The organism is Dysgonomonas sp. HDW5A (assembly GCF_011299555.1).
Taxonomy (GTDB): domain Bacteria; phylum Bacteroidota; class Bacteroidia; order Bacteroidales; family Dysgonomonadaceae; genus Dysgonomonas_A.
In genome coordinates, this window is sequence record NZ_CP049857.1 from 2,710,562 (window position 1) to 2,941,247 (window position 230,686).

Annotated in this window: 209 protein-coding genes and 4 riboswitches (2 of these 213 cut by a window edge); of the genes, 115 read left to right on the forward strand and 94 right to left on the reverse strand. The window is 37.7% G+C overall.

What is annotated here, in order from left to right:
* A protein-coding gene (locus G7050_RS11270; protein ID WP_185154934.1) for a peptidase U32 family protein crosses the window boundary here: on the reverse strand, positions 1 to 963 show its 5' portion. Its footprint begins 309 nt before the window's first position; 963 of the gene's 1,272 nt are visible here — the first part of the coding sequence; the start codon lies at positions 961 to 963; its stop codon lies off the left edge, out of view.
* 124 nt (positions 964 to 1,087) lie between these two features.
* The gene (locus G7050_RS11275; protein ID WP_166115417.1) at positions 1,088 to 2,005 is read right to left on the reverse strand and encodes a DMT family transporter; all 918 of its coding nucleotides are present in this window, start codon (positions 2,003 to 2,005) and stop codon (positions 1,088 to 1,090) included.
* 387 nt (positions 2,006 to 2,392) lie between these two features.
* On the opposite strand from G7050_RS11275, the gene G7050_RS11280 reads away from it, so the two are divergent.
* A complete protein-coding gene (locus G7050_RS11280; RefSeq protein WP_166115420.1) occupies positions 2,393 to 3,169 on the forward strand; it encodes a class I SAM-dependent methyltransferase in 777 nt (258 codons plus the stop codon).
* Positions 3,170 to 3,249: 80 nt separating this feature from the next.
* On the opposite strand, the gene G7050_RS11285 is transcribed toward G7050_RS11280, so the two are convergent.
* A complete protein-coding gene (locus G7050_RS11285) occupies positions 3,250 to 3,582 on the reverse strand; it encodes a zinc ribbon domain-containing protein YjdM (protein ID WP_166115421.1) in 333 nt (110 codons plus the stop codon).
* 84 nt (positions 3,583 to 3,666) lie between these two features.
* Entirely contained in the window at positions 3,667 to 4,974 is a 1,308-nt protein-coding gene (locus G7050_RS11290; protein WP_166115423.1) for a cobyrinate a,c-diamide synthase, read from the reverse strand.
* Positions 4,975 to 5,177: 203 nt separating this feature from the next.
* Positions 5,178 to 5,380, forward strand: a riboswitch (cobalamin riboswitch).
* Between the two features lie 52 nt (positions 5,381 to 5,432).
* Between G7050_RS11290 and G7050_RS11295 the strand changes: the two genes are divergently transcribed.
* From G7050_RS11295 to cbiD, 11 genes are all read left to right on the forward strand, one after another.
* Complete coding sequence (locus G7050_RS11295; protein WP_166115425.1) at positions 5,433 to 7,607, forward strand: TonB-dependent receptor; 2,175 nt, start codon at positions 5,433 to 5,435, stop codon at positions 7,605 to 7,607.
* Complete coding sequence (locus G7050_RS11300; protein ID WP_166115427.1) at positions 7,607 to 8,530, forward strand: sirohydrochlorin cobaltochelatase; 924 nt, start codon at positions 7,607 to 7,609, stop codon at positions 8,528 to 8,530. Before G7050_RS11295 ends, G7050_RS11300 begins: the two co-directional genes overlap by 1 nt.
* Positions 8,531 to 8,589: 59 nt before the next feature.
* Positions 8,590 to 10,944: a TonB-dependent siderophore receptor gene (locus G7050_RS11305; RefSeq protein WP_166115430.1), complete on the forward strand. Its 2,355-nt coding sequence runs from the start codon at positions 8,590 to 8,592 to the stop codon at positions 10,942 to 10,944.
* A 1-nt stretch (position 10,945) separates the two neighbouring features.
* The gene (locus G7050_RS11310) at positions 10,946 to 12,421 is read left to right on the forward strand and encodes a PepSY domain-containing protein (RefSeq protein WP_166115432.1); all 1,476 of its coding nucleotides are present in this window, start codon (positions 10,946 to 10,948) and stop codon (positions 12,419 to 12,421) included.
* Complete coding sequence (locus G7050_RS11315; protein ID WP_166115434.1) at positions 12,421 to 13,890, forward strand: PepSY-associated TM helix domain-containing protein; 1,470 nt, start codon at positions 12,421 to 12,423, stop codon at positions 13,888 to 13,890. The genes G7050_RS11310 and G7050_RS11315 overlap by 1 nt, the downstream gene beginning before the upstream one ends.
* A 2-nt stretch (positions 13,891 to 13,892) precedes the next feature.
* Complete coding sequence (gene cobJ, locus G7050_RS11320) at positions 13,893 to 15,305, forward strand: precorrin-3B C(17)-methyltransferase (RefSeq protein WP_166115436.1); 1,413 nt, start codon at positions 13,893 to 13,895, stop codon at positions 15,303 to 15,305.
* 554 nt (positions 15,306 to 15,859) lie between these two features.
* On the forward strand, positions 15,860 to 17,056 hold the full coding sequence (cbiE, locus tag G7050_RS11325) for a precorrin-6y C5,15-methyltransferase (decarboxylating) subunit CbiE (RefSeq protein WP_166115438.1): 1,197 nt from the start codon (positions 15,860 to 15,862) through the stop codon (positions 17,054 to 17,056).
* A complete protein-coding gene (cobM, locus tag G7050_RS11330) occupies positions 17,053 to 18,873 on the forward strand; it encodes a precorrin-4 C(11)-methyltransferase (RefSeq protein WP_166115440.1) in 1,821 nt (606 codons plus the stop codon). The genes cbiE and cobM overlap by 4 nt, the downstream gene beginning before the upstream one ends.
* A gap of 67 nt (positions 18,874 to 18,940) precedes the next feature.
* Positions 18,941 to 19,978 (forward strand): iron ABC transporter permease, encoded by a 1,038-nt coding sequence (locus G7050_RS11335; RefSeq protein ID WP_166115442.1) that lies wholly within the window; start codon positions 18,941 to 18,943, stop codon positions 19,976 to 19,978.
* Positions 19,962 to 20,978: an ABC transporter ATP-binding protein gene (locus tag G7050_RS11340; protein WP_166115446.1), complete on the forward strand. Its 1,017-nt coding sequence runs from the start codon at positions 19,962 to 19,964 to the stop codon at positions 20,976 to 20,978. The genes G7050_RS11335 and G7050_RS11340 overlap by 17 nt, the downstream gene beginning before the upstream one ends.
* The gene (cbiD, locus tag G7050_RS11345) at positions 20,975 to 22,792 is read left to right on the forward strand and encodes a cobalt-precorrin-5B (C(1))-methyltransferase CbiD (RefSeq protein ID WP_166115449.1); all 1,818 of its coding nucleotides are present in this window, start codon (positions 20,975 to 20,977) and stop codon (positions 22,790 to 22,792) included. Before G7050_RS11340 ends, cbiD begins: the two co-directional genes overlap by 4 nt.
* A gap of 3 nt (positions 22,793 to 22,795) precedes the next feature.
* Here cbiD and G7050_RS11350 read toward each other — a convergent pair whose 3' ends face one another.
* The 4 genes from G7050_RS11350 to G7050_RS11365 form a co-directional block, all read right to left on the reverse strand.
* Positions 22,796 to 24,307: an ankyrin repeat domain-containing protein gene (locus G7050_RS11350; protein ID WP_166115451.1), complete on the reverse strand. Its 1,512-nt coding sequence runs from the start codon at positions 24,305 to 24,307 to the stop codon at positions 22,796 to 22,798.
* Positions 24,308 to 24,523: 216 nt separating this feature from the next.
* Positions 24,524 to 25,561 carry a nicotinate-nucleotide--dimethylbenzimidazole phosphoribosyltransferase gene (gene cobT / locus G7050_RS11355; RefSeq protein ID WP_166115453.1) on the reverse strand — a complete coding sequence of 346 codons (1,038 nt, stop codon included), beginning with the start codon at positions 25,559 to 25,561 and terminating at the stop codon, positions 24,524 to 24,526.
* A 35-nt stretch (positions 25,562 to 25,596) separates the two neighbouring features.
* Entirely contained in the window at positions 25,597 to 26,748 is a 1,152-nt protein-coding gene (locus G7050_RS11360) for an ABC transporter substrate-binding protein (protein ID WP_166115455.1), read from the reverse strand.
* A 1-nt stretch (position 26,749) separates the two neighbouring features.
* Positions 26,750 to 27,451, reverse strand: a complete 702-nt coding sequence (locus G7050_RS11365; RefSeq protein WP_166115457.1) for a precorrin-2 C(20)-methyltransferase — start codon at positions 27,449 to 27,451, stop codon at positions 26,750 to 26,752.
* A 121-nt stretch (positions 27,452 to 27,572) separates the two neighbouring features.
* Positions 27,573 to 27,782: riboswitch (cobalamin riboswitch) on the reverse strand.
* A gap of 150 nt (positions 27,783 to 27,932) precedes the next feature.
* Between G7050_RS11365 and G7050_RS11370 the strand changes: the two genes are divergently transcribed.
* The 10 genes from G7050_RS11370 (at position 27,933) to G7050_RS11415 (ending at position 38,108) form a co-directional block, all read left to right on the forward strand.
* Positions 27,933 to 29,102, forward strand: coding sequence for an esterase (locus tag G7050_RS11370; protein ID WP_166115459.1), 1,170 nt, complete (start codon positions 27,933 to 27,935; stop codon positions 29,100 to 29,102).
* A gap of 831 nt (positions 29,103 to 29,933) precedes the next feature.
* Positions 29,934 to 30,296 (forward strand): hypothetical protein, encoded by a 363-nt coding sequence (locus G7050_RS11375; RefSeq protein ID WP_166115461.1) that lies wholly within the window; start codon positions 29,934 to 29,936, stop codon positions 30,294 to 30,296.
* 214 nt (positions 30,297 to 30,510) lie between these two features.
* Positions 30,511 to 31,068 carry a hypothetical protein gene (locus G7050_RS11380; protein WP_166115463.1) on the forward strand — a complete coding sequence of 186 codons (558 nt, stop codon included), beginning with the start codon at positions 30,511 to 30,513 and terminating at the stop codon, positions 31,066 to 31,068.
* 10 nt (positions 31,069 to 31,078) lie between these two features.
* Positions 31,079 to 32,404 carry a TolC family protein gene (locus G7050_RS11385; RefSeq protein WP_166115465.1) on the forward strand — a complete coding sequence of 442 codons (1,326 nt, stop codon included), beginning with the start codon at positions 31,079 to 31,081 and terminating at the stop codon, positions 32,402 to 32,404.
* Between the two features lie 163 nt (positions 32,405 to 32,567).
* The gene (locus G7050_RS11390; protein ID WP_166115467.1) at positions 32,568 to 33,785 is read left to right on the forward strand and encodes an efflux RND transporter periplasmic adaptor subunit; all 1,218 of its coding nucleotides are present in this window, start codon (positions 32,568 to 32,570) and stop codon (positions 33,783 to 33,785) included.
* Positions 33,786 to 33,803: 18 nt separating this feature from the next.
* Complete coding sequence (locus tag G7050_RS11395; RefSeq protein WP_166115469.1) at positions 33,804 to 34,265, forward strand: cation transporter; 462 nt, start codon at positions 33,804 to 33,806, stop codon at positions 34,263 to 34,265.
* Positions 34,266 to 34,289: 24 nt separating this feature from the next.
* A complete protein-coding gene (locus tag G7050_RS11400) occupies positions 34,290 to 35,033 on the forward strand; it encodes an ABC transporter ATP-binding protein (RefSeq protein ID WP_166115471.1) in 744 nt (247 codons plus the stop codon).
* 48 nt (positions 35,034 to 35,081) lie between these two features.
* On the forward strand, positions 35,082 to 36,302 hold the full coding sequence (locus G7050_RS11405) for an ABC transporter permease (RefSeq protein WP_166115473.1): 1,221 nt from the start codon (positions 35,082 to 35,084) through the stop codon (positions 36,300 to 36,302).
* A gap of 30 nt (positions 36,303 to 36,332) precedes the next feature.
* Entirely contained in the window at positions 36,333 to 37,403 is a 1,071-nt protein-coding gene (locus G7050_RS11410) for a sensor histidine kinase (protein WP_255499114.1), read from the forward strand.
* 6 nt (positions 37,404 to 37,409) lie between these two features.
* Entirely contained in the window at positions 37,410 to 38,108 is a 699-nt protein-coding gene (locus G7050_RS11415; protein ID WP_166115475.1) for a LytTR family DNA-binding domain-containing protein, read from the forward strand.
* 171 nt (positions 38,109 to 38,279) lie between these two features.
* On the opposite strand, the gene G7050_RS11420 is transcribed toward G7050_RS11415, so the two are convergent.
* From G7050_RS11420 to G7050_RS11440, 5 genes are all read right to left on the reverse strand, one after another.
* Positions 38,280 to 39,740, reverse strand: a complete 1,461-nt coding sequence (locus tag G7050_RS11420) for a glycoside hydrolase family 30 beta sandwich domain-containing protein (protein ID WP_166115477.1) — start codon at positions 39,738 to 39,740, stop codon at positions 38,280 to 38,282.
* A 559-nt stretch (positions 39,741 to 40,299) separates the two neighbouring features.
* Entirely contained in the window at positions 40,300 to 41,739 is a 1,440-nt protein-coding gene (locus tag G7050_RS11425; protein ID WP_166115479.1) for a glycoside hydrolase family 30 beta sandwich domain-containing protein, read from the reverse strand.
* A gap of 109 nt (positions 41,740 to 41,848) precedes the next feature.
* Positions 41,849 to 43,210: a DUF5016 domain-containing protein gene (locus G7050_RS11430; protein WP_166115481.1), complete on the reverse strand. Its 1,362-nt coding sequence runs from the start codon at positions 43,208 to 43,210 to the stop codon at positions 41,849 to 41,851.
* A 104-nt stretch (positions 43,211 to 43,314) separates the two neighbouring features.
* The gene (locus G7050_RS11435) at positions 43,315 to 44,841 is read right to left on the reverse strand and encodes a RagB/SusD family nutrient uptake outer membrane protein (RefSeq protein WP_166115483.1); all 1,527 of its coding nucleotides are present in this window, start codon (positions 44,839 to 44,841) and stop codon (positions 43,315 to 43,317) included.
* Between the two features lie 11 nt (positions 44,842 to 44,852).
* Positions 44,853 to 47,855, reverse strand: a complete 3,003-nt coding sequence (locus tag G7050_RS11440) for a TonB-dependent receptor (protein ID WP_255499115.1) — start codon at positions 47,853 to 47,855, stop codon at positions 44,853 to 44,855.
* Between the two features lie 524 nt (positions 47,856 to 48,379).
* On the opposite strand from G7050_RS11440, the gene G7050_RS11445 reads away from it, so the two are divergent.
* From G7050_RS11445 to G7050_RS11455, 3 genes are read left to right on the forward strand one after another with little or no spacing between them, the layout of a single operon-like run.
* Positions 48,380 to 49,114, forward strand: coding sequence for an NUDIX domain-containing protein (locus tag G7050_RS11445; RefSeq protein ID WP_166115485.1), 735 nt, complete (start codon positions 48,380 to 48,382; stop codon positions 49,112 to 49,114).
* A 33-nt stretch (positions 49,115 to 49,147) separates the two neighbouring features.
* The gene (locus G7050_RS11450; RefSeq protein ID WP_166115487.1) at positions 49,148 to 49,924 is read left to right on the forward strand and encodes an AraC family transcriptional regulator; all 777 of its coding nucleotides are present in this window, start codon (positions 49,148 to 49,150) and stop codon (positions 49,922 to 49,924) included.
* 29 nt (positions 49,925 to 49,953) lie between these two features.
* Entirely contained in the window at positions 49,954 to 50,352 is a 399-nt protein-coding gene (locus G7050_RS11455; protein WP_166115489.1) for a VOC family protein, read from the forward strand.
* Between the two features lie 63 nt (positions 50,353 to 50,415).
* Here G7050_RS11455 and G7050_RS11460 read toward each other — a convergent pair whose 3' ends face one another.
* From G7050_RS11460 to G7050_RS11475, 4 genes are read right to left on the reverse strand one after another with little or no spacing between them, the layout of a single operon-like run.
* Positions 50,416 to 51,111, reverse strand: a complete 696-nt coding sequence (locus G7050_RS11460; protein WP_166115491.1) for a GNA1162 family protein — start codon at positions 51,109 to 51,111, stop codon at positions 50,416 to 50,418.
* Positions 51,108 to 51,464: a DUF4810 domain-containing protein gene (locus G7050_RS11465; protein WP_166115493.1), complete on the reverse strand. Its 357-nt coding sequence runs from the start codon at positions 51,462 to 51,464 to the stop codon at positions 51,108 to 51,110. The genes G7050_RS11460 and G7050_RS11465 overlap by 4 nt, the downstream gene beginning before the upstream one ends.
* Positions 51,465 to 51,497: 33 nt before the next feature.
* Positions 51,498 to 51,836 carry a hypothetical protein gene (locus G7050_RS11470; protein ID WP_166115494.1) on the reverse strand — a complete coding sequence of 113 codons (339 nt, stop codon included), beginning with the start codon at positions 51,834 to 51,836 and terminating at the stop codon, positions 51,498 to 51,500.
* On the reverse strand, positions 51,833 to 52,774 hold the full coding sequence (locus G7050_RS11475) for a CsgG/HfaB family protein (RefSeq protein ID WP_166115495.1): 942 nt from the start codon (positions 52,772 to 52,774) through the stop codon (positions 51,833 to 51,835). Before G7050_RS11475 ends, G7050_RS11470 begins: the two co-directional genes overlap by 4 nt.
* A 960-nt stretch (positions 52,775 to 53,734) precedes the next feature.
* On the opposite strand from G7050_RS11475, the gene G7050_RS11480 reads away from it, so the two are divergent.
* From G7050_RS11480 to G7050_RS11490, 3 genes are read left to right on the forward strand one after another with little or no spacing between them, the layout of a single operon-like run.
* Entirely contained in the window at positions 53,735 to 54,616 is an 882-nt protein-coding gene (locus tag G7050_RS11480; RefSeq protein WP_166115496.1) for a hypothetical protein, read from the forward strand.
* 44 nt (positions 54,617 to 54,660) lie between these two features.
* Positions 54,661 to 55,503 (forward strand): hypothetical protein, encoded by an 843-nt coding sequence (locus G7050_RS11485; RefSeq protein ID WP_166115497.1) that lies wholly within the window; start codon positions 54,661 to 54,663, stop codon positions 55,501 to 55,503.
* A 38-nt stretch (positions 55,504 to 55,541) separates the two neighbouring features.
* Entirely contained in the window at positions 55,542 to 56,423 is an 882-nt protein-coding gene (locus G7050_RS11490; protein WP_166115498.1) for a hypothetical protein, read from the forward strand.
* Between the two features lie 693 nt (positions 56,424 to 57,116).
* Positions 57,117 to 57,324: riboswitch (cobalamin riboswitch) on the reverse strand.
* A 137-nt stretch (positions 57,325 to 57,461) separates the two neighbouring features.
* Here the strand turns inward: G7050_RS11490 and G7050_RS11495 are convergent.
* The 4 genes from G7050_RS11495 to G7050_RS11510 form a co-directional block, all read right to left on the reverse strand.
* Entirely contained in the window at positions 57,462 to 57,974 is a 513-nt protein-coding gene (locus G7050_RS11495; RefSeq protein ID WP_166115499.1) for a threonine/serine exporter family protein, read from the reverse strand.
* A 12-nt stretch (positions 57,975 to 57,986) separates the two neighbouring features.
* The gene (locus tag G7050_RS11500; protein WP_255499116.1) at positions 57,987 to 58,769 is read right to left on the reverse strand and encodes a threonine/serine exporter ThrE family protein; all 783 of its coding nucleotides are present in this window, start codon (positions 58,767 to 58,769) and stop codon (positions 57,987 to 57,989) included.
* Positions 58,770 to 58,965: 196 nt separating this feature from the next.
* Positions 58,966 to 59,169, reverse strand: a riboswitch (cobalamin riboswitch).
* Between the two features lie 120 nt (positions 59,170 to 59,289).
* Complete coding sequence (locus G7050_RS11505) at positions 59,290 to 60,090, reverse strand: hypothetical protein (RefSeq protein WP_166115500.1); 801 nt, start codon at positions 60,088 to 60,090, stop codon at positions 59,290 to 59,292.
* A 161-nt stretch (positions 60,091 to 60,251) separates the two neighbouring features.
* Positions 60,252 to 62,837: a prolyl oligopeptidase family serine peptidase gene (locus G7050_RS11510; RefSeq protein ID WP_255499117.1), complete on the reverse strand. Its 2,586-nt coding sequence runs from the start codon at positions 62,835 to 62,837 to the stop codon at positions 60,252 to 60,254.
* Between the two features lie 374 nt (positions 62,838 to 63,211).
* Between G7050_RS11510 and G7050_RS11515 the strand changes: the two genes are divergently transcribed.
* The gene (locus G7050_RS11515; protein WP_166115501.1) at positions 63,212 to 64,129 is read left to right on the forward strand and encodes a PfkB family carbohydrate kinase; all 918 of its coding nucleotides are present in this window, start codon (positions 63,212 to 63,214) and stop codon (positions 64,127 to 64,129) included.
* Between the two features lie 89 nt (positions 64,130 to 64,218).
* Here the strand turns inward: G7050_RS11515 and G7050_RS11520 are convergent, their stop codons facing one another.
* The gene (locus tag G7050_RS11520) at positions 64,219 to 65,412 is read right to left on the reverse strand and encodes an MFS transporter (RefSeq protein ID WP_166115502.1); all 1,194 of its coding nucleotides are present in this window, start codon (positions 65,410 to 65,412) and stop codon (positions 64,219 to 64,221) included.
* A gap of 1,332 nt (positions 65,413 to 66,744) precedes the next feature.
* On the opposite strand from G7050_RS11520, the gene cobT (G7050_RS11525) reads away from it, so the two are divergent.
* The 5 genes from cobT (G7050_RS11525) to G7050_RS11545 all read left to right on the forward strand — a co-directional run bounded on the left by cobT (G7050_RS11525) (position 66,745) and on the right by G7050_RS11545 (position 70,994).
* Positions 66,745 to 67,788 carry a nicotinate-nucleotide--dimethylbenzimidazole phosphoribosyltransferase gene (gene cobT / locus G7050_RS11525; RefSeq protein WP_166115503.1) on the forward strand — a complete coding sequence of 348 codons (1,044 nt, stop codon included), beginning with the start codon at positions 66,745 to 66,747 and terminating at the stop codon, positions 67,786 to 67,788.
* A gap of 101 nt (positions 67,789 to 67,889) precedes the next feature.
* On the forward strand, positions 67,890 to 68,642 hold the full coding sequence (cobS, locus tag G7050_RS11530; protein ID WP_166115504.1) for an adenosylcobinamide-GDP ribazoletransferase: 753 nt from the start codon (positions 67,890 to 67,892) through the stop codon (positions 68,640 to 68,642).
* 116 nt (positions 68,643 to 68,758) lie between these two features.
* A complete protein-coding gene (cobC, locus tag G7050_RS11535; protein ID WP_166115505.1) occupies positions 68,759 to 69,289 on the forward strand; it encodes an alpha-ribazole phosphatase in 531 nt (176 codons plus the stop codon).
* Positions 69,290 to 69,457: 168 nt separating this feature from the next.
* Positions 69,458 to 70,027 (forward strand): rhomboid family intramembrane serine protease, encoded by a 570-nt coding sequence (locus G7050_RS11540; RefSeq protein WP_166115506.1) that lies wholly within the window; start codon positions 69,458 to 69,460, stop codon positions 70,025 to 70,027.
* A 166-nt stretch (positions 70,028 to 70,193) separates the two neighbouring features.
* A complete protein-coding gene (locus G7050_RS11545) occupies positions 70,194 to 70,994 on the forward strand; it encodes a hypothetical protein (protein ID WP_166115508.1) in 801 nt (266 codons plus the stop codon).
* Between the two features lie 68 nt (positions 70,995 to 71,062).
* On the opposite strand, the gene G7050_RS11550 is transcribed toward G7050_RS11545, so the two are convergent.
* Together G7050_RS11550 and G7050_RS11555 are read right to left on the reverse strand one after the other, a co-directional pair.
* A complete protein-coding gene (locus G7050_RS11550) occupies positions 71,063 to 72,337 on the reverse strand; it encodes a DEAD/DEAH box helicase (protein ID WP_166115510.1) in 1,275 nt (424 codons plus the stop codon).
* A gap of 243 nt (positions 72,338 to 72,580) precedes the next feature.
* Positions 72,581 to 74,383 carry an alpha-L-fucosidase gene (locus G7050_RS11555; protein WP_166115512.1) on the reverse strand — a complete coding sequence of 601 codons (1,803 nt, stop codon included), beginning with the start codon at positions 74,381 to 74,383 and terminating at the stop codon, positions 72,581 to 72,583.
* 172 nt (positions 74,384 to 74,555) lie between these two features.
* On the opposite strand from G7050_RS11555, the gene G7050_RS11560 reads away from it, so the two are divergent.
* From G7050_RS11560 to G7050_RS11570, 3 genes are all read left to right on the forward strand, one after another.
* Positions 74,556 to 74,981 (forward strand): hypothetical protein, encoded by a 426-nt coding sequence (locus tag G7050_RS11560; protein ID WP_166115514.1) that lies wholly within the window; start codon positions 74,556 to 74,558, stop codon positions 74,979 to 74,981.
* Positions 74,982 to 75,527: 546 nt separating this feature from the next.
* Positions 75,528 to 75,860 (forward strand): hypothetical protein, encoded by a 333-nt coding sequence (locus G7050_RS11565; protein ID WP_166115516.1) that lies wholly within the window; start codon positions 75,528 to 75,530, stop codon positions 75,858 to 75,860.
* A gap of 88 nt (positions 75,861 to 75,948) precedes the next feature.
* Positions 75,949 to 76,689, forward strand: a complete 741-nt coding sequence (locus tag G7050_RS11570) for a hypothetical protein (protein WP_166115518.1) — start codon at positions 75,949 to 75,951, stop codon at positions 76,687 to 76,689.
* A 70-nt stretch (positions 76,690 to 76,759) separates the two neighbouring features.
* On the opposite strand, the gene G7050_RS11575 is transcribed toward G7050_RS11570, so the two are convergent.
* The 3 genes from G7050_RS11575 to G7050_RS11585 form a co-directional block, all read right to left on the reverse strand.
* Positions 76,760 to 77,698, reverse strand: coding sequence for a hypothetical protein (locus G7050_RS11575; RefSeq protein ID WP_166115520.1), 939 nt, complete (start codon positions 77,696 to 77,698; stop codon positions 76,760 to 76,762).
* Positions 77,699 to 77,807: 109 nt separating this feature from the next.
* Positions 77,808 to 78,677, reverse strand: a complete 870-nt coding sequence (locus G7050_RS11580) for a cation diffusion facilitator family transporter (RefSeq protein ID WP_166115522.1) — start codon at positions 78,675 to 78,677, stop codon at positions 77,808 to 77,810.
* 262 nt (positions 78,678 to 78,939) lie between these two features.
* On the reverse strand, positions 78,940 to 81,270 hold the full coding sequence (locus tag G7050_RS11585) for a glycoside hydrolase family 20 protein (protein WP_166115524.1): 2,331 nt from the start codon (positions 81,268 to 81,270) through the stop codon (positions 78,940 to 78,942).
* 243 nt (positions 81,271 to 81,513) lie between these two features.
* On the opposite strand from G7050_RS11585, the gene G7050_RS11590 reads away from it, so the two are divergent.
* Both G7050_RS11590 and G7050_RS11595 read left to right on the forward strand, forming a co-directional pair.
* Complete coding sequence (locus tag G7050_RS11590; protein ID WP_166115526.1) at positions 81,514 to 82,161, forward strand: alpha/beta hydrolase; 648 nt, start codon at positions 81,514 to 81,516, stop codon at positions 82,159 to 82,161.
* Positions 82,162 to 82,292: 131 nt separating this feature from the next.
* Complete coding sequence (locus G7050_RS11595; RefSeq protein WP_166115528.1) at positions 82,293 to 82,916, forward strand: methyltransferase domain-containing protein; 624 nt, start codon at positions 82,293 to 82,295, stop codon at positions 82,914 to 82,916.
* 15 nt (positions 82,917 to 82,931) lie between these two features.
* Here G7050_RS11595 and G7050_RS11600 read toward each other — a convergent pair whose 3' ends face one another.
* The 8 genes from G7050_RS11600 to G7050_RS11635 form a co-directional block, all read right to left on the reverse strand.
* A complete protein-coding gene (locus G7050_RS11600) occupies positions 82,932 to 84,164 on the reverse strand; it encodes an MFS transporter (protein ID WP_166115530.1) in 1,233 nt (410 codons plus the stop codon).
* A gap of 333 nt (positions 84,165 to 84,497) precedes the next feature.
* Positions 84,498 to 85,013 carry a DUF6712 family protein gene (locus G7050_RS11605; RefSeq protein ID WP_166115531.1) on the reverse strand — a complete coding sequence of 172 codons (516 nt, stop codon included), beginning with the start codon at positions 85,011 to 85,013 and terminating at the stop codon, positions 84,498 to 84,500.
* 27 nt (positions 85,014 to 85,040) lie between these two features.
* Positions 85,041 to 86,189, reverse strand: coding sequence for a hypothetical protein (locus tag G7050_RS11610; RefSeq protein WP_255499118.1), 1,149 nt, complete (start codon positions 86,187 to 86,189; stop codon positions 85,041 to 85,043).
* A 603-nt stretch (positions 86,190 to 86,792) separates the two neighbouring features.
* Positions 86,793 to 89,048 (reverse strand): cation:proton antiporter, encoded by a 2,256-nt coding sequence (locus G7050_RS11615; protein ID WP_166115533.1) that lies wholly within the window; start codon positions 89,046 to 89,048, stop codon positions 86,793 to 86,795.
* Positions 89,049 to 89,276: 228 nt separating this feature from the next.
* The gene (gene kduI, locus G7050_RS11620; protein ID WP_166115535.1) at positions 89,277 to 90,119 is read right to left on the reverse strand and encodes a 5-dehydro-4-deoxy-D-glucuronate isomerase; all 843 of its coding nucleotides are present in this window, start codon (positions 90,117 to 90,119) and stop codon (positions 89,277 to 89,279) included.
* 212 nt (positions 90,120 to 90,331) lie between these two features.
* Positions 90,332 to 93,646, reverse strand: a complete 3,315-nt coding sequence (locus G7050_RS11625; protein ID WP_370521972.1) for a glycoside hydrolase family 2 TIM barrel-domain containing protein — start codon at positions 93,644 to 93,646, stop codon at positions 90,332 to 90,334.
* A gap of 171 nt (positions 93,647 to 93,817) precedes the next feature.
* Entirely contained in the window at positions 93,818 to 95,062 is a 1,245-nt protein-coding gene (locus G7050_RS11630) for a glycoside hydrolase family 88 protein (protein WP_166115539.1), read from the reverse strand.
* Between the two features lie 78 nt (positions 95,063 to 95,140).
* On the reverse strand, positions 95,141 to 96,367 hold the full coding sequence (locus tag G7050_RS11635) for a DUF2264 domain-containing protein (protein ID WP_166115541.1): 1,227 nt from the start codon (positions 96,365 to 96,367) through the stop codon (positions 95,141 to 95,143).
* Between the two features lie 356 nt (positions 96,368 to 96,723).
* On the opposite strand from G7050_RS11635, the gene G7050_RS11640 reads away from it, so the two are divergent.
* Both G7050_RS11640 and G7050_RS11645 read left to right on the forward strand, forming a co-directional pair.
* Positions 96,724 to 97,461 carry a YARHG domain-containing protein gene (locus tag G7050_RS11640; RefSeq protein WP_166115543.1) on the forward strand — a complete coding sequence of 246 codons (738 nt, stop codon included), beginning with the start codon at positions 96,724 to 96,726 and terminating at the stop codon, positions 97,459 to 97,461.
* A gap of 17 nt (positions 97,462 to 97,478) precedes the next feature.
* Positions 97,479 to 97,691: a hypothetical protein gene (locus G7050_RS11645; RefSeq protein ID WP_166115545.1), complete on the forward strand. Its 213-nt coding sequence runs from the start codon at positions 97,479 to 97,481 to the stop codon at positions 97,689 to 97,691.
* Positions 97,692 to 97,734: 43 nt separating this feature from the next.
* Here G7050_RS11645 and G7050_RS11650 read toward each other — a convergent pair whose 3' ends face one another.
* Positions 97,735 to 98,100 (reverse strand): helix-turn-helix domain-containing protein, encoded by a 366-nt coding sequence (locus G7050_RS11650; RefSeq protein ID WP_166115547.1) that lies wholly within the window; start codon positions 98,098 to 98,100, stop codon positions 97,735 to 97,737.
* A gap of 152 nt (positions 98,101 to 98,252) precedes the next feature.
* Between G7050_RS11650 and G7050_RS11655 the strand changes: the two genes are divergently transcribed.
* The 4 genes from G7050_RS11655 (at position 98,253) to G7050_RS11670 (ending at position 100,955) form a co-directional block, all read left to right on the forward strand.
* The gene (locus G7050_RS11655; RefSeq protein WP_166115549.1) at positions 98,253 to 98,780 is read left to right on the forward strand and encodes a DJ-1/PfpI family protein; all 528 of its coding nucleotides are present in this window, start codon (positions 98,253 to 98,255) and stop codon (positions 98,778 to 98,780) included.
* A gap of 186 nt (positions 98,781 to 98,966) precedes the next feature.
* The gene (locus G7050_RS11660; protein ID WP_166115551.1) at positions 98,967 to 99,623 is read left to right on the forward strand and encodes a suppressor of fused domain protein; all 657 of its coding nucleotides are present in this window, start codon (positions 98,967 to 98,969) and stop codon (positions 99,621 to 99,623) included.
* A 284-nt stretch (positions 99,624 to 99,907) separates the two neighbouring features.
* On the forward strand, positions 99,908 to 100,408 hold the full coding sequence (locus tag G7050_RS17790) for a hypothetical protein (protein WP_185154935.1): 501 nt from the start codon (positions 99,908 to 99,910) through the stop codon (positions 100,406 to 100,408).
* Positions 100,395 to 100,955, forward strand: coding sequence for an RNA polymerase sigma factor (locus tag G7050_RS11670; RefSeq protein WP_166115553.1), 561 nt, complete (start codon positions 100,395 to 100,397; stop codon positions 100,953 to 100,955). The genes G7050_RS17790 and G7050_RS11670 overlap by 14 nt, the downstream gene beginning before the upstream one ends.
* A 160-nt stretch (positions 100,956 to 101,115) precedes the next feature.
* Here G7050_RS11670 and G7050_RS11675 read toward each other — a convergent pair whose 3' ends face one another.
* The 5 genes from G7050_RS11675 to G7050_RS11695 all read right to left on the reverse strand — a co-directional run bounded on the left by G7050_RS11675 (position 101,116) and on the right by G7050_RS11695 (position 106,924).
* Positions 101,116 to 103,158, reverse strand: coding sequence for a WG repeat-containing protein (locus tag G7050_RS11675; protein WP_166115555.1), 2,043 nt, complete (start codon positions 103,156 to 103,158; stop codon positions 101,116 to 101,118).
* Positions 103,159 to 103,435: 277 nt separating this feature from the next.
* The gene (locus G7050_RS11680) at positions 103,436 to 103,732 is read right to left on the reverse strand and encodes a DUF2695 domain-containing protein (RefSeq protein ID WP_166115557.1); all 297 of its coding nucleotides are present in this window, start codon (positions 103,730 to 103,732) and stop codon (positions 103,436 to 103,438) included.
* A gap of 159 nt (positions 103,733 to 103,891) precedes the next feature.
* Positions 103,892 to 104,539, reverse strand: coding sequence for a YiiX/YebB-like N1pC/P60 family cysteine hydrolase (locus tag G7050_RS11685; RefSeq protein WP_166115559.1), 648 nt, complete (start codon positions 104,537 to 104,539; stop codon positions 103,892 to 103,894).
* 102 nt (positions 104,540 to 104,641) lie between these two features.
* Entirely contained in the window at positions 104,642 to 106,291 is a 1,650-nt protein-coding gene (gene pafA / locus G7050_RS11690; RefSeq protein WP_166115561.1) for an alkaline phosphatase PafA, read from the reverse strand.
* Between the two features lie 297 nt (positions 106,292 to 106,588).
* Positions 106,589 to 106,924: a T9SS type A sorting domain-containing protein gene (locus G7050_RS11695; RefSeq protein ID WP_166115563.1), complete on the reverse strand. Its 336-nt coding sequence runs from the start codon at positions 106,922 to 106,924 to the stop codon at positions 106,589 to 106,591.
* 146 nt (positions 106,925 to 107,070) lie between these two features.
* Between G7050_RS11695 and G7050_RS11700 the strand changes: the two genes are divergently transcribed.
* The gene (locus G7050_RS11700; RefSeq protein ID WP_166115565.1) at positions 107,071 to 108,060 is read left to right on the forward strand and encodes a hypothetical protein; all 990 of its coding nucleotides are present in this window, start codon (positions 107,071 to 107,073) and stop codon (positions 108,058 to 108,060) included.
* A 154-nt stretch (positions 108,061 to 108,214) separates the two neighbouring features.
* On the opposite strand, the gene G7050_RS11705 is transcribed toward G7050_RS11700, so the two are convergent.
* The 5 genes from G7050_RS11705 to G7050_RS11725 form a co-directional block, all read right to left on the reverse strand.
* Positions 108,215 to 108,769: a hypothetical protein gene (locus G7050_RS11705; RefSeq protein ID WP_166115567.1), complete on the reverse strand. Its 555-nt coding sequence runs from the start codon at positions 108,767 to 108,769 to the stop codon at positions 108,215 to 108,217.
* Positions 108,766 to 109,317: a glycoside hydrolase family 19 protein gene (locus tag G7050_RS11710; RefSeq protein WP_166115569.1), complete on the reverse strand. Its 552-nt coding sequence runs from the start codon at positions 109,315 to 109,317 to the stop codon at positions 108,766 to 108,768. The genes G7050_RS11705 and G7050_RS11710 overlap by 4 nt, the downstream gene beginning before the upstream one ends.
* Positions 109,301 to 109,780: a phage holin family protein gene (locus tag G7050_RS11715; RefSeq protein ID WP_166115571.1), complete on the reverse strand. Its 480-nt coding sequence runs from the start codon at positions 109,778 to 109,780 to the stop codon at positions 109,301 to 109,303. Before G7050_RS11715 ends, G7050_RS11710 begins: the two co-directional genes overlap by 17 nt.
* Positions 109,781 to 109,917: 137 nt before the next feature.
* The gene (locus G7050_RS11720; protein ID WP_166115573.1) at positions 109,918 to 112,185 is read right to left on the reverse strand and encodes a metallophosphoesterase; all 2,268 of its coding nucleotides are present in this window, start codon (positions 112,183 to 112,185) and stop codon (positions 109,918 to 109,920) included.
* Positions 112,182 to 112,754: a hypothetical protein gene (locus G7050_RS11725; protein WP_166115575.1), complete on the reverse strand. Its 573-nt coding sequence runs from the start codon at positions 112,752 to 112,754 to the stop codon at positions 112,182 to 112,184. Before G7050_RS11725 ends, G7050_RS11720 begins: the two co-directional genes overlap by 4 nt.
* A 218-nt stretch (positions 112,755 to 112,972) precedes the next feature.
* Here G7050_RS11725 and G7050_RS11730 point away from each other — a divergent pair, with 218 nt between their 5' ends.
* The 5 genes from G7050_RS11730 to G7050_RS11750 all read left to right on the forward strand — a co-directional run bounded on the left by G7050_RS11730 (position 112,973) and on the right by G7050_RS11750 (position 118,362).
* Positions 112,973 to 115,129, forward strand: coding sequence for a TonB-dependent receptor (locus tag G7050_RS11730; RefSeq protein WP_166115577.1), 2,157 nt, complete (start codon positions 112,973 to 112,975; stop codon positions 115,127 to 115,129).
* 565 nt (positions 115,130 to 115,694) lie between these two features.
* Positions 115,695 to 116,339, forward strand: coding sequence for a hypothetical protein (locus tag G7050_RS11735; protein ID WP_166115579.1), 645 nt, complete (start codon positions 115,695 to 115,697; stop codon positions 116,337 to 116,339).
* Positions 116,340 to 116,524: 185 nt separating this feature from the next.
* Positions 116,525 to 117,148, forward strand: coding sequence for a hypothetical protein (locus G7050_RS11740; protein ID WP_166115581.1), 624 nt, complete (start codon positions 116,525 to 116,527; stop codon positions 117,146 to 117,148).
* Positions 117,141 to 117,425 carry a transcriptional regulator gene (locus G7050_RS11745; RefSeq protein ID WP_166115583.1) on the forward strand — a complete coding sequence of 95 codons (285 nt, stop codon included), beginning with the start codon at positions 117,141 to 117,143 and terminating at the stop codon, positions 117,423 to 117,425. Before G7050_RS11740 ends, G7050_RS11745 begins: the two co-directional genes overlap by 8 nt.
* A 286-nt stretch (positions 117,426 to 117,711) precedes the next feature.
* A complete protein-coding gene (locus G7050_RS11750; RefSeq protein WP_166115585.1) occupies positions 117,712 to 118,362 on the forward strand; it encodes a carbonic anhydrase in 651 nt (216 codons plus the stop codon).
* A gap of 105 nt (positions 118,363 to 118,467) precedes the next feature.
* On the opposite strand, the gene G7050_RS11755 is transcribed toward G7050_RS11750, so the two are convergent.
* The 4 genes from G7050_RS11755 to G7050_RS11770 all read right to left on the reverse strand — a co-directional run bounded on the left by G7050_RS11755 (position 118,468) and on the right by G7050_RS11770 (position 121,709).
* Complete coding sequence (locus tag G7050_RS11755) at positions 118,468 to 118,692, reverse strand: hypothetical protein (RefSeq protein ID WP_166115587.1); 225 nt, start codon at positions 118,690 to 118,692, stop codon at positions 118,468 to 118,470.
* A 132-nt stretch (positions 118,693 to 118,824) separates the two neighbouring features.
* Positions 118,825 to 119,385 (reverse strand): hypothetical protein, encoded by a 561-nt coding sequence (locus G7050_RS11760; protein WP_166115589.1) that lies wholly within the window; start codon positions 119,383 to 119,385, stop codon positions 118,825 to 118,827.
* 48 nt (positions 119,386 to 119,433) lie between these two features.
* Positions 119,434 to 120,366: a hypothetical protein gene (locus tag G7050_RS11765; RefSeq protein WP_166115591.1), complete on the reverse strand. Its 933-nt coding sequence runs from the start codon at positions 120,364 to 120,366 to the stop codon at positions 119,434 to 119,436.
* 149 nt (positions 120,367 to 120,515) lie between these two features.
* On the reverse strand, positions 120,516 to 121,709 hold the full coding sequence (locus G7050_RS11770; RefSeq protein WP_166115593.1) for an XkdF-like putative serine protease domain-containing protein: 1,194 nt from the start codon (positions 121,707 to 121,709) through the stop codon (positions 120,516 to 120,518).
* 118 nt (positions 121,710 to 121,827) lie between these two features.
* Between G7050_RS11770 and G7050_RS11775 the strand changes: the two genes are divergently transcribed.
* The 5 genes from G7050_RS11775 to G7050_RS11795 all read left to right on the forward strand — a co-directional run bounded on the left by G7050_RS11775 (position 121,828) and on the right by G7050_RS11795 (position 124,775).
* Positions 121,828 to 122,346, forward strand: a complete 519-nt coding sequence (locus G7050_RS11775) for a GNAT family N-acetyltransferase (RefSeq protein ID WP_166115595.1) — start codon at positions 121,828 to 121,830, stop codon at positions 122,344 to 122,346.
* Between the two features lie 79 nt (positions 122,347 to 122,425).
* Positions 122,426 to 122,872, forward strand: coding sequence for an energy transducer TonB (locus G7050_RS11780; RefSeq protein WP_166115597.1), 447 nt, complete (start codon positions 122,426 to 122,428; stop codon positions 122,870 to 122,872).
* Positions 122,873 to 122,968: 96 nt separating this feature from the next.
* Complete coding sequence (locus G7050_RS11785) at positions 122,969 to 123,448, forward strand: energy transducer TonB (protein ID WP_166115599.1); 480 nt, start codon at positions 122,969 to 122,971, stop codon at positions 123,446 to 123,448.
* 125 nt (positions 123,449 to 123,573) lie between these two features.
* The gene (locus tag G7050_RS11790; RefSeq protein WP_166115601.1) at positions 123,574 to 123,942 is read left to right on the forward strand and encodes a DMT family protein; all 369 of its coding nucleotides are present in this window, start codon (positions 123,574 to 123,576) and stop codon (positions 123,940 to 123,942) included.
* 98 nt (positions 123,943 to 124,040) lie between these two features.
* On the forward strand, positions 124,041 to 124,775 hold the full coding sequence (locus G7050_RS11795; protein WP_166115603.1) for a hypothetical protein: 735 nt from the start codon (positions 124,041 to 124,043) through the stop codon (positions 124,773 to 124,775).
* A gap of 15 nt (positions 124,776 to 124,790) precedes the next feature.
* On the opposite strand, the gene G7050_RS11800 is transcribed toward G7050_RS11795, so the two are convergent.
* Both G7050_RS11800 and G7050_RS11805 read right to left on the reverse strand, forming a co-directional pair.
* Positions 124,791 to 125,591, reverse strand: coding sequence for a DNA alkylation repair protein (locus tag G7050_RS11800; RefSeq protein WP_166115605.1), 801 nt, complete (start codon positions 125,589 to 125,591; stop codon positions 124,791 to 124,793).
* 22 nt (positions 125,592 to 125,613) lie between these two features.
* Positions 125,614 to 126,255: a peroxiredoxin-like family protein gene (locus G7050_RS11805; protein WP_166115607.1), complete on the reverse strand. Its 642-nt coding sequence runs from the start codon at positions 126,253 to 126,255 to the stop codon at positions 125,614 to 125,616.
* Positions 126,256 to 126,461: 206 nt separating this feature from the next.
* Here G7050_RS11805 and G7050_RS11810 point away from each other — a divergent pair, with 206 nt between their 5' ends.
* From G7050_RS11810 to G7050_RS11820, 3 genes are all read left to right on the forward strand, one after another.
* Positions 126,462 to 126,815, forward strand: coding sequence for a helix-turn-helix domain-containing protein (locus G7050_RS11810; protein ID WP_166115609.1), 354 nt, complete (start codon positions 126,462 to 126,464; stop codon positions 126,813 to 126,815).
* A gap of 98 nt (positions 126,816 to 126,913) precedes the next feature.
* Positions 126,914 to 127,492, forward strand: coding sequence for an RNA polymerase sigma factor (locus G7050_RS11815; protein ID WP_255499119.1), 579 nt, complete (start codon positions 126,914 to 126,916; stop codon positions 127,490 to 127,492).
* Positions 127,489 to 127,887 carry a hypothetical protein gene (locus tag G7050_RS11820; RefSeq protein ID WP_166115611.1) on the forward strand — a complete coding sequence of 133 codons (399 nt, stop codon included), beginning with the start codon at positions 127,489 to 127,491 and terminating at the stop codon, positions 127,885 to 127,887. Before G7050_RS11815 ends, G7050_RS11820 begins: the two co-directional genes overlap by 4 nt.
* A 34-nt stretch (positions 127,888 to 127,921) precedes the next feature.
* Here the strand turns inward: G7050_RS11820 and G7050_RS11825 are convergent, their stop codons facing one another.
* The 7 genes from G7050_RS11825 to G7050_RS11855 form a co-directional block, all read right to left on the reverse strand.
* On the reverse strand, positions 127,922 to 128,962 hold the full coding sequence (locus tag G7050_RS11825) for a macro domain-containing protein (protein ID WP_166115613.1): 1,041 nt from the start codon (positions 128,960 to 128,962) through the stop codon (positions 127,922 to 127,924).
* Positions 128,963 to 128,965: 3 nt separating this feature from the next.
* Entirely contained in the window at positions 128,966 to 129,592 is a 627-nt protein-coding gene (locus tag G7050_RS11830; protein WP_166115615.1) for a DUF4433 domain-containing protein, read from the reverse strand.
* An 81-nt stretch (positions 129,593 to 129,673) separates the two neighbouring features.
* A complete protein-coding gene (locus G7050_RS11835; RefSeq protein ID WP_166115617.1) occupies positions 129,674 to 130,318 on the reverse strand; it encodes a carbohydrate-binding family 9-like protein in 645 nt (214 codons plus the stop codon).
* A 16-nt stretch (positions 130,319 to 130,334) separates the two neighbouring features.
* Positions 130,335 to 130,478 carry a hypothetical protein gene (locus G7050_RS11840; protein WP_166115619.1) on the reverse strand — a complete coding sequence of 48 codons (144 nt, stop codon included), beginning with the start codon at positions 130,476 to 130,478 and terminating at the stop codon, positions 130,335 to 130,337.
* Between the two features lie 20 nt (positions 130,479 to 130,498).
* The gene (locus tag G7050_RS11845) at positions 130,499 to 131,602 is read right to left on the reverse strand and encodes a phosphotransferase enzyme family protein (protein WP_166115621.1); all 1,104 of its coding nucleotides are present in this window, start codon (positions 131,600 to 131,602) and stop codon (positions 130,499 to 130,501) included.
* Positions 131,603 to 131,749: 147 nt separating this feature from the next.
* Complete coding sequence (locus G7050_RS11850) at positions 131,750 to 132,187, reverse strand: hypothetical protein (protein ID WP_166115623.1); 438 nt, start codon at positions 132,185 to 132,187, stop codon at positions 131,750 to 131,752.
* Positions 132,184 to 132,732, reverse strand: coding sequence for a hypothetical protein (locus tag G7050_RS11855; protein ID WP_166115625.1), 549 nt, complete (start codon positions 132,730 to 132,732; stop codon positions 132,184 to 132,186). Before G7050_RS11855 ends, G7050_RS11850 begins: the two co-directional genes overlap by 4 nt.
* A gap of 77 nt (positions 132,733 to 132,809) precedes the next feature.
* On the opposite strand from G7050_RS11855, the gene G7050_RS11860 reads away from it, so the two are divergent.
* On the forward strand, positions 132,810 to 133,385 hold the full coding sequence (locus G7050_RS11860) for an ACP phosphodiesterase (RefSeq protein WP_166115627.1): 576 nt from the start codon (positions 132,810 to 132,812) through the stop codon (positions 133,383 to 133,385).
* A gap of 597 nt (positions 133,386 to 133,982) precedes the next feature.
* Here the strand turns inward: G7050_RS11860 and G7050_RS11865 are convergent.
* Both G7050_RS11865 and G7050_RS11870 read right to left on the reverse strand, forming a co-directional pair.
* Complete coding sequence (locus G7050_RS11865) at positions 133,983 to 134,480, reverse strand: PEGA domain-containing protein (RefSeq protein WP_166115629.1); 498 nt, start codon at positions 134,478 to 134,480, stop codon at positions 133,983 to 133,985.
* 232 nt (positions 134,481 to 134,712) lie between these two features.
* Positions 134,713 to 134,922 carry a hypothetical protein gene (locus G7050_RS11870; protein ID WP_166115631.1) on the reverse strand — a complete coding sequence of 70 codons (210 nt, stop codon included), beginning with the start codon at positions 134,920 to 134,922 and terminating at the stop codon, positions 134,713 to 134,715.
* 207 nt (positions 134,923 to 135,129) lie between these two features.
* On the opposite strand from G7050_RS11870, the gene G7050_RS11875 reads away from it, so the two are divergent.
* The 6 genes from G7050_RS11875 to G7050_RS11900 all read left to right on the forward strand — a co-directional run bounded on the left by G7050_RS11875 (position 135,130) and on the right by G7050_RS11900 (position 138,996).
* Positions 135,130 to 135,384 carry a hypothetical protein gene (locus G7050_RS11875; RefSeq protein WP_166115633.1) on the forward strand — a complete coding sequence of 85 codons (255 nt, stop codon included), beginning with the start codon at positions 135,130 to 135,132 and terminating at the stop codon, positions 135,382 to 135,384.
* Positions 135,385 to 135,409: 25 nt separating this feature from the next.
* The gene (locus G7050_RS11880) at positions 135,410 to 135,694 is read left to right on the forward strand and encodes a hypothetical protein (RefSeq protein WP_166115635.1); all 285 of its coding nucleotides are present in this window, start codon (positions 135,410 to 135,412) and stop codon (positions 135,692 to 135,694) included.
* 209 nt (positions 135,695 to 135,903) lie between these two features.
* Positions 135,904 to 136,206 (forward strand): hypothetical protein, encoded by a 303-nt coding sequence (locus G7050_RS11885; RefSeq protein ID WP_166115637.1) that lies wholly within the window; start codon positions 135,904 to 135,906, stop codon positions 136,204 to 136,206.
* Between the two features lie 45 nt (positions 136,207 to 136,251).
* Positions 136,252 to 136,476: a hypothetical protein gene (locus G7050_RS11890; RefSeq protein WP_166115639.1), complete on the forward strand. Its 225-nt coding sequence runs from the start codon at positions 136,252 to 136,254 to the stop codon at positions 136,474 to 136,476.
* A 60-nt stretch (positions 136,477 to 136,536) separates the two neighbouring features.
* The gene (locus tag G7050_RS11895; protein ID WP_166115641.1) at positions 136,537 to 136,791 is read left to right on the forward strand and encodes a hypothetical protein; all 255 of its coding nucleotides are present in this window, start codon (positions 136,537 to 136,539) and stop codon (positions 136,789 to 136,791) included.
* Between the two features lie 48 nt (positions 136,792 to 136,839).
* On the forward strand, positions 136,840 to 138,996 hold the full coding sequence (locus tag G7050_RS11900; protein ID WP_166115643.1) for a hypothetical protein: 2,157 nt from the start codon (positions 136,840 to 136,842) through the stop codon (positions 138,994 to 138,996).
* 183 nt (positions 138,997 to 139,179) lie between these two features.
* On the opposite strand, the gene G7050_RS11905 is transcribed toward G7050_RS11900, so the two are convergent.
* Positions 139,180 to 139,992, reverse strand: coding sequence for a hypothetical protein (locus G7050_RS11905; protein WP_166115644.1), 813 nt, complete (start codon positions 139,990 to 139,992; stop codon positions 139,180 to 139,182).
* Between the two features lie 326 nt (positions 139,993 to 140,318).
* Entirely contained in the window at positions 140,319 to 140,963 is a 645-nt protein-coding gene (locus G7050_RS11910; RefSeq protein WP_166115646.1) for a hypothetical protein, read from the reverse strand.
* A gap of 698 nt (positions 140,964 to 141,661) precedes the next feature.
* Here G7050_RS11910 and G7050_RS11915 point away from each other — a divergent pair.
* The 5 genes from G7050_RS11915 (at position 141,662) to G7050_RS11930 (ending at position 148,526) form a co-directional block, all read left to right on the forward strand.
* Positions 141,662 to 142,105 (forward strand): DUF6249 domain-containing protein, encoded by a 444-nt coding sequence (locus G7050_RS11915; protein WP_166115648.1) that lies wholly within the window; start codon positions 141,662 to 141,664, stop codon positions 142,103 to 142,105.
* Between the two features lie 128 nt (positions 142,106 to 142,233).
* Positions 142,234 to 144,405: a hypothetical protein gene (locus G7050_RS11920; RefSeq protein ID WP_166115650.1), complete on the forward strand. Its 2,172-nt coding sequence runs from the start codon at positions 142,234 to 142,236 to the stop codon at positions 144,403 to 144,405.
* A gap of 213 nt (positions 144,406 to 144,618) precedes the next feature.
* Positions 144,619 to 144,747 carry a hypothetical protein gene (locus tag G7050_RS17935; RefSeq protein ID WP_255499120.1) on the forward strand — a complete coding sequence of 43 codons (129 nt, stop codon included), beginning with the start codon at positions 144,619 to 144,621 and terminating at the stop codon, positions 144,745 to 144,747.
* A 203-nt stretch (positions 144,748 to 144,950) separates the two neighbouring features.
* Complete coding sequence (locus G7050_RS11925; RefSeq protein ID WP_166115652.1) at positions 144,951 to 147,830, forward strand: hypothetical protein; 2,880 nt, start codon at positions 144,951 to 144,953, stop codon at positions 147,828 to 147,830.
* A 198-nt stretch (positions 147,831 to 148,028) separates the two neighbouring features.
* Positions 148,029 to 148,526 carry an outer membrane protein gene (locus G7050_RS11930; RefSeq protein WP_166115654.1) on the forward strand — a complete coding sequence of 166 codons (498 nt, stop codon included), beginning with the start codon at positions 148,029 to 148,031 and terminating at the stop codon, positions 148,524 to 148,526.
* A gap of 175 nt (positions 148,527 to 148,701) precedes the next feature.
* Here G7050_RS11930 and G7050_RS11935 read toward each other — a convergent pair whose 3' ends face one another.
* Entirely contained in the window at positions 148,702 to 149,091 is a 390-nt protein-coding gene (locus G7050_RS11935) for a hypothetical protein (protein WP_166109438.1), read from the reverse strand.
* 165 nt (positions 149,092 to 149,256) lie between these two features.
* Entirely contained in the window at positions 149,257 to 149,856 is a 600-nt protein-coding gene (locus G7050_RS11940) for a hypothetical protein (protein ID WP_166115656.1), read from the reverse strand.
* Positions 149,857 to 150,273: 417 nt separating this feature from the next.
* Between G7050_RS11940 and G7050_RS11945 the strand changes: the two genes are divergently transcribed.
* The 3 genes from G7050_RS11945 to G7050_RS11955 all read left to right on the forward strand — a co-directional run bounded on the left by G7050_RS11945 (position 150,274) and on the right by G7050_RS11955 (position 153,985).
* Positions 150,274 to 151,698, forward strand: a complete 1,425-nt coding sequence (locus G7050_RS11945; protein WP_166115658.1) for an alpha-L-fucosidase — start codon at positions 150,274 to 150,276, stop codon at positions 151,696 to 151,698.
* An 87-nt stretch (positions 151,699 to 151,785) separates the two neighbouring features.
* Complete coding sequence (locus tag G7050_RS11950) at positions 151,786 to 153,228, forward strand: alpha-L-fucosidase (protein WP_166115660.1); 1,443 nt, start codon at positions 151,786 to 151,788, stop codon at positions 153,226 to 153,228.
* Between the two features lie 229 nt (positions 153,229 to 153,457).
* Positions 153,458 to 153,985, forward strand: coding sequence for a hypothetical protein (locus tag G7050_RS11955; protein ID WP_166115662.1), 528 nt, complete (start codon positions 153,458 to 153,460; stop codon positions 153,983 to 153,985).
* A 123-nt stretch (positions 153,986 to 154,108) separates the two neighbouring features.
* Here G7050_RS11955 and G7050_RS11960 read toward each other — a convergent pair whose 3' ends face one another.
* From G7050_RS11960 to G7050_RS11980, 5 genes are all read right to left on the reverse strand, one after another.
* Positions 154,109 to 154,411: a hypothetical protein gene (locus tag G7050_RS11960; RefSeq protein WP_166115664.1), complete on the reverse strand. Its 303-nt coding sequence runs from the start codon at positions 154,409 to 154,411 to the stop codon at positions 154,109 to 154,111.
* Between the two features lie 186 nt (positions 154,412 to 154,597).
* The gene (locus G7050_RS11965; protein ID WP_166115666.1) at positions 154,598 to 154,936 is read right to left on the reverse strand and encodes a hypothetical protein; all 339 of its coding nucleotides are present in this window, start codon (positions 154,934 to 154,936) and stop codon (positions 154,598 to 154,600) included.
* A 186-nt stretch (positions 154,937 to 155,122) separates the two neighbouring features.
* Positions 155,123 to 156,517 carry a WG repeat-containing protein gene (locus tag G7050_RS11970; RefSeq protein WP_166115668.1) on the reverse strand — a complete coding sequence of 465 codons (1,395 nt, stop codon included), beginning with the start codon at positions 156,515 to 156,517 and terminating at the stop codon, positions 155,123 to 155,125.
* A 41-nt stretch (positions 156,518 to 156,558) separates the two neighbouring features.
* Positions 156,559 to 157,131 (reverse strand): phosphatase PAP2 family protein, encoded by a 573-nt coding sequence (locus G7050_RS11975; protein ID WP_166115670.1) that lies wholly within the window; start codon positions 157,129 to 157,131, stop codon positions 156,559 to 156,561.
* 64 nt (positions 157,132 to 157,195) lie between these two features.
* The gene (locus G7050_RS11980; protein WP_166115672.1) at positions 157,196 to 157,813 is read right to left on the reverse strand and encodes a DUF4230 domain-containing protein; all 618 of its coding nucleotides are present in this window, start codon (positions 157,811 to 157,813) and stop codon (positions 157,196 to 157,198) included.
* Between the two features lie 211 nt (positions 157,814 to 158,024).
* Between G7050_RS11980 and G7050_RS11985 the strand changes: the two genes are divergently transcribed.
* Both G7050_RS11985 and G7050_RS11990 read left to right on the forward strand, forming a co-directional pair.
* Positions 158,025 to 158,291 carry a DUF2089 family protein gene (locus tag G7050_RS11985; RefSeq protein WP_166115673.1) on the forward strand — a complete coding sequence of 89 codons (267 nt, stop codon included), beginning with the start codon at positions 158,025 to 158,027 and terminating at the stop codon, positions 158,289 to 158,291.
* Entirely contained in the window at positions 158,281 to 158,892 is a 612-nt protein-coding gene (locus G7050_RS11990) for a hypothetical protein (protein WP_166115675.1), read from the forward strand. Before G7050_RS11985 ends, G7050_RS11990 begins: the two co-directional genes overlap by 11 nt.
* An 869-nt stretch (positions 158,893 to 159,761) precedes the next feature.
* Here G7050_RS11990 and G7050_RS17940 read toward each other — a convergent pair.
* Complete coding sequence (locus tag G7050_RS17940; protein ID WP_255493214.1) at positions 159,762 to 159,887, reverse strand: hypothetical protein; 126 nt, start codon at positions 159,885 to 159,887, stop codon at positions 159,762 to 159,764.
* 320 nt (positions 159,888 to 160,207) lie between these two features.
* Here G7050_RS17940 and G7050_RS11995 point away from each other — a divergent pair, with 320 nt between their 5' ends.
* Positions 160,208 to 161,497: a DUF1080 domain-containing protein gene (locus G7050_RS11995; protein WP_166115677.1), complete on the forward strand. Its 1,290-nt coding sequence runs from the start codon at positions 160,208 to 160,210 to the stop codon at positions 161,495 to 161,497.
* Between the two features lie 132 nt (positions 161,498 to 161,629).
* On the forward strand, positions 161,630 to 162,490 hold the full coding sequence (locus tag G7050_RS12000) for a patatin family protein (RefSeq protein ID WP_166115679.1): 861 nt from the start codon (positions 161,630 to 161,632) through the stop codon (positions 162,488 to 162,490).
* A 13-nt stretch (positions 162,491 to 162,503) separates the two neighbouring features.
* Here the strand turns inward: G7050_RS12000 and G7050_RS12005 are convergent, their stop codons facing one another.
* The 3 genes from G7050_RS12005 to G7050_RS12015 all read right to left on the reverse strand — a co-directional run bounded on the left by G7050_RS12005 (position 162,504) and on the right by G7050_RS12015 (position 163,527).
* A complete protein-coding gene (locus G7050_RS12005; protein WP_166115681.1) occupies positions 162,504 to 162,743 on the reverse strand; it encodes a hypothetical protein in 240 nt (79 codons plus the stop codon).
* A gap of 91 nt (positions 162,744 to 162,834) precedes the next feature.
* The gene (locus G7050_RS12010) at positions 162,835 to 163,056 is read right to left on the reverse strand and encodes a hypothetical protein (protein ID WP_166115683.1); all 222 of its coding nucleotides are present in this window, start codon (positions 163,054 to 163,056) and stop codon (positions 162,835 to 162,837) included.
* A gap of 48 nt (positions 163,057 to 163,104) precedes the next feature.
* The gene (locus tag G7050_RS12015; protein WP_166115685.1) at positions 163,105 to 163,527 is read right to left on the reverse strand and encodes a GNAT family N-acetyltransferase; all 423 of its coding nucleotides are present in this window, start codon (positions 163,525 to 163,527) and stop codon (positions 163,105 to 163,107) included.
* A 372-nt stretch (positions 163,528 to 163,899) separates the two neighbouring features.
* Between G7050_RS12015 and G7050_RS12020 the strand changes: the two genes are divergently transcribed.
* The 4 genes from G7050_RS12020 to G7050_RS12035 all read left to right on the forward strand — a co-directional run bounded on the left by G7050_RS12020 (position 163,900) and on the right by G7050_RS12035 (position 168,863).
* On the forward strand, positions 163,900 to 164,313 hold the full coding sequence (locus G7050_RS12020) for a DUF5856 family protein (protein ID WP_166115687.1): 414 nt from the start codon (positions 163,900 to 163,902) through the stop codon (positions 164,311 to 164,313).
* Positions 164,314 to 164,511: 198 nt separating this feature from the next.
* A complete protein-coding gene (locus tag G7050_RS12025) occupies positions 164,512 to 165,162 on the forward strand; it encodes an NAD(P)-dependent oxidoreductase (protein ID WP_166115688.1) in 651 nt (216 codons plus the stop codon).
* Between the two features lie 724 nt (positions 165,163 to 165,886).
* Positions 165,887 to 168,490 (forward strand): hypothetical protein, encoded by a 2,604-nt coding sequence (locus G7050_RS12030; RefSeq protein WP_166115690.1) that lies wholly within the window; start codon positions 165,887 to 165,889, stop codon positions 168,488 to 168,490.
* Between the two features lie 115 nt (positions 168,491 to 168,605).
* Positions 168,606 to 168,863, forward strand: coding sequence for a GlsB/YeaQ/YmgE family stress response membrane protein (locus G7050_RS12035; protein ID WP_166115692.1), 258 nt, complete (start codon positions 168,606 to 168,608; stop codon positions 168,861 to 168,863).
* Between the two features lie 77 nt (positions 168,864 to 168,940).
* Here G7050_RS12035 and G7050_RS12040 read toward each other — a convergent pair whose 3' ends face one another.
* Positions 168,941 to 169,327 (reverse strand): VOC family protein, encoded by a 387-nt coding sequence (locus G7050_RS12040; RefSeq protein ID WP_166115694.1) that lies wholly within the window; start codon positions 169,325 to 169,327, stop codon positions 168,941 to 168,943.
* A 252-nt stretch (positions 169,328 to 169,579) separates the two neighbouring features.
* Between G7050_RS12040 and G7050_RS12045 the strand changes: the two genes are divergently transcribed.
* The 6 genes from G7050_RS12045 to G7050_RS12070 all read left to right on the forward strand — a co-directional run bounded on the left by G7050_RS12045 (position 169,580) and on the right by G7050_RS12070 (position 174,407).
* Complete coding sequence (locus G7050_RS12045) at positions 169,580 to 170,293, forward strand: histidine phosphatase family protein (protein WP_166115696.1); 714 nt, start codon at positions 169,580 to 169,582, stop codon at positions 170,291 to 170,293.
* A 40-nt stretch (positions 170,294 to 170,333) separates the two neighbouring features.
* Positions 170,334 to 171,059 (forward strand): head GIN domain-containing protein, encoded by a 726-nt coding sequence (locus G7050_RS12050; protein ID WP_166115698.1) that lies wholly within the window; start codon positions 170,334 to 170,336, stop codon positions 171,057 to 171,059.
* Between the two features lie 645 nt (positions 171,060 to 171,704).
* Positions 171,705 to 171,938, forward strand: a complete 234-nt coding sequence (locus tag G7050_RS12055) for a hypothetical protein (protein ID WP_166115700.1) — start codon at positions 171,705 to 171,707, stop codon at positions 171,936 to 171,938.
* A 16-nt stretch (positions 171,939 to 171,954) separates the two neighbouring features.
* Positions 171,955 to 172,647, forward strand: a complete 693-nt coding sequence (locus G7050_RS12060) for an HAD family hydrolase (RefSeq protein ID WP_166115702.1) — start codon at positions 171,955 to 171,957, stop codon at positions 172,645 to 172,647.
* Complete coding sequence (locus G7050_RS12065; RefSeq protein ID WP_166115704.1) at positions 172,644 to 173,264, forward strand: chloramphenicol acetyltransferase; 621 nt, start codon at positions 172,644 to 172,646, stop codon at positions 173,262 to 173,264. The genes G7050_RS12060 and G7050_RS12065 overlap by 4 nt, the downstream gene beginning before the upstream one ends.
* A 123-nt stretch (positions 173,265 to 173,387) precedes the next feature.
* Positions 173,388 to 174,407 (forward strand): AI-2E family transporter, encoded by a 1,020-nt coding sequence (locus tag G7050_RS12070; protein ID WP_166115706.1) that lies wholly within the window; start codon positions 173,388 to 173,390, stop codon positions 174,405 to 174,407.
* Between the two features lie 20 nt (positions 174,408 to 174,427).
* On the opposite strand, the gene G7050_RS12075 is transcribed toward G7050_RS12070, so the two are convergent.
* Positions 174,428 to 174,943, reverse strand: a complete 516-nt coding sequence (locus G7050_RS12075; RefSeq protein WP_166115707.1) for a DUF2867 domain-containing protein — start codon at positions 174,941 to 174,943, stop codon at positions 174,428 to 174,430.
* 185 nt (positions 174,944 to 175,128) lie between these two features.
* On the opposite strand from G7050_RS12075, the gene G7050_RS12080 reads away from it, so the two are divergent.
* Positions 175,129 to 175,467: a YegP family protein gene (locus G7050_RS12080; protein ID WP_166115709.1), complete on the forward strand. Its 339-nt coding sequence runs from the start codon at positions 175,129 to 175,131 to the stop codon at positions 175,465 to 175,467.
* A 165-nt stretch (positions 175,468 to 175,632) separates the two neighbouring features.
* Here G7050_RS12080 and G7050_RS12085 read toward each other — a convergent pair whose 3' ends face one another.
* A complete protein-coding gene (locus G7050_RS12085) occupies positions 175,633 to 176,241 on the reverse strand; it encodes a hypothetical protein (RefSeq protein ID WP_166115711.1) in 609 nt (202 codons plus the stop codon).
* 134 nt (positions 176,242 to 176,375) lie between these two features.
* Complete coding sequence (locus G7050_RS12090; RefSeq protein WP_166115713.1) at positions 176,376 to 177,350, reverse strand: DUF4421 domain-containing protein; 975 nt, start codon at positions 177,348 to 177,350, stop codon at positions 176,376 to 176,378.
* A gap of 250 nt (positions 177,351 to 177,600) precedes the next feature.
* Here G7050_RS12090 and G7050_RS12095 point away from each other — a divergent pair, with 250 nt between their 5' ends.
* From G7050_RS12095 to glmS, 3 genes are all read left to right on the forward strand, one after another.
* Positions 177,601 to 177,903, forward strand: a complete 303-nt coding sequence (locus G7050_RS12095; RefSeq protein ID WP_166115715.1) for a GNAT family N-acetyltransferase — start codon at positions 177,601 to 177,603, stop codon at positions 177,901 to 177,903.
* A gap of 109 nt (positions 177,904 to 178,012) precedes the next feature.
* Entirely contained in the window at positions 178,013 to 178,234 is a 222-nt protein-coding gene (locus G7050_RS12100; protein WP_166117719.1) for a (4Fe-4S)-binding protein, read from the forward strand.
* A gap of 192 nt (positions 178,235 to 178,426) precedes the next feature.
* The gene (gene glmS / locus G7050_RS12105) at positions 178,427 to 180,271 is read left to right on the forward strand and encodes a glutamine--fructose-6-phosphate transaminase (isomerizing) (RefSeq protein ID WP_166115717.1); all 1,845 of its coding nucleotides are present in this window, start codon (positions 178,427 to 178,429) and stop codon (positions 180,269 to 180,271) included.
* Positions 180,272 to 180,358: 87 nt separating this feature from the next.
* Here glmS and G7050_RS12110 read toward each other — a convergent pair whose 3' ends face one another.
* The 3 genes from G7050_RS12110 to folK all read right to left on the reverse strand — a co-directional run bounded on the left by G7050_RS12110 (position 180,359) and on the right by folK (position 184,681).
* Complete coding sequence (locus G7050_RS12110) at positions 180,359 to 181,564, reverse strand: hypothetical protein (protein WP_166115719.1); 1,206 nt, start codon at positions 181,562 to 181,564, stop codon at positions 180,359 to 180,361.
* A 62-nt stretch (positions 181,565 to 181,626) separates the two neighbouring features.
* Positions 181,627 to 184,176: a DUF2339 domain-containing protein gene (locus tag G7050_RS12115; protein WP_166115720.1), complete on the reverse strand. Its 2,550-nt coding sequence runs from the start codon at positions 184,174 to 184,176 to the stop codon at positions 181,627 to 181,629.
* A 19-nt stretch (positions 184,177 to 184,195) separates the two neighbouring features.
* Positions 184,196 to 184,681 carry a 2-amino-4-hydroxy-6-hydroxymethyldihydropteridine diphosphokinase gene (folK, locus tag G7050_RS12120; RefSeq protein ID WP_166115722.1) on the reverse strand — a complete coding sequence of 162 codons (486 nt, stop codon included), beginning with the start codon at positions 184,679 to 184,681 and terminating at the stop codon, positions 184,196 to 184,198.
* 228 nt (positions 184,682 to 184,909) lie between these two features.
* On the opposite strand from folK, the gene G7050_RS12125 reads away from it, so the two are divergent.
* Entirely contained in the window at positions 184,910 to 185,653 is a 744-nt protein-coding gene (locus G7050_RS12125) for a hypothetical protein (RefSeq protein ID WP_166115723.1), read from the forward strand.
* 202 nt (positions 185,654 to 185,855) lie between these two features.
* A complete protein-coding gene (locus G7050_RS12130) occupies positions 185,856 to 186,410 on the forward strand; it encodes a maltose acetyltransferase domain-containing protein (protein ID WP_166115725.1) in 555 nt (184 codons plus the stop codon).
* 24 nt (positions 186,411 to 186,434) lie between these two features.
* Here the strand turns inward: G7050_RS12130 and G7050_RS12135 are convergent, their stop codons facing one another.
* Positions 186,435 to 187,040 carry a thermonuclease family protein gene (locus tag G7050_RS12135; RefSeq protein WP_166115727.1) on the reverse strand — a complete coding sequence of 202 codons (606 nt, stop codon included), beginning with the start codon at positions 187,038 to 187,040 and terminating at the stop codon, positions 186,435 to 186,437.
* Positions 187,041 to 187,457: 417 nt separating this feature from the next.
* Here G7050_RS12135 and G7050_RS12140 point away from each other — a divergent pair, with 417 nt between their 5' ends.
* On the forward strand, positions 187,458 to 189,671 hold the full coding sequence (locus G7050_RS12140; RefSeq protein WP_166115729.1) for a glycoside hydrolase family 3 C-terminal domain-containing protein: 2,214 nt from the start codon (positions 187,458 to 187,460) through the stop codon (positions 189,669 to 189,671).
* Between the two features lie 202 nt (positions 189,672 to 189,873).
* Here the strand turns inward: G7050_RS12140 and G7050_RS12145 are convergent, their stop codons facing one another.
* From G7050_RS12145 to G7050_RS12170, 6 genes are all read right to left on the reverse strand, one after another.
* Positions 189,874 to 190,488 (reverse strand): hypothetical protein, encoded by a 615-nt coding sequence (locus tag G7050_RS12145; RefSeq protein WP_166115730.1) that lies wholly within the window; start codon positions 190,486 to 190,488, stop codon positions 189,874 to 189,876.
* A gap of 251 nt (positions 190,489 to 190,739) precedes the next feature.
* A complete protein-coding gene (locus G7050_RS12150) occupies positions 190,740 to 191,537 on the reverse strand; it encodes a type 1 glutamine amidotransferase domain-containing protein (RefSeq protein WP_166115731.1) in 798 nt (265 codons plus the stop codon).
* Positions 191,538 to 191,846: 309 nt separating this feature from the next.
* Positions 191,847 to 192,959 carry a hypothetical protein gene (locus G7050_RS12155; RefSeq protein ID WP_166115733.1) on the reverse strand — a complete coding sequence of 371 codons (1,113 nt, stop codon included), beginning with the start codon at positions 192,957 to 192,959 and terminating at the stop codon, positions 191,847 to 191,849.
* Between the two features lie 137 nt (positions 192,960 to 193,096).
* Positions 193,097 to 194,572, reverse strand: a complete 1,476-nt coding sequence (gltA, locus tag G7050_RS12160; protein WP_166117720.1) for an NADPH-dependent glutamate synthase — start codon at positions 194,570 to 194,572, stop codon at positions 193,097 to 193,099.
* A gap of 113 nt (positions 194,573 to 194,685) precedes the next feature.
* A complete protein-coding gene (locus tag G7050_RS12165; RefSeq protein WP_166115735.1) occupies positions 194,686 to 195,468 on the reverse strand; it encodes a sulfide/dihydroorotate dehydrogenase-like FAD/NAD-binding protein in 783 nt (260 codons plus the stop codon).
* A gap of 161 nt (positions 195,469 to 195,629) precedes the next feature.
* On the reverse strand, positions 195,630 to 196,568 hold the full coding sequence (locus G7050_RS12170; protein WP_166115736.1) for a DUF3667 domain-containing protein: 939 nt from the start codon (positions 196,566 to 196,568) through the stop codon (positions 195,630 to 195,632).
* 409 nt (positions 196,569 to 196,977) lie between these two features.
* On the opposite strand from G7050_RS12170, the gene G7050_RS12175 reads away from it, so the two are divergent.
* Together G7050_RS12175 and G7050_RS12180 are read left to right on the forward strand one after the other, a co-directional pair.
* A complete protein-coding gene (locus G7050_RS12175) occupies positions 196,978 to 198,438 on the forward strand; it encodes an amino acid permease (protein ID WP_166115738.1) in 1,461 nt (486 codons plus the stop codon).
* Positions 198,439 to 198,651: 213 nt separating this feature from the next.
* Positions 198,652 to 199,353 (forward strand): Bor family protein, encoded by a 702-nt coding sequence (locus G7050_RS12180; RefSeq protein ID WP_166115740.1) that lies wholly within the window; start codon positions 198,652 to 198,654, stop codon positions 199,351 to 199,353.
* 79 nt (positions 199,354 to 199,432) lie between these two features.
* Here the strand turns inward: G7050_RS12180 and G7050_RS12185 are convergent, their stop codons facing one another.
* The 4 genes from G7050_RS12185 to G7050_RS12200 form a co-directional block, all read right to left on the reverse strand.
* Positions 199,433 to 199,960, reverse strand: coding sequence for a hypothetical protein (locus G7050_RS12185; protein WP_166115742.1), 528 nt, complete (start codon positions 199,958 to 199,960; stop codon positions 199,433 to 199,435).
* A gap of 49 nt (positions 199,961 to 200,009) precedes the next feature.
* On the reverse strand, positions 200,010 to 201,377 hold the full coding sequence (gene hemN / locus G7050_RS12190; RefSeq protein ID WP_166115744.1) for an oxygen-independent coproporphyrinogen III oxidase: 1,368 nt from the start codon (positions 201,375 to 201,377) through the stop codon (positions 200,010 to 200,012).
* On the reverse strand, positions 201,355 to 202,596 hold the full coding sequence (locus G7050_RS12195; RefSeq protein ID WP_166115746.1) for an MFS transporter: 1,242 nt from the start codon (positions 202,594 to 202,596) through the stop codon (positions 201,355 to 201,357). The genes hemN and G7050_RS12195 overlap by 23 nt, the downstream gene beginning before the upstream one ends.
* Positions 202,597 to 203,395: 799 nt before the next feature.
* Positions 203,396 to 205,390 carry a TonB-dependent receptor gene (locus G7050_RS12200; protein WP_255499130.1) on the reverse strand — a complete coding sequence of 665 codons (1,995 nt, stop codon included), beginning with the start codon at positions 205,388 to 205,390 and terminating at the stop codon, positions 203,396 to 203,398.
* 348 nt (positions 205,391 to 205,738) lie between these two features.
* Here G7050_RS12200 and G7050_RS12205 point away from each other — a divergent pair, with 348 nt between their 5' ends.
* On the forward strand, positions 205,739 to 206,161 hold the full coding sequence (locus tag G7050_RS12205; protein WP_166115750.1) for a BACON domain-containing protein: 423 nt from the start codon (positions 205,739 to 205,741) through the stop codon (positions 206,159 to 206,161).
* On the opposite strand, the gene G7050_RS12210 is transcribed toward G7050_RS12205, so the two are convergent.
* On the reverse strand, positions 206,158 to 207,435 hold the full coding sequence (locus tag G7050_RS12210) for a hemolysin family protein (RefSeq protein WP_166115752.1): 1,278 nt from the start codon (positions 207,433 to 207,435) through the stop codon (positions 206,158 to 206,160). The two genes, G7050_RS12205 and G7050_RS12210, sit on opposite strands and share 4 nt — an antisense overlap.
* A gap of 783 nt (positions 207,436 to 208,218) precedes the next feature.
* On the opposite strand from G7050_RS12210, the gene G7050_RS12215 reads away from it, so the two are divergent.
* The 6 genes from G7050_RS12215 (at position 208,219) to G7050_RS12240 (ending at position 214,553) form a co-directional block, all read left to right on the forward strand.
* Positions 208,219 to 208,800: a hypothetical protein gene (locus G7050_RS12215; protein WP_166115754.1), complete on the forward strand. Its 582-nt coding sequence runs from the start codon at positions 208,219 to 208,221 to the stop codon at positions 208,798 to 208,800.
* An 18-nt stretch (positions 208,801 to 208,818) separates the two neighbouring features.
* Positions 208,819 to 210,288: a PKD domain-containing protein gene (locus G7050_RS12220; protein ID WP_166115756.1), complete on the forward strand. Its 1,470-nt coding sequence runs from the start codon at positions 208,819 to 208,821 to the stop codon at positions 210,286 to 210,288.
* 50 nt (positions 210,289 to 210,338) lie between these two features.
* Positions 210,339 to 210,944 carry a hypothetical protein gene (locus tag G7050_RS12225; protein ID WP_166115758.1) on the forward strand — a complete coding sequence of 202 codons (606 nt, stop codon included), beginning with the start codon at positions 210,339 to 210,341 and terminating at the stop codon, positions 210,942 to 210,944.
* Between the two features lie 552 nt (positions 210,945 to 211,496).
* Complete coding sequence (locus G7050_RS12230) at positions 211,497 to 212,630, forward strand: hypothetical protein (RefSeq protein ID WP_166115760.1); 1,134 nt, start codon at positions 211,497 to 211,499, stop codon at positions 212,628 to 212,630.
* A gap of 249 nt (positions 212,631 to 212,879) precedes the next feature.
* Positions 212,880 to 214,025, forward strand: coding sequence for a hypothetical protein (locus G7050_RS12235; protein ID WP_166115761.1), 1,146 nt, complete (start codon positions 212,880 to 212,882; stop codon positions 214,023 to 214,025).
* Between the two features lie 189 nt (positions 214,026 to 214,214).
* Positions 214,215 to 214,553: a hypothetical protein gene (locus G7050_RS12240; protein WP_166115762.1), complete on the forward strand. Its 339-nt coding sequence runs from the start codon at positions 214,215 to 214,217 to the stop codon at positions 214,551 to 214,553.
* A 60-nt stretch (positions 214,554 to 214,613) separates the two neighbouring features.
* On the opposite strand, the gene G7050_RS12245 is transcribed toward G7050_RS12240, so the two are convergent.
* Positions 214,614 to 215,171, reverse strand: coding sequence for an AraC family transcriptional regulator (locus G7050_RS12245; RefSeq protein WP_166115764.1), 558 nt, complete (start codon positions 215,169 to 215,171; stop codon positions 214,614 to 214,616).
* A gap of 263 nt (positions 215,172 to 215,434) precedes the next feature.
* Between G7050_RS12245 and G7050_RS12250 the strand changes: the two genes are divergently transcribed.
* The 11 genes from G7050_RS12250 to G7050_RS12300 form a co-directional block, all read left to right on the forward strand.
* A complete protein-coding gene (locus G7050_RS12250; protein ID WP_166115766.1) occupies positions 215,435 to 216,766 on the forward strand; it encodes a PhoH family protein in 1,332 nt (443 codons plus the stop codon).
* 349 nt (positions 216,767 to 217,115) lie between these two features.
* Complete coding sequence (locus tag G7050_RS12255) at positions 217,116 to 217,820, forward strand: tetratricopeptide repeat protein (protein ID WP_166115768.1); 705 nt, start codon at positions 217,116 to 217,118, stop codon at positions 217,818 to 217,820.
* A gap of 163 nt (positions 217,821 to 217,983) precedes the next feature.
* Complete coding sequence (gene ribH, locus G7050_RS12260; RefSeq protein WP_166115770.1) at positions 217,984 to 218,475, forward strand: 6,7-dimethyl-8-ribityllumazine synthase; 492 nt, start codon at positions 217,984 to 217,986, stop codon at positions 218,473 to 218,475.
* Positions 218,476 to 219,177: 702 nt separating this feature from the next.
* Complete coding sequence (locus G7050_RS12265) at positions 219,178 to 220,044, forward strand: hypothetical protein (protein ID WP_166115772.1); 867 nt, start codon at positions 219,178 to 219,180, stop codon at positions 220,042 to 220,044.
* Positions 220,045 to 220,184: 140 nt separating this feature from the next.
* The gene (locus G7050_RS12270; RefSeq protein ID WP_166115774.1) at positions 220,185 to 220,880 is read left to right on the forward strand and encodes a hypothetical protein; all 696 of its coding nucleotides are present in this window, start codon (positions 220,185 to 220,187) and stop codon (positions 220,878 to 220,880) included.
* Between the two features lie 598 nt (positions 220,881 to 221,478).
* Positions 221,479 to 224,484: a TonB-dependent receptor gene (locus G7050_RS12275; protein ID WP_166115776.1), complete on the forward strand. Its 3,006-nt coding sequence runs from the start codon at positions 221,479 to 221,481 to the stop codon at positions 224,482 to 224,484.
* A 12-nt stretch (positions 224,485 to 224,496) separates the two neighbouring features.
* Positions 224,497 to 226,092, forward strand: coding sequence for a RagB/SusD family nutrient uptake outer membrane protein (locus G7050_RS12280; RefSeq protein ID WP_166115778.1), 1,596 nt, complete (start codon positions 224,497 to 224,499; stop codon positions 226,090 to 226,092).
* Between the two features lie 250 nt (positions 226,093 to 226,342).
* Positions 226,343 to 227,530 carry a glycine C-acetyltransferase gene (gene kbl, locus G7050_RS12285; protein WP_166115780.1) on the forward strand — a complete coding sequence of 396 codons (1,188 nt, stop codon included), beginning with the start codon at positions 226,343 to 226,345 and terminating at the stop codon, positions 227,528 to 227,530.
* A gap of 30 nt (positions 227,531 to 227,560) precedes the next feature.
* Positions 227,561 to 228,505: an NAD-dependent epimerase/dehydratase family protein gene (locus tag G7050_RS12290; protein WP_166115782.1), complete on the forward strand. Its 945-nt coding sequence runs from the start codon at positions 227,561 to 227,563 to the stop codon at positions 228,503 to 228,505.
* Positions 228,506 to 228,695: 190 nt separating this feature from the next.
* Complete coding sequence (locus G7050_RS12295) at positions 228,696 to 229,787, forward strand: fibrobacter succinogenes major paralogous domain-containing protein (RefSeq protein WP_166115784.1); 1,092 nt, start codon at positions 228,696 to 228,698, stop codon at positions 229,785 to 229,787.
* 292 nt (positions 229,788 to 230,079) lie between these two features.
* Positions 230,080 to 230,686 carry the 5' portion of a hybrid sensor histidine kinase/response regulator transcription factor gene (locus G7050_RS12300; RefSeq protein ID WP_166115786.1) on the forward strand. 3,503 nt of this gene lie beyond the right edge of the window, so only the first 607 of its 4,110 coding nucleotides appear in the window; it begins with the start codon at positions 230,080 to 230,082; the stop codon falls past the right edge of the window.

Sequence of the window (230,686 nt, forward strand, 5' to 3'; positions counted from 1 at the left end):
GTAGTTCATCGACCATTCGCCTAAGCGTTGTCCCAGATAATAACCATCCCAGAAACCACGATTGAATACCGTTGCCAAGCGAGTATCCCAATCGGCTATTTTTTCTTCAGAGAATGTACCTTCACAATACGACTTTACAGCCTCTTTATAACATTCTACAACAGTACGAACATATTCTGCACCACGCGCACGACCTTCTATTTTGAATACCCGTACACCTGCATCCATCATTTTATTCATGAAGTGAATTGTTTTCAAGTCTTTGGGTGACATAATATATTCATTGTCGATTTCGAATTCCATATCGCTCTCTTTGTCCTTCACTATATATCCTCTACGGCACATTTGGTTGCAAGCCCCTCTGTTTGCCGACAAGTCTTTTTCGTGTAAACTTAAATAGCATTTTCCCGAAACAGCCATACATAATGCTCCGTGACTGAACATCTCGATACGGATAAGTTCGCCACTCGGACCTTTGATCTGTTGCTCGGTAATATCTTTATAGATATCGGCAACCTGATCGAGAGTCAGTTCACGAGCCAATACTACCACATCTGCAAATTGTCCGTAGAATTTAAGAGCTTCGGAATTGGTTATATTCAGTTGTGTTGACAAATGTACTTCAACACCTATGCTGCGTGCATACATCATTACCGATACATCGGATGCTATGATGGCTGATAGATTTGCAGCTTTAGCCGCATCTACAATCTGATGCATAAGGCTGATATCGTTATCGTAAATAATGGTATTGACAGTGAGATAACTTTTCATGTTATTCTCCTGACATATTTTTACGATATTTTTCAAGTCATCTAACGTAAAGTTATTAGACGATTTGGCTCGCATGTTTAGTCCCTCGATGCCGAAATAAATGGAGTCGGCTCCCCCTTGTATTGCCGCAGCCAGCGAATCGTACGATCCTACCGGTGCCATGATTTCATAATCAGCAATATTTTTCATTCAGAAATGCTATATTAGGTAAAATAAAAAGGTCTGTAACCTTAAATCGGTTGCAAAGATATAAATAAAAAAAGAGTCACCTGATTTCTGTTGTGACTCTTTGCTATCTATATAATTATAGTTTTTATCTATTGCCGAATTTGGTTTTGTGAGGTAATCTAAATTTAATCTTTTTAGAGATAAAATCGGACAGAACTATTAGTGATACTGCTATAACAATGAGCAAAATACCCATAGCCAGATTTTTAGTAAACAGCTCATTAAAAGCAAAGACACCTACACAAACAGCAGTTACGGGTTCCATGGCTCCCAGCACTGCGGTAGCGGTAGAACCTATATATTGTACCGAGTATACCATCGCAATGTTAGATATTACGGTAGATAGTAAGGCGAGCATTACTAAATCGACTACACTCATCGTATCAGGAAATGCTTGTATACCTCCTGATAGTAAAGATTTCACTAGAAAGAATATGGAACTGAAAACCATAGCATATAAAGTCAGCTTAGAACCTGCCATATTGCTTATGCTCGATTTGTTAACTATAACAATATAAAGAGCATACATAAATGCTGATAGTAGTAGAAGCCCAATACCAAAAGGATTTAGTGTCGTGCCGTTTTCGCCTTTGTATAATAAGGACACTCCCAAAAATGCGATAACAATAGCTAACTGTGATATCTTAGGGATTTTTTCTTTAAAAAGTACAGCCATCAACAGAGCTACAAATACCGGATAGAGAAAAAGTATAGTAGCGGCTGTACCTACTGCTAGATATTGATATCCCCAGAATAAGCACTGTGCTGATAATGCAAATAATACACCGAGTGAGATTAAGGGTAACAGGTCTTTTCGTGTTATTGCAAAAGATTCTTTTTTGAAAAGCATCATTATGGCAATCAGTAATGATGTACAGGTAAACCGATAAAACAGCAATGAATCATAAAGCATTCCCTTTCCCAATATCGGAATGGCAAATAAAGGGATTAACCCGTATGTGGATGATGACAAACAACCCCAAAAATAACCTTTAACTTTCATCTCTTTACCTTAACAGCTAAGTGCAATATTATATATCTCCAATTTGGAATGCAAATGTATGATTTCTTTGAGATTCCAATCATTGAATTAATAAAACTTTTTGAACATATAATATCAACTACAGATGGGGATAATTTATAATTGACAAGGATGTATTCTTTATTACAAAATAGTATGTATCTTTGCACTATGACACGTAATTTATTAAAATCGGATTTGGTGTAATAAACAATCTGTTCTTCTGATACAGATTGTCCCTTCGTTAGCTCTCGGATAACTTCTTTCGAGAGTATTTCTCTATAATTATAATTTTAGTTTTTTTTTTATCTGTGTACAATGATAATAGCATCGTTATGCTTTATATCGTATGCAAAATACATTACAACAATGAGTAACGAAAATATTACAACTATTCATGAATTCGATTTTAATTTAATCTGTGAATTCTTTTTAAATACCGAACGACAAGGACCCGGAAGTCCCGAAATAACCCTTAAAGCATTGAGCTTTATCGATAATCTTACTGATAGATCTCTTATAGCTGATATCGGTTGTGGAACAGGTGGTCAGACTATGGTATTGGCTCAACAGGCACCCGGACATATTACAGGTTTCGATCTTTTTCCGGCATTTATTGACCGGTTCAATACTAATGCCGGTGAGCTGAATCTACAGGATAGGGTAAAAGGTGTTATCTGTTCGATGGACAATCTTCCTTTTCAGAATGAAGAGTTGGATTTGATCTGGTCGGAAGGAGCAATTTATAATATCGGTTTTGAACGTGGACTGAACGAGTGGCGTAAGTTTCTCAAGACAGGAGGCTATATCGCTGTTACCGAAAGTTCGTGGTTGACCGACAAACGTCCTGCTGAAATTGAGAATTACTGCATGCCGCATTTTCCGGAAATGAATACCATCTCTAATAAAGTAGCTCAGATAGAGAAGGCAGGATATATGCCTGTTGCAACCTTTACTCTGCCTACAACCTGTTGGACAGATCATTATTTTTCTCCATTGATCAGGGCACAAGAGATGTTTCTTGATAAATATGCAGGAAATAAAACTGTTGAAGAATTTGTAGAACTTCAACGTTACGATGCGGAAATATATAGCAAGTACAACGAATTCTATGGCTATGTATTTTACATCGCTAAAAAGATTTAGTAACTTTTTAGTGTAATAAAAAAGAGTTGATTAGAAATATCTAATCAACTCTTTTGCTTTAAATATGAGGAGTTTAATTCTTATCCTTTTTTCAGGAAGCATGTTTTTAGAACGATGCTCGATCCGTCTATTTTACAATCTACTTCTTCAGGATTTTCGGTCAGTCTGATACTTTTTACTTTTGTACCCCTTTTTATGACCATCGACGAACCTTTTACTTTCAGATCTTTGATAACCGTTACTGCATCACCGTCGATAAGCTCCGTTCCGTTGCTGTCTCGTGGCGTGTCGTCTGCTTCTACATCATTGCCATCAGTAGTCCACTCGTAACTGCAATCGGGACAGATATATACTGTGCCGTCGAAATACGTATTTTCCATGTCACACTGTGGACAATTGGGTGCTTCTGCCATTCTCTTTAAGTTTTAGTTAATTAATAAGAACTCCAAAGATAAGGTAAATAAGGCTTCAAGACAAATGAGATATCAGCCGAGTGATTATTCGAATAATTTCATTAAATCCAATTCCGCCCAATAGATGTGTGTGTATCCTGCAATCGTGTTCTTATATCTGATCAGTTTTGTATCTACTGGCATTCCTTTGGCATTACGGATTTGAGTGAGAGATGACAGGTTATTTTCAGGATCTTCTGTTTTAGAATAATGAAATTCGTGACCTTTGATCGATTGTCCGTTGTAATTAAACGAACGATAGCCTAATTTCAATTTCATGTGCTGCATCGTAGCCTTTTGTTTCAGAATATTTACCATCGGATATTCCACCCCGTCTTTATCGGCAATAGAAGTACATAGATACATCATACCCCCACATTCGGCAATGAGTTTACCTTCGTTTTCTATATAGGAGTTAATGCTTTCCAGCATCGGCTTATTAGAGCTTAATTCCGATAGATATAACTCAGGATATCCTCCCGGAAGATATACCAGGTCTGAATGTGATGGTAATTTTTTATCAGTAATGGGACTGAAAAATGTAACGTTACCCAATTGTTTCAGGTATTCGATATTTTCGTGATAGATGAAATTGAATGCCTCGTCATAGGCGACCGAAATATTTAGGTTGCCTTTTTCTGTCTTTGCCTCTTTCGATATATATAGAGGTCTGATTATTGAAGTTATCTCGAGTAATCGGTCAACATTGATATGCTTTTCGATAAGGTCTGCAACCTTATTTGCAAATTCATCAAAAATAAATTCTTTTTCGATATTTAAACCCAGATGGCGGGAGGGAATTTCCACATTTGTATCTTTCGGTAAATAGCCGAGAGCTTCGAGTCCCACATCTTCACAAGCATCTTTCAGATAGCTGTAATGGCTTTCGGATGCAACAAAGTTGAAGATAACACCTACTACCTTTATTCCTTTATAAAAGTTCTTAAACCCATACAATAAAGCTGCCGAAGAATAAGCCATCGATTTGGCATTGATAACCAAAACAACAGGCAGATCGAGTAATTCGGCTATTTGTGCACTGCTGCCTTCCATTCGGTCGTAACCATCGTATAAACCCATAACCCCTTCGACAATGCAGGCATCGTTTTGAGCTGTATATTTGGTGTATACCGATTTTACATGATCGGACGACGCTAGAAATACATCGAGATTAATCGAATGATTCCCCGATGCCATATCGTGGTATTTGGTATCTATATAATCAGGGCCACACTTAAAAGGCTGGGTTCTTAGCCCTCTGTTTTTCAGAGCTCTGAGTAATCCCAATGTAACGGTTGTTTTGCCCGATCCCGAGGTTGTAGCGGATATTAATAGACGAGATAGCTTATCCATATAAAAGTATAATAAGTAACGTTAAATATTTGGTATTGTATTTTATAAGCATAAAAGCACCAGGTTATTATGCTTTTCGAAGTGACAAAAGGTCTTCGGATTAAGGTTTACAAAAATATAAAATCTATATCATAAACTGCATCTATCATACTATTTGTTTTATTTATTTTTCTGAATACAGTCTCTCTAAAATAGATTAAAAGTATCTTTGCATCCGTTAAGGTGATGCTTGGAGACATCCGTCTCGAGCATTTAAAAGGGAATTCGGTCAGAATCCGAAACAGTGCCCGCTACTGTGAACTCTTTAAAATTTTGAACAAATCTTTTGCCACTGTTCTTGTGAATGAATGGGAAGGCGTTCAAAATAGAGTGAGTCAGGAAACCTGCCTAACAAACCAGTTATTTACATATTCTCGGGGTCAAGAATATTTTTATAAACAATTTATTTTCATTCTTAAATGAGAAAGAAACTATTGCTGACGGCACTGGGGTGCTGTGTAGTAAGTGTTGCTTTGGCTCAGATGACTTTGCAAGGAAAAGTTGTTGATGAGGACGGGCAACCTGTATTGTGTGCAACGGTACGTTTGGAGAAAACGACAATCAGTGCAGTGACTAACGGCAAGGGCGAATTTGTATTCAAAGATGTGCCCAATGGTGAGTATGTAATGCGGACGAGTCGTATGGACTTCGAGACCCAAAAACACGATGTAAGCCGTACGGATAACAATCTGCTTATCCGGCTGAAAAAATCTTATTTAAACCTCAATGAGGTGGTTGTGACCGGAACAGGAACCTATCACCGCTTGAAAGACACTCCCGTTCCTGTTGAAGTAATAACTGCTAAAGAAATTGCTAATACGGGAGCTCTCAACTTCGAAGATGCCATATCGGCTTTATCTACTTCCATTAATACCAAAGGTGCTTACAATATAGTGATGAACGGACTCAGAAACAAGCAAGTACTGATTCTGGTCGATGGTAAGCGTCTAGCCGGTGATGTTGGAGGAGACAACGATCTGGAGCGTATCGACATGAGTAATATCAAACGCATAGAGGTGGTAAAAGGAGGTGCATCGTCGCTTTACGGATCCGAAGCAATGGGAGGCGTAATTAATATTATAACCAATACTCCTCAGAACTCGATGGATATTGTTTCCGCTACACGGATATCCAAATACGGTCAATTCAATCAGAATGCGAACGTTGGTTTTAAGGTTGGTAAATTTATATCGCAAACCACTTACCAACGCAGGCAGACCGAGGGATGGCAATTGAGTCCGTATGAAATAAAATCATTAAGCAAGCCTACTCGTGATACTTTGGTCGAAACAGGAAAGCAGGCTATGGCAGCTTATCACTCGAATACGGTTTCTCAGAAATTTGTATACAATCCGACAAAGAAATCGTCAGTTTATACCAAAGGGGTTTACTTCGATAAAAAAACAGACCGTCCCTATGCTGATTATGTTTACGATATGTTTTACAAAGATTATAATTTTGCTTTGGGCGGCGATTATCATTTCAGAAAACATATCAATTACATCACCTTCGACAGCTATTTTGATAACTACGAATACTATAAAGATTACCTCAAAAAGTCAGGAAAGTTTGAAGCCGGAGATCGTGATCTAACCAAGCGTCAACGTCTTTTTAATACCACCGTAAAAGGGGTATTTAGCCTGGGCGAAAATAACAAACTGAATACGGGTTTGGACTTTATGAATGAGTACATGAAGAACCCCGAAAGCTTGGCTGAATCAAAATCTGCATATACGATGGCATTTTATGCTCAGGATGAAATTAAAGTCATAGAGCGTCTCTCGGTAGTTGCTGGATTCCGTTTGCTTCATCACGAGACATTCAAGAATAAGTTTACTCCAAAAGCTTCGGCTATGTATGCTTTGGATCATTTCAATTTCAGAGCATCGTATGCAATGGGATTCAGGGCACCCAATTTGCAGGAGTTATATTATGATAAGATCTCGGGAAGTATGGTTAGTCAGGGAAATATTAACCTGAAACCCGAACGGTCTAATTACTTCTCTTTGAATACCGAATACATCAGCGATCATTTTACATTTTCGATAACAGGCTACATCAATAATATAAAAGATATTATCGACAGGCAGGTACAACCCTTGACTCCGGAGGATGAAGCAGGCGGAATCAAAACCCGTTATATGTATAATAATGTATCGAAAGCCCGTACACAAGGCGTAGATGTCGCCATAAATACTTTTCTGGGCGATGGATTTTCGATAGGAATCAATTACAGTTATTTGGATGCACGTAACAGGATAGATAACAAGCCATTGTTCGGGTCGAGCCGCCATACAGGAATTCTGAACGGAAACTGGATGAAAGAATGGAAAAGCTACCGATTGAATGTGAACCTGAATAGTCGTTTACAGAGCGAGACATATTACACAGATATGAATGCACGTCCTTTCCAGTTGTGGAATCTGGCAACCAGCCATTCTTTTACAGGGGCAAAGAATCTGATTTTTGAACCCGGATTCGGAATCGAGAATATATTTAATTTCAGAGATGAAAAACCTTTCGGGAGTAAATATGCAACTACTTCACCGGGAAGAACCGTATTTGCGAGCTTAACCTTAAAGTTTAAAAAGTAATGAAAAATCTGTTTCTTATATTATCAATCATTGCTTCGGTACTGAACGTATCTGCGCATGGTGGGAAAAACCACGAGCATTCTGATATTTTTGAGAATGTGCAAGCGGGCGATAAAGTTGCCATCTTGATGGTACACTTTGGAACGACACACGACGATACCCGTTCTTTAACCATAGATGCTATGAATAAAAAAGCTCAGGCAGAGTTTCCCGATGTAGAACTGCGTGAAGCATATACGGCACGTATAGTAATTAAGCGTCTGGGAGAAAGAGGAATCGTAAAACAAAAACCGTTGGATGTTCTGAACCAATTACAGAAGGAGGGGTATACCTATGTTTTGGTACAAACCTCTACTATAATTGATGGTGTGGAAATGGAATCTTTGCAGAAGGATATTGCCGAAGTGCAATCGCAATTCAAAGAAATCAGAATTGGCGATCCCTTGTTGTACAGTCCCGAAGATTACGAAAACCTGATAAATGTATTAACCAAAGATATTGATTCCCAAACTGCTTATGTTTGGGTAGGGCATGGAACCTATGATTCTAATACCGCACAATATGCAATGCTCGATTACATGCTGAAAGCTAAAGGACATAAAAATTGTTTTGTGGGAACTATCGAAGGATACCCGTCTTATGACGATATGTTGCAACAATTGAAAGCATCGGGATTGAAAAGAGTCGTACTTGTACCTCTTATGTTTGTTGCCGGAGAGCACGCCAAAAATGACATTGCCGAGGACTGGAAAACAGATCTGGAGAAAGAAGGCTATTCGGTGGATGTGAAAATGGAAGGATTGGGACAAAATCCCGAAATACAGGATCTATACATTTCCCATTTGAAGTTTATCTCAGGACATCGTAAAATCGGTATCATGGAAAAAAAAGCTATCTATGAAGTTACCGGTGAAAAGATGTAGTAGGGGCGTCAACCCTTTTTTCTCAAAACATATAGATATTCCCAATATATAAGGAAATCATGAAAAAAATAATTTTTTCTGCTATCGCATTGATGGCAGCGGTTGTTATGTCAGCTCAAAATAAGAGCATGGTAGATACAGTGTATTCTATCAGTGAAGTAGAAGTAGTAGATTTCAGTAGAAAAAAAGTAGAAATAGGCAAGTTGGATGTTCCCATCGAATATCTGCCGATGACCATAAATACAGTGTCTTTCAAAGACCTTGAAATACGAGGAATTACCAATATCGAAGACGCTGTAAAATTTCTTCCCGGTGTGCGTATGCAAACCTCTTACGGAGCATTTCAAACCCTTACGGTTCGAGGTTTTAATTATACCCCCATCATGGTGGATGGTATAAGGGATGAACGAACTATGATAAACTCTTATCCTGTGGCTGATCTTACGGATATCGAGTCGATGGAATTATTGAAAGGACCGGCATCGGTTCTTTACGGACAATCCGTTATCGGTGGAGTTCTCAATATTGTCAGAAAATCGCCTACTCCTTACAATGTGGTGAATGCTCGTATGGCGTATGGAAGTTGGGAGAACAAACAAGCTACCATGGATTTTGGCGGAAAGCTATACAAATCGGTCAATTATAGAGCATTACTCAATTATGCCGATCAGAACGGATGGAGGGATAACGGAAACAAACGTTTCTCGGGTTATTTTGCCTTAGCCTCTAAAATAGATGCCACAAGTAACATTGATGTTCGTGGAGGATTCAACCGTGACTGGTATGGTACAGAGATAGGTTTACCACCTAATATTACAAACGATGTGTACAGCAAAGATGGAACTCTGTTTCTTCAAAAAGGTCAGATGCAATCGGGGCTGAATAGAGAATCGCGTTACAACAGTCAGTCCGATTTTTTCCAAAACTACGGATGGAATGTTACCATGAAATACGATAAAAAGTTTGGCGACAATCTGAAACTTCAAAATTACGCTTCGTATTATGACGATGATATTAATTATTTCGGAACAGAAAGTCTAAAATATCTGGAGAGTAACGATGCTATTTATGATCATTTCTATCTCACCAAGAATAAAGCAGGAGACGAAATTCGCAAATATATCTGTCTCGATACCGTATATCTGGCATCTCCCCTGCGTTTTTCTCATATGGCGAAAACATTTAGCAATCAATTCGACTTGTCGGGAAGCTTTTATACAGGAAGTATTAAGCATAATTTCATCGGAGGATATACATTTTCGCAAATGAATCGTAACTCGTATACAGGGTATAATCTGGCACCCGTAAACGATCCGCTTAATAGCAAATACGATGTGTATGGTCCCGGTCTTTATTCACATTTGGCAGTAAATAATCCTCAAAGTATGGGTTATATGAATACCTCTTTCAGCAAGGCCAATATCACTAAAAGTTATATGCACAGTATCTACTTTCAGGATTTAGTGGAACTCGATGATAAATGGAAAGTGATGTTGGCAGGACGTTACGATTTCTTTAAGTATATGCGGGCAACAGCACCTACGTACGATGGCGAAAGACAATATCACCGATCGGAACAAACGGCATACAGCATTAATAATACATCGTCGTTTACCTATCGTGCAGGTGTTGTTTATATCCCGACAAAAGACCTTTCATTATATGGTTCAATGGCTTCGTTCTTTAATCCTTATCGTGATTTCTATGCTGAAAATGTAATCTATGTCGATGCAAATGGTAACAGGTTTTTTCCAACGGCAGGCAAAGAAATATTTAAACCTCAAACCGGTTACCAAGGTGAATTAGGAGTTCGTTATAATCTGGGAAAATATGCACAGGCAACAGGTAGTGTGTTTTATATCATAAAGAATAATGAAAAGAAAACCTTAAAAACGGGTGTTGTTGATGAAGACGGAATCACCAAATCGGTAGTGGGTCAGGTAGGTTCGTCTGAATCCAAAGGTTTCGATCTGGATATTACTGTTTTTCCTGCACAAGGACTTAATGTCATGCTAGGGTATGCATATACGGATGCTACTATTCGTGACTTAAAAACCAATGAGTATATGGAAACCGAAACCCAAAAAGGAAATATGTTGACCGGTGTTCCTAAAAATACATTCTTCGCAGCAGCCAATTATCTTATACAAAAAGGAGTATTTAAGAACTTGGGTTTTGTGGCTACCGCTTCGTCTATGGATAAAGTATATCGCAATACCGATAATACGTCTGAATACCCATCGTATTGGTTAGTTGATATGGGTGTTTCGTATAAGTTGAAAAATAACGTTCGCCTTTCGGCAAATGTAAATAATGTATTCGATAAAGAATATTTCAATCAGTCGTTAGGCTCTCAGATGGTTCCAAGTATGCCTCGTAATTTTTTGCTTACAATGGCTTATTCTCTAAGATAATATGCTAAAAAGAATCATATATTCTATTCACAGGGTGCTGGGGACTTGCCTCTGTATCCTATTCCTTATGTGGTTTTTGTCGGGTTTTGTGATGATTTATCACAACTTTCCGAGAGTAACACCGCAAGACCGTAACCGAGCAATAGGTATACTTTCTGCTGATATGCCCGAAATAGAGGAGGTGCTTAACCGCATTTATCCGGATACTTCGATTCAAAAAATCAACCTGAAAATAACAAGTTACGGACAATCGGCTTTTGAAATCTCAACCAAAGACAGCAGCTATAATCTTGTTGCCGATTCGAGCGAGTTTATTCGAAAAGTAAGCTATGCACAAATCGAAAATTATGCCCAGAAATGGTGTTCTGCTGATATTGTGAAAGTAGATACACTAAGTGAAGTAGATCAATGGATACCTTTTAACCGATTGGCAAAAGATATGCCTATCTATAAATTTCACTTTGGAGATTCCGAAAAGCATCAGCTTTATATATCGTCACGTAGGGGAGAGGCTCTACAGTTTACCGATAAAAACAGTCGCTTTTGGGCATGGTTGGGAGCTATTCCACATTGGGTTTATTTTACTTCGCTGCGTCAGGACGGAGAATTATGGAATACTACCGTTATTTGGTTGTCGGGTTTAGGATCTGTTATGTGCCTATTAGGATTTGGTCTGGGTATTTATATGCTCGTAAAGCAATATCGAAGGAAGAAGAAACTAGGCACACCTTACCGAAAGTTCTCTTATAAATGGCATCATGTATTAGGTTTCGTCTTTGGGATATTCGTCTTCACTTTTGTATTTAGTGGGATGATGTCATTGGCAAGTATTCCCGATTGGATTATCAAGGAAAGTAAACCATCGGGCAGACGAGGAATGTTCGGCTCTTCATCCATGTTAAAAACACAAGCCTATCAATTAGATTATCGGGCGATCTTATTATACTATGCCAATGATGTAAAGTCTCTTGAGTGGACAGGCTTTGACAATACTCCGATCTATAAAGTCGTAACTACCGATAGTACCTATGTGTTGGATGCTTCTGCAAATAATATAACTCCACTCATTCTTACGGAGCAAGTTGTAAAAGATAAATATACGAGTCAACATAAAGAACCGATTGCTGTGTCGGTAATGACCGAATACGATAACTATTATGTCGATCGTAAGAATAAATTACCATTGCCCGTTTACAAAATAGATATAGATGATGCAGACAGAACGACTTATTATGTGAATCCTCAAACGGGAGATGTACGTTCTTTCACTACAAAATCACGCATGCACAAATGGATGTATCAGGGATTGCATAGCTTCAACTTTAAGTTTTTGGCAGAACATCCCATTCTGTGGAATATGGTTATGTGGGTAATTATGATCGGCGGAACGTTGGTGTCGTTAAGCGGTGTCTTACTCAGTTATAAATACCTGCGACGAAAGTTTAAACGATTAACAAAAAAGAATTGTAAAGAATAATGATACGAAAGTTTATATATTTCATCCACAGGGTATTGGGAGCAGTAGTTAGCCTACTGTTCCTAATGTGGTTTATTACAGGATTGGTTTTGGTGTACCATCCTTTTCCGAATGTAACCCAAGAAGAAAAGAATCAGAGGCTCGAGATTTTGCCAGATTCTCTGCCCGATATTATGACTCTTGTAAACAAATTGCCGGAGGGCGTATCTGTCCGAAAAATGCAATTGAGTCAATTGCAGGGGCAGACACTGCTATCCATATCTACTAAAGAAAACGAATATGTATTCAATGCCGATACTACCGAGAAAGTAAAGCCTTTAAACTATCAGGCAATCGAAAATATAGCAAAAGCATGGAGCAATGCACCCATCGAAAGGGTTGATACTCTGAAAGAATTGGAGCAATGGATCATGTACAGCAAGTATGAAAAGGAGCTGCCGATCTATAAGTTTTATTTTGCCGATGATGAGAAACATCAATTGTACATATCATCCCAAAGTGGAGAGGTACAACAATTTACCGATAAAGATAGCCGATTTTGGTCGTGGGTAGGCTTTATTCCGCATACCTTTTATGTACCTGCATTACGTAAACATACACAAACGTGGATACTTACTATTACTGTATTGGCTTCGCTCGGACTCGTGATGTGTTTAGCTGGTGTATATGTTGGAGTAGATGCTTATTACAGAAGATATAAGCGAAAAGCGAAGTTCGAAAGTCCTTATCGAAAGCGTTGGTATTGGTGGCATCATGTAGTGGGTATGATCTTCGGGATATTTCTTCTCTCTTGGGCATTTAGCGGAGTCATGTCGTTGCGAAAAGTACCTCAATGGATGGTGAAAACGCATGAGGAATATAAAATCCCCATGAAAATAAAAGGCAAAAGAATATCCCTCGATAAGTATCAGTTTGACTATAAATTATTGAAACAGACTTATCCCGAACTGAAGCAAATAGAGTGGACTCATTTTCAGGGGATACCTATCTATGAAATTGTTGCAGGTAACCAGACTCTTTTTATAGATGCCTCCTCAAACGAAGCTAAGGAGTTATTTTTACCTTATGAGGCGGTCGAAAAATCAATACGTGCTATTCATGGTGATAGTGTTGCCTTTACCGTGAAACTGATAAGCGAGTATGAAGACTATTATTTGCCTTGGAAACGGGATTTGGGTTTACCAGCCTATAAAGTAGAGGTTTCCGATGCAGACAAGATCCTCTATTATATAAATGCAAAAACAGGCGATTATAAATACCTCAATCAGAACCGTAAAGCTCGTAAATGGATGTTTCAGGCATTACATTATTTCCATATCAAATGGCTGATGGACAGACCTGTTCTCTGGACTGTGGTTTTGTGGACATTATCCATCGGTTGTATCATTGTTTCCGGTACAGGAGTTTGGTTGAGTTGGAAGTTTTTTAGACGTAAATGGAAGCAGAATTGTAAAATAAAAAAAGTATAAATATGATAAAAGGAAAAATTATAGTAGCCGGTATAGGTCCCGGATCAAAAGAAGATATAACCCCGGCAGTACTCGAAGCCGTAAAAGTTTCGGATGTGATTGTGGGGTATAAATATTATTTTCAGTTTATCACCGATTTTGTAAAACCCGATGCACAATGTATAGATACGGGCATGAAGAAAGAACGTCAACGAGCCGAAGAAGCATTTCGCTATGCAGAAGAAGGTAATGCCGTTTGTGTAATCAGTTCGGGCGATTCGGGTATTTACGGCATGGCTCCTCTCATCTATGAGATGAAAAAGGAAAAGCAAAGCGATATCGAGGTTGAAGTATTGCCCGGTATCAGTGCCTTTCAGAAAGCGGCTGCTATTTTGGGAGCACCCATCGGTCACGATTTCTGCATTATATCAATGTCCGATTTAATGACGCCTTGGGACAGAATCGAAAAGCGTATAATAGCAGCCTCATCAGCCGATTTTGTGACAGCTATTTATAACCCTAAAAGCAATGGCAGATACTGGCAATTATACCGATTGGTAGAATTGTTTCTCAAAGACCGTTCGCCCGATACACCGATTGGATATGTGCGTCAGGCAGGTCGTGACGAGCAGGAAGTGAAAGTTACTACACTCGGCGAATTTGACCCCGAAGACGTAGATATGTTTACGATTGTCATTATCGGTAATTCGCAGTCGTACCGTTTTCAGGAAGATAAAATAATCACGCCTCGAGGATATTATCGAGAAGATGAGGTCGAAGGAGCTAAAAGTCTGGGACAGGATATAATGATCCGCAGTTTCAGAACCATCGAAAGCGAATTGAAGAACAAGGATATACCACTCGATAAGAAATGGGCATTGCTTCATGCAACACATACTACTGCCGATTTTGATATGGAAGATGTTCTCTATACAGATGAAAATGCAGTAGCCAATCTCTACAAAGAATTTACCGAAGGAACCGTTCGAACCATTATCACCGATGTTACTATGGTCGTTTCGGGCATCCGCAAAGGGGCTTTGGAACGTATGGGCATAGAGGCGAAATGTTATCTGCATGACCCTCGTGTTGCCGAGCTGGCACAATCTAAAGGTATTACCCGTACACAAGCAGGAATTCGTTTGGCAGTAGAGGAATATCCGGATGCTTTGTATGCTTTTGGTAATGCTCCGACAGCCTTAATAGAGTTGTGCGAATTGGTACGTAAAGGCAAAGCAAATCCCATCGGCATTATTGCTGCACCCGTGGGGTTTGTGAATGTGCGTGAATCGAAACACATGACTAAACCATTTAAAAATATCTCGAAAATAATTATCGAAGGACGAAAAGGTGGTAGTAATTTAGCGGCAACACTTGTCAATTCAATTCTTACTTTTGATGATGCAGAACAATTAAAACCGGGTAGAGATGTGTGAGTTATAGTTGATAATATGCGTTTTTTTAAATTATAGTTTTTACTACGCGCAATCAGAGATTGCTTGTATTTCTTTTGCCCAAAGCCGCAAAAGAAATCAAAAAGGCTTTGTGCCCCGTGGTTCGCCTGCCAGACTACACTTGTGAGCTAAACTAAACCTATTGCCTATCGGCACGTTCAGTTTTACGCTCACTTCGCTGGTCTGACAACGGCTGCACCACTCACGCACCGAGGCTGACGCACGCAAAACGGAATATCGTCCGTCAGGTTTACGACCTTGTCGATTGCACGGGGCACCCGCCAGGCTAAGAAAGCGTTAAGAAACAAAAGGATATGGTTCGCAAACGTTTTCTTTTGTTTTAGCTTTCGAGTCCGTGGTGGGTCGGGCAAGAGGCACAGTCTTGATCTTTTGTTTCGTTTTGCATCAAGGTAAAATGAAAAACAAACCCATAAGGGTGCGTTAGTAAAATTGAATACTTAATTTTAATAACTGATTTTGCATGAAGTATAAAATAGTGGAGGCGAATAATTATTCGCCCGATAAATCAATCTAATATGAGATTTTACGTAATAGGTATTGATGATAATCAGCAACAATATTTCTCACCCGAAATAAAGAAGGTGATAAGTGCTCATACTGTTTTTTCGGGAGGAGCACGTCATCATGAAATTGCAGAACCATTTCTACCCATAGAATATATATGGATTGATATAGTTGTGCCTTTGAAAAATGTATTTCAACAATACCAGTCGCATCATGAAATAGTTGTTTTTGCTTCAGGTGATCCTCTTTTCTTTGGATTTGCAAATACCATTCAGCGGGAAATGTCTGAGGCTGAAATTATGTTATACCCTTCGTTCAATTCATTGCAAATGTTGGCTCATCGTTTGGTGTTGCCTTATCAGGATATGCATATTGTTTCGCTGACGGGGCGTCCTTGGTTGAAATTCGATCAGGCTTTGATCGAAGGACAACCCAAAATAGGAGTGTTGACCGATAACAAAGAACATATTCCATCGGCTATTGCAGAACGAATGCTGGAATATGGGTATGATAACTACATCATGAATATTGGTGAATTACTCGGTAATAAGGAAAAAGAGAAAGTCTCGACTTTAGAACTGAAAGACGTTGTAGATAAGACCTTTCAATTTCCCAATAATCTGATCTTGATAAAGACCGAGACACGAAATCGTCCGTTTGGTATTCCCGAAACAGACTTTCATTTATTGAATGGAAGAGCAAAAATGATAACTAAAATGCCGATCCGGTTACTATCCCTTAGTTTATTAGATTTGAGAGATAAGTCGGTATTTTGGGATGTCGGTTTTTGTACAGGATCGGTTTCAGTAGAAGCTAAAATGCAGTTTCCTCATCTCGATATTTTTGCATTCGAGCAAAGGAGCGAAGGGACAGAATTAATGCAGACCAATACTCGCAGATTTGGTACACCCGGTATAACTGCACTTATAGGTGATTTTACTCAGACTGATGTATCCAGATTACCTGCCCCCGATGCGGTGTTTATTGGAGGACATGGTGGTAAAATGAATGAGATAGTGGCGAAACTTACCGAAGTTCTGAACCCCAATGGGGTAATTGTATTCAATTCGGTATCGGACGAAAGTCGCAATATGTTTTTAGATGCCATAAAAAATAATGGTTTGAAACTAGAACAAAGTATAACAATTAAAGTAGACGATTTCAATGCAATTGATGTAATGAAAGCAATAAAAATAGATAGACAATGACAAAAACAGCAATCATACTAACCTCAGAAAGTAGCCTAGCGTTAGCACAAACTATAAAGAAAGATTTAGCAAATGCACGGATCTATACCAAAGCCGAAATTGAAGGTACAGTTCAGATATCATCAATAAATGACTGCGTAGAAGAACTATTCAATAAAGTAGAATCTCTCATTTTTATTGGTGCGATGGGTATTTGTGTGCGAAGCATAGCCCCTTATATTGTAGATAAATACACCGACCCTGCTGTTGTAAATATCGACAGTACGGGGCGATATGTAGTCTCGGTTTTGTCGGGTCATGTTGGTGGTGCCAATGATCTATCGAAACAAATAGCTAATATTATTGGTGGCGAGGCGGTAATTACGACTCAAAGCGATAATACAAACCTCTGGGCATTAGATACTATAGGAAATAAATTCGGATGGGTGACTGATTCTAATGCGGCTAACTTTAATTATCCGTTGACCTCTTTTGTTAATAAAAAACAGACAGCTCTCTTACTCGATATTAATGATGAAGGGACAAAATATCTAGAGCGTACAACACCCGAGCATGTTGATGTATACTATAAATACGAGGATATTAACTTGCATAAATATGAATTGCTGATAGCCGTAACACCTTATCTTTATCCCGATGCAGGTATTCAGGTAATTTATTATCATCCCAAAGTGTTACACTTGGGTGTTGGATGTCGTAAAGACTGCGACCCTAAAGGCATTACGGATTATCTTTCTACAGAAATAAAGGGATTGAATATTGCTATGTCTTCTATAAAAGACATTTCTTCTATTGATCTGAAAAAAGATGAAGCTTTATTAGAAGATATTCAGGTCTTCTTTAAGAATATTACTGTTAATATTTACTCTGCTGATGAACTGAAAGACATAGAAGTACCCAACCCTTCTCAAAAAGTAAAAGAAGTAACTTCTGTCTCGAGTGTATCGGAAGCTACCGCAATTAAAAGTGCCAATGGAGGTCCGCTTATCTTAGAAAAGCAAAAAGCGGTTTTAAGTGCGGGTAACGATTTTACGTTTGCTATTGCTATTGACAAGGAAGCTATTCGCCAAGGACATATCGAAATAGTAGGAGCAGGTCCCGGTGACCCCGATTTGATTTCGGTAAAAGGTCGTTACTTTCTGGAAGCAGCCGATTTGATCCTCTATGCAGGAAGCCTTGTACCTGTCGAACTTACTTATTGTGCCAAGCAAGGGGCAGTGGTAAGAAGTTCGGCTTCGATGGATTTGGAGGAGCAATTTTCAATCATGAAAGAGTTTTATGACAAAGGAAAATTAGTAGTTCGTCTGCATACCGGAGACCCATGTATTTACGGAGCTATACAAGAGCAGATGGCATTTTTTGATGAATATAAAATGTCGTATCATATTACTCCCGGCATATCTTCCTTTTTGGCTGCGGCTGCCGCTTTGGAATCGCAATTCACCATTCCCGAGAAAGTGCAGACTATTATATTGACTCGAGGGGAGGGGAGAACGCCCATGCCCGAAAAGGAAAAATTGCACTTGCTGGCTCAATCGCAAAGTACCATGTGTATATTCCTCAGTGCAACTATTGTAGATCAAGTTCAGGAAGAATTATTAGTACATTATCCACCTACAACACCCGTAGCAGCATGCTATAAACTGACATGGAAAGATGAGCGTATCTATCGGGGCGAGTTAAAGGATTTAGCAAAGATTATCAAAGAAAACAATCTGACCTTAACTACTATGATTGTTGTGGGTGAAGCAATCGGTAACCGTGAAGGCTTATCGAAATTATACTCTAATCAGTTTAAACATTTATTTAGAAAGTAAGGTCTCAGACTTATTTAATTGTCTGTAATACAGTATTAAATATTTGTTGTTACCTATACCAAATAAAATGAACAAAAAGCATTTTACATCATTTACAATCATATTGGTTTCTATTGTGGTATTCTTTTTACTGAATCTCATACTGGGAACTATATCAATTCCCCTTCGCTCCATTTGGAATATTATCTGGCATACGGGGGACGAACCTGTTATCTGGCAAAATATAGTCTGGAAATCACGATTTCCACAAACCATAACCGCATTATTTGCAGGAGCAGGATTAGCCATTAGCGGATTGCAAATGCAAACCGCATTCAGAAATCCGTTGGCAGGGCCTTCCGAATTGGGTATAAGTTCGGGGGCAAGCTTAGGTGTTGCTCTTATGATATTACTATCTGGAAGTTTGGGAGGTGTTGCCCTCAGCAAAGTCGGATTCTTTGGAGAGGTAGCCATTTCGTTTGCAGCCATTGTGGGTGCATTTGCGGTTATGGCTATTATTATAGCCATTTCGCAACGGATAAGAGGGAATGTAATTCTTCTGATTATCGGTGTGATGATAGGTTATATTGCAAGTGCCATAATAGGTGTACTTAAGTTTTTTAGTAACGATGAAGATGTACGGGCGTATGTTATCTGGGGGTTAGGTAGCTTCTCTAAAGTGTCAGGTGATCAGGTGTATACATTTGCAGGCATTATGCTTGTGTTGATACCCCTGTCTTTTCTTCTCATAAAAACACTTAACCTCATGCTATTGGGCGAAAGTTATGCACGCAATTTGGGATTAAATATCAAGCGGTCACGATTATTAGTAATTACTTGTTCGTGTGTTCTTACAGCCATTATTACCGCCTATTGCGGGCCCATTGTATTTTTAGGGCTGGCTGTACCACATTTGTGCAGAACCATATTTCAGACATCCGATCACCGCATACTTATGCCTGCTGTTACATTGGCAGGAGCTTCTCTATCATTGTTTTGCAATCTGATTGCCCGTATGCCGGGTATGGAAGGTGCATTGCCTATCAACTCGGTAACGGCACTTATCGGTGCACCTATTGTGATTTCTGTATTATTCGGAAAAAGAAAAAATGAAATTAGTGAATAAACAACGAACCATACAACTAAGAAACTTATCCATTGGGTATCTCACCAAGAATAACCGAAAGATAGTTGCATCGGATATCAATGCAGATATATTCAGTGGCGAACTTACCTGTCTATTAGGAGCAAACGGTATCGGAAAGTCAACTCTACTTCGGACATTATCCGCATTTCAACCCAAACTCGGCGGACAAATATATATCGAAGGAAAAGAAATAGAAACGTATTCAGAGAAACAACTCTCTACTTTGATAGGAGTAGTACTTACCGAAAAGTGCGATATCAAAAACATGACGGCTCGCGAACTAATCGGTTTAGGTAGAAGCCCCTATACTGGCTTTTGGGGAACACTCAGCGATACAGACAAGGCAATTGTGGATAAAGCCATATCGATGGTGAAGATCGAAAACCTTGCCTCCCGAATGATGCATACCTTAAGCGATGGCGAACGCCAAAAAGTAATGATTACAAAAGCATTGGCACAAGAAACCCCAATTATCTTTTTGGACGAACCAACCGCATTTCTTGATTTTCCGAGTAAAGTCGAGATTATGCAATTGCTTCATCGATTATCACGTCAAACCAATAAAACGATATTCTTATCGACTCACGATTTAGAACTGGCACTTCAAATTGCTGATAAAATATGGTTGATCGACAAACAATCGGGCATCAATATAGGCACTCCCGAAGACCTGTCATTGAGCGGACACCTTACCTCTTTCTTTGCCCGAAAGGGAATTCTATTTGATGAGGAAACAGGCTTATTTCGAATCGAAAACACATATACCAAACAGATTAAATTGACAGGACATGGGCAAATGTACTCTATGGTTCGAAAAGCCCTGCTCCGCAACGGAATATTAGCTACCCGAAATATAGAGTCGGTAGATTATATAGAAGTTACTAACGGAGAAAATAAAGAAATAAAGATATTTCAATCAGATAAAGAACCCGTATCGGTTTACAGTATAGCAACACTACTCGATACATTAAAACTATGATACTTATATTAGGAGGAACAACCGAAGGACGCCATGCAGTAACCGTGTGCGATGAAGCATCAAAATCTTATTATTATTCGACTAAAGGCGAATCGCAGGAGATAATTTGTGCAAATGGCACTCGTCTGACAGGAGCATTAGATGAAAATGCGATGGAAGCTATTTGTATAGAAAAGAACATTCGCCTTTTGGTAGATGCTGCCCATCCGTTTGCAGTGGTTCTTCATCAGACAATTGCTAAAGTATCCGAGAAATTGAATATCCCCGTTGTTCGTTACGAAAGAAGCTATCCCGAACACGATGAAGATATTATTTGGTGCGATTCGTATGACGATGCTATTAATTACCTCGAAAGACATAACATAGATAATCTTCTGGCATTAACAGGAGTAAATACCCTTGTGAAGTTAAAACCCTATTGGCAATCACATAATTGCTGGTTCAGAATATTAGATAGGCAAGAATCAAGAGCATTGGTTGATGAAGTACAATTTCCATTCGAAAAGATTATTTATTATCAGCAGGGAGAAGACGATACGCCTCTATTCGAGAAGCTACAACCCGAAGCAATAATAACCAAAGAAAGTGGTGAATCGGGAGGCTTCAACGAGAAAGTAAAGGCTGCCCGAGAATTAAATATCCCTGTTTTAGCAGTAAAACGTCCGCCCTTATCTCTCCATTTTATTCCTGTACATGGCGAAAATGGATTGCGGAAAATGATAGAAAAGTTAGTTCCTGATTTTTTCGAGTTAAGAACGGGATATACTACGGGAACTTGTGCAACGGCAGCCACAAAAGCTGCTCTTACAGCATTATTAACAGGCAATCAGTTAAACGAAATAAGCATAACTCTACCTAGTGGCGAATGGATATACATACCTATCGAAGCAACTACTTTTGGAGATAACGAAGTTACTTGTATCGTGATTAAAGACGCAGGAGACGACCCCGATGTAACCAATAAGCAGGAAATAACATCAACTGTACGATTAAATACGGAAAAAAGAGGTGTACATTTTCTACAGGGAAAAGGAGTCGGTGTTGTAACTCTACCTGGTTTAGGATTGGAGATAGGAGGTCCTGCCATCAACGCAACACCTCGAAAGATGATAAAGCGGGAAGTATTCAAAGTACTTCGTCACAATCAATATAAACTGCCCGATCATAGTATTCGTATCGGTGTAGATGTAACTATTGCGGTTCCCAATGGTGAAGAGATAGCCAAGCGGACATTCAATCCTAAATTAGGAATCATTGGAGGAATATCTATTATAGGAACTTCGGGAGTCGTAAAACCTTTTTCTTCGGATGCTTTCATTCGATCCATACGCAGAGAGATGGGGGTAACCAAAGCTCTCTATTGCGAGCGTGTAGTAATCAATTCAGGAGCGAAGAGCGAAAAAATCGTGAAGCAGCTGTATCCAGAATTACCCGGTCAGGCTTTTATTCACTACGGAAATTTTATTGGTGAAACAATAAAAATAGCTGCCGATCTGGGCTTTAAATACGTAACTATGGGTATTATGCTCGGAAAAGCCGTAAAGCTTGCCGAAGGCTCATTGGATACGCACAGCAAAAAAGTGGTGATGAATAAAGAATTTCTTTCGGATATAGCCGTGCAGGCTGGTTGCTCAGACTCAACCATCGAAGCCATGCAGAATATTACTTTAGCACGTCAATTATGGGAAATTATCCCCGAGACTAAATTCTTCTCGTTGATTATACAAAAATGTCATGAAGTATGTACACCTCTTCTGCCCGATGGTGAGCTGACTGTTTTTCTGATTGACGAGGAGGGTAAAATAATACGATAAAGTTTATTTTTTAACTCTGATTTGATTGAGGAATGGTTCAACCTTCTTGTCCTGTTTCGAATAGTTCTCGACAAGAAGATACAAAGAGCGTTTATAAATGTCGCGTACATTGTTTGGATCAATACTTTTCCAAAGGGAATTTAATTTCTTGACAAGCTCTTTTTCACCTGTCATATTAGTAGCTTCCTCCTCCGAAATTTTTTCTAATCTCCGTATATACCATATCATTTCTCTGACAGCCCTTTCGTGCTCATTTCTCAGATTGATAGGGTTAATCATATCTTCGATAGTCAGATAAAGAACTTCTATTCCGGTTGTATCATCTACAGTCCATCCTTTTGCAGTAATTGGTATTTGCCCGGCTTTTGTCTTCTTTTCTTTTTCTTGTTTTTTAGGCACTCTATTGTCTGCAGGCTTATCTTGTGACGGTTGACGAGGCTTTATAATAACCGAGACCGGACGGTTATTAGGGGCAGGAGGTGTATTCAATATTGTAGAGACCGAAACCCAAAGAGCCTGTAAGCGATGGCGTTGTATTATTAAGGTAGCGATAACGCCTAATGATATAAATACAACTATCCATACTTTATAATACTTTTGTTCGGCTTCTTCTTTTTCTTTTAGGATTCTTTCTTCGTATTCTTTATGACGCTTCGCTGCCTCGAATATAGCTTGATCCAGCTCATCTTCATTTACTATCTTTGGTATTGGCTTTGCATAGGACTCTTTCTCTAACTTTTGTGATATTTTGGCTCCCGACTCAATCCATTCTCGGTATGCAGCCATATAATTCACGATATTCTTTCGATGTCTTTCAGTGCGGACTAATGGTGATGATAGTAATTTTTCATTGTCGAGAGATATTCCGTAATCATCCCAAATCTTGATTAAAGAGAAGTCCGTATTCTTATCTGTTTTAGTAATCCCATAAATAGGATCAGCCTTTAAAATAATATGCCAAACAATTAAATTCCTGCCGGTTTCGTCTGATACCTGAGCCCCTTTACTTAACAAGTACCTAACCATTTTAGTGTTTCCCCGTTGCGAGGCTGTGGCTACTGTACTACCTAGGTCTTTATTTTTAATATCGAGCTTTGCTCCTGCTTCAATCAAAAAATCGACCATCGAAATATCCTTTGATGCTATGCCGTAATCGAGAACCGTGAGATTTTGCAGCATCAGCATGGCTAAAGCATTTTTATCACTATTGTATTCTGACTTATGTTTGATGCGGTAATTGACTTTAGCTCCTTTCTCTATTAATAAGCTTGCCAGTTCTTTGTTGTTATTGCGAGCGGCAAACATGAGTAGGCTTTGTCCGTAATCATCGGTGAGATTGGCATTTCCTCCTTCATTTAATAAACGTTCTGCTAAGGTTTGAAAATTCTCGGATACAGCTTCTAATAATTCTTTTTCCTCGACCGTAGATGCTATTTTTTGCGCCGATAGACTAACCGACAAAAGACAGAATAAAAATAGGATGTAGAATTTTCGGTATAAATGCTTGTCGGACATAGTATTTAGAAAACAGGTCGGTAACTAAAATCTGTAATGTTACATTTTAAATCTTGTAACTTATTATTGTAATTTACCTCCTCCGGTAATAATCTGGTCTGAGACCCTAAATTAGTGTGTGAATTTATTTTTCTCAAAGATATACACCTTTTCTAAAAAACAAAGCGAGATGTAGGTTTAAATTTACATCTCGCTTTGGTGTCTGTTATATATACTTTAAAAATATTTCGTCACTTGAATTTTCTTGAAAGAATTCATCTCATTAATCATCCTTACTGACGAATCAACAATGGGATAAGCACACAAAGCACCCGTTCCTTCTCCTAATCGATAACCTAAATGCAGGATAGGTTTTGCATTTAAGTATTTAAGAACCAGTTTATGTCCGGCCTCATCACCCTGATGTCCGAAAATAGCATAATACAATACATTTTCATTCAATTTAGATGCAGCAAGCAGGCAGTTGGTCATAATAAAACCATCAACCAGAATGACCATTTTCAATTCGGCAGCCTTTAGCATAGCACCTACAGCCATCACCATTTCGTAACCGCCAAAGTAACGGATAATATCTTCGGGCGAATTATCCCCCTTATAATTTTCTTTAGCCTGTTTCAAAACATTATACTTATGTTCCATTATATTTCCTGTATGATCGCAACCTGCACCTACGCAATCTTTCAATGGAATATCTGTCAAACAAGCTGTCCATAAGGCTGATGCTGAAGTATTGGTAATACCCATTTCTCCAAAACCGATAACGTTACACCCTTTGTCGAAACAAGCCTGTACACAATCTGCACCACGTTGTATTGCCAAGTCCATTTCTTCGTGAGTCATAGCAGCCTCATTCAGATAGTTCCGGGTGCTTTTTCGGATCTTTTTATCGATAATCGGATCTTCGGGTTTAAAATCGAAATTAACCCCTGCATCTACAATCTGTAATTCGATTTTATGTTGACGAGCCAGAAAATTAATACCCGCACCTCCTGCCCAGAAATTGGCTACCATCTGAAAGGTTACTTCCTGTGGCGACGGGCTTACCCCTTCGGCTGCAATGCCATGATCTCCGGCAAATACAATATGATGAGGATTAATTAATTTAGGTTCTAATGTTTGCTGAATCCAACCAATTTGCATGGCTAAATCTTCCAATACTCCCAACGAGCCTTTTGGCTTGGTCAGATTATCTATTTTTTCTTGTAAATAAGAACGAACTTCGTCCTTTGGTTTTTCAATGTTGAATTGTAGCATCTTTATTTAGAGTTTAATTTATTTGATATCGTTATTTAGTGCAATATTTCGTAATATACAGGCTTATGATCGGGCAACAGTTCAGGATGAAAAGCCTTTATCAAATCAGCCAGAACAACTTCGGGTTCAACAGGAGCTTTTTCGTAGAATGGTTTCTGACGAAGATTGCAGTATACCACTTTCTTCTCTTTAAAAGCTTTAAAGTCTGCATACCGAGCATCGCTTTGCTTCATTGCTTCGTACGAATAGTCGCCGTCGTGACTTACGAGCATACGCCAAAAATCGGCATCTGCTCCCTTAGAATATACCGATTCGAAATCCATATTTATACCTCCAGTTTCGGTATTGTCTTTCAGAAAATATTCAGCTCCTGCATCACGGAATTGTTGAGCCAGAAAGCTTTTACCACCTACTACATACCAATTGCCCGAACGCATTTCGCCACTCAAAACAATAGGCTTTTTGTCCGCTTTAGAAGCAAGAGTCATCAGGTCTTGATATTTCTTTTCTATCTCTGCGAATTGACTGTTCGCCTGTTGTTCAAAGCCCAGCAGCATGGCTGTAAATTTAATCCATTCGGCTTGCCCAAGAGCAGAAGTCTCCTTATAACCCAGAAAAGTCACCAGAGGAATATTCAGATCCTTGATCGATTCATACCCTCCACGTTTAAATGGAGATACAAGTATAATGTCAGGATCGAGTGCCATAACCACCTCATTGTCAAAATTACCCTCTATGCCTATCTGGCTGGCCTGTCCGTTTTTGATACGGTCTTTCATCTGTTGGTTGAATAAATAATGCGTGCTGGTCATTCCTACGACTTTATCAATAGCATCCAGTTTTATAAAATTAGATAATTGAAGAGTAGTCATGCAAACAACCTTCTGAACGGGAACCTCTATAATAGTGTAATCTTTCGGTATTCCCTCGTGGCTTTGCCCCCGATTGACTAACGCATAGCGATACACAGTCTCGCTTTCGTGTTGAGGGTCTTGAACATCCACCAATCGGTAGTTATCGTTATATGAAACGCTGAAACCTTGTGCGTATTTGACTTCGATGTGAACCGAATCGGATGAGCTTGCCGTAGATAAGGTAGTTGCACTTTCACTCTGCTGATTATTCTTGCAACCGCTGAAAGCGAAGCCGATAAATAAAGTCAGACAAATAATTATTGAGCTTTTCATTTTATTGGTGGATTATCATTAGAGAAAAATAGGGGAATTTGCGGGAAATTATTTCTTGAGTATCGCAAGTGTAATACTCCTTTTCTTTGACACCTACATTTTCGAAGTAATGAAATGTTGCTGTAGGAATCGCAGATATACATTCCTTAACCGCATCCTGACATTGCGAAACCTTCATAATAACCACAACTTTGCCCGAATTTATTTTATCGATCAGGCTGCTTGCTGATATTATTCCCGGAATTACATTCAGTTCCTCTTCTTGTTTTACAATATGAATTCCTGCTAAAGCTCCGCTTGCAATAAATGCAGGAATACCTGCAATATGTTCTACCCGAATGTTTTGTTTAACCAGAGTATCGAATATATAATGAATGGACGAATAAAAACCAGCATCGCCCTCGGCTACAATGGCTACTTTCAGATTCTGGAGATATTGCTGTACAGCTTCCTCAGATACCCGATTATAAGCGTCTATTGCCGGAGAGCGGTCTTTACTCATGGGAACGTGAAAAGGAATGGTCTTTTTGGGGTCGATATCCAGCTCCATCATAATATCCAAAGCTCTCGAAGATACGGCACCTTCTTTGAGAATGGTTGCGGGATAAAAAATACAATCGGCAGTTTGCAGGGCTTTTAATCCTTTGAGGGTTATCAAATCGGCTTCACCCGGTCCTAACGATACAAATACAATTGGAGACATCGTTTCTCAATTCTTTTATACTATTAAACAATACTCAGAATTAAGAGGATACGAAACATGAAGTCGCCATATGCCAGGCATATTTTGAATATGAATGTTCTTAAGCCTTAACCACGAGCTTTAAACTATATATACCTTTGGCAGGTCTTCTGACTTACTCCATCTTCGGATGTCCTTCCCATCTCTCTATTAGAAACAGTGGATCAAATAATATCCAAAGATTGCTTGGCGGAGCTTACAGCAGCGGGTCTGTTCAGGATTTACACCTGATTTCCTTTTCAGCACTTTTTCGTAGATATGAAATTGTGCCACCAAAACGTCTGCAAAGATAATAAAGATCAAATAATAATCACGAATAACAGGCTGTGATAATCCTCGGAACAGATATTTTCTTCCTGCGTCTATTTTACCCTTGCAGTACATCCGTTGTCTGAAAAATAAAAACTACATTTGAAAATGATGAACTTAAATTTAAAATAGCATGAAACGGATATTTTTTATACTTACTATTTGCCTGATAAGTGCAGGGTTGCTGGCTCAACAGAATCTCGATTTCTCTCCAAAAGCAGAAATTGTTTCGCCTCAGATAAATAAAGACAATACAGTAACATTCAGACTGATGGCTCCCAATGCTAAATCGGTAAAATTGCAAGGTGATTGGATGCCCAGTGAGGGATGGACACCCAAATTGCAGGATCTGCAGAAAGACGAAAATGGCTTGTGGAGTTTCACTACTCAAGTACTGCCATCTGACCTGTACAGTTATACATTTATTGTGGATGGACTAAAAGTTATCGATCCCAATAATGTATATCAGGTTCGTGATGTAGCTACTGTAATGAATATATTTCTGATCGAAGGAGGTCTGGGAGACTTGTATAAAGTGCAGAATGTACCTCACGGAACTGTTGCCCGTCGTTGGTACGATTCTCCAAAGCTCGATAGCCCCCGTCGTATCACTATATACACTCCTCCGGGATATGAGAGCAGTACAGATAAATATCCCGTGTTTTATCTTCTGCATGGTATGGGAGGCGACGAAGAAGCCTGGATGGCACTCGGACGTGCTTCGCAGATATTGGATAACCTTATCGCCCAAGGAAAAGCTAAGCCTATGATTGTTGTGATGACTAATGGGCATACAAGCAATACTGCCGCACCGGGAGAGTCTGACAAAGGTTTTTACAAACCCGATATGCGAACTCCCGATATATTTAGTGGAGATATGGAAGCTAATTTTGGAGACGTTATCAAATTTGTTGAAAATAATTACAGAACGAAGTCTGATAAGCAAAACAGGGCTATTGCAGGCCTTTCTATGGGAGGATTCCACTCCTTGTACATTTCAGCAAATTATCCAAATACCTTTGATTACGTGGGATTGTTCTCCCCGGCTATTCTGCCACCGGCCAATGCAGCTTCACCTATGTACACAGATTTGGAGGCAAAGTTATTGGCTCAGCAAGCTAATGGATATCGTCTTTACTGGATAGCTATTGGTAAAACAGACTTTCTGTTTCAGAATGTAGTTGATTACAGATCGAAACTTGATGAAATGAAATTTATATACCAATACAGAGAAAGCGAAGGTGGGCACACTTGGGCAAACTGGAGGCTTTACTTATCTGAATTTGCACCCATGTTATTTTAAATATAGATGTATGTGTGTATGTTGTTGATTGTTAGTTTTTTTTATTCGATTTTTGGTGGTGTTTTTTTTAAAAGTAAGCTTTATAAAACTTAAAAGTTGAATATTCACTCAACAATTTGAACTCTTTTGCGTTTAATGATAAGTAGTGTTTAAATTAAAGTAATAAAGAGATCTTATATTTAATGTTTTATATATTTGTGTTAAAAAATACGAAACATCACCTATTTGTTGATCATTTTTATAACTTTGTTGCTATATGAATGTAGAATTCTAGCTTTGTGGTCAAATCCAGAAGTTGGTTGTTTCTAAAAGAGTTCTTTTATCAAGTGAATTATGTCTTAAGATTATACCAAATCGTCGATTGAAAAGAGATATTTGTCGAAGTTTTTGATATTAAACAATAATTTAAGATAACTTAGTACCAGATAAATCAAAATTTATATAACTTTGTGGTCATAAATCAGAATTATATAAAAAGAAAAAATATTTTCAACTAAGAAGTGATATAAATCCTTTTTAGGTTAGTGTTAGTTAGTGTGTTTGTAGGAAGCCCATGTCGTGATGACAAGGGCTTTTTCGTTTATACAATCCCAGAAAGAAACTTACCATTCTACTGCTGGATAATTTTCGACTGTGGTTCTGCTTGATCAACCATATTATCTTTATTTTTTGCTTAATCTGGTTATTTAAAGGTAACTGTGTCTATCTATTTGATGAAGTAAAAATAAAATATTTTCCTTTCTCTCTAATTACTAAATCAGACTATTGTATCTATAAATAATTATGGCTAAATTGCTTGTTAAATTATTTAAACACTTAAACAATACAAGTATGAGATCACTGAAAACAATGAGCTTTATTCTTTTCTTATTAATCCCTTTTCTGGCATTCACCGGTTGTTCGAATGATGATGACATTACTTTAGATGGAGAACTTTATCTGACTTTTGTCAATACCTCGGATGATTTACATGTGCTTATTTATTCGATGCAGAACACGCAAGTATCACTTTTTGACATTCCGTTGAACACTTATAAGAAACATACTAGTCAATCGCTAAATGTTGGAAATTATCTGATACAACTCAAATCTTCGTATTACAATTACGGAACTGCAGCAGTTCAGATTCAGCAAGGAAAAAGAACTTCAGTAACCTATGATGAACAGAATAATGCTCATACCTCAATAAACTAATAATACAATTTACTATCTGATTTTGAACCAATAAACCAACCTGCTTTTTATTAGTTACAAAATATTTTTAATTATATAGATCACACTGAAAATGCGGACATTTTCAGTGTGATTTTCTTTTTGTCGATAGAATTATCCTCTCTGTCGATTTTGATTGTCCAACTTTCCCTTCCCCTCTATATTTGAATCAGTAAATAATAAAAATATACTGATTATGAAAAAAATACTTTTAGCTATAGCAACTATTGCTGTTTGTTTGAATCTATCGGCACAACCCCCGATGGGCGGTGGAAGACCCGGAGGTGGCGGACGTCCTCCCAGAGGAGAATCTTCGCAACGAGGAGGTGATAGTAATCAGATTGGCATTACCAAATTTCCTGAGATTGAAGGTCTGACGGAGAAACAACGTGAAAAGTTAGTGAAAACACTAACCGATGAACGGAAAGCTGTAATGAAACTAGAAGGTCAGAAGCATGAACTAATGATGCCTACCGATGGCTCCGATAAGCCTAAAGACGATGAAAAGACTATGAAGAAGGTTCATAAAATTGATGAAAAGATCGATAAAGAAAGAACCAAATCTGATCAGAAAATTAGATCCACTTTATCCCCTGAGCAATATGCAATATTCAAAGAGAAGCGTGATCAAGTGGAATTCCGAAGACCCGAGAGGCGTAGAAGCCGACCTGCCGATGGAGAGCGACGCAGCCGTTCTGACAGACAAGGAACTCCTCCGGAGATGCCAATGGATAATGGGTTTGATAATGAATAAGATATAATCAATGAAAAGATATTATTGTATAATTATTTCTGCTGTAACCTTCAGTTTGTTGATCTCAGAATCGCTTTTGGCTCAACAAAGCTGGACATTAAGATCGTGTATAGAGTATGCCCGTGAAAATAATATTCAGGTGCAAAAATCGCAGATTACAGAAGATAGTTATGCCGTAGATGAATTACAGTCGAAAGCGGCACTTTTTCCAAGTCTTACAGGGAATGTTTCGCATGGTTTTTCGAATGCACAAGTGGTGAATACCGATGGTGAGTATAAATTCAAAAGCTCATTGGTCGGACAATATGCCTTGAATGCCAGTGTAACCCTTTTTAATGGAAAGCGTAATCTGAATACTATAAAAGAAGCTCAGTTAAAAAAGCAGTCTCAGGAGTACACCACTCGTGAAACTCAAAATAGTATAGAGATTTCCATTACACAGGCATACTTGCAGATGTTGTATGCACGTGAGGCCATTAAAAACAGCCAGAATATACTCGAATCAACCGAAGTGCAGTTGAAACAAACCAAAGATTTTCTGGATGCGGGTAGTATTACACGAAGCGAGTATGCACAAATAGAAGCTCAGTACAGTGCCAATAAATACGATGTGGTAGCTGCACAAAACTCATTCGATAATTATAAACTTCAGCTAAAACAATTGCTGGAATTGGATCTTGATGTTGATTTTCAAGTCGAATTTCCTCCAATAGCAGATGATAACGTATTGCAAATGGTACCTAGAAAAGAAGACATTTACCGTACAGCATTAAAGATAATGCCCGAAATAGAAAACAGCAAATTGGGTATAAAACTGGCTAATCTCAACAAGTCTTCAGCAAAAGCAGGGTATTTGCCTACGTTAACATTGACGGGAAGTATGGGTACAGGTGAGATTTATAGTCAGTCGCCATCGTTTTTTACTCAGCTTGGACGAAATTTCGATCAAAATATAGGTTTAACATTGAGTATTCCCATATTCGATAACCGACAAAACAAATCGAATGTAGAAAAGGCTAGTCTTGATATCAAAACTGCCGAACTGGCTTTGTTGGACGAACAGAAAGCTTTACTGCGAACAATTGAGAGCCTCTATCAGGATGTAGTATCGGCACAAAGCAAATACGTTGCAGCCAAGGATAAACTCGGATCAACCGAATTGAGCTACAATCTGATATCGGAGCAATATAACTTAGGAGTACGTAATATTGTGGAGCTGACTACCGAAAAAAACAACTACGCAAATGCCTTGCAGGAATTTATACAAGCTAAATACTCAGCCATATTGAGTTTGAAGTTACTTAATTTTTATCAGGGACAGGAAATTAGTCTTTAAAGAAAGTAACAGTTTAGAGTGGTTATACTTGTCGAATTTTTTTAATAGCTCTCCGAGCTTAAGGCCTCAGACCTATTTATTGCTTTGGCAAGTATAATAGCGAGAGATAGTTATGGTTATAAAATGTAGCAATAAATTTTTAGTGTTACTTAATAGAATAGCAATGAATAAAAAAATAAAGAAATACCTAATTATAGCAGTTGTAATAATTATAGCCTGTGGTCTTTATTTCTTCTTACCCCGAAGCGAAAAGTCTGCAATGATTTTAGATACAGCTAAAGTCCAAAAAGGAGATATTGCAACATCGGTTACCGCCACAGGTACTATCGAGCCTATCAAATTAGTAGAAGTTGGTACACAAGTGTCGGGTGTAATATCCAAGATATATGTAGACTACAATTCGGTCGTAAAGAAAGGCGAAATATTAGCTGAGTTGGATAAAAACCTTCTTAATTCGGAGTTGGAGAATGCACAGGCTGTTTTACTGTCGAAGCAAGCCGACTTTCTGAATCAGCAGCGAAATTTTAACCGCCAAAAAGAACTTTGGGCAAAACAAGCTATCAGTAAAGTTGACTGGGAAGCTGCACAAACTACTTACGAAACAGCTAAATATGCAGTGACATCATCCAAAGCTGCAGTCTTTAAAGCTCAGACTAATCTGGGATATGCAACCATTTCGTCTACCATTGACGGTGTTGTAATATCCAGAGCAGTAGAAGAAGGTCAAACAGTAGCGGCCTCTTTTAGTACTCCTACCTTATTTACGATAGCTAACGATTTGACCAAGATGCGTGTTATTGCTAATGTCGATGAAGCCGATATAGGTGATGTAAGTGAAGGTCAACGGGTTTCGTTTACGGTTGATGCCTATCCTGACGATGAATTTGAAGGAAAAGTGGTGCAGGTACGTTTAGAAGCAACTACCACTTCCAATGTTGTGACATACGAAGTGGTTATAGATGCACCGAATCCCGATTTGAAATTAAAACCCGGATTAACAGCCAATGTAAATATATACACAATGGAAGAAAAGGATGTGCTTAAAGTTCCGTCAAAAGCTTTGAGGTTTAATCCCGATCCTGCATTACTGAAAGATATTAAAGATTTGGTTGTAGAGCATCCTATAGCCTCTGATCCCAAAGACAAAACTAAAAAAACAGTTTGGATAAAGTCGGAGAATAAACTATCGCCCAGATTGATCACTGTGGGAGTTTCGGATGGAATAAATACGATGGTGAAAGATGGTTTGAAAGATGGGGATGTAATTGTTACAGGTATCTCGCAGAAAATGGAAGCAGGAACGCCTAAACCCGAAGCTTCTGCAAGTAGTGGAGAATCAAGCCCATTTATGCCAAAACGACCCGAAGGGAATAAAAAATAAATATTGAAAGAAAATCAGATGAAAAAAAACAAAAAGAAAGTGGATAACATATTCGAAATACTACTATTATCTCTCTGCTTGATCATGCCAATGATAGGCTATGCCCAGTCAAAACCGACTGACGGCGATCGTAAACCGAATCATCAGCAAGTGCAGGTTGATTATTTGACCGAAACCTATCAATTTACCGATAATCGATTCACTGAGTACGATTTGAGAAGACACATAGAAGAATTAGCAGGAGTAGTTGCCGTGCAGGTGAATATGGGTAAATCTAACGTTGTCGTGAAATTCGATAAGAGTAAAAATAGTAAGAGCAAGCTAAAAAAATCGCTAAAGAAACTGGGTGTACCCGGCAATTTTGTTGATTCTAATAAAAAAGAAAATAAGAATACTAAAAAAGGCGACAACAAAAACGATCAATCCAAAGAAAACGGTTCTAATCGTGAGAATCAAGGTCATGGAAATGACAGGAGATAATTGTCAATCCTAAAAAGTAAGATAATGGCTAAAGAAATAATAAAAGTAGACAATCTGAAACGCGACTTTGTGGTAGGTGAAGAAACAGTACATGCTTTGCGAGGTGTGAGCTTCTCCATCTTCGAAGGCGAATTTGTGACCATCATGGGAACCAGTGGTTCGGGTAAATCTACCTTGTTGAATATCTTGGGTTGTTTAGACACACCTTCGGTAGGTGACTATTATTTGGATGGAGTTTCGGTGCGTACAATGGATAAAAATAACAGGGCGACTCTTCGCAACCGAAAGATCGGTTTTATCTTTCAATCCTATAATCTTTTGGCTAAAACCACAGCCATCGAAAATGTAGAACTTCCATTGATGTATAATTCGTCCGTTTCTTCTAAAGAGCGTCGCGAACGTGCTATTAAATCTTTGCAGGATGTGGGTTTGGGTGACAGGCTCAATCACAAGTCGAATCAGATGTCGGGAGGTCAGCAACAGCGTGTGGCAATTGCCCGTGCTTTGGTAAACGAGCCTGTTATTATTCTCGCAGATGAGGCAACCGGAAATCTGGATACACGAACGTCATTCGAGATACTGACTCTTTTGCAACGGATGCATAAGGACGAAAACCGGACTATCATTTTTGTAACTCACAATCAGGAAATAGCAGAATTTAGCAGTCGCAATATTGTGATTCGAGACGGACGTATCAAAGAAGATGTCTATAATACAAATATACGTTCGGCAAAAGACGTTCTCGATAGTCTACCCAAAGAAAACTGATCTTAGGAACATCAAAAACAAAGGTCTGTGACTTTAAAAAAGTAAGGTATGAATTTTATCAATTTATTTAAAATAGCACTTCGAGCCCTCAGCGGTAATAAGTTCAGAGGTTTTTTAACCATGCTGGGTATTATTATCGGTGTGGCAGCAGTTATTACGATGCTTGCCATAGGGCAGGGGTCGAAGCGTAGTATACAGGATCAAATATCGACAATGGGATCGAATATGATAAATATTCGTCCCGGAACAGGGCAGTTTGGAGGAGTTCGTCAAAGTGCATCCAGTATGCAGACGCTCAAATTGGAGGATTATGAAGCAATTGCCGATCAGGCTGAATATATTTCGGCAGCTTCGCCCGAAGTTTCATCATCAGGGCAAGTTATTTTCGGAGCCAATAATGCACCGACCTCCATCTATGGAGTAAATCCGTCTTATCTCGATATTCGTAAATATACAGTAGCTCAGGGAGAGATGTTTACCGAGGCAGATGTAAAATCGTCAGCTAAAGTTTGCCTTATCGGGCAGACAGTTGTAGATAATCTATTTACTAATGGTGAAGATCCTGTGGGACAGACTATCCGCTTCAATAAAATACCCTTTAGGGTAATTGGTGTATTGACCTCAAAAGGCGATAATACGATGGGTATGGATCAGGACGATCTTATTCTGGCTCCTTATACAACGGTTCAGAAACGTATTCTGGCGATTACCTATATTCAGTCGATCTCAGTTTCGGCAGCTACCGAAGATGCTACCGAAGACGCCATTAAGAGTATTGAAGATATTCTGCGCCAACGTCATAAAATAGGAGCCAATGCTGAAGACGACTTCAATGTGCGTTCGCAAAAAGAACTGATTACGATGATGAGTTCCACTACCGATATGATGACCGTATTACTAGCCTGTATAGCAGGTATCTCATTATTGGTAGGAGGTATCGGTATCATGAATATAATGTATGTGTCTGTAACAGAGCGTACACGTGAAATAGGACTGCGTATGTCGATAGGAGCCAAAGGTATAGATATATTGATGCAATTTCTTATAGAAGCCATCCTGTTAAGTGTAACGGGTGGGGTGATAGGAGTCGCTATTGGAATAGGAAGTTCGTATCTGGTGAAAAATATTTTGTCCTGGCCTATCGATATTGAGATTTATACTATAGTTTTGTCTTTTCTGGTTTGTACTATTACAGGCATATTCTTCGGATGGTATCCGGCGAAGAAGGCATCGGATCTTGATCCGATAGAAGCATTACGCTATGAATAAAAGCAACGGTTTTAATTATCTCAAACAAATATGAATGTGAAGAATTCCATCAAACTATTTTCGCACATACTGATCTGGTGCATTGTATTACTTGTACCTGTCTATATTATGTCGAGAGAAGGTACTTTTGATAGCAAACCTTACATTTCTTATTTTACTCAGGTGGGTATCTTTGCCTTGTTGTTTTATATCAATTATTTATACCTGATAGAAAAGCTGTTGTTTCATAAAAAAATTGCGGCTTATATCTGTGTAAATATCGTGCTTATAGCTATGCTGGTCGGTATTCAGACAATGGTTATGGATTTTATTTTTTCTTCATTTTATACAATGAATCCACCACCGATGGGAGAAAGGGAAGGTGTTCCGCGAAGGCATAAGCCTCCTTTTGGGATGCGAATTTTTACCGATTATTTACTTATTATCTTTGTTATAGGATTAAGCGTTGCCATAAAAATGACAGCTCGCTGGTATCGCGATTCTATTAACTACGAAAAAGTAAAGAGTACTCAACTTGAAGCTGATTTGCGGAATCTGCGAAGTCAGCTCAATCCACATTTCCTGTTCAATACACTCAATAATATATATTCGCTGATAATTATCGATCAGCATAAAGCTCAGGATTCGGTGCATCGGCTAAGCAATCTTTTAAGGTATGTATTGTATGATAACGACCGTAAGTTTGTACCCATTGATAAGGAGCTTGAATTTACCCGTAATTACATTGATTTGATGAAGCTTCGGATAAGTTCGAATATTCGATTAAATGTATTGATAGAGAATAAAGAAAGCAAGGATATGATTGCTTCGTTGATGTTTATGACGCTTATCGAAAATGCCTTTAAACATGGCTTGAGTTCCGATGAAGATTGTTTTATAGACATTAAAATACTGGTAGAAAAAGAAAAAGGGGTGTTGTGTACAGTCGAAAATAGTATATCCGAATCGGAAAACCATATCGAGACAGGTAATTCGGGTATAGGACTTGCTAATCTGACCAAAAGACTTGAACTCATTTATCCGAACAATCACGAACTTATAGTAGAAAGACGAAGCGAAAGCTTTTTCGTATTATTACGGATTGACTTTCCTCAAAAATGAAACGATATGAAACTACGATGTGTTATAATAGATGATGAACCTTTGGCAATAGACTTGCTGAAGGCATATGTCGTGCAAACACCTTATCTGGAGTTGGTAGCTACTTTTGAGAATCCTTTGGCAGCTATGGAGACCCTTCGTTCGGGTAATATTCAGGTGTTGTATCTTGATATTAATATGCCTCAAATTAGCGGATTAGAGTTTTCGAAAACATTACCTGCATCTACCCGTGTTATTTTTACCACTGCTTACGAGCAGTATGCAATTGAAGGCTTTCGAATCAATGCTTTGGATTACTTATTGAAACCAATAAGTTATACCGAGTTTCTTCAGGCATCTAATAAAGCGATGGAGTGGTTTAAACTTGTTGATACAAACGAAGCTTCGAGCATCTTTATAAAATCGGGTTATCGGATGGAAAAGATAGAGCTTAATGATATCTTATATATTGAGAATCAAAAAGATTATGTAAAGTTTCATCTCGAAGGAGTTTCGGAACCTATCAGTTCGTTGATGAGTATGCAGTCTTTGGACGAAAAACTTCCTGCAAAACAATTTATGCGTGTACACCGCTCGTTTATAGTTAATCTGAATAAGATAAAGACGATTGAACGCAATTGTATTGTTTTCGGAAAAGAATATATCCCTGTATCCGACACCTATAAAGATCGTTTTATGGACTTCTTGAACAAACACTTTTTTTGAGTAATAATAGTGTTTACCTATTTCCGACAGACACATAGGTCTGCCCCTACCAAAAAAGATGTGTCATTAGATATTTTATACCAGTATGAGATATGAAATAAAAACCACCGGAGGCGGCGTAACGCTCCGGTGGTTTTCTTGCTTGAAAATATGTATAAAAAGAAAAAAAGGTTAGATTGGATTTTTCCAGATATAAGAAACTACAGCTTTGGCTGGAATTTCGTGTGTGAATATGTATTTCCCTTCAGCAATACTAATTTTTTGAGCTGTATCTTCTTCATTCAGTAATACAACAGAATACGATCCGTCAGGATTTTCGAATGCCGAATAATGAATTTTAGCAGAAGTATTGCCTTCAGCTTTGATTCTTCTGGCACCCGGTTTAATTACTTTCGACAGGTGAGCCATTGTATAATAATGACTGTTGTAAGTCATTGTAGCATAGTCTGAAGAATTGATGTCAATTGCTCCCAAACAAATATCGCATCCACCCGGACGGAATGGTGCATGTTTATCGTCCAACATAAAGTTCCACATGATAACCGCTTTGTTGAAGTTATTGATGGTTCCGATACAAACCTCTCTCATGTTCCACATCAAATCACCACCAAAATCGTAGCCATTACCCCATAGTCCGATAGACATTTCGGTAAAGTACAGGTTTTTGTCAGGACGACCTTCGTGTATTTTCAATAATTCTTCTTTATCGCCACCATAAGCGTGATAAGCCGCTCCGTCGATATATTTGGCAGCTTCTGCATCTTCATATATTCTTAATGGATACTGACCTTGGTCTGCATTTTCGGGTTTGTTTACATCATAGTCGTAGTTGTGATCATAAACCACGATTTTTGTTTTGATACCATTCTTTTCGAAAGCCGGTCCAAGTGCCGATTTAATAAAATCGCGTTGCTCTTGCCAAGTCATATACAACGATGCTGAATTGCCTCTGTTCAAAGGTTCGTTTTGAATGGTGATAGATTCAATGTTGAATCCTTCTTTCTCCATTGCTTGGATATACTTCACAAAGTAAGTTGCATAATCTTGATAGTAATCAGGATTTAACTGGCCGCTAGTCCAAGAATCGAATGGCTTACGGTCTTTTAAGTTGTCAACCTTCATCCACTTCGGAGGAGTCCAGGGCGAAGCCATGATTTTGATATTTGGATTGATTGCCAATATTTCTTTCAGAATAGGAAACAAATCGCGTTTATCCAATTCGTGCATCTCAAAGTTTTCGATACCGGGTTTATCACAGTATGTATAATCTTCAAGAGAAAAGTCAGAACATGCAATAGAAATACGGATATAACTGTATCCAACACCATCAACAGGATCGAAAGTTTCTTTCAATAACTTAGCTCTGTTTTCGGGAGTCATCTTCAATAGATTGTAACAGGTAGATCCTGTTATAGCTGCCCCAAATCCATCCATTTCCTGATATTTTACGCTTGGATCGAGCGTTATCAGATTGTGTTTAATAGTATCGTTATTGGTTTGCAACAAAATACTATCCTTTGCCATAGTCATCGATTTGTCTGCCGTGGTAACATACGCCTCCACATAAGTGGGCTGTTTGCTGCACGATAATAAAGCCAAAGCAAATGAAATTGCTAATAAGGTTTTCTTCATGTGTAAATATTTATATGATTAATGAATATATGATTTCTACTTTTAGTAATGCTGTATTTATGGGTTCTTTTAAATTAGTACTTTATCCTACGCGCAATCGAAGATTGCTTGTATTCCTTTTGCCCAAATCCGCAAAAGGAATCAAAAAGGCTTTGTGCTGCGTGGCTCGCCTGTCTGACTTAAGCTTACAGGCTAAACTAAACCTACTGCCTTACGGCACGTTTAGTTTTACGCCCGTTTCGCTTGTCAGCCAACGGCTCCGCCACTGATGCACTTCGGCTGACGCACGCAGATGGCTTTTATCCGTCAGGTTCGCCGACCTTGGCGTTTGCACGGGGTACCCGCAGGGCTAATGAAAGCGTTAAGAAACAAAAGGATATCGTTCGTTAAATGTTTTCTTTTGTTTTAGCTTTCGAGACCGTATCGGGTCGGGCAAAAGGCACAGTCTTGATCTTTTGTTTCGTTTTGCATCAAGGCAAAATGAAAAACAAACCCATAAGGGTGCGTTAGAAATAAAAGAGCGATTATACTTACTCAAGCAATACAAAGGTCTCAAACCTTATTTATATATAAAAGATGCAACCGACTGATTGAATAAGCTATATGTAAACCTTCTGTCACCTGTGCGTACTGTAAACTGTTGAGTGGCTCCCGTTTGATTAAGCACAACTACTACCTTCGAACCGTCGGGGTTCAGGAATGAGCATATTTGCATATTAGTGGGCTGTGTGCCTACAACCGTGTACTTTATTCTGTGTGCACCTTCTTTGATAAACTTCGAGAAATGCCCTAATAAATAATACTCTTCGTTTACTGTGTACGTGTTATTGTCTTTGATGGTAACAATACCTCTACAATCCTGACAGCCTCCACCCGTAGTGGTTACAGGACCATTGCCCGAATCGAGAGCTATATTCCACATCAGAAAGTTTCTCGAACCCTTGTTGATGGTTGGCATCAACATTTCTTTCATGTAATACAACATATTGCCGACAGCATCATCGGTATTCCATCCGCCACCCGATTGCTCGGTAAAATAGAGTGGAACATCAGGATGCGATTGCAATAAATTGTCAAGATCGGCAGGAGAACCTCCGTATCCATGAAATGCAGCACCTCCTACATATTCTTTGGTTTTAGAGTCATCCAGAATTTTACTTGGATAATCGTACCCGTCAAAATTATGATCCCAGATCAGAATTTTAGTAGCAATTCCCGCTTGCTTAAACTTAGGACCCAGATAATCGCGTATGATCTGATTCTGTTCATTCCATTCCATATACATGGTTGGATAAGAACCTATTTCGTGCCGTGGCTCGTTTTGCAAGCTGATAGCATCAATATTGATACCTTCGTTTTTATAGGCTTGAATGTATTTTACAAAATAGTCGGAAAAGTCGTTATATACCGATTCTCCTATTAATGAGCCTCCATAAAGATGCTTATTTTTTTTCATCCAAGCAGGAGCACTCCAAGGGGTACTCATTAGCTTGATGTTTTTATTGAGAGCGAGAATTTCTTTTAATACAGGTAACAAATCGCGTTTATCTGCTGCCGGTATTGCAAAGTTATTGATACCGCTTTCGTCGCAATACGTATAATTACCTATCGAAAAATCCGAAGAGCCGATAGTCAAGCGTAAATACTTAAGAGCTATACCGCTTTCTGTAAATAAGTCGTTAAGCAGTTTTGTTCTTGCAGCTTCCGACATGTTTTTGATAAGGTAGGCGGACGAACCTGTAAGCGATCCTCCGAAACCTTCTATTTCTTGTTTAACATCGGTGCTATCTAATCTGATTGTGAGATTTGTAACATCATTTGAGAAGCTGATATCCGGTTGTTTAGTTAGTCGTTGTGAGCTCGATCGTACAGTCAAGTAAACCTCTACTCCTTTGGTTTCAGGTTTGGGAGTTGGTGTACTTGGTTCGTTAGAGTCGTCAGAAGAACATGACGCCAAACCTAGTAAAAGAGAAGAGAAAAGGATGAGGTATTTTTTCATATTAATTATTGTTTTAAGTAACAAAAAAGTCTGCGACCTTAAGTGATATATGCCCTGTCCCTCATTAATAAAGGACAGAGCATACTATTTCAGTACATATCAATATCCGTTAAGGAAGAGTTACCGCCACTGCAGTGACAACCTTTGTGGATAAGTTGATGGTTATCTTATAGTTTCCTGATTTTGCATTCTCAGCAGCATACCAGTTGCCATCATTAGCACCTTTGGTTTTACTGTTTATCAGTATGGCAGGAAGTGTATAATCGTCAGATTTTTTCTCATTACCCCAACCTTTGTTTTCGAAGAACTTGAAGTTTGCTTTGGTTGCATCGAAATAAACGGTTGCCTGATACTCATTGTCTGCTGTTTTCTTGAACAGGATAAATTGTTTGATCTGATCAAATCCCCATCCACTGGTGGCTTCAATCTTCACTTTAGACGGATAGCCTAAGCCTTCGCCGCAAGCCAGAAGTACATTCGGATAGTTGGAATCTAAATCCTGTACAAGTACATATTTGCGGGCAGCACTGTAATCTAGTACCCAAGGACCTGTTTCTCCAAGGAATTTCACTTTGTTATCGGCGATACGCTCAAAATAATCAAGATTAAATACAGCGTTCTTCAGGTCTCCTGTAAGCGTAATTTCTTTATTCTTTTCGATATAGAAACTGCCTTCTTTGAAGGTTTCGCCTGCTATTGTTAGATCATCAAATGCTTCAAGATCGAGACTCGATATATTTACCAGATCAAGTCCTGATAGTGTTGTAGCAAATGCATATGTATCGAACAGTATACCAGTAGTCGATTTTTTCATCTTCTCGGTTGTTTTGATATAATCGCCCGTTTCGTCAACCAGTTGAATACTTCCGTCTTTGAAACCCCATACATCACCTGAGAAATCGATTTGTTTATCGGCAGTTATTTTCTCTGCTATTTTATAACGGATGCTGTTTTTCAAATCTACCTCAGGCGAATTATACTTGTCAGATTTGGCACCTTCGGGAGTCAATGTGATTACATTACCATTATCCAATACCAGATACAGTTCTTTGTAATATGTTCTGTGTCCTTTTATTCCTTTGACAGAAGTCGATGTAACATCTCCTTCAACATTTATAAGGTTGACAGAAACCTCAACGTCTGCATCATTGGGAAGCTCACTGATATAAGCAACCTTAAATTTAGCAGATACTTCGGTGCTGTTGCCTACTGTTCTTAGTTTTTGAGAGGCTACTACTTTGTCGTTTACTACCATTCTCATTTCTAGTGTCGAAAGAGGCGTTACGGGGTCAGATACCTTTGCTGTAATGGTTACTGAATCGCCGTATACAAAGCTGGTAGGATTGATCGCTACAGACTCGATAACGGGTGTTGAATGGGGATATACCGTGCGCTCATCCTTTTCTTCGCATGACACAAGCATGAATAAGGCAAGTACCCCTAGCAATATATTTATGTTTATTCTTTTCATTGTAATACGTTTTTATTAGCTGGCAAGCGAACTAGTAGACGGGTTGTCAAGCTTTGTCGACAGATATACACGTTTACTAGTCAACTTGTTTACTGCTTTATTGGTTAATAGCCCTTATTTTGAATCAGATTTACGTTTTGATCCATTTCACTTTGAGGAATAGGCCATAACAATCTGTTGTCATTTAATCTGGTTGCGTACTCTTTTTGATGATCGCCACAAGCCCTCATTACTTGAATAAAACGTCCACGGCGTTTCAGATCAAAGAAACGTTTTCCTTCGAAAGCAAACTCCAGACGGTTCTCTTTTTCAATAGCCAAGCGAATATCGTCTTTCGAATTAGCAGTTGTATTGGGCAATTGAGCACGAGTACGTACACGGTTCAGTAGTTCTTTTGCTTTAGAGGTATTGCCCAGTTCGTTTTCAGCATCAGCCAATAGAAGAATAGCTTCGGGCAGACGGAAAAGAATAATATTTCCTTTTTCCTGACTTCTCAATTTGTTACAGAACGGATAAGCATTCGATGGCCAGTATTTATCAGCCCAAAGTCCGGTAACATCGCCAAAACGGATAGAAGCATCACGTCGAACAACATCGCCTTCGTTGTTAAATGCTTTGTAAAGATCCTGACTCGGTGTGTTGAATTTCTTCCAGTCCACACCGTAAAACATTTGTGCACCCCAGTTACCTAAAGCACTCCATGATGTATAGTTTACTTCGAATAACGATTCTTTAGAGTTCTCATACTTCAAGTCTACACTTGGTAATACTTTGTCGGGAGCTGTTTCTCCGATTGTAAACAAATCATCAAAATTGTCCAGTAGTCCGTAACGGCTGTCGTTAACTACGGCTTCGGCATATTGTTTTACTTTAGCCCAATCGGTATTGTCAACTCCATCTTTAGTAGCATATACCTGCGCAAGTATAAGATTGGTTACCGCTTTTGTAATTTTAAATTTATTATCTCCTGAATAGTCAGGTACATTAGCAATAGCATAATCCAAATCTTTTAGAATTTGAGTATATACCGAGTCTTTAGATGTTTGAGCAGGGTATAACAACGGATATATCTGATCTATATTCTCTGTTGTAATTTCAGGAATATCTTCGGTGATAAGAGGCACATGGTCGTATATTCTTACCAGATTGAAATAACATAAGGCACGCATTACGGAAGCTTCACCAAGAATTTCTTTGCGGCGTTGATCGCTCAATGCCGAGTCGGTAATACGAGGTACCCATGTCAATATTGCATTTGTCTTTGCAATATGTTTGTATAGATATGCCCAATCTCGGCTTACGTTCTGATTGGTAGGAGTTATTCTAAACTCATCGATTTGCATGCGTTGATCATTTGGTTCACCGGCATAGGCGTTATCTGCTTGTGCATCATTCATGATGTACCAGTCCAACTGCCAGAATTCAGAACCGAAGTCGTTGTAAGCTCCTGCCACTAATTGCTCGGCCTGAGCAGCTGTCGTATATTTTAAAGAATCAGTATTGTTATTATCAATGCCTAAATTTCCATCGGTAAGCTCCGAAGACGGTTTCTCATCCAGAAAGTCGTTGCAAGATACAAGAGCTAAACTGGCAAGCGAAACACAGAACAGGTATTTTATATTGTATTTCATGATTGTTCGATTTAGAATGTTAGATTAAGTCCGAATATGAAAGAGCGAGTTTGCGGGAATGTTCCCATATCGATGCCCAGTTGAGCAGCACTGGAGCCATTCCAACTCAATTCAGGATCATAGCCTCTATATTTTGTAAGAGTAACAAGGTTGTCTGCCGTTCCATAGATGCTAAGAGCAGATATACCCATGGGTTGAAGCCATTTTTTCTCGAAACTGTAAGACAGAGTAAGAGCTTTCAAGCGGATATACGATCCGTCTTCAACAAATCGAGATGAATTCAATATATTCTCACTTCCCGATACAGCTCTGGGTACATCTGTAACCATACCCGGACGCATCCAGCGGTTCAGAACAGTAGTTGTTTGGTTCTTTTGGTCAAACATACCTTCAGAATCTATTCTTGTAGCATTGTAGATGTCATTTCCGTATGATCCCTGTATGAATGCAGACAAAGTGAAGTTTTTCCAGCTTACGTTGTTGGTAAAACCATATGTGAAATCGGGTTGAGCATTACCTATAACTGTTCTGTCGTTAGGGTCGGCACTACCGGTAATTCCATTGTTGTTTAAATCTCTGTATTTGATATCTCCGGTTTCGGGATCAACGCCATCAGAAATATATCCGTAGAAACTGCCCAAAGGAAGTCCTTCTCTCATAATGATAACATCCGAGTTGTTACTTTCTATTTTAGCAGTAGTATATTCGGGAGTTAAACCTAGTTTTGATAATCTGTTCTTGTTGAAAGACATATTCGCAGAAGCATCCCAAGTAACAGTTCCTGTCAGAATATGACCTGTAAGGTTGAACTCAAAACCTTTGTTAATCATCTCACCGTCATTTCTCATAGGTAGATCGCGTCCTACTGTAGATGGTAATGTGATGTAAAGTAATAAGTCGGTTGTTTTCTTGTGATACACATCAAATTCAGCGGTTAATCTGGAATCAAATAAACTAAGATCTAACCCAAGGTTAAACTGTGTAGTAGTTTCCCACTTCAAGTTGCGGTTTCCATATCTTCCTACATTGATATTCGGACCTGTTGGTGCAGCACCTGAAGTTTGCTCAGTTCTGCTGATATCGTATTTTTGAAAATAGTCGTAATTTCCAATACCATTCTGGTTACCGTTTTGTCCCCATGCCAATCTTAATTTAGCATCGTTTACAACATTGGTTAAGGGCATGAAAAACTCTTCACTAGAAAATCTCCATCCTCCCGATACAGAAGGGAAGTATCCCCAACGGTTACCCGGAGCTAGTTTTGAAGATCCATCGGCACGAATATTGGCTGTAAATAAATAGCGACTTTCGTAATCATACTGTACACGTCCAAGGAATGATGCTAATGTATTGGCATCTTTCGAAGTAGTAGCACTGTTGATCTTGTTTGCCATATTCAAAGTCATGGTCTCGAAGTTTGCACCTTTCACAAAATCTTCAACAGACATGTATGTATTGCTATGATTGTATTTTTGGAAAGTACCACCACCTAATAAAGATAGATTGTGCTTGCCATCAAATTTTTTATCGTAAGTAATAATATTTTCACTCAACCATGTAGAATATTCGTCATCAGCATGTTCGCCACGTCCATTGGAATTTCGCCCATAGTTGGTTTTTACAGGATCAATAAATTTATCCCATTTATGAGCTGTATAATCAAGAGCAAAGCTGGGCTTGAAGTGTAAGTCTTTAGTGATTGTAAAGTCTAACCCCACATTACCCATAAAGCGGTAGTCGGAGTTCTGATCGTAAGTATCAGCTTGAGCATATGGGTTTTCCCACGATCCTTGATATGGGTTTCTGTAATACCAGCCCGGTTCAGTCGGATCCCATTTTGTCATAAATGGAGGAGTATTCAATATTGACATGATAACCCCGCCACGTCCCGAGTTAGCATTATCAGCTACATCACGGCGTGAGGTTTTAGCAAAACTCACATTTGATGTTACTTTTAACCATTCTTTAGTCTGTGCACTGGTGTTACTTCTGAATGAATATCGGCTGTACGATGCAGGTTTAATAATACCGCTTTCGTCCTGATAACCTCCCGAAATAAAATAATTAACCTTATCTGTACCACCTGATAAAGATACTTGGTAGTTTTGTTTTACACCTGTACTATACATTTCGTCACTCCAATTGGTGTAAGTGTTTTTCGTTCTGTCAGAATAACCCACACCATATATCTCGTCCAACAAATCATAGTATTGGGTTGTATTTAAAGTTTTGATCGTTTTTGCCACATTCGAAAATCCGGCAAACATCGATACGCTTACTTCCGATCTTCCGGCAGAGCCTTGTTTAGTTGTGATCAAAACCACACCATTAGCTGCACGTGCACCATATATAGCTGCCGAAGAAGCATCTTTTAAGATCTGTAAACTTTCGATATCGGTTGGCGATATATTTGTAATATCATTGGTTGGTATACCGTCAACAACATAAAGAGGGTCATTACCTGCATTTAAAGATGTAGTACCACGTACACGTACGGTAAGGCCTGCACCCGGTTTTCCCGAAGGTTGAATTACCTGTACACCGGCTGCTTTACCTTGCAGAGCTTGTTGTGCCGAAATAACAGGGCGGTCGGCCCATTCTTTCGAAGATACGCTGGCTACAGCCGTTGTAAGGTCTTTTTTTCGCATAGTACCATAACCTACTACTACAACCTCATCCAGCGATTTGCTGTCGTCTTTTAATGTAACATCGATTGTTTTTTGTCCGTTAACAGCCACTTCAGCTGTTTCCATTCCTAAATAACTGAATACAAGAGTAGCATTACCCGGTACGGATATTGAGTAATTACCGTCAAAATCGGTAACAGTACCTGTAGCGGTATTGCCTTTTACAACAATTGTAGCACCAATAATTGCCTCTCCCGCCTGATCCTTCACATTACCCGTTACCTGAACGGATTGTGCAAAGGCAAGTGCCGGAAGCAAGAGCAACATTATTGCCAGGCAAGTTTTTTGCCAAGACTTCATTAGTCTCATTTTTTTCTTACTGTTCATAGATTCCAAGATTTAAATTGCCATTTAATACTTAATTTATAGCTGAGATTTGTTTTCAAACCGTAATCGAACAACAATCCATACGGTCTAAATATTGTTTTAGATTGTTCAATTAATCTGATTAATGATTTTTAGAAGCCGATAAACGGATGTAAAAGGAAGATAGTAGAGCTGAAACGGTATATGTATTACTTAAATATTTAGTAATCATTGCGCTATGGTATTTTGGTTAAACAATGTTTAGGTTTCTGTACAAAGGTGAATAATAATTTCTGAAAAAAACGAATTTTAGTTGTTAAATATACACTAAGCTAAGTGTATTTTATGTGTTTTGTTAGTGTTTCAGGAACACGATATGTTTTTTGACATAAAAAGATGGTGGGTACAAAAAAAAGTTTAATTTTGTCTAAATTAAGGTGTAAGACCTTTTATTGCTATGACAAGTATAATAACTGGAGACTATTATGATTATAAAGTCCGGCAATAAGTATCTATTATTCCTATAACTATATATACACTTCCTAATGAGTGCATCTAATATTCTTAAGAACATATCCGTTGATTGTGTTGTGTTTGGCTATGAGAGAAATGCTTTGAGAGTATTGCTCCGTCAGGAGTTTATTAATTATAGAGGACGCATTTATGAAGAATGGAAGCTTCCCGGAAACCATGTGCTGAGAGATGAAACGACCGAAGAAACGGCTGTTCGTATATTGCGTGAACAGAGTGGTATTACCGAAGATGTCTATTTGAAGCAACTAAGTGTATTTAGCGATGTTAACCGTTTGAAGTTGCGTGATCGTGATTACAAATGGAAAAAAGAACAAGGGGTAGGAGACAACAGGGTGGTAACCGTTGCTTACTATTCGTTGGTTAATATCTCCGATATAGATGCTTCGCACCTTTATAACGTAGCTCGTTGGCATAAGGTGTCGGAAGTAAAGGAGCTGATTTATGACCATAAGGACATACTGGATGCTGCATTGATGAGGTTACGCGAGGATTTATTAAATAATCCGATCTTATTTGAGTTATTGCCCGAACTCTTTACACTGACCGAATTGCAGACTCTCTATGAAATAATATTGGATACCAATTTTGATAAACGTAATTTCAGACGTAAGATTTCTAATATGAAATACCTGATTCCGTCAGGAAAACGTCAGGAGAATGTCAGCCACAAACCTGCCATGTTATATTTATTTGATCGTAAGATATACGAAAAAACAAAGCAAGACAGATTCGATTTTTCTGTTTGATACTGATTCTTTTGATGAATCTAAATTGACCATATGCAACAGCCCTTTGTTACATATCGCGAGTATTTGCCCCATCCGTTATTGCAGGATTACATAAAAACATATTGGTCTTTTGAGTTTGGTGAAGGTACAATCCAACCTTTTGACATAATACCGGATGGCTATTTCGATATGATTATCTCATTGCAGAATAATTGTATCTCAGATACTACTTTGGTTGGTATCTGGAGTAAACTCACAACTGTACAGCGCAATAAATGGAATGTTATCGGTATTCGGTTTAAACCACTGGCTTTATCGGTACTGTTAGATATGACTATCAGCGATTTGTTGGATGGGTCGGCTTCTGTGGATTTATCCGACTGGCATCTGAATAAAAACGCTTTGAATGATAGTCTGAATGTTTCAGAGAATACGGTTTTTGATTATCTCAATTCTCAATTTTTATTGAAATTACACTTTAATAAGCATAAACAAGATAAACGATTAACCGCACTCTTTCACTTAATTGATCGTTATCAGGGGATAATATCGGTACAAACCATTTCGGATTCGATTGGCTTGAGTACACGGCAAATGCAGCGAAAAGTAACAGACCTGCTCGGAATAGGAACAAAAGATTATGCAAACATAATCCGTTTCAGCAATAATCTCGATTTAATAAAAGGAGATCCAGCCAATTATCAAGGATATTTCGATCAGGCACATTTTATAAAAGAGTTTAAGAGGTATACAGGTATCACTCCTTCTAAAATTGACTTGAGTAATAGTGTCCGATTTTTACAATACTATGATTTAAAGAACCCATAACTTTGCTTCTTAACTAATAATAAGCAGAAATGGATATAAAAGATTTGTCTGTGTGTTTTCATACAACTAAGGCAACAGAGTGTAAAGAGTTTTATGTGAAGTATATGGGTGCTGTTGTTACATTCGATTATGAATGGTATTCAGTTGTAGCATTTGGTGATAAAAAGCAGTTTACCCTTTCTTTTATGGCTCCACAAAGCGGTGAGCCACTCTTCGAAGAGAAAGGAGTTACGCTAAACTTTAGTGTTAAGAATGTAGACGAAGAATATCAGCGATTGATTACAAGCGAGGGGCTGAAAGCAGTAAGACCTCTGGCTGATAATCCTTGGGGCGACAGGTCTTTTGCCATACTCGATCCTTTAGGTAATACACTGTACATCTATAGTGAAATTAAGCCTACAACCGAATTTGCATCGGCTTTCAAATGAATAAGTACCCCCTCCATTCAGTAATGAATAGAGGGGGTATCCTTTTATCGGTAAATTTATCTGTTATTTAATCGTTTGAGTAAATTCTTTTTCACCGGCTAAAGACAATTTATCTTGCCCGAAATTGGGGCTGTATGTTCCCGCAGGAGTATCGGATAAAATGAAATTATTACAAGCCCGCGCTACTTTGATATGGTTGGTTGCTGCTGTATTGATTGCAGATGCAGCCATACTAACTAAGGCTCCCATCAAACCGGCTCCCGAAGAGCTGATAGATGCATCGTATATGATGTTTCCCTTGCGGTAAAATAATTCTTCGTTGTTTTGAGTAGACCTTAAAGAATATTCAACTTCAACATTGACTGTATTGGCCAATCCCGCTTTCTTTTCCCATTTATGGATCGTTGTAAATAATACAGCATCTGCACCAAGCACATCTTTAAACTTGCCTAGCGGTCCGTTTATAAATTGTTCGGCATCGTAGGCGCTTTCTGTTTTAAACATTTCCATCGTTAAGAATGGAGGGAGTACATAATATCCTTGTTCGCTTAACGGTTGAGATAAAGTCAGATAAAAGAATTCTTTAGCTTCAACATTATTTGTTTTATTGATAGGAGGCATGATGGCAATACTGGCCGGATGATTGCTGTATAATGCACCATACATCTCTTCTTTGGAGTGAGTTGGTTTAGTTGTTCCGCACGAAAATAAAAAGATGGTCGCTAAAAGTGCGAAGAAAGTTGTTCTTATGTTTTTCATTTTTCAAGCTTATTAATGATTCGAGTAACAAATACAGATGATTCAGGATATAAGGCTATTTCTTTTTTCATCATTTCCAAGCCTTTTTCTTTCTGTCCTTTCATTACCAGAAAGTAACCATAATCGGCACATACACCGGGAGGTACAGTTTGTCTGGTACCCTTCTGGTTATTGATGATGTTTTCGTATGCCCTCAATAAATCATCTAAGCTCTTATCTGTTCCGTTTTTCATGTAATCATACGACTCGTTCTGGTAATCGCCCCAAGTGTATAATGTTTTCTGGGACGATGTGCAGCTGACTGCCATACATAAGCACGCAAGTGCAATTATGGGAATAATTAACTTTCTCATAGTTCGGTTGGTGTATTTATTTAGTTGTTTAGTTTAAGGTAATTGTACTTTGCGTGTTTCCTGAGTGGTTACTATAATGTCTTTTTCGTACAATACAGTGCCGTTGTGCTCCACTTTGAGGTGACGTTTGCCGCTTTTTATTACATAGGTATTTCCTTTTACCGTACGTGAGTCTACCTTGTCAACTTTAGCTCTGAATGGTTGTGCATCATCAATATACACATCTACTCCATCCGAATACTTATCGGTGTTACCTCTTACAAACTGAAGGTAAGCTTGATTTTCGAGACCTCTCGATTCGGTTGTTCTTCCTACCGAACATGCACCCAGTACCAATACCAGAAGTGCCAATAACCAGATGTGTGTTTTCATATTTTTATCTCCTCTATGTAATAATTTTCTAATTTGCTATGATCTATTTCTCCTTGAATAAATTCAACGATTGAGAATTCCGATTCGGGATTATCTCCACCGGTAAAGGTTATTTTTATTCTGCCGGCTTCTTTACCCGGTAGCTCCATATTTAATCCTGTCTGTGGATTTTTGACTACTTTGCCTTTTTCTTTTACAATAAACTCCTGTCCGATGGCTAACCCTTGACTTTTGCCTCCTGTTACAAACAGATTGCCATCGTCTACGGTTAAGAAATAAGCCCTCCAGGGTCTATCCATACAATTGTTAATCACATTTTCGACAAGTTTTGAGATAGCCGCCGATATAGCTTTATCGCTAAGTGATATGTCGAAGTCGGCAGAAGCACCTACACCCAATGTCGATTTGCTCTTAAGTTCGGCTTCCCCTTTTGCTTCTTCCGAATATATGATCTGTCCTGTCGAAACATCTATTAAACGAAGGCTGACAGCAGCTTCTGCAATCTGCGTTTTGGTTCGCGAGATAAGATTAGCGTCGCCAATGTTTTTTCTTCCAAATTCGGTGATAGACCCTACAATAATATAGTCGGCACCAGTTCCTTTAAACCTGCTGTTGCTATTATCATTTTCGTCGAGTATCTTATCCAAATCAGAACGTTCGAGAAGTATAAACTTACCGGTAGATGCCAGTTTGTTGGAGAGAATATCCAAGGCTTGTTTTGCCATAGGATCATGGTCACGATCATAGAAAATACCTTTTCCATACAATGTTTCATTCGAAAATCTAGCAATAGCTACTTTTCGTTTCAGAGATTTATCCAGACCTGTGGTCGGCTGTTGCACCTCGAGTTCAACTTGTGTGTTTTTCTTTTGGGCATGAAGCATAGGTAGCCCAAGTAAAAAAGTTGAAACAAGACATATCATCCTTAACTTTTTCATACGTTTAGTCGTTTTTTTAGTGCTGTTGAATATTTAGATTTACTTATTTAGGCAGAAGAATTTATTGAATTGTACTAGTATCAAAGATTAATAGATTTATGCTTTTACTTAATGAGATTATATAACGAATACTTATCGCAAATTTAACTAAATACTTATTCGCTCAAAGAAAATTGCCTGAAATCTTACAATAAAATGAATAAAAAATACTTTTAATCTCATCGCCTAAAAAGAGAATGCTGTTTTCTGATATTTTTTGATGTTCGATATTCAAAAATTAGATGAGTTTTTATTTAATTCAAATACATATCAAGAATATATATTGATTAAATCGTTATAGTCTGGTCGAGATTGTTTTAATCTTATTTTATATTGCATGATAGGAATAAATTTTTAACTTTGCCTCTGTAAAATAACTATTTACAGTGATAATGACAACAAAATTAACAAACATATCTACTTGTAATTATTTAAATTTTAACGGTTTAGATTTTGTGGTGTGCACTGAAATGTTAGAGAGAGAGAGAGAGAGAGAGAGAGAGAGAGAGAGAGAGAGAGAGAGAGATAACTAGCAACCGTGCTGGTAATAAAAATATTTTAGGCGGATTTTTCCGTCTTTTTTTATTATTGTGTATTTGTGACTCTAGAGTTTTTGTTTTAGAGTATTTCCCCGATAATTATATTAATAGTTGTTTTGGCAAACACTTTCGTGTAGCTAATTTGTTTTTTTGTTGTCGTTCAAAGTCGGCACGAATGATTCGTTTGCTTATGGAACAACTGTGTCCGGCAGTGGCATGTAGTGATTACATGTTACTGCCTTTTTTCGTAAAAAATCATCAACACATCAGAAGTAAACCAAGGGTGAGAAACAATCTTTACCGCAAATTGCCTCATAAGCCTTGTGTATGCAGGCTAAACTAAGAATTTATTAAACTAAACACTAATAATATAAACATAGAGATGAAAAAGAGAATCGGATTGAGAAACAAGTTATTATGGATATGGGGTTTATCTTCATTTTTGGTTCAGGCTCAAGTCGGCATAAATACGAAAAGTCCTCAAGGTATTTTTCATATAGATCCCCTTTCGAACACCGCAGGGAGTGTAGGGCTTTTGGATGATTTTATAGTAGCAAATGACGGAAAGGGAGGCGTAAGCGTAGCATTAGGAGCTACTCCCTCAGTAAATGCTTCTTTATCGATGAATGACCCGAATCAAGGTTTCTTACCCAACAGAGTCGAATTGACCTCGGTTACAGATAAAACAACAGTACCAAATCCTGTTCAAGGAATGATTGTATATAATACAGGACGACGGGGAGTGTTTCCAGACAATACAATTCCCGGTATTTATGTCTATAATGGTACTAAATGGCTCAGAATGCAGACAAACAGCTATACCGGGCTAAGGGAGAAAATACTATTGAAAACCGACTTGGTATTACAAGCCGCAAATGCTGCATCGGCTTTAGAGACATCAACTCTTGATTTTGGAAACATAACAATAAAAGAAGATGGGGGCTATGCTTTTTCTTTAAATCTGGATATGACGGCTACTTCGGGAACAGAGTTAGGAGGCAATGCCTCAAACTCGATACTGAGGCCTCAGATATATTTATTTATATATAAGAAAGCAGCCGGAGAAACAGCTTTCTCTAAAGTTGATGTGGCTGAACTCAATACACCTATATATAGAGGAACCAACCGCATAACGGCAAGTATCGTATTGGGGTGTACTGCTTATGCAGGCGATCAGATTCAAATACGTGTGGGGGCTACGCTCTCACATACAACCGGAAAACTGAATAAAACATATACTTATACCAGCTATTGGAAAGTATAATACTCTATTATTTACCAAACACTACTACTTAAAGACCATTTATAATGAAAATATTTCTTTTTACAATATTCTGTTTCAGCAGTTGGCTCATCCATGCACAAGTTATGATAAACAGAGATGCCACACGTACTCAATTTATTATTAATTCGGCCAACCAATTCGAAATAAGTACCAATAACTATAATCAAACAGTTTGGAATATTGGTAAAGCGGTTTCGGTTTCATCTTCTGCACAGATCGAATTAGCCTCTGCCAATAAGGCATTTCTTATCAATAGGGTAAAACTTACGTCGGTTCAAGACAAGACTACAATACCCAATCCAAAGGATGGAATGCTGGCTTATAATACAAATACAGCCGGAACATATCCGGACAACGTTATTCCCGGGTTATTTTATATGAGTGACGGTATATGGTGGCGTATTTCAGATATTGATCCACAATCATCACAAGGAATTTATCTGCTCGATTTGCAATCTCATACAAAATCGGCTTCTGTGGCTTCTGCTTCAGCCCAATCACAATGGGCAAGTGCCACTGTTCTGCCTGTGGGTAATATCACTATAGGCACTACGGGAACATATACTTTTTCGATCCGATTGTATGGAACTACTTCGTATGCAGGTAGTGTTTATCAGCGTGGAATAGGGTATTTGTATTTGGTGAAAAACGGCACAACCTTAATCGACTTTCAGGAAGTTATTATTCCCTTCAGTTATAATGGAGCGGTTGTTACATATACTCTGGTATTAATGTCGCCTGTTTTAGCTGTGGGCGATCAGATTACGTTAAGATTAGCAACACCATCGGGAGCTCCTGCTATCACTCTCATATCTCACCCCGGACTAAGAGCCGATAAAACCTCATTGGTTTATTGGAGAAACTGATTTTTAGACCGTACTATTAACGCATAACAAAGTAATTTATGAAAAATATATATATACTGGCATTGTTCAGTTTCTTGTCTTCTTTTTCGATGAACTATGCCCAGATAGGTGTTTTTACCGAAACTCCCCAAAACCTATTTCATATAGATGGTAAAGGAGATAATATAGTTATCAATGATTGGATTGCGACTCAATCGGGCGGACATTTAAAAATAGCCCTGGGTAAATTACCCGATGTAGCTACAGGCGCTCAGCTCGAATTAGGCAGTGCACAATCTGCATTTTTACCTAACAGGGTAGCCCTTACTTCTACCTCCGATAATATAACTGTTCCTTCACCTGTGGCGGGTATGATAGTATATAACACAGCTAGCACCACAGGCAGCAATATGGTTATACCCGGTTTGTATTTTCATGATGGAATAAAATGGTGTTACCTATACAATTCAGGCTTCTCAAATATGCTTTTGACATATCGTGATCTGCAAGCCTCGGTTACTACGGTTACTGCAAGTGCTATTCAACCTGAGAACACAATATTAATGAATTTTGGTGGTCCTATAGATATTACAGAAACCGGCGGATATAATTTCTCGTTCAGAATGTACGGGCGTACATCCAATACAACCAATAATGTCTTTGTGGGTATCTATTATTTATGGTGTATGACTTATAATCCGGTAACTAATGTATATACTCCCAAAGATGTGGTAGAATTAGATTTACCCGTTTATTCAACAGGTGTACCTATTACAGCCACTGCCACTTTGGGTGCTAATTTTACAGCCGGAGATAAAGTAGTTTTTAAAATCTCCCATTTGCCAACAGGCGATGAGGCGAATGTAAGGTGGACATTACAGGGGTATCCCGGGTTAAACGCAAATAAAACATCTGTTATTTATTGGAAAAATTACAATTAAGGTTTCAGTCCTCTTTTTACATTCTGTTTAACTGGAGAGATTGCACCTTTCAGATAATTAAGAATATAGAGAATGAAAAGTCTGTGTTTAATTGTAGATTTTTTCTGTTTATATCAATTTTAACCTATTCTTTTGCTCTTTTTTTGCGTGATTTAAAAACAATTGTATCACTTGTATGTTATATCTACACTAACGCCTTTTTATTACTAGGTTAAAAAGGACGAAGAATAAGATGAGTCCATAGTCTGTGAAGATTGTGGACTTTTTACGAGCATTCGATTACTTTAGAAAACACCTCTTGACTCATTTATAGGGTTAGAGGTGTTTTCTTGTAAATTTACAAACATTGGTTTTTAATATTATAACTAACTGCTCTGAGGAAGTATTGCTCAGATTATTTCTGTTTGGCAGTATCTTGTATATATGAAAAGCCCCAAGCATCACTGCTTAGGGCTTTCCAAATACTAAAACACCACAGCGGAATATCTTTCAGAATATTCCAATATTTTGTAACTAACAGAATCTTATCGGAATGTTATTATTCCGATTATTCAATTAGAGGATCTATGTAAACGCTTTTCTGACTTAGATATAGCATTACTTATAGCTTGATAGAAGCTATGGAGATTTGTTTAATCCTGAAAATGTATATCTGTCTTGTTGTGCGTCTTCAGCTTTATTCCTCGAAAGCTTCTAACGAATATTTATTTTGGCAGGTCTTCTGACTTACTCTGTCTGTCGAACATCCTTCCCATTTCTTGAATCGAAACAGTGGTGTGAGATTTGTTCAAAGACTGTTGTAGAGCTTACAGCAGCGGGTCTGTTCAGGAATTTCACCTGATTCTCTTTTCAGCATATATCCGTAAAATGGATTGATGCCACCAAAATCTGAAACAAAAATAATAAAAAAATCGAGAGTTTACCTTTCATTTCGGATATAAACTTTTCGGTTTTATTCTTATTTAAAGGAAAAGCCCCGAACAATCACTGCTCAGGGCTTTCTATACAAAATACTATAATTAGAAACTATCTATGTAATTATTCGGATTTAATCGATAGTGTTTTTCCGAGTTTAATTTCTTTAGCACTCTTTTTCCTGAAGAATAGTGCTCCCACGCAGATCCCTATTGCCAGCGAAAATAATAGGGAGGAAGTGAGTATAAAATTATATGCCGTTTCCTGCAAAATATGCGGTTCTTGAGTTGATAAACCATCTGTATAAATTCTGATCCATCCCATCATTGTTCGGTAAGCATACAATCCGGGAATCATGGTAATACATGCCGGCATCGTAAACACCACAGGTGGAGTATGCACTTTATGAGCACAGTATATACCTGCAATGCCAATAAATATACATCCGGCAAGAGTAGAGGATACTAACCCGAAATCGAAATAAAGAAGTATGAAGCGGATGCAATGTCCTATTCCGCCTAGCAGACCTGCTACATATACTACCCGCTTAGGTGTTTCGAAGAGCAAGGCAAACCCAACAGCTACCAGATACGCAAAAGCAATATCTTTGAACATCGAAAATATAAAATTGGTCATGCTGATTTAGTTTTAAAAATTACTTACCCCTATTAATGATATGCTGAGAGACATGCCTACTGCAATGCAAAGCAGTACAAAGCCACCAAATGCTCCACGTGCCAATGCGGTAGGCAGATATCCTTCGAAAAGATCTATAACCGAATTAATGAGTGGAACACCGGGAATTAAAAACAAAACAGAAGTTGCAATCGTTTTTTCGGGAGATTGTCCGATGTGATACAGCATATCCATTCCCGATATCATTGTTGTGACAAAAGCCGACAACAAAATGGCTATCATAGCATTAAATTTCCAGCCGATTACCTGTTGCCTTACAATTAACCCCACTGTAGCAGCAACAAAAGCAATAGAGCCGTTTATCCAGTCGCCACCTGCCAATATACATAGCGATGCACAGGCAAATCCTATGCCGATACGGATAAGCCATTTATTGTGTCGTGGAGTATGATGAATATCCGAAAGCTGTTTTTCAACTTCATCTATTGACATCTTTTCATCATAAGCTTTCCATGATAATAAGCTTATTTCGGTGAGAATGCCATAATGCACACCGTGCGTAGTAGCTTGACGATTGATAGTTGCTTTGTTTTCACGATTGTTCATGTCAACAACCGTAACAGAAATTCCGGTGAAAGAAATAAATAGATCGGTTTTAAAATGCCAAGTATCAGCAAAGCGTTGTACATTACGGTTGATACGTCCGCAATGTGCCCCTGATGATAGCAGTAGAGTACTCATATCGAGTATAAGTTGGGCAAACCGATCAGCCTGAATCATTTTGTCTGTTTCCACGTATGTAATTATTCGTTTGAAAAAATTATTACAAACAGATATTTTCTTCAGAAATATTAGACATAATCAACTTGTTTATGTACAAGTCTGAAATGTGCATCTAACAATCTTTAAAATCCTAAGATTGTTGTCTTTTCTAAAAAATAAATATCGTTATAAAATTTACGATTGGTTGCACCTCTAAAACCCGAGAGGATTGATCCTTTAAAATATTGGCAGGTCTTCTGACTTGCTCTATCCTTAAACTCCTTCCCGTTTATTATACAAAACAGTGGCGTAAGATTTGTTTAAAGACTGTTGTAGAGCTTACAGCAGCGGGTCTGTTCAGGATTTTCACCTGATTCCCTTTTCATCATTGCCTGTGGATACAGAAAATGACACCAAAAACTGAGGTAAAGATAATATATGAATTTGTCAAATCATAGCGATCTGAGCAATTTTAAGTTCACAAGACTAGTTACTTTTTCATAACAACAATAGATGGTTGTGCCTCAAGAGTGTGATAAATAGTTCGAATTGTTTAACGAGGCTCTGCATGAATTCTATATTCATTGTATTCACCATATTCTTCATAATGTGAGTATAGAACCATTTTTGATTTGGGAGTAATCCATATATTAAGAGGTTTTGCCCCTTCTACTCTGTTTTCAAATAATTGATTATACTCTTTTAGAAATAGATCTCCTTGTTTTTCGGTATATGTTGGTTCAGAATATAATGTGTTGATATAGTCCGATAGAATTTTTTCACTTTTTTGAGAGAAAGTTTTCTCATCATCCTTTCCTTCATTTAATAGAAATAAGGTGATAGCTGGAATACTGTCTTTTATAGATTGATATGTTGCAAAAGTATAATCTTTGGCTAAAATATCTGCATAAGCAGTAGATCCCTTAGACTCTTTGACATCTACCCAATTAAAATACAAAAAATCGGTATTCTTTTTGAGAACATTAATATCGATACTATCGGAAGTTATGATTTTATTATCTTTATACCCAAGCAGAATGGTTTTATACTTACCCGGGAGAAAGAAAACCTGACTCCATTGGTTGATAAAAAAATCTTTTTTAAGAAGATGAAAACGACCTAGATCAGGTACTGTCCATACTAACGAATCGTATGTGTTTTCTATATCGAATAGTGTCCCCCCTTCTTCTGAATACAAATTAAAAACAAACATTTCATAAATATTGCCTGTAGTTTGTTCTGCTTTAAACTTTAATTTTATTGTTGGGTTTGTAATTTCTTGGTTATCATCATCTGAATTAGAACACGATGAAATGAACAAACCAATTAATATCATGCAAATGGGGTATCTCATAGTATTATATATTTTATATCTAACAGAATTATAGTAGTATTGACGTAAATTGTATTTTACAAATATAATCTATAAAATTGATAGGGTAGGGATTCTTTAAAAAAAAGAAGGTCGATATGAAACGCTTCATACCGACTTTCTTATTATTAGAGGTGATTATTTTAGAAATCCTGATTTGTCAAAGTCCAGTCATTATCGAAAAATCCTGCAACTTCCATCCCTGTCAATCCATCTTTCAGAACATCTGCACGATAGATCATCAGATCAGGAAATCCGGTAATACCCGATATATAATTGTTTGGAGATGTAGCACGCATACCTGCATCACCTGTTCCGGCAACAACACCAACAGAGGCAGTATTGCTGTTTGGATGCGGATAAACGAAATAAGTGCCCAGATCATCCCCCGTGAAAGTTCGTCCGCCGGCTGTAATTACTCCTTTGCCAACTTGGATAGGACTGTTTTTTAGCAGCACAGACCAAGCACGGTTGTTATCTTTGTTTCCGTAGATTACGACATTACGATCAGGGTATTTAGCTACAGAATATTCAGTATCAGCAATTACGTCGATGGATCCGTTTCCTCGATAATAGAACGTTTCTGCATCAAAACGCGCTTTGTTTTGATACCACTCGTTTTCTTTAGCCGTTCCGTTTGTCGAATATACAAATACAACGTTATTAGTATAAGCGTTTTTGAATCCGCCATAACGTGCCGAGTATTTATGCTTTAGATTCATACCGTCTTTTATAAGCCATTTATCACCTTCAAGAGCTAAAATTGCTTTTTTAGCGGTAGGAACAGATAATGTTTGTCCTGCAATATCAATTGTTGCTTGTGCATTAGGCAGAGCCAATGCAGGAATATCAAGAACCAATAAGGTAACGTTTTCTATTTTGGTAACCTTTATTGTATCGTTACTCAAATTGACTTTTATATTACTAAAGTCGTATGGTTTGATTTGTTGTTCAACATTTACCCAATAATCAGTAGGAGAAATTGCCGGAGATGCTGTGTGAAAATCTATCTCTTTAACATCCTTAGCCTGAGGAATAGAATGACGAGAAAAGAATTCAAAAATAGGAGGCCAGTCGACACTATGATCGCCAAACCAATGTTCTCCTCCCGGATATTCGTAATAACAAAAATCGGGATGGAATTTGCCTAGTACCTCACGCATACGGCGAGCTTGTGAAGGAGAAACAACACTGTCGGCACTTCCGTGGAATACGTATACTCCCGATTGTTTCAAGTTGGGAGCTAACGATATAACACGACCTCCGTTACCACCACGCTTGAATGCGTTGTAGTTTGAATTTTTGTCATGCATATCGTCGCCTCTTCCTCTTCCATAAGCAGCAATATCGGGATAACCTGCCGATGGTGCAACTGCTGCAAACTTATCGGGGTAAGTTGTTCCCAGAAACCACGAGCCATGTCCGCCCATGGAGTGACCAGTGAGATATATTTTCGAATTGTCTGGCTGATATATACGTTTAGCTTCTGCTAAAACTTCCAGAGCATCCATGCGACCCCATTCTTCCCAGTTAAATCCGTAAGGACGACGATTGGTTGCGGCAATAATGTCTGTCCAATCTTTCGATTTGTATGCTCTTGCTTGATTGCGGGCTTCTACACCTGCTCCGTGAACGGTAAGCACCATTGCTTTTGTATCTTTCTGATTGTTACGTATGGCAGGAGCAACGCTAAAATACTGTACACTACCATCTATACCACTCACAAAGGTACGCTCGTGATGAGCCGAGGGTAAAACCTGACGTAATTCAACCTCTGTCTGGTCGATTACTTTTCCCGATTTATCCAGTAATTCGATTTTCGCCGTAACCTTTCCATCCGCAGAGCTACTGTTTGCAACGGCAGGAATTTTATATCTTAACTTTCTTACAGACAGTTGCATTACATCCTGAGTTTTATACTCTTCTTTTCGGCCGTCGGGAAGTGTAGCACGTATCGTTAATCCCTGTAACGGTTTTTCGGTTGAGTTTATTACCCGGATCGCAGCCCATTTAGAGTCGTCTTCTCCTATAATAATATCGGGAATGGTCATGTCACGTTTGGTGAACATAACAGGCTTATCGGGTTTCACCAATTTAGAAGCTACCTTGCCAAAACGTCCCGGTGTATAAACAAACTCGTTAAGACCTTTCTTTAGTTTAATTGGAGTCAGAGTATAACCAAAATCGTAATGATCGCCTTCGTGAGGCATTCCGTTTACGTATGTGCGTGTACCTCCTGTTGCTTCCAATAATACGATTTGCTCTTTGGGAGAATCATACGATGTGTATAAAAAAGCAGAACGCATTTCGGGACGCTTAAACAGTCCTGTAGAATCGGATTCCATAGCAGCCCATGTCCATTGAGGAAGTGCTTCCATGGCTTTTTCTCCATTGCTTTGAGCTAACCATTTCAGGTATGCATCTTCTACCTGACTGTCCATATTAGGATAGGAATAGCCAATTGTTGCATTGTTTGTCGGGGTTTTGAAATTGCCAGTAGCATATAGCCAGCCGATCATATCCTGTCCATTAAACAATGTTCCGGGATTAGTTCCACCCGGTAATAAAAAACCGTTGCGGAAATGGTGAGATACTTCTCCTTCATCAGTTTTTTCAATCTTTTCTTGTCCGAAAATTGTTACAATATTTTGTGCGGAGATATTGCTGGTGGAGATCATCGACATAAACAATAATCCGGCAACTTTTGCACAAAAAAAACGTTTTCTCATAATCGTTATTTAAGTAAATTCAAATATATATATTGCTGTATTTTTTCTTTCGCTCGACCTATATGTTTACACTTTGTGAGTAAATATCCCTACATCTGAATAACAAATAGATTCGAAACCTTAAAAATAATTATTTATTATAATATTCGAGTAATAAAATGGCAAGAGAATACCGAATTAAGGAAGTTCAACCAACTTATTTTCTAAAAGAGACATAATTAATCTCTCATTTTATCAGATTAATGTATCTTTGGGACTTATTTGAAATAAAAGAGAGTATTTAATGATTATTTTTCAATTATAATGGGCTTAAGTCCTTATACTTGTGAAATAATAACAAGGCTTGTAAGCTTAGAAATAATCAATTCTTAATAATGACTAATTACGATATTTGTTGTGTAGGGCATCTTACGTTAGATAAAATAGTTACGCCCAAAGATACTGTTTATATGTCGGGAGGAGCCTCCTTTTACTTTTCGAATGCGGTGAGCAATCTCGATTCCAATTATATATTGGTGGCCGGATTAGCCGAATCGGAAATGAAAGCCGTAGAAGCATTACGTGCCAGAGGTTTGACTGTGAATGTTATGATATGTAACCATAGTCACTATTTCGAAAATATATATGGAGAGAATCAGGATAACCGTACACAACGAGTTTTAGCCAAAGCCGATCCGTTTACTATGGATGTAATGGGCGATATTCATGCCAAATACTTTCATATCGGAGCATTGATGGCCGATGACTTCTCAATTGATTTTGTGAAAGAGCTATCCAAGAGAGGACGTATTTCTGTTGACTGTCAAGGTTATTTACGTGAAGTGCGTGGCACTGAAGTTCATCCTGTAGATTGGACTGATAAGCTCGAAGTATTGCAGTATGTTGATGTACTTAAAGCAAACGAGATGGAGATGAAAGTCATTACAGGCACAACCGATGTTTACGAAGCCGGGCGTATGTTGTACAAATGGGGTGTAAAAGAAGTATTGCTCACATTAGGCAGCATGGGATCGGTGATCTATGATGGTAAAGACTTTACAATGGTTCCGGCTTATCATGCAGATGTAGTGGATGCCACAGGATGCGGTGATACTTATATGGCAGGATATTTATACAAGAGAGCCAAAGGAGCCAGCATGGAAGAATCTGCCAAGTTTGCCGCCGCCGTTGCAACTATTAAGATTGAAGCATTCGGACCTTTTACAGGAACCGAAGCAGACGTTCAGAAGATAATGGAAACCAGAGAAGCTAAATTACCGGATGACGAAGTATTAGCCAGTTTGGTCTTTTAAATAAAGTAAAAGCGAAAAATAGAAAAAGGTTGTCCGTTTCGGGGCAACCTTTTTTTATGTAGCTTTATGATATATCTAGAGACAAAAAACTAAGACCTTTCTTTCATTGCATTAGTGAAGGTGGTGAGTGCTACTATAACCAGACCCAACAAACCTACTACAATATAAGCATATTTCATATTCAGGCTCTGTGATATAGACCCGATAAGCAAAGGTGCAATTAATGAGCCTACAAAGCTTATTGTTGAAAGTATTGTCAAAGCAATACTTGTTGGCATCTTCGACTTCTCTCCAACAACACTATATATGGTAGGAACCATGCATGAGATACCCAGACCTACACACATAAAACCTAAAGAGCATAATATGATGCTTGGAAACAGAGCAGATATAAACATGCCTATAAATATAAGGGCACCTGCTATTTGTATCGTACGTTGTTTTCCGAAAAGTTGATATGCTTTATTTGTCAAGAAACGTCCTGTAGTCATCATAATCATAAATAGAAGGAATCCTATTTGTAAAGACTTAGGAGCTTTTACAATAGACTCAAAATATACACCTCCCCAGTCAAACATGGCACTTTCTACGATCAATGCACATAGCCCGATAATACCCAATTGGATTAATATAAGTTCTGGCATTTTCAGTTTTTTCTTTGGGGTTTCTTCTATCGATTTTATTTCTTCTATTACTGGGCTTGTTTTTAAGTCGGGTTGTAACACCGATCTGTTCAAAAGCCACGATAGTATAATCAGTGCAAGTATTCCTGTGAAGTGGTAAGCATGACCGATTTGGAAATTTATCATAGCAAATCCTATGACTGCACCAAAACAAGCAGCCAAACTCCATGCTCCGTGGAAAGAGCCCATAATGGTTTTACCGAAGATCTTCTCAATACCTATTGCCTGAGTGTTTAGCGATATGTCGGTGAGATTCCAAAATATACCGAATAAAAACAGGCATGTGCCTAATACGTAAATGTCAGAGCTTATACCAATCAGAAATAAGGATAGTGCATATCCCAAAATAGCTATCTGAACCATAATACGGCTACCGAATTTAGATACAGTATATCCAGCTAAAGGAATAGCTAAAAACTTACCTACAGGTATCATAAATAATATAAGTCCCCATATAAAGGTGTCACTTACTTGCAGGGCATCTTTGATATCGGGTATCCGACTTGCCCAACTGGCAAAGCATAAGCCTTGACATAGAAAAAATGTAAGCACTCCTAATCTGATTTTGTCTAAGGAACGCTCTTGTATTGTATTCGACATTTCTATTAATTATTAAAATTACACAAAAATACAAAACTTGTACTATTATGAGCTATGTTATCCAGGTTATTCAAGTATGGTATTGTATCTATTTTTAGGGCTATTTGATGAAATTGTTGTCTGTTTTGTTAATGTCTTATTAATGAGTTGTTTTTGTTGGTTATTATAGTGTTATATATAAGAGATTCGGTATTTTTTAATACTAATTTATTGTATAATTATATAAGCTTTTTACTGTCATATTACCTTACTTTAGTTTTTTATCGTGTAGCTGTTCTGTTTTGGTTAATTGTTTTATTTTTATATAATTAGTTGTATATTAGAAGTTTGTGTTTGTAATTATACTGCTATAATATAATATATTTATATATCTATCCTATATAATTATAGTGTTATATTTATGTAAATTTTTTTGTTTTGTTTTTATGGAATTATCGTTATTGTATTTTTATTTTATGCATGCTTTTTTGCACGTAAAATAAGATGATACAAGTAAATTTATTATCTGCTTGGAGTGTATATTGCTATATATCTTGAATAAAATTGCTGTTTTTTCTATTCTATAAATTCTATATTTTCGGGTATATGCTAGAAAAATTTCAAATATTCAATTCTCAGAGAGATTAAAAGTCTCCTTATTTTTATCAACCAGTGTGAATTTATATTCCTAATTCTCTAATTTTTACAGATCTATATATTTTTGACTTTCAATTTTTATAAAATTACATGAATGAAATAATCGTGAGGTTTGTTTTGAAATCTGCATCGGCTAAATTTTTCAGGAGTATTGTATTTGTTTGTAAATAAGCAGTTTGTGTTTTCGAGGTTTATTTTACATTATGTTTCTCTGTACCATATAATGAAGATTATTTTCTATTGCTTCTTTATAGTTTTCATATTCGGACTGTAGTTTATCTTCTTGCTTTAATTTGTTGATTATAAATTGTTTATGTTGTGTTATTCTGGATTTATATTATTTAATATCATAGGCTTATTTATTAAGCTGATTATTTGCTATTTTAGCATGAAAAGTGTTTCTTTGTATAAGATCTGGGCGGTTACCTATACCCATTTTAATATTTTCATTCCTCTATATTTTTATCAGATCGCTTACTTCCCTCATTTCAAGTCTTTTTTAATCAAATAATTTACTTGTATTACTGTATTCTATTTTAGTATACATCTTTGTTGGTTTTATTATTATAGTATTATAATTTAGTATATTTTGTCGATATTTCCTTTTTTTATTTTAGCAATATTAAACTCTCCTTTTCGCCTAAAATAATACCTTTGTTATCTGATCGAATAATGTAAATGTTGATTACTTAAACTATGCTTCAATTTAATATCAAAACGCCTGATGAAGGTATTCTCTCTGCACTTCAAGATAAAATAGATAATCTTACTAAGCCTAAAGGCTCTCTGGGTATTTTAGAGAAATTAGCTCTTCAAATAGGCTGGATACAGCAAACACTTACGCCGTCATTAAATAATCCAGTACATATAGTTTTTGCAGCCGATCATGGTATTGCAGAAGAAGGAGTAAGTCCATCTCCTCAGGAAGTAACCAGACAAATGATATATAACTTTCTGGAAGGTGGAGCAGGAGTCAATTTTCTGGCACGTCAGCATGGTTTTAAATTGAAAGTGGTAGATGGAGGTGTTAACTACGATTTCGATCTGACAGACGACCGCATTATACATCGAAAAATCAGAAAAGGAACCCGAAGCTATTTGTATCAGCCTGCCATGTTGATGGATGAATTCGACCAAGCTATCGAAGTCGGAGCTGAAGTGGTTCAGCAATGTTACGATGAAGGCTCCAATGTGGTATGTTTTGGCGAAATGGGAATAACCAATACCTCGTCATCTGCCATCTGGATGAATACATTTACAGGTATACTTTTGCGTGACTGTGTTGGGGCGGGATCGGATCATGCCGGAACAATTATTGAACATAAATATAAAATTCTCAGACAAGCTACCGATAATTATCAGGGAGATGGCACTACTATTGATGTAATGCGTCATTTTGGCGGTTTCGAGATGGTTATGACTGTGGGAGGTATGCTAAAAGCTGCCGAGCTCGGAATGATTATTCTAGTGGATGGATTCATAATGACTTCATGTATTTTAGCGGCAGCACGCATCAACAGAAATGTACTTCATTATGCAGTGTTCGGACATCAGGGGGATGAGACAGGACATAAAACCTTGCTCGAATTTATGAAGGTGAAACCGATACTTCATCTCGATATGAGGTTAGGGGAGGGCACAGGAGCGTTATGTGCTTACCCTATAATAGAATCGGCTGTGAGAATGATTAACGAAATGAATTCATTTAAGGCTATAGAGGTTACAAAATACTTCGACTGAATAGTTTTGAGTGAGATAAAAAGGCTAAATTAGCTGTCAGGTATACTTTCTTTACTTGAGTCATAAAAAGGTCTTAAACCTTGTAAGAATTGCGTTATCAGATGAATAATATTGGAGCAGCACTTATTTTCTTTACCCGTTTGCCATTTTGGCGAATATTTAAAGTACCTAACGAATATTTCAAACAGGTAATTAACTATTGGTCGGTAGTAGGGTGGCTTACAGGAACGGTTATGGCTGGAGTATTGTGGGGGGCTTCTCATGTATTTCCTCTGCATATAGCTGTTGTATTGGCTATCTTGAGCCGTTTGTTGATTACGGGTGCATTGCATGAAGACGGGTTAGCTGACTTTTTTGATGGTTTCGGAGGTGGAACTTCCAAAGAACGGATTCTGGCGATAATGAAAGACTCGCACATCGGCACTTATGGAGTACTCAGCCTTATTTTTTATTTTCTGCTTTTATTTCTTTTGATATCATCGCTTCCTTTGCATATTGCCTGCTTGGTTATCATGGCAGGAGATCCCCTTTGTAAGTTTATAGGTTCGCTCATAACACTGCGTCTGCCTTATGCACGTAACGAAGAAACGAGCAAAGCTAAAATGGTTTACAGATCGATGGTTCTCCGAACATTTATCCTCTCTGCCGTGTTTGGATTAGTGCCCTTTATCGTTTTATTGCCGATGAAGTATTGGCTGGGAGCTATCCTCCCGGTACTGATCTTTTTACTGCTGACATCATTGATGAATAAAAAGATACAAGGTTATACCGGCGATTGCTGCGGAGCCTTATTCCTGATGTGTGAACTATCGTTTTATTTGGGTATAGTAGCACTATATACCTATTTGGTATAGCCACTATTAGATAAGTAAGTTGAAATATTTATTACTATATTAAAAAAATATACTGCTATTATTGATGTTATATTGATTAATGAAATAGAAAGGTCTGAGACCCTAAAAACAAAAATATGAAATTATATTTGATCCGACATACTTCCGTAGATGTGCCACAAGGTACGTGCTATGGACAATCTAATGTCCCCCTAAAATCATCATTTGAAGAAGAAGCCGAAATTGTAAAACAAAACCTGAATGGTATTGAATTTGATGCTGTATATTCGAGTCCATTGAGCCGTTGTCGAAAGTTAGCCCGATATTGTGGATTTCAGGACGATGTGCAATGGATAGATCGTTTGAAAGAGATGTACTTCGGAGAATGGGAAATGATGCCTTGGGATCATATTGATGATGAAAATATCGAAAGCTGGTACGAGAATTGGGTGCATCTGCCTGCAACAGGAGGCGAATCGTTTAAGATGCTGTATGACAGAGTGGCTTCGTTTCTGGATGAAGTAAAAGAACAGAACCCTAAAAATGTAGCAATATTTACCCACGGAGGTGTAATTAATTGTGCTAAAGTATACGCAGGCGATTCTACTTTGGAGAATGCTTTTGATAAAGTACCGGCCTATGGTGAAATAGTTTGCTTTACTATTTGAGGCTTTGGGTATGCTTATTTTCAAATAAAGTCAACAATTATAGTTGAAAGATGTTGTATTATTTAAGTAACGGCAAATGTCTTACGATGCAGTTTATCGACATAATAGCGTATTGTTGCTCTGCTTATCAAATTAATAAAAAGGTCTGATACCTTAATCTTTGGAATTATGAATAAGAAATCGGGAAAAATAAGGAAAGCGATAGAGTATTCTTTAGCTTTTGTAGCTATATTTTGGGTAATACAAGTGGTTAAATATCTAACCGGGGCAACTTTGGCGGGTTTAGGTATTTTGCCACGTTCGATAGATGGCTTGCTGGGTGTTATAACAGCTCCGTTGATTCATGGTGATTTTCAGCATTTGATAGCGAATACCTTACCATTCTTTTTCTTGAGTTGCTTATTGTTTGTTTTTTATGAAAAACGAGCTTCTCTTTATTTGTTTCTGATTTGGATTACTGCCGGGCTGATTACGTGGATAATAGGACGCTATGCTGCACATATTGGTGCAAGTGGTGTGATTTATGGACTGGCCTCTTTTCTTGTATTTGGAGGTATATTCAGTAAAAATTGGAAACTGATATTGGTTTCTATCCTTGTATTAGTCTTTTATTCAGGTTTAATTTGGGGTATATTTCCAACTGAAAGCCATGTTTCGTGGGAAGGACATCTTGCTGGTGCTTTAAGTGGTTTACTGTGGGCATTTGTCTATCGGAAGACATTGCAGCGATCTGTATAAGCTGATATTTCTTATATTTGCAGCCTTAAATAATTGATATAAATTTTTATGAGAAAACACATTCTTTTCTTTGTGTTTTGTGCAAGCTCAACTTTCTCCGTTCTTGCTCAATGGATATCCAATGGTAATGTGCTGCTTTAGATAATAACTGTTTAAAATATAAATTATGAAATCTTTCTTTCTACTAGTTTTAACTCTGTTATCAATAACGGAGTTGTTTTCTCAGGATAATTATTTTAGGTATAATGGTGGTGCCGATGTTGATTTTAGGTGCTTGGCTAGAGGTTCAGGAGGAAGGGCTTTGGTGCATGATACTAATAATACATTGACTCTCAATTATGGGAATGATTTTACAGGTGGTGTGAAAATTGGAAGTAAATTAATAATAAATGGATATGCTTCTATGGGCGTAGATATACCAACTTATACAGTCGGAGAGGGGAGTCGTTTGTACTTTAGGGGAGTCGCTGCTAATACAGACGAAATGTTTATATTTAAATTTAACAGAGATGCCAATAAGACTGATTTGCGTGTAAATATTGGTGATGATGGTGATGGTGATGACCGATTTGTCATAGGCAATACATTTTCGGGTACTACGGATTGGCGTAACTTCTTTGTTGTTCTTAATAATGGAAGAGTAGGTATTGGTACTGAAGACCCAACAGAAAAACTGGATGTTCGTGGAACAATTTCTGCAACGGAAGTAAAAGTCCAAGTTTTAACAGGTGCCGATCATGTCTTCAATACAAACTATGACTTGAAACCTTTATCTGAAGTAAAAGCCTTTGTTGAAGAGAATAAGCATCTACCCGAAATACCTTCCGAAAAGCATATGCAGGAGAATGGGCTTAATGTAAACGAGTTTCAAATTAAGTTGCTTCAAAAAATAGAAGAGTTGACTTTATATGTGATAAAGCAAGATGAAGAAATTCAGAAATTAAAAGAAGCCTTATCTGAAAAATAGCAGAATAAAAAAAGCATTTCAAATTTGAAATGCTTTTTGTTTTTATATCAGAATTAACCTAGAAATGGTTAGTTCTGTTTTTTTACTATAACCTTAGTATGTCCCTGAGGTCTTTGAGTTTTATTCGGACGATCTTGATGACCTTTGCTTTGGCTTCTATGATTATCTTTCGCCAGTTCAGGTTTTGCAATAGGAATAGCTCTTGATTTAGAAGGCAAATAATCGTGCTCTTCAACGACAGGAATATTCTTCTTGATGAGTTTGTGTATATCCTTTAATAAAGGCAATTCTTCTCGATCACAAAACGCAATGGCAACACCGCTACGACCGGCACGACCCGTACGCCCGATACGGTGAACATAAGTCTCTGGAACGTTGGGTAAATCGAAATTGAATACGTGCGAAAGATGATCGACATCTATTCCACGTGCTGCAATATCGGTAGCTATAAGTACACGAGTTGTTTTATCTTTGAAACTCTTCAATGCATTTTGACGTGCATTCTGAGATTTATTTCCATGTATAGCTTCGGTTTTTACACCGGCTTTGTTAAGAGCCTTGGCTACTTTATCAGAACCGTGTTTAGTACGTGCAAATACTAAAACAGATTCAAGTTCTTTATTCTTTAGAAGGTCGATAAGGAGATCTACTTTATCTTTTTTATCGACATGATAGATCGACTGTTCAATCTTGTCTACAGTTGAAGATGCCGGAGTAACCTCAACCCTTGTCGGATTATGCAGAATGGTATTTGCCAGTTTAGCAATCTCTACAGGCATGGTAGCCGAAAAGAAAAGCGATTGCCTTTGTTTAGGTAATAAGGGCAATATCTTTTTGATATCATGAATAAAACCCATATCGAGCATCTGATCTGCCTCATCCAATACAAAAAACTCAAGAGTCTTAAGATTGATATACTTTTGGCTAATCAGGTCTAACAGCCTTCCGGGAGTTGCGATAAGAATATCAATTCCTGCTCGTAAAGCATCAGTTTGTTTCTTTTGAGGTACTCCTCCGTAAATTACAGTATGTCGCAAAGAAGTATATTTACTGTATTCCTTTACATTTTCTTCAATCTGTATAGCAAGTTCACGGGTTGGTGTTAATACTAAGGCTTTTATACCTTTTCTGCCACCATGTGAATTTTCTTTATGTAGCAGTTGAATAATAGGGATAGAGAATGCTGCCGTTTTTCCTGTTCCCGTCTGAGCTACACCTAGTAAGTCATTTCCCTCCAATAGGGTTGGTATTGCTTCAGCTTGTATAGGAGTTGGAGTTGTATAGTTTTGGTCTTTAAGAGCTTTCAATATAGGCTCTATGAGGTTTAATTGTTCGAATGTCATACTTTACATGTACCGTTCACACGGTATAAATCGTTTTTAGTGAGTGGCAAAGATACGATATTTTTGCTTATCTGCTTCATTACTATTGTAATTAAGTAAAATGGGCTGTTTTTAGTCTTGTATTATGCTTATAACTGTTTCGTGTTGTTATACTTATCGAAATAGTTAAATGAGATGCAGTTTATAAAAAAAAGCAGCAATATCCGTAAAAGGATATTGCTGCTTTTTTTTATGTCAATCTAATTATTGAGCTATTTTCAAAGTCCAAGCCGAACGACCCGGTATTTCTGTAAATTTGACAGGAGTCATATCAACAATCAGTTGCCCGTTTTCGTATTTCCAAGGAAGGTTACCTTCACGCCCTAATAATGTTATGGTTGCATTATCAGCGGGTTTGTCGATATTCAACACACATTGGTCGTCTTGCCATTCGAGAAGTATAGCATAAATATTATTACCTTTCTGAGTATAGGCAATGTAGGTTTTCATCGAGCCGTATGTTGCATTCAATCCATGTTGATTGCCTGTATTGTCAGTATACAAAGCTTTGTAAGGAATAACTTCTTCGGCTTGCGATTTAGATGCCCATTTTACTTGAATCGAAGCATTCTGAACATCCTCAAAGTATTCTACTTTGATTGGATATTTTTGCCCTTTTTTCAGTTTTATAGAACTTTTGTGAGTTGCCGATGTTTGAGCACCTTGCACAAAACCATCTTCGGTTTGCTCTTGTTTTACCCATTGGTCGATAATCAGTTTTCCATCTATCCACACACGTACACCATCGTCCGCTTTGGCGGTAAATGTATATTCTTCAGTATAATTGGGGCTGATATAACCTGTCCACTCTCCGGTAAAATGATCTACTCGAATACGTGGATCGGGCGAATTACGTACCCAATTGAAATCTATTGTAGAATCGATTCGGGTAATATAAATTTGTTTCTCTTCGATATGTTTTTTGTAAGCTCTTGTGCCATAGATAGCCTCTCCATTTATTTTCAACCATTGCCCCAGTTGAAGCAAACGTTCTTGTTGAAGCAAAGGAATCTGCCCGTCTCCTGCAGGTCCTACATTCAGAGTTAATCCTCCTCCGTTTGCTACAAGTGTTGCAAAATGATGTATCAGATCGTCTTCTGTCAAATAGTTTTCAAGAGGCTCGTTTCTGTTCAAGCCAAAAGAGCGTCCTATGCCCCTTACCTCAGCCCAAGGACGGTCTGTCATAGTAATACCTGCACTATATTCGGGAGTTTTGAATCCATAATCGGCACCTCCACCCCAGCGGTCATTAACAATGGCTTCGGGACCAACCAAATTGTAATACCAGGAGATAAGTTCACGAGCATGCCATTGTTCGGCACTGTTCCACCACTCTCCATCGGTAAAAATAAGAGAAGGGCGATAGGTTGTTACCAGCTCTTTGAACTGTGGAATCATATGTGTATCTACATATTTTGCAATAGAATCATTCGGATCGATTTCCCAATAATGAAGCGGGTTCGACCATTCGGGAAGTGAGTAATATAATCCCATTTTCAAGCCATCTTTTTCCACAGCCTTGGTCAATTCACCTACTATGTCACGTTTAGGACCTGTTTCTACCGAATTCCAATTCGGAGCATATTTACTGGGCCACATAGCATACCCGTCGTGATGCTTTGACACTAGTACTACATATTTAGCACCCGCATCTTTAAACAGATCTGCCCATTCTTGTGGGTTAAATAATTCGGCTTTAAAAAGACCTCTGAAGTCTTCGTATTTAAAATCTTGTCCGTATACTTTTTTCGCGAAATCAACAGCAGTAGATCCGCCGTCTCTCCATCCCTTGTAACTCCATTCCGAGTACCCTTCTTTTTTAGTCCACGATGGAACAGAATATAGTCCCCAATGGATAAATATACCTAGTTTAGCATCGTTAAACCACTCGGGATAACCTCGTTCTTTAATCGATTCCCAAGTAGGTTCGACTTGAGGTGTCTGCGCCTGTAAGGTAAATGCAGATAAGAGAAGCAAGCATGTGAATGTAAAGAAATTTTTCTTCATAATATTTAGTGATGTTTTTATGGTATTACAAATATAATGAAAATAGGAGAGAAAGCAGATACAGCTTTCTACTGATTTCCGAATATATAGAACATTCATGCCCCGAAAAATACAGGATTGCGTTTATTTATATATTTTAGCATTTTGTATTTTATGACTAACAACATGGGCAATGGATAAGCGTTCTGTTATATTATTTTGTATTTTCAGCAACCTTTTGGTTGGAAACGGCATAATATTCTGCTGGTCTTCGTATGGAGGTTCGGTAAATTGGGACTTAATGATAGGGATGACCCTGTCTTGTATCTTATGCTATTTGTTGGTATTCAGATATATCAACTTCAAGAAATGGAGTTTTCTTAAAATATTGATACTTTCTCTTCTAACCTGTGTAGCTATTCAATTAGTTGGATGCTCTTTTGCATCCGTAGTAACCGGATTTAGGAAGGACGATGTAAATTCTCTTTATACTATTTTCATGGGCTTGGGAGTAGGTTTTGTTCTGGGAATAATTGGGAATATGTTGATGTTTCCGATAACGATAATAATGGGTGCTGCCAATTTATTTTGGTTCAGAAAGTATCAAATGGTTGATTAATAATGCGAATCAGTAGTTGATCTGTTATGTTTAATGTTCAATTAAATTATTCTTCTACGCACAATCAAAGATTGCTTGTATTCCTTTTGCCCAAAGCCGCAAAAGGAATCAAAAAGGCTTTGTGCTGCGTGGCTCGCCTGCCTGACTTAAGCTTGTGGTCTAAACTAAACTTACTGCCTTACGGCACGTTTAGTTTTACGTCCACTTCGCTTGTCAGCCAACGGCTACTCCACTGATGCACCGGAGCTGACGCACGTAAACGGCTTTCGTCCGTCAGGCTTCCCGACCTTGCCGGTTGAACGGGGTACCCGCAGGGCGAAGAAAGCGTTAAGAAACAAAAGGATATCACTCGTTAAACGTTTTTCTTTTGTCTTAGCTTTCGAGTCCTAAGCGGGTCGGGCAAAGAGGCTCAGTCTTGATCTTTTGTTTCGTTTTGCATCAAGGCAAAATGAAAAACAAACCCAAAGGGTGCGTTAGAATAATTGAACATATAATCTCAACTACTGATTGACATTAATAGTAAATAAACAATAAATTTAATACAATATGAAAAAAATAGTAACATTCTTTTTATTATCCTGTTTGTTAGTTGGTTGTGGGTTGTATCAAACTGCACAAGTCGATAAAATTAGTTTGGGCATGAATAAGCAAGAAGTTTTATCTTACTTGAAATCGGGATATGGAAAAGCCAGGACAGCGAGCGCTCGGAAATTAGATGATGGATCGTTGGAGGAATCTATTGAATTGACGGAGAATTATGACAAATATACGTTTATATTCATTGATGGAATATTAAGTGAATGGTATACAGTGGATATACGTACTTATATTCCACCCGCACCCATAATTCAATCGACAACTTCGAGTGAGACAAAATAGAGCTTACAAAATCTCAGCTATGAAGTATTTGTTTTTATTATTGGGATTTTTACTATTGAATTCGTGTTCGACATACTATTGTTCGACTATGAATACAAGAGACCCGTATACGATAAAAAACGATTACGGAGAGTTTGTTGTTGAAGGCGATAGTTTAGATGTTATTTATAATTTTTATGGACATAATGCACCTATAACGGTAGGAGTGGTAAATAAAATGTCGAAACCTCTTTATGTGGACTGGACTAAATCGGGTATTATGATAGACGATGTGCCAACTTCTTACATAGAACCTCCACGAGTTTCGAAAGGAGATGATTCGCAACTCACCGATTTTACGTATTTCCTGAATAATCCGGATAATTTGAGTTATGTGAAGCCTTATTCCCGTTTAAATAAGCAGATATTGGAATTGACCAATTTTAATTTCGCAAAAATAAACGATTCTCTTTACAATAATTGGAATACCGAAGCCGATAGTTGGGGCGAAAACAAAAAATATAAAACAATCAGATACGTTGAGGCTGATTCGCCTATATATTTGAGAACTTTTCTGACTGTGTACGAAGATTCAAGGCGTATAGAGGATGCTTTTTATTATGAGAATGCTTTCTATATGTCGGAATTAATAAAAATAAAGGGATCTTCTCCCGAAAGTCTTGCAGCATTCCGATATGGACGGGGAGATTTCTTCTATGTGAAGGATGAGAAAGAAAAGAAGCCTTCTAAAGAGACGAAAAAGTCATCTAACCTTTTGCAGAAAGTAACTTCTGTAACCGGGCAAATTACGTCATGGGCTGTAGAGGGCAGCAAGGTAAGTAAAGAATAAAATTTATTCGTAAAATAAAAAAGGAGTACAAACATATTTGTACTCCTTTTCATTTAACCTTCCAGGCTCATTATTGAGCTATAAATGTATTGTATTCTTCAACCACAGAGCGATAACTCGAGACAACATATGAATATGAACTATTCAGACGATCCGATTGAGGGTTTGCCTCAAGTTCCAGATTAAAAGCACTCATTGCCTTTATTGTATCCTCACTCTTTGTGTAGAATTTTTGGAAAACCTCTTTGTAGTAGACATCACTTAGTTTTTTCACATCCTTAGTCGAAATGTCTTTGTTTTTAGCGATTGTTTGCGAAACGGTTGATAGCTCATTTTTGATTAAATTACTATCAATCTTATCCTGATTAAATAATTCCATGATAGATTCCAGTCCATTCAAATCGGACTTCATCGGAATTATAAATTCGGCAATCTTGCTTTTTTGAAGTAAAATCAATTCAGCATTATTCCCGGCCTTCGAAGCCAATCTCGAAGCTGCTGACCAACTGTTGTAACCTCGTTGAAAATAATAACTAAGGCTGTCTTGCATAGCCGGATATTTCGCGAAATCGGTGTCGGTCAGGAATATTTTTTCAGAGAAATATTCACTCATAGCAGTTGCCCACTTTACAGCACTCGCAATATCTTTATTGGCAGCATCTATTGTGCTGGCAATCTCTTTTTTCTCAGCAAACTCGGGTGCACCTTTATACGCCAACTGATATTCTTTCTGATCGCCGAAGCATGCCTCGAAGTTCTTATAATTTACAAAAAACGGCTGAGTATTAGGATTTCTCTTTAATTTACTCATATTGCTTTCTGCCGTTGATAACATCGATTTGTAATTATCGGCACTGGTGCGGTTCTTATTACTAAGTTCAATAACGCTGTTGCAAAGTCTGATAATATTGGATGCATCCAATTCTGCTTTTGTATACGTTTTTTGTTGAGCTGTTAATGACATCGATATCATCAATATCGAAGCAAGGAATGTTAGTTTTACTTTCATTTTTTTATAAAATAGTGTGGAAGGTCTAAGACCTATTGATTACTTAAAGATATATTCGTGTTAAAAAACAGTATTTAATATTCTGTAAAGATAACACAATTGATGAGTTTTACCAAGAAGGTTCTACATGAATTAGTACATCGGCTATTTCGGGCATTTTCTCTTTTAGTCTGTTTTTCAGATTGTGAGCAATATCATGACCCTCTTTAACCGTTATGTTTTTATTTACAATTATATGCAGATCAACATAAAAAGTCATCCCTGTTTTTCTTACATGACACTTCTCAGTATCCAAAACTCCTTCGATGGTTCGGGCAAAGTCACATACACTATTTGCCATCTCAGGATATATATCCTTGTCCATTATTTCGCCTAAAGCAGGCTTAAGTATTTTATAGCTATTATATAGAATAATAAAAGATGCGAGTAATGCTGCCCAATCATCGGCAGATTCATATCCTTTGCCCATGACTATGGCTATCGAAATACCAATAAAGGCAGCAACTGAAGTAATTGCATCGCTGCGGTGATGCCATGCATCGGCAACCAGTGAGGTGCTTTTGGTATGTCGGGCTTTTCTTATAACTAGTTGGTATGAAATCTCTTTCCAGATAATAATACCCGCTAAAACAATAAGAGTAAAAGGTTTGGGTGGTTCGTGAGGCTCACTTATATTTTGGATACTTTCGTAAGCAATAATGGTAGCCGATATGATGAGGAAACCAACTACTCCAAAAGTAACCAGAGGCTCGATGCGTCCATGTCCGTAAGGATGATTCTCATCGGCGGGTTTATTCGAATACTTGAGTCCACAAAGTACTGCGATAGAAGAAAATATATCTGCCGTAGATTCAATTGCATCAGCAATAAGTGCATAAGAATTTCCGAAATAACCTGCCAACCATTTAATTATAGCTAAGGTTGTATTACCAACGATACTAAAATACGAAGCTCTTATAGCTGTCTTTTCTTTACTCATGAATAGAGTTGGGATATGAAATTTTTGATTTTGCAAAGGTACATTTTATTAGCGAAAATCATAATAAGCTATTAGACCTTTTTGTGATTTTGAAAAGTATTTACCTAACTATCGGCTATCAATTAGTAATATAAGAATACTGTATTTTAGAGTAAAGGTGGGGAATGAAAAATTTTTAAGTTATAGTCTGGACGATTTATATAAAAAGAGCAATATGATATCCATATTGCTCTTTAATATTTGAGTACTTTATTGTAATGCTTTAATTAATTGATATTTCATCCACAAAAATATATGCCGGCTTACCTTTACCCGCATGCCATGCAGGAATAGATTGCTCAGTTTTAACAACAAGCTTTACATATCGGGTTTTTACTGTCGGGAATGTAGCAGTAAGGTCGATAACCTTTTCTCCTTGATCCTGATTCATGGCAGGATAAGATTCATCGGATACTTGCTTGAAAGTTTTATTATCATCAGAAACAAACACTGTAAATTGCCTTGCCCCGAAAATCCAAGAACCGGGACTTGCAAATGTTCCGACGCTAACGGTCGATACTTCAGTCGGTTCCTCCAGATCAACAGTGGCTGTCATCGCTTTCTTGTTGAAACCCAACCATTCGCCACTGGCAAATGAGGGACGCCCTCTCTTTCCATCAACCAGAGTAATAGCTCCATTGTAAGTATATTGAGAATTGGGATCTTCTTCGAATGTTACATTCTTCAAAGTAGCCTTATTAAAACTGAAATTTTCGGAATATATTTTGCTGGCTTTTCCGTCTCTTATCGCTACAGCCTTCAAATCGGCATTTGCCTTTATCTCGATTGGCTGAGTATATTTAGAACTTTTCTCAGTGGGTGCCGTTCCATCCAAAGTGTAATAGATAGGTGCATTATCTGCTGTAGCTAAAGTAACCGTAATAGCTTTCTTCTCTGCACTGGGTTCAATTTTGCTTGATATGTCAAATATATGTTTTGCATAGTTAAACCCTAAGCGGTCATATAGTTTCAAAAGTCTATTCAAACGAGGCAGAAAGGTTGTGAAGTCTTTCTTCGAAGGTTCGGTCCATTGCACTTCTGCCAGAGCAGCCATCCGTGGCAATACCATATACTCTACATGTTTCGAATCAGCAATATATTCAGTCCATAAATTGGCCTGTGTTCCTATAATATATTTTTGCTCATCAACACTTAATTCAGATGGAACTGGTTCGAAAGCGTACACTTTCTCGATAGGAGTATATCCTCCGATTGCCAGAGGTTCATCCTGAGTATCGCGTGTTTGATAGGCATCAAAATACAAGTGGCTGTTAGGTGTCATTATAGCGTCGTGCTGTTGTTTTGCAGCTGCTATTCCTCCCTCCATACCTCTCCACGACATTACAGTCGCATTTGGAGCTAAGCCTCCTTCAAGAATCTCGTCCCAACCGATTATTTGACGACCTCTGCTATTTAGAAATTTCTCGATTCGTGAAATAACATAGCTTTGCAGTTTGTCTTCGGCAGAGTGGTTTGCATCAGCTTTCAGACCTTCTGCTTTTATTTTAGCCTGACATTTAGGACATGTTTTCCATCTTACTTTAGGACATTCGTCTCCACCTACGTGTATGTATGTTGAAGGGAACAGTTCGATTACTTCACCATACACATCTTCAAGAAAAGTATATATACTGTCGTTACCGGCACAAAGGACATCGTCAAAAACGCCCCATTCTCCACTCACTTTATAGGGACCGCCCGTACAGCCCAAGTTTGGATAAGTGGCTAATGCTGCCAACATATGCCCCGGAAGATCCACTTCGGGTATGATGGTAATGAATTTCTTTTGAGCATAAGCTACTATATCTTTGATTTCTTCCTGAGTATAAAAACCACCATAAGGTTTTCCGTCAAATTCGCCCGAGTTCCGCCCGATTACGGTCTGATCGCGTTGTGATCCGATTTTGGTTAATTCGGGATGTTTCTTTATCTCTATTCTCCAGCCCTGATCATCAGTAATATGCCAGTGGAAACGGTTGATATTGTGTAATGCCAGTATATCAATATATTTCTTGATAAATTCGGCAGGAAAGAAATGACGGCTAACATCGAGCATCATCCCGCGATATGCAAAACGGGGATAGTCTTTTATATCTACAGCCGGAAATACGACCGTGTTTTCTGTTGCATCGGCAGGCATCGATTTACGCAAAGTTTGTACACCATAGAATGTACCGGCATCGTCCGAACCGTTGATAATTATTTGTTTATTATTTACAGTAAGGTTGTATGATTCGGGTTTATCAGCTTTATAATCAGCTTTAAGGATAATCACATTATCTGCAGACTCTTCATCTGTAACTTTCAGATCGATTCCTGTACTGAATTTAATGTATTCGGATAAAAATTCGGCAGTTTGCTTTTGGATATCACTGCCTTTAGGGTAAACAATTTTAGTACTGCTGTTCAGCGTAAATACTTCTCCTTCGGACTTCGTTATTTCCTGAGGTAATGGGATAACGGCGTAATCTGCTTCCACAGCAGGCTTATTACCGCACCCGACCAATAGTATTGATGCTAAAAGGCAAAAGATAGTTTTCTTAAGTGTTTTCATTGGTAAATGGTTTAAAAAATGTTCAAACTTTAAAGATATAGAAATAAGATTATTCATGAATAAGGTAAATCTTAATTAACATTTAGGGAGAGCTTCTATTCGAAAATAATTGTTCAGTGATGTTTATTGCGAGAGACTGCGGAAAAAAGTAGAAAGTAAATGTGCTATTTTAAGGAGATTCGGACTAAAAATAATAATTTAGTGAAATTAAAGTCGAAAGATAAATAATAAATACTGTATCATATGGATGTCTATTTTATATCGGGAATGTCGGCCAACTGCAAAGTATTCGATACAATTGAGCTGCCTTATGGTTTCGAAAAGAAATATATAGAGTGGTTAATGCCAAATGAAGGCGAATTACTATCCGAATATACCCGGCGTATGTCTGTCAATATAGATACATCAAAACCTTTTGTATTAGTAGGATATTCATTTGGAGGTATTATTGTCCAAGAGATGAATAAATTTCTTACGCCAAACAAGACGATCATAATAGCATCGATGAAAGTAGGGGATGAAATGCCTGCTCTTTTCAGAGTGGGGCATAGAATAAAATTCACTGAATATTTACCAATAGGCTTCTTTAAAACAAGTGATTTGGTTTTTGATTTTTTTTCTCGCTTTGTATACCATGCTAAACGCGAAGATATGGAGAAATACGTATCATATACCGACCCGTTTTATACGAAATGGAGTTTGTTTCAGATACTCAATTGGCATTCAACCTTTCAGTGTCCTAACCTCTACCATATACATGGAACAAAAGACCAGATGTTTCCATTTAAAGGCGTGAAAGATGTTTATCCTGTAGAAGGTGCAGATCACTTATTGGTAATAAAAAAGAGTAAGGAGGTAAGCCGAATTTTAGATGAAATTTTGCACAAATGATGGTTGTAAAACATCTGAAAATACAGAGTATTAAAGTTCTTGTATTTGTTGTATTTTAAAATAAATTGTGGGAAGAATATTTTTACTGTAGATTTATGTAATTATTTACATCTTGCTAAAATTGTTTAGTTATGATCGCAAACTTAATCAGTAAAAATAATAGAACTTCAAAATATAAATTATTCTTGGATGTAATAAGACCTTTGGAATCTGATAAAATATTGGATGTAGGGGTTAATAATTGGGAGTATTCCCCTGTAGATAACTTTTTAGAGAAAAACTATCCATATTTAGAGAATATCACAGCTTTGAGTGTTGATACTAATGAGGAATTTAAGAAAAGATACCCAAAGGTTAATTCAATTGTATATGATGGGTTTTATTTTCCTTTTGAAGATAAATCTTTCGATATCGGTTGGTCTAATGCAGTCATAGAACATGTTGGAGATATAGAAAGACAAGTTCTGTTCTTAAAAGAACTCAAAAGAACTTGCAAGAGAGTATACTTCACTACCCCAAATAGATATTTTCCTTTTGAAGTGCATACCAGATACCCGTTGATTCATTGGCTTCCCAAGCGCATATTTGATAGAATATTACAATTTACTCCCCAGAAATGGGCTTCGGGCGATTATATGTATTTACTCTCGCGAAAGAAGCTTGAGAAAATTTTAAAAGAAGCAGGAATTACCGATTATAAGATATACAAGAATCGTTTTTGCGGCTTCACTATGGATTTTAGTATCATTATCTAAAATATATGATCTTACTTATTCGTATTTACCCACTGTCGATTTTCCTAAGCTCACTACCGATGGTATAATGAAGAATAAACATCCGATCAGGCAGATTGCAATTCCTGCGATAACAAATACATTGGTTATCCCGATAGCATCAGCAACAAATCCGGTCGCTAACAATCCAGGTATAGAAGGCATCAGCATCAAACTGTCGTAAGTCGAAAATGCACGCCCCAAGAGAGACGGATCTATTTTGGTTTGAAGTATGACCGTAAAAGCACTGTTCCAGATAGCGCCACCAATACCACTGATTCCTGTTAGGGCGATGAACCAAATAAGTCCGTTTGCAGGCAGCAATCCCGATAGTAGAGAGGTTAACCCGATAATAATACTAAAAGTACCAATGAGTACAATTTTATTCATCATCTTTATTTTTTTCATACCGATAAGTGCCCCTCCTATAAATATACCGACTCCCCACGCAGCCTCAACAATACTCATGTCGTATGTATCTCCCATAAAATGAGTAAGGGTAATAAGCGGAAATAATGCTGATATGGGAATGATAAAAAATAACATCGCAATATCACAGAGTAGTACCCATTTGAGACCTTGTGTGCCAAATATAGCGTGTAGTCCTTCTTTTATTTCTCCCATAATATTGGGTAGTTTGTCAGTAACTTTCTTTTCGGGATTGGGAATCGTAACAAAGAGCAGCGACACGCAGGCTATTACTGCCCCTATAATATCGAGGGACAATACATAAGTCATATCCATGATATTTATAAGTAATGCAGCCAATGCAGGACCTGCTATATTACTGATCGAAAAAATCATCTGATTAACCCCGGCTACTCTCATCAGTTCCGATTCGGGAGCCAATAGCGGAACACTGGCTTGCATGGCAGGGGTATGAAAAGCACTGCCCGCCGAACGTAATATCAACAGCAGATATATCTGCCAGATAGTAACCGAATCAAAATAAAACATAAGACACATGATAGCCGTACAAATGGCTATGAAGCTATCTGCAAATATCATGGTTAATTTTCGGTTCCAGCGATCTACAAAAACACCTGTAAACAATCCGAGTACAAGCTGAGGCAGAAGAGTAGCTATCATGGCATAGGCTAATACTTCGGCCGATTCGGTTTTTAGGCTAAGCCAAAATACAACCGCATATCCGACGATCGAACTGGTGAGGGTCGAGAATAACTGACCACTCCATATTATTGCAAAAGTTTTTTTCCAATTATTATTCATTGGGAATATTTTATTGATAGCGTATTACTTTTTCTCTTGTAGAGAAAGTAAGCATGAGATTATAAACTAATAAACGGGATAAAAGTTCTCCAAAGATTTTTGGAGTAAGCACTAATTGGCTGTATAGCCTAGCTATATAGCTAATATTGTATTGGAGCGAGTAATAAACATTATAATATCTCTGTTTTTTTAGGGATGGCAAAGATAGTACTTTTTAGTAAAGGTATTTTGATCTTTAAGGTTTTTAATATTTCATTGATCTGAAAAAGAAATGAAAAGCCGGAGAATAAAAATATCCCCTTTCATGAAAAATAAAAGGGGATAGGTTATACATTACTGTTTCGGAAAATAAAATCCACTATCGAAAGGAGTAGACTGCTGACCGCATGACGAACAATAATCTTTATCAGGTTTCCACAGAGGATATTTCTCTTTGGACGAACAAAGAAAATCGGTTAACAGGCTGACAAAAATCTCGGCATCATCCCGAATCCAGCGGCGGAGTTGAGCCACATCCTTGATGTCGATACCCTTGCTGTTTTCACTTTCGCGAATAGTTATTCCTTTATTTACGATGGTTGCCCAATGAAAAGGTAATCCCTGATAGATGGCAAAGAACGCTAACGCAGGAGCAATTTTTACAACAAGATTGCTATTGGATTCATCCAGAGAGTTCTGTGAAATCTGAAGTTTTAATTCGCTCATCAACGATTCGCCTAATAAGGGGGCAATATATAACTCCTGAGCAATAGACAGGTAAGGAACAAATTCGGTAAGATCGGTATTTCCCGTAATTGGAGAATGCAGTTTAAACAACTCCTCGTTTATTAATGTGATAGGTGTATACATCGGTTTTATAGTTTTTTGATGAGCAAATCAGATGGCTGGAGACTCTTGTTTCGAGGGTTCATCACTGCTGATTTTACCTTCATACTCTTTTATTTGTGTTATAACTTCCAGTTCTTTTACAGTTAACTTATTATATCCGTTGTTGATTACGAAAATATTCAACGTATCCAGAATTTTACGACGGAGTTTGTGAATGACAGTGTAATTGTATAAAATAAAAGAGTTGATTATCTCACTCGCATTGCCACTCAAATTACCCGAACCCGAAATACCTGCAAGAGTAGGAGAGGAGAGTCGGTGAGCCGATATAATTTTCTGGAAAATAACTTCATTGACGTTGTTGTATAAGTCGGCATTGCCACTGGCTGTGAAAGGCGTTACTTCGGGTTTGATATCCTGACTTTCTCCGTATAGAACAACAATTGAATTGGCTCCGTTTGTGCCCGCAAAAGAAGCTGTCATGTCTTTGTTAAACTGTTGTTTAGCCTCATCACCGGGGTTACTTGGTATGGTGATAATTACCGAAGGTGCAAAGCCATTATTTATAGAATTACGATAAAACTTACCTAATAAACCATCGGCTTCTATGTAATTGAGTGCCGAAAAGTAATGAGGTACAGGGTAATAATCTAAACTTGGCTCGTAATCTTTGTAATAATACAGATAAGGCACACCCTGCTGCAACTCTTCAGAAGCATATGCTTTTATCTGTGCGGGTGCATATTGTCCACTGGTTTTTCGCCAATCATTTGACAAGAAAAAATTAAGAGGTGTACCATATTCATTGGTTTCTCCTACACGTATTTTACTGAAATCGGTATGAAAGAGGCTGACATTACTCCCGTTCTTATTGAGTACAACTTGAAAACAAAAACCACCGAAAGTCGTATAATCTTTGGCTATCTTCTCTATTAAAGTATCCCAGTCTTCGTTCGTATTAGGCTGCCCCGAGTACAATGTATCATCTATGCCCGAACCGCATATATATGTCACTTTGTTTTCTATGATCGACTTATTTACTGCCGATTCGTTATTCAGATCAATGATACGTTGAGGCAGATTATTATCTGTTCCATAATTAATCCATCCCTTTGAGTTTCGAGTAAAAGTCGGGTATGTAGGCGTATTTGCCGACAGATTGATTACAGAATATCCCATTTTATTCTTCTTTTTCATACTTCGATTGCTTCTGTGTTTTCAGTATAGATAAAACCCTTGAAGGTAGGCTTTGAGGCTGTTTACTATTTGCAAAATACCTTTTTTTCAATTTCTAAAACTTTTCTAGAGCATAAGTGTTTATAATTTATGAATTATTTATACTGGAATTATATAAATAATCTAAGAAACGATAGAGTTTTGTGTCGTTATTTTTATTTAGAGTGCTCTTTTGCCACAAGTTGTTACGAATGCCGGAAACTAATAAAATTGTTTTGGTGGGAATAATTATTTGAAAGGTACCAGTAGTAGATAAGGATTTTCTTGTATACTGGTTTTATATACTAAAATTCAACTCAATAGTAGAGTTCGATATAACAGAACATAATTCAGAAAATATTTTACTGTTTATGTCTATAATAATCAACTTTTACATGGCTAGTCTAAAAAGGATTCTTAAGTTTTTTTATGTAAAACGAGCTACAACTTCTGCAAAAGTAGCTCGTTTCTTCTTTTTCTAAGTCTCAGACTTTTTTATCGTTTGTTGTAGGAAAAATCTATAGTGTCTATCCCGTGATTATTAGAAATGTAATTGCTTTAACAGGATAAGACCGAGACTCTTCATCATTGGTTTATATTCTCAGCAAAATGATCCAGCTTATTCTGTTCACCCGCAAGCCACAATATATCACCCTCTTCTAATATTGTATTTGCCGATATATCGGTAATGGCTTCATCGTTGCGGTCTATACCAATAATCATGGTATCTGTTTTTTCTCTTATCTGAGAATCTTTAATTGCTTTTCCAATTAATGAGCAACCCTCTTCCAATTCATATTGAGTGAGGCTTATTTGATATTGAGTACTGGTATGCTGTTTCAATCTCTTCTCTTCGAGAGCAGTAATAAATGTTTGTAGTTCTTCATCCGTACCGGCAACAATAAGTTTATCGAATGGGTAGATACATTCGTTCGGATCGGGAATGTTTATTTTAAGATCACCCCTGATTATACTAACTATATCTACACCTGTAGTTTGTCTGAAATTAAGTTCCGCCAAAGTTTTTCCTATTCGTGGCGAATCTTGAGGAACTTCGATTTCTTCAAGGTGGATGTTTTTATTCAAAAGATCGGTCTTTACCTGCTGATTGATTGTGCCTTCTTTATCTTCGGAAAGCTCTTTGTCATTTAAGTTCTCCAGAAACTGCTTTTCCATCTTATTGGTTTGTTTTTTAAACCCTTGGAAGAAAGTAATTCCGATAGCAATAACTACCGAGGTTACAAGTAGCAGACCTGTTGCTCTGGGGAATAGAGGGATAAGCACCATAAGGATAAGAATCACACACAAGGCAATCCGTAATAAATTGAGTGCAATTAAAGCACCCTTGTTAAAGTGATTATCTTTCCATAACCTTTCATGCTCTTCGGTTTTGCTGTTATTTCTCATGATAGCCTGCATAAACGGTCCCATGAGCAGGATAGTTATGATAGCTGCTGCGATTCGTCCTCCCAAGTTAGGAATATAACTCATTATAGGCCAGTAGAGGAGTTCTCTGCAAGTAAAGAAAACAGCCAGCGATAAGACAAAATAAATAGCTACGGTGGTAATCACTTTTTTAAGTAAAACATTCCAGTCGTTCTGTCTGTTAACTGTTTTACGACTCGATGAAGAATAGCCCGTAATCAGTTTGTTCCATTTAGGAGGTATTCTTTTCTCTATAGCTTCATATATAGGTGTCGAAGCCTTTATAAAGTACGGGGTTGTAAAGGTCGTGATGACCGATACTGCTACTATTATGGGATATATAAAGTTGCTGATAACACCCAATTGCATACCGAGTGTAGCTATGATAAATGAAAATTCGCCAATTTGCGCTAAACTAAATCCAGCCTGTATAGATACTTTGAGGCCTTCGCCCGAAGCGAGAACACCCAAAGAGGCAAATATTACACGACCTACCAGAACTACTACAGTAAGAATGAGGATAGGAATGGCATACTCCAGAACAATACTTGGAACTATCATCATACCTACCGAAACAAAAAATACTGCTCCGAACAGATTTTTGATAGGTTCGATAAGATGCTCTATGTGCTTCGATTCGATGGTTTCGGCAAGTATCGATCCCATAATAAAGGCTCCCAGTGCCGCCGAAAAACCAACTGTATCGGCAAATAATACCATACCCAGACATAAACCTACGGCTACAATAACCAAAGTTTCGTCGTTGAGGTGTTTCTTCAGTTTTTTAAGGAAGGTTGGTATCAGGTAAATACCTACTACAAACCATATCATCATGAAGAATACGAGTTTAAGGGAATTTTCGAGTAATCCTGACCCTTCTGCATCACCGCTTCCTGCTACTGTTGACAATAATACCATCATAAGTATGGCTGCGAGATCTTCTACTATAAGCATCCCGAAGACGATATTTGCAAATTTTTTCTTCTGCAATTTCATATCGTTGAATGCCTTTATGATAATGGTTGTAGATGACATGGAGAGCATGCCACCCAGAAATACACTTTCCATTTGCGTCCAGCCCAAGAGTTGCCCGATAACGTATCCAATGGCTATCATCGATCCCATATTGATGAGGGTGGCAATAGAGGCTGTTCCGCCTACATCTATCAGTTTCTTAAAACTGAATTCGAGTCCGAGGGCAAATAAGAGAAAAATTACCCCAATCTCCGCCCAGGTGTTTATATTACCTATATCGGCTACGGATGGAAACAGTACGAAATGCGGACTTATCAGGAAACCTGCTACAATATAGCCTAGTACAACAGGTTGTTTTAAGAGTTTAAATAATATTGTTACTATTCCGGCTGTTATCAGAATAAGAGCCAAATCACTTACTAATGGAGGGATATGCGACATAGAATTTTTATTTCTTTTTGAGCGTTTGTCTTTAAGTTAGACTGCTTTCAAGCAAATATAGTGAAAAAAGGGCGAAAATTCCTATTTTAAGTATCAGATTGTTATCTTTTTTATCTCTTGTATTCTTTCCGAGGAGTGTTAAATGAGATATTAAAGAGGTCTTTTCCACAAATAAAAAAGACAGGCATTATGTGCCTGTCTTTTGCTCTATATATGTCTTTGAGGAACTTATCTCAACTTGTCAGCCGTGAAAGTATCCATATCATCATAAGCCAGATTTTCGCCGCACATAGCCCATATAAAAGTATAGTTGCTTGTGCCTGCTGCCGAGTGAATAGACCACGATGGAGAAATAACCGCCTGCTCGTTAGCCATAAAAATATGACGTGTTTCCTGAGGTTGTCCCATAAAGTGGCACACTGCTTGTTGCTCGGGTATTTTGAAGTAGAAGTATGCTTCCATACGACGCGAGTGTGTATGTGGAGGCATAGTATTCCATACACTGCCTTCTTTCAATTCGGTCATACCCATTTGCAATTGGCAGCAAGGTACAATCTCACTCAATATAATTTGGTTCAACAAACGTTCGTTTGAGGTTGCAGGTGCTCCCAAATCTCTGGTGCGACGCATTTCGGAAGTAATGGCTGTCGTAGGATACGCTTTGTGAGCGGGCGATGATGCAAAGTAAAATTTAGCAGGTTTATTGCCGTCTTTACTTTTGAAGATCACTTCTTTTGAGCCACGACCTACGTAAACTGCATCTTTAAAACCCAATTGATATTCGGTACCATCAACAGTAACCGATCCTTCGCCTTCGATACAGATAATACCCAATTCGCGACGTTCGCAGAAATATTCCGAACGAATCAAATCGACTGTCTCGAGTTTCAATGCTTCTTTTACCGGTAGGGCACCACCAATAATTAAGCGGTCGTTGTGAGTATAAGTCATCAATACTGAATCGGCATCAAATAGTTTTTCAACCAGAAACTCTTTACGCAACTGCGTAGTGTCGTATTTTTTGACATCATCAGGATGCGTACCCCAACGTTCTTCTATGCTTGTTTTCATTTTAATTAATTAATGAGTTAATAAAATACGCCTTTTTAGTCCTGCTAAGATAGCAAATAATACCTTATTTGTTTATCTCGACTTTGCAAATTGACTATTTAGGTAATTGATTAGATACAAATTAACAGGCTTTTAATAATCTGCTTTAGTTTGTAGGGGTTAGACCGGTTTGTCTGAACCCCTACATTAAAGCATTAAACAGGTTTGAAACCTTAATATTTCAATCCGGCTTTCGAAGCAGCATCTTTTGCACCTGATACAGGGATCAAAGTAAATGACCAATTGTATTCCTCATCCGAGTAAATAGTTGCTTCGGGTATCGGACGAGCGCCCCAGCTGTCGTAACCACCTACACCTTGTTGTTTCAGGTCTACACAAATTTCGACAAAATCGCGAGGCGATATATCATTGATATGCGTATGTTTAGGTAGAATGTTTCTGGCTTTTTTCAGATCCTTGTTGGCTATTTCTTCGGGTGAAAAGTTGTTCCATTGATAGTCGGCATCAGCCTCTTCCGAGTCGAAATCCTCTACCGAGTTTCTCAGTGCATTGAATCCGATTGTGTTTTCTGCCTGAATCAATAAGCCTTTGCCATTGTTCTGAGTGGCGGTCAACCAACGGGTATCAATATGATGACCGTTTTCTTGCGGACGTACATACGGATAATATAAATCTTCGGCTTTAGCCTTGTATTGTCCAACCATAGTACCCATAAAGCGGTCGATATAATTTTCCTCAGGTCCACGTCCGAAATATTCGATATTGTCCATTCCCGCAGGTACTCTGAATCTTACGCCTATACGTGGAACTTCCAGTACATTGCTTTTGGCTTTAGCTTCTGCTTTTGCCTTAGGTGTATAAGTTGCCATCAATTCGGCTTCAGATTTACCTATGCTTGCTTCTTTAGCTCCTTCGAGAGCTGTAAAGCGAGACGATATATTAACTACGCCCGAAGGGTAAATCTTATAGTTGATAATATAGTGGTTACCTGCTGCCAATAGATAATCTACACTTAGCAAGACATTATCGCCATCTTTGGTTGCTTTATGATCTACAATGTTAAAATCTTTGCTCGATTGCTTCCATATTTGTAAACGGCTTGGAGCTCTGTTGCCATAATCGTTGTCATTAGGAGCTCTCCAGAAGTTAGGCTGAATACCAAATCCGTCTTTGAAATATTCTTGACCATCAACCTTGTATGAGGTTACTAACCCTTTCGATGTATCTAAAGTGAAATTGACTTTAGAAGACGAAACGGTGATAACTCCATTTTGTTCCGCTATATTCAATGCAGGAGCATTCGGAGATTTGTATTCCTTCTTATCAGCGGTGATTGGCAGTTGAAACTGGTCGTAAGCCACTATATAATTGGCAGGAACAAGCGGAGTAGCCTCTTTACTTGTCACCTCGAAATTCACAAAATACTCTGCACCGGCTTCGGGCTTCAAGCCTTCAACAGGAATAGTTACTGTTTTAGACTCCTGAGCTGCAAGCGATACAGGAAGAACGGCTTCTTTTATTAAAGTTCCGTTTTTATAGATTCTGTATTTTATCTGATATTTCGAAAGATCCGAGAAGTAGAACCTATTGGTGATTTTCACCTCTCCTTTTGATAAATCGACAGCCTCAAACCCTATGTTCTGAAGGTTGTATTTAATCTCAGCCATAGCAGGGTGGGGGCGTTGGTCGGGACCTATCAAACCATCGGCTACGAAGTTTCCGTCCGAAGGCATATTGGTACCGTAGTCGCCACCATACGTCCAATACGGTTTACCGTTTTTGTCGTAAGCCAACAAAGCATGGTCTATCCATTCCCATATATATCCGCCTTGCAGATGAGGGTATTTGTAGATGGCATTCCATTGTCCGTGAAAGTCTCCTGTCGAATTACCCATGGCATGAGCATATTCCGAGGGAACTACAGGGCGGTCGCTGCCTTCTTTGCCAATTTCTTCCAGCCATGCTGCCGAAGGATATTGAGGCACATACATGTCGGTGTTCCATTCCCACAAAGCACGTTCGTAATTTACGGGACGGTTCATCAAATTTTTGTCCTTTTCTTTCAGCCACAAATAAGTCTGGTAGAAATTGTATCCGTTTCCGGCTTCATTTCCTAATGACCAGATGGTTACCGATGGGTAATTCTTGTTTCTTTCGAACATGTTTTCGGTTCTGTACAAGTGGTTCGCCAACCAATCGGGGTTGTTACCCAACGACTTGCCTTTGCTCAAACTATAATACATACCGTGCGATTCGATATTGGCTTCGTCATATACATACAAACCATACTCATCGCACATTTCGTAAAATTTGCGATCTTGAGGATAATGGCTCAAACGAACGGTATTGATGTTGTTCTTTTTCATCAATTCGAAGTTTCGACGCATTTCTTCGGGAGTCACATAATGTCCTGTGTATTGACTAACCTCATGTATATTAGTTCCTTTTAATTTTACAGGTTGTCCGTTTACAAAGAACAGGCTTTGTTTTTTGCCATTGATAATGTAGTCGCTTTCTTTGATCTCTATTTTACGGAATCCAACATGAAAAGGTACTACCTCGGCAGTTTCATTTCCTTTTTGTACAGTCATAATCAACTTGTACAGATTGGGATGTTCCGAAGTCCATGTAGATACATTGTCCAGTACAGCATCAAAGTTGACCGTTTTTTTGCCGTTAGCTTCGATGTTGAGAGGGCTCGAAGCACTTGCTACGGTTTTACCTTTCGAGTCAACCAATTCGTAACTGACATTTACTGCCGATGGCGACGAGTTTGTATTCTTAACGTCGATATCCAATTTGAATATTCCGTTTTTGTACGTATCATCCAATGTCGATATTACTCTGAAATCGTTGACTGCCGTTTTGGGCTGCGACCAAAGGAATACATCCCGTTCGATACCACTGATACGCCAAAAATCCTGACATTCGAGGTAAGATCCTGTGCTCCATCTGAATATCTTTATGGCTAAAGAGTTTTTTCCGGGTTGTACATATTTGTTCAGCAGAAATTCGGCAGGGTTCTTAGAATCTTCGCTATAACCCACCTCTTTGCCGTTTACATACACATATACGCCCGATTTTGCTCCGGCAATGTGCAGGTAAATATCGCGGCTCATCCAATCGGCAGGAATATCTATCTCTCTGCGATAAACACCTACCGGATTATCGTCGGGTAGAAGCGGTGGCTGCGGATTGCGTGGCTTAAACTCGTATCCGTGATTGATATAGATAGGAGTACCGAAACCCTGCACCTCCCAGTTGCCCGGAACTTTTATATCGCTCCACGACGAAGTATTTACATTGGCATCGGTTACATTGGCAGGTAATTTGCCGAATGCGTCCACATAGTAAAACTTCCATGTACCGTTGAGCAGTTCGTAGTACTTGCTGTTTTCGTATTTGCCCGTCAAAGCCTCCGCCTTGTTGTCGTATGACATAAATGTGGTTCGTGGTTTCTCTTTATTTACCGACAACACATTCATATCACGCCAAAAGGGAAGTTTGTCCTGAGCTCCCAATGACATTCCCATTGCCAATATACAGCAGATGGAAAATAATTTTTTGACCATGGTTTATTTTTGTTGTTTAAAGTTTAAAATATGCCTAATAATAGAATACAAATGCTTCGTGGTAGGGGCAGGGTTATACTCTGCCCGTTTATATGAGGGTAGGGTAGAACCCCACCCCTACAATATTTATTGTTTCAAATTCTTATATCTCACTAAAGCCTCTAAAAAATAATAATCGGCATAACACAAAGGTACATCAATTTCGTTTTTATGAGGAATACTTCCCACGCTATGCATCAAAATAAAATTGCCGTTGCTGCCCAATGCTGCTCTATAATTGGGTGAAGCAAGACTTTGTAACATTTTCACAGCCTTGTCGATATAGGTTTTGTTATTTGATAACTGACCCAATTCGAACAAACCTGAACACACGATTGCCGCTGCCGAAGCATCTCTGAGTTTTTCTTTAAACTCTACTGCATACGATTTACCTTCAGGGGTATATCCCTCTTGTCCGACATTGAAATCCCAAAGTGGAACAAGATCTTCGGGCAGGTTCTTTAAATAAAAGTCTGTTGCTTTGATAGCTGCATTAAGATAGGAGGAGTCTTTTGTTTCACGGAACATCATTGTATAGCCATAAATAGCCCATGCTTGTCCGCGTGACCAGGTCGAATTGTCGCTGTAACCCTGACAAGTTGCCTGATCTTTTACAACACCCGTAATAGTGTCGTAATCTACCACGTGGTAGGTGCTGAAATCGTCTCTGAAATGATTCTTTAAAGTTGTATTGGCATGACTCACCGCAATGTCGTAATAACGTTTGTCACCACTCACTTTCGAAGCATAAAACAGCATTTCGAGATTCATCATATTATCTATAATGACCGGATAGAACCATTCGGTAGTATCGTTCCATGCTTTGCGGTAATTCCACGATTTTATACATTTGGTAACATCACTGTAACGTGACGATAACGATTGCGCACTCTGAATAAGAATGTCTTTGTATTCGGGTTTGGGAGCCAGACGCTCAGCATTTCCGTAGCTGCAATACATCATAAAACCCAAATCGTGATGACCGGTAAATGTTTTAAGAGGTTCTAGTGTCTCCGTCCATTTACTGGCTTGGTTTCGCCAGGTAGAATCTCCCGTAAGTTCGTAGAGATACCAAAGTGATCCGGGAAAAAATCCGGGAGTCCAGTCATACATATTTGTGACTACCAGTTGCCCCTGAGGATCAAGTGTACGAGGGTAGTTTTTGCCTGTGGGTTCGCCCACACTCTCAAGCATTTTTAATGTTTGTGCCGATGCAAACGCAACATTCTGATCGATAAATTCGGCTTTCTCCTTATCTGCTTTTGGCGTACACGAGACAGCCATTATCCCCAGAGCTAAGAAAGTTAATAGATTGTTTTTCAAAATTTTCATAGTTATCATGTATTTAGGTTATATTTTTGAGTAAACAAGTTGACAGCTAAACAACGTTTATTTAGCTGTCAACTATTTTTATTTTTTTATCGATTCATGGTAATCTTTCGCAAATGGTTTACCGCTCCATGCTTTTTGAGAAGTCCACTCCTCGGCAGGAGCAGTCCAGAAAGAAGCATTAGCAGGTAATCCCAAAGGCAAAAATACTAATGATGTCAGATATAAACTACCATTGTTGGTGTAATAATCTGCCAATTCGGGTTGATGCCCAACAAAACCCAATTGAAGGAAGTCATCTTTACCGAAATTACCTTCTACCGAAAACATATTTTTCATTATTGTAGTCAAGGCATTGCGTACACCTCCGTTACTCAGATTTTTGGGTAATCCGTATTTCCAGACAGCCAGAGCCAGCGGTTGAAACGATCCCATGCGATAGGTCATCGAACGCCCCACTGCCGGAAATGTACCTTCGGGAGAGATCAATCGTTCTATCAATTGATTGTATCGTTGCATACGTCTGATTGCCAACTCCGAACTGATGGCCGTGTACATCTTTTTGCTTTCGAGAATTTCGGTCATTTCCACCAACATAGGGTGCATAACATATCCGTTGTAATAATCTAATGCAAATTCGGGTCCATCGGAATACCATCCGTCTCCCAAATACCATTCTTCCATTTTTTGTACCGACAATCTAAGTGCAAAACCATCGGGTTGCTCATCGATACTAGCCAGAAACGCTTCTATTATTCCCCTGAATAATATCCAGTTATTGTAAGGAGGTTGTATGGTTCGGAGACTTTTAAATTCTTTGACGTATCTGTCTTTGGTAGTCTGATCCAGAGGTTCCCACAATGCTTTCGGGGCACGTATAAAACTGGTGGCTATATATGCCGCATCTACTAAGGCCTGACTTGGACCTTTCCATCCCAGATAATCGGGACTATCGGGGTTAACCGAATGTGCATAGCTCATCAATGCCCATTCACGCAGTTGTTTACGCTGTTTACCTTCGTTGGAGTTATCATCCGGTAAAGCCAGCCAGGGAGCTATTCCCGCCATGAGACGTCCAAAGGCTTCCATATAAGTCACGCTGACGTCTCTTTTGTCCCAGAGAGGACTCACTTCGACAGTCATGTTCTTTCGGAGCTCACCTTTGCTCATATTGCTTAGTACGGGTGCTGAAATTTTGTAACACAGATTTGCCCAATAAGCCCGGTCTGCTTCCGGCGGAAAGTTTTGCTTCTGAGCATAGCTTGTCATACTCAATAAGAAGCACAATAAAAAAGTACAGTGTTTCATAGTATAGTAATTTAAATAAGGTCATATCGTATCGGTATTTACACCGATAATGCTATCCGGGCGATTCTCAATTTATCGCAAAGATATACTCATGTATCAGATTAAACAAAATTAAATAGCATCCTGTTTAGGCTTTAGGTCTTTTTATAGGTATTCGTATTGTTAATTAACAATTTCCATATCTATACAAGTATCTTTGTGCAAGATAATAAATAGGTATCATAAAGTATTGATGTTTAATCTATTTTTAAAGCTTTTTTACTTTTGATATTTAGGGCTGATATTTTTTTGATATATTCAATCCGAATATGCTTCCGATTTTGTTACTTTATATTCTAAATTTATTGATAAAAGGTATGTTTATACGAATAATGTTTGTCTCTATAGTCCTTTTTACTGCAAGCATGGTAGTTCATGCCCAGGGGATTGCCAATTGTTCTACATGTGGTACGGAATTACTGAGGGCGCAGGATATAGATACTTTGAGTGTGGATGAACTTCGTCTGCTGACCAATGAAATTTATGCACGCAGAGGCTATAAGTTTAGTAATGAACGTTTACAGGATTATTTTCAAAGCTTCGAATGGTACAAGCCATTAGCTGATAATAGCCAAGTGAAATTATCGAATATCGAAGAAAAAAACAGTAAGCTGTTGACCGATCGTCGTAAAGTTCGTGAAGATGAGAGACAAATTATTCTTACCTATTTCAAAGGACTTAAGCAATTGGCAGCAGCTAATAACGATGCCGAATTAAACAAGCTATTCATCACCCCGGAAGATCGTCAAATGGCTTCACTGGATGAGATGAAACTAACTCTTTTACATATCGATTTTGATGATGTACACTGGTTTAAAAACAAAGGTCTGTATAGTGTTGAGGTAGATAACGGATATGTGAAGATCGTATATTCGTTTTCGCTGAGTAATGAAGGAATTGTGCTTGCCTATAATTATATGGCACACTCTGATATTATGGAGGATTTTGACACCATGTTCTCCGATTATATGTCGGAAAGTGAATATGCTGTATGGTGGTTTTTCTCTTTAGTAAATGGAAAAGTAGTTTTAACAAAAGTAGATGGAGCAGGCTGATATGCCTGATAATTAAGATGGATATTTTAAATGGTTTTCTTTCGTTTTTTGTACCCCTGTTTTTACTCTTAGTTTACTATTGGTATATATCTATACCGGTGGTTGCATTGGTCATATTCGGCTATATAAAAACAAAAAATGAAGGGTTGAAGCGTGCTCTTCGTATTTTTCTGGCATTTATAATACTTGCAGTAGTCGGTATATTAATTATGATGATAAGTAATGGCTGATCAATAGATATCTGACGTATTTAAATAAGGTCAGTAACTTTTATTACTGATAACTTTTTCTCGATTTCTGTATTACTGCCGTATTTTCCCTTGCCCAGTTTACTAGTCCTTTCAATGGATCTAATAGACTATACCCTAACTCGGTCAGTTGGTATTCGACACGGGGAGGTACTTCCGGATAAATTTGCCGGCTAACCAATCCGTCTGCCTCAAGAGAACGAAGGGTTACCGTAAGCATCCGCTGCGATATATCATTAATCGACTTATGCAACTCGCTGAATCGCATTTTAGGATTCTGGCTAAGCGTATATATAACCAGTAACGACCATTTGTCGCTCAAGCTTGCAATTATATCACGGATGGGACAAATTCCCTCAATTATATTATTTACTATTTTTTCTTCTTCCATAAGTGTCTCTTTCTCTGCAATAGTTATCTCTATGTAAGTATCTTATTATGATGTGCCTTCTTGTTTTTATAGGTGCACATGGTTATCTTTACATGCACAAAAGTAATAAAGTTATTAAAAGTAACTATTGTCAAATTAAAAAATATAATATTATGGGAAAGAAAGTAGCTGTAATAGCATTTAGTCCGGTAAACGGAATGGGTCTGTTTCAATATCTGGAAGCATTCTTCGAAAATCAGATTCAATACAAAACATTTGCTATTGACAGTGTAAAAGAAATCAAAACCAATTCGGGAATCAGTATCACTCTGGATGATGTGATTGCAAATCTTAAAGGTCACGAATCGGAATACGATGCACTGGTTTTCTCTTGTGGAGATGCTATGATTTCATTCAAAGACAATGCCGACAAACCATATTATAAAGATATGTTTGAGGTATTGAAAAATTTCAACGATCAAGGTAAGCTGATTGCAGGACATTGTGCTGCTGCGGTAATCTTCGAGAAAGCGGGAATTACTACCGGAAAGAAAGTAGCTGTACATCCTTATGGAAAACCAGCTATTCAAAACGGTACTGCTACGGATGATAAATTTGTAGTAGATCACAACTTGTATACTGCACAATGCGAAGGATCTATCTGGCAATTGATGCCCGATTTGTTAGCTGCATTGAAATAAGATTTACGAGAGATACATCTTGAAAAAAAGTTCGATTCATAATTGAGGATCGGACTTTTTTATTTCGCGGAATTTTCTATTGCTTTGGTAAATAAAATAGCTATAAAAAGATTAACTATAAAGTTTAAACAGGCTCTTACTCTAAATAAATAATTCTATTTTTGTGCTTGAATAATTTAGCAGGTTATGACAAAGAAAGAATATAGATCATTATTTGAAGAAGATGAGGCTGTTGGCTGGCTGGCAATAGATAAAAAGATAGAGGAAATTTACGCAGGTCAGAACCCACGTCATTATGCCCCTCCTTTACATTATATATTAGGGGGAAGAGATCCGCTGGATGGAACCAGTATTTATGACTCTCAGAAACAAGATTTTCACCGCCATTTTGTAAGTTATGGTATGTCGGAACTATACTATAATGAAGATGCGGCAAGTGGCGAATTCAGCAAATGGGGGTTCGAATTTACTTTTCGTCTGAAGCCTTTCGAGGAAGATGAGCAAGACCCTGTATGGGTGATACAGGTTATGAATAATCTGGCTCGTTATGTTTTCGAAAGTGGAAAATGGTTCGAAGAGAATCATTTTATACCTGCCAATGGACCTATTCGTACCGAAACCAAAAGTGAAGTAGGTATCGTGGGAGTTGCATTTGCTTTAGATCCCGAATTGGGTACAATAACTACACCGCACGGTAAACTATCTTTCCTGCAAATGGTAGGGATAACCTCTTCTGAACTGGAACGTTTGAAAGCTAATCCTAAAACATCGGAAGTGAAAGCCTTATTGGACGAGCTTCGAAAAGATAATCCATTATTGATAACCGACCTTACGAGAAAATAAGACACTCAATCATAACTTATAATATAGCCGGCAATTGATAATACATCATTGCCGGCTTTTCTTTTCTGTTCTTTTTTAGAAAAAAAAGTAAGTTGTAAGTTGTTTATATATTGCTGCTTATATTTGTTTTGTCGTTGAAATATATGGACGGATCATATTTTTCTTCAAAAAGAATAAAATATATTTTTATCTGGTTCGTCTTCAATTGTAGAGACATGTCAAAAGTAAAATTTATAATAAGTAACAAATGGGGCTGCCGCCCTAACTAATAACAAAATAATAGAATGAAAAATAAGAAATTTAAAAAGCTCTGGGGAATCCCTGTATTTATTGCTGTATTTGCTCTTCTGGTTTGGGCTACTATGCTCTTGTGGAACGCATTGCTACCAGCCATATTCGGTATTGTGACGATTACTTATTGGCAAGCCTTAGGCTTAGTCGTACTAGGGCGTCTTCTGTTTGGCGGTTTTGGCAAAGGTGGAGGAGGTATGCACCACTTTGGACGCCATCGTCATGGACGTCATGGATGCTGTAAAAAAGGAGGTGATAGCCGATTCAATGCCCAAGACATCAACGGGTTTATGGCAGAAGGCGGCGATGATCGTTTGGGCAGGAGAGGTGGCGATCCTTTTGGTCGAATGAGAGATAAGATGAAATCGATGACGAAAGATGAGCGTCGCGAGTTTTTTCACAACAAATTACATAATCAACATATTCTTTGGGAAGAGATGCTCGATGATTTTGATAATTTTGATAAAAAATCAGATCGGGATGACCAACAATGAGCCATCGAAGAATAAAATATCAGATGTTTTTAAAAGGTATCAGGCTCAATTAAAAGGATACATCAATAAGCGTGTGGCATCTAAGGAAGACGGGGAAGATATTTTACAGAATGTATTTTATCAACTTCTTAAGACCGAAAATCCCATAGATGAAATGACGGCGTGGTTATATGCTGTTACCCGTAATCAGATTATTGACTGGAAACGCAAACGTAAGAACGAAGAAATGCCTTCTATTACGGTTGATGATGGCAATGAATTGTTTTTGAGTGAAATATCTAACTTTCTTTTTGATGATAGCGATTCATCTCCCGAAGATGTTTATTTACGGTCTTTGGTATGGAACGAGCTGGAAGTTGCTCTTGCCGAATTGCCTCAGGAACAAAGAGAAGTATTCGAATTAACAGAACTGAAAGGGTTGCCTTTCAAAGAAATATCCGAATCGACAGGCATTCCTGTAAATACCCTTATTTCGAGGAAAAGATATGCCGTGTTGCGTTTACGTTTACGCCTTAAATCGTTGTATGAAGATATTTTAGATACTTAATCACATAAGGTCTCAGACCTTTTTATTGCTTTGGAAAGCATTACAACTAGAGACAGTTATGTTGATGAAATATCGCATTAAATATTTAACGCTACTTAAAATTCAGCCGATAAGTGTGGTTTCTTATCGGCTGATTTTATTTATCCAGGCTTTCTGTCTATTACATATCCTTAACGTAATTGCCATAACCGTCAAATATCCGGTCATCCTCTAATCGGTATTGAGTGTATGCCGGATTGCTGTCTAATACATATCCCCACGATCCCAGAGTTAGAGGTAGTGTTTTGTAAATACGATTGTTTTTGTCGATCAGCATGGCTTTACCATTTTTTTCGACATACGCATAGTCACCCTGAAAGGGTAGTGCATAATCATATTGAGGCTCTATTATGGTTTCGCCTTGCTCATTTATATATCCGTATTTTTTCACGTCATCAGAATTTTCGCTGTATACAATTGTTGAACCCGACCAAAACTCTTCTGAAAATATATATTTGCTGGATGGAGCTATTATTACATCACCCTGTTTGTTGATATAAAACAAGCTTTCGTTTTCATCCTCAATCAGTACTAAATCCGAGTGATCCGAAAACTTGGTTTGTGCATCCCAATTGTCTTTGGTTATTTGATTGAGACTTGTATCGAAAATTGTTGTAATTCGTCTTCCCCCCTCATATTTTGTGGCGTAAATGTATTTGCCAACCATGTCTAACTGAGAATAGATTTCGGGTAGAAGCACTTTTCCCGTGTTGTCGTATAAGCCGGCTTTGGTATCTTCAATTATAAAGAAACCTGCCGCAGGCGAATAGATAAACTCCTTGGATATAGGAATAATTATATTCTCATTCTTGTCCATTATGCCCCTTTTTTCAGAATTATCAGTTTCGGTAATCAGATAATAATCAGTCGACAAAGTATCTTTTATATAGTACTTGTATTGATTCAGGGCTTTTGCTTCAATATCGAGTTTATAAGTGAGGTAATTTTCATCCTCCACATTTTTATAACCCTCGAAAAATATATTATCATAATGCTTCAACGTATAATATTCGGGTTTGATGATCCAGTTCCCCGAATTATCAACAATACCATATTGATAAGTATCGGCATCATTTGCACAAAAGAATGAACTTTGTGGCGATTTAAGGTCTCTGTTGGCAATAGTTGTAAATAACTTTATGCTGTCCTGATCTCCGGCATAGTAAATGTCTATCTGATTGATCGTATTTTTAAATTGTACCCATGCTGTGTAGTTCTGGCTGTTTTCGGGTACATCGATAGAAAATTTATCAAGCATATCCTTTTTCAGGTCATCTATTGAAGTATATTTTTTATCGTCTATATTTTTAATTATAGCCTCACTAAGCTTTCCGATTTCCTGAAAATAAGTACTCATTGCAGGTGAATAGTGCGATGAGGAACTTTTCGAGTTAGGATCTAATACTCTGCCTTTCTTATCCTGAGCCTGTATGGCTATCAAGTTAGAATATATCTTCTCCGATAATACGATGTCAGCTTCGCGTCCCTTCATCGAGCTTAACTGTACAGTGTTATCGCCTTGGTTGATAGTCGGATTCTGCTTGGTTAAAGAGATATGTTGAATACTGGTAGGGTAATTGATAATTACTTCGACCTGCATGCTGTCTATGAACTTCGCATTATCGGACATGTAATGCTGATTGATTGACATTTTACTGTGTGGTTCCTCTATTGTTCCGTTGGCATAAAATATTTTATGGATAATGATATCCATTAAGTGATCATTGTTAGGTAACGGTATATCCAAAATAGTGCTGATATCGTACGAACTGTAGGGCATATTTACATGTGAATGTGGAGGCAGCAACTCTTGGCTGAAGGCATTTTTGAGTAAACGATCTGCAAACTTTGTTTTCAGGCTATCCACATTGAGGTTATTGGGAATAGAAGGCGGACTTGATGGTGTTTCGTCTTCATCACTATTGATGTTCTCCTCATCCTCCTGATCTTCGCTATCTCCTGAGGTGATTTTTATACTTTGAATCTGGCTCATGCTTTCGAGTAATTCAATAGCCTTTACTTGTTTCTCAAGTTGCTCACGGGCATCTTCAATACTTTCTATATTGTCGACATATTGCTTTAAGGCCTCTTTCATGTCTTGTGCCGTAACTCCAAATGAGGCAATTAATAAACTAATAACTGTAAATAATATTTTTTTTAGCATAGTGTGTATGTTGAAATAGTTGAACCTATTATGATTGTAGAGCTGAATCTATGTTTTCGCCCATATAGTATAGGCACATGGATACTTCCAAAATTATCAGATATCTATGGCTTTACTGGTTGCAAAAGTAGTGAAATAAAGGATGTGAGTTGGTAAAATCAAATGTTAATTGGCTTTTTTGATGTAGAAGAACTTGCCGTAAAGAAACAAAAATACCTCTTAATCAAAAGAGATATTTCGTGAATTGTTGCGTCTCATATGAGGAGGACGATGAGTTTTAATCGAATAGTTCTTCGATATTGAATAATATTTCCCAATCAGAGTAAGCCCCATTATTATTGAGCCATTTGATGACGGCATCGCCGTTTTCTCCTACATTTTCGATCAAAAACCGCTTGGTAAATCGCATTGTATTGTCATTCTCTTTGCCTTTGGTCATGGCATTCAAATAATCGAAAAGCTTCTTGAATAGCTCTCTGCTCATGGGGAGGCTTCTTTCAAATATAGCAAGTTGCTTCTTTTTTAATTCGTCTTGCAGTGCCTTTTTCTGGGCTTTATCGTTATTATTTGTCATATTTCCGTTCAATTGAGAGGTGATTTATTTTAACTACAAAGATCGTAAAGTTTAGTCACAAAGTGCAATCCTGTAGCTTTTTTCTATGACCCTTATGCAAAATAACTTTCGAGTCCTTTGTGTTTAAACTCAATACGCCAAAGGTCGCGAATGTATATCTTAATAATAATGAATAATATCAATAACATCCGATTGCTGAGACATTGCTCCGGGATTGATCCCCAATTCGCCTTCGGGTATAGGAATGCCTAGTTTTTCGAAATGTGTGACCCAATTGGGAGAATATTCACCCGTATCCTTCGATTTGAAAGTCATAACATTCAAAGGAAATACCGGAGTTCCATTATTTGCTTTTAAGAGTATGTCATAAATCAGTTCCGAACAATAATACTGATCGTTTTCGAGATCAAACGCATCGTCGTAATCTTTCCCTGTCAGTTTTTTAGCTTCGTCCAAAGCCTGTGGGATGAGCGCTTGATATTCACCTTTCAATCGTCCTACTACCGATTTAGGAGCACATTTGTCACCTTTAGGATGCAGATATTCGTCTAAAGGAGTGATGCAAACTTTTGGATGAGTGGCTTCAATAACATAAATCTCGCTGGTTGTACTGTCAATCGATACAATACCTACATGCGTAAAATTGTATCCGGCTATACCTGCTGTTACATCTTTTATAGCATCGCCCATATCCCCTTTGCACGATTCCTGAAATATTAGGTCTCCGTTCTGCAACTTGAAGTCGGTATCGTCTTGTGGTGAAAACGAAGTCAGAAAAATAAGTGCAGATAATAGGGTTGTAAGCATCTTAATGAACTATTTAGTTTATAGGGATAAACCTGTGGATTTGCCCGATATTGACAAACACATAAATTTACCCCTACAAAGGTAATGAAAAGGTCTGAAAACTTATTTCCACAAATCGACAATAGGCTTGCCTATAGCTCCATTAGGCATTTGTATATGTAACAATGCAGCTACCGTTGGAGCGATATCGGTCATATATACTTCGGTATTCGATGATCCGTGTTTGATGCCCCAACCCATAAACACCAAAGGAATATGGGCGTCGTAAGGATTCCATGTACCATGCGTAGCCCCTTTTAGGTCGCTGTCGCTATACCATCCCGGTTTAAGAATGATTTGTATCTCTCCACAAAGATCTCTGTTGTATCCGTTTACTATCTTTTCTTTGATTACGGCAGGAATAGTGGCTTCCGATACTTTTGCAGTTTCAACTACATAAGCCACGCCCTCAACCTTTTGCATGTATTGAATAGTTGCTTCACGCAAGTCGTCCATATCAATAGATGAGCTTATTTGTTTGTAATTGTAGTTGACCTGATAGTTATTTAAGCTAAGGACCAGATTATCCGCACCGAATTTACCTGACAAAAATTTATTTAAACCCTCATTTATCGTTTTGGTATTCCAGTTTCCGGCAGGGATTTTATTGTCTTTCAAGAATTGTCCGTTATGAGCGCCACCATGATCGGCAGTTAGAAATACGATATAATTGCCTTTTCCTACTTTTTGATCGAGGTAAGCAAAAAAGTCGCTCAGGTCTTTATCCAGACGAAGGTAATTATCCTCTACTTTTACCGAGTTGGGTCCAAATTGATGTCCTATATAATCGGGCGACGAAAGGCTCACAGCCAAAAAATCGGTAACCTGATTGTTGCCCATCTGTTCGTTTTCGATTACGAGTTTGGCAACATCCAAAGTCAGAGTATTTCCGTAAGGAGTACTTCTGATAAGCCCTAATCCATTCTTCTTAACCAGATCAGAAGTCTTAATCGGAAACTTCACCTTATCGATTCCTTTGTATGTTTCTTCGTAAATATTATCATCATTCGTACTTTGTACATAGGTATCAATGGGGTATAAAGTATTCCAGTTCTGATCGAGGTACTTCTTAGCCATATCTTTATTATTGAAGTCTTTCAACCATTTGGGAAGGTCTGTCATGTACCAAGTGCTTGTTATCCAGTTACCCGATTCGCCATCGAACCAATAAGCCGCATTTGCCGCGTGTCCTGCAGGAAGAATACTTCCACGGTCTTTAATGGAGACACCCACTACTTTGGAGCGGAAGTTAGTCGCAAGCTTCAATTCATCGGTAACGGTGCTTGCTTTGAGGTTGAAGGGGGACATCTTTCCTGCCGTAGCATTTTTGTCCTTTGTACCTACGCTTTGTACATTATCATCTTGCGTGCAGTATAGCGATTGGCCTGTAGCCTGTACTATAAAATTGTTTCCTGCAATCCCGTGTATAGCCGGAACAGAGCCTGTATAAATTGTGCTGTGCCCGATAGCCGTATAAGACGGCACATAGTTGAGCATCGTATTTTCGCACGTAAAGCCTTCGTTCAGCATACGCTTAAATCCGGTGTTGCTGTATCTGTCATAGTAGCGGTATAAGTAATCCCAGCGCATCTGATCTACCACAATACCTACTACAAGTTTGGGACGGTTGAGCTGACTTTGATTTCCCGATTGGGCAAATATGGAAAAGGTTGCCAACAATAGGGGAAATGTAAGGAATCTTTTTACATTCATTGTTTTATGCTTTAAGGTCTCAGACCTATTTTATTATTAGGGCAAGTATAAATACTTACTGTTATTTAATAGGAAGTAAAGTTATGAAAAATGAAGGGAGGTTACAGATACATCTTGATTAAAAAAATGTATTACTTGTGTTAATGTTTACGGCTTGCGATTACATTCTGGTTACGATTTGAAAATAGCTTTTACGGAAGGTGGTTAAGTAATAATAAATAATGATACACTAAAACTCGAACTATTTATTGTCTTTAATCTCGCCAAAACAATCAAATAGTGTAGTGAACCTAAAGTCTATTTTATAAATATTTTAGTGGTAAATATTTCTTTATCGTTTTTTATTCTGATAATAAACACACCTCTCGAACGGATAGGTACATTAATTAAATCACTTTTTACCATTTTATTGTAAATGTTTCGTCCGGATGCATCAAATACCCAAACTTGCGAACCTGCTGTAAGTGAAGATATGGTGATAACTTCGTTGGTAGCCGAGATAGTATAACCTGATTTATAATTTTCTGTAAGTGCAGGATCTGATGATTCAACCGAAGACCCATAGCCATTCTCACACAGAGAAGCACTAGTGATGCAGCAAAAAAATGAGAGAATTATAATGAGCTGTTTCATAGCCATGTCCTTGAATTACCTAAACGTTAACAAATATAAAGATTTAAAGTGAATATACAAGAAAATAGAATGGGTTAATTTTTCTTTGAAGGTGACAATTCTTTTATTAATGTATACATTTGTTGATAAATGTAAATATATATATAATGAGAAAAATTCTACTAATGGCGATGTTGGGAGGTGTATATTCATCTATGCAGTCTCAGACATTGACGACGACAAAAATTTCAGATTGGAATACGATCCGTAAATCAGGGTTTTATGAATCATCAACAGCAGATTCGAAAAACTTACCTAATACAAATCATACCTGGTATTGGGGGATAAATATGTCACATTCATTGAATGCAGTTAATACCGATAAGCCTTATTATTTTGGAGGACAAATTTTATTGGGAATTAATGGTAACAGTACAGGATTACCGTTAATGTATATCCGAAGCACAAATGTAGATGGTTTGGGAACTTGGGCTAAGGTTTTGACAGATAGGGGTACTCAGACAATTTATAATGATTTGAATATTTACACTCTAAACTGTACAAATACAGCAGATGCTAAATTAAAGTCAGTATTGGGAAGATTAGCTGAAGGTAGTGATGAAGGTGAAGGTACTTTTTTAGGAGTAAGGTCACATTTCACCCAACCTGCATATGCTAAATCTTTTAGTATAGAGCATAAATTTTTTGGAAACTTAAATAGCAGTATCAATTTTTATAGAGGAGGTAGTAAAATAGGCGGATGTATTGGTATTGGTGTATATGATGGGAGAGAGATAGCGAAATTTCATATTGGAGGATTAAATCTTGGCGGAACACTTTCTGCAAGAGAGGTAAAAGTCGAGATTACGGCTGGTGCCGATCATGTTTTCAATAACGACTACGAATTGAAACCTTTGTCGGAAGTAGAGGCTTTTGTGAAAAAAAATAAACATCTTCCCGAAATTCAATCCGAAAAACAAATGCAAGATGACGGTCTTAATATCAATGAATTTCAGATAAAACTTCTTCAAAAAATTGAAGAGTTGACTTTATATGTAATTGAACAGGATAAGACAATCAAAAATCAAAATTCTTTGTTAACTAAGCAGAGTAAGCTTATTGAAGATATGCAAGTTCAAATTAATGAAATGAAATAAATAAGCGAGAGAGTTTTTTACGTTCCTAAAATATAGGGTTTCATTTTAAAATGATAACACAGATAATCTCTTTTAAGAAGAATATCTGTGTTTATTTAATGTTTAAACTAATAGTTATTGGAATTCAGGCGAATATTAAATTGTATTGGAGAATTTAGAATTTATATTTCAGTTCGAAATCGAATCCTTTCTTATTAAAGTCTGTTATATACTTTGCGCCTATTCCCAGGTTGTGATAAAACATTCCACCTCCTATACCTACATGGTTGAGTGTGCTGTAAGATATTCCGACATAAGGCATCCATGTTTGATGTTTTATGGTCGCTATTTCTTTTTGGATTGGTGTAAAGTTATACTTTAAGGATGCTAATTGATTATATTGCACTGAAGCGTCAATTGATAGTTTTCCATGCTGATTATCAAATAAATCCTGCTTGTAGCTTTTTCTGGTTATCCAGTCATTCAAAATAGCGGTGGTGTCTATTTCGGCTGTAACAGTATTATAGATAGTATCAGCTTTTTTATACAAAAAAAGAGGCTGTGCAGGAATTTGTATCTTGTAGGGAATCGGTATTTCTACTATTTTTTCGATGGTTTCGCCTTTTATATATTTGATCGACTGTTCACCCTCTGAGCCTTGTCGTCCTATAATCAAACCTGCAATAAATCCGATGAGTGTGTATATAATATATAATGTTTCTTTTTTCATATAGATAAGATTTGTTTGGCTCGTTGCCATATTTTGTATCTGTCTTCGTATCCATTATAACCTCCGTTGATAATGCGGGTAATTCGTTTGAAGCTGACTTCCGTATTTTCGTCAGCCAATTCGTTCAGATCTCGATTGTGCCACCACCAACATGCTGACTTAGTTGCATATTCGGGCTTTTTCAACAAATCGGGTTCTTCAACAAAATCTACTCCCATGGGCAGACCTCGCAATTCGTTGGTTAGCTTTTGGTAGTTGGCTCGACCTGTTATTTGTATTAAACCTCTGCCTTTAAACCTCATGCCATCGCCTTTCTCTGTGTTTCCAAGATCACGCCTTCCTTCGTATGCCTTGCCGGATGCAATTTCTTCGTTGTAGAAAAGTTGTCCCGATTCGTGACCTATCTGAGCCAGAAAAGCTGCAATTCTATCTTTTGTATGGATGTTATAGAGAGACATGAATTCGTTGAGATAGGGTAAGTATTTCTGCCTGTTACTTTCTGTTGAAAACGGGTAGATTTGCTTGAGTTGATTATTGGTTATCATCATCTTTTTTGTTTTGAAGGTTCTCTGTATTTTTTAGTATTTCAGATACGCCTTTAAGCAGGTTATCTTTATTCTCGATGAGGATGACGAGATCTTTTATACTTTCATTTATTTTGCGTCGGTCTTTATCTTGAGCTTTTTCGAATACCGATTTAGCTTCGATAAATACGAGAAAAAAACTGGCTAACATAGAGAAATAAGAGAGTGGCAATACTAACGAAGACAGTAGATCGAACATAAAAGCAAAGCACAAGAGACCATAATATTGTACCATTTTACTTACTGTACGCCTGAATCCATAAGAGGTATGAATTTCTCCCAGAACAGTGGCTTTTCTTAAGCCAGATATAAGATCAATAATAATGGCGATCAGTACAATAATCCACATAATCATAACCAATTCGAGTTTGGTTGATAATGTTTCATAATCTTTAGACAGAAAGGAATTAATAAATAATTGTGTCATATTTTATCTAGTTTGGTTTTCTACTTTATAGATAAAATAGTGCAGCTAATTGTGTCTCTTTTAACAAAAAAACTGCATTAAGAGGGGAGGCTTAATGCAGAATCATATTTGGTAATGCTTTAAGATATTTTCTGTTTTTATTTATAAGGAATAACCATACTCTCTCTCTTTTCTAATAGATAATTAATATTGCTTCCTATGCGAACAATTTTGACAATTCCATTCAGTCTATCAATTCCATATATATTAAAAGCATCTTCTGCGACAGTGCCAGACTTTCGTGGAAGATCACTAAGTCCATCACGCCATGGTGATACAAAAGCGTTGCCACAAGTGATGTTTAGTACTAGTTGTTTATGAGTAGTTCCATTTAGATAACCAACAAAGTCACCATGTAAGTGCCCATTTGCATATGCGATAAATTCGACTCCAGAGTTTATTCCTGTTGAAAAATTTGCATTTATGTCTACTGATTTTACTGCTCCACTTTGATTATATGATTTATTTATAGAGGTCTTGCTTATAAAAGCATCTATGATGTCAGCAATAGGTGATCCTGTAATATTCGTCATTATTTCTGTATAAAACATTTGGCTTTGCCAGAACTTAGAGTAATTAACATCTTTATTCCATGAGTGGCAAGGTTGGTGCATCAATATAAATATCCCATAACCTGTGGGAGTTGACTTTAGTGTATTAATAAACCAATTTATCTGATCAGGTAATAAATACCGTGCATGCCTAGTTGTACCTCCATACTGATATTCATTTAGTGCTATAATTCTTATTTTTTTACTGGTCAAATCATTATAATAATAGCCTTTACCTTCATTAACCATATTCATTTTGGAGTCGATATCAGTAAAAAAACGAGCGTGCTGCATGGTATCTGTTTGTGATATTGCATTTTCATTTTCATGATTACCTAATACGTGATACATTTTGATATTAGCAGCTAAGGCTTTAGTTTTATAATAGCTGAAATCATCATCATATTTAAGGCTAACAATGTCACCTGTTATGAATGCAGCATCAATTTGTAAATGTTCGCAATATTTGATGAAATTGCTTAGCCTTACTGGATCTTCGTGATAATCCGATGTATGTGCAAAAAAGGGTATATCAGTTTCATTCGTTGTATTTTGAGTGTCAAATTTTTTGCGAATAGCTAGTGCAGCTTTTTCAGCTTCTTTGTTTCTTAGAATAACGTCTGTGGTGGCGATTGTTGTTCCACTTTCAGTAGTCGGAGCGATCAATTCAAAACCGATATCTCCAAATTCAGCAGGTGTTATATTTGTCCCTGATGTTTTACTGAATGCAAAGCGTATCTTAGTAGATGGTGTTAAGTTCCACTTTCTAGGTGTTGTTTGCCAGTCAGTTACAGATGTAAGACCAGCTTCAGTGTATTGAAACATTATATATCTATATCCTGTATTAATATTTCTTACTTCAAATTTAGTAGGATAATAATTTGTAGTTCGGATGCGTGTTGTATTTATGATGTTAGAGCCATCTCCACTAGATATAGCTCCCTGCTCTATATCAGTTGTTAAATCAATGTTTTTAAATAATTCAGACTCTAACGCATCTACACGCTTTCCAAGTGTTGATGTAAAATCAGCAATAGTGACATTAATCGGATTTATAACAATAGATAAAGGAAGTTCTAGACTGCCTCCATTCTGAAAACAAGAACTACCTCTTATATAGTTTACACCTAATGGGACTACTATATCAAAGTCAATAATTTTGCGTCTACCTGCTGCTGTTGTTTCTGCTTTTGTCAAATCAAAGATAGATGTAACAAAACTGGTTTCGGTGTTAGAACTATAACCGGCTATTCCTGAATTTGAGGCATTTATTCCCGAATTATATGCAAAACACCCGCTTATACGTAAAACATCACCTACTCTTACTTTTATAAAGTTCGTGTAATGGTAATCAGCACTAGTTAATTTAACCCCTGTAAATGGTTGTATATATCCTCCTGATACTAGTGCTCCTTCGATGTTTTTTCCACTACTAATGAATGATGCACCGATAGAATTCCAATTCCCCTCTATCCCCCAGCCATTAATATCTGCACCAATGTATTGCTCATTGATCCATCCTGTTGTGATCTTGTAAGCAATTATCTGCCCTGATGCTCTTAGATTTGATACTACCGCATTACGAGCTGTTTGCTTATCGGGATAAGTTAATCCTGTGGTTTGAGTTATATTATAAATCGATTTGCTGGTGAGGTTGCCACCGCTTTCGCCGGTGTCGCCCTTATTTCCCTTCAATAATTTGATTGGGACTTTAACACTGTTGTTGTTGCTGTCAACCCCCAGGGTCAGTAAGTTGTCAATAGATGTAGCCTCAGGCAGATCGCTGACTTTTATAAGTTTAAGATTTTTACTCATGCAATTTCTATTATGTAATTTATATTTGTGATATCACTCTCTTCGGTAATGATGCCGGATAGAATTTCGCTGCCTAATATAGCAGTGCTTACTGCATCGGAATTCACTTCGAAGATCGGGTAGATCGAATTTTTCTCTAATTTGATAGTTATACCGTTCGATTCGCCGTTCTGTCCGGTTTGTCCTGAGTACGAAAGTTTTGCCCCTCCGTCCGAACCAAATGTAAAATGCTTGTCGTTAATTGTTCGGAATACGACAACGTACCTGCCGTATACCGCATACCTGAGCCAAGTGATAAGGTCGTTGCTGAGAGTCCGGATGAATGTGTTGACTTCTTGTTTATATATGCCGTTTCCGACAGATTCTTTCATATTGGTTTCTTGTACACACCCCAACTCAAAAAAGATATTTTCTTTGTGTATAGCATCCACATAGTTCGAATTATAGAGGCTGTCATCTTTAAATTTATAGCTAATAAAATCGTCGATGTTGAGTAGCCAGATATGTGAGATACCTCCTAAGTTGTATTCTGTGAGGTTATCGATACCTCTTGTCAGTTTATAGGCCATCTTTTTATTGTATAGATAAATTTCATATAAGCAGTAAAATTGAATATTTGTGTAAAATAATTTATAAAATAATTAGATTTGTAATGTAAACTTGTTTATGTTTGCGTTCATGAATTAAGAACTTGAAAGTCTTTAATGATATATTTTATAAGTATAATAAGATTCAGTTATTGTTCTGACCAAACCAAAAATAGCTCTGTGAGTTTAAAATAAGCCCGATGAAAACAATTTACACTTGCCTGATAATTATGTCTTTTACAATGTTAGTAGCCAATTTATATGGACAAACAAATTTGATAAAAGGATTGGTCTCTGATATAAATGATATCCCTCTAGCTTTTGCTAATGTTTCGATAGTTGGAACAATCGATGGAACCAGCTCCGAAGACGATGGAACATTTGTATTAGAAACATCTGCTTCGGGAGCAGCCGTCTTGAAAGTGACATTGCTAGGATATGAAGATTACAGTATCGAAATTGAGGTGCCACAGTCGGAAAAGTTTATCATAAAACTAAGACCCAATGCAAAAGTATTGTCCGAAGTAGTAGTTTCTGCAAGTAGTTTTCAGCTAAAAGGAGGGGTTCAGGGAGATGTCAAAAATGCCGTGGAATTAGTGACTGTTGCCGGATCGGATGGCGATTTGTACAGAGCAATGGCTGTCTTACCCGGAGTACAAGCTGCCGGATCGGATGGCAAGCTACTGGTAAGGGGAGGAGAGAGTCGCGAGTCGCAGACATATATAGATGGTATGCACGTGTTGAATCCTTACAGCTCCATGCCCGAAAATACAGCAGCCAGAGGACGTTATTCACCCTTTTTATTTGATGGAATCAGTTTTCAGTTGGGAGGATATTCATCTGAATACTCTCAAGGGTTGTCGAGCATTTTACCATTATCGACAAAAGACGAAAGTAAGTTTTCTAAATTAGGAATCAATATACTGAATGTAGGAGCAGGAGCGGGCGGTACTAAATCGTGGGCAGGTGGTTCGGCCTCTTTTAATCTCGATTATACTAATTTAGGGCCTTATGAAAACCTATTGTATCCGAGTGATCGCCAAACATGGCTCAAACCCTACTCAACATTGGCTGCACAAAACCAATTGAGGTTTTCCCTCGGTGAAAACTCCGTTCTTAAAACTTATTTTGCGTATGATAAAACCCGGTTTGGAAGGGTGACCAAGAATAATTTTCCGACCACCGAACGTAATCTTGATTTTAACGAGGACAATACATACTTGAATACCACATTCCACACCAAATCAAAATCGGGATTCGATTTCTTTTCTGGAATAGCTCTTTCGATGAATGACCGAAAAATAAATAGTGGATTGATTGCTAACGACAGGGTTAAGATGAAAGAGTCCGAATTACATCTGAAAGTAAAAGGCTCGAAACGATTTAGCAATATATACAGGCTGGGCATAGGAGCCGAATCGATGATCCGCAAGTATGACTTTTCGTATGCTGATACACTGTCTTATGGTTCTGATATATACCATTCTATTGATGGTGTGTATGCTTCGAACGATTTTATACTGACATCTAATTTATTTCTGAACGTGTCTTCCCGTTTGGAATATACTTCGATCAATAAATCATGGAATATTCTACCTCGCATATCCCTGAGCTATGACTATAAGGGGTATACTCTTTTAGCTACCTATGGTAAATATCAGCAATTGGCAGATAAAGATTATCTTTTGTATAACAATCGGTTAGGGACTGAAATCTGCGAACATTATCTTTTCGGAATACACCATCAATCTCAAAATAAGATATATCGAGCCGAGTTTTACCATAAGGAATACAATAATCTGGTAACAGGCGGTAACTATAATTATCGATCGTCGGGCAATGGATTCAGTAATGGTATCGATTTGTTTTTTAGCGATACCCGTTTTTTGAAACATTGGCAATACACACTTGCTTATTCCTATAATAATTCGAAACGTAGTTATCTCGAATATACAGAGAGGGTTACCCCCACGTACATTACGCAGCATAATGCGGCAGTGACTATAAAGTATGACTTGTTTAAATACAAAACAATCTGGGGGATTACGAATCGCTTTGCAAGTGGACGTGCGTACCACGACCCAAATAAAGAGGGAACGATGAATGCCGAAACACCGTTGTTTAACAGTCTCGATTTTTGTGTGACTTATCTGGCTCATAAAAAGGTAATTGTTTATGCTTCGGCTTCCAATATACTGAATCGTTCGAATGTGTTCGGATATAATTATTCGGACGAGAAGAACGCTCAAGGAAAATTCGATAGGGTAGCGGTGCAATCCGAACGGAATCAATTCTTTGTTATCGGTTTATTTATAACATTGGGAGGAGATAAGGCCTATGACCCGTCGACTTTCTAAATGTCACTCAGTAGGTTATTGTTGGTGTTTCAATGTTCTCTTATTACTAACGCACCCTATGGGTTTGTTTTTCATTTTGCCTTGATGCAAAACGAAACAAAAGATCAAGACTGAGCCTTTTGCCCGACCCGCTTAGGACTCAAAAGCTAAAACAAAAGAAAAACGTTTAACGAATGATATTCTTTTGTTTCTTAACGCTTTCTTCATCCTGCGGGTACCCCGTGCAAACGCCAAGGTCGAGAAGCCTGACGGACAAAAGCCATTTGCAGGCGTCAGTCCCAGTGCATCAGAGGCACAGCCGTTGGCTGACAAGCGAAGCAGGCGTAAAACTAAACATGCCGATAGGCAGTAGGTTTAGTTTAGCTCACAAGCGTAGTCGGACAGGCGAGCCACACAGCACAAAGCCTTTTTGATTCCTTTTGCGGCTTTGGGCAAAAGGAATGCAAGTAATCTTTGATTACGCGCAGTAAAATAAATGTTAGAAATAAAAGAACAGTTATTTAAACTACTTTATCTTATAAATAATTAGAATCAAACGTATTATAAATTAAAAACAAATTGAATTATGAAAACTTTAATTATCAACCTGCTTTTGTTCGCTCTATGTAGTATTTGTACATCTGCCCAAACGACAGATGATGTGTATCTCAAAGGCATGAACAGTGCTATTGCTCAGATGGATACCGTTAAAACGGTTTCATCTATTAAAAAAGTACGAAATCAGTTCGATAGAATCTCTCAAAAGTATTCCGATCAGTGGTTGCCTCTTTATTATGTGGCTTACGGCAATTTGGAAATGGTATTTCGTAACCCGAAAGCAGCCGATGCCCAATCGCTATTGGCTGATGCTAAAGAAAAGATAAGTAGACTAGAGAAAATGAAGGGAGCAAATAAATCGGAGCTAAGCACCTTATGGGGATATTATTACAATGCTTTGATAGCAACAGATCCCGCAACAAATGGTGAGAAATTCTACAATGATGCGATGTCGAACTACAAAAAAGCAATCGAATTGGATGCAAATAATCCCCGTCCGATATTCTTATTGGCTGTTTTTGAACAGAATTTGCCTTCGTTTCTACAATCAGGCAAAGACTATTGCAGCGAATTGAGAAGGGCGGAAGAACTTTATAATAAGTCGAGAAGCCAAATAAATGAAATTCGCTGGGGCGAAAACTTTCTTGTAACGTTACTCGAAAAGTGTCAATAAGCTTCACAAACTTCTAAACTTAAAATAGCAATAAAGGTTTGTATAAGTTACATACTAAAAAATATATATCTTTATACTTTATAAGTAAAAGAAAATATTTGATTATACATTTTAAAGGCATAACAACCTATTGTTGTTTTGCTTTCCAAAGCAATAAATAGTTCTGCGAACTTAATATCTGGATAATGGAAAATAATTTTAATGAACAAGATAGCCTCAAGTTAATCAATGAAATGATTACGCAGGCACGAAACAATTTTAGGAAAGGGGCAGGCAACAGCTTTATATTGTGGGGATATACGATTGCCATATTGGGAATGTTGAATTTTATTCTCTTGCATATTGTTGAACCTGCATACTGTACCAATTATGTATGGCTTATGACTATACCCGTATTTATTGGCAACTATTGGTACGAATCGAAGAGAGCCAAACGAGCAGCAGTAACTACCCATCTCGACAAGGTAGTAACAACTATCTGGCTGGGCTTTTTCATCTCAAATCTGGTCTTTATAGGCTCTATTTTCTTTATAGCCATCAATTGGAAAACGTATATACCATATCTGTTTATTACTCCTATTATAATGATTATGGTAGGATTAGCCTTGTTTATTACAGCTAAAGTATATCGTTTCAAACCGTATTTTTACGGGGCTTGTATCTTTTGGTTGGGAGCTGTTTTATGCATCGTGCAGTATTCTTGGGTTGAGAGTATCGATCTTGAGTTTATAATATTATCAGTATCCATGATTTTAGGTTTTGTTATTCCCGGACATATACTGAATCGAAAAGCAGAATCTAATGTTTAAAGAACTCGATCCGTTGTTGCATTCTCAGTTACGGCTGGCAGTAGTATCATTGCTACTATCGGTCGAAGAAGCCGACTTTGTCTTTATTCGGGAGAAGACAAAAGCTACGGCAGGTAATTTGAGTGTGCAGATCGAAAAACTGAGTGAAGCCGGATATATAGAAGTCCGTAAATTTATAGATGGAAAAAGACCTCGTACCGTTTGTAAAATAACCGAAAAAGGTATCAATGCCTTTAATTTGTATGTAAAAGCTTTACAGGATTATATAAATAAGTAATAATGCGAATCGGTAAATTTATATCTTAATCAATAGAGTTTATATTCAATAGATTATTATATATATCATTTGTAGCGATTTGCTTCAACACAGAGAACACTAAGTTTTGCACCATGTACGAATCCAGATACTTACAAATGGTGTTCTTTGTGAAAATATCATTGATGACTCTTACAGCCATTCGAAAACGATGATTCACTTTTTATACAATGAAATCGAGAAATTGCGAATAATAAAAAAGCAATTAGCATTACCTTTGTTGATGAACTAACAAAAGTGTATAAATATGTCTGATCAGGAAAAATATGACCAAATATTTGAGTCAAATAACAGATGGATAGAAAAAAATAAAGTTGATAACCCGGGATTATTTAAATTATTAGCAGCAGATCAGCATCCCGATTTTCTGTATATCGGATGTTCAGACAGCAGGGTACATCCCAATCAGGTTATGGGTTTGAAGCCGGGAGAGGTTTTTATTCACCGTAATATAGCAAACATGGTTGTATCAACCGACTTGAATATACTATCGGTGATTAATTATGCTGTAGAATACCTCAAAGTCAAATTTATTATTGTATGTGGTCATTACGGATGTGGAGGTATACAAGCCGCAATGAAAAACTCAGACTATGGCATACTTAACCCTTGGCTGCGAAATATACGGGATGTTTATCATATGCATAAAGAAGAACTTGATGCTATAGAGGATATGACTTCAAGACATCGACGTCTTGTCGAACTCAATACGTATGAGCAATGCCGCAACATAATAAAAGTGGGCGAAGTGCAAAAATCTTATTATGAAAAAGGCTATCCCAAAGTGGCAGGGTGGATATTCGATATTAAAGATGCCCGACTTCATGACTTGTTCTTCGATATGGATGGAGAACTCCATAAAATCAAAGACATTTATGATATTACAGGCAAATTTTAAATAGGCTGTTATTTTAATTTAGCCCGCTAAATCTGCGGGCTAAATCAAAATGTCTATCTTCACAAAGCATGAAGAAAGAAAAAGTAGGAACTTAAACGTATGTTCTTAATCTTCCTCCTCTTCGTCGTATTTTTCGAGTTCATCTTCGTAAAAGCCCAAAGCCTGCTCAATTAAATCCTGCATGGCTTCTTCTTCCACTTTCGATCCATCGAGAATCTCATATTCTTCGCTGTCTACATCCAATATAAAGCGAGGCTTTTCGGTATGTAATACGTATGTATTCTCAGGATACTCTTCGTTATCGGCAATCAAAAATCTAGGTAATTCCATATTATTCGTATTTGATGTTTATTATCTACAAAAGTAAAGATTATTAGATGAGAATCTATGGTTTTTAAAGAGATAATAATGTAAAAGAGGAAGCAAAGCTTCCTCTTTCTGTATATATTAAATTAAAACTATTTATTCAGTAACCACTACTGTCGGAGCCAGCGGTGTAATGACACTTTCGTTTTCCAAAAGCTTGGCTATTTCCAATTCAGTTCCGGCCAGAACCGTAGTCCATCCGTTGGCGTCTGCATCTGCAGCACCCGAAGCATAATTAAACGAAGTAGCACTCAACCCGTTGTTGCGACCCAATACAACAGCACGTCCCGATTTGTCGACAACGATAGCGATAAATCGCCCCAAGCTCAACGCATCGCCCTGATTCATAGTGTTGTAATCGTATTCGCTAACCGTAAAGTTTACGGTGTGAGTACGGTATTTGCCACCGTTTCCATTTACAGCCAGTTCGTCAGTAAAAGAGGCTGTTCCCTCGGCAAAGTTGACTTTATAGATTGACTCAGACGAATCGAGAGTTATTTTGCTGATGATTTTGTTATCGATGGTAACACCGTCAGGATTCTTTTTAAATTCGAAAACAGGGTTTGCATCATAATTGATCAGATAAACTGATTTGATACCTGCTATCTGGTATTGACAGTTATCTTTGGTAATATTTGCTGTTAATTTGCAAGACATAGATATATGTGTTTTATGTGTGAATAATCGTATTTATTAGCTGATAGATTAATTGTAAAATACCACTTCGTCTTCGAACGGGATAACGAAACCAAGACGTAAACGTCCGTCGATAAATATTTTACTGTCGTGAGGAGCAGGGAATTGTCCGATGCGGATTTCTTCCGTATCGCTCAATAAATCGGTAGCTAATAAGAAGTTCGAAATATCGGCAGCAATAATCGTTTTGTTGTTTAAACCTTTCACGGGAACAATCTCCAAGCCTAAATAACGAAGAGCTTCTGCTTCCAATGTAAACGCTGTGGCAATTACCTGATTGCTTACCGAAGCCAAAGCCATTTTAAGGCGTTGAAGCGTTTCGTATGCCACATAGATTTTCACGCTGTCGTTTTCCAATCCTTTTACCAATACGTTTTCGGGGATGGCATTATACACTTTTTCTATTTCGGCAACAATGTTTGCTTTTGTAAGCGTAACCCCCGTAATTTTAATAGCCTCAGTACTTGCCGAAAGCACGGTTACCGCACCGTCAAAATCGTTCGGATCGGTTGTGCTGTTACCTGTAAATATCTTCGTTTCTATTTCGGAGCTGAGTTCGGCTGCCAGCATTTCCATAGTAGCCTCTTCGAGAGCTTCGGGTAAATCGGTATTTTTAGCACCCGGTTTCAACATCACGTTGATACGTTTGCGCTCCAAGTCGTCGATACATTGTTCCAGATTGATTTTGTAGGTTTTAATTTTGACTTCTTTTTCGCTCAGCTTGAATACTTGTTCGGGAGTCCATGCACAGTCGCGCCCGTCGGGCTGTAAAAGAGTGTGTTCGAAATTCAACAGATTCAGAAAAGTGCTTTCTTTTACGCCTGTAATTACATCGATTTTACCGTTTTCGATCAAACGACCTCCGAATAATGCTTTTGTAAACCAATCCATATTGGTACTTGGTTGGTAGCTGAGAGGTGAAATGTTATACATATTTGCCATATTGTTTTAAAGTTTGGTTTTTGTAATGTTTATGTTGTTTTTGATAAATTGAGATATAATGTGTTCTGCAAAATATTTAATGATATATTTTAAGAATATAACTGTTTATTGCTGTTTTACTTGCCAAAGCAATAAATAGTTCTGTGAACTTAGTTACGGCTTCGGATGGTCATAGAAAGAGCCTGTGCCATTTGCTCGTATCGTTTCATTTCCGACAGCCTGCGGCAGGCAGCCATTGCGGTGGCAGGCATACTACTGGGGGTCTGGCTGCGAAGCTTTTGCACTTCGGTATTTGCTTCTTTGGCTAGGTTGGCAAGTTCGGCTAGTTTAGCTTCCAAATCAGCGATTTTTTGTTTCAAAATCTCGGTAGATTCGCCCCCTGTTGGTGTTTCATCCTCAGGTTGAGGAGCAATTTTATCTTCCAATTGATGACGGTTTATCTTTCTCAAGGTTTCGGGAGCTGTTGCTTGTGAAGGGTTAGAGGTTGTTGTGGCAGCTTCCTTTGTCTCAATAAATTGCCCTTGATCGTCTACCACCAGAATATTGCCGTCAGCCAGGGGATGATCTCCTGCCGGTAGCTGTTCGTCGTCGAGTGTTGCAAATCCGTCGGCATCAATATATACCTCTTTTCCATCGGCAAGAGTGAAAAGTACGTAAGCCTTTCCACTGCTTGTAGAGTCGGCCTTTTCTACCGCCTGAATATCGAGAAAGAATTGCGATATGCGCGAAAGCAAAGTACCCGTTTTCTTGTTCCTTTGATTCATTTTTTCATTTTGTTTTTGATTCGTAATTGATTTTATTGTTTTGTTTTTACTGATTTCCTGAAAGAAGAAACCCTCCAGAGAAAATCCCCTGACGTTTCCAGTCATAACCTGTGTGTCCCAATAGTGTTTGTCAGCGATTTTATAACTGCACATAAGTGTGCCTTTAGGTAGGTCGGCAAAGCCGAGAGCTTGGGATTTGTCATGCTGCGGATTTTCGACAATCCACAATTCGGTCAGGTAATTTCCTTCAAGAGGGTTTTGGTGTTGGTGTGTAGTATTCTGTAAAGCGATGCCTGTACGCATCATTTTTTGTGCGATTTTTTCGATCTGTTCAGCCGAAAACTGAATATAATATTCGCCTCGCGAGTCGTTACGATATATGAGTTGATCGGGGCGAAGTACTACTCCTGTGAGTATCTGCTTTTTCGAATCACGATTCAGCCGTTCGAGTTTAGGTTGTTTTGCCAGAGTGACAAAATCTATTTCGTTGGCGGGAACGTCTACAAACGAAATGGCATAGATACCGCTTTCATCTTCGGTGTTTTCGTCTATCAGACAGTTGTAAACGGGTATATTCATAAGTGCTTGATTTTACTGATAGATAAAATCGGATTTGTTTTTTTTCTATATTTAAAGATTAAAGCTTTTAAACCGCATAATTAATTCGGTAGTAGTAGATCAATAAACAAAGATTAGAATGAGATATATAATAGAAACCGAAAGATTATTTTTAAGAGAAGTTGATTCTGTGGACATTGACGATTTGTTCGAGATGGATTCAGACCCCGAAGTGCACAAATACATCGAAAATAACCCTGTAAAGTCTAAAGAACAAATTGTGGAAGTGATACGAATGCTTCGGGAACAATATAAAAAGAATGGCATAGCCCGCTGGGCTGTTATAGATAAACAAACGGGAGAATGTATCGGGTGGGCAGGACTAAAGTATTTTAGCGAACCTTTAAATAATCACACCGATTTTTATGAGTTGGGGTATCGTTTCAAAAAGAAACACTGGGGAAAAGGATATGCCACCGAATCGTCTGCTGCTGTGGTGAAGTATGGCTTCGAAAATTTAGGACTCGATTGTATATATGCTATCACTCATACTGAGAACCTGAACTCAATACATGTTTTGAAAAAGCTGGGATTCAATCTTATGGAGGTGTTTGACTACGATGGAGACCCGACAAATTGGCTTGAGTTGAGAAAATAAAGTAAAAAAAGTAAAGTTTGTATTGTATATTTGTTTTTGTATTGTGTGCTTTTAGGTGGGAAACATTAAAATAACAGAAATGAAAAAACTACATTATTTACTATTATCACTAATAATGCTATGTCTTACAGCAACTCATTTGCAGGCACAGGGTAGCGATAGTACCGGCGTGAAAAAAGACGAATCTTTTAAAGTCGAAGCAAATGCTCTTGATATGCCTGTTTTTATGGGAGGATATGAAGGATTGATGAATTTTTTGCAACAGAATTTGGGATACCCTCAAGATGCTCTTAAGCAAGGAATAGAAGGTCGGATAGCTGTTCAATTTACGGTTTCTAAAGATGGTAGTATTAAGGATATCAATGTGATTAGAAGCCTGTTTCCCTCTTGTGATGCGGAGGCTGTAAGGGTGGTGTCTATAATGCCCAAATGGGTACCCGGAAAGCTTAAAGGTAAACCTGTTGATGCAATTTATACTCTCCCTCTTTCTTTTAAACTGCCTAAGCCAAGTTCTGTTACGTATTGAGACCAAACGATCTACTGATTTTATCGTATTATATTTATGGAATTATAATCTTTCTATACTCTAATTTATTAGTAAACATTAAATTAGTAGAAAGAAATGAAAAAACTAAAATATTTACTATTCTTATTAATCATCTTGTTTCTTACTGCAAGTCATTTACAAGCACAAGCTTATCGCTTGGATGTACTAAAAGAAATGGAGCATCCTTCTAAAAACAGAGGTGAAGTTAAAATGCCTGTTTATCCAACAGGCACTGATGAAATGAAGAGATTTATAGAAATGTTTTTAATATATCCTAAAGATGCTCTTCAAAATAAAATAGAGGGTCGGGTAGTGGTTCGGTTTATTGTTTCGAAAGAAGGGAATATTAATAAAATTACCGTAGTAAGAGGTTTAAGCCCAAGCTGTGATAAAGAAGCAATAAGGGTTGTTTCTATAATGCCTAAATGGATTCCCGGAGAGATAAATGGAGTGGCTGCTGATATTCAGTATACTTTGCCGATTCGGTTTAAATTTTCCGAAAGTGAAGAAACGAGTAATAGTAATGTGATTTGTGATTTTCCGCAGATTGACTGACTATTCACAATAATAATATTCATACTTATTACCAATAATTTTAATTCTGGAAAATTGTTGCATCTGAATCTGAATACTTACTTTTGCTTCGATATTTTATTCAGTCAGTATTATCAATAAAAACAATGTCGTCAGTATATACAATTCTGCTGCTTATAGCATCTAATATCTTTATGACCATCGCTTGGTATGGACATCTTAAGATGAAAGATTTTTCGTGGTTTGCTTCGTTACCGCTTTTGGGAATTATTCTTATTAGTTGGGGAATTGCCTTTTTCGAGTATTGCTTTCAAGTACCTGCCAACCGTATTGGTTATGCGGAAAATGGCGGACCTTTTTCTCTTATTCAGTTAAAGATCATTCAGGAAGTAGTCAGTTTGACTGTTTTTATGGTATTCACGACTATTGTATTTAAGAACGAAGCCTTTAAGTGGAATCATATTCTTGCTTTTTTGTTTCTGATTGCTGCCGTATATTTGGTATTTAAAAAATAAAGTCTCAGCCTTTTTTACTATTTTGCTAACTATATACCTGTACTTGGGTTGTCATGGGAAAAGGAAACAGTAAATATTAAACGTTATTAATGATTAAGATGTACAAAATAATTTATTTACTATTGGCAGTATGTTTGTTAACATCTTGCGAAACAGATAATAATGTGCCGTTTTTGAGTATCCCCGACGATGAGGCTCAGATTATAGAAATGAATGTAGAGGTAGGATCTTCGTCAAATCCGGTATTCAGTCCTATAATATATGCCAGTCAGATGATTGTCAATTGGGGAGACGGTAGTTTGCCTTGGCAATTTGTAAATCGCGATTCTACGAATACAGGAACTTCGACTTTAAAACCTCTCAGGTATACATATCCCACAACAGGTACGTATGATGTTAATGTAAGAGCTATAAAAATTACTCGATTAGATATATCGATGGATTCGGTTCGCCAGAATATCCGTACACTGCAATTGACGGATTGCCGTCACTTGAAAGCACTTTCGTGTAAGAATCAAGAGCTGAAATCTGTAAATATAAACACATCAGGTGTCAAGATGTTAGAGCTGAGTACCTTATCTGTATTGGAAGAACTGACGGTTTCGGCATGCGATAGTTTGTTGACCATCGTGTTGTATAAAAACCCTGAATTGAAAATCATCAATCTGACAAATAATCCTCGAATGTCGGCATTGTCACTCGATGCCGTATTTATTCAATTGCCGGAAGCAACATCCGGTATTCGTACTGTCAATTTGAGTAATAACGGCGGAGATGCCAGCTGCAATACGGCTATTGCTACCCAGAAAGGCTGGAAGGTAAATATTCAGTAAGCCATCTGTTTAGCCTTATTTATTTAAAGTTCTCAGAGCCTTCTTCACAATATATGAAGTTGCTTTTGAGGAGCTTTCTTTCTCCCATTTCGAACAAAGATCAATAACAAACTGAGGCTGGCTTTTACTAGCATCGTTGAGCCAATTACCTACACTGTCGCATACATATTTGGACGAGTCCGTTTTTAGCGGCTCTAAAATGGGTAAAGCCAATTCGGGATTTGTTTTGAGTGCTTCGATATGCTCACACCATACACCTCGTGGACGGGTTGCTTCACTGGCGAAACGCCTGATATTTTCGTTTTCCGATAAAGTCCATTCAGACAATATCCGTAAGCTTTCTTCGAGATTTTCGATAATGGACGGACGTACTGTCATCCATGAAATTTCTCTTACACCGAAATGTGTGTCGGCGGCAAAAGGTTGTATCTTTTCCAGCTTCTGAGACAACGACAGTTGAGGATTTCGACCGATGGTGTATGTCATCCAGCAACGTATCGAGTCGGATGTGTGTGAAGAGATATCATGGAGAAATTGGTTGTCTTTATTCCTTAGGCACACATCCAACAATCCGATACCTATTGTTTCGTTAAACGTATTGGTCGTTTGCTTCTTTAGTTTGCCTATTTCGGCAAGAATCGGTTCTAAATAATGCAGCCTGTTATTTTTTCGAAGCAGGTTTTCTAATAATACGGTTTGATTTACCGCCAGCCATTCGGTGAGATTGGCACTTTCTATTTTGCCTTTGTTCAGCAGGTCTAGTATTTCGGGGGAGAGATCTTTTAAAGACCGGGCTCCTTTTCGTTTTTGTTCCATCCGATTGAGTGAATAGCAGAATTTATAAACTGTTTAATAGTTCGTCGATATTTACCCTTTTTGTATAATCGACATCTATACAGGAAAATATAATAGTCCTGTTTTTATCGATTACAAATACGGCAGGTATAGGCAAGCTGTTGTCATCATTACCATTGTATTCTGATAAATTTATACCTAATTGCCGATAGTAAGGTATAACAAAATCCTGAAGATCAAAAGCAATACCTAATTCTTTGGCATATTTGTTATCTGTATCACTCAGTATATCGAAACCGAACGGTGTTTCTGTTGACATTTCTGCATTTTTTTCGACTACCTGAGGGGAGATTGTCACTAATGAGGTTTGTTTTGCCTTTATTTGCGGCAATACTTTTTCTAAAGCCTTCATTTCGAGATTGCAGTAGGGACACCAGCTGCCTCTGAAAAATGCAATGATGAGGCGGTCGTTATCTTTTAATATGGCATCTGCTTCGATTATTTCTCCTCGTGTATTGCTTAAAGCAAATGAGGGTAGGGTATCGCCTGTTTGAAGGGCTGATTCTCCGATTTTGTTAAGCCTTAGGTCATCAATAGAATCCGCCAATGCTTTATTTATATGTTCGGGTAACTTTGCCGATATTTGATATTTCAGATTGTTGAGAAGATTGCTTAAATTTATCATTTCAATTTTATGTTAAGTTCACAGAACTATTTATTGCTTTGGCAAGCAAAACAGCGACAGGTTGTTATGCTTTTAAAATGAGTCATTAAATATTTTCTTTTACTTATAAATCATTTCAACTATTAAAAGTATGCAAAACTCAGTATTAAAAACCGAGTTTGCAATACGGGATATTTTTATGGCATAGGGATAAAAAAGTCAATTTTATGAAAACAAAGAAACCTGCGATAGAAGAAAAAGTGTGTACACTCGAAATTGCTGTAAATGCAATCAGCGGAAAGTGGAAGATACCTATCTTCTGGCAGCTGAGCCAGGGCAAGAAACGCCCGAGTGAATTTGTGAAAGGGATAGGAACGGTAGACAGGCGTGTGTTGAATCAGCAATTGAAAGAGATGGAAGCCGACGGACTACTCAAAAGAGAGGTTTTTAATGAACTGCCTCCCCGTGTCGAATATAGTCTGACGGATATGGCGAAGCCTTTGAACGATATACTCTGGGCATTGAACGATTGGGGGAAATTACTCTTCGAAGAGCAACAAAAGAAGACCCGAAATCTCTAAAGGGTTTGCAAAACGATCCGCTGCTTGGGTGACTTATTCTCGATATAAATCGGTCTTTTATTTTTTTTGGAATTTTTCTGATTAGATTTGTAACCAATGTGACACCAATACGTCATATAGGCATGACAGGTTTTGATGACATACATTATGTTCGTTTAGTCAAGGATGGTGATACAAATGCTTTTGTTCATATTGTACGCCGTTATCAGAGAATGGTATTTACCATTGTCAGCAAAATTGTCATCAATACAGAGGATGCGGAGGATATTACGCAAGAGATCTTTATAAAGATATACCAATCGTTGAGCAAATTCAGGGGCGATTCCGAATTTTCGACATGGCTCTATCGCATAGCCTACAACACCGCCATAACGGAAGTAAGGAAAACAAAAAGAGAATTTATTTCTTTTGAGGATATGGCCGAAAAAATACCCGATCACGATATAGCCGATCACATCGAAGAATCGAGTACCGAAGAGAGGTTGCAGTATTTGGATCTTGTTCTTAAACAGCTCAACCCCGAAGATGCTTTTCTGATTACGCTTTTTTATCTCAACAACCACAGTGTACAAGATATAAGCCAGATAGCCAACTTGAGTGCATCCAATGTAAAAGTAAAGTTACACCGTATACGGAAATTTATGAACTCAGAAATAAATAAACTCATATCAAAATGAAAAAGCAAGAAAAAGACAATTTAAGGAGCTTATTTCAAGATATGGAATTAAGCTCACCTCCCAAAGGTTTCGAAGATCGTTTGATGCAACAAATACATCAGGTTGCAGCAAAAAAGGAGGCGGAAAATACAGTAAGAAGTAAAATATATACCATAGTTTCGATAGTTCTCGGAATGGCAGGCATGATTGCTTTACCACTCATTATATTTTATTTTATGACAGGAAATATCGGTTTCGAATTGCCTGCCATACAATTAAATTACAGCCTGCCCCATTTATTCAAGGCAGATATCAATCCCTTAGCAGTATTACTGCCATCGGTTATACTGATATTACTGATGGGAGATACGCTTATCAGAAAACATTTATCGGATAAGAAGCATCACAATTATTGAGCTTACAACGGAAAAAACAAATAGGTTTAAAATCTTAATTAGAAGTAAAAAAGTTAGCCAAGTGTGTATTAACCAATGTCACATAATCGGGATTGTCAATAGCAGTATATTTTCCGGATGTGTTGTTATTTAAATGTGCCGTTATCTCTTCGTGTGTGTATATATTCTCAGTTTGTCTTATGTAATCTATTCTCGATAAAAGTTCCAGTCCAAGGGATGAATAAAACCCCGATAAAAACTCTGTTGTCTTTTGGGCAATTTCTTTATAGGATTTATTTTCAGGCAAATTCAAGTATTCTTGTACTTTCTTTCCCGTAGACATGTTTAAATTTAACTCTTGGAACGGGTTTTCATTTAACGAATCGTATTCGCTAATATAACTTCCATTCAGATATTTCAGTACCTGCTTTATTTTTCCGGAATAAGGGCCGTAAAAGTTAGAGCTAAATTCAAGCTTGAATTGCCCGTCTGCTCCAAATCTTTGTAAAAAATAAACAATCTTTTCGGCTGCAAATTCCGAGATAAACTCACCCTCATTTACCATATCGAATAGTACATAAAGCATCATCGCACGTGCCGGGGTCAGTTGGGGTTGTTCTTTTTCGAAGACAGCCTCAACTTCATCATTGGGTTGATAAACAGTGATTTCGCAATCTAAATCCGAGAGGTATTCCTCTATCAAATCTTTCACTTTACCCCATTGCAAACCGCCATTACCGGCACCTAAGGCAGGGAGACTGACCGATTGAAGCGAACGTTCTTTTATCAGTTTAACCAATTCGATAAGCCCAAAACGGATATAATTATATTCGGAAGGATCTCTCCAATGATCTTTCGTAGGAAAATTTATGATTATCTTTCGTCCTGTCAGAAGATTTTCTTCTTCAAACACTAAGAGTTTGCCAATTGTTAAAGTTTTGTTGTCACATGCATTTTTGTAAATTTTGAAATTATTAGGAAAGTACTTTTTAAACTGCAGGGCAATACCTTTCCCCATTACCCCTACAGTGTTCACAGTATTCACTATCGCTTGAGAATTACTCTCAAACAGATTCCCGCACACATATTTTATCATATATCAAAAATAATATCCTGGCTCAACTCGTATCTTGTCGTCGTCAATGCCCGATACATATAGTTTATCCTTTACACTTGGGCTATAAACTATATACTCGGTAATACAAGTAGCCGGCAAATCGGCACCAATCAAAAATTCGGCTTCCTTACGCCTTCTTATGTCAGTGTTATCACTGCCGCCCCAGTTGTTGTCTATTATCGCCTCCATGTCTAATAAACTTCTGATCTTTCGAATCTTGGAACTATCATAAAAATAGCTTAACTTGCTGAAAGCATGTCCATTCGTAAACCAGAATTCTAATTCGGCATCAATAACCTGTTGTATTGTTGTTACACAGTAAACGATGCGTCTCGGATCAACCGGTTCTGTCCCATACCCTTTTTGTATTGCATAAAGCATAGGCATTCGGGGAGCAAAATGAAACGGAATATAATCAGTTAAGGGACGTCCGCTCGGAAGCAGACGTTCTTTTCGTTTATCAATAATAGCACTATTGCCAATAGGTACAAAGTTTTCATTCCTGTCGGGAGATGAAATATGTGTTATTCCTTTTTCGGCAATATGCTGAATGTTATCAAAATGAGTGACTCTAAATAATGGAGTCTTATCTAAACGTAAACGAGCCAATTCTATTATTATTACTTTGGCAACAAAGATAAATCAATTTTAGATAAAAAAGCTCCTTCATTATCTAAATTGAAGTCGTTTTTACTCAAAAAACAATTCACCGAAAAACGATGGTTGATGAAAACTCGGTTTAGGGGTTTCGATTGTTGTCCACGAAACAAAATGTGGTGTAGATAGGCTATCGCCGCATTTATAGAAATTACCTTTTGCATGCAAACCGTCGAAGCTTGCGATATTACTTTCCCAGAAAGCAGTACGAGGAATAACAAGAGTCAATGTCCAATCGAAATTACCTATTTCCTTTCCCCTGTTTGCAGTTCCTAAGCTTGGTTGTCTCAAGATAGACTGCATGGTTGCCTCAGAGGCATGTACAGCTTTTTCGCCAAATTTACGATAACCCAACAATGCTTTGCCGATACAAGTAAACTCAGCATTGTAATAATGTTGGTTATCAAACGAAAGAAACATTTCAACGCACGAATCTGTCCATACTTCGCCGTTATCCTTTGTTACCGCTGCCAAAATCTCGTTCTCTTTCACCCTGTATTGCAATAAGATATTTTCGCCATTATGAGCAATGGTAAATGTCACATCGGGCTTAGACGGATATGTATCCGGCCAGTTGATTGTTTCTATCTTATTGACGGATAAAGCTTCTAATCGTTGAGCTACCAGATTTATATCCGTAGTATCTATTGATATTTTAGGTACTGTTATTTTTTTCATTCTCAAATTTAGCAATTTATATTTTCATCAGTAGGGACGAAAAATCTTTCGCCCCTCCGGTAACTTCAGTAAAAGTAACTATTAAATGATACATTTTAAAGTCTGAACTATCTATCGCTTTTTTACTTGCCAAAGCAATAAATAGTTCTGCGAACTTCATATAGAATAAATAGACTTTTTTTATTTCTTAAGAGCTGTAATCTCACTATTTACGATGTCGCACATTTTAGAGTAATTCTCATCCAGCGATTGCAATAGTTTATATTGACCTCGGGCACGAACCAGATTATGCGTTTCGTTTTTCACCTTGTAGTAATTATCACCGTCAATATAATCCATCAAGAAACGAAGCACCTGCTCAAATGTAATATACTTGGCTGAGAAGGCTACATTCTCTATTTCTGCCGGAGTGAGAAACCCTACAGTTTCTGCCAGATATCCTTTCGTATAGGCTTCAAAAATAGCCATATCCACGTATACCTTGCTTAAGTCTTCTTCGTCTTCAAAGCCTGCAGCATTGGTATAGGAGCGTATTGCATCTCCATAATCGTTCAGACAGATACTGTTAAGTACCGTATCCAGATCGATGACACACAAAACCTTTTCGTTTTTATCGAATAGTATATTGCTGATCTTTGTATCGTTATGGGTTACACGGGTAGGCAGTTCGCCCGATTCGGCTTTTGCCCAAAAGGCAAGCATTTCATCGCGACGGCTTTCTATCCAATCGACCTCTTTTTGCACCTGAGCTTTACGTCCTACGGGATCTTTTGCAATTATTTCATCCCATTGTTTAAAACGGAAACGCATATTATGGAATCCGGGAAGAATATCGGTCAAAGGTTCTTTCATATCCGAAAGCATGGCCTGAAATTTACCAATACCACGTCCGCCCTGTTCCGCTAAAATCGTAGAATCGGCTTTTTGATAGGTGATTGTATCTTCTATAAAAAGACAAGCTGCCCAATATTCGCCCTGCTCGTCTTCGTAATACAATTTACCGTCTTTGGTAAGAGTTACCGTTAGAGCCTCACGCAACGGATCGCCTCCCTGAGCTGTAATTTTCTTCTTGAGATGGGTCGTTACCTTGTGGATATTCTCCATCATGGCAGGCACATTCTGAAAGATATTCTTGTTTTTGCATTGTAGAATATAATTGGGACTCGATCCTTCGGTTTCCACAAAGAAGGTATCATTGATAAGACCTTCGCCCAGAGAACGTATTTCTTTTACGATTCCTTCGAAAGCAAATTTTTCACCAATAGCTGAAAGGGTTGTGTTCATACAAATAAGATTTTAGGTTTTAGCTTGCAGATCTTTTATTGCTTTGCCAAGATAGAGTACAAAGCAATAAAGATTCTGCAATATTTAATTATTTCAAGCTATAAATATAGGGAATTTTTTAATGACGCATGAATACTTCATTCCGTCTTAATCGTTAAAAAAAGCTTCTAACTCTTCCATTATTGCTTCAAACAGTTGGTCTGCCCACTCATTCGAAAAAGAATCTTCGATCTGTTGTTCCAGTACTGCCAAGACAGGACGGGGAGCCATCCCTTGCTTTTTGATAGTCTCGGCAATGGCATACAGGATATCGTTGGTGGCTGGTATCCCTTTGCGTAGTGCCCACTCCCTGAGGTCGGATATGGGAGGTGCTTCTCCCGAATTTGGCTTCCTGCCATTTTCTATGTATTCAACATAATCGTTGAAAAGAATAGTGATTACGGGGTTATCCGAACGCTCAACACTACATCTCACATCGTTTCTCAAGGCACTTTGCTTCAAACCATTTTCATCCAGTATAAGATGAGCCAGTGCCAAAACATCTTCGGCAATAGCCTTCAATACTTTTAGAGTAGCATCATTCATTGTTTAGAGGTTTTAAGATCAAAGACGGGTAGTTTATTTACAAAAGTTTCGCAAGTGCCCGATGTTTTCAATTCAAAATGGTTCAGAGGTTTCGACGTTGCAAGCTCATTTTCACTGTCGAACTGCTCTTCAATCAGACATAAGTTTTGCATGTTGCGTTGCACCAATTCTACCGTAAACCTACATCCGCAAGCATTATTGTCATAGTAATTGCGAAGGGTGAGGTATGACCACGACGGTAGTATCGAAACGGGTATCGTATCGTCATGCTTGATACGTTCCAGAATATTCAACCCGATAGAAAATGCCATATTCTGAAGGTTGGCAACCTCTGCATCTTCTTTAGGAATAAAAAGAATCGAGAAATTCACCGTATTGGTAAATGTATTGGCATTATTGCGTCCCGTAAGAGGATCTTCTAGCCAAAAAAGAGGATGTGCTTCGTTGCCCGATCCTATTTCGTAACTGCGATTGTAATAAAATGAACGGATGGTTTTATGCTCACGTGCCTGATGGCGAAACATTTCGATAATAGCATTAATCATATCAGTAGTTTTATTGAATAGATAAATCTAACGGATATTCATTATCTTTATCCACAAAGAAAAGATTTATACTTCTTATGAATTATCTGGCACATGCCTATTTATCGTTTAATGATCCCGAAATACTCATCGGTAATCTTATTGCCGACTGTGTAAAGGGAAAGCAGAGATACGATTTCCCCGAAAATGTACAACGGGGTATCGCTTTGCATCGAAAAATAGATGAGTATACCGACAATCACCCGGTTATCAAAGAAATACAAAAGCTATACACCTTATCGGCAGGTAGATATAATGGTGTTTTTCTGGATGTAACGTTCGATCATTTTCTCGCAATAGATTCGGTGAACGAACCGCCCGAAGGCTGGCAGCAGTTCAGTGCATGGTGTTATCGTCAAATAGATGAGAGTATAAACGACACTCCAGAGATATTCCGCCGTTTGTTTTCGTATATGAAAAAAGAAAACTGGCTATATAACTACCGACACAAATGGATGATGCAAAGGAGCTTCGAGCGTCTTGCTCATCGGGCTAAATTTTTACCGAACAGTGCAGATATTTATTCGGACTTCGAACAAAACTATCAGCAACTTCAAGATGGTTACGGAGAGTTCTTCCCCGAACTAAAACTGTTTGTAGAAAACGAACGCTAACCGTCTATTAAATATCACATTATCTCGAAAGAGAAAAAACGAGAAACTTTTTTATCTATCCACCGAGCAGACAAATTTTTTGAAGCACGGATACTTCCGGAGTTCTAAGGCAGTCTCTAATCATAACTGCATTTGGTGAAACCGGGCAAAATTGAGTATATCGTTGGTCTGCTTTTTATTTTTTTTATTCGAAATTATATATTGGTCGGGGTGAATTGCCATACATTCACTTTGCCTTTGTTATGTCCTTATCAAATAGAAGTTCTATCGGCGATAAATAAGCAGTAACCCACCAAATAACCCACTCGACAACCCAAATAGAAGCTTAAGAATTAAATATTTATAAAGGATAACAACTCAGTATCGAACCCGCTGAATAACCGAAAGGTAACCCACCGACAACCCAAACTTTAAGAAAGAAAAGAAAGAAGAAGAAATAATACTTCCCCCTATAGTCCCCCAAGGTGGAAGTTTTTCAACTAATTTTATCGTTACGGAAAATGCTGACCAATTTACCCGAAATCGAAACCCTCAAAAAAACAAACGTCCCGCTTCGAAAACAAAGCAAGACGTCAGTTGGTTTTAAACCGAAAAAAATTAGTTATCTAAAATTTTCTTTTTCTCTTTTTCGTACTCTTCGGTAGTAATCACCTTATCATCCAAAAGTTGCTTTAAGCTTCTCAGTTCTTCCGATTTACTTTTGATTGCAGAATCACTATTTTTTTTCGCTTCCTCTACTTTTGTCCCAGCCAATGGAGGCAGTTCATAATTGTGTTGAGGGTTATATTTCATAGTCCACAAGAAAGGAACTAACACAAAACATCCTGCGATAATTGCACCGACATCGGCCTTTTCGCTTCTCGAAAAACTTGTATTAAGAGTCTCGTAACCTTCTTTCTCGAGCTTAACATTTGTAGTTGCCCCTACGATTTTAGTATCACTGTACTTGTAAGGAGTTGTTCCTACAGCCTCACCATTCAAAAATACTTTTGCTCCACTGGGCGAAGAAGTAATCATGGTTGTACTCGAACAGCTTGCCAATAAAATAGAAGTGGCCAAAACCAAGGGTAATGTTTTAAGTGGTTTTCTTTTCATAGTCGATTGTCTAAATGATTGATATTTTCATTAAAAAAAACAAATGTATTATTTTTTTCACCACTAATCTCCCTTTTTTATTTTTTCATATATTTTTTTTCGAGAGAAAATTATAACCTACACATTCTCTGGCATAAAGATTTTCAAACAATTTTATCGTTACAGAAAACGCTAATCTCTTTTTCCCGATTTGTTATGCAAGCAACATTAAACCTTTTCCGAAGCAACGTGTCTATAACTGAAACCAGCAATAGTAACCTTTAACACAATCGCCCCGTATGAAAACAGATGTATACACCAAAATTGTCCTTACCGTAATCGCCATACGCTCTGCCGTGAACCTGCTAAAAGTGTTTGGAGTAAAATTAAACACCAGGTCAAATCCTTCTTCACGACGAGTCCCGCCTTCGTCCGCCAACCACCCTTTGAATGTGAACATCACACACATCAACGGTTGTGCTTTGGAGGATAATTACAACGGATATGTAATTCCGGTCGAAATGATAAAGAATCGTGACAAATAAACCGATTGCCGCTTCCTCTACCAACACACTACTAACACTTTTTATTTCCTGCTGATTAAACCTTCGATAAGTCGGATAGTCTATATTTGTATACGAGCGATAGTAACCATTTAATACACATGATTATGAAAACAGGCTTATTTTCGAGACTCACCTCTGCTATGAGATCTATACCCTTTATAGCCAATTATCTGAAAAATATGGAAGCCATATATTCGGCAAGATTCAATGCGGATGTTCCTCCCACATATCCTGCTGTTACAACTACCGAAAGTGTATTGTGGGAAAAGAATACTTTACATATCGACAGTTTGACCGACGGCGATATTTACAGTAATTCCACTACCGCTTTTGAAATTACAGAAAATCAAGATAAATAATAATAACTATTAATTTTCACTGATTATGAAAACTGACTTGTATACAAAAACGGTTCTTACTGTAATTGCTATTGCATTAAGTGCGATTGCTTTCCAAACTGTGAATTTTGTATCTACAGCTACAGCAAGCACCGCTGCAACTTCTCAACCAACAGCTATAAAAAATGAAACTGTGGATGTAAATATTTCGCATATAGGAGGTGTGCCAATAACTACAAATGATAATAATAGGGAACCCATACTTTATAGAAAGTCAATTAGTATATATGATGGTATTCCTGTAAAAATTCAGAAAAACTCAGACAAATAAAATTCCTCTTATTCTCCATTTTATCTATAAAAGAAAAAGATAGCAAATAAGAAAATGACATTTGATTTCTATATCAACGGGGTAAAAAAAATTACAAGCACTGCTAAAAACGGTGCTTTTTTATTTACCCTCCATTAAACCTTGCATAATCTGAATAGTCTATATTTGTATACAAATAATAGAAAACATTAACATAACAAATTTAGATTATGAAAACTGACTTGTATACAAAAACTGTTCTTACTATTATCGCTATTTTCTTAGGTGTATTGATATTTCAAAACACAAGTGTAATATCCACCGTACAGGCAAACACCGCTGCAACCTCACCTGCTACATTACCTACTGCTACACAAGCTGCTCCTGTAGATGTAAATATTTCGCATTTGGGTGGTGTGCCTATAACAAACTACCTACCCGGTTCTCCTGAATATGGACCATATCGCAAAGAATTTAATCTTTATTATAATGATGGGCTACCTGTAACTATCAGGGAAAATAAAGACAAATAAAAACTGAAATGAGTATTAGCCATCTTTTATCTATAATAGAAAAAGATGGCTAATAATAAGAAGACCTTAAGTATAGATGTAAAAATAGACGGAGATAAAAAACTAAAAGAAATAGCCAAGGATTTATCTAATTTAGATAAAGCGATAGTAAATAGCAAATTCTCCACAAAACTGACCGAATCGTTTCGTAGCTTTTCTGATTTATCGGTAATTTTCACAAGCACTACTACAAATAGTGCTTTTTTATTTCCCCCATTAAACCTTACATAATCTGAATAGTCTATATTTGTATACATACAATAGAAAACATTAACATAAAAAACTTAGATTATGAAAACTGACTTGTATACAAAAACTGTTCTTACTGTTATTGCTGTGTGCCTTACTGTAAACTTACTAAAGGAATTTGAAGTCATACCGACAGCAAAAGCAAACACTGCTGCAACCTCACCTACTCCTATACCTACTTCTACACAAGCTGCACCTGTGGATGTGAATATTACGCATATAGGAGGAAGAAATTTGAAAAGTTTTAACAATAATGAATATATTCCTGTCGATATTCAACACAATTATGACAAATAAAAAACACAGTTATAACTATAAACCTTTTTATCTATAAGATAAAAAGATATGGCTAATAATAAGACTTTTATTATTCAGATAGACGGAATAGACAAAGCATATGAAGATTTAGGAAAACTAAGCGAAAGACTTAGTACAATTGATAAACAGATTGGTAATTCTAAAACATCAACCTTAATATCAGAGGCTTTCGGTCAAGCATCACAAGTAGTATCGGACTTCAGTAAAAATATAGATAACCTTGCAGCAGCAGTCAATGGATTGCAACCTTTGATTACTGCTGTTGGTACTTTACAGAGATTGAATACAGAGGCTATCAGTACAATACAAGCAAATATCGAAAAACAAGTTGAGAAAACTGGAAAAGCAGCTAAAAAAGAAGTTCAGATCGAAAAATCCAAAATAGAGGATATAAAAACGATTACTATAGAAAGTATGATTGAAAAGGGAAAAGTCCTTAAAGAACTGGAGAAACAACGCCTGAAAGATGTGGAAAAATTCAGAGAAAATCTAAAAGAACCCGAATTCCTTAAAGCTCGTTTAGCTGATCTTGAAGCCTATAAAAAACGAACAGAAGAATTGGAAAATTTATCAAAAAAATTCGGTGATGAAATTAAATATACCGAGGAATCAAAAAAGCTATATGCAAATTACTATGTTCTCCAAGAAAACTTATATCGGGATGATGCCGAAAAATTAAAGAAAACATTAGCAGAAAAAGAAGCTTACCAAAAAGCTTATATACAAAGTAACAAGAATATACAAGGAGAACTTGATACTGCTTTAAAAGTAATACCAAAGGATAAAGCTAAAGAACTCATCAAAGAACTCAAAAACCTTAGTGATCTCAAAGAAGAGGCAAATCTTCACGATTTAGTTATTCAAAAAGAGAATATCAAACAAGAAGAAAAACTACAAACCGAACGCAATACACGCATCTCCGATTTAGAAACTGCTGCCATAGAACGCAATACCGAAGCAGGTCGGACATTCAATTTTATAAAGTTAAAGGAGACAAAAGAAAATTACGAGCATATAAAAAATCTCCGTTTAGAAAATACTAAAGCAGCAAAAGACGAAACCAAACGTGTAGGCGAAGCTTACGACGAAATGGCAAAAGCATTCGAGAAAGGATCAACAGGAGAGGCCGTTATTCTCGAAGAAAAGAAAAAGAAGTTATCTGTTATTAATGCACAGATAATCAAAGATCAGCAAGCTGTAAACGATTCTACTAAAACTATTACTGCTGCCACACAGTTGTATTATGATGAATTGGCGAAAAAGATAACCGATTTCCACACCAAATGGACAGAGGTATATGGTGCTATGGGTGGTGTAGTAAAAGGATTTCTCGATTTACAAATAACGGGTTTAAAAGAAGACCAGGAAGAAACGGTCAAAGTGATTGCCGAAAAGACCAAAGCATATGAAGAACACACGGGAAAAGTAAAAAGCCTTGAAGAAGAAGCCAAAACAGCCACTGGCGGACGGGCAATTGTAGTGCAGGAACAATTGGCTCGCGAAATGGAAGCTCAGGCAGAACTGCTTAAACAGAAAAAAGAAGCCGAAACAGAAAAAGAAGAAATCGACAAACAGATTGCCCGAAAGAAAAAGCAGCAAGCTAAAATAGACAAGGTACAAGAGATTGCTAAAGCAACCGCCAATCAGGCAGCGGCAATCATCAAGGCATGGGGCATGGGACCTATCTTGGGACCTATTATGGCTGGTATTACTGCATTAGCCACAGGAATACAAATTGTCAAGATGAAACAGGAATGGGACAAACTCGAAGACGGAGGTTTGCTTCGGGGCAAGCGTCACTCACAAGGCGGAATGCGTATCGAGGGAAGCAACATCGAAGTAGAAGGCGATGAGTTTGTGGTTAACCGCGTATCGACCCGTAAGAATCTGGGCTTGATTGAGTATATCAATACGCAACGCAAGGAATTGTCTCCCGCCGACCTTACCACCTTTTTCGCACGAAACGGTCAGGCAAGCACCGTGCAGCAGCACACCATCAAGCATATGTACGAACAGGGCGGACAGTTGACCAATCTCGAAGTCATAGACTCGGCAACGGCTCCCGACAACAATAAAATTCTGGAAGCCATTTCACGGATCAATTTTCAACCCGTAGTATCGGTTGTAGATATTGCCAATACGCAAAGCAGTATTGCACAAGTTAAAGATATTGCAGGGGCATAGCCTGCCGATATGGCTAAATGATATAGAAAAAGTGTGCCTAAGGTTTGAGTTCCTTAGGCACACTTTATTATTTAAATTCGCAGAGCTATTTGTTTTTTTTGTAAATGACTCAGTAATGGTTAGTTATATTTTAAAATATATCATTAAATATCTTTTTTTAGTTAAAGTCAAAAATCTTCAACTTTAAGCAACAGGTCTCAGGCGTATGTATTGATCCAGCCCCGTGTAGTTTCCTTCGGCAGCCCAATAGTCCTGATTACTGAGGACAGCCATATAAAGGTAGTTATCGGTACTCCAATACATTTTGTCGTTACCCATCGGAATCCAATTTTTGATGTACATACCTATCATCGGGTCAATGTAGCGTTTGTTGCTCACCTCATACAGGTCGATATATGCAGCTCCTTCGAACGAATCGACATCTACACTCACAATGAAACGTTCGTCAGCCGAAAGGTACGGAAAGTTAGCAAAAGTCTGTATGGTACGGCCGCCGTTCTTTTCGACCATAAAATAGTTCCAGTCTTCCCAGTAAATACCTGATATGAGGTATGCGTTGAGAGCCTTTACTTGTCCCACATAGCTGAATTCTTTATGATGTTCTCCATCCGACAGGTTATCGGTTAGAGTTACGGCTCCATTACCGCAGGGCAAACGCAATACTCCTTTATATTTTTTAATAGATGTAGAATCGAGCGTAAAATACTCCACTGCCGAAACTCTGTTTTTGAGGAACGTATCTTTGTCGATAAGCTCTATCACAAAAAAGTCCGCCAGCTGATTGCCGCCATCATAGTCGGTATACAGGTCTTTCTCCGAGAGAACATGTTTTTTGATAAATCGTATGGCTTGTTCTTCCTCAATAACTTGTGCGGCAGTATCTACCACCATCACAGTATCAACGGGCAGATTTTCTACCTTTTGAGCATCATTGGATGGATTTTTACATCCAACCAGTACAAGCGTTACCGCAACAACTAAAACCTTAGTTTTCATAACCCCCTTTTGCAAGTTTATGTATTACTGTATAACCTAAATTATCTACTAATCTCACAGGAAAATATTGCTTTATAAAATCGGCACAAAGATAGTGAAGTTCAACGTACTTAATTCATATCCCGACAAAGATTTTCAAAGAATAAAAATTATTTATAATCAAGTGGATTTATCAATAAATATCGAATATGAAGTTCACATAACTGCTTGCTGCTTTGGTAAGCAAAACAGCAATATATAGTCACATAGTTTAAGTACTTTGTTTTTCTTATAACCACAATATAGTCATAAGAAAAACGGAGTGCCTAGACCTAATCTCATATCTATTAGCCGATATATCCCTTAACAGTCAATGCATTTATAATTACCCGGTCTATTTGACCACTGATCAGAGTATCGAGTGTGTATTTATCTATACTTCCATTAAACATCGAGGGTAGTACTTTCTGAAGTACCAACGACGGATTATTGCCTGCAAAAAGCATCTTGCCAAAGTTGCCTGCCTTACTGAAATAAAGGAAAGACATTTCGTCGCTGTCAGGAAAACTAACTCCGAAGAAAAAATAAAATCCGGTTAATGACCTCAACATTCCTCCTCCTATCTGATCCACAAAACCGGCATGTCCATATTTTGCCAATATTTCGGGCAGTGTAAGAATCACTTCTTCGTTATTGCCTCCAAATATTTCCAATAAACTATCGCCAATGGTAAATGGACCATGGTCAGATAAAAGAGTGATGAGTTCTTCGGGTACAGTCACTTCCCTTCTTTTCTCGAAATCGGCAATATAAGACGCCTGCACCTTCCCTGTCGAATGGTACGCATACGCTCTGTTATCCACAAAGCGATAGGGATAATCTTTCGAAGAGAAATAATCCTTCATTTCAACTTCGCGAAACTTTTTAAATCGGGCGATAGCCTCCTGCCATGTTTCGCTTTTGGTTCCTAAAAAAATTCTATAATCTTCCATTTCTGAAAACACTTCTGTTATATAATAATTATAACAAACAAACTCTGTTTTTGTTAAGTGAAAAAATATTTAATGATATGGATAAATGTTCTTTTTTTCTAACATTTATTTTACTACGCGCAATCACAGATTGCTTGTATTCCTTTTGCCCAAATCCGCAAAAGGAATCAAAAAGTCTTTGTGCTGCGTGGCTCGCCTGTCTGACCTAAAGCTTACAGGTTAAACTAAACCTACTGCCTTACGGTACGTTTAGTTTTAAGCCTGCTTCGCTTGTCAGTCAACGGCTGTGCCACTGATGCACCGGGGCTGACGCCTGCAAATGGCTTTTGTCCGTCAGGCTTCTCGACCTTGGCGTTTGCACGGGGTACCCGCAGGATGAAGAAAGCGTTAAGAAACAAAAGGATATCGTTCGTTAAACGTTTTTCTTTTGTTTTAGCTTTCGAGACCGTATCGGGTCGGGCAAAAGGCACAGTCTTGATCTTTTGTTTCGTTTTGCATCAAGGCAAAATGAAAAACAAACCTATAGGGTGCGTTAGAAAAAAAGAACATTTACTTCAACTATTGATTCGTATCATGAATTATTTTCTTTTACTTAATACGATTTTTTTTATTTACTTGCTTAAGTTTGTAACCTTTCGGAATGTGTTGCGTCAAAATAGGCAAACAAGGAAATGTTTAACGAATAAAAAGTATAGAATATGCAAAATGTATTAGTCCCTATTTTTGTTGTCGGTATTATTACCTTAGGTATATACCGTTTATTTGAATTATTTGTCCGCCGGAAAGAAAGAATGTCTATCATCGATAAATTGCAAAATAACGTCGATCCTTCGGTCTTTGCCAATAAATTCAGCCTGCCGTTGTTGAATAGACCGGAAGTAAAACTGCCTTCATCTTGGCCGCTTCGAGCCAGTTTATTGTTGGTTGGAGTGGGGCTGGGGCTTCTTGTCGGTTTCTTTATGGAATTTTCGCTTACAAGTTCTATGCAGCCTGCATTTGCGAGTTATGACTGGAATGTTCAGAATAATATTTCCGATTCGGTGGCTATAATCTATCTGGCAAGCGTTTCATTATTTGGCGGATTGGGCTTATTAGCGGCTTATCTTATAGAGCAAAAGAACGAAAAAAAGCATAAAGAGTAAAAACCGTAAAGAGGCTTGTGTCTTTAGTTTCTGTTTTACTGTTAGGGAGTATCTTATCAAAGAGGTGCTCCTTTTTGATATATGCTACCATCATGTCTTTTTTATCTATTCAATAAAAGAGATAAAGCATGGGATATTATTGTAATAAAGAGATCGCTTCGGTAGTCGAACCCTCCGAAATCGCATTGGCTAATAATCCGAACTTTGTAGTATTCAGTAGTAAAGGCAATACTGCAAACCGTCAGAAAATGAAAGGGAGTATTGAGGTGCTCGATACCTATACTTTTGTAGGGCAGGAATGGGATGCACGTGATAATTACAGTTTCAAGATAGTAGAAAAACAGAGCGGAGCCATATATTCATTTTACGGAACTTACGATAAAAAGAAAGTTTCCGATACTATTTTCTATATACCTTCCAAATCGAGTCTCGAAGGAGGGCGTCTATTGTCACAAAGAGAAGCTATCAAGCTGATAACACAGAACATAAAAGAGTGTTTGTTCAAGAATCCTTTTCTAGAAAACAATTTTGACATATCTGTAGGGACGGAGCTAAATGAGGATGGCGATATAATCGAAAATAATATACTGTATATTGTAGCGAAAGGATACGATTCTCAATATCAGTTTGAACTTATTGATAATGGGGTTTCTATCGGGGTTAGTTATACTACATATAGCCCTTACTATCAGTATGCTCTTGATTTTTATATGATAGCAACATCCGAAGATGTTGTAGATCGAATGGGGTGGTTGAATATTAAAATTACGCAAGGATCTGATACGATATATGAGCGTAAGTGGAATGGGACACTTGACCCTCTTAAAGCTAATGACAATACTTATTTGCTTATACCAATTGCTGCTTACGAAACTTTTGGTGAAAGCTATAAGGCTAGTATGGCGAATATTGTCTCGGTATTAAAGAAAGATAGTGCCCTGCTCTCGCATCTGGATATTACTTTAGGCGATTATAATTGCTTTATAAAGTCGCCAAATCGAGCCTTGAAAGTTGAAATCACAGGGCCTCATTTTGTTATTAATGAGGTGGATATATCGTCCACAGTATCTGCCGATACCATCGACTATGGAACAGGAGCCTATCGGGTTGACTTGGATGTATATACCGATCATCAGGTTTTTCCCGGTAGTACCGATGTACCCTCTCATATGGGTAATTATCTGACTACACTCTCTAAGTCGTATTTCGGAAAGCCATTGTGGTTTGATCTTAGTACATTGCTCAGTAAAAAGGTTGCCTATTCCTCCGCTTTTCTTACCGAATTGGAGTTGGATGAGAAAGACCCCCGTTTTAAACTGTGGAGTAATGCCGATACGATGACCGATTATCGTTTTATAGCTAAACGTACTGGCGGTGCAATTCATGAGCCCTTTTACTATTCGTCTCCACTCTATGTTTTGAACGGATATAATTATACATTGAATCCGATCAATTTAGAAAAAGATGAATCCGGAGATTCCTATATTCTCGATTTTTCACAGGACTTTTATGCAGGTGAATTTACTAAGGTAAAACCTTTAACAACCAATTTCATCCGCACACATATCAAAGGGCAAAAGCAATATTTCAACTTCATACATAAATACCATCGGATGATGCCCATACCTGTAGGGGGAGATAATCCGCTGCCGTTTATCGGATTGCATTACAAGCTTTATACCCAATCGGGAACCCTCATAAAGACTCATATCGAACGGGGGCAGCCGGAAAGTAGTTTCAGCAAAGTAAATACAGCATTGCTTCAACTCGATCAGTTTTTGCCCATGTACAATGGCAAAACAGTAGGACGGATAGATGTCACCTTGTGCAGATGGCATAAGAGCAAATCGTTAGGTATTGATGAACCCGAGATAATTATTTCGACGCCACTTTCTTTCCGTATACTTCCCGAAGTACTTAACGAGGTGAATGATTTTGTATTCCTCAATCAATTAGGAGGATGGGATACCATGAATTTTGGAGGTGGTTTTTCGTCTGAGTTTAAAATTGCATCTACCACCATTTATAAAACTTTACAGCCCGATTTTGCGATACAGTCCGAAATAGAATCGGTAGCCATGAAAAGTGTACAAGAGCAGAAAATAGTGCAAACGTCGCCCATCACAAAAGAAAATGTAGAGTGGTTGAGACAAATGAGTGCTTCGCCCGCCGTGTATGAACTTAGTACAAAACGATATATCCTGATAGATGATATGTCGCTGAAATACAATTCGACAGACGAGCTGTATCAGGTAGAGATGAAATATCATTATACAGATACATTCAATACTAAGATATAAACAATGTCAATCATTGGTTGAAAATAAGTGTTCTTTTACCTTTTACTAACGCACCCTATCGGGTTTGTTTTTCATTTTGCCTTGATGCAAAACGAAACAAAAGATCAAGACTGTGCCTTTTACCCGACCCGCTACGGACTCGAAAGCTAAAACAAAAGAAAACATTTATAGATAATATCCTTTTGTTTCTTAACGCTTTTATTCGCCCTACGGGTGCTCCGTGCAACCGACAAGGTCGGAAACCTGACCGACGAAAGCGATTTACGTGCGTCAGCTCGAGTGCATCAGTGGAGTAGCCGTTGGCTGACAAGCGAAGCAGGCGTAAAACTAAACGTGCCATAAGGCAGTAGGTTTAGTTTAGGCTGCAAGCTAAAATCAGACAGGCGAGCCACGCAGCACAAAGCCTTTTTGATTCCTTTTGCGGCTTTGGGCAAAAGGAATACAAGCAATCTTCGATTGCGCGTAGAAAAACAAATAATTTAAAAGAACATATATATTGAACTACTCATTCACCTAAACAATACACAGACTTTAATACACATATTATGACTAATATAGAACTTTACATTAATAAGAAGCTTTGCGACATTCAAAGCCCTGAAAAATTAGGTGTCCGCCTCAATCGGGTACTGATCAATCCCTCCGAACTTAACACCAAAGATGCACAATATAGCTATTCGATAACCATTCCCTCGACTCCTACAAACGATGCCATATTCGGGTATGCCAATGTCGAAGAGGTCAAAAATAAATTTAATCATATCTATACAGCTCAACTCTATGTTGATAGTATCCGTATTTTTGACGGACAATTCAAAATCAGTCAAATAGACATCGATGGAAGCTATAAAGGCAACTTGGTTGTGCCTGTCAAGAAGACTATAAAAGACATCTTTGGTGATAAAAAGATGACCGAAATAGAGGGGGAGTGGAAACTCGATCTAAGCGATCCCCAGAATGAGGGACGATCTCTGGCAATGGTTGATATGCTGAATAAATACAATTCCGACAAAGGTCGCCCTGCATGTATCTTTCCACTGGTTTTGTACGGCTTATTGCCCAAAGTGCCGAAAGATGGAGAAGGGAATTATTCGGGCAAAACCCATTGGGATAAATACGTGCGTTTGGGTATTCAGGATTTCCCACCATCCATAAACTGTCTGGAGGCCATTAAGAATATCTTTAATTATTACAAAGATGGAGAAGGCAATAAATATCATATAGGAGGGAATGCTTTTGACGATGCCCGTCTGGCTAATTTATATATGTCGTATCAAAATCAAACAAATTATCAGCAGGAATGGAATTGGGGACATTTAGGTAAGTTTAGAATAAAAGGAAGCTGGACGAATTTCAAAAAAGACGAAAACAATACAAAGACATTTGAACACTATTTTCACCGAAATGACGATGGAGGGCGATGGAATCATTTCTATACAGCTAATCTGTTCGGTAGCTCGATGATAGATATAGAGTATATTAAAGATGGAGGAACCAATATTTTTGAATCTTCGACTAAAGTTGCAAAATTTAAAGATGATCGTAAAAATATTCATATAACCATACCTCAATCGGGTTTGTATAAAATACAATTGGAAGTTGATCTGAAGGTTAGGAGCGATCCCTTTACCGAGTCAGATAACGGATATAAGTATATTGGTGGAAATAATCCATTTAATACTACTCCACAGACACTGAATGAGGAAGTGAAGCGGAATGATTTTACCAATAGCCGCTATGAGGTAAAACTTCTGAGAGATTTTGGTGAAGGCAGTTTTGATATTGATGATCTGAAATTTGATGCTACCCTTTATCGGGACAATCTGCCACAAAATAACGACAGTAAGATGACCCGCTATTTTCCTGTTCCCGGAGGCTGTAATGAAGGTGTTTTCGATGGCAATTGTATCCAAATGATAGATCCGTTGCAAAATATGAAATTGGTGTCAGGTTTTCGATGGGGAGAATATGGCAAATCAAAAATTACCAATGGTGAAATTAAACCCTACTATTACGATAAAGAATTAGCCCCTAATCCACTGGAGGAAGATTTAGATACTCCTTTCGAATACAGGTATAATCGTATTATGGCTATCAAACATGGATGGAGCTGGGATAATAAATTCTCGCAGAAAAATAAAATCTACTCAGCCATTCATTCACCGGGATATAAGAAGATACAGGGCACAGACCCCGATAAAGAATCGGAGAGTGTTGAGGCTGATAGCTTGACTAATCTTTTTAACGTTATCGTGAAGGATGCTCCCAACCGTATTGAAAATATAGATAGTATGACGGGCAAAGGGAAACTGAATCAAATTGTGTGGCTGGATAAGGGGGAACATTTGACCTTGGTAAGCGTAACATCAAGCGGTCACAGCAAAGGCAATGAGGGTTGGATGGTTCATGATATAGATTTTACGCTTGATGTAGAGCCTTTTAGAACTAACCCTGAATGGATAACGGTCAATAATAAAGGCACGGGTACAGCTCCAATGAATTGGAATGATTCTTCGGACTTCAAGAAAGATTACATAAATCTTTTTAAATTTCTTCCATCTGAACAGAAGATTGACGAATGGCTCGATAATTTCTGTAAAGCTTTTAATCTTCAACTAACTCAGCCCGAAGACGGTAAGTTCGAATTGAATGTAAAGCAATCAAAACATGCGGTTTCTATACCTTCGTTAATCGATCTGGACAATAAAGCAAGTATTGCCCGGCGTACCAATGAGCCATTGGGGTTACCCTCCGAATTTAAGATCGGCTTCAAAATAAATGAAGAAGAAGAGGGATACGTAAAAGCAGATGCCGGTAATAAAGACGGTGGAGGTAGTTTTTTTACCGGAAATTTGGACGGTCAGGTAGTTCCCCAAACCTCTAACTTTTCATACAATTGGTTTAAGAAGATAATTAAAGATATCGTTACAGGCAGAGATGGTGAGGGCGAAGATATTATGGGGACAATAGAACTGGAATTACCTGTAATTACAAATAAGGAAATATGGAACGAAGGCAGTGAGGATTATGCACAGATGGTAAAAAAGCTTTATACCAATTATTCACAACGCTTTTGGTACAAGAGTGATGAGCTTTATAATGTGGGAATAATATGGAACAATCATGATGAGCAAACAGATCTATTGTTACCCCATTTACAATCGGGTGTGAGTCGCGAGAATATTCTAACATTAGATTATTATAATAATCCGAATTCGATATTGACCACTTACTTTAATATTATTGCAACCGATGATAGTAATTACACTTATGTGGAGTGTTATTTAAGCCCTGATGAGTATGAGCAGATGGATGGAAGTAAATTGGTCAAACTAAATGGCGATTTGTATTATATTGCTGCCATTGAAGGGTATGATCCTATGGGGAAGAATAGTGCTAAATTGAAATTGATCAGGAAGGTATAACAGGAAAGGCGGGCGAAAATTTAGTTATTTAGCAACTATTCAACAATTGTCCGAAAGCTGTAAATTCTGCGTATTCTGTGCCCTGTCTCTCTTTTGATGTATCCTCTTTTTTGTTGCAATTATCACGTATATCTGTTGTTATTTCGTATATTTTGCATAGCTTTGTCGGTGAATATTTTACACACGTATTTAAAATTTATGAAAAAATTATTATTGACAGTGGCACTTGTTGCCAGTACATTAGGAGTATTTGCTCAAAGTGAAAAAGGAGAAAAGTCTCTTGTTGGAAATATCGGAGTGCAGTCAGATCCCGGGCGTTTTCTTATCGGAGCTCAAGGTAGATATGTGATTGCTGATAAAATACGTTTGGCTCCAGATGTTATGTTTATATTTCCAAAGGACAAGGTTACAGGATTGGATGTGAATCTAAATGTACACTATGTGTTCGATAATGTAGCAGAGAATATCTCAGTATATCCATTAGCAGGTATCGCTATGCAGAATGGAAGATTTTCTGGAAATACAATCAATGGTGTGAAATTTGGTTCTACCAGTTTTACTGACTGGGGTTTCAACTTAGGAGCCGGTGGTAGTTACGAATTGGGTGGAAACCGTTTTGCCAATATCGAACTTAAATACACGTTTAGCGATGCAGATTGCTTTACTTTAGCTTTGGGGTACGGATTTAAATTCTAATTTTAGTCTTTAGTTTATAAAGGAAATAGCTGTTGTAATGCAACAGCTATTTTTTTTATCGATACTCAAATCACTTGAGCGAATTGAGATGTAGGCACACTAAAAAACCCTCTAGAAATCTAAAGGGTTTGTCTTTTTTGCTTTTGTTTAAAACAACTTAGCTAAGGGGTATTCCTTATTTTTTTGCAGGAGTACCAGCTTGAGCAGCTTCAGCAAATTTTTTGCCTAGTTCAGCAAATTTAGCAGCTTGCTCTGGAGTCATAGATGCAAGTTCTTTTTGAAGATCTTGACCTAAGTTAGCTATTTCTTGAGCAACTTTAGCATACTCAGCAGAAGCAGCAGCGTCACCTTTTTGTACTTTTTCTACTAAAGGAAGAGCTTGGTTTACTAATGCTTCGTATTTTCCAAGAACGCTAGTGTCAGCAACAGCAACTGTATCAACAGCTGGAGTTTCTACTTTTGTAGTATCAACATCACTACCTTGAGCACCTTCAGTTTTAGTGTTACAAGCAGCAAATGACAATGTAGCTGCAGCAACAAAAGCGATCATAACAATCTTTTTCATTTTTTTCTTCTGTTTTTTTGACGAAAATCCGTGAATAATTACCTTTTCGACTGCAAATGTAATATAAAAAACTAAGAAAGATCAACTATTTTGTGAAAAAAATATAACAATCAACGAAAATACATGCTTTTATTTTAAAAAAAAAGCTATTATACTGATATCTAATTAAATGATCTGAGATATCTTAATATTATAGGTCCGAGCAATATTTCCGTTATTGGTAATTGAGATAGTACCTGGAACACTTGCATTTATAGTAAAATCGAACTGAGTGCCGGTTCCACCATCCGCACAAGTCGTTACATTGGGAAATACTACTTGATATGTATAGGCGTTAACCCGTGTAGCTGTTCCAACAACTTCTCTTGCCATACCATTCAGATAGACAAGCGACAAACCAAAATCAGCCGAACTGGATACTACGACACTAAATACTGCAGTCATGTATCTATTACATCCATTACTAGCTGTTACGATCAAATGACCGGCTCCAGGATAAAATAGCGATGTGATACTTTGCGAAGCTGTAGCACCAGAGGCGACAGACGTATATGTCAGATTTATTTGAGGAAGCACACCCACCAATCCCGAAGTGTTGTTGCGCGCTACTATAGATGCATTGTTGGACAGAGTATTAGCAGTCCTTACAATTAAATCGCCATTTATATCTAATGTTGCTTGAGGCGTTTCGGTGTTGATACCCACTTGAGCATTTACCTTAAATATGAAAGTTAGTAATAATGTAAAAAAGAATATCTTCTTCATCTTTTAATTTAGCTGGATTAATGTTTAAATATTAAAACTACATTCTGTAATTCATATACTTTTTAAATAGCTTTTTGCATGGATTTTTTGATGAAAAACTTCCTTGCATACATTGTAATTATACCAAACAGGTGATTATTAGGATATTTCTAATTACTAATAACATTCCTTACTGGTTTTTTGTTTTCTTAATGTCTAAAATACTTCTTTTAATGTGTTGATATAATACATTGTTTAAGAGGAGATAAATTATATATTATAAAATATAGAATGACTTCATATTCATATTTATAATCGGGCTAATTCACTACTGTTTTGAATATTTCAATTTGTGATAAATAATATATATAACTATATTTGTTTAGGAACAATTCTCAATTATCGATATTTTTATTTTATAATATTTTATTTAATTAAATGAAAAACAAAACCTTATTGACCCTCTTTTTGTCGGTAACTACTTTGTCTTCGGCATGGGCACAGACTTTTGTGCATGAAAAATCTGAGACATACACATATCCCAAAGATGCCCAAGTGTTGGAAAAGCTAGATAAGTGGCAGGATCAGAAGTTTGGAATGCTTATTCATTACGGGCTATATTCCGAACTGGGGATAGTTGAGTCGTGGACTCTGTGTGCCGAAGATTGGATTAATCGCGATTCTACCATTACTTATGACGAATACAAACAACGTTATTGGGCAACCATCGATCGTTTTAATCCTACCAAACTGGATCCTGCCTCATGGGCAAAATCGGGAAAGGAAGCCGGGATGAAGTATGTTGTATTTACGACTAAGCATCACGATGGTTTCAATATGTACGATACAAAGTACAGCGATTTCTCGATTGCTAACGGGCCTTTTAAGAACGATGCCCGTAAGAATGTAGCCAAAGAAGTTTTTAATGCATTTCGCAACGAAGGGTATATGATAGGTGCGTATTATTCTAAACCCGATTGGCACTCGCAATATTATTGGTGGGACAGGTATTCGACGCCCGACCGTAACCCAAGTTACAGTATTGATGCAAATCCGTGGAGATGGAATAAATTCAAAGAGTATACCTATAATCAGATCGAAGAATTGATGAATGGCAATTATGGCAGTATGGATATTCTTTGGCTCGATGGCGGGTGGGTGCGTCCTTCGAAAAAAGGTGATGCAGGACTCGAAGGCGATTTTTACAGAGGTTCGCAAGATATAGATATGCCTAAGATTGCAGCAATGGCTCGCAGTTATCAGCCCGGATTATTGGTCGTAGACAGAACTGTATCGGGTGAATTCGAAAATTATCAGACACCCGAAAACGGTATCCCTAAGCAACAATTGAGTAATCCATGGGAAAGTTGTATTACATTGGGTGGAGCATGGGGCTTTGTGAAAAATGACAGATATAAAAGTAACTATAAGGTGATAGCCATTCTGAGTGAAATTGTTGCCAAAGGTGGTAATTTATTATTGGGAGTAGGACCTGCTCCTGATGGAACATTGCCGGCTGAGGTATCAAAACGTCTGTCTGAGATAGGGGAGTGGACTGCCAAAAACGGAGAGGCAATATATAATACGCGAATTACTCCTATATATAATGACGGATCAACTTGGTTTACTCAAAGTAAAGACGGAAAGAAGATGTATGCCATACATTGTCTTGAAGAAGGAAAAGCTATGCCTAAGACTGTTGTATGGAAAGGAAACGATCCTGCAAAAGGTTCGAAGGTGATATTTCTGCAAACAGGTAAGGCTGTCAATTGGAAAAAGACATCACAAGGTGTAGAGGTTTCAGTACCATCGGGGCTTCCGTCCAATCAGCCTGCACTGGCTTTTGCTTTTAGTGCCGAATGATATTTGGTATACCTCTAAAATACAGAAATAAATCATTAGATACTCTCAATAACTTAATAGGTCTGAGACCTTAAATATTACCGATTAATGAAAAATAAAGTTTTATCCCTCTTCCTACTTTCTGCACTTGCAGTATCTACGGCTTCAGCCCAGACATATGCGCATGGCAGATCAGAGACGTATACAGCTCCTACTGATGCTAAAGTTTTAGAAAAGCTCGATAAATGGCAGGATCAAAAATTCGGTATGCTTATTCATTATGGATTATATTCTCAAATGGGAATTGTAGAATCTTGGTCGATATGTGCCGAAGAAGAAGATTGGATTCCTCGCGACAGTACCATTGCATATGATGCTTATAAACGTAAGTACTGGAATGTTATCAATGAATTTAATCCTACAAAACTAGATCCGGCCTCATGGGCAAAGGTTGGTAAGCAAGCCGGTATGAAGTACGCGGTATTTACCACCAAGCATCACGATGGGTTTAATATGTTTGATACTAAACAAACTGATTTTTCGATAGCAAACGGAGCTTTCAAGAATGATCCACGCCGTAATGTAGCTAAAGAAGTCTTCAATGCATTTCGTAACGAAGGATATATGATAGGTGCATATTATTCTAAACCCGACTGGCATTGTCAATATTATTGGTGGGACAGATATGCAACCCCTACCAGAAACGTTAATTATAATATAGAGAATAATAAGTGGCGTTGGAATAAATTTAAAGAGTTTTCTTATAATCAAATTCAAGAACTAATGAATGGTGATTATGGAAACATAGATATTCTTTGGCTCGATGGAGGTTGGGTACGTCCTGCCCGTGAGGGAGACGCTGCTCGTCAAGGTCGTGCATACAAAGGTTCACAGGATATAGATATGCCTAAGATTGCCGCCATGGCTCGTAGTTATCAGCCCGGATTGTTGGTTGTAGATCGTACAGTACCCGGCGAATTCGAAAATTATCAGACACCCGAACGCGGTATTCCCGATATGCAACTCGATAATCCGTGGGAAAGCTGCATTACCTTAGGTTGGGATTGGGGTTATACTCCTACCGATCAGTATAAATCGCCTGCTGCGGTTATTCATACTTTAGTAGAAATTGTAGCTAAAGGTGGAAATTTATTATTAGGAATAGGCCCGAAGCCTGACGGAACGCTTCCGGATGAGGTGACTCAGCGCTTGATTAAAATCGGTGATTGGACTACCAAAAACGGAGAGGCTATTTATAATACACGTATTACTCCTAACTATCGGGATGGAGCAACTTGGTTCACACAAAGTAAAGATGGTGATACAATTTATGCAATTACAAATCTTGAAGAAGGAAAGCCTATACCAAAGACCATAGTCTGGAATGCTAATGAACCGGCAAAAGGTTCAAAGATGATTTTTTTACAAACAGGTAAGGCTGTAAATTGGAAAAAAACAGCTAAGGGAATTGAGGTTTCAGTGCCTTCAGGTCTTCCTGCCGATCAAGCAGCTTTGGCTTTTTCTTTTATCGGCACAAAAAATAAAAGTTAAAATATACAATTTTTAATTAGTTAATTTGCAAGCCTGAGTTAGTATTAACAAGGGCTTGCGTTGTGTTATGTTGTAAGAGTCAATTTGTTAATTTATTTAAATAAATAATTTTTTCTTTTTTATTTATGGAATTTGTGTGAAAATATACTCTAATATACAGTTAAATGAAATACATGCACACTAACTATATACTGATTTTAACAAATTTAATGAAAAACCTAGGAAAATCATGCGCAAAGTATTATGGAGTGCACTCTTCTTTTTATTCGGATTCAGTGCAATTGGACAAAATTTTCATGAACAGCCTCTAGAGGTGGTCTTATCATCAACAAAGAGCAATGCTTATATTGCAGTTGAGGGGTATTATGTCGATAATTCGTCATTTATGGTGACTCGTTCGTCAGATATGAGTATCGCGGTAAATACCAGATATCCCGTTTACGAATATAAGTATCAGTTGAATCTTTACAACAAAAGTCATGGTAATATGACAGAAGTTCCTGTTTTTACCAAAAAAGAAATTCAGGGAGAGAATTGTTCTCGAATATTATTCTTGAATAAAAAACGTACAACAAGGTCACAACTTGTTATCGACGAGTCGGCTATGTTTGGAATCGCAATTGTGGGAGATACAGCAAAGTATACTCAATCATCTGATAGTCGAGTTTATACAGCTTCTTTAAATGATTTACGTGATTTTCTTTTTGATAAAGGAATGATGCCGCAAATAGAGGAAGGACGAAATTCTCTTAATTGAGAGCAGAAATACATTAACTTAGAATTGTGTTGAGGTTGAGAGAGTAATTTGATTGTGAAATAAAAAATGCAAGCTCAATAGTTGAACTTGCATTTTTTTATTGTATTTGTACAATTTATAAATTTAAGAATGAGCTTTTGCTTTCTCTTCAAATTCACTTAATTCTTCTGATAATTTACCTGCAAAATCACCCGCAGCTTGGCTTATTTTCTTCTTGCCACTTCTCACTTCTTGTCTTGCACGTACACCCATGCGTAGAGCTTTTCCTCTGCCATATCTAACCCCATGTCTTACTTTTTCACGGGCTTCGTCAGTTGCTTTTTCAAACTCATCGCACAATTCCTTTCTTTTTTCATCATCTATCAGTTTAGATGCCACATAAACAGCACCTGCACCTATAACTAATCCTAATAAGAAATTCCTCATAGTTTCTATTCTTTTATCGTGTTAATACTAATCGGTTTATTAATTCAAATATACTCATTTCTTATATAAACAAAGCAATTACGACAATTGTTTAGCAGAAATTTTAACAAAACCAGAATACAATAAAAGCCTTAAAGGTTAAATCCCTTGAAGGCTTTTATACTTATTGTAAACTATATGAGATAATTATTTCAATTTCTTCTCTAATTTAGATGCTTCATCTTTCACATCTTTCTTAGTATCTTTTACTACTTCTTTAGTTTTATCAACAGCATCTTTGGCTGCGTCTTTAGTTTTATCAACTGCATCTTTAGCTCCTTCTTCGATTTTATTCCCTGCTTGTTCTACAGATGCATCTGTAGCATCTCTTAGGCTGTCAGCTGTTGTTTGAATAGTGTTTCCTGCCGATTCTAGTGTGTTTTCAACATCAGCACCTGTTTTATCTGCGTCTTTTTTAGCTCCGTCACAAGCAACAAATGATAATGTTGATACTAATGCAATTGCCAATACATAAATCTTTTTCATTTTCTTCAATTCTTTTATTTTAAAATATTTGATAACTTCTGTAGTTATAAAACACAAGTTGAAAATAAAAGTTCAGAAGAATTTAGAATTTTTTTTATAAAAAACCGGATATAGGTATAAAACGATCAAAAATTGGAGATTAGGTGTTTCATTTAGGACAATTATAATTGATACTTTTGAGCCTTTTTATTTGGCTGGATAGGATTGTACGACAAACATACCATCCGAATAAGATGCTATTTCATTATAAATGAAAGGTATGATTTCGTTGCCTTGCATATCAATCACGCCCCATAATTTGTCTTTTTGAGCGGCTATAAAATTAGAGTTCGATAACTTGTTCAATGCCTTGTATACAAATGGCACATGTGTGTTCCCTTTGGTATCTATAACACCCGATTGTAGGTTCTGAGTTGCAATAAAGTAGTTTGTGTCTATATTTTTTATTTGGTCATAAAGTATAGGTATAATAACCTTTCCGTTGTGGTCTATGACTCCAAATTTATTTTTATTGCCAACAATAGCATATCCATTTTCGAAATTTTGTGCAAAATCGTATTTAGGAGCTATTACAGTCTGTCCGGAAGTATTTAAAAAGCCATATTTTTGGTTGAGTAAAGCTAATATTTTGCCATCTTTTACTTCTCCGAGTCCATCATATAAGCAGGGTATAATAAGCTTCCCTTTATCGTTGACCATTCCGTATTTATTCGGCCCATATAAAAAAGACGTGTCTTGCCTTACTTTTGCATATCCATCCTTAAAATCGTAGATCCGGCTATATTCGCAAGGTATAAGCTGCTGACCCTTTATATTTATGACTCCTGTTTTATTATCTCTGGATATTCGGCTCAGCCCATTATTAAATACCAGATTATATTCCATCGTTAACGAGGGATTGATCTCGTTTCCTGCGATGTCTACAATTTTGTATGTTACGATTGTTTCGGGCGAATTTATATTCAGATACATGGCTGCCTGATCCGAAACTGTTTTTTTCCATATACCTAGATATCCGTTGTTGAGATCGCGTACTCCGTAACCCGGAAAAGAATATACATCGTTGTTATTTCTGTCAATAATTTTCTGCTCGCTTTTGTCCATGCGAGTAATTATGATGTATCTGTTGTCTCCCGAATAAGGTACTCCTATTGACTTGCTGAAGGGTACAGTCGCTTTTCCTGTCGAATCGACCACACCAAACAAATAGTTGTCATACACCAGAAACGTACCTTTGAAATAATTGGTCACAGATAAATTTTTGATAGGTATAATAGTATCGTTTGCCGTGTTTATCACTCCGTATCTGTTTCCTTTCGAGACCACAGCCATTCCATCCTCAATGTCTTTTATTTCATCATATAGGCACGGTACGGTTTGTTTTCCCGAAGTGTCGATAAGACCCACTTTCCCTTTTTTTGTTACTTTGGCAAACCCATTTCTGAAGCTGTCTATATGGTTGTATATTATAGGTACAATCTCCTCGTTATTTCTGTTGACGACTCCATATTTATAGCTGCTCTGTGCTTTGGCACAAAGTACAGCGAGGAGTAGAAAAGTGAGAATAACTATTTTTTTCATTGTCTGATTCGAGAGATTGCAGTATAAATAAGGTTGATCCTTTAATTAATACTCTGGCTTGTTTTTTTATTGCGATACATTTGATATAACCAATCTGAAATCCATCCGGTGAGTAATCCGAACAAAATACCGCATATAATGTCGAGCGGATAATGTCTGCCTACATAAATGCGGCTGTAAGCTACTGTCATAGCCCATGCGAAGATAACGATTCCGTAGTATTTGTTTCTAAAGTATAGTGTACTGAATAATGCCAGACATATCGAGTTGGATGAATGTGCCGAGAAAAAGCTGTAATGATTATCGGGATCGCCTAACTGGTGAATAATATCCTGCAAATCGGGTTCGTTGGATGGGCGGGGGCGCATAATCAGTATTTTAATAATGTTGTTCGTAATACTATTCATGGCAACACCCATGAGCATAAAAACGGCTGCACGTTTACCCCATATCCTGTCGCGGTATATCATAAATACAATAATCGATATACATATCAGCATCCAGGCTGTATAAGTACTGACTGCATACATAATGGGGTCGAACCATGGATTATGTTTGCTGTTGAGGTAGAGAAATAAGTCTCTGTCCCACGTTGGGAATGTTATTTGCAGCATTTATCTGATGAGGCTAGTTAAAAATAAAAACTATTTACTTATGTATTTAAATAGTTCTGTAATATTAATGCAGATTAATTTTTGATCGTTCGGGATTCGAGCTACTATCGGGCGATTTAAAACCGATGTATATTTTTGTAAATCCCATTGCCCGAAGTATAGGTGTAAGCACTTTGATCGTATTTTCACGGCTTTCTTCTTCGATACCCATATTTTGAGCCTGTTGATAAATTTGTTGTTCCGCATTCTTGTAAGCGTCTTCAACTATTTCGGCACTTTCCCATAATCCATACTCCATATTATATACACGCGATCGCGAATGATCTATTTTATAATGACATATTTCGGGAAAGGGGAGCATCAGGCTTATAGAGTCTCCTTGAGTTACAATATCGTTTTCTCCTACAATGGTAAGGTCTACGCAGGCAATTACTTCACCTACAATTTTCAATGTTGCTTTGGAGTTAGGCAGCCACTGACGTACTTTTTCGTATTCCATCATGTCTTGTATGTTATACTTTACGACCTCCAGTTTTCCCATTTCTTCGATTTGCTGCACCACCATAGTATGCGATACAATCGTACGCTCGTCTTTATTGTCCGATTTTAAAAGGTAGATAATCAGAGCAACAAGTCCCAGTATTATAATAAGAATGCTTAACGGAATCAGCTTTTTTTGCATAAATAATTTTTGATCAATTGATTGTGACAAAGATACAAAAAAACGAATCGTCGTTTATATGCGCAACTATTTCTAGCTAAAATTAATAATTATTCAGTATGTATAATATTGGTATTTGTTGACTATAATTTATTTATTATTGAATAATATTTATTTTTATTTTAATAATATTAAAAAATATATTACGTTTGTATCGTAAAAATGAAATATTATGAAATTACCTAGTCAATGTCCCAGCTGTCAGGCGCAGCTAAAAGTCAAGAGTTTGAAATGTGAGAATTGCGATACCGAAGTTATCGGCTTGTATGATCTGCCCGTATTGGCTCGCCTTTCGTCGGATGATCAGGAGTTTATTCTGAAGTTTATGAAAAATAGCGGAAGCCTTAAAGATATGGCTAAAGACCTTAATTTGAGTTACCCTACCGTACGTAACTTATTGGATGAAGTAATCGAAAAAATTATACAGTATGAAAAATAAAGAAGTTCTTTCGTTGTTGATTAATCCTTTTGTGCGTATAGCCGGAGGTAAAGCCTTATTGATAGGTATAGTGGTATTTGTGGTTTCGATATTATTGGCGTATTGCGGCAATATGGTGTTTGATGGAGTAGTGGATGCCCATTTCAGCGATAATGTCAATTTGGGGAGAGCACTACTTGTTCCTTCAATTGCTCTTGTTATATTTATTGTGACACTGTATCTTACAGGGCGTCTGCTTAGTAAGTCATCTATTCGGTTTATAGATGTTGCCGGAACAGTAACGTTGGCACGTACACCATTTATATTGATTTCATTAGCGGTACTTATTCCCGGTGTGTATGATTATAATATAATTATTACTCAAAATTTACTTGCTCAGAGTTATTCGGAAATTACTGTTATGCAATGGATTGTGTTCTTTTCGTTTTTGGCTGTCTCTATGATTGCTGCCATCTGGTTTGTGATCCTTGCATATAAGGCTTTCTCCGTTTCTTGTAATATAAGTGGTGCTAAGGGGATAATGGGTTTTGTGGCAGCATTGCTATTTTCGGAGATTGTAGCGGCTATTGCAATTTATCAGTTGTCGAAGTGTTTCTTTTAATATAGCATTATGAATAATGTATGAATAATGTCAATCAGTAGTTGGGATTATATGTTCAATTTAGTTGTCTTTTTTCTACGCGCAATCAAAGATTGCTTGTATTCCTTTTGCCCAAATCCGCAAAAGGAATCAAAAAGGCTTTGTGCTGCGTGGCTCGCCTGTCTGACTAAAGCTTACAGGCTAAACTAAACCCACTGCCTTACGGCACGTTTAGTTTTACGCCCGCTTCGCTTGTCAGCCAACGGCTACGCCACTGATGCACCAGGGCTGACGCACGTAAGTGGCTTTCGTCCGTCAGGTTTCCTGACCTTGGCGGTTGCACGGGGTACCCGCAGGGTGAAGAAAGCGTTAAAAAACAAAAGGATATCAATGATAAATGTTTTCTTTTGTTTTAGCTTTCGAGTCCGTAGCGGGTCGGGCAAAAGGCACAGTCTTGATCTTTTGTTTCGTTTTGCATCAAGGCAAAATGAAAAACAAACCCATAGGGTGCGTTAGAAAAATTGAACATTAAACATAACAGATCAACTACTGATTCGAATGAATAAAGCTAAATCGAAACTCCGGTTATGCTTTTCCTTTACATTCTGTTGGCAAATAGTGTGGTTGGTATTAGCTTCGGATTTATGTATATAAAACGTGGTCTCGAATGTGCAATTATAGCTCACTTAATGACACGTATTGTAATGCTTATTCTCTTATGAAAAGATTCTTTATAATAAAGAAACCTGCTCTTTTAAATAAAAAGAGCAGGTTTGTATTTTATACACATTTATACACGTACTATTTGAGCGAATTCACACTGTTTATTGCTGATACTTCATGGTGACAATCAGCTATTGTTTTCGCAAATGAATAAGAAACATGACCATTTAAATGAAATGAATGGCTATTTTCTTTTTCTTCTCTTGTTTCTTTTTTAGACCATACACTACCAATGCAGCAGTACCTGCTGCTATCGCCACCGAAACTAGTAATAGAGTTGTTTTTTTATCCATAATTTCTAATTAAGTAAAAGTTATACTTTAATGCGATGCTTTAAAGTTATCACTTACAATCATAGTTATATCCGGATGGGTAATAAAAAGACTTATGACCTTATTGATCCATCCTTGTTGTAAAGGTACAAAAAAGAAACATATATTTCTAATTTTAGACGTTGTTTAAATATCGGAAAAAGGCATAAATATTCAGAATTCGAAGCGAGAAACGGATAAAATAATTTTTGCCTCAGCCTACTCTTTCTTTTTTTTGATTAGTTGCAACCATCAGATTTTATTATCTTTACCTAAACTTGTATTAACTAAAATCTTAACCGATGAAAATTATTTCGAAAAAGACAGCTTTAAAAAGCATGTTTGTTCTGAGTATTGCAGCTTCGGCATTATTTACTTCCTGCGGAGCTAAAGAGCAAAATACATTAACAAAACAAGAGATTGCCGATGGATGGGAGCTTTTGTTTGATGGTAAAACAATGGCCGGATGGCGTGACTACAACGGTACCGACCTTACTCAGCCTTGGCATGTAGTGGATGGATGCATTCAGGCAAAGGGTGATGGTAGCGATGCCAGCGGATACATTGTAACGGACAAACAGTATGAAAATTTCGAATTGTCTTGGGACTGGAAACTGTCGAAAGGTGGAAACAGTGGTATGATATATCACGTTGTAGAACGTCCTCAGTTTAATGTACCTTATGTAACGGGTCCCGAATACCAACTTATTGACGAACCTAATTTTCCTGAACCATTGGAAGATTGGCAGAAGCTGGGAGTGGATTATGCAATGCATTTACCCGATACATCGTTGATGAAAGTAAATCCTTATGGAGAATGGAACAACTCTAAAATAGTATTTGACAACGGTCATGTCGAACATTGGCTCAATGGTGTAAAAATCCTCGAATTTGAAGCTTGGACTGACGATTGGTTTGAACGTAAAAACAGTGGAAAGTGGGCGCATGCTCCTGAATACGGATTATCCAAAAAAGGTGTGATCTGTCTTCAAGACCATGGTTCGCCTGCATCGTTTCGAAATATCAAAATAAAAGAATTGCCTCGTAAAACGAAAGAGGTCAATTTGTTCAACGGAGTAGATCTTAAAGGCTGGGATAAATATGGTACCGAATTGTGGTATGTAAAAGACAGTCTGTTGATTTGCGAGAGTGGACCCGACAAGCAATACGGTTATTTGGCTACACGTGACTATTACGATGATTTTGACCTTACCGTAGAATTTAAGCAAGAGGCAGACGGTAATTCGGGAGTGTTTTTTAGATCTTTTGTTGCCGACACTGTTAAAGTAAACGGTTGGCAGGTAGAAGTTGCTCCAAAAGGACACGATACAGCCGGTATATATGAGTCGTACGGTCGTGGCTGGTTGGCACAGATACCCGATGAGAAAGAAACTATTCTGAAAGAAAACGATTGGAACACCATGCGCATAAAAGTACAGGGAGACAGTGTGACTACATGGCTCAATGGACAGGAAATGATCAGTCTGAAAGATGATAAAATAGGAGCGGGACAGGGACGTATTGCTCTGCAGATTCATGATGGCGGAGGTATCAAGGTCTTGTGGCGTAATATGAAATTGAAGACGCTGTAATTTAGTATTATCAAGTAAAAATATAAAAGAGGTCGCTTCCGGAGTGATCTCTTTTTTGCAGGTATATCTATTATCTGATAAAATGTTGCTTGTTTCTCCATACATTTTGTATTTTTGTATCTATTCGACACTATGATAACTAAAGAATCAAAATCAGCAAAATTAGATATAGCCAACATGGGGCTTGTACTCGAAGGAGGGGCATTGAGAGGTGTCTTTACCTGTGGGGTACTTGATTGGATGATGGATAACGATATCCGTTTTCCGTATGTGATAGGCGTGTCGGCCGGAGCGTGCAACGGAGCATCCTATGTTTCGGGGCAACGGGGCAGGGCTCGCTACAGTAATATCGAATTGTTGGATAAGTTTCAATACATAGGCTTGAAGCATTACCTGAAAAAAGGCAACTTTTTGGACTTCGATTTGCTGTTTGATGATTTTCCAAATCGAATATTACCTTTCGATTTTGATGCGTATGCATCTGCGGGAATCTGTTTTGAGATGATTGTCAGCAGTTGTCTAACAGGAGAGGCAGAGTATATGGAAGAGTATTCGGATCACGAGCGGCTATTACAAATACTGAAGGCTTCGAGCAGTATGCCTTTATTCTCTCCCGTATGTTATGTTGATGGTACTCCTATGTTAGACGGTGGTGTGTGTGATTCTATCCCTGTTGAGCGTTGTTTGACAAAAGGATATGATAAAATGCTGGTGATACTGACTCGTAATGCAGGTTATCGTAAAAAAGAGGCCGGATTGAAACTACCCCGTTTCTTTTATAAAAAATATCCCGAAATGCGTAATGCGATCAATCGTCGCAACGAAATATACAATCAGCAGCTCGAGCGTGTCGAAGAATTAGAACAGCAAGGCAAGGCTATCGTTATAAGACCGATTGAGCCTATGACTATCAATAGGATAGAGAAAAACACAAACGTATTGATTCATTTTTACAATCATGGTTACGAATGTGCAAAGCTGATGCTAGGATAATAAAGTCTTGATTTTATGTGTTGTGTGGCATCATAGATACAATAAACTTCATATACAGAGCCATGCATCCTAATAATACCAATAGTTTGAAGCCTGTAACAGCTATAATCAGGCCGGCTATCTTGAAACCTCTTTTTTCCTTCGCAAAACCCAAAATAAGAACTACTATACCTGCCAGTAGAATAATACTGAATGGTATGGCATAAACCATTAAAATAGAGTTTAGCATCTCCAGGCTGTTGTTACTATCCATAATAGAACGAATTATAAGATTTTATGATAACGATTTTTACTGAAAATATCGATGTCTGAATGCATTCCTGCGGATTCATCCTTTAGTTATTTTATGACAAAGAAATTATAAAATTAAAATACAGAGCTATTGCTAACTCTATGAGCAATAACTGAAAACCGATTGCTACGATAACAAAGCCTGCCAGTTTTAATACTTTTTTTTCTTTAGCATATCCGAGTACAGTTACAATTATTCCTGCTATAAGGAGTAAAAAAACGGGAACCGAATAAACCATCAATATGGTGTTTGAGACTTCAATATCGTGATTCATAAGTAAAAGAAACTGTTTAGTTAGACGTTGTTCTGAATGTTATTTATTTTATAACTTTTTCTCGAAAAATCTTTGAATGTGAGTGTATCCCTGTCGTTCGTAAAAACGATGGGCATCGCTGCGATGTGCCATGCTGAATACATTTATATGGTCACAACCTTTTTCGAGGGCAACCTGACAGGCTTTTTCTTCGAGTTGGCGACCAATACCTTTGCTGCGTATATTGCTGTCGACAACAAAATATCCTATCTCGCAGAAGTTTTTTTCGAAAGCCAGTTGTATCGAAAAATGAAGTGTAATAAAACCTACAATCTGGTTTTTATCTTCATATACATATACTGCATCCCCCATACTATTTAATAGGAGTTCGAGCTTATCTTGTACGTGTTTTGTTGTCAATGGGTAGCCCAATTGCTCCAACATATCTCTGATGGCTTGACTATCAGTTATCTCTGCATTTCTGATGGGCATAAGCTTTTGTTCTGTTATATATCGAATTGTAAATATAATTTTTTTCGTTGGTATTTCCTGCTTATTCCGTAATAAAGAAAGCAGAGAAAAGAACTCTGCTAAATCTTGACATTTCAAAATTATTTTGTTATATTTGTCTATATGGTAGTAAAAGCAGTATTCTCATCTATGAATATTATGGCATTATCAATAAATTTGATGTTTTTAGCGATCTGTCTGTAACCTTTTGTTCTTTAGAGAAGTATATGCTGAATGTGTTTTTGTCGTTTCGCGATCAAGGTAAATTAACAAATGAAAATGCGTTTTTTATGAACAAATCTATCCGCAGAACGTTTTATAAGTAATAAATATAAACAATTAAATCAATAAATTATGAGTACTACAACAGCAAAAGAAAAGGCAGTAAAAGGACTTAACGGTTCAGCTGCTGAAGTAGGTGCATTTTTAGGAAAAGTGGTTTCTTTCAATAACAGTCTTAAATTATATCACTGGCATGTAACAGGTGCTGGTAGTTATGCTAAACATATTGCATTAGACCAAGCTTTAGAAGGTTTAACGGAAGCTACCGATCGTTTGGTTGAAACTACATATGCTATGGCAGGCGATATTACTATCGTTATTCCTGAAACTAAAAATCCGGCAGATATTGTAAATCATGTATGTGGATTTTATGATGTGGTTGAAGATGCACGTAAATATTTTTCAGAAGCATTTACACAAGCAATTATCGATGACTATCATGAAGCTCTTCAACAATTGCTTTACAGATTGAAAAGATTACAATAATATTGAATCGGGTCTAAGACCTTATTTTAATTATTAAAATATAAACAGTTGGCTTCTCCTAAGGGGGAGGTCAATTGTTTTTTTATATATCCGGTTTGTAGTGTTAATGTTTATTTAAAAACAGGCTGACCATCATCTATTTTGAGTTGTAGTTTGTTTTATCGAGACATTCCATAAACATTATTAAATGTATTGATTATGAAAAATATTGTATTGATTGGAGCCAGTGGTTTTGTTGGGTCTGCACTTCTTAAAGAAGCACTAGACCGTGGATACGCTGTAAAAGCAGTAGTGCGTAACCCCGAAAAAGTAAAAGTTGAAAACAAACATCTTCAACTTATAAAAGCAGATGTAACCGATGTGAAAAAGCTGGAAGAAATAGTAAAAGGAGCCGATGCTATTATAAGTGCATACAATCCGGGGTGGAGTAATCCTTCTATTTATGATGATACACTTAAAGGATACAGGGCGATAATAGATGCAGCGAAACACGCAGGAGTATTGCGTTTGCAGGTTGTTGGCGGAGCAGGAAGCTTGTTGGTAGCACCGGGTAAAACGGTATTGCAATCGGGAGTTATACCCGATGCCATCAAACCCGGAGTAGAATCGTTGGCTAAGGTATTGACCGATTATCTACTACCCGAAAAACAATTGGACTGGGTGTTCTTTTCTCCTGCGGGGACTATAGAGCCGGGCGAAAGGACTGCCAATTACCGTTTGGGAAAGGACTATTTGATTGTTGACGAAAAAGGTAACAGTAAAATATCGGTTGAAGATTATGCTAAAGCCATGTTAGATGAATTAGAGACTCCTAAACATCATCGCGAGCGTTTTACAATTGGATATTAAATATTCATTATATATTGTATAGAGAAAGAAGTGCATATCAACTAAGAATAGAAATATGCACTTTTTTATTTCGAATTTTTCGAGAAAACTTGATAATCAAAAATATTGATTATATTTGCCTCTCTAATAGTAAGCATTGATAAGAAAATGACATACGGTTTAACAAACATATTTGCAAATAATAATCTAAATTTTAACGATTTAGGTTTGGCTATGTGTGTTGAAATATTAGAGAGAGAGAGAGAGAGAGAGAGAGAGAGAGAGAGAGAGAGAGAGAGAGAGAGAAGAGTAATTTAACTCTAGTACTATTATTTATAGCCGGTTTTGGCAAAAAAATCCAGATGCGTCACGATGACTCATGTGGTGTATTCCTAGTTTTATATTTACCCAATAAATTCATAAATAGTTGTGCCGATAAGATTTATCGTGTAACTGATTTGTTTAGTGTTGTCGTTTATAATTGGCACGAAGCTAAAACTTATCAAGGGCATAACTATGTCCGGCAATGGTGTGTAGTGATTACATGTCATTGCTTTTTTTATGTTCACAAACCTTATAAAAATAAATTGAATATCTCTAGAAATCAATCCGTTGGTGCCATGTGTCAGCGTAGATTGATGTGTGGCGACTTAACCTATTGCAGAACTGATAACATCGAAATTCAACACACTAATAATAAATGTTTAATTAAGTTTTAACAAGAGCACTAAATAATTTAAAAAATATGAAAAGAAAAATTTTATCTATCGGAGTTTTACTTCTAACGGGTGGAATAACATATGCACAAGTAGGTATAAATACCGAAGATCCTAAAGCAACATTGGATGTGATGCCTACCACTACGGGAGCGTCAACGGCTGAAGGATTTATTGCACCCCGATTGACACGTACTCAAATAATAAGTAAGGATACACAATACGCATTACCTCAAACGGGTACAATTGTATATGTTACAGACTTATCGGGATCTACAACGACCAAGACAGCAAAGATAACTCAGATAGGTTATTACTATTTCGACGGAACTTTGTGGCAGCCATTTACCTCTTCTGCTGTAGCCAGTTCAAATCCATGGTACAAAGTGGGGACTGCACTGCCGTCGACATTGAATACCGATGATTCGTACCTGACAGCTAAAACGGTTATTGGTGGAAATACCATTGCTTCTATCAACGGAGGAACAAACAATGCTCAACTCACAGTAGTGGGAGAGGATGCTGTCATTAATGGCATAACTGTAGGGAAAGGTTCGGGTGGAGCAAGCTCTAGCACCGCAGTGGGTGCCTCGGCATTAGAATCTGTCAGTTCATCCGGTAGTTTAAATACAGCAGTGGGGTCGCAAGCGATGCAGTATGCAGCAACAACTTCGGGTAGCAATACCGCAATAGGGGCTGCTGCATTGCGGGGTACTGCATCTAACTCATTTTCGGGAAACACGGCAGTTGGTAATGGTGCTATCCAATTAGTAACTAGCGGAAGTCAAAATACAGCTATGGGCTCTGTTGCTCTTTTTAGAAACACATCGGGTAATAACAATACCGCAATAGGATGGAACGCTTTGCTAAACAATTCAGCAGGGAATTATAATACAGCTTTAGGTTCTTCGGCATTATTAAGAACTACAGCCTCTGATAATATTGGGATAGGTTTAAATGCCGGTTCTGATTTAACAACAGGAGGCAACAATCTTATTATAGGAACAAATGCGCAAGCCCCTACTGCTACAGCCAGTAACCAGATGAATATTGGTAATGCTCTATTTGGAATTACAAGCACATCCAACTCTACTCCCGGACGTGTGAGTATCGGTAAAACAGCTCCTGCATCAGGCGTATATTTAGACGTAGCCGGGTTAACTCAAATAACTGGAGCCAATACATTGAGATATGTAGATGGAAATCAGGCAGCAGGAAAGGTTTTGGTGTCTGATGCGTCTGGTAATGCTTCGTGGGGTACATTACCTGCTGCTACTGTAACTACTGCCAATAATGGTTTGACAATGAACGGAACAACTACTCAATTGGGAGGTGCTTTGACCCAAGCCACAAGCATTACAGGAGCAAGTCGACTGACATTAGCTACCCCGACTACCGTATCGGGAGCACTTCAAATAAGTAGCGGTACTCCCGGAGCGGGTAGGGTGTTAACATCCGATGCCAGCGGAAATGCTTCGTGGGGTACATTACCTGCTGCTACTGTAACTACTGCCAATAATGGTTTGACAATAAACGGTACAACTACTCAATTAGGAGGAGCTTTGACCCAAGCGACAAATATCACGGGAGCAAGTCGACTGACATTAGCTACCCCGACTACCGTATCGGGAGCACTTCAAATAAGCAGTGGTACTCCCGGAGCGGGTAGGGTGTTAACATCCGATGCCAGCGGAAATGCTACGTGGGTTGCACCTACTGTAACTACTGCCAATAATGGTTTGACAATGAACGGAACAACTACTCAATTGGGAGGTGCTTTGACCCAAGCCACAAGCATCACTGGAGCAAGTCGACTGACTTTAGCTACCCCGACTACCGTATCGGGAGCACTTCAAATAAGCAGTGGTACTCCAGGGGCTGGTAGGGTGTTAACATCCGATGCCAGCGGAAATGCTTCGTGGGGTACATTACCTGCTGCTACTGTAACTACTGCTAACAATGGTTTGACAATGAACGGAACAACTACTCAATTGGGAGGTGCTTTGACCCAAGCTACAAATATCACGGGAGCAAGCCGACTGACTTTAGCTACCCCGACTACCGTATCGGGAGCACTTCAAATAAGCAGTGGTACTCCAGGGGCTGGTAAAATATTAACATCGGATGCCAGCGGTAATGCTTCGTGGACTCAGCCAAACATACTTAAATCTCCCTTGTTTCCGTCTTCCAGTGGAACATCTTATAATGGACCTTTAGGACCAAATATTAATAGTGGAATAAGTGTAACTTTACCTGCCAATTCAACGTGGATTATACATCTAGAACAATTGATCCGATTTAACAGGGCTTTGAAAACATACCAATCCGGTGGCAATATATTGAGTGAGGGAATATGGTTAAGATTCAATTGGTCCGACACTCCGACAGGATCTGGATCTGGGGATATTACTGCTGGAAAGTTAATTTCTGTAGCTTGTTATCCGGGTCCTAATTATCATTTACTTATTGGTGATTCGGTTATTAGAAATACTTCAGCGTCAAGCAAAACCTACTACTTAACAACATCAGTTGTTGATTCAAATGGTTTAGATCCTAGTAGCCCGATTACTTTTAATGGATTGTTTTTTGGATGGAGCGAAAATACGCTATTTGCAATTCCTGCAAATAATTAATTTATAGAATTAGGCTCTGTCCTTTAATTTAGATAAAGCTGATAGTTTGCAATTAATTATCAGCTTTATTTTTTTTCGTAAATCAGATTATATGACAATAAAATCGGTATAAGATATGAGAGATCTATTTCTTTTTATAGGTATAGGAGTTTTTGCCGGATTTGGTGCGTGGATAATTACTCGCCAAAATACTTATAAGCAATTATTGATTCGGATATTAGTTTCAGGCTTTGGATCATTAGGAGGAGGGTATGTTGCCAGAACTTTGAATTTTACACAGACCAACGATCTTTTTATAGCTAGTCTTGTTTTTTCAGTAATAGGAGCTATTCTTCCAATTCTTATTGTATATCTATTGAAAATTAATGATTAAAAACAATAGCCCAATTCTATTATAATGCCATGTCGTTTAATCAGAGATTAACACTGTAATTTTTTGATTTAGATGAATCATATTTCGTATAGCTCGAGAGGCAATCCATCGGGATCGAAAAAGAAAGTGAATCGTTTACCTGTGATTTCGTCGGTGCGAATAGGTTCGGTTTTTACATCAAAGCTGTTGAGATATTCAACGGCTTTTTCTATGTTTTCGACCGTAAAAGCCAGATGACGCAAACCCTGAGCTTCGGGGTAAGAGGGACGTTTGGGGGCATCGGGAAACGAAAATAGCTCGATCTGAGACCTGTCGTCTATCCTTAAATCCAGTTTATACGATTGACGCTCGGCACGATACGTTTCGTGAATAACCTCGAATCCCAATATGCGGGTATAAAAATCTTTAGACACCCCGTAATCCGAACAGATGATGGCAACGTGGTGTATGTGCGAAAATTTCATGTTTTCTTAATTTGTGAGGATAAAGATAAATAACTAAAATAGATAATGATGCAAAACGAAACAAAAGATCAAGACTGAGCCTCTGTAGTTACCCGAGCAATAAAGAGTTCAGCAACCTTATAAACAAAGATCGGGTTGTTTATTGAACTTGTTCTTTTCATGCCCGACAAAAAAGAGTTACCTTTGCAATGATCTATCGAGAGTCTCAAATCTCGTAGAGGAAAAGATTTTTTTACTATATATACATTGATTATGAGTTCAACAATTACTTTCTATATTGCCCGACATGGTAAAACATTATTAAATACATTAGATCGTGTACAAGGATGGTGCGATTCGCCTCTTACACCTGAGGGAATAGAAGTTGCACAGTTTTTGGGTGCAGGATTACGCGATATCCGTTTAGATGCAGTTTATTCGAGCGATTTGCGTCGTACTCGCCAAACAGCAGAAGTGGTATTGGGTGAGCATGGACAAACAGAGCTGTCGATCAATGAAGTTTTCGGATTTCGTGAGGCGTGTTTTGGTAGCTTCGAGTCCGATTTTAATGCGAAAATGTGGGGAAATGTAGCACTCTTTCTTCAATATGTGAAGATGGAAGATATGTATCGTGATGTATTTCATGGAAAGATATCAAACAAAGAAGCTTTGGATGTGATAAGTAAGCTCGATCATATGGGATTGGCTGAAACTTTCGAACAGGTTGAACATCGTTCACAAAAAGCTTTGCGCGAAATTGCAGCCCAAGAAGCATCCGAAGGAAAAGATAAAAATGTACTTGTAATAGCTCATGGTATGAGTATTATTTGTATGTTGCAAAACTTAGGAGGAAAGGAGCTTCTTAAAGGACATCTCGAAAATGCGGCTGTATGCAAAGTAACTTACCGTGACGGTAAATTTAGTGTGCAATCGATGGGAGATATGTCTTATGTACATGCAGGCAGGGAGCTTGGAGAGAAAAAATAATTTACAAAACATATTCATTACAAATTTAAATCGTACGTGTATGAAAAAAACAATACATACATTGGTATATATATGTTGTGTAGCCGCATTGGCTCTGACATCGTGTAAGGGAAAAACTGTTCAAGGTGACGGAAATGTGATCAGTCACGAAATTCCCGTTGAAATTTATAGCGAGATAAAAGTCGAAGGAGCTATTGATATTGTATATAATGCAAAACCCGATGAGGCCGCTTATCTGCGTATCGAAGCCGATGACAATATTATCCCACTTATCGACGTGAAGGTAAAAGGACGCTCGCTGACTGTTAAAGCCAAAGAAAGCATCAATCCAAGCCGTTTTGTTATTTATACCAATTCGCCCAGTTTGAAATATATCGAGAGCAAAGGGGCATCGAATATCAAATTGCAGGGAGCAATTGCCGGAGACGAACTGAAGATCGAAATGAAAGGTACGGGTAATTTCACCGCTGATAATCTGGTGTACGATAAAGCCGAATTTCAATTGAAAGGAGCCGGAAATATGGACATGTCGGGGCAGGTTCATAAAGCTAAAATCGAAATCTCGGGAACGGGAGACGTTAAAGCTGCGGGACTTGCTGTCAATGAAATGGAAGCCAATATCAAAGGTAGCGGCAATATCGAGGTCAATGTTTTAGATAAACTGAGCATCGATATCAAAGGCAAGGGAAATGTTGCTTATAAAGGCAATCCACAAATTACCAAGCAGAATATTAAGGGTGCCGGTATGGTAAAAGTATTGCAATAAAACTGAAATGATTATATAAAAAGAGCATCTTCGGGTGCTCTTTTGCTTTTTATCAAGGTCGGATATTTTATAAATACCCCTTAATCTTTATATTTGTATGAATTATGTCCATCAGTAGTTGGGATTATATGTTCTATTATTCTAACGCACCCTTTGGGTTTGTTTTTCATTTTGCCTTGATGCAAAACGAAACAAAAGATCAAGACTGAGCCTCTTTGCCCGACCCGCTACGGACTCGAAAGCTAAAACAAAAGAAAAACATTTAGACGTTGATCTCCTTTTGTTTCTTAACGCTTTCTTCATCCTACGGGTACCCCGTGCAAACGCCAAGGTCGGAAGCCTGACGGACAAAAGCTATTTGCGTGCGTCAGCCCTAGTGCATCAGAGGCACAGCCGTTGGCTGACAAGCGAAACAGGCGTAAAACTAAACGTGCCGAAAGGCAATAAGTTTAGTTTAGCCTGTAAGCTTAAGTCAGACAGGTGAGCCACGCAGCACAAAGCCTTTTTGATTCCTTTTGCGGCTTTGGGTAAAAGGAATACAAGCAATCTTTGATTGTGCGTAGTAAAAAGACAATTTAATAGAACATTAAACAAAACAAATCGACTACTGATTCGCATGAATACTAATCTATATAAGTAAAGAATATGGATGACTTATTGGAATCTGTTGGTAAAGCAGCAGGCGAAATACTTGTAGAGTCGGCTTTCACTTTAGTGGTTGGCGAAAATAAAGAAAAACCGGAGGATGAAAAGCCTCAAAAGAACGAAGAAGTTAAAGAAAGTAACTTTTCCGACTACGTGCTGCTTTTTGTAGGAGTGCTCGTTGTTATAGCACTTGTCGGTAGTTTTATAGCTCTTTTGTGGCTCTTTGTATTTTAAAGAAATTAACTGTTAAATGAAAAATATAGATACAATTGCATTTGATGCAGATGATACCTTATGGGTAAATCAAACCTATTTTGATGAAACCGAATATCGCTTTCGTGAATTACTTGAAGAGCATTTACCTTATGAGAAGATTTCGGAAGAATTACTTAAGATCGAAGTAGATAATATGTCTATCTATGGATTTGGAGTAAAAGCCTTTACCTTGTCGATGGTGGAAGCCGCTTTGAAAATCTCAAATTATACGATTGAACCAAAAGTAATTCAACAGATAGTCGATTTAGGTAAAGAAATTTTACTGAAACCTATCGAACTGCTCGATGGCGTCAACGAAGTCTTGAAGATGCTTAGTGGAAGATATCGTTTAGTAGTAGTAACCAAAGGCGATTTACTCGATCAGGAACGTAAACTCAGAGCTTCGGGTTTGGAACACTTTTTTCATCATATCGAAATAATGAGCGATAAACAACGAAACGACTATTGTAAGCTGTTTAAAAATCTCGATTGTAAACCCGAAAATTTCCTGATGATAGGCAATTCACTCAAATCCGATATTGTCCCTGTTTTGGAACTCGAAGGGCATGCTGCTTACGTGCCTTTTCACAGCACATGGGCACACGAAAAGCTCGAGGATAAAGTGATACACCCTAACTTATTAAGAATAGAAAAAATAACCGAAATACTTCCTTACTTGATACAATGAAACAAAAAATAGACATAGAAAACTGGGTAAGAAAAGACCATTACTTATTTTTCAAGAATTTTGACGAACCATTTTACGGCGTCTGTGTGAATATCGATTGTACGAATGCTTATCAAAGAGCTAAAGAATTGAAAACATCTTTCTTTTTGTACTATCTCCATAAATCGACACTGGCAGCAAACAGAGTAGAAGCATTCCGTTATCGTTTAGAGGAGAATGATGTATATCTCTATGATGTCATTGATCCTGAATCTACGGTTGACCGTCCGAACGGTACCTTCGGATTCAGCCACATGGATTTTCACGAAGATTACGACCAATTTGCGGCTGAGGCTTCGAAGGTTATCGATAAGGTTCGCAATAGCACGGGAATAGATCTTTGTGCTGCCGTTAATGCCATACATTATTCGGCTGTGCCTTGGATCAATTTTACATCCCTTTCTCATGCACGTAACTTTTCGAGACAAGACAGTTGTCCTAAAATATCATTTGGTAAAATGACCGAAACCAACGGCAAACGTTCGATGCCGGTGTCTGTTCATGTACATCATGCACTGGTCGACGGAGTACATGTTGGGCAATATATTGATGAATTTCAGAAATTGATGAACGAATAACCTGTTTGATATGTTTATACCTTGTGCTGTAATTACCCTTCGAGGGTATTAGACAGGCAGAGTAAGTGTGGTTGTTACTTTGCAGGGCACGCAAACCAAATAATTATCTAACTTATAAATAGTATGACAGACTCTAAAGAGCAATATTGGAAGTATTCATTACTGGTTATCATCGTCGTTCTGGGTGCAATCGTATTCAAAGAAACATTACCGTTTTTAAGTGGAGTACTGGGTGCCTGTACCATTTATGTTATGGTACGCAGGCAAATGAGCTATTTGGCGGAAACAAAGAAAATTCGGCGAAGCATTGCGGCAACTCTTGTCTTATTGGAAGTGTCACTGTGTTTCCTTATTCCGGCATTCTTTGTTATCTGGTTATTGGTTAACCGATTGCAGGCTGTAAATCTCGAGCCCAGTGTGCTGATCAAAACCATTCAGCACTTTATTGACCTCGTTCACCAGAAAGTTGGATATGATGTGATGAGCAGCGATAACCTGAGTATGATAACGTCTCGAATTAGCGGCGTTGCACAAATGCTCGTAGGACAAATCAGCTCGTTTCTGATCAATTCTTTTGTACTTCTTTTTGTCTTGTATTTTATGCTGCTAGGAGGTAAAACGATGGAATCGTACGTATATGATATATTGCCTTTTAAGAATAAAAACAAAAAAGAAGTAATCAAGTCTGCCAAAGTTATGGTTACTTCCAATGCAATAGGTATCCCTCTTTTAGCCTTAATACAGGGATGTATCGCTATGATTGGTTATCTGATATTCGGAACACCAGACCCCGTTATTTTTGGTTTTCTGACTTGTTTTGCAACCATTCTGCCGCTTATAGGTACAGCACTCATCTGGCTTCCTTTGGCAGTATATCTGGCATTGACAGGAAATGTGGCAGGAGGAATCGGTTTGGCTATATATGCAATAGTGGTAATTTCTAATATAGATAATCTGGTACGTTTTCTTTTACAGAAAAAACTGGCCGATACCCATCCGATGGTTACCATCTTTGGAGTTGTATTAGGATTATCGTTGTTTGGGTTCTGGGGAGTAATATTCGGACCTCTCTTGCTTTCGTTGTTTCTTTTATGCTTCGATATGTTTAAAAGAGATTATATCGATAGCGAAGAGCCTGATTGAATCTGTTATGAATTGGATAATCACTGTTTTAGTTTCTTGAGAACAGATTTCAACATTGTTTTTACGATAATGCAATGAAAGGGATATATAATAAAGAAATAGGCTCGTCCTAATAAATTATGGAACTTAACCAGAGTTGACACAGTAACCTGTTTATCGCTCTCGTTAAGTTCTTCTATTTTGATAGATAAATACATAACCAGATGTTTGTCGTTGGCACACAGTATAGTCTCTTCGTCTGATTTGGCGGCGATACTCATAAACTTGAAAGTACCGCCTGTTCGTATAGATTTTTCAAGCTCCTGTCTGTTTCCCTTATTTCCACCTTGTATTCCGAAAGGTTTTACGAGAATATCCCGAAGTTTAAAGAGAGAGTCAACCCATTTAGGAGGAGCAGTCCAAAAGGCTACCATAATATCGTCGGCTGTTATCTTTTGAATACTACTGAAATTGCACTGAAGACATTCGGTATAATTGGCGGGCAGATATTGATTTATAAGATCCGTTTTTGATATTTGAGTTTTTCTTATCTTCATTTTGAAAGTTTTTTTGTAGCTTAAATATAGCATATTTTGGCTGTAGTAAAATAAATCAACTCTAAAAAAATACATTACAGACAAATAATCCACCCTGCAATCTTATTCTATTGTGAACATATTTTAAGACATCTTTGTTTAACTAACAAATCAATAGAATGCTAACTTAAATCAAAGCAAAAGATATGGGAAAGTTTGAAATAGTAAAAAGAAAAAACGGAGAATTTCAATTCAACCTAAAAGCCGGTAACGGTCAAGTGATTTTAACCAGTGAAGGCTATACAACAAAAGCGAATTGTCAGAACGGCTTGGATTCAGTGAAGAAGAATGCTAAAGACGATGCTCATTACGATAGAAAAGAAGGTGTAAATAAAAAATATTACTTTAATTTAAAAGCTACAAATGGTCAGATTATAGGAACCAGCCAGATGTATGAGAGCGAAGCAGGTAGAGATAAAGGTATTGAGTCTGTGAAAAATAATGCTCCTGATGCTCCTGTTGCCGATCTTACCATCGAAATATAATAAGGTCTGAGCCTCTGTTTTCTTTGGTGGCTGTAATGTATTCTATTGCTGCTTAGGAAAATTAATTTAAGAATTTGTGTTACTTATATATTTTTTGGAATGAAGCAGGACAGTCGTAAAAAAACTAGCCTGCTTTTATTTTTCTGATATTAACCTATTATGTGTTTATCGATTAGTAAGGGCACTCTGATAAGCATCGTAGTAGGGTGTAGAAACGAATGGAGCTTTGGCGAATGAGGGGTCTTGTAGTTCTTTCATCGCAAACATATCGTCACCTATCATCCATGGATAAAAACCAATGTAGTTTTTCAGCAAAAAGAGCAATTTATTATCAGTCTCCTGTTGTACTCCGTTTAGAAATATTTCGTTTACCTGATAACCACCTAAGCAAAGAATATCTTTACGCCCGTCTTTATATTTTATAACTGCGACCAATCTGGCATCCAATGTTGATGGCGACTGAGCAGGTTTTAGAGAATCTATTCTCGATTTGAGATCTTCTATCTTTATAGAATCAACTATGTGAGCATCCAGTATACCCTTTCGGTCTTTATCAAATTGAGGAATATTTAATTTAATATCTTCGGGCTTTACAGGAGTTTGAGACTCTACGAGGTAATTATAATATAAAACAGAAATAGAGTCGATTCGGCTGTCGATTTTGGCAGTAACCTCAGCTCTGCCCTCGTTTGTCGCATTTTCTTTTTGTTTATTGTTACAGGCTGTAAACGATAATAATAGAATGAAAATGAATAGTAGGGAATGATTCTTCATATCTCGTAAATTAAATAATTGAACGTATTTAATAATAGGTCAGTTTATAGATTATTCGTTAATGAGTTCGCAGTCATGAATATCTGAGATTTGTTTATTCGTCAACTGTTTTTATTATGAAAACATATCAGACCTTATTTGATAATGTTTTTAGGTAATTTATTCAATATCTTGGGATGAGTATTAAAGCGTTTGACGAAGGTGAGCTGAAAAGTTCCCGAATTTAGCATTGTGCTGCTTTCGTCCGACATCTGTACAACAACCCTGTTTGCCAGAGCTGATACACCTATCGACCAGCTATCGGCATGATATCCTGCTGAACCTCTCGGAAATAGAGTAGGATATACCTCCAGCCTTTGTTTGCCGAATTTATCTATTCTGTCTGCTCCTATATTTACTCCCACAGTCATCGACCCCGATATGAAATAGTGTTTCTTAATGACCCACGTATAACCATAACCTCCATTTACTCCAAATTGAAAGTTATCCTGCTGATTTTTGTTGTGTCGTAAAACCAATGTACTATCGGAACGGATTCGACTCTGAAAAATACTTCCTCCCAGAAGAAATCCCCCGGCTGATTTTATTTGCTTCTCGCTCAGATTATAGGCTGCTTTATATGAGAATTTCCGATTGTTGAATACGTACATTCCATGTGCCCCGTATTGAGTCATTTGAACATCCGAAGCTCTGATGTGTGTTTCGTCATCGTCTTCGTACACTTTATTATATCCCCGATAATTTTGCAGGAATAAATCGATTACAAACTTGCGAGCGTAATAGTGGTATTGAAAATCAAAAGAACGGGTTCTTCCCTTTGTTTTATCTCTTAAGAATTGGAATCCGTAAGAACCGCTCATACTGAGGTTTTTCCATGAAAAGCCTAATCCTATATTTACTGGAGTATTAGGGAGTAAAGAGAAATTACGCATCGATTTTGCATCATACTCCTGAGATAAAGATAGAAATTTATTGGAAACAGATGCTTGTATAGAAAATTTTTGCTCGAATGGGGCAATGTACAGACTGTCTATCTGTGCCAGGCATGTACTTTGATAGAGTCCAGCCAAAAGCAAAAGACAGATAAGCCGGATAGAATATCTATGCATCAAATTTCTTGCTGGGGAAACAATACTCCTCATTACGTTTGCAGGCATATAAAAATGAATGCCAAAGATAGAAATTTTTAATGTAGGGTAAATGATTAAATAAAGACATTTTGAGATATATCGATCCTTCGGGTAAACTAAAATATAGTATTGAATCAAACAAAATGTTAGTTTTAAACGTTTTATTAAAGTAAATCGAAGTTTCAGACCTGTTTACGCATGTGCTGACTATATATTTAATAATGCGATTATGGAAAGAGAAAATTATGAACTGATTGATAATAGTCCCGAAAACAGATATGAATTTCGTATTGGCGAAGAAATAGCCAAGATTGAATACATCAAAACAAATAATAACGAAATATACCTCACGCATACCGAAGTTCCGGTTAGTCTGGAGGGTAGGGGGATAGGTTCGCAACTAATTGAAAAGACACTTCAAAATATCGAGTTGCAAAAACTTAGATTAGTGCCTCTGTGCCCATTTGTTACAGGATATATTCAAAAACATCCCGATTGGAGGCGTATTGTTATGAGAGGAATCAATATCTGAATTTCCTGAGATATTTTTCGATCTGTCGTTTCTACTAACCATAGGCGTAAATCGGTTTAAAACCTTTAAATACTTTTGTTTACTTAAAAAGAAGGAGGAAGATATGGATATTAATAAGAAAATTGAATATTCGAATGGTGAACTGACTGTTGTTTGGCAGCCATCCCTTTGTCAGCATGCAGGTATTTGTGTGAAAATGTTGCCAATGGTATATAACCCAGCCGAAAGACCTTGGATAAAGATCGAAAATGCAACAACTGAACAATTAATGAATCAGGTGGATACTTGCCCGTCGGGAGCTTTATCTTATAGATTGAATAATAAACAATAGTTGTCAATGCTACTAATATATATCTGTGTATCTGCAATATAAAAAGACTGATCGGTGTTTGTCTGATTGGTCTTTTTGTTGTCTTAAATATTTCTTTTTGTTAAAAAATAAATAAAATATAATCTTTTGTATTGTTTTACGTTTTTAAATTGACTTTGTGATTTTCTAGATAATTATTAACAGCATTTATATATGTGTGGAATTGTAGGTTATATTGGATTCAGGGAAGCGTATCCCATTTTAATAAAAGGATTGCATCGCCTCGAGTATAGAGGTTACGACAGTGCAGGAGTTGCTATAATCAATAGCGAAAACAATTTGTCTATTTATAAGGCCAAGGGGAGAGTGCAAGATCTGGAGGAGTTTGCCAAAGATAAAGATCTTACGGGAACCATAGGTATAGCACATACCCGCTGGGCAACACATGGAGAGCCGAGCAATGCAAATGCTCATCCTCACTATTCACAGTCGGAATCGCTGGCGTTGATTCACAATGGTATTATCGAAAATTATTCGGTGTTAAAGGCTCAACTGATTGCTGATGGTTATACTTTTCATAGCAATACAGATACCGAGGTGTTGGTACAATTGATTGAATACATCAAGAAGCTGAATGACTGTGACTTATTTACAGCCGTTCAGTTGGCTTTGAGTCAGGTGATCGGAGCCTATGCGATAGCCGTTATCGAAAAAGGAAATCCTACACAAATAATTGCTGCCCGAAAAAGCAGTCCCTTAGTGGTAGGTGTTGGCGAGGGCGAATTTTTTCTGGCTTCGGATGCTTCACCCATAATCGAATATACCAATAAGGTTATTTATCTGGATGATGAAGAAATTGTAGTTATCAAACGCGATGAAGCTCCTAAAATAGTAACTATTTCGAATGTTCAGAAAACCCATAAAATAGCCGAGCTTGAAATGAATCTGAGCCAGCTGGAAAGAGGCGGTTACGACCATTTTATGTTGAAAGAAATTTTTGAACAGCCCGAAACACTCAGAAGTTGTATGAGTGGGCGTATAAATGTTGAAGGAACAAATGTAACCCTTTCGGGGATCATAGATCATATAGATAAATTCAAAAAGGCGAGGCGTATACTGATTATTGCCTGCGGAACATCGTGGCATGCAGGATTGATTGGCGAATACCTGATAGAAGAATTTTGCCGCATACCTGTAGAGGTGGAATATGCTTCGGAATTCAGATATCGTAATCCGGTAATAGAACCCGATGATATTGTTATCGCAATTTCTCAATCGGGAGAGACTGCCGACTCACTTGCCGCTATCGAGCTGGCACGTAGGGCAGGAGCTTTTGTGTATGGAGTCTGTAATGTGGTAGGAGCTTCCATACCCCGAAATACCGATTCGGGTTCGTATACCCATTGTGGTCCCGAAATTGGAGTGGCTTCCACTAAAGCATTTACGGCTCAGGTAATGGTACTTACCATGATGGCTCTGACTATCGGCAAAGAAAAGGGTACAATATCCGACGAGCGTTATCTTCACCTTTTGAAACAATTGCAGGTGATACCCGATAAGATCACTTCTATTCTGGCTCTAAATGACAAGATTAAAGAGCTTTCGTTGATATTTACTTATGCACATAACTTTATTTACTTAGGACGTGGATACAGTTATCCGATAGCCTTGGAAGGTGCTCTTAAGTTGAAAGAGATTTCTTATATTCATGCCGAAGGATACCCTGCTGCCGAAATGAAACATGGTCCAATTGCTCTTATCGACAATGAAATGCCGATTGTAGCCATTGCCACAAACAATGCTATATATGACAAAGTGGTAAGTAATATTCAGGAAATAAAAGCTCGTAAGGGTAAGATCATCGCGATTATCAACGAAGGAGACGAAGCCATAAAAGCATTGGCTGACTATTCGATCGAAATACCTGTGACCGATGAGTGTCTCGATCCACTATTGTCGTGTATTCCATTGCAACTGTTGGCTTATCACATTGCCGTCAATAAAAACAGGGATGTGGATATGCCCCGTAATCTGGCGAAATCGGTAACGGTTGAGTAATCTGATACTGTATAAAGATATATAGGGACAGACATATTTGTTTGTTCCTATTTTTTGTAAATCTGTGTGCTAAAATGGAAGTGCTATTTACTCTTCCTTCTTTTTCATTTCCCGTATCATTTTGTAGCAAATTGCACTAAGGAACAAACCTACCAGAATGATAATAGACCAAAGGAAGACAGGTTTTTCGATCCACATCTTTTCACGCTCGTTCGAATGTGTAGCAGCCTCTATCTTTTCGAAATTCGAAGTCTTTACAATTTGTAAATCTTCGGGTATCTCGTCTTGGAAATATTTAATGTCATAATCGGAGCTGGGAGCAATGTCTTTATTGCCAATAACGAGTGTGTAGCATTGTCCCTCTTCAAGATAAGCACACAAGTATCTGTTAAGTGCATATGCTTTTATAGAATCGATGACAAGTGGTGGGTTGCCTTTATTGTCTATAACGATAACACCTTCGGGGGATATGGGGGTACTATTTAGCACAATAGTATTTTCACCTTTTGATGATAAATTAAAGCGGATAGAATAGTCTTTGCCATTCAGCTCGGCTTTACGAAGATATTCAGCCTTACTGTTTATGTAAAATGTAAGCTTATTTAAGCGGTAGTTGTATTCGAGATTTGGGAAACGGATATATGTTTTCTTATCCGTACTGTCTTTTCTGATAAATGTGCCCAGATCGATTTCGGTTTGCTGTGCATAAATATTCGAATTCTTGAATCTTCCCACTTTCAGTATTTGTAGCGGACTGCTTTGGTTATTAGTCAGCGTAAGCTCGTAATACTTGTAGTTACCTTGGGGGAAATCTACTATTAATATCTCATTATTACCCTCTTTGAATCCCGAATAGGTAATATTCTCCCGTTTTTTTACAATATACCATTGTTTGAGATTATTACTGCCCCGTATGGTTACATATTTATCCACTTCGGCACTTTCAATTACTATTGAGAATCGGTTCAGATTTTCGCCATTCTCGTTTCTTACAACAATCGTATTGATGCTGTCCTTTGTGGTATTACTCTCCAGGTCGTAACTTATAAATTCATTTACAGCACGTACCGGACTTTGTGCCCGTACAAAGTAGGGAACTTCGTTACCTATCGTATCATTTATCCTTATATCGAGAAAGTCGGCATTATTAGATACAGCTATAATTCGTTTATCAAGTTGGATATTGTAATAACCACTTTGTTTTATAGTGTCAATATCCGCAACATACCAGCTTTGTGCAGTTGCACAGAGGCTCGTTAGATATAATAATACAATTGAGAGAGAATATTTCATTGTTTATAATTGAAAATTTGATGTTTCAGATTTTTTTGATTGCTTTAAAATGAAGTAAAACTCTATTTATTATCTATCGAAGGGGCACTTTCGGGAGTATCTTCTTTTACCAGAGTCTTTATCTTCTGTTGAAGGAAAGATACCAGCAGAATAATAACCCCAAGCATAATGAACGATACTATACGTCCTGCTTGTGACATATGCCATACATCATAAGCATAAAATTTGACAATGATAAGAGCAAAGAAAATAAGTGATATTTTGCGTAAAATAACTTCCTTGCCTTTTAATCCCCAGATCATAAGTCCCATTGCTATTAATGCCCATAGGACAGGAAACACAAATGTACGTACATCGTACAGAACATTCGTATAATTGTCGCTATTACTAAATAACATAACACTAATGTTTTCGGTTTCGATACCCAACAGAAGAGTTGAGATTATGGTCATCCCCCAATAAAATACTTTGAGATTACCGGGTACTGCTGATTTTACATTTCTGATAAGGGTAATAATTACCAGCATCACCGGAATGATAGCTACAAAATGCAGAAGGAAATATGCCTTAGGATATGTAGGGAACCAGAATGTATAATCTCTCAGCTCTGTTACATAATACCAATATACGAGAGAATAGATAACTGTAAATACCGATAAAAGTCCGAAAATAAGAGCTTTGTTGGCAATCTCTTTTCGATACAAGAATGTAAGTACCGATACATAAACCGATGTATATGCAGTCATTATCATATAACGCAGGCTGGTATTGTAATCCAGTTCGAGACGATATTCAATCTGATAGTTCATTTCTAAGAAAGGAACAAGATATGTGAAGCCTATAAGCAACAAACTTATTGCTCGGTAACAATTACTAACACTGAGTAATTCAGCATTTCCGATAGAGATAAAAGACTCTTTATCTTCTTTGTCAAGTAATAGTTTACTGACAAAGAACCCGCCTATAACTACCAGTCCTGTGATGCATACTGAATTAAGGATGATTGGCAGTGGTATTTCAGTAAATGTATAATAGTTGTTCGAAATATCCATCAGATACGAGAATACGACAAGTCCTGCGACAATAAGAAACCCTATACGGAATATCTGTATTTGCGATTTTTGCCACAACCAAAGCAATACTGCCATTTCTACAGCCCAGAACATGGTGATAACATATCCGTCCATTTGGATAGGAATTGCCAAATTGACAAAAGTCATTACTACACCGATGATCAGGTAAATAAGGTTGCGGTCGATCTCACTTTTACGGAACAAAGCAACCATTATGATGGCATTAATAGCGGCTATAATGATGGTAACCAATCCTTTTACATCGTATGGATAATCGGTAAATATGGTTAAGCAGGCAAGGAACAGCGACAGGTTATTAGTCAAAATGAGTATTCCCTGATAAGCGGTAACCTTGTGTTCTCCCTTGAAGTGGTCGATAAGAGCCAATATATAGAACTGAACAAAAAACAGTGCCGCAAATAAAGTTGCCCCTTTGAACTGGTTTTCGAACGATGCTATCAGCCACGACCAGAAGAATATAAGTGTAAGTACATAAGATATGATACCTAGCACATGCCACTTTTTACGGAAGGCAAGAATAAGCATTCCTGTATTGAGAATCAGGATGTAAGAAAATAAAACAATGTAATTGCCACTTCCTGTGCTTATCATCAGCGGTGAGGCAAACCCTCCCAGCAAGGAGAATATGGCAAGTTCCCTGCGGTCATAAAACAGCGATAGCATAACCGAAAATATGGTAATGGCAATAAGCAAGCCAAATGCCAGAGGTTGTGAGAATAATTCATATTCCCTGAAAGCAAGGGTTATCGTTATATAAAGTACCGATATACCGCCTCCTACCAGTATGGATGAAAATACTTGATATTTCTCTTTCAATTTGTGAGCGATACCAATTATAATACCACCCGTAAGCAGACCTATGCCCACACGTCCTATCTCGTTGATCCAATCCTGATCGATAGCATATTTTACAAAGAATGCAATACCAAGTACAAGTGTTACGATACCTATTTTGGTAAGTAAGTTTTCGCTGAATATTTTTTCGATAAAACCCTTTTCGGATTCTTCTTTTTCGACCTTATCCTGTGCTTGTTGAAATATCGTAGGTTGCTGAAATACTTCCGAGAACGAAGTCTGAGGTTTGTTTCGGGTATTGCTGAATGCTGCATAAGCAGGAGCATCTTCAGCTACTTCAACTTCTTCCTCTGTGTGTGGAGTTTCGATAACTGTTTCCTCTACAGCCTCTGTTGTAACTTCCGGCACTTCACGTATTATCGGAGCAGAAGGTTTCTCTTCCTCTTGAGGCATGACGTTTACAACAGGTTTTTCTATAGTTGGTGTTGATTCCGCAGGTTTCGAAACTAGTGTTCTGTCTCCTAAATTTTGTATTGCATCCAGAATCTCCTGAGTATCTTTTTTTGTTGATGACTGATTCGATAAATCTCTGAGCTTACTGTTTATGTCAAACAAATTATTGCCCAGATGAGTAATATTATTGCTTAAAGTATTGATTTTGGTCATTACAATAAACAACAATATTGCCAGTATAACAAGGACTACTAATATTACGCCTTCCATACAATTATTTTCATTTTAGTTAGTTGTTGAGCTTATTTTTCAGTTCCGATATAGTCACCTTGAATATCGGGTGATATACATCGGGAGCTATTTCCACCAAAGGGGTAAGTACAAAATCCCGTTCATGCAGATGAGGGTGGGGTATTACCAGATGAGGATATTCTATGATTTTGTTATCGAACAGAAGCAAATCTATGTCAATTATACGATCGCTATATGTTTCGTTTACAGATTTGGACTTACGCCCCAGTTCTTTTTCGATAAGCTGAGTTGATTCTAATACCTCTAAAGGTTGCAATCGGGTTGATACACGACATGCAGCATTGAGAAACGAGTTCTCCGAATCGAAGCCCACAGGCAGGGTTTCATATAAAGAGGATAGGGCAGTTACTTGACCTATATGGAGTTCTATTTGTGCAATTGCCAAATCGATGTTCTTTTTTTTATCCCCTAAATTGGAGCCTAAAGCCAAATATATGTCGTGTAAATTGTTGTTATCGAGCATCTTATTTTATTCAGTTACCTATCTTATCCACTAAGGATATATTACAAATATATATAAATATTTACCATATCATGTTAGATATCTCGATTTTAGGAATGAGGGTTTTTAAGTATAGGGTTAATTAAAGTTAATCTATCGGGTGTCGATTAATCCTTTTACCTATTTATTCATCTTAGTAAATATAAGAAGCACTAACCATAATTATTGTATCATTTAAAAGGCTTGATTATGAAAAAAATAATACTCTCAATCGGATTTTTAGTAGCAATGGCTAGTTTCTCAGGAACTGAGGCCGCCAATATAAATGTGAATATAAATATAGGTATGCAGCCTGCTTGGGGGCCTGTCGGATACAATTATGTTGCATTTTATTATTTTCCAGACATTAATGTTTACTACAATGTAAATCAAGGTCTGTTTCATTTTCCTCGTGGAGGCCGTTGGGTTTCGGCTCGTTACCTTCCCGGAGCTTATCGTCATTATGATTTGTACGGACTTTATAAAGTAGTACTTACCGATAATAATCCTTGGCGATTTAATCAACGCCATATGGTTGATTACAGACATTTCAGAGGAAATAGAAATCAGATTGTGATTCGTAACAGTCATGACAATCGCTACAGAGACAGCCGCAGAAACGAAGTGAGGTGGTATGACGACAATAATAGAGGAAATAATAACGGACGTGGCAGAGATTCTGACTACGGGCGTAACAATGGGCGTGACAGTAAGGGTAGATCAACAGCCGATCGTCAGCATGACTCAAACAGAAGTAGCCGAGATAATAATTATAGAGAAGAAAATAAACGTACAGACAGATCATCAGGCAGAAATGATTTGAAATATGCGGAAGTGTCTCGCTCCGAAAACGCAAGCCGTAGCCGTAGTGAACGTAAATCCGAAAATAAAGGAGAAAACAGATCTTCTACACGAAGCGAAGCTGGACGCTCATCAGCTTCGGGACGGAGATAATGAAATCAAATAATAGGTTTAGTTTTAATGGTTTTAGTTTGATGCAGGTATTTAATTGTAATGATTGGATACCTGTTTTCCATTAACACCCTAAACCCTTTTATACTATATTGGGGTGTTTGATGATGGTTGATCGGGATTCGGAATATTTTAATGATGATAAAAAAAGAGTTATATTGCATTGTGATAAAAACAATGAAGCATGAAAACTGAAAAACAAAAAATGTTAGCCGGCGAACCTTATTTTGCAGGAGATGAACAATTAACTGAAGAGAGGCTTAAAGCACGCAGGCTTACGTATACCTATAATAACACATCGTCTGATGAAATAGAGGTAAGAGGAGAAATCTTATCTCAGTTATTCGGAAGAACAGGCAAGTCTATTTTTATAGAACCGACATTTAAATGTGATTATGGGTATAATATTTATGTGGGTGAGAATTTCTATGCGAATTTTGATTGTGTAATGCTCGATGTTTGTAAAATCGAAATTGGGGATAATTGCCTGCTTGCACCGGGAGTGCATATTTATACTGCCACTCATCCACTTAATACGACTCAGCGTGCCGATGCTATTGAGTTTGGTAAGCCTGTAACAATCGGTCATAATGTATGGATTGGAGGACGGGCGATTATCAATCCGGGAGTGACTATTGGTGATAATGCCGTAATTGCATCGGGTTCGGTTGTTGTTAAAGATGTTCCGGCCAATGTATTGGTAGTAGGTAATCCGGCACGAATTATAAAAGAGATATAACTTAGAGAGTATAAGATTCTCTAATTATCGAGTCTTTGCACATAATATACATGGTGCTTTCTGGCGAGCTACACCAAAATGCATTCTTAATATTTCCCCTTTGCAGTTATATAAGTCCCTGCATACTTCCGATCGGTGATAAATAGTCGGATGTAAACTGCATATATAGACTTTTCTCTCACTGGTTTCATATTTAGGCTCCTTTGGTTCTATGGGATATTCTATTGACCAGATATTTATTCTTGCGTTTTTTGCATTTTCTTCTAGTCTTGTTAAGTGTTCAGAGTCATTATTCTTGCTTTTCCAGGCAAGTCCTTTAATTAAAAGAGCCTCATTTATATTTATGCCATTCACATAGATGATGCCCAAAGTCTGTTTATTATCATCTGATATTATTTGGGCTATTGCATCTTTACCGTCGCATTTTCGTTGAGTAAATTCCAGAGCATTTTCCGAGTATGGAAGACCTTTTTCCGGACAGTCGATTCCGTATAGTTTTATCGTCTTGCGAATGTTGTCTTTATCTTGAAATACAACTATATCTGCATCAACAATCTCTACAATTTTGCCCTTTAGGTTTTGAGAATTTGCAGCTATACTTATTGTCAGTAATAATACCAGATATCTCATAGTAATAAATAGATTTTCAACAAAAGTAGTATATTTTATATGCCTTTCGTTTTTGTAAGTTATGATAATCCCCTCTTTTTTATTAAATATTTTTAAATATTTTTCATTTATTTCTTTTTGATAATTTATTTTGATTGATATCCAGTATTTTATGTGTTTTAGGTTATTGTCGTTTGTACACTATTTAGTTAAAAAAATATATAGCTTAAAATATGTGATAATTTTATTTTTAAGTTTGTCAACTTAACACTAACTTAGTTCTCGAATTTATAAGAATGTTAATTTTTAAGGATCTAAGACCTATTTCTACGTTAATAATATACTGTAAAAGGTATACAGAATGATTCGTCATGAATGGTTGAGAAGCCTTAGATCACACATACAATAAAATATCCAAAATTTATTATATAAAGTAATATGAAAATTTTAAAAAGTGCTTTCATTTTGAGTTTGTTTGCTCTGCCAATGTTTGGGCAAAACAAAGCACCGATCTATCTGGACGAAACAAAGCCGGTAGAACAACGTATAGAAGATGCTCTTTCGAGAATGACATTGGAAGAGAAAGTAAAGATGTGTCATGCACAATCGAAGTTCAGTTCTCCGGGCGTACCTCGTTTGGGAATTCCTGAACTGTGGCATGCCGATGGACCTCACGGAGTACGTGCAGAAGTATTTTGGGATGAATGGGACAATGCCGGTTGGACAAATGACTCGTGTATAGCATTTCCTGCTCTGACAGCTTTGGCTGCTACCTGGAATCCCGAGATGGCAGCTCTTTACGGAAAAGTAATAGGAGAAGAGGCTCGTTACAGAAAGAAAGACGTTCTGTTAGGACCGGGTGTAAATATTTACAGAACTCCACTTAATGGTCGTAATTTCGAGTACATGGGCGAAGATCCTTTCTTGGCATCACGCATGGCTGTTCCTTATATCAAAGGAGTACAATCGAATGGTGTTGCAGCTTGTGTAAAACACTTTGCATTAAACAATCAAGAAATAGCACGTGGTCACATCAATGTAAATGTAAGCGACAGGGCTTTACACGAAATCTATCTTCCTGCATTTAAAGCAGCTGTTGAAGAAGCCGGAGTATGGTCTTTGATGGGAGCTTATAATCAATATAAAGGAGAACATTGCTGTCACAACTCCTATCTTTTGAACGATGTGTTGAAAGGTGACTGGAAATTTGACGGTGCCGTAATTGCCGACTGGGGTGGTACTCATAATACCGTTCAAGCTGCTAAAAACGGTTTGGATATAGAAATGGGAACTTGGACAGATGGTATGAGATGGAACAAAACCAATGCTTATGATGAGTATTATTTAGCCGTTCCTTTCCTTAATATGTTGAAATCAGGTGAATTGAGCGAAGATTTAGTAAACGATAAAGTTCGTCGCATACTACGTCTTATGTTCAGAACCAATATGAATACTAATAGACCTTGGGGTTCTTTCGGTACAGAAGAGCATATGTCGGCAGGGCAACAAATTGCTGAACAAGGCATTGTATTGCTTCAAAACAACAATAATGTATTACCTATCGATCTAAGCAAAACAAAGAAAATTGCGGTTATAGGTGAAAATGCAATCAAAGTAATGACTGTAGGGGGAGGAAGTTCTTCTCTGAAAGTAAGATATGAAATATCTCCATTACAAGGTCTTCTGGATCGTGTAGGAACTCAATCAGAAGTAGTTTATGCACGTGGATATGTAGGCGGTAAATCTACTCAACAAGATGGCTTAAGCACAGGACAAGATCTGACCGAAACACGTTCGGTAGCCGAGTTGTTAGCAGAAGCTGTTAAAGTAGCTAAAGACGCTGATTTTGTGGTATTCATCGGTGGTTTGAACAAAGATGACGGACAAGATTGCGAAGGTAACGACCGTGCTGATTTAGGATTACCATACGATCAGGATAAATTGATAGGAGAATTAGCTAAAGCAAACAAAAATCTGGCTGTAGTATTGATTTCTGGTAATGCTGTGGCAATGCCTTGGGTAGCTCAGGTTCCAGCAATTGTTCAAGGATGGTACAATGGTAGTGCTGCCGGAAAAGCATTAGCTTCGATATTAGTAGGTGATGTAAATCCTTCGGGAAAACTACCGATGACTTTCCCCATTGCTCTTAAAGATAACAGCGCACATGCTTTGGGCGAATATCCGGGAGATAATGTAAACGTTACATACAACGAAGGTATTTTTGTAGGATATCGTTGGGCTGATAAAGAAAAGATCAAACCATTGTTCAGCTTTGGACATGGATTGAGCTATACTAAATTTCAATACGGAAAAGTAGCTGTAGATAATAAAACAATGTCTGCCAATGGAACAGTAACAGTAACCGTTCCCGTTAAAAACGTAGGAAGCCGTAAAGGTGAAGAAGTTGTACAATTGTACATCAGCGATCTAAAATCGTCATTACCACGTCCGGTTAAAGAACTGAAAGGTTTCAGTAAAATAGCTCTTAATCCGGGTGAAGAAAAAAACGTAAGCTTTGTAATAGATGCCGAAAAACTGAAATTCTATGACGATACTCGTCAGGAATGGGTTGCCGAACCGGGCACATTTGAAGCTGTAATCGGTGCTTCTTCTACAGATATACGTGGAAAAGTAGCATTCGAATTAAAGTAAGGTCTTAGACCTTCTTAATATATTCATGGTGTGTTTAGGGTTGTAGGCGAAAGCTTATGACCCTAGATTTTTTGTGAGGTTTCCTACTTCTTAGTCAATAGACGGATTACTTAAAAAAAGTCTGTCCCTGCTTTTGCAAGCAAGAACAGACGGGGCAATCATTATATAAGTAACTTCAAATAATAATTTCTTTTTTCAGTTTTTATAACGAACTCAATTCTGCCTCTATATTTATCCGGGCTTGCCTTTCGTATTTGTTATAAAAATGTTCCGATTTAAAAATGCGATCCATAGCCAGAAAATACTTCAAGACTTTTTTTCTTCCTGCTTTATACTCACCATCTGTATAAACAAAAAATTCTTTGCGTAAGTTCTCCGAATATTCGGTATATTTTTTAGGAGCTTTACCCAGAATTGCTAAATCGGCATCGATAAATAGTTGAGTCGTCAAATCATTGCCCGGCTCATGCCCTTTAGTCGCCAAAATCTGGAGTACACATTGTGTTGTCTGATCTTTAGGGAAGCCCATTTCATGTAGTCTCATTTGTGCTTTATCAGCACTCTGTGCTTCGTTATCACTGCGTAGCGCATTATATACAATATCATGGTAAAAAACCGAAAACAGAGCTGTGTCCCATTGCGGAATGCGATCTCTGACATCGGATAATTCGCCTATAATAGCTTCCAGATGGTTTAAGTTATGATAATAACGTCCCGCATCACAATAGTTGATAACAACTTCATTCCAAAGTTGTTTGCATAACAAATCATCTGTCGTATATTTTTTTACCAGTTCTGTGAATATTATTTTTAGCATAATACAAGCCGATTTTGTGTTTTAAGGACTTGAACCTTTTTTGTTGCTTTGATAAATACTTTGTAATCACTAGAAATATAAATATAATGAAAAAATCTAATATTGGCTTCCTATATCCGTAATTATTGAGATATTTAAAGTTACAATCTCTGTTGTCACTTTTTATTGGTGGAAATAAAGGGGATGAGAAAAGGCTGAATTATTATGTGATAATTCAGCCTTTTATATATATATGTATAATTTAGTCTTCTTTATTTATCGTTTTTGTTTAATTCTTTAAGAATAGCTTCGCCGACACCTTGAGCTGATTGAGGATTCTGGCCGGTGATTACCCTTTGGTCAACTGTAACATGGGGAGTAAAAGGTGCTGATTTTTCGAATATTGCTCCACGTTCAATCAATTTGCTTTCTAAAAGAAAGGGAACGATGTTATCGAGTTTTACTGCAGCTTCTTCTTCGTTTGTAAAGCTGTTTATTTTTTTATTGTTGACTAGATATTGCCCATCACTCAATTTGATATTAACAAGTCCGGCAGGACCATGGCATACCGCTGCTACAACTCCTTTGTTTTCGTAAATTTTTGCTGCAATTGCTGCCAGTTCCTTATTATCAGCAAAGTCCCACATGGTACCATGTCCTCCTGCATAGAAAATTGACACATAATTGTCGGGAATAACTTCAGTAGGTTTCATCGTATTCTCTATCTTTTCGTGGTACTCTTTATTGTCCCAAAAATTTTTATTAATGGAATCGTTTAGATCGAACCCATCAACCGGAGCTTTTCCTCCTAGAGGACTAACAAAGTCTATTTCGTAACCCGCTTCATGTAATACATGCCAAGGATGTGAAACTTCCGATAAGTAGAAGCCTGTAGGTTCTCCTGTATTGCCTTTTTTGTCGTGACTGGTTACTACAAATAATATTTTCTTTTTGGTTACCTCTTCTTTAGGTATTTGTGTATTGTCTTGCACTTTTGTATTTTGCTTGCATGCAGCTAGCATAACGACACAAAGCAGAAATAAACCTAAAATAGCTTTTATCTTTTTCATTTTTACTGTGATTTATTAAATATAAATATAATGAAAAGATCTAATATTTGCTCCCTATATTCGTAATTATTGAAATATTTAAGGTTATACTCTGTTTATGATTTGATAATGTGAGGTTGTAAGAGTTGAGATTTGATAGTATCCCGACCGCACTACAATTGCCGACAATACTTATCCTTTTGTAGGCGACTTTTATGCTATAACGACTGATACTCGAAATGAAAATGTAGCAAAATTTATCGAATTTATACTGTCGCCGCAAGGTCAGGAACTAGTCAAAAAAACAGGATATTCGCCGATAATTAAATTTTAGTTTTCATTCGTATTATCAGCTCTGTCTTTGTATATGATTTCTTTGGCTAGCTTGATATTTTTACCATCCCAATGGTAATATCGTACTTTTTTGTATAAAGTTTCCATTATGGGATTTCCGTTTTTATCTTCCACATAGTTTCCTTGACCATCGTCTTTTGCTTGTGCTTCATGCTCGCTGGCAACGATGAGTTCTTCTATCGGTATGCCGCAATCCGATGGATAATCGAATGTGTTGAAGGTTTGATTGTACTCATTAAACATATTATGGACATCGGCATTTTCAATTAATAACGTTTTCCCATTATTCAATTTTACAGGGAAATACACCTTAGTATATTCCTCATAGCCATACTCTCCTGTGCCGAATCCTTGTATCAATTCAATAAGTTTATTATCCGATTTGGCAATGAAGACATTTCCGTCCGACTCAGGGCAACTCTCGCCATGATGCCAGTATATTTTGACAATCTTAGGCTCGCCTTTCAAAGCAGTATTTATATCTTCAATTGTAAAATGATTGTAGTAATCTATTCCTGCCAAATTAACTACAGTAGATAGGGTGTCGGATAACGATATCGGTTGCCATGAGTATTCACGAGGCGTATATACCAGCTTGAACCGATAGCCGGGTTGGTCGTATATAGTTTCTTCTACCGAATTTTGACCTAGAATAAATTGGGTATACGTGTTTCCGAGATCAATATTTTCGTCTTTTATATAGCCTATACCACCTAGATAAGTATCGCCAAGTCCGTTATTGAATTTTATCTGATACCATTTTATATCTGTTTCGGGGTCAATACCCTCACGTATGAGTGTTATAAACGAAAAAGGGGCAAGTGTAGCTATTACCGAACCTTCGCTGTTAGGTGCACAATACACTTTAGTTGTATTTTCGAAAGTAAAGCGATACATATTTTTACCCTTGTCATATGCCTGAGAATCCCAAAGAAGATCTCCAAGTGTGAAAAGTTCCATATATTGAAAATGGGCAGAAGTATCACATGCCATGCTTGCTTGAGTTTGCTCAGCTAAGACTTGTTCTTTGCTTTTAGAACAGCTTGACAATAAAAATAATACACCGAATAATAGAGTTAATCGAATCATAGTGTGTTGTTTTTTGTAGATGTAAAGAAAATGAAAAAGCCTGAGCTTATATCAATAGCTCAGGCTTTTATTATGTAAATGAGATTAAATCTCTTTTTCTTTATTTATGCTGACCTCAATAAAAAAGGTTACGGCCTTTAGTTTGCTGTCAAAGCCTCGTCCATTGCTGCGGCAGCCTTGCGACCGTCTCCCATAGCCAGGATAACTGTTGCACCACCACGTACAATATCGCCACCGGCATATACATCCGAGAGATGAGTTTGCATAGTGTCCTGATTGATAACTACCGTTCCCCATTTAGTTACTTCCAGTCCTGAGAACGAAGAAGGGATAAGTGGGTTTGGAGATACTCCAACGCTTACAATAACCTCATCTACCTCAACCCATTCGGTTGCGTCTTTGATAGGAACAGGCTTGCGACGTCCCGAAGGATCAGGCTCTCCTAATTCCATTTTTTGAAGAAGCATGCGTTGCACACGTCCTTTGTCGTCACCTTCGTAACAAATCGGATTGTGAAGCGTAAGGAATTCGATACCTTCCTCTTTGGCATGTTTCACTTCTTCGAGACGGGCGGGCATCTCTTCATCCGAACGGCGATATACTACCATGGCACGCTCAGCACCCAGTCGGCGAGCCGTACGCACAGCATCCATAGCTGTATTACCTGCTCCGATGATAGCTACCTTTTTACCCATTTGAACAGGGGTGTCGCTCTCAGGGTTCGAAGCATCCATTAGGTTGACACGTGTAAGAAATTCATTTGCCGACATCACTCCGATCAGGTTTTCGCCCGGAATATTCATGAAGTTGGGCAGTCCTGCACCACTTGCTACAAATATACCTTTGAAACCCTCGTTGCGTAGGTCTTCGTGGCTGATGGTTTTTCCTACAATGCAATTCTTAATGAATTTAACTCCTATACTGCGTAATACGTCTATTTCGACATCCACTATTTCGTTTGGTAAACGAAATTCGGGAATACCATATTTCAATACACCGCCTATTTCGTGTAAAGCTTCGAATACGGTAACATCGTAGCCTCTTTTTGCCATGTCTCCTGCAAATGAAAGCCCGGCAGGTCCCGATCCTACAACAGCTATTTTAGTACCGTTGCATACAGGCATCTCGGGGGCAGATACTATTCCGTTGAGGCGTTCGTAATCGGCAGCAAAGCGTTCTAAGTAACCGATTCCTACAGCTTCTTTACCCATCTTCTTAACATAGATACATTGTGCCTCACATTGTTTTTCCTGTGGGCAAACCCGTCCGCAAACAGCAGGTAATGCACTCGTTTCTTTTAAAGTTCGGGCAGCTTCAACAAACTCGCCTCTCTCTATATTCTTAATGAATGTGGGTATATTTATTTCAACAGGACATCCTGTAACACAAGTAGGATTGGCACAATCGAGGCAGCGACCTGCTTCGAAGATAGCCTGTTCTTGCGAAAGTCCCTGATTTACTTCTTCTTTCAGTTTGTGGCTGCGGTATTCTGCATCCAGTTCGGGCATGTGTACACGGGGACGGTCGGCACGTTCTTTAGCTTTTACGCTTTTACGTAATTCGCTGCGCCATGGCTCACCCCATTTTTGTTTCATATATTCTTGACGTGTCATCTTTTTCCTGATAGTTTTAGGTTTGGGTAGGGACGTATTGTATACGCCCGAAAATAATAAATAATTTAGCATGTGAGCATATTCAATACGTCACTGCTGATACTATTGTTCTGTTAATTATAGGCTTTTAGTCGCATCAACATTTCGTCGAAATCAACTTTGTGCGCATCAAATTCAGGTCCGTCAACACATACAAAACGTGTTTTTCCATCTACCGATATACGACATGCACCACACATACCTGTTCCGTCTACCATTATGGTATTCAGTGAAGCCATTGTCGGAACATTGTACTTTTCGGTAAGAAGCGATACAAATTTCATCATAATGGCAGGTCCTATGGTAACACACATGTCTACCTTTTCGCGGTTGATAACCGATTCTACACCATTAGTAACTAATCCTTTTTGTCCGTACGAACCATCGTCAGTCATAACTATTACTTCGTCCGAATATTCGGCTACCTGTTCTTCGAGAATAACCAAATCTTTAGTACGTGCAGCAAGTACTGATATTACACGGTTGCCGGCTTTTTTCATAGCTTCGATAATGGGTAACATGGGTGCAATACCTACACCTCCTCCGGCACAAACTACTGTTCCAAAGTTCTCGATGTGAGTAGCTCTACCCAGTGGTCCTACAAGATCGGTAATATAATCTCCTGCTTCGAGGTTGCAGATTTTTTCACTTGATGCTCCTACATTTTGAATGACGAGCGAAATAGTTCCTTTTTCGGTATCCGATTTAGCGATGGTTAGTGGAATACGTTCACCTTTGTCGCCAACCTTAACAATAACAAAGTGTCCGGCTTTGCGGCTGCGTGCTATAAGTGGAGCCTCTACTACGAACTCTACCACCTTAGGCGAGAAGTATTCTTTACGTACGATTCTATTCATAAGTTATTAGTTTGGATGCAAATATACTAAAATGATAGATATGTTGATAGATTTTATCTAATATTGATAGATGAAATGTTTAACTTTTACTAAAAGTAATTCATTCGCAGTTTTAATGCTATTATTTAATACCCGGATAACACTTTTTGTTGATATATAATTCAAGCAATGAATATAGCTAAAAGAGTGAAAATGATGAATGTTATCAAAATTAAAACAATATCGATTAAAATGATTACGGCTCCTTTTATATTCGCGATGTATCGTTTTTCATCGTAAAATAGGCGATGTGCCCTGAAAAAATAAAGAATGGCATAGACGAAGATCGCAGCAGTTACAATCATTGAGACCATGTTAGGTAAATGTATCCATTCGAAAGCTGTCTCACATATATTGAGAATGGTTATTACTAAAAGAAGAAACGAGAAATAATGCAAGGTAAAGATACCGCTGTCGAAGTATATAAACTTCTTTTTGTTATGAAACAACCACAACCAAAAAGCAAAGATAGGCATGTAAATAAATAACACTTTGGGAAGGTTGTGCAAAATAAATTCATTGATTCTTTTTTGTTTATCGCTGTCTTTACTCTCAGAAGCTTTTAAAGCCAACTTTGTTTTATAATATTCACGGATTGGTATATTTTTAATTTGATCTAAAGAATCTAATTGCGCAAGAGTGTGTACGGGATATTCAGTTTGTAACCCGGTGACTTTATTAACATCTTTAACCGAAAGATCTATGTTTCCGATGTTTACAGTTATATATTGCTTTTTATCCGATTTTTCCGGTAAAATACCGGGAATGAAAAATGCGATGAAGCTTATAAATATATACAGTTTTATAGGATCGACATACGATTTGCGTTTTCCCGTAATATATGCTTTCGATAATGTGGCAGGTGAAAACAGCAATAGTTTGATGGTAGACCAGAATGAGCTGTCGTAGTGCAATAAGTCTGAGATAAAATGTTTAAACAGATGAATGAATGACTGGCGAACTTCAGTATTTTCTTGTCCGCAACGAGGACAAAAGCTCTCGGCAACAAATCTTCCGCAATTCTCACAAGTTCTATTCTCTCTGGTTGTACGTTTACTCATCTGCAATTGTAATAGTTAAGGATATTTTATTCGGACGGAGTATTTTTTTCTTTTGTGGCATCAAAGATATTTATTTTTTTAGAGAGTTTATAAACTTCCCTGTAGGTGTTTTGTTTGTAACTATGTTTTATGTCTTAAATAGTGAGAGTATTGTTCTTGTTTTATCTATTTGTTTGTTATTTAGTAATATGTGTTTTTTATTCTCGCTTTTAGCTATACATACGCTTTACAGTTACATTTGTTAAATCAGTAAAAAGCGATGAGGGCTTAATAGTATTTTTAATGAATGGACTCAATCTATTCATTGAAAAAAACGGCTTACTGTCAATTAAGCCCTTATAATAGGCTATTTGGGTCATCTTATTTTCTTACTTTTGCCGATTATCTATTTCAAATACCTTAAGAACATATGTTTGAGCGTTTATTCAAGAAAAAAGACATTGCGGCTATACTACGTGAGGCAGAGGGAAAAAACGATGGTCTGAGAAGAAGTTTGTCGGCAGCCAACCTTGTAACACTGGGCATTGGAGCAATAGTCGGTACAGGTATATTTGTTATTACGGGAACAGCTGCAGCTAATTATGCAGGTCCGGCTTTAACCATTTCGTTTCTTCTCTCGGCACTTTGCTGTGTATTGGCAGGATTGTGTTATGCCGAATTTGCAGCAATGATTCCTGTTGCCGGAAGTGTATATTCGTATAGCTATACAACAATGGGCGAGGTTTTAGCTTGGTTCATCGGTTGGATTCTTATTCTTGAATACTTGTTTGCCTGCTCGAGTGTTGCCGTTGGTTGGTCGGGATATATGATGAGCCTCTGCGAAGGGTGGGGGATACATATACCGTGGCACTTGTCCTATGCTACTTTCGATCATACTTCCGAAGGGTGGATAATGACAGGTAGTTTCTTTAATTTTCCGGCAGTATTTATTATAGCCATAATAACCGTCTTTTTATTGGGAGGTATCAAACAATCGGCATTTATAAACAATATAATTGTTGTGATTAAAGTAAGTGTAATTCTTCTCTTTATCGGATTTGGCCTTTCTCATATCGATGTTACTAACTGGAGTCCTTATATTCCCGAAAATACAGGTGAATTTGGAAGCTTTGGCTGGAGTGGGATTTTGCGTGGAGCCGGTGTGGTCTTTTATGCTTATCTGGGTTTCGATGCTCTGTCAACAGCAGCTCAGGAAGCTAAAAATCCGCAGAAAGATATGCCCAAAGGTATACTTATCTCGTTGCTTGTGTGTGCTATATTGTATGTTTGCGTAACTGCGGTTTTGACCGGTATTGTTAATTATAAAGAGCTGGATGTTGCTGCACCTATTGCATTGGCTATTGACCGTACAGGTCAAAGTTTAGCATGGTTGAGTCCATTTGTAAAACTGGGAGCTATTGCCGGACTAACATCCGTAATTCTGGTGATGATGTTGGCTCAGTCTCGTATCTATTATATAATATCAAAAGACGGGTTGCTTCCCCGATTTTTCTCGAAGATAAATCCTAAACACGGTATACCCCAAAACTCAACTATTTTTGCCAGTCTCATTACAGGACTGTTTGCAGGTTTGTTTCCCTTGAATGTGTTGAGTGAATTGGTATCGATAGGTACACTTATGGCATTTATGGTGGTATGTATCTCTATCGTTGTACTGAGAAAGACTCAACCCAATTTGAAACGTCCATTCAAAACACCTTTTGTGCCCTTTGTTCCGCTTTTAGGTGCTGCAATATGTTTGCTGCAAATGGTTGCTTTGCCCTTAAGCACATGGGTGAGATTGATAATTTGGAGTGTGATAGGCTTTGTTATCTATTTCTGTTATGGTATTAAGCATAGTAAGCTGAATAAAAATGACATAAAGGAATAAGCCTATTGCATCATTCTATTTAGAAAAAGAAGTAAAAAGAATATTTTTTTAAGATTCTTTTCAATAAAAAAGTATCTTTGCCGCTTTTCTAAGTAAAGAATAAAATTTATTGGTATATTTTATAGTCATAACAATCTATATTTGTTATACTTGCCAAAGCAATAAAAAGGTCTGTGACCTTAAAACTAGCATAATCTAAATAAATTATTTACAATGACTCCAAAATTTAAGTTTTTATTAATCGGTATTTTTATTGCCGTTTCATTTTCTTCATGTTATACAACTAAGGTGTCAGTAGGAAATGTATCTCCCGATCAACCTATGACCAAAGTTAATTCAGTTTGGAATCACCATTTGATAGCAGGACTTATTCCTCTGAATAATGCAAAGATGCGAGCCGATAAATATGTAGGAGATCGTGATAGATATATGATCGAAACGAATCAGTCTTTTCTTAACCTGTTAGTTAATTGCGTTACGCTTGGGATATATTCGCCTACAACTACCTCTTATTATGTTCCTTTGGATGGTTATGACTATGACAATTCGGAATACAAAGGCCCTAAAGTTACTTATGAACGCACTGTAAATGATGATGTATACGGTCCTAGACCTCAGAAACGTACGGTTCAGAATGAGAACCCTATAGATAAAAGAGCAGTAATTGCAGACGAAATCGAAGAGCGAGTGATTGCACCAATAACAGGCAAGCAATCTGCAGAATCAGCTCCTGCAAAAGTTGAGCAAAAACAACTGAAAGATGGCTATAAAGCTATTATTTATTTTAAGGATGGTGCAAGAATGGATGGTGTAATTACTAACCAAAGCACTGACGATAAGATTCAAATAAAGTTGCCTAGCGGATTGATAATTGAAAGCAAAGCAAGTGATATAGAAAAAATAGAGAGAAAGTAATTATACGACTCTACTAAAAACAAGAAATGCCCGAATCGATATTCGGGCATTTCTTGTTTTATATCAGGTATAATCTTATTTATACTGATTCGTTATCTGTACTCTTTTTAGCTAAAAAATGAGTCATTCTCTGATAATTGGTAATCAGAAAAAATCCTAGCAATACTTGAAGAATATTGGTATACAATCTTGTATTATCAGTATTCTCAAAAGATGGGAAAAACGGATCTTTTTCGGCCACAGAGGCATAAATCTTTTGACCTAACTCAATGATAAGCGGAGCAAGGCTGTGTACTATAAACATCCCTCCAATAATAAGAACTGCGATGCTTATCAATTTCTCAGACTTCAACTGATCGAGCTTTATTTGATCGTCATCAAAGCCTTTGTCTAGTCTGAAAAAACGGATGATACTATCCGGACAAAAAATAAGTAGGGCAGAAAGGGCAAGGGTTGTAATAAGGATTAAGATCGGCCAAAGGATTAACTTTGGGTCGTCACTTCCAGCAATGAATGCAAATTGTCCGATCAATGCGGGCAATGAATTAAGGAGTGCCAAAACTCCCATTAGTTTGATAACTAGTCTGATCAGGTCTTTTTTTGTCATAGAAATTGGTGTTAAATAAGTTGCTTTGTTTTTTGTTATTTTATTTGTGTTACCCCACTTTCGAGAAACGTTTATCTGTATTCATCATCAGTTTATCTAATGATGCCGCAATATTACGAACAAAGGGTGTAGCGTCGGGTAGAATGCGGATATAATCGGATGTAAACTCTATAATTCCATCCTCTGCAAAAGCCTTCAAATTATCTTCGTTGTAATTGAGTGCACCTTTTATCTCGTCAACCGATCTGTTTAAAAGTGAAGCCAGATCCGTCCAGATTATTTCGTAATTACACATCAATGAGGTGATTACCTCACGTGTAATCTGTTCATCGCTGTTCAATCTGTAACCTTTCAGAACGGGAAGTTCTCCATTATTCACTTGTTCAATATAGGTTTTCAGGTCTTTGGTATTCTGGCTGTATGCCGAAGTTAATTGGCTGATGCCTGTTACACCGAATGCATACACCTGCCCTGTGGTACGGCGAGTACAATATCCTTGAAAATTACGATGTAAAGCTTTCGTTTTCTGGGCAATGTATAGTTCGTCATTAGGCTGTACAAAATGATCGAGACCAACGGTTTTATACCCTGCATCGTTCAGTAGATGCTTGGCTGTTTCGTATATTTTGTTTTTATCCTGCGGAGTAGGCAAACCAAGCTTTTCGAGATTCATCATTGCCGGGTTTACCCAAGGCACGTGAGCATACGAAAAGGTAACTAATCTATCAGGATGTATTTCTATTGCTTGCTTGATGGTATCGGCAAACGATTCGGCTGTTTGCAGTGGCAATCCGTAGATAAAATCCATATTTACGGCTACACCTTTCGATTTGAGTAATTGAACAATGTCAGCAACAGGCATTCGTGATGGCTTGCGGTTAGATGCTTTCAATACATCGATATTGAAATCTTGTATTCCCAAGCTGATACGGTTAAATCCTGCATCAATCAAATCGTTCCAATACGATTCATCCAAGTATCCGGGATGACATTCGATGGCTATTTCGGGTCGGTCTATCGTTTCGAAACCTTCGAGCAGCATTTCGTTTATTTCCTTAAGCATCGACACCGGTTGAGAGGTCGGACTTCCGCCTCCGTAATGTATTTGCGATATTTTGCGGTTGTGATCGAGTAGGGGCAGAACCATTTCTATCTCACGTTTCAAGGCATCCATATACGAAGCTACTACTGTCTTGTTTTCCAATAATAGGGCATTGCATCCGCAATAGTGGCACATCTTGTAGCAAAACGGAATGTGAATGTAAAACGATATATGTTCGGGTTGCTGCGTGTTCGATTCCTCTATGGCTGTTCTGTAATCGTTGACTGAAAAGCCGTCGGTAAAGAAATTCGCAGGTGGATAACTCGTATAGCGAGGTACAGCAACACTGTATTTATCTAATAATTCTTGTTTCATCTTTTTTCTCTTTTTTGAATGTCGCCAATATATACAGCAATGAAGTTACGGCGATACAACTTTCGAACAAAAACAGGTTGGCATAGCCATACATCCCGGCTATTTTTCCGGCTCCTGCTGCCATCAACATACCACTAAGATGGGTGATAACGGTTTGCAGAGTAAAGTCGGTTCCTTCGTAACCCTCTCGTACACAATACATCGATGTGGTGTATACTACAATGGTTGCCATACCGTAACTACCCCATAGGAGGGTGATTCCCAAATGCAGGGTGGCGGTATTTACAGCAAGGTGTGTCACCAGCAGATAGAAATATACGGTAGTTGCCAGTATAAATACGGCAAAAACAATACGTGGAATGTAGCATCCTATTTTGCGGACAATAAAACCTCCTGTTAATGACCCGACACAACCGATGGATGTTCCGATAACTCCCGACATTACGCCAATCTGCTTCATGCTGTAACCATAATCGACCAGCATGGGTTTTAGCATAGCCAATGTACCGATCAATCCAGCATAATATAGAAAGAGGAAGAGGATTTGTTTCCAGATACCTTTTTGCTTGAAAAATCCCAAAAGGTCATCGGGGTGAGGTGGAGCATATTTTTTTCGTTCCTGAGGTTCTTCTACCTGTTTTTTCTTGAAAAGCATTAGAGGAATAAGTGCTACGACCACAAATATTGCCAGATAGGGGAGTAACTGATTCCATCCCAGTTTATGATAAAGAAGCAGCAATACACCTCCTCCGATCATTGCTCCTGCAAAACTTCCTACCGATTGCATACTGTTTACCAGACTTTTGTCTTTCTTGCTGAATGATAGTACGGCAAGGGCATCGGTAGCAATATCCTGAGTGGCAGAAGCAGTAAAGGCAAATACAATGAGTATGATAATGGTGTATATATTGGTTTCGAGATCGAGAAATGAAATCGCCAGAATGATAACTGCATAAATCAATTCGGATGAAAATATCCATCGCTTGTAATCGTTTAAGGTATGACAGCTTCTATCAATAGCAGGTGACCAGAGAAACTTCAGCACCCACGGCAGTTTCAGAAACTGAAGCATACCGATGGTTTCGAGCGAATAATCCTGCTGACGCATCAATACAGGCAGAATGGTAGAGAAAAAGCTCATGGGAATAGTCTGAGCAATGTATAGGCTCAGAAACGTGAACAGTTTACCTCCATTTTGCAGGTTCTTATTTATATCCATTTCGAAAGGTCAATTCTAGTGATCATTTATTAAGCAAAAGATAATATTGAATGGCGTGTTTCAATGATATAGTGATCTTTTGTCGGTATACTTGCCATAATATCAAAAAGGTCTTAAACCTCAATTTTACAAAAATACAAAATACAATCGGGCTTGCCAATCACTAGATGTGATGAATTGAATTATTATACGTAACAGAAAGTATTTGATGTTGTATTTAAAGTTATAATTATCGGTTGTTGAGCTTTTCTTACATTTATTCTTCTACGCACAATCGAAGATTGCTTGTATTCCTTTTGCCCAAAGCCGCAAAAGGAATCAAAAAGGCTTTGTACTGCGTGGCTCGCCTGTCTGACTTTAGCTTGCAGCCTAAACTAAACCTACTGCCTTATGGCACGTTTAGTTTTACGCCCGTTTCGCTTGTCAGCCAACGGCTACTCCACTGATGCACTCGAGCTGACGCCTACAAATGGCTTTTGTCCTTCTGGCTACTCGACCTTGTCGGTTGCACGGAGCACCCGTAGGGCGAATAAAAGCGTTAAGAAACAAAAGGATATTATCGTTAAATGTTTTCTTTTGTTTTAGCTTTCGAGTCCGTAGCGGGTCGGGTAAAAGGCACAGTCTTGATCTTTTGTTTCGTTTTGCATCAAGGCAAAATGAAAAACAAACCCAAAGGGTGCGTTAGGAAAATAGTACTTTAAAACTATATTTGGAATGGACAATAAAGAGGTCTGAGATCTAAAAAAGGAAAGCAATAACGTTTCCATTATTGCTTTCTTATAAAATAGTTGTGTAACTTTTAAAATTTCAATCGTAAATCTACACCGAAGGTAAACGGTTTACCTGCCTGAGCAAATGTACTGCCCATCGATGTGAAATAATACGATACATAGTCTTTACCTCCGATATTTTTAGCCCAAAGGTCTAATGAAACCTTATTCATCAGGAATGATGTTCGGGCATTCACTATACCGTAAAATGGCTGAGAGGCAGTATTGGTATCATTCCAGTAGATTGTACCCAAACCTGTATACTGAGTGTTGAGTATTATCTTTTGTAGAAAATCGGTTTTTACATTGATACTGTAATTGGCTGCCACCGAAAAAGTATTACGGGGAACCATCGGCAAGAAATTGCCCGAATAATCTATTTTGTCTTTGACGTTATATATGTATTCCTTAAAAGTAGCATGTGTATATCCGTAAGTCAATTGAAAGTTCAGATTGTCGAGGGCATTAATTTGAGCTGTTGCTTCAAACCCTTTGCTGACCGATTTTCCTGCATTACGTATATAATAACCTTGAGTTTGTAGTTGCGACAGTTGCTGATCTTTCCAATTGATGTAAAATAAGCTGACTTCCGTTTGAAGAAACTTATCGAAGAAGTTGGCTTTCGATCCCAATTCGTAGCTCCAGCTGCTTTCCGATTTAAAAGGTCGGTCAGCCTCATTCACTGCAGTGGTATTAAATCCACCTGATTTGAAACCTTTGGTTGCCGAAAAATATACTATATTATCATTCTCGAAAGAGTATTGAAGCGCAGCCTTAGGAGTCCATTGCGAATAACTATCTTTCTCTCTAGCATCCAATGTTTGTTTAACTGTATTATCCGGCATGTGATTATTGATAATGGTATGCATGCGTGCCTCTTCCCAATCGTAACGTAAACCTAATGTAAGAGAAAGTCCTTTGGTCAACAGATTATTGAATATAGACTGATGGTAAAATGCAGCACCTTTGGTTGGTGTATTTGCATTTTGTAGGGTTTGCATACCTGTAGTACGGTAGTCTATATTGTAATTAGTGCTGTAATCCTGATAAAAACCAAATGCACCGAACTGCCATTGATAATTGCTTTTTGTTATTGATTTGATGTTAATTTCCTCAGAATACATCCGTTGAAGCTGATAAAATTTCACGAAATATAAATCTTCAGCAGTAAAGTCTTGATCGATAAGTTGTTTTCCGTCATAAAATTGAAACGAAGTCATTGAACCTAGTTTAAACTTATCGGTCGTATATTCAACATTCAAACCATTGGTCGACATATTACGGCGAAACGACGATGGCTCGTTATAATTTACATCTTTTACTGTATTATTATCCGGATTGTAGATTCCGTATGGATATCCTCCCTGATCCGAATATTCGTAAGCCGAAGTTAAATGCATATATAATTGCGGCATAATTTTCCAACTCAATCGCATACGGCCGGTGGCAGCATCCATCGGATCTGCTTTTTTGCCTGTATATTGGTTGGTAAAATAACCACCTGTGTGTAATACGCTTCCTACAAGAGAATATCCCAAGGTGTTGTTTATATTGCCATAGTGCGATGCAGCTAATTCGTATCTGTCGTAGTTACCTGTACCCAGATGCAGGTTGGTTTCTTTGTATTTGTATGGCGATTTGGTATATACATTGATAATACCTCCCATTGTATTTCTACCATATATAGTTCCCTGAGGACCTCTAAGTATTTCAACACGCTCGATATCATTCATATCGATATCGAATGTCGATCGGTCAAAATAAGGCACGCCGTCCACATACAAACCCACCGAAGGTGCGTTGATACGAGAGCCAATACCTCTTATGTATGCGGGTGAAGTCATTTTCGATCCGTAATCGGGGATAAAAAGGTTGGGGACAAAAGCATTAATCTCTTTAATATTGGTAATATTTCGTTCTCTGAGATCTTGTTCCGAAACCAAGGTTGCTGATATGGGTAGCTGAGACAGGTTCTTGTTGCTTTTGAATGCTTCAATAACCACCTCATCTCCTATGTACGACATTCGGATCGAATCTTTGGGTATTAATGTGTCCTCTGATCTTAGATTACTGATATAACAAAGGTTGACCAGCAGCAATATTAGAATGCTGTATTTTTTCATTAATTTATATATTTTGAATTAAAAAGACTATTTTTTAGTTGTATGCAAAAATATTAAAGTCTTTTACGGTAACCAATCACTATATGTAGTGAAAATGTATGCAAAACTAGTTTAAATAGTCGAGTTGTGAAAAAAACGAAAAAAAAGTTATCGGTTTATGCAACATCTACTGTTTTTTACATCTAGTACATAGTAAAGAATGTGATTCACCTTTTTTCTTGCATGTAATATCAGATTATATAAAAACGTATGAAAACACGATGCTTTTTGGGGTTGCTTTTGATAGCTTTTATTTCAACTATTTCTTCCTGTATCGAAAAAGTGCAAACGGTAGGACAATGGAATGATTCGATTAAGTTATCGACCCGTCGAGCTGACCTTTCGGCATTAAACGATTCTATCATCATTACCACAAAAGGTACGTGGTGGTGGGTAAATGATATTTCGGTCAATGGAAATTATCTCGTTTTTAATCCGATTGAAACCGAAAGAGAAAATTTTGCAATCAATGGCGATTGGTTCTCTATTGAGAGATGCGACAACCAAAAACTGATAGTAAGAGTCGATGAAAATAAATCGGCAAAAGAACGCAATATCAAAATCACATTAGAAGCAGGCGACTACTTTGACTATATCGATGTAAACCAACCCGGACAAAACGACGAGGATTAGAATTCTTCTGCCGAGCTGTGTGTAACCAATACCTTATCTATACGGGCACCATCCATATCTACGATTTCGAAAGTAAAGTCTTTCCATTCTATTTTTTCACCCGTTTTTGGAATATGCTGTAATAAATCGAGTATAAGTCCACTTATCGTATTATAATCGTTCTGAGTATATAGAAATTCTTTATCAAAAAAAGTCAGGAAATTATAAAACGGACATTGTCCATCTATAAGCCAGCCGCCATCGGTCCGTTCCACAATATCGGGTTCTTCATGTATGTCGGGAATATTGCCCACAAGAGCTTCTAGTATATCGGTTAGAGTCACAATGCCTTGTATGCTGCCAAATTCGTCACAAACCAAAGCATACTGTGCATGGTTGGTTTTCATCTGCTCCAAAGCATTATATACTCCCATGTTCTGAGGGAAGTAGTTGCATGGTCTGAGCATATTTTCCATTCTGAAATCATCTTTTTCCATTTTCCCGAACAAGTCTTTCATGTATACAATTCCCAAGATATTATCCAGGTCTTTATGAGCTACAGGATAAACATCGAATGGATTTTCTTGTAAAAAAGTATATATCTGTTCGGTAGACATTCTGGTATCTATCCATACAATGTCGCTGTGATGAGTCATAATAGATTCGAGGTCGCGATCTCCCAGCGAAAAAACACGATCTACAATATCTTGTTCCACTTTATCAACAACGCCATCGCGCATACCCTCCTGTATAATGGCTTTGATCTCCTCTTCGGTGACCTTGCTTTCTCTAATATTCAGACGCATGGCTTTCACTACTATCGAAGTACTTTTAGATAATGCCCATACAAACGGTGTTGCTACAAGTGACAACAAGTACATCGGGCGGGCTACGAGTTGGGCAATTCTTTCGGATATACTCAATCCGATTCTTTTGGGAACCAATTCGCCGAAAATAAGAGTGAGATAGGTAACAAACAGTACAATAAATATTTTAGAGAAAGACAGTACATAAGGACCTGCAATACCCCATTTGTTAAGTATCATAGCCAAATCTTTGGCTAGTACATCTCCCGAATAGATACCTGTAACTATGCCTACAAGCGTTATTCCTATTTGTATCGTCGATAAAAATTTGTCGGGTTCATTTGCCAGCTTTAAAGCTGCCGCAGCTTTAGCATTACCCAGTTTAGCATCGCTGCTTAATCTTGATTTCCGGGCTGAAATAATAGCTATTTCCGACATCGAAAACAATCCGTTTATAAGTATTAGAATAACAATAATCGCGATATCCATTTTTTTATTTTAAAGTTATTGAAATTAAATTTGCAGAGCTATTGGTTGCTTTGACAAACAAATAACGAGAGATAATCATGCTCTTTAAATATTTCATTTTTTTTACTCCTAAATGTATTCCTTTTTTTAAACATCTCACAAGTAACAATGTTTTAAAGTTAATCTTTTATATTTATTTCCGTGATACTAACTTATAACAAACCAATAGCGATGCAATGGTAATCTGTAAAATTCATTTGCAGATAATATCCCACTTATTCTGAGAAAAAAGTGTTCTGGTTTATTATAATCAAAATAAATATCTATATTTGCTCATCTTAAATAACTCTTTACGAGAATAATGAACGAAAAATTAACAAACATATCTGTTGGTAATAATCTAAAATTTAACTATTTAGGTTTGGTTATGTGCGTTGAAATATTAGAGAGAGAGAGAGAGAGAGAGAGAGAGAGAGAGAGAGAGAGAGAGAGAGAGAGCTAACTAGCAATCGTGCTGGTAATAAAAATATTTTAGGCGGATTATTCCGTCTTTTTTTATTTTGTGTTTCATTGACACAGTGCATTTTTATTTTCATATATTTCCCCAATAAATATATTGATAGTTGTTTCGGTAAACGATTTCGTGTTGCCGGTTTGTTTTTTTGTTGTCGTTCACAATCGGCACGATTCAAGCGTTTACCTATGTCACAACTATGTCCGGCAGCAGCGTGTAGCGATTACATGCTGCTGTCTTTTATTTTAAAACTAACTAACCGAAATATAAATTTAAATGATGATAAAAATATGAAAAAGTATTTTTTATTGGCAGCCCTCATTCTTACAGGGTTTTGCCGTATGGAAGCACAAGTGGGCATCAATACAACCAGTCCGCATCAATCAGCAGCTCTGGATATCGAGAGTACAAATAAAGGAATGTTGATTCCCCGGATGACTACCGCCCAAAAAGTAGCTGTAATTAATCCCGCTCCCGGATTACTGATTTATGACACTACGCTTCGCTGTATTTCCCAGAATGCAGGTACAGCAGTTTCTCCAGCTTGGGTTTGTCTTTCCCAAAAAGATGCACAGAACGGTTTCTTTTACATGCCCACTATCGCAGTAGATGCTTCGACTGTATCTACAGGCAAGACCCTCGATTTGTATGATGAATATAAAAAACAGTTTACAGCCCCCACTAAAAATCCATCAGCACCTGTCAATATACCTTATTTTAGCAATCGAACCGATTTGTATTACTACATCACAAGCTATGATACCAATGTTCTCGCAAATATATCGATCAATAACAATGGGGTCATGACTTATGATATTAAAGCAGAGTCGGATTACGATTCGTTTATGACTGTGGTATTTGTGGTTAAGTAAATTTTACTCTGATTAGAAATGAAAAAAATAACTTATATATTTTTGATTGTATTTTTGGGGCACCTAAGTGTTTACGGACAAAAGGAAACGAGTTGGTGGCACTTTGGCTTTAAAAGTGGTCTCAATTTCAATTCGCTAAGCAACGCTACGGCGAGCGATGCTACGGTTGTACCTAATATGCCTCAGCCGATAGTAGGAGCGTTATCGACCTACGAAGGTTGTTTTACGGTATCTACGTATGATGGGAATTTTTTATTTTCGTCAGATGGAATTACAGTATATGATAAAAACTACAATGTGATGCCCAATGGTACGGCACTTTTGGGCGATCCATCTGCAACCCAGTCGGGTATTGTGATACCACGACCGGGAAGCTCGACTCAATATTATGTTGTAACAGTTCCGGCACAAGGAGCTCCTAATGGATTGCGGTATAGTGTTGTAGATATGTTGCTGAATGGGGGGCTGGGAGATGTTGTTGCAGCATCTAAAAACACGATTATTAAATCGGGTGCGGTATTTGAAAATATTGCAGCCGTACCCAATGCAAATGGAGAAGATTATTGGTTGTTACATCGTTTAGGGCAAACATTTTATGTGTTTGCTGTTACTGCAACGGGAATATCATCTACCCCAAATCAAACGATTTCCAGTGCAAGTATAACAGCCGTTCCTGCTAGTGCTGGTCTTGGAGAGTTAATAGTATCTTCCGATTATACAAAGATCTTATCGTGCAGTTGGACTGCAAATCAAATTATTTCGGCTCAGTTTAATAACGCTACGGGAATGGTAAGCGGGATACAGGCTCAAACAATACCTGTTATTACTTATGCTGCCTGCTTTTCGCCCGATAATAACCATATTTATGTAACCTCAGGGTACACTAGCCCGCAAATATACCATAATACATGGAGCGGTCTTAGAGCCGGTACTGCCTCTACCTTTCTGGCCTATGGCCCAAGTAACCTCAAACCGGGTATCGATGGCAGGTTGTATGGTATACAATCGCCGGGTCCGGGTCTTCGATCCAAGAACTTGTATGTGATAATGAATCCCAACGCGGGCGGAACTGTTCTGAAATATTTTCCTAATTACCTGATAAATGACGCCTATTTGGGATTGCCGAGTTTTCCGGCGGGTTTTATTCGAATAATTCCTAAATCCAAGCCTTTTGCCTGCGTAGCCCATTCGCGAACCTATGGCGTGGAGATAGACTTATCAGGAGGGAATACTCCTGTAAAATTGGAGTGGAATTTTGGAGATGGCACATCTGTTGTAAGTCAGACAGTGACTTTGCCGCAAACTGAATATGTAATGAAGCATACTTATTCTAGCTCAGGCTTATATACAATTGTAGTAACCCCCTATAAGGCAGATGGTACTAAAGCCAAGATAATTACCATGCAAGCAAATATAGTGAATTGTACGCTAAGGTCGAATCGTATGACCCGATCTGATTTACTCAATTCTAAGCAAATTATGGAGTAAAATTCCTTTCAAAGAATTATATTGGTTTGAGACCTAAAACTATAAAACAGATGAATAAGATTTTAGTACTGATAGCTATCTGTCTGATGCTCTCTATGGAGAATGCCTCGGCTCAGATAGCGGTAAATAGCGATAGCCCCGATGCATCGGCAGCATTAGATATACAGGCCGTTAATAATAATCGGGGTCTTTTGATACCACAAATGACTACAGCTCAGAAACTAGCAATAGCTAATCCCGCACCGGGGTTGTTAGTTTATGATACTGATTATAACTGTATCTCTCAATACAAAGATACCCCCTCTAATCCCGGAGTATTCGGTTGGACTTGTCAGACACTTTTCAACAGACACTTTTTGTATATGCCCACTATTAATATACCCACATCCGATGGTACAGGTAGTCTTCTTACGGGCACCCGGTCTATCGACTTGTATAACGTATACAAAACAGGTTTCGAGAACCCTTCTGTTAAAAGTGCAGGAGCGCCGGCCTCAATTCCTTATTTTAATAGAGATCAGCTATATTATTATGTAACCTATTGCGATCCATGTATCACAGTTACAGGTATTAGTGATAGCGGAAATTTAAGTTATACGGTAAATGCTCTGCCCAATTACGATGCTTTTGTCAATATTGTATTTTTAGTGCGATAAATCATCTAAGTCCGTATCTATATAGATACGGGCTTTTTTTTATATATATTGTTTTATCTGGAAATAGTTTTATCTTTGCTCTTGTAAAATAACTCTTTACATCTATTTATGACTACAGAATTAACAAACATATCTGTCGATAATGATCTAAAATTTAACTATTTAGGTTTGGCTATGTGCGTTGAAATATTAGAGAGAGAGAGAGAGAGAGAGAGAGAGAGAGAGAGAGAGACTAGATAATACCACCTCGTATTTAAAAAAATATTTTTTCATCAAATTTTCAGGCAGATTTATCTGTCGCTTCCCATTGCTGTGTTTTTCCGATGCAGTTCTTTTTGTTTTAGAATATTTCCCGAATAAATATATTGATAGTTGTTTCGGTAAACGATTCCGTGCAATTGGTTTGTTTTTTTGTTGTCGTTTAAAATCAGCACGAATCAATCGTTTATCTATGCCTCAACTATGTCCGGCAGTAGCGTGTAGTGATTACATGCTGCTGCTTTTTTGCATATTCGATACACATAAACTAATTAACATAATTATAAATTAAAAATGAACTTAATAAAAATAAACTTAGCACTGATACTATTGTGGCTATCTACTATTTCGACTTTTGGGCAAATAGGTATCAATACAGAGAATCCTCAAAGTACCCTCGATATATCAGCCGATAATTCGAATGTGGCGGCAGGATTAATTGCTCCACGTCAGACTCGTGAGCAATTGATAGCCAAAGCAACTTCATATTCAATTAATCAACGGGGAGCTATTGTTTATGTAACAGATGTAAGTGGTGCGACAAGCTCTGCAACTGCCAATATTACGCGAATAGGTTACTATTATTACGATGGAAGCTTGTGGCGGCCTTTTGGGAGTGGATCGGGTGGTAGTGGAGATAATTGGTCGATAAACGGAAGCGGTAACCTTTCCACAACCCACGGTGTCGATTATCTGGGTACAACCGATGGCGTGGACCTGGTATTGAAAACAAATGGAACAGAGCGTATGACTGTTACTTCGACCGGAAATGTGGGAATCGGAGCAGAAGCTCCAAGCAATAAGTTGCATTTGAAAGATACATCCGACCCGATGAAGGTGGAAGGGCTTGCAATAAGTAGTTCAAGCAACGATCTTCCTTTAGTTATAGGTTCTGACGGAACGGTGAGGACAGGTGTATTTCCTTCTATAAATATTGTGCCCGATGATGTGGGAACGGTCATTGCAATTGATGGAAAGCTTATAATTGCGCAGGAAATGGCAGTTCTTATGGCGGCCGATTTTGCTTTTCCGGTTTCTACGACCACTCCTGTTGCAATAGGTAATCTGACTACTATTATTGTTGATAATGAAAATTCGTTCAATGCCACCGCTTCCACTAATTCTTTTAGTGTTAAGACTGATGGAGTATATTTAATAACAATGAATGCCCAGTTAATAACCGGAGTTGGAACAAAGCCGTTTGTCGGTATATGGTGCGATACCGATAAAGCATGGGTCGTAGGAGTAAATGATGTGGTTAGCACGGCTCGTCAAACATATACGCTGTCTACAGCTATTAATTTGTATGCCTCTAAGACTTATTCGCTGAGGGTGGGAAATACAGCTTCGGGCACTATTCCTTGGAAAAGTTCCGGATATACCGGTGAGGGACCTATATCTTTTTATTCGTTGAAGAGATTAAAGTGAACTAATGAACAGGTCTGATATATTATATTTCCTTAAATAAATATTAATCATTATGGTTGTGTCGGTAATACCTGTTGCGTGGAGCAAATCTTTGTTTAGTGTTATTTTTTGCTTTCCGCAACCAGTCACGGTATTTTATCTATGGCACAACTGTGTCCGGCAGTAGTATGTAGTGATTATATGCTACTGCTTTTACATATCACTAACATACACTAATAAGCATATTAATAAATGAAAATGATGAAAAAAATGAGAACAATTAAACTAAGTCTGGCATGGATGTTTATATGGTTATTCACATCTACTATCTCAGGGCAAGTGGGTATAAATACACAAAACCCTCAAAGTACTCTGGATGTATCAGCCGACAATTCAACTGTTGCACCGGGAGTTATAGCGCCGCGTCAGACCCGCCAGCAATTGATAGCGAAAGCAGCCGGTTATACCATGAATCAGAAAGGAGCCATAGTTTACGTAACCGACATAAGTGGAGGGGGAAGTGCTGCAACTTCTAATATTACACAAGTTGGTTATTATTATTACGATGGCAGTCTGTGGCAACCTTTTACCGGTTCGTCGGGTGCCAGTGTCGATAGTTGGTCAACTACCGGAAATAGTGGTCTTTCGGCAACGCATGGTAGTAATTATCTGGGTACAACGGATGCTGTAGACTTGGTATTGAAAACAAATGGAATAGAGCGTATGACTGTTACTTCGACCGGAAATGTGGGAGTCGGAACAGCAACTCCAAGCAATAAATTACATATAAAAGATACTACTAATCCGATGAAGATAGAGGGACTTGTTGCCAGCGGATCTACCGATGACCGCCCGATGGTTGTCGGACCTGATGGGACAGTAAGAACCGGTATATTTCCGGTTGTAAATCTTGTGCCTGACGATGTGGGTACAGTTATTGCCATCGACGGGAAGTTGTTGGTTGCCCAAGAGATTACGGTGCTTATGACTGCTGATTTTTCATTCTCGGTTTCACCTACAGTTCCTCCGGCAATCGGGAATTTAACTAACGTTATTATTGACAATAAAAACAGTTTTACTTCCAATAGTACTACCAATTCATTTAGAGTTGAAGCAGATGGGGTCTATTTAGTAACCATGAATGTTCAGATGGCAACAAGTGGTCAACCCGTAATAGGTATATGGTGCAATACTGCCGAAGTGGGCTATCCTGATGGTAAGTGGGTCGCACGGGTAAATGATGTGGCAGCCTCAGTCCTTCAGACCTATACTTTGATTACGGCTATTAATATGTATGCTTCTAAAACCTATTCGTTTAGGGTTGCAGGAGCAGCTGCAGGTACTATTCCTTGGAAAAGTTCAGGCTATACGGGTGAGGGACCGATATCCTTCTATTCTCTGAAGAGATTGAGATAAAAGCAGTCGTATTTATACATATTGTGTTTACGATGCTGTAGAAGCTTGTACGGTCATGAGTGTAGACTTAGTTTTGAAAAGATATGAGTGAAAAAAAGATCAAGTGATTAAAAAAGATGAATTTTACAGGCACTTTTGTTTATAATTTACGTATCTTGTTAGAATCTTAATACCTAAATTTATACAAATATGAAAAAGTTCATTTTATTTTTTTGCTCCATGTTGGCTTTCTTTACATTTTCGAGTGAATTAAAGGCTGCACAGCCTGAACGAATTATCGATTTGGGAGAAATTACGGCTACCCAACCTTTTCAGATAAGTTTAAATTGCTCTACGGAGCGAGTGGTCGGATGGGCAGCAGCTCTCAATAAAATCAGCGCCAATGTTTGCGGAAGCGTTTCTTTTAAGTTAGGGAATATCGAAGACTTTGGGTATCCCGGATCGTCTTTTTATTTCGAAATCTACCTATACAATACTTATACCTCAAAAGGGGATGCAATTGGTATTAAAGGAACATATAAAAAGTAATAAACATTTTTTCGATATTTAATTCAAGGCTCTTCATCGAAGAGCCTTGAATCGTTATTGTTATATCTCTTCCAATCCCCGTCTTAAATCAATTCCCTGCTGTTTGAATTGAGTGGGGGTTAACCCGGTGACCTTTTTGAACTGTGCCGACAAATGAGCCACACTGCTGTATGAAAGTTCGTCAGCTATTTCACTTAAAGTCTGCTGATCGTAGGTTAGAAGCTCTTTTACCCGTTCTATTTTCTGAAGGATAACAAAATGCTCTATTGTAATACCTTCGGTGGTCGAAAATAACTTACTGAGGTACGAATAATCACGGTGAAGCTCCGAAACAAGTATGTTTGAAATATTTAAGTTTTGCTCATCAGTGTAATGAACCTGTTTGATAACAATAGCTTTGATTTTCTCAATTAATTGTTGCTGATTATTATCTAATAATTCGAAACCTAGCCTGTCTAATTCTTTTCGAAGAACGCTTGTTTGCTCTTTGTTAATATCCTCTTTAAGCACAACTTCTCCCAGTCTTATGTCTAGAGGCGAAATATTCAAATGGTTGAGAATATTTTCTACTGCCATAATACAGCGCGGGCAAACCATGTTTTTTATATATAATTTCATACCATATACTATTTGGTGGATATATTATCGAAACAAATTTATGAAAATATTAATAATTAAATCCCGAATCGTTAAACAGTTTTGCCTGATTTCCGTTTATAAAATAGATACAACGAATTTAAGATTTACCACAAGCGGATTGTTGTAGATTTAGAAAAAGTTTGTACCTTGAAAACAAAGGTTCTTTGAAAATTTTTATGTGATACAAAGGTCTTAGACCTTAATCTCTAGGAATATAAATATTTACCAAAACACATCTTATTATGGCAAAGAGTAAAAAGAAAAATTTCGTGTTAGATACAAACGTTATATTGCACGATTTCAGATGTTTGGATAATTTTGAGGAAAATGATATTTACATTCCTATCGTAGTGTTGGAAGAATTGGATAAATTTAAAAAGGGTAACGATCAGATAAATTACAATGCCCGTGAATTTCTCCGTCAACTGGATAGTATAACCGATGACGATCTCTTTAGCAAAGGAGCCAAGTTGGGAGCAGGAATGGGTAAACTTTACATCGAAACAAGCATCAAATCACAAGATCGTATTCATGAAGTATTTCCCGAAAAAATACCCGATCACCGAATCCTTTCGGTAGTATTGGATATTACGGAGAGAGACCCCAAAACCAAAACGATACTTGTAACCAAGGATATAAACCTGAGGATGAAAGCTCGTTCGATAGGTTTGTTTGCCGAAGATTATATAAACGATAAAGTTGCAGATGCCTTTCTGTTCGAAGAAGAAGCCAAAACCTTTTCGGGTCTCAGTGCTTCGATGATCGATCGTTTGTATGAGGAAGCAGACGGAGTTAATCTGGATGAATTTGATCTCGAATTGCCGGTCAATCCGAATGAATGTTTTGTGATGAAAAATGGCAAAAAGAGTGCTTTGGCCCGTTACAATCCATTTACTAAAAAAATAAAGAAAGTAGAGAAACAAACCTGTTTTGGGATTCAACCGCGTAATGCGGAGCAGGCTTTTGCATTTGAGGTATTGAATGATCCCGATATAAAGCTGGTTGCCTTAACCGGAAAAGCCGGTACAGGGAAAACTCTTCTGGCATTGGCTTCGGCTCTGAAACAAAACGAAAATTACAATCAGATATTACTTGCACGCCCTATTGTAGCATTGAGTAATAAAGATTTAGGTTTTTTACCCGGAGACGAAAAACAAAAGATTGCACCCTATATGCAACCCTTGTTTGATAACTTGACGGTGATAAAAAGTAATCTGTCTTTTAATGGTGCCGAAACACGAAAGATTGAAGAATTGCAAACCAGTAAAAAACTCGAGGTAGAAGCATTGGCATACATCAGAGGTAGAAGTCTATCTGAAACATATTGTATTGTGGATGAGGCTCAGAACCTTACTCCTCATGAAATTAAAACAATAATAACCCGTGCAGGTGAAGGTACTAAAATGGTATTTACAGGCGATTTGCAGCAAATCGACTCACCTTATCTCGATAGTCAGTCTAACGGATTAGCATATATGATCGATAAAATGAAGTCTCAGGACTTATTTGCACACGTCAATCTGCTAAAAGGTGAGAGGAGTCGTTTGTCTGAGCTGGCAAGTCAATTATTGTAAAAAACAAAGTAAGAGCCTGTAAATAAATATAGGTTCACTTAAAATACTTAAACACGAGGTAGAATCAGTATATCTGCAAAGAATTGATTCTACCTCGTGTTTACTTGTCTATACTAGCATTTAATTCGCTTTTTGTGTCGAAATATTCCTCCTTAATTAGACAATCTGAAAAAAGAAACCTATTTTTATATATTATATCAAGGAAAAGGTTTATTTTTGCGACTGCAATTTTTGAGTAAGGTCTCAGACCTTTTATAACTTTGGTAAGTAGAACAACTGTAGAAAGTTATAATCAGATAATGCGATATTGAATATTTACTGTTACCAAATTAAAAAACATACAATAAAAATGGCAAGTAGAAAGGAAAGAGAACTTCAAGAAGAAAGAGACTGGAACAAGATTGATGAGGCTGTAATTGCATCGGAGAGTTTCGTAATGAGATATCGTAATCAGTTGATGATAGGAATCGGAGCTGTTTTGGTACTTGTTGGAGTCTATTTTGCTTACCAAAGCTTTTATTTAGAGCCTAAAAATAATGAGGCACAAACAGCAATGTTTCGTGGCGAACAGTATTTTCAGGCAGGAATGGATTCTCTGGCTTTGTTTGGAGATGGCAATGCTTATATTGGTTTTGAGCAAATTATCAACGAATACGGCTCAACAAAAAGCGGCGATTTAGCTAAAGCATATGCCGGACTTTCTTATGCTCGTATGGGCAAATACGAACAAGCTCTTAATTACCTGAAAGATTTTAAAGGTGGAGATAAAATGATTACTCCTGCAGTTCACGGAGCAATCGGCGATTGTCTTGTTAATACAGGAAAACCCGAAGAAGCTGTTTCTCATTTCGAAAAAGCAGCAAAATCGGCTGATGATGTATTATTAAGCCCTATCTTTTATAAAAAAGCAGCAATTGTGTATCGTGAGTTGAAAAACTACGATAAGGTAATCTCTTTGTTTACTACAATTAAAAATAACTATCTGTCTTCACCCGAAGCTTCGGAAGCTGATAAATATATCTTGGAAGCGACCTTGTTGAAAGGTTCGAACTGATCAACGAATATTATATAATTTTATTGATAAAGTTTCGCCATATGTGCGAAACTTTATTTTTTTGAATAATCTGCTTATCTTTGTCAAGCAAAAGAGTAGGGGATTATCCTCTAATTAAATAACAAATAGGTCTTAGGCCTGAAACAAAACAAATAAACGAATTATGGCAACAGCTTATCATAATTTATCATCGTACGATGCAACCAAAGTTCCAAACGGAGAAGATATGAAAATAGGTATAATCGTTTCGGAATGGAATGAGGATATAACTTATGCCCTTCGTGACGGAGCTTGCCAAACTTTAGTAAAGCATGGTGTAAAGCCCGAAAATATTTTGGTAGATTATGTTCCCGGTAGTTTTGAGCTTATTTATGGAGCTCAGATATTTGCCGATGTGCACGAGGTCGATGCAGTTATAGTATTGGGCTGTGTGGTACGTGGCGATACTCCTCATTTCGATTATGTTTGCAGTGGAGTGACACAAGAAATTGCTCGCCTGAATGTAATGCATTCTATCCCATTTATATTTGGATTGTTGACTACTGATGATATGCAACAGGCAATTGACAGAGCCGGTGGAAGACATGGTAATAAAGGTGATGAATGTGCCGTGACAGCCATTAAAATGATCGATTTTTCGAGAAGAAATCAATAATATACTATTTAGGTAGTTTGTGAAAAGAGAAGAACTCAAAGTTCTTCTCTTTTTTTTGTTCGTGTTAATCTACACATTATAACTAAGTACTGATAAAGTTCAGATTTTTATATTTACCATTCTTTTTTATAAGAAGTTAATCGGAATTATCCATTGTGTTTAATCCAATTTTGGTTCTGATGCTCGTCTTATCCCATATGTTATTTATTGTTCAAAAAAATGAATTGAGTTCTGTGATACTAAAAAATATTATACTCTAAATTTTATTGAGTATAATATTTTTTATTTGTAGCATTATTGTAGTTGAGATAAATTTATATATGTATATTTGTACCTGCTAAACAGGTGTTTATGCGTCATAGGACAACAACAAGAACAACGGAGTTACTTATTTTTCTGGACGGAATTTTACAATTTGGGCATCGTTAGACGAGCCGGCATGTGATAAAAAGAAAGAGGAATCTATTTTCATTAAGAAATTTTTTAATAAATGAATTTTTTGATGTAGAAAGAACTGCCTTTTATTTTCAATGTGTCATTTTGAACCTTTAGGTTTGAGTATGTATTTATTCCTAAGTATAACAATAGTTACTTGAAAAAGTTTTACTGCATGATCTCTTTGTTTTGCTATTATATGTAGTAGTTATTGCTACTGCCTGTTAATTATTTCATAATTTATAAACAAGTCAAAGAAACACAGTAATGGTAAAGAAAGGTTTTCTATTAATTATTAGTTTATTATTCGCTGAGCTATGCATTTCTCAGGTAGGGATAAATACGGAAAACCCGTCAGGGGTATTTCATATTGATCCAAAGAGTAATACGACGTCTATAGGTGCTAATTCTGAGGACGATATGCTTGTTGACTCAGATGGAAATGTTGCGATTGGTGCTAATTCGGCTCAGGCTAAGTTAGATATAAATGGTAATCTTCGGATAGGGGATGCCCCTGTAATCGCTAATTCTTCGGTTTTAGTGCGCGATAATACTACGGGGCTTGTAGGCACGGCGGTAGCTATTCCGACCAAACTTGCATTCATCCAATCTATTGAACCGCAACTATTGACAACCGTGCCCGAAAAAACATTGTTTAATACCGGTGCACCTGTTCAGGTAACATGGAGTTCGGCAGACATTGTATCTAATAATCTGGTTGATTTTGATGATGCGGGGGATTTATTTGTTATTAATGAGACCGGTTTGTATGAATTGTCGGGGTTTATTAATTATGCAGCATATGCTAACATTCCGGCAACCTATCCTACCACGGTAGATGCAGGGCGGGCGGGAGTCAATGCTTCTATACAAGTAGACCGAAACGATGGAAACGGATGGACTGACTTTACAGCAGCACGTGTTGTTTTTACAGGTACAGCAGTATCTAATACGTCAATAAGTATAATAATACCGCCGGCAGTTTTGGTCTTTAATGCAGGAACAAAAGTGCGTATGGTTTTTCTGCGTCCTGCTGCAAATTTCGGTTTGCCTCACGGTGATTCGGGTAACAATGGTATTGCTTTACCTGCAGGTATTAAGTTTTCGAAAGGGATGAAGATTCTTTCGATGTAAAAAGAATGCGATTTGTGGGGGAATCATTTGTTTTTATTTGCAGATTAGCAAATAGAATAAATAAGCCCGGTACAACAAAAGATATATCTCTGAATTTTATCTATACACTATAAACCAGTATTGATAAAATTCAGAGATTTATGATTACACTATCTTTCGATGACAAACAAATCAACGTACCTCAATCGTGGAAGGACATCCGTTTAGGAAAATATGAGCGATGGTTTCGCCTCGAGCCTAAAACACGGATGGAACAGATTCAATTAGTAGCTAATGTCTGTGATATAGATGCCGATTTGCTGTTGAACAATCCGACTCAGGTATTCGATACCATATTCGATATAGTGAGGTTTGTATTTGATGAATATAAAGGAGATGCACTTAATCGAATTGAAATAGAAGGCAAAATATATTCGATTGCATTTACCGAAGAGTTGACTCTTGCCGAGTGGGTGGATATCGAATCGGTGTTCGCTTCCGAGTCCGAATCGCGCTTGTCGGATATTCTGTCGATACTTTGCCGTCCCATTGGCGAGCATTATGACAGTAAGAAATCGGAAAGCCGTAAAGAACTGTTTTGCAATTTGACAATGGATAAGGCATTACCGTTGCTCGCTTTTTTTTTGCAACAAAGAGAGAGATTTCAGAACGTTTCCAACCTTTATTCAGAGGTAAAACAACAGGTCGACCAATATCTCCTTCTTACACGCAGTTTTGTAGAAAATGGGGATGGTATAAAATTGTTGCCGATCTGGCAGAGGATAAAATTCAGATTTTTGATGAGATCCTTAAAAAAACAGTTGTCGAAGTGTTCGGATTTCTCCTCTATCGTATAGACAAAGGTCAGGCGGAAGAAGATCAAGAAAAGTTTCAGTCGCAAATAAGAAGATCGTAAATTATCATTGTTTAATATATCATAATGCAGAGGATACTAAAATCTTCTGCATTTCCTTTAAGTTATGTGAAAAGAATAACGTCTAGCTTCTCTGTAATAAAAGGACTGAGGCTTTATTGTGGCTAATCGGACAAAACAAAAGGCAAAAAGAGCAAAACCAAAACATTCATTCGCTGTTATGTTTGTATTTAATTAAGTTAATCTTTATTAAGTATAACAGTTATGGGCAAAGCTAAACATATTGCTTTTATAATGTATCAAATTTGTCTTTTTAGATTTGGTAGTTATACTTATTTTGCTAACACACACACACACACACACACACACACACTTCGCGCGTGTCAAGGTACTGAAAATAGATCGATTAACCAAATATTTGCATGGGAAAGTAACAGCTTCTTTGTGGCTGAAGAATGTCTGTTTTATACTGTTTTTTTCCTTCTTCCACCGGAGGGAACGTAGCCTGTTTTGTCTCTCCCGGAATATGAAAAAACCGATCTGAATATTCAATAAAACAACACTTTAAATCTATATGTAAAATGAAACATTCCTCACAAAAAAAGTATTTAAGAAAAGTATTTTCGCAAAGGATACTCTTCTTGTTATTATTAGGGTTTGTATCAATAGCCTCAGTTCACGCTCAGATAACAATCAGCGGAACGGTTACCGATACCAAGAACGAACCGATGATAGGTATCAGTGTCATCGTGAAAAACTCAACCAAAGGTACTGTCACCGATCTGGATGGTAAGTATACAATATCCGTTCCCGACAGTAAATCGGTATTGGTATTCTCATTTATCAGTTATAAAACACAGGAAATAACTGTCGGCTCTCAAAAAGTAATCAATGTACGTCTCGAAGATGCCTCTGCTGCACTCGACGAAGTAGTTGTAGTAGGTTATGGTACTCAAAAGAAAAGCGATTTAACGGGAGGTATAAGTACAATATCGTCTGATAAAATTGCAAAAATACCGGCGGTAAGTTTGGGACAGCGTTTGCAAGGGCAAATAGCGGGATTAAACGTTACCAGTTCTAATAATAAACCGGGCGAAGATGCAACCTTCAGGGTGAGAGGCGAGAAATCTCTCTCGGGAGGAAACAATCCTTTGATTATTTTAGACGGTATACCCTTTAATGGTAATATTACCGAAATAGATCAAAACAGTGTCGACAATATATCGGTATTGAGAGATGCATCTTCTGCAGCTATTTACGGATCTCGAGCAGCTAATGGAGTAATACTGATTACCACTAAAAAAGGAAAAGTAGGTAAACCCGTTGTTCGCTACAATGGATATGTAGGTTTTCAACAGGCAGAGTGGTTACCCGACTTGAGAAACGGTGACGAATATATTCAGCTCTTGAAAGATTTTCGGAAAGATATGGGCGATAAGCAATGGGATAATCCTAAGGCTTGGCTGCAACTTTCGTTGGTTGATAATTTCCAAAACGGAAGAGAAACTGACTGGAATAAAGAACTATTCAGAACAGCTCTTCAACAAGAACATCAGGTGAGCTTATCGGGTGCAACCGACGCTACTAATTATTTTGTATCGCTATCCTATTCCGATCAGGATGGAATTGTAAAATATACAGGCTATAAAAAATATGCCGTAACCTCTAATATCAATCAGAAAATAGGAAGTTGGCTTAATGTAGGAGCAAATATCCAATTGTTGGAAAGAAACAGGGGAGGAAAATCTCCCAACTTTGCCTATGGTTTCAGAATGTCGCCTTACGGAGATGTAAGAGACGAAAATGGCAGGTATGTACGTTATCCGATGAGTCCCGAAACAATGTATTACAGTCCCTTTGCCGATCAGGATGCAATTCTGGATGATGTTTCGAGAGCAGCATATACCAATGCGTATGCTGATATTAAACTGCCTGTAAAAGGATTATCGTACCGTGCCAATTTTGGCTACTCGTATCGTCATAGAGAAGAAGGCAGTTACTACGGTTCTACAACTATGACGGGTGAGCCTGTAGGCGGATCGGCTTCTATAACCAATACCAGCTATGGTGACTGGACTTGGGAAAATATTGTTCGCTATGATAACAATTGGGGGAAACATCATCTTGACTTGACGGGATTATACAGTGCCCAAAAAACATACACAAATAATCAAAAATCGGCTGGAGAAGGATTTCTTTCGGATGCTAACGGCTATCATAATATAGGAATGGCACAAGGAAAGAAAACTATCTCTTCGGGTAGGGAAGAAACAGCCCTTTTATCGTGGATGGGACGTGCAAACTATTCCTATGATCGTCGTTATTTATTGACATTAACTGCTCGTCGCGATGGATATTCTGCGTTTGGAGATAATAATAAATGGGCTTTGTTTCCATCCGTAGCAGGAGCTTGGGTGATAAGCGAAGAATCATTCTTTCAGAACTGGAACTGGAAGCAACTGGAATTTCTTAAATTGAGAATGTCATACGGATCGAATGGTAATCAGGCAGTAAGTGCCTATCAAACCAAAACAAAGTTGGCTCAACGCGATTATATATATGGTAATGATGCCGAATTTGCAGGAGGATTAGTTGCAAACTTCACTAAAGGAAACCCGAACTTGAAATGGGAAACTTCTTACTCGTTCAACGTAGGGGTCGATTTTAATTTGTTTGATAATCGTTTGAACGGATCGTTCGACTATTATGATACACGCACCAAGGACTTGTTGATGAATCGCTCGGTTCCTGTTATGAACGGTTACACGACCATGATGGATAATGTGGGTAAAACTAAAAATACAGGTTTCGATTTGACTCTTAATTCTGTAAATGTAAAAAGCGAAGGTTTTCAATGGAGCTCAACCTTTGTACTTTCGGGTAACTGGAGTAAAATTGTAGCCTTGAAAGAGGACGGAAAAGATGATATTAGCAATAGATGGTTTATAGGGCAGCCCATCCGTGTGTATTACGATTATAAGGTAGTAGGTATATGGCAGGAAAGTGAGCGCGAAGCAGCAGCTAAATACAAAGCTGTACCCGGAGATGCCAAGCTATTGGATAAGGATGATAGCGGTACGATTACTGCCGATGACCGTGTAATAATAGGGTCAAAACTTCCGGTCTGGACAGCAGGGCTTACCAATACATTTATGTATAAAAACTGGTCGTTGTCGGTATTCCTGAACGGAGTATTTGACGTAACTAAAGAAAATGAAACTGTAAAATTTGAACGCCAGTTATTCAATAAGAATGTAAATTATATAAATAATATAAATTACTGGACACCCGAAAACGGCTCTAACGAATATACCCGCTTGGGGTACAACGAAACCAAACATACATTTTATACGAAGGCTTCTTTTGTTAGGATTCAGGATGTAAATCTAGCCTATCAGTTTCCACAGCAAATGATCAGGAAGATAGGTCTCGAAGCCTTAACCACTTACGTAAACGGTCGTAATTTGTATACTTTCTCGGGAGCAAAGAAGTTTACCACCAATATCGAACAAGATAAATATAGTCTCGATGCTTCGGGGTATCCTACTCAGCGAGTATTTATTATAGGAGTCAATGTAACTTTCTAAACATTCATTATCATGAAAAAATATATATCAGCAATTTTATTCGCTCTAGTATTGTTCAGTGCTTGCAGTGATAGCTTTTTGGACGAGAACCCAAAAAACTTCGAGAGTGCCGAACAGACATACAAGACAACCAAAGGCTTTAATGCAGCCCTGAACGGCTTGCATGCCTATGCCAGACTCGAGTTCGAAACATGGAACGACAATATTGTCGCACAAGGAGCCTGTGCCTATGAGGTATTGCAGGGAGGTTTGGATGTATGCTACATAAACAATGTAGATGGTACTTTGCAGCCTTTTCAAAAGTATACATTTGATGCAACCAACAGCTATATCGCCAATAGATGGAAGTGGGCTTACGGGCTAATTACCAATGCCAATATGATGGTTAATTATGCCGAAAAGGGCGATGTGGCATGGATTAAAGATACCGACAAAACATTCTTTCAGGCTAATGCACGTTTCTTTAGAGCATATGCATATCGTTATCTGACTTATTTGTATGGCGATGTGCCTTGGGTAGACAAAGTAGAGGATACTTACAGAGTCGATTTTGAGAGGACTCCCAAAGCACAGGTACTTGCCAAGATGATTGAAGACCTGGAATTTGCTGCTAAATACCTGCCCGAAAATCCCGGAGACGTAAAAGATGGGGAATTGACCAAATGGGTTGCCCTGCATATGTTGAGTGAGATCAGTATTTTTGCAGGCGATTATAAAAAAGCCCAAACAGCAGCTTTAGAAGTAATCAATTCGCCTTATTTTAAATTGATGGACACACGCTTTGGCAAGAATGCCTCACAAGCAGGTGACCCGTTTGCCGATATGTTTCTTGAGAAAAATCAAAACCGCAAAGCAGGTAACTTAGAATCTATCTGGGTTATACAAGCAGAATACAATGTAACAGGTGGAAGTACTACTTACAACGACTGGACTCGCCGTGCATGGGTTCCGGCCTATTATAGTATTCCCGGTTTTATGATAACTCAGGAATATGGAGGAAGGGGCTTAGGACAAATACGTCCTATCAATTACATCTTTAATAGTTATGAGACTCAGGATATAAGAAATTCTATCTATAATATTCGCCGCGAGTTTATATACAACGATCCGAAGAATACTGAATTGTTTGGCAAGAAGCATACTATTACCGAGGATAATATGGATAGGGGATATATGTTTCCGACTACTACCAAATTTGATTATATGCCCGAAAATGATCCGACTTATGCAGGTAATCAAAAAGATAAAATAAGATTCCGACTTGCCGAAACATATCTTTTGCTGGCAGAGGCTTATCTTGACGATAATCAAGCTTCAAAAGCTGTTGATGCCATAAATAAGGTTCGGGAAAGGGCTGGAGCTACACTTGCTAAAGTGGCAGAGGTGAATATGGATTATCTGCTGGATGAAAGATCAAGAGAATTGTTAGGTGAAGAGATGAGGCGTTTTACATTGGTACGTACAGGTAAATTGATAGAAAGGACAAAGAAATACAATTCTAAGTCGGCATCTACTATAAAAGATCATCATGTTCTTTGGCCTGTACCACAAGGTGTTATTGATGCCAATTCGGGATTGAAATGGGAAAATAATCCAGGATATAATTAAAAATGAAAAACAAACTCATAGAGGTGTGTCAGTAAAATTCGGACTATATTGTTTAATAAATCTAATTGAGAATATATGTAGTAATGCAGAATATAATTATCTTTATATGGCTAAATAAAGTTTAGTCACAAGCCAAAACAACAAAAGGGTTTTAGACCCGAAACTGAAATAAGGAGATATTTCAATTATTTGAATAATCTCCTTATTTTTGATCTGATACCATTGAATATTCACTATAATTCGTAAAGCCATGTACGGAAAATTTCAAGAATTCTTGCAAAAAGAATTAAACTCAATCGAAGAACAAGGACTATTTAAAAACGAAAGAATTATTACATCTGCCCAAAATGCTCGAATAAGAGTGCAAACAGGACAGGAGGTTCTCAACTTTTGTGCAAACAATTATCTCGGATTATCGGATAATCAGGAATTGATTGATGCAGCTAAAGAAGCATTGGATAAACGAGGCTTCGGGATGTCGTCCGTTCGTTTTATCTGCGGTACTCAGGACATACACAAAGAATTGGAAGCCAAAATTTCGAAGTTTTTCGGAACAGAGGACTCCATACTTTATGCAGCCTGTTTCGATGCTAATGGCGGCGTATTCGAACCTCTGTTGGGAGAAGAAGACGCTATCATTTCGGATGCTCTGAATCATGCATCGATAATTGATGGTGTACGTCTGTGTAAAGCAAAAAGATACCGTTATGCCAATGCCAATATGGTGGAGCTGGAAGAGTGCCTTAAGCAATCGCAAGTACAACGCTTTCGTATAATAGTTACCGATGGAGTATTTTCTATGGATGGTAATGTAGCCCCTCTTGATAAAATAATGGAACTTGCCGATAAATACCAAGCTTTGGTAATGATAGACGAAAGCCATTCGGCAGGAGTCGTAGGCAAAACAGGACGAGGTGTGACCGAATTATATAACTGCAAAGGAAAAGCCGATATTATAACCGGAACTCTGGGCAAAGCTTTTGGTGGAGCTATCGGTGGATTTACAACCGGTAAGAAAGAAATAATAAGCATGTTGCGTCAACGTTCACGTCCTTATTTGTTTTCGAATTCTATCCCTCCTATGATTGCCGGAGCAGGTATCCGTATGTTCGAAATGATGGACGAAAGTAACGACCGTCAGGATAAACTTCATGCCAATGTCGATTATTTTGTATCTAATATGCAAGCCGCAGGATTCGATATAAAACCTACTCAGTCTGCTATTTGTGCTGTGATGCTGTATGATGCGAAGCTTTCGCAGCAGGTAGCTGCTAAACTTCTGGAAGAAGGAATCTATGTTACAGGATTTTATTATCCGGTAGTTCCCAAAGGTGAAGCACGCATACGGGTACAATTATCGGCAGCACACGAAAGAGAGCATCTCGAAAAATGTATTGCGGCATTTACCAAAGTAGGTAAAGAACTGGGTGTGATTTAAAGGGGCTAAACCTTATATTATTGAAAAACTATGAAGAAAATTCTTTTTACGGGTTGTGCAGGACAAATAGGTTCGGAGCTAACCTTGGCATTTCGCAAACTATACGGAAACGACAATATTATTGCCTCTGACTTATCGACCAAAGTATGTCCCGATTTATTAAACAGCGGACCCTTTGTGCAATTGGATGTGTTGGATACTAAAGCATTGGGAGAAACTATCGACAAATATAAAGTCGATGGTATAGTGCATCTGGCAGCCATACTTTCGGCAGTGGGTGAGAAAAATCCCCAATTAGCTTGGAATGTCAATATCAATGGTACGGTAAACGTGTTCGAAGTAGCACGTGAGAAGAAGCTGGAACGAGTGCTTGTGCCCAGTTCCATTGCAGCTTTTGGACCCGATACACCCCGAACGATGACACCTCAGAAAACGATACTCCATCCGACTACCATGTATGGAGTTACTAAGGTAGCTCTTGAACTGTTGGGCAATTATTACAACCTCAAATACGATATGGATATCAGAGGGTTGAGGTATCCGGGAGTAATAAGTCATAAAACACAACCGGGAGGAGGTACAACCGATTATGCTGTAGCCATTTACTTTGATGCTGTAAAGCAAGGTTCGTATGAATGTTTCTTGACAGAAGATACTATGTTGCCGATGATTTATATGCCCGATTGCCTGAAAGCAACTATTGAATTGTTTCAAGCCGAGAAATCACGCTTGCAGAATGCAACAGGATATAATCTGGCAGCCTTTAGCGTAACTCCGAAAGAAATGACAGAGTCGATACAGAAAGTTATTCCCGATTTCAAAATATCTTATTCGCCCGATTACAGGCAGGAGATTGCCGATTCGTGGCCCGATAGTATTGATGATAAAGAGGCCAGAGACGAATGGGATTGGAAGCCCGATTATGATTTAGACTCTATGACTGTTGATATTATAAAAGAGATTCGATTAAAATAAATCTTCGTATTTATTCCCTGAAAAGAGAAGTACACTCAATTATAGAGAGTACTTCTCTTTTTTCTTATTAAGTCTTTCGTAACACATTCTCTTGGTGTATCTTTGTCACAATAGAAGTTGTTTTGATATTTAATCAAGGATTGAAAGATCAGTTCTTAATTGATTCGTTTTGTATTGTAAATTAAGATGTATGAATCATAGCCTATTTAAATCATTGTCTTGTGTCTTATTCCTCTTGGGTAGTACTGTTTTGTCAGCCCAAGTTACCATAGGATCAGATAAAGCTGCTGTTTCAGGAGCATTATTACAGTTGAAACAATTCGAAACTGATGATGCCCAGTCTAATGGACAAAGTACTGCTACTAAAGGGTTGGGTATGCCCTGTGTGTTACTTCAGGCACTTAATGGAGATTTGGCAACCTCTTTGGGACTAACACCGGGATCATTGGATAAAGATACCCATGTGGGACTAACCGTATATAATGCCAGCGATATTTGTGCCTCTATTATTGCAGGAACTTATGTTTGGAATGGTACTTTCTGGCAATATTTAGGGGGAAGTTTAAAAAGAACAAATCAAGCATCTTTTGATGCTACAACCGGAATTCTTACCGATTATGAAGGTAATCAGTATTCTACTAAAGTGTTTGGCACTAAGCGTTGGATGACTCAGAATTTACGAGCTATCCGCAAACCCGATGGAGCTTGTATCGATCCCATAGATGGTGTACGCTTTAACCCTGCAAAGAATAGTACGATAATGCCCGTCACTCAGGTTAGAGTATTGGGTATTATGCCTCCCGGCAATGTAAGCTATCTTGAGAATGGAGTGACAAAAACGATGACCAATGAAGATTTTGTATCTGTATTCGGACTATTTTATACATGGAATCAAGCTATGTTAGCTTGTCCTGCCGGATGGCATTTAGCATCAGTACAAGATTGGGCAGACTTGGTTACAACCTTGGGCTCAGATAATATAGGTGCCAAAGTACGTGGAAATACCGGTGTCTCTTACAGGGCAAGTGATGGTAGTGCAGGTACTACTTATATATGGGGGATGAATGATCCTGTTGTAACTATATCGGGTTTTGATATTCTCCCCGCAGGATGGGTGCGCGAAGATGGTGTCAATGCTGTTGCCTTTTCCAGTTCTGCGTATTTCTGGACTTCTGCCCCTGCCGGAGGATATCGATATTTGAGTTTTGCTTCTCCTACTTTATCTTATTTTGGCAGTGGTAATTTAAATTTCCGTTTTTCGGTGCGTTGTGTTCAGGATTAAATTTTCTCATATAATTAATGTTTTTCTGAAAGGATGAACTGAAAAATCTTACCTTTATTCTCAGACTTTATTTTTCACATAAGGCTTGTGAATTGTATATGGTTAGTATAATTGATTATATTTCAATGTTTAGTTTTACACCTGCTTCGCTTGTCAGCCAACGGTTACACTACTAGTGCATCAAGGCAAAATGAAAAACAAACCCGATAGGGTGCATTAGAAAAACTGAACATGTATTTCAACGATTGATTCGTACCATTAACTTTTTTCTTTTACTCATTATTTGAAACACATGAGAAAATATATATTATCTCTCGTATTTCTTTTACATACATTATTTATGATATGCCCTTTTACGATAAAGGGTAAGAACGATTATCGCTTCAGAACCTTTTCGCCTGAAGGGGGATTTTATTACGATGGTGTAAAATCGATTAAGCAAGATGCCAATGGCTTCATCTGGATACTGATGGATAACGATCTCTATCGTTTCGACGGCTATCAATACAAACGTTATTACAACTATTTCAAAACCCTTGATACTTCGAGCCGATGGCTTTTCAACGACATGGGTTCTGATTCTTCAGGACATTTGTTGGTTGCAACAAGTAATGGGGTATATAGGTATAATAATAGTTCCGATTCTTTTATCGAACTACTCGACTCTAATACTTCAGGTTTAAGAATAGATTATCAAGATAATATATGGGTACGCCGCGAAGGGTTGTTAATGAAATACGATGTCCGATTAAAAACATGGAATACCGTCGAGTATGAAGGTGAAGCCTTATCAGGAATTAATTACTGCGATGGTGATAAGTTGACATGGTTTATTGCTTCAACCAAAGGCGAAATTTTTGAATACGATTATTCTAAGAATGATATAAAGAAAGTATTTT

Bases quoted from the DNA above. Each gene is read 5' to 3' on its own strand.
- cobM (WP_166115440.1), top strand. From the start codon at position 17,053: ATGACAAAAACAGCAATCATACTAACCTCAGAAAGTAGCCTAGCGTTA.
- G7050_RS12050 (WP_166115698.1), top strand. From the start codon at position 170,334: ATGAAAAAAACAATACATACATTGGTATATATATGTTGTGTAGCCGCA.
- G7050_RS11375 (WP_166115461.1), top strand. From the start codon at position 29,934: ATGAGATCACTGAAAACAATGAGCTTTATTCTTTTCTTATTAATCCCT.
- cobT (WP_166115503.1), top strand. From the start codon at position 66,745: ATGCTTCAATTTAATATCAAAACGCCTGATGAAGGTATTCTCTCTGCA.
- G7050_RS12140 (WP_166115729.1), top strand. From the start codon at position 187,458: ATGAAAATTTTAAAAAGTGCTTTCATTTTGAGTTTGTTTGCTCTGCCA.
- G7050_RS12130 (WP_166115725.1), top strand. From the start codon at position 185,856: ATGAAAACTGAAAAACAAAAAATGTTAGCCGGCGAACCTTATTTTGCA.
- G7050_RS11425 (WP_166115479.1), bottom strand. From the start codon at position 41,739: ATGAAAAAATACCTCATCCTTTTCTCTTCTCTTTTACTAGGTTTGGCG.
- G7050_RS11560 (WP_166115514.1), top strand. From the start codon at position 74,556: ATGGATAAGCGTTCTGTTATATTATTTTGTATTTTCAGCAACCTTTTG.
- G7050_RS11615 (WP_166115533.1), bottom strand. From the start codon at position 89,048: ATGTCGCATATCCCTCCATTAGTAAGTGATTTGGCTCTTATTCTGATA.
- G7050_RS11350 (WP_166115451.1), bottom strand. From the start codon at position 24,307: ATGTCCGACAAGCATTTATACCGAAAATTCTACATCCTATTTTTATTC.
- G7050_RS11745 (WP_166115583.1), top strand. From the start codon at position 117,141: ATGTTTAAAGAACTCGATCCGTTGTTGCATTCTCAGTTACGGCTGGCA.
- hemN (WP_166115744.1), bottom strand. From the start codon at position 201,377: ATGAAACAAGAATTATTAGATAAATACAGTGTTGCTGTACCTCGCTAT.
- G7050_RS11555 (WP_166115512.1), bottom strand. From the start codon at position 74,383: ATGAAGAAAAATTTCTTTACATTCACATGCTTGCTTCTCTTATCTGCA.
- G7050_RS11750 (WP_166115585.1), top strand. From the start codon at position 117,712: ATGTCTGATCAGGAAAAATATGACCAAATATTTGAGTCAAATAACAGA.
- G7050_RS12085 (WP_166115711.1), bottom strand. From the start codon at position 176,241: ATGAAGAATCATTCCCTACTATTCATTTTCATTCTATTATTATCGTTT.
- G7050_RS12155 (WP_166115733.1), bottom strand. From the start codon at position 192,959: ATGATTCGATTAACTCTATTATTCGGTGTATTATTTTTATTGTCAAGC.
- cobJ (WP_166115436.1), top strand. From the start codon at position 13,893: ATGATAAAAGGAAAAATTATAGTAGCCGGTATAGGTCCCGGATCAAAA.
- G7050_RS12125 (WP_166115723.1), top strand. From the start codon at position 184,910: ATGAAAAAAATAATACTCTCAATCGGATTTTTAGTAGCAATGGCTAGT.
- ribH (WP_166115770.1), top strand. From the start codon at position 217,984: ATGGCAACAGCTTATCATAATTTATCATCGTACGATGCAACCAAAGTT.
- G7050_RS11400 (WP_166115471.1), top strand. From the start codon at position 34,290: ATGGCTAAAGAAATAATAAAAGTAGACAATCTGAAACGCGACTTTGTG.
- G7050_RS12020 (WP_166115687.1), top strand. From the start codon at position 163,900: ATGAGTACTACAACAGCAAAAGAAAAGGCAGTAAAAGGACTTAACGGT.
- G7050_RS11395 (WP_166115469.1), top strand. From the start codon at position 33,804: ATGAAAAAAAACAAAAAGAAAGTGGATAACATATTCGAAATACTACTA.
- G7050_RS11855 (WP_166115625.1), bottom strand. From the start codon at position 132,732: ATGATTAATGCTATTATCGAAATGTTTCGCCATCAGGCACGTGAGCAT.
- G7050_RS11850 (WP_166115623.1), bottom strand. From the start codon at position 132,187: ATGAATGATGCTACTCTAAAAGTATTGAAGGCTATTGCCGAAGATGTT.
- G7050_RS11295 (WP_166115425.1), top strand. From the start codon at position 5,433: ATGAGAAAGAAACTATTGCTGACGGCACTGGGGTGCTGTGTAGTAAGT.
- G7050_RS11575 (WP_166115520.1), bottom strand. From the start codon at position 77,698: ATGAAAGTAAAACTAACATTCCTTGCTTCGATATTGATGATATCGATG.
- cobC (WP_166115505.1), top strand. From the start codon at position 68,759: ATGAAATTATATTTGATCCGACATACTTCCGTAGATGTGCCACAAGGT.
- G7050_RS12195 (WP_166115746.1), bottom strand. From the start codon at position 202,596: ATGGATATAAATAAGAACCTGCAAAATGGAGGTAAACTGTTCACGTTT.
- G7050_RS11595 (WP_166115528.1), top strand. From the start codon at position 82,293: ATGATCGCAAACTTAATCAGTAAAAATAATAGAACTTCAAAATATAAA.
- G7050_RS11865 (WP_166115629.1), bottom strand. From the start codon at position 134,480: ATGAAAAGAAAACCACTTAAAACATTACCCTTGGTTTTGGCCACTTCT.
- G7050_RS11285 (WP_166115421.1), bottom strand. From the start codon at position 3,582: ATGGCAGAAGCACCCAATTGTCCACAGTGTGACATGGAAAATACGTAT.
- cbiD (WP_166115449.1), top strand. From the start codon at position 20,975: ATGATACTTATATTAGGAGGAACAACCGAAGGACGCCATGCAGTAACC.
- G7050_RS11765 (WP_166115591.1), bottom strand. From the start codon at position 120,366: ATGGCAAATATGTATAACATTTCACCTCTCAGCTACCAACCAAGTACC.
- kduI (WP_166115535.1), bottom strand. From the start codon at position 90,119: ATGAAAACAAGCATAGAAGAACGTTGGGGTACGCATCCTGATGATGTC.
- G7050_RS11660 (WP_166115551.1), top strand. From the start codon at position 98,967: ATGACAAAGAAAGAATATAGATCATTATTTGAAGAAGATGAGGCTGTT.
- G7050_RS11880 (WP_166115635.1), top strand. From the start codon at position 135,410: ATGAAAACTGACTTGTATACAAAAACGGTTCTTACTGTAATTGCTATT.
- G7050_RS11490 (WP_166115498.1), top strand. From the start codon at position 55,542: ATGAAAAATATATATATACTGGCATTGTTCAGTTTCTTGTCTTCTTTT.
- G7050_RS11340 (WP_166115446.1), top strand. From the start codon at position 19,962: ATGAAATTAGTGAATAAACAACGAACCATACAACTAAGAAACTTATCC.
- G7050_RS11290 (WP_166115423.1), bottom strand. From the start codon at position 4,974: ATGGATAAGCTATCTCGTCTATTAATATCCGCTACAACCTCGGGATCG.
- G7050_RS11550 (WP_166115510.1), bottom strand. From the start codon at position 72,337: ATGACATTCGAACAATTAAACCTCATAGAGCCTATATTGAAAGCTCTT.
- G7050_RS11790 (WP_166115601.1), top strand. From the start codon at position 123,574: ATGTCGTCAGTATATACAATTCTGCTGCTTATAGCATCTAATATCTTT.
- G7050_RS11310 (WP_166115432.1), top strand. From the start codon at position 10,946: ATGCTAAAAAGAATCATATATTCTATTCACAGGGTGCTGGGGACTTGC.
- G7050_RS11590 (WP_166115526.1), top strand. From the start codon at position 81,514: ATGGATGTCTATTTTATATCGGGAATGTCGGCCAACTGCAAAGTATTC.
- G7050_RS11800 (WP_166115605.1), bottom strand. From the start codon at position 125,591: ATGGAACAAAAACGAAAAGGAGCCCGGTCTTTAAAAGATCTCTCCCCC.
- G7050_RS12090 (WP_166115713.1), bottom strand. From the start codon at position 177,350: ATGCATAGATATTCTATCCGGCTTATCTGTCTTTTGCTTTTGGCTGGA.
- G7050_RS11930 (WP_166115654.1), top strand. From the start codon at position 148,029: ATGAAAAAATTATTATTGACAGTGGCACTTGTTGCCAGTACATTAGGA.
- G7050_RS11520 (WP_166115502.1), bottom strand. From the start codon at position 65,412: ATGTCGAATACAATACAAGAGCGTTCCTTAGACAAAATCAGATTAGGA.
- G7050_RS11565 (WP_166115516.1), top strand. From the start codon at position 75,528: ATGAAAAAAATAGTAACATTCTTTTTATTATCCTGTTTGTTAGTTGGT.
- G7050_RS11860 (WP_166115627.1), top strand. From the start codon at position 132,810: ATGAATTATCTGGCACATGCCTATTTATCGTTTAATGATCCCGAAATA.
- G7050_RS11980 (WP_166115672.1), bottom strand. From the start codon at position 157,813: ATGCAAAAAAAGCTGATTCCGTTAAGCATTCTTATTATAATACTGGGA.
- G7050_RS12170 (WP_166115736.1), bottom strand. From the start codon at position 196,568: ATGAGTAAACGTACAACCAGAGAGAATAGAACTTGTGAGAATTGCGGA.
- G7050_RS11415 (WP_166115475.1), top strand. From the start codon at position 37,410: ATGAAACTACGATGTGTTATAATAGATGATGAACCTTTGGCAATAGAC.
- G7050_RS17790 (WP_185154935.1), top strand. From the start codon at position 99,908: ATGAAAAATAAGAAATTTAAAAAGCTCTGGGGAATCCCTGTATTTATT.
- G7050_RS11420 (WP_166115477.1), bottom strand. From the start codon at position 39,740: ATGAAGAAAACCTTATTAGCAATTTCATTTGCTTTGGCTTTATTATCG.
- G7050_RS12245 (WP_166115764.1), bottom strand. From the start codon at position 215,171: ATGAAATTATATATAAAAAACATGGTTTGCCCGCGCTGTATTATGGCA.
- G7050_RS12015 (WP_166115685.1), bottom strand. From the start codon at position 163,527: ATGCCCATCAGAAATGCAGAGATAACTGATAGTCAAGCCATCAGAGAT.
- G7050_RS12255 (WP_166115768.1), top strand. From the start codon at position 217,116: ATGGCAAGTAGAAAGGAAAGAGAACTTCAAGAAGAAAGAGACTGGAAC.
- G7050_RS11740 (WP_166115581.1), top strand. From the start codon at position 116,525: ATGGAAAATAATTTTAATGAACAAGATAGCCTCAAGTTAATCAATGAA.
- G7050_RS11630 (WP_166115539.1), bottom strand. From the start codon at position 95,062: ATGAAAATTTTGAAAAACAATCTATTAACTTTCTTAGCTCTGGGGATA.
- G7050_RS11600 (WP_166115530.1), bottom strand. From the start codon at position 84,164: ATGAATAATAATTGGAAAAAAACTTTTGCAATAATATGGAGTGGTCAG.
- G7050_RS11300 (WP_166115427.1), top strand. From the start codon at position 7,607: ATGAAAAATCTGTTTCTTATATTATCAATCATTGCTTCGGTACTGAAC.
- G7050_RS12290 (WP_166115782.1), top strand. From the start codon at position 227,561: ATGAAGAAAATTCTTTTTACGGGTTGTGCAGGACAAATAGGTTCGGAG.
- G7050_RS11305 (WP_166115430.1), top strand. From the start codon at position 8,590: ATGAAAAAAATAATTTTTTCTGCTATCGCATTGATGGCAGCGGTTGTT.
- G7050_RS12115 (WP_166115720.1), bottom strand. From the start codon at position 184,176: ATGGAAGGCGTAATATTAGTAGTCCTTGTTATACTGGCAATATTGTTG.
- G7050_RS12040 (WP_166115694.1), bottom strand. From the start codon at position 169,327: ATGAAATTTTCGCACATACACCACGTTGCCATCATCTGTTCGGATTAC.
- G7050_RS12250 (WP_166115766.1), top strand. From the start codon at position 215,435: ATGGCAAAGAGTAAAAAGAAAAATTTCGTGTTAGATACAAACGTTATA.
- G7050_RS12210 (WP_166115752.1), bottom strand. From the start codon at position 207,435: ATGGATATCGCGATTATTGTTATTCTAATACTTATAAACGGATTGTTT.
- G7050_RS11335 (WP_166115442.1), top strand. From the start codon at position 18,941: ATGAACAAAAAGCATTTTACATCATTTACAATCATATTGGTTTCTATT.
- G7050_RS11275 (WP_166115417.1), bottom strand. From the start codon at position 2,005: ATGAAAGTTAAAGGTTATTTTTGGGGTTGTTTGTCATCATCCACATAC.
- G7050_RS11935 (WP_166109438.1), bottom strand. From the start codon at position 149,091: ATGAAAAAGATTGTTATGATCGCTTTTGTTGCTGCAGCTACATTGTCA.
- G7050_RS11965 (WP_166115666.1), bottom strand. From the start codon at position 154,936: ATGAAAAAGATTTATGTATTGGCAATTGCATTAGTATCAACATTATCA.
- G7050_RS11470 (WP_166115494.1), bottom strand. From the start codon at position 51,836: ATGAAAACACACATCTGGTTATTGGCACTTCTGGTATTGGTACTGGGT.
- G7050_RS11680 (WP_166115557.1), bottom strand. From the start codon at position 103,732: ATGACAAATAATAACGATAAAGCCCAGAAAAAGGCACTGCAAGACGAA.
- G7050_RS11655 (WP_166115549.1), top strand. From the start codon at position 98,253: ATGGGAAAGAAAGTAGCTGTAATAGCATTTAGTCCGGTAAACGGAATG.
- G7050_RS11480 (WP_166115496.1), top strand. From the start codon at position 53,735: ATGAAAAAGAGAATCGGATTGAGAAACAAGTTATTATGGATATGGGGT.
- G7050_RS11540 (WP_166115506.1), top strand. From the start codon at position 69,458: ATGAATAAGAAATCGGGAAAAATAAGGAAAGCGATAGAGTATTCTTTA.
- G7050_RS11315 (WP_166115434.1), top strand. From the start codon at position 12,421: ATGATACGAAAGTTTATATATTTCATCCACAGGGTATTGGGAGCAGTA.
- G7050_RS12075 (WP_166115707.1), bottom strand. From the start codon at position 174,943: ATGAAGATAAGAAAAACTCAAATATCAAAAACGGATCTTATAAATCAA.
- G7050_RS11445 (WP_166115485.1), top strand. From the start codon at position 48,380: ATGAGTGCATCTAATATTCTTAAGAACATATCCGTTGATTGTGTTGTG.
- G7050_RS11455 (WP_166115489.1), top strand. From the start codon at position 49,954: ATGGATATAAAAGATTTGTCTGTGTGTTTTCATACAACTAAGGCAACA.
- folK (WP_166115722.1), bottom strand. From the start codon at position 184,681: ATGCTCGATAACAACAATTTACACGACATATATTTGGCTTTAGGCTCC.
- G7050_RS11435 (WP_166115483.1), bottom strand. From the start codon at position 44,841: ATGAAATACAATATAAAATACCTGTTCTGTGTTTCGCTTGCCAGTTTA.
- G7050_RS12240 (WP_166115762.1), top strand. From the start codon at position 214,215: ATGAAAAAGTTCATTTTATTTTTTTGCTCCATGTTGGCTTTCTTTACA.
- G7050_RS11835 (WP_166115617.1), bottom strand. From the start codon at position 130,318: ATGAAAAAAATAACAGTACCTAAAATATCAATAGATACTACGGATATA.
- G7050_RS12065 (WP_166115704.1), top strand. From the start codon at position 172,644: ATGAAACAAAAAATAGACATAGAAAACTGGGTAAGAAAAGACCATTAC.
- G7050_RS11545 (WP_166115508.1), top strand. From the start codon at position 70,194: ATGAAATCTTTCTTTCTACTAGTTTTAACTCTGTTATCAATAACGGAG.
- G7050_RS12205 (WP_166115750.1), top strand. From the start codon at position 205,739: ATGAAAACACGATGCTTTTTGGGGTTGCTTTTGATAGCTTTTATTTCA.
- G7050_RS11810 (WP_166115609.1), top strand. From the start codon at position 126,462: ATGAAAACAAAGAAACCTGCGATAGAAGAAAAAGTGTGTACACTCGAA.
- G7050_RS11475 (WP_166115495.1), bottom strand. From the start codon at position 52,774: ATGAAAAAGTTAAGGATGATATGTCTTGTTTCAACTTTTTTACTTGGG.
- G7050_RS11885 (WP_166115637.1), top strand. From the start codon at position 135,904: ATGAAAACTGACTTGTATACAAAAACTGTTCTTACTATTATCGCTATT.
- G7050_RS11840 (WP_166115619.1), bottom strand. From the start codon at position 130,478: ATGAAGTTCGCAGAACTATTTATTGCTTTGGCAAGTAAAAAAGCGATA.
- G7050_RS11370 (WP_166115459.1), top strand. From the start codon at position 27,933: ATGAAACGGATATTTTTTATACTTACTATTTGCCTGATAAGTGCAGGG.
- G7050_RS11685 (WP_166115559.1), bottom strand. From the start codon at position 104,539: ATGCTTACAACCCTATTATCTGCACTTATTTTTCTGACTTCGTTTTCA.
- G7050_RS12215 (WP_166115754.1), top strand. From the start codon at position 208,219: ATGAAAAAGTATTTTTTATTGGCAGCCCTCATTCTTACAGGGTTTTGC.
- G7050_RS11385 (WP_166115465.1), top strand. From the start codon at position 31,079: ATGAAAAGATATTATTGTATAATTATTTCTGCTGTAACCTTCAGTTTG.
- G7050_RS11450 (WP_166115487.1), top strand. From the start codon at position 49,148: ATGCAACAGCCCTTTGTTACATATCGCGAGTATTTGCCCCATCCGTTA.
- G7050_RS11990 (WP_166115675.1), top strand. From the start codon at position 158,281: ATGAAAAATAAAGAAGTTCTTTCGTTGTTGATTAATCCTTTTGTGCGT.
- G7050_RS12180 (WP_166115740.1), top strand. From the start codon at position 198,652: ATGACTCCAAAATTTAAGTTTTTATTAATCGGTATTTTTATTGCCGTT.
- G7050_RS12295 (WP_166115784.1), top strand. From the start codon at position 228,696: ATGAATCATAGCCTATTTAAATCATTGTCTTGTGTCTTATTCCTCTTG.
- G7050_RS12185 (WP_166115742.1), bottom strand. From the start codon at position 199,960: ATGACAAAAAAAGACCTGATCAGACTAGTTATCAAACTAATGGGAGTT.
- G7050_RS11910 (WP_166115646.1), bottom strand. From the start codon at position 140,963: ATGGAAGATTATAGAATTTTTTTAGGAACCAAAAGCGAAACATGGCAG.
- G7050_RS12220 (WP_166115756.1), top strand. From the start codon at position 208,819: ATGAAAAAAATAACTTATATATTTTTGATTGTATTTTTGGGGCACCTA.
- G7050_RS12070 (WP_166115706.1), top strand. From the start codon at position 173,388: ATGACAGACTCTAAAGAGCAATATTGGAAGTATTCATTACTGGTTATC.
- G7050_RS11380 (WP_166115463.1), top strand. From the start codon at position 30,511: ATGAAAAAAATACTTTTAGCTATAGCAACTATTGCTGTTTGTTTGAAT.
- G7050_RS11820 (WP_166115611.1), top strand. From the start codon at position 127,489: ATGAAAAAGCAAGAAAAAGACAATTTAAGGAGCTTATTTCAAGATATG.
- G7050_RS11875 (WP_166115633.1), top strand. From the start codon at position 135,130: ATGAAAACAGGCTTATTTTCGAGACTCACCTCTGCTATGAGATCTATA.
- G7050_RS11495 (WP_166115499.1), bottom strand. From the start codon at position 57,974: ATGACCAATTTTATATTTTCGATGTTCAAAGATATTGCTTTTGCGTAT.
- cobS (WP_166115504.1), top strand. From the start codon at position 67,890: ATGAATAATATTGGAGCAGCACTTATTTTCTTTACCCGTTTGCCATTT.
- G7050_RS11755 (WP_166115587.1), bottom strand. From the start codon at position 118,692: ATGGAATTACCTAGATTTTTGATTGCCGATAACGAAGAGTATCCTGAG.
- G7050_RS11280 (WP_166115420.1), top strand. From the start codon at position 2,393: ATGAGTAACGAAAATATTACAACTATTCATGAATTCGATTTTAATTTA.
- G7050_RS11410 (WP_255499114.1), top strand. From the start codon at position 36,333: ATGAATGTGAAGAATTCCATCAAACTATTTTCGCACATACTGATCTGG.
- G7050_RS12055 (WP_166115700.1), top strand. From the start codon at position 171,705: ATGGATGACTTATTGGAATCTGTTGGTAAAGCAGCAGGCGAAATACTT.
- G7050_RS11605 (WP_166115531.1), bottom strand. From the start codon at position 85,013: ATGTATACACCTATCACATTAATAAACGAGGAGTTGTTTAAACTGCAT.
- kbl (WP_166115780.1), top strand. From the start codon at position 226,343: ATGTACGGAAAATTTCAAGAATTCTTGCAAAAAGAATTAAACTCAATC.
- G7050_RS11640 (WP_166115543.1), top strand. From the start codon at position 96,724: ATGTTTATACGAATAATGTTTGTCTCTATAGTCCTTTTTACTGCAAGC.
- G7050_RS11430 (WP_166115481.1), bottom strand. From the start codon at position 43,210: ATGAAAAGAATAAACATAAATATATTGCTAGGGGTACTTGCCTTATTC.
- G7050_RS11675 (WP_166115555.1), bottom strand. From the start codon at position 103,158: ATGCTAAAAAAAATATTATTTACAGTTATTAGTTTATTAATTGCCTCA.
- G7050_RS11735 (WP_166115579.1), top strand. From the start codon at position 115,695: ATGAAAACTTTAATTATCAACCTGCTTTTGTTCGCTCTATGTAGTATT.
- G7050_RS11985 (WP_166115673.1), top strand. From the start codon at position 158,025: ATGAAATTACCTAGTCAATGTCCCAGCTGTCAGGCGCAGCTAAAAGTC.
- G7050_RS12110 (WP_166115719.1), bottom strand. From the start codon at position 181,564: ATGAAATATTCTCTCTCAATTGTATTATTATATCTAACGAGCCTCTGT.
- G7050_RS11715 (WP_166115571.1), bottom strand. From the start codon at position 109,780: ATGACACAATTATTTATTAATTCCTTTCTGTCTAAAGATTATGAAACA.
- G7050_RS12135 (WP_166115727.1), bottom strand. From the start codon at position 187,040: ATGAGATATCTGGTATTATTACTGACAATAAGTATAGCTGCAAATTCT.
- G7050_RS12275 (WP_166115776.1), top strand. From the start codon at position 221,479: ATGAAACATTCCTCACAAAAAAAGTATTTAAGAAAAGTATTTTCGCAA.
- G7050_RS12000 (WP_166115679.1), top strand. From the start codon at position 161,630: ATGATAACTAAAGAATCAAAATCAGCAAAATTAGATATAGCCAACATG.
- G7050_RS11670 (WP_166115553.1), top strand. From the start codon at position 100,395: ATGACCAACAATGAGCCATCGAAGAATAAAATATCAGATGTTTTTAAA.
- G7050_RS11720 (WP_166115573.1), bottom strand. From the start codon at position 112,185: ATGAGTAAAAATCTTAAACTTATAAAAGTCAGCGATCTGCCTGAGGCT.
- glmS (WP_166115717.1), top strand. From the start codon at position 178,427: ATGTGTGGAATTGTAGGTTATATTGGATTCAGGGAAGCGTATCCCATT.
- G7050_RS11365 (WP_166115457.1), bottom strand. From the start codon at position 27,451: ATGTCTCCAATTGTATTTGTATCGTTAGGACCGGGTGAAGCCGATTTG.
- G7050_RS11405 (WP_166115473.1), top strand. From the start codon at position 35,082: ATGAATTTTATCAATTTATTTAAAATAGCACTTCGAGCCCTCAGCGGT.
- pafA (WP_166115561.1), bottom strand. From the start codon at position 106,291: ATGAATGTAAAAAGATTCCTTACATTTCCCCTATTGTTGGCAACCTTT.
- G7050_RS11505 (WP_166115500.1), bottom strand. From the start codon at position 60,090: ATGAGATACCCCATTTGCATGATATTAATTGGTTTGTTCATTTCATCG.
- G7050_RS11440 (WP_255499115.1), bottom strand. From the start codon at position 47,855: ATGAACAGTAAGAAAAAAATGAGACTAATGAAGTCTTGGCAAAAAACT.
- G7050_RS11485 (WP_166115497.1), top strand. From the start codon at position 54,661: ATGAAAATATTTCTTTTTACAATATTCTGTTTCAGCAGTTGGCTCATC.
- G7050_RS11510 (WP_255499117.1), bottom strand. From the start codon at position 62,837: ATGAGAAAACGTTTTTTTTGTGCAAAAGTTGCCGGATTATTGTTTATG.
- G7050_RS11360 (WP_166115455.1), bottom strand. From the start codon at position 26,748: ATGAAAAGCTCAATAATTATTTGTCTGACTTTATTTATCGGCTTCGCT.
- G7050_RS12010 (WP_166115683.1), bottom strand. From the start codon at position 163,056: ATGAATCACGATATTGAAGTCTCAAACACCATATTGATGGTTTATTCG.
- G7050_RS11975 (WP_166115670.1), bottom strand. From the start codon at position 157,131: ATGCTGCAAATAACATTCCCAACGTGGGACAGAGACTTATTTCTCTAC.
- G7050_RS11940 (WP_166115656.1), bottom strand. From the start codon at position 149,856: ATGAAGAAGATATTCTTTTTTACATTATTACTAACTTTCATATTTAAG.
- G7050_RS11775 (WP_166115595.1), top strand. From the start codon at position 121,828: ATGAGATATATAATAGAAACCGAAAGATTATTTTTAAGAGAAGTTGAT.
- G7050_RS11760 (WP_166115589.1), bottom strand. From the start codon at position 119,385: ATGTCTTGCAAATTAACAGCAAATATTACCAAAGATAACTGTCAATAC.
- gltA (WP_166117720.1), bottom strand. From the start codon at position 194,572: ATGACACGTCAAGAATATATGAAACAAAAATGGGGTGAGCCATGGCGC.
- G7050_RS12235 (WP_166115761.1), top strand. From the start codon at position 212,880: ATGAGAACAATTAAACTAAGTCTGGCATGGATGTTTATATGGTTATTC.
- G7050_RS11890 (WP_166115639.1), top strand. From the start codon at position 136,252: ATGGCTAATAATAAGAAGACCTTAAGTATAGATGTAAAAATAGACGGA.
- G7050_RS11780 (WP_166115597.1), top strand. From the start codon at position 122,426: ATGAAAAAACTACATTATTTACTATTATCACTAATAATGCTATGTCTT.
- G7050_RS11770 (WP_166115593.1), bottom strand. From the start codon at position 121,709: ATGAATATACCCGTTTACAACTGTCTGATAGACGAAAACACCGAAGAT.
- G7050_RS12225 (WP_166115758.1), top strand. From the start codon at position 210,339: ATGAATAAGATTTTAGTACTGATAGCTATCTGTCTGATGCTCTCTATG.
- cobT (WP_166115453.1), bottom strand. From the start codon at position 25,561: ATGCTACAATTCAACATTGAAAAACCAAAGGACGAAGTTCGTTCTTAT.
- G7050_RS12060 (WP_166115702.1), top strand. From the start codon at position 171,955: ATGAAAAATATAGATACAATTGCATTTGATGCAGATGATACCTTATGG.
- G7050_RS11950 (WP_166115660.1), top strand. From the start codon at position 151,786: ATGAAAAATAAAGTTTTATCCCTCTTCCTACTTTCTGCACTTGCAGTA.
- G7050_RS11845 (WP_166115621.1), bottom strand. From the start codon at position 131,602: ATGAACACAACCCTTTCAGCTATTGGTGAAAAATTTGCTTTCGAAGGA.
- G7050_RS11730 (WP_166115577.1), top strand. From the start codon at position 112,973: ATGAAAACAATTTACACTTGCCTGATAATTATGTCTTTTACAATGTTA.
- G7050_RS11390 (WP_166115467.1), top strand. From the start codon at position 32,568: ATGAATAAAAAAATAAAGAAATACCTAATTATAGCAGTTGTAATAATT.
- G7050_RS11995 (WP_166115677.1), top strand. From the start codon at position 160,208: ATGAAAATTATTTCGAAAAAGACAGCTTTAAAAAGCATGTTTGTTCTG.
- G7050_RS11465 (WP_166115493.1), bottom strand. From the start codon at position 51,464: ATGAGAAAGTTAATTATTCCCATAATTGCACTTGCGTGCTTATGTATG.
- G7050_RS11955 (WP_166115662.1), top strand. From the start codon at position 153,458: ATGCGCAAAGTATTATGGAGTGCACTCTTCTTTTTATTCGGATTCAGT.
- G7050_RS11725 (WP_166115575.1), bottom strand. From the start codon at position 112,754: ATGGCCTATAAACTGACAAGAGGTATCGATAACCTCACAGAATACAAC.
- G7050_RS11710 (WP_166115569.1), bottom strand. From the start codon at position 109,317: ATGATGATAACCAATAATCAACTCAAGCAAATCTACCCGTTTTCAACA.
- G7050_RS11970 (WP_166115668.1), bottom strand. From the start codon at position 156,517: ATGAAAAAAATAGTTATTCTCACTTTTCTACTCCTCGCTGTACTTTGT.
- G7050_RS11920 (WP_166115650.1), top strand. From the start codon at position 142,234: ATGGGATATTATTGTAATAAAGAGATCGCTTCGGTAGTCGAACCCTCC.
- G7050_RS11695 (WP_166115563.1), bottom strand. From the start codon at position 106,924: ATGAAACAGCTCATTATAATTCTCTCATTTTTTTGCTGCATCACTAGT.
- cbiE (WP_166115438.1), top strand. From the start codon at position 15,860: ATGAGATTTTACGTAATAGGTATTGATGATAATCAGCAACAATATTTC.
- G7050_RS12200 (WP_255499130.1), bottom strand. From the start codon at position 205,390: ATGTCGTACATAGGAGATGAGGTGGTTATTGAAGCATTCAAAAGCAAC.
- G7050_RS12270 (WP_166115774.1), top strand. From the start codon at position 220,185: ATGATTACACTATCTTTCGATGACAAACAAATCAACGTACCTCAATCG.
- G7050_RS12095 (WP_166115715.1), top strand. From the start codon at position 177,601: ATGGAAAGAGAAAATTATGAACTGATTGATAATAGTCCCGAAAACAGA.
- G7050_RS12150 (WP_166115731.1), bottom strand. From the start codon at position 191,537: ATGAAAAAGATAAAAGCTATTTTAGGTTTATTTCTGCTTTGTGTCGTT.
- G7050_RS12230 (WP_166115760.1), top strand. From the start codon at position 211,497: ATGAACTTAATAAAAATAAACTTAGCACTGATACTATTGTGGCTATCT.
- G7050_RS12025 (WP_166115688.1), top strand. From the start codon at position 164,512: ATGAAAAATATTGTATTGATTGGAGCCAGTGGTTTTGTTGGGTCTGCA.
- G7050_RS12030 (WP_166115690.1), top strand. From the start codon at position 165,887: ATGAAAAGAAAAATTTTATCTATCGGAGTTTTACTTCTAACGGGTGGA.
- G7050_RS11705 (WP_166115567.1), bottom strand. From the start codon at position 108,769: ATGAAAAAAGAAACATTATATATTATATACACACTCATCGGATTTATT.
- G7050_RS12080 (WP_166115709.1), top strand. From the start codon at position 175,129: ATGGGAAAGTTTGAAATAGTAAAAAGAAAAAACGGAGAATTTCAATTC.
- G7050_RS17940 (WP_255493214.1), bottom strand. From the start codon at position 159,887: ATGGATAAAAAAACAACTCTATTACTAGTTTCGGTGGCGATAGCAGCA.
- G7050_RS11905 (WP_166115644.1), bottom strand. From the start codon at position 139,992: ATGAAAACTAAGGTTTTAGTTGTTGCGGTAACGCTTGTACTGGTTGGA.
- G7050_RS11895 (WP_166115641.1), top strand. From the start codon at position 136,537: ATGAAAACTGACTTGTATACAAAAACTGTTCTTACTGTTATTGCTGTG.
- G7050_RS11515 (WP_166115501.1), top strand. From the start codon at position 63,212: ATGACTAATTACGATATTTGTTGTGTAGGGCATCTTACGTTAGATAAA.
- G7050_RS12165 (WP_166115735.1), bottom strand. From the start codon at position 195,468: ATGAATAGAATCGTACGTAAAGAATACTTCTCGCCTAAGGTGGTAGAG.
- G7050_RS11650 (WP_166115547.1), bottom strand. From the start codon at position 98,100: ATGGAAGAAGAAAAAATAGTAAATAATATAATTGAGGGAATTTGTCCC.
- G7050_RS11900 (WP_166115643.1), top strand. From the start codon at position 136,840: ATGGCTAATAATAAGACTTTTATTATTCAGATAGACGGAATAGACAAA.
- G7050_RS11610 (WP_255499118.1), bottom strand. From the start codon at position 86,189: ATGAAAAAGAAGAATAAAATGGGATATTCTGTAATCAATCTGTCGGCA.
- G7050_RS11945 (WP_166115658.1), top strand. From the start codon at position 150,274: ATGAAAAACAAAACCTTATTGACCCTCTTTTTGTCGGTAACTACTTTG.
- G7050_RS11795 (WP_166115603.1), top strand. From the start codon at position 124,041: ATGTACAAAATAATTTATTTACTATTGGCAGTATGTTTGTTAACATCT.
- G7050_RS11925 (WP_166115652.1), top strand. From the start codon at position 144,951: ATGACTAATATAGAACTTTACATTAATAAGAAGCTTTGCGACATTCAA.
- G7050_RS11580 (WP_166115522.1), bottom strand. From the start codon at position 78,677: ATGAGTAAAGAAAAGACAGCTATAAGAGCTTCGTATTTTAGTATCGTT.
- G7050_RS12280 (WP_166115778.1), top strand. From the start codon at position 224,497: ATGAAAAAATATATATCAGCAATTTTATTCGCTCTAGTATTGTTCAGT.
- G7050_RS11570 (WP_166115518.1), top strand. From the start codon at position 75,949: ATGAATACAAGAGACCCGTATACGATAAAAAACGATTACGGAGAGTTT.
- G7050_RS11785 (WP_166115599.1), top strand. From the start codon at position 122,969: ATGAAAAAACTAAAATATTTACTATTCTTATTAATCATCTTGTTTCTT.
- G7050_RS11585 (WP_166115524.1), bottom strand. From the start codon at position 81,270: ATGAAAACACTTAAGAAAACTATCTTTTGCCTTTTAGCATCAATACTA.
- G7050_RS11825 (WP_166115613.1), bottom strand. From the start codon at position 128,962: ATGATAAAATATGTGTGCGGGAATCTGTTTGAGAGTAATTCTCAAGCG.
- G7050_RS11700 (WP_166115565.1), top strand. From the start codon at position 107,071: ATGAGAAAAATTCTACTAATGGCGATGTTGGGAGGTGTATATTCATCT.
- G7050_RS11460 (WP_166115491.1), bottom strand. From the start codon at position 51,111: ATGAAAAACATAAGAACAACTTTCTTCGCACTTTTAGCGACCATCTTT.
- G7050_RS12175 (WP_166115738.1), top strand. From the start codon at position 196,978: ATGTTTGAGCGTTTATTCAAGAAAAAAGACATTGCGGCTATACTACGT.
- G7050_RS12005 (WP_166115681.1), bottom strand. From the start codon at position 162,743: ATGGATAGTAACAACAGCCTGGAGATGCTAAACTCTATTTTAATGGTT.
- G7050_RS11960 (WP_166115664.1), bottom strand. From the start codon at position 154,411: ATGAGGAATTTCTTATTAGGATTAGTTATAGGTGCAGGTGCTGTTTAT.
- G7050_RS11625 (WP_370521972.1), bottom strand. From the start codon at position 93,646: ATGTCATTGGGAGCTCAGGACAAACTTCCCTTTTGGCGTGATATGAAT.
- G7050_RS11645 (WP_166115545.1), top strand. From the start codon at position 97,479: ATGGATATTTTAAATGGTTTTCTTTCGTTTTTTGTACCCCTGTTTTTA.
- G7050_RS12265 (WP_166115772.1), top strand. From the start codon at position 219,178: ATGGTAAAGAAAGGTTTTCTATTAATTATTAGTTTATTATTCGCTGAG.
- G7050_RS12145 (WP_166115730.1), bottom strand. From the start codon at position 190,488: ATGCTAAAAATAATATTCACAGAACTGGTAAAAAAATATACGACAGAT.
- G7050_RS12045 (WP_166115696.1), top strand. From the start codon at position 169,580: ATGAGTTCAACAATTACTTTCTATATTGCCCGACATGGTAAAACATTA.
- G7050_RS11915 (WP_166115648.1), top strand. From the start codon at position 141,662: ATGCAAAATGTATTAGTCCCTATTTTTGTTGTCGGTATTATTACCTTA.
- G7050_RS11805 (WP_166115607.1), bottom strand. From the start codon at position 126,255: ATGATAAATTTAAGCAATCTTCTCAACAATCTGAAATATCAAATATCG.
- G7050_RS12035 (WP_166115692.1), top strand. From the start codon at position 168,606: ATGAGAGATCTATTTCTTTTTATAGGTATAGGAGTTTTTGCCGGATTT.
- G7050_RS11635 (WP_166115541.1), bottom strand. From the start codon at position 96,367: ATGAAACACTGTACTTTTTTATTGTGCTTCTTATTGAGTATGACAAGC.